Here is a 224,715-nt window from a genome sequence, read left to right as displayed (position 1 = left end):
TTTGTAGCAGTAGCGCCTGATCAGAAGTCCAGGTTGGACACCGCCAGGGCGTTGCTCTCGATGAACTCGCGACGTGGCTCAACGGCGTCGCCCATCAGGGTGTTGAAGATCTGATCGGCAGCGATCGCGTCTTCGATGGTCACCTTGAGCATGCGCCGCACGGTTGGGTCCATGGTGGTTTCCCACAGCTGATCCGGGTTCATCTCACCCAGACCTTTGTATCGCTGAATGGTGTGACGCTTGGTACTTTCGGTCATCAGCCAGTCCAGTGCTTCCTTGAACTCGGTGATGGCTTTCTTGCGCTCGCCACGTTGCACGTAGGCGCCTTCACCCAGCAGGGTAGTCAGCTGTGCACCGAGGGCGGTGACGGTGCGGTAGTCGTTGCTACCAAAGAAGTCACGGTTGAAGGTGACGTAGCTGGCCAGGCCGTGAGAAGTGATTTCTACTTCTGGCAGCCAGACATTGCGCTCTTTGTCTTCGCGCAGGCTGGCCTTGTACAGCAGGCCGGACTTCTCGCTGGTACGCAGACGCTCTTCGAACTTGCCCAGCCATTGCTGCATGGCAGCGTGGTCGCCCAACTGCTCCAGCGATACCGCCGGCAGGTAGACGAAGTGCTCGGTGAGCTCCTGCGGGTACAGGCGCGACAGACGCTTGAGGGTCTTCATCACGGTACGGAATTCGTTGACCAGACGCTCCAGCTCGACGCCGGAAACAGGTGGTGCGGATTCGTCCAGATGCAGGCTGGCATCTTCCAGAGCCGACTGGGTCATGTACTCTTCCATGGCCTCGTCGTCTTTGATGTACTGCTCTTGCTTGCCTTTCTTGACCTTGTACAGCGGCGGCTGGGCGATATAGATGTAGCCACGCTCGACCAGCTCCGGCAGCTGACGGAAGAAGAAGGTCAGCAGCAGGGTACGGATGTGCGAACCGTCGACGTCAGCATCGGTCATGATGATGATGTTGTGATAGCGCAGCTTGTCGATGTTGTACTCTTCGCGGCCGATACCGCAGCCCAACGCAGTGATCAGCGTGCCCACTTCCTGGGACGAGATCATCTTGTCGAAACGTGCTTTCTCGACGTTGAGGATCTTGCCCTTGAGCGGCAGGATCGCCTGGGTCTTGCGGTTACGACCTTGCTTGGCCGAGCCACCCGCAGAGTCACCCTCCACCAGGTACAGTTCGGAAAGGGCAGGGTCCTTCTCCTGGCAGTCCGCCAGTTTGCCCGGCAGGCCGGCGATATCCAGCGCACCTTTGCGACGCGTCATTTCACGTGCTTTACGTGCCGCTTCACGGGCACGAGCAGCGTCGATCATCTTGCCGACCACCGCCTTGGCTTCGTTCGGGTTCTCCAGCAGGAAGTCGGAGAAGTACTTGCCCATCTCCTGTTCCACGGCCGTTTTCACTTCCGAGGACACCAGCTTGTCTTTGGTCTGCGAGCTGAACTTCGGATCCGGCACCTTCACCGAGATGATCGCGGTCAGACCTTCACGGGCGTCATCGCCGGTGGTCGCAACCTTGTTCTTCTTGGCCAGGCCTTCCTGCTCGATGTAGTTGTTCAGGTTACGAGTCAACGCCGAGCGGAAACCGACCAGGTGGGTACCACCGTCGCGCTGCGGAATGTTGTTGGTGAAGCACAACAGGTTCTCGTTGAAGCTATCGTTCCACTGCAGGGCGATTTCCACGCCCACGCCATCTTCACGTTGAACGCTGAAATGGAACACCTGGTTGACCGGAGTCTTGTTGGTGTTCAGGTATTCAACGAAGGCACGCAGGCCACCTTCGTACTTGAAGTGCTCTTCCTTGCCCGAACGCTCATCCTTCAACAGGATACCAACGCCAGAGTTCAGGAAGGACAGTTCGCGAATCCGCTTGGCCAGGATGTCCCAGCTGAAGTGGATATTCTTGAACGTCTCAGACGACGGTTTGAAGTGGATGTGGGTACCAGTAGTTTCGCTATCACCAACGATTGCCATCGAGGCTTGTGGCACACCGTGGACGTAGGTCTGCTCCCAGATCTTGCCGCTACGGCGAACGGTCAGGATCAACTCCTCGGACAGGGCGTTAACAACAGACACACCTACACCGTGCAGACCGCCGGACACTTTGTAGGAGTTGTCGTCAAACTTACCGCCGGCGTGCAAGACGGTCATGATGACCTCGGCGGCGGAGACGCCTTCCTCTTTGTGCACGTCGACTGGAATGCCGCGACCGTTGTCGCGAACACTGATGGATTCGTCCGGGTGGATGGTTACGGTGATGTCGTCACAGTGGCCGGCGAGTGCTTCGTCGATCGAGTTATCGAGCACCTCGAACACCATGTGGTGCAGACCGCTACCATCATCGGTGTCGCCAATGTACATACCGGGACGCTTGCGCACGGCATCTAGCCCTTTCAGCACTTTAATGCTGGAGGAGTCGTACGTTTGATTTTCGCTCATGCCTTCACTCCCGATGGTCGTGGGTCTGGGTGATACGGCCCTGTTCCACGTGGAACAAAGCAACTGGCGTTTCCGTCTGCCAGCCTTCCCTCAATAATTCGTGATCTACACAGGTGATAAACACCTGGCAGCGTAAGTCTTCCAACAAGCGACACAGTGCGCGGCGGTGCTGATCGTCGAGTTCCGACGGCAGGTCATCCACCAGATAAATACATTGGCCGCGACGCGCCTGGCTAACCAGATGGCCTTGGGCGATACGCAATGCGCAGACCACCAGCTTCTGCTGACCGCGAGACAAAATGTCTGCCGCGTTATGGACGCCGAGTCTCAAACGCAAGTCCGCGCGTTGTGGTCCGGCCTGGGTATGGCCCATGTGCTGATCACGCTGCAGGGAGGAGGCGAGCACTTCACTGAGTTCGCGATCCTTGTCCCAGCCACGGTAATAGCTCAGGGTCAGCCCTTCGAGCTCGACCAAATCGCTCAGGGTTTGCTCAAAGACGGGCTTCAAGGCCTTGATGTAGTTGCGACGGTATTCATCTATTTCCGCACTGGCCAGGCACAGTTCCCGGTCCCAGGCTGCTTGCGAAACAGCGTCAAGTGTACCATGCCGCAACCATGAGTTCCGCTGCCGCAAAGCCTTCTGCAGGCGTTGCCATGTGGCCATGAAGCGGGGTTCCACGTGGAACACCCCCCAATCAAGGAACTGCCGGCGTATTTTCGGTGCACCTTCGAGCAAGCGAAAACTGTCGGGGTTGATCAACTGCAGCGGCAGGATCTCGGCCAGCTGTGCAGCGCTACGGGCGTTCTGCCCATCGATGCGGATGGTGAACTCACCTTGCCGATCCCGCGAAATACCCAGGTTACTCGAACCTCCTTCGCTTAACTCGACCTGGCCGAATACGGTACAAGCCAGTTGCTCGTACTGAATCACCGGGGTGAGACGAGTGCTGCGAAACGAACGGGCCAGGCCCAACAGATGAACGGCCTCCAGCACACTGGTTTTGCCGCTGCCGTTGGCGCCGTACAGAATGTTTATGCGGGGGGAGGGAGAGAAGGTCACCGGGTGCAGGTTACGCACCGCGGTGACAGAAACGCGACTGAGGGACATCTAGAGTCTGCTGGACAAATTACAGACGCATCGGCATGACAACATAAGCGGAATCGTCGTTGTCGGCTTCCTGCAGCAGCGCACTGCTGTTGGAGTCCGACAGGATCAGACGAACCTGCTCAGTGGTCATGACACCCAGTACGTCCAGCAAGTAGCTGACGTTAAAGCCGATTTCCAGCGAGCTACCGTTGTACTCGACGCTGATTTCTTCTTCTGCTTCTTCCTGCTCCGGGTTGTTGGCCTGGATCTTCAACTGGGCATTGGCCAACTGCAGGCGGATGCCGCGGTACTTCTCGTTGGACAAAATCGCCGTACGGCTGAAGGCTTCACGCAGTGCCTGACGATCGCCGACCACCAGCTTGTCGCCACCCTTGGGCAGGACACGCTCGTAGTCCGGGAACTTGCCGTCGACCAGCTTGGAAGTGAAGGTGAACTCACCCGTGGTGGCACGGATGTGATGCTGCCCCAGCACGATACTGACCATGCCGTCCGGCTCGGTGAGCAGTCGCGCCAGCTCAAGGATACCTTTGCGTGGCACGATGACCTGGTGGCGATCAGCCTGGCCAATATCAGCACGCATCGAGCACATGGCCAGACGGTGACCGTCAGTGGCAACGGCGCGCAGCGTATCGGTGGATACTTCCAGCAGCATTCCGTTGAGGTAGTAGCGCACATCCTGTTGGGCCATGGCGAAGCTGGTGCGCTCGATCAGACGGCGCAGCCGGCTTTGCTCCAGGTTGCAGGTCAGCGAGCCCGGGCCTTCTTCCACAGTCGGGAAGTCATTGGCCGGCAGGGTCGACAGGGTGAAACGGCTACGACCGGCCTTGACCACAAGCTTTTGCTCATCGAGCTTGATGTCGATCAGCACGTCGTTCGGCAGGCTTTTGCAGATGTCCATGAGCTTGCGCGCAGGGACGGTGATCTCGCCTGGCTCGGCAGGCTCTTCCAACTGGACGCGGCCAACCAGTTCCACTTCCAGGTCGGTACCGGTCAGCGACAATTGCTGACCCTCTACCACCAGCAGTACGTTGGACAGTACCGGCAAGGTCTGGCGGCGCTCGACGACGCCTGCGACCAGTTGCAGGGGTTTCAACAGGGCTTCGCGTTGAATGGTGAAATGCATGGTCTAGTCCCTTGCCTTTAATAAGCTGCGCTGACGTTCATCAAGTCGTCAGAGTCCGCAGCAGGTTCTTGTAGTCCTCGCGGATATCCGCGTCGGATTCCTTGAGCTCGTTGATCTTGCGGCACGCATGCAACACGGTGGTGTGATCGCGGCCGCCGAAAACGTCGCCGATTTCCGGCAGGCTGTGGTTGGTCAGCTCTTTGGACAAGGCCATGGCAACTTGCCGCGGGCGAGCGACCGAACGGGAACGACGTTTGGATAGCAGATCGGAGATCTTGATCTTGTAGTACTCGGCAACGGTGCGCTGAATGTTATCCACACTCACCAGTTTGTCCTGCAGTGCCAGAAGATCCTTGAGCGATTCGCGAATCAGCTCGATGGTGATGTCACGGCCCATGAAGTGCGAGTGAGCGATTACCCGCTTCAGGGCGCCTTCGAGTTCACGCACGTTCGAGCGGATACGCTGGGCGATAAAGAAAGCAGCATCGTGCGGCAGGTCGACCTTGGCCTGATCGGCCTTCTTCATCAGGATCGCCACCCGGGTTTCGAGTTCCGGCGGCTCTACCGCAACAGTCAGGCCCCAGCCGAAACGCGACTTCAGGCGCTCTTCCAGGCCTTCGATTTCCTTCGGATAACGGTCGCTGGTCAGAATGACCTGCTGGCCGCCTTCGAGCAGGGCGTTGAAGGTGTGGAAAAACTCTTCCTGGGAACGTTCTTTACGGGCAAAGAACTGAATGTCATCGATCAGCAGTGCATCGACCGAACGGTAGAAGCGTTTGAACTCGTTGATGGCATTGAGTTGCAGCGCCTTGACCATGTCAGCGACGAAGCGCTCGGAGTGCAGGTACACCACCTTGGCATTCGGGTTCTTCTTGAGCAGGTGGTTGCCCACCGCGTGCATCAAGTGGGTTTTACCCAGGCCCACGCCGCCATACAGGAACAGCGGGTTGTAACCATGCTTGGGGTTGTCGGCAACCTGCCAGGCCGCAGCACGCGCCAGCTGGTTGGACTTACCTTCGACGAAGTTCTCAAAGGTAAAGGTGCGGTTCAGGTAGCTGGTGTGTTTGAGCGCACCCTCGACCTGCACAGTGCGTTGTTCGGTGCGGCTACTTGTGGGGGCCGGGACGGCATTGGCCTCGCCCATGGAATCGAAGCTGTCACGCGAAGGCGCTTGCTCGACTTCGGCCACCGCTGCCGGTGCTGCAACGGGTGCGGCCACAGGCTCACTGACCACTGCGCTTTGTACAGCTTGTGCCTGGGAGGCGGCCACGGCAGCAGCCAGCGGTGCATTAGGTGCGGCACGCGGTGCCGAACTGCGCCTGCTGCCTATTAATAAGGAAAGGGCAGGCGCCAAACCGTTGCCGTGTTCACCCAGCAGTTCGAGCAGACGGCTCAGGTACTTTTCATTGACCCAGTCGAGAACGAAACGGTTGGGCGCATAGACGCGCAACTCGTCGCCTTCGGCTTCGACCTGTAGCGGACGGATCCAGGTGTTGAATTGCTGGGCAGGCAGTTCATCGCGCAGAAGCTCCACGCACTGCTGCCAAAGTTCCACTGACACGGATATCCCCTGAGTTGAAAGCCGGTGAGGCAAAAACAAGCGCCCATTGTACCCAGCGCCAGCTCAGTTATCCACATGCAGGTACGACGAGGATGGCGATAAATCAGCAATTTAGTGACCAAAATGTCGCTTTGACCTTGTGAATAAGCTCTGTGGATAACCGTACTTGAGGTCTTTGCACAACTGGGGGTCGAAACCGGTGGATAACCTGCCTGTGGATAACAGGCTATTTGATCCACAGCTTTTCCGAGGCTAGAGCACAGTCACAGCACCGTTTCTCGACAAGGTTTCGTTATTCTGTACAGTAGGTAGTTAAAGGCCTGTAGCCTGTTATCCACAGAAATCGTCCACATAAGCTTTATAAGATTCACTAAAAAGCTTTAAATAAGTCCTCTCTTTTTTTCTATGTTTAAGTGATCCGTTACTCGTGGCCTGGCCGTTCATCCCCAGTGATACCCAGAATGCAGCCGATTTTCCGTCTATAAGGAAAAGCTGGTTGGAAATTGACCTACGGCCCCGCTTTCTCTAGAATCGCCGGTCTCTTAAAACGGGGGCCATTCCGGCCCGTAGTCGACGAACCAGGTAACACGCCATGAAACGTACTTTCCAACCAAGCACCATCAAGCGCGCTCGCACTCACGGTTTCCGTGCCCGTATGGCCACCAAGAACGGTCGTGCCGTTCTGTCGCGTCGCCGTGCCAAAGGCCGTAAGCGCCTGGCAGTTTGATTTTTCGGCACTGGTGGTGAGTCAGGACTTCAGTCGGGAAAAGCGCCTGCTTATTCCCCGGCACTTCAAAGCGGTCTTCGACTCCCCAACCGGCAAGGTTCCAGGGAAATGCCTGCTGATCCTTGCTCGCGAGAACGGTCTTGATCATCCCCGCCTGGGGCTTGTGATCGGGAAAAAGAGCGTCAAGCTTTCCGTTCAACGCAATCGCCTGAAACGCCTGATGCGCGATTCGTTTCGCCTGAACCAGCAGTTGCTTGCCGGTTGGGATATCGTGATTGTCGCGCGCAAAGGGTTGGGCGAGATTGAAAACCCAGAATTGCACCAACATTTTGGCAAGCTCTGGAAGCGCCTTGCACGCAGTCGGCCCGCTCCAGTGGTTAACACCGACTCTGTGGGGGTAGACAGTCAAGATGCGTAAACTGGCGCTCGTTCCGATCCAGTTTTACCGTTATGCCATTAGTCCTCTGATGGCCAGTCACTGTCGTTTCTACCCCAGTTGCTCCTGCTATGCGTACGAAGCCATCGAAACACATGGCCTTTTACGCGGCGGGTGGCTTACCGTTCGTCGCCTGGGGCGTTGTCATCCGTGGAATGCCGGTGGTTTTGACCCGGTTCCACCTGCCTCCTCTTCCCGTACTTCTTCGATAGCCGAGTAATCATGGATATTAAACGCACGATCCTGATCGCGGCCCTGGCAATCGTGTCCTACGTCATGGTCCTTAACTGGAACCAGGACTATGGCCAGGCTGCCCTGCCGACTCAGAATACTGCTGCCAGCAACGTTGCCCCGGCCCTGCCGGACACCGCGCAGGCCGGTAACACTGGCGCCAGCGCCGATGTACCGAGCGCCAACGCTGAATCCAGCCCAGCAGAACTTGCCCCGGTAGTGGTCAGCAAGGACCTGATTCGGGTCAAGACTGATGTCCTCGACCTGGCTATCGATCCAAACGGTGGCGACATCGCTCAGCTGATGCTGCCGAAATACCCACGTCGTCAAGACCATCCGGACATTCCGTTCCAGTTGTTCGACAACGGTGGTGAGCGTACTTACCTGGCTCAGAGCGGTCTGACCGGTGTCAACGGACCCGATGCACGTTCGTCTGGCCGTCCGCTGTACGCCGCTGATCAGAAAAGTTATCAACTGGCCGATGGTCAGGATCAACTGATCGTCGACCTGAAGTTCAGCGATGCCGGCGTCAACTACATCAAGCGCTTCAGCTTCAAGCGCGGTGAGTACGACCTGACCGTCACCTACCTGATCGACAACCAGAGCGCACAGCCCTGGACCGGTAACCTGTTTGCACAGCTCAAGCGCGATGCCAGCTCGGATCCGTCCTCGAGCACCGCAACCGGTACTGCGACCTATCTCGGTGCGGCCCTGTGGACAAGTTCGGAGCCCTACAAAAAAGTGTCGATGAAAGACATCGACAAGGGAAATCTGAAAGAAAATGTTACCGGCGGCTGGGTAGCCTGGCTGCAGCACTACTTTGTAACTGCCTGGATTCCAAACAAGTCTGAAAACAACATCGTTCAGACCCGCAAGGACAGCCAAGGCAACTACATCATCGGTTTCACCGGCCCGGCACTGAACGTCGCCGCTGGCGCCCAAGCCGAAACCAGCACCATGCTGTATGCCGGTCCCAAGATCCAGGAGCGACTCAAGGAGTTGTCCCCAGGTCTGGAACTGACCGTCGACTACGGTATCCTGTGGTTCATTGCCCAGCCAATTTTCTGGTTGCTGCAACATATCCACAGCCTGCTCGGTAACTGGGGCTGGTCGATCATCGTTCTGACCATGCTGATCAAGGCGCTGTTCTTCCCGCTGTCGGCCGCCAGCTACCGTTCGATGGCGCGCATGCGTGCCGTCGCGCCGAAACTGGCAGCACTCAAAGAACAACATGGCGATGACCGGCAGAAAATGTCGCAAGCCATGATGGAGCTGTACAAGAAAGAGAAGATCAACCCGTTGGGTGGCTGCCTGCCGATCCTGGTCCAGATGCCGGTCTTCCTTTCGCTGTACTGGGTTCTGCTGGAAAGCGTCGAGATGCGTCAGGCGCCATGGATGTTCTGGATCACTGACCTGTCGATCAAGGATCCGTTCTTCATCCTGCCGATCATCATGGGCGCGACCATGTTCATCCAGCAGCAGTTGAACCCGACTCCGCCGGATCCGATGCAGGCCAAGGTGATGAAGCTGATGCCGATCATCTTCACCTTCTTCTTCCTGTGGTTCCCTGCAGGTCTGGTGCTGTACTGGGTTGTGAACAACTGCTTGTCGATCGCACAGCAGTGGTACATCACCCGCGGTATCGAAAAGGCTGCCAAGAAAGCCGCCGCTTAACGGGTTAGCCAGCTAACCTGTGGATAAACGCCCCCTCGTGGGGCGTTTTGCTATCTGTCGTTTTTGTCGTGAGACCGTCGAACATGAACACTGTGCGTGAAACCATTGCCGCCATCGCTACCGCCCAGGGACGTGGGGGAGTGGGGATCGTGCGGCTATCCGGCCCTCTGGCCAAACAAGCCGGGTTGGCCATCTGTGGAAAAACGCTGACACCGCGGCACGCCCACTACGGTCCGTTCCGCGCTGAAGATGGCCTGGTGCTGGATGAGGGCATTGCGCTGTTCTTCCCCGGGCCGAACTCCTTCACCGGCGAAGACGTGCTGGAACTGCAGGGCCACGGTGGCCCGGTGGTGCTCGATATGCTCCTGCAGCGCTGTGTACAACTGGGGTGTCGCCTGGCGCGCCCGGGTGAATTCAGCGAGCGGGCGTTCCTCAACGACAAGCTCGACCTGGCGCAGGCCGAGGCCATCGCCGACCTGATCGAAGCCAGTTCCGCACAGGCGGCGCGCAATGCCTTGCGCTCGCTGCAGGGCGAATTTTCCCGTCGTGTGGATAACCTCACCGAGAAACTGATCAGCCTGCGTATCTACGTGGAAGCGGCGATCGACTTCCCCGAGGAAGAAATCGACTTTCTCGCCGACGGTCACGTGCTGAGCATGCTCGATGAAGTGCGCAACAATTTATCCACAGTGCAGCGTGAAGCCGGGCAGGGCGCCTTGCTACGTGACGGCATGACTGTGGTGATTGCCGGTCGGCCAAATGCCGGCAAGTCGAGCCTGCTTAATGTGCTGGCCGGCCGTGAGGCAGCGATTGTCACCGATATCGCCGGTACCACCCGGGACATCCTGCGCGAACATATCCACATCGACGGCATGCCGCTGCACGTCGTCGACACTGCCGGGTTGCGCGATACCGATGATCATGTGGAAAAGATCGGCGTGGAACGCGCACTCAAGGCCATCAACGAGGCGGATCGGGTGTTGCTGGTGGTCGACTCCACGGCGCCTGAAGCCAGTGATCCGTTTGCCCTGTGGCCGGAGTTCCTCGATCTGCGGCCGGACCCGGCCAAGGTCACGCTGATTCGTAACAAGGCAGACCTGAGTGGCGAAGCCATTGCCATGGAACAGAGTGAAGATGGCCACGTCACCATTACCCTCAGCGCCAAGGACACTGACATGGGCCTTGAGCTGCTGCGCGAGCACCTGAAGGCCTGCATGGGTTATGAACAGACTGCCGAAAGCAGCTTCAGCGCCCGCAGACGCCACCTGGAGGCCCTGAATCAGGCCAGTGCGCACCTGGAGCACGGTCGTGCCCAACTGACCCTTGCCGGAGCCGGTGAACTGCTGGCAGAGGATCTGCGTCAGGCTCAACAAGCCCTGGGTGAAATCACCGGTGCATTTAGTTCCGATGATCTCCTGGGTCGAATCTTCTCTAGCTTCTGTATCGGTAAGTAAGCGTCCCGATCCACAGTCGGGCCTGCAATGGGCCCGGCTGCAGCAGCCAATTTCTCCAATCCCCTCTCCTGGTCAGTACAGCCATAGCTGTTGTGCTGCGCTAATTCCTGCGCGTCTATCCACATTTCGCTGAAATAAGCCCTGTGGAAAACCCACCTTCAGCTCCGTTGATAACTGGCCTTCAAGGCTGGAGATAACTCCCCCTGTGGGTAACTGGTCATTTAATCCACAGGCTTAAAGCGCTTATCCAGAACGCTCATCCCTGGTAGACCACAGGGTTTTGAATCTCTGTACACAAGGTAAATAAAGGCCTGTAGCACCTTATCCACAGAAAGGTGCTTGACTAAGAATAAACATAAAAACAAAGCTTTAATAAATTTCTCTCTTTTAATTTCTATTACTCGCCATTCATCCACAGCCTGGTTAAATTTTGTGCAAAAGGTTCCTTTAGAGGGGGGTAAGTCCCTATACTTGTGCGTTATCCCTATCTATTCCCGAAACAGGCACGAGGTGCGTGGTGGATTTCCCTTCCCGTTTTGAAGTGATCGTCATCGGCGGCGGCCATGCCGGTACCGAGGCTGCGCTTGCGTCTGCACGCATGGGTGTGAAAACCCTGCTGCTGACCCACAACGTGGAAACCCTCGGTCATATGAGTTGCAACCCGGCCATCGGTGGCATCGGCAAGAGCCACCTGGTCAAGGAAATCGATGCGCTCGGCGGTGCCATGGCACTGGCCACTGACAAGAGCGGTATCCAATTCCGTGTTTTGAACAACCGCAAAGGTCCGGCAGTGCGCGCAACTCGTGCCCAGGCCGACCGCGCCATCTACAAATCGGTGGTGCGCGAGATTCTTGAGAACCAGCCCAACCTGTGGATATTCCAGCAGTCGTGCGACGACCTGATCGTCGAGCAGGACCAGGTACGCGGTGTGGTAACCCAAATGGGTCTGCGTTTTCTCGCAGACTCCGTGGTACTGACCACCGGAACCTTCCTCGGCGGACTTATCCACATCGGTTTGCAGAATTACTCTGGTGGCCGCGCCGGCGATCCGCCGTCGATTGCCCTGGCACGTCGCCTGCGTGAACTGCCACTGCGCGTCGGTCGCCTGAAAACCGGCACACCGCCACGTATCGATGGTCGCTCGGTGGATTTCTCGGTCATGACCGAGCAACCCGGTGACACCCCGATCCCGGTGATGTCGTTCATGGGCTCCAAGGAGCAGCATCCGCGTCAGGTCAGTTGCTGGATTACCCACACCAACGCCCGTACCCACGAGATCATCGCGTCGAACCTCGACCGTTCGCCGATGTACTCCGGGGTAATCGAAGGCATTGGCCCGCGCTACTGCCCGTCGATCGAAGACAAGATCCACCGCTTTGCCGACAAGCAAAGCCACCAGGTGTTCATCGAGCCCGAAGGCCTGAACACCCACGAGCTGTACCCGAACGGGATATCCACATCCTTGCCGTTCGATGTGCAGTTGCAGATCGTGCGTTCGATCCGCGGCATGGAAAACGCCCACATCGTGCGTCCTGGCTACGCCATCGAGTACGACTATTTCGATCCGCGGGACCTCAAGTACAGCCTGGAAACCAAGGTCATTGGCGGGTTGTTCTTCGCAGGTCAGATCAACGGCACCACGGGCTACGAAGAAGCCGGTGCGCAAGGCCTGCTTGCCGGTACCAACGCGGCACTGCGTGCGCAGGGCCGTGAAAGCTGGTGCCCGCGTCGCGACGAGGCGTACATCGGCGTGCTGGTTGACGACCTGATTACCCTGGGGACCCAGGAGCCGTACCGCATGTTCACCTCGCGGGCCGAGTACCGCCTGATCCTGCGTGAAGACAACGCCGACCTGCGCCTGACCGAAAAAGGTCGCGAGCTGGGCCTGGTCGACGACGAGCGCTGGGCCGCGTTCAGCGCCAAGCGCGAAAGCATTGCCGTGGAAGAGCAGCGTCTGAAATCCACCTGGGTCCGCCCGGACACTGCACAAGGCCAGGCCATTGCCGAGAAGTTCGGCACACCGCTGAGCCACGAATACAACTTGCTCAACCTGTTGACTCGTCCGGAAATCGATTACGCCGGTCTGATGTCGGTCACCGGCGGCGCCGAGATCGACCCGCAAGTGGCCGAACAGGTTGAGATCAAGACCAAATACGCCGGTTATATCGACCGGCAACAGGAAGAAATCGCCCGGCTGCGCGCCAGCGAAGATACCCGCCTGCCCGACGATATCGATTACAGCGGTATTTCCGGGTTATCCAAGGAAATCCAGGGCAAGCTCGGTCAGACCCGGCCCGAGACACTGGGTCAGGCTTCGCGTATCCCCGGCGTGACCCCGGCGGCGATTTCCCTGTTGCTGATTCATCTGAAAAAACGCGGCGCAAGCCGCGAGTTGGAGCAAAGCGCTTGAGTTCTCAGGTCACCCCTCAACACGCCGAAGAGTTGTCCACAGGCGCCCGCAAGCTCGGTGTCGAGCTGAGCGAGGCCCAGCAGGCACAACTGCTGGCCTACCTGGCCTTGCTGATCAAGTGGAACAAGGCCTACAACCTGACCGCTGTGCGCAATCCGGACGAGATGGTTTCCCGCCACCTGCTCGACAGTCTCAGCGTCATGCCGTTTATCCACAGCGAGCGCTGGCTGGATGTTGGCAGCGGCGGTGGCATGCCCGGTATTCCTTTGGCTATCCTGCATCCGGAGAAGCAAGTCACGGTGCTCGACAGCAACGGCAAGAAAACCCGTTTCCTGACCCAGGTAAAGCTGGAGCTCAAGCTGGATAACCTCACAGTTATCCACAAGCGGGTAGAGGAGTTCCAACCGGAGCTGCCTTTCACCGGAATTGTTTCCCGTGCTTTCAGCAGCATGGAGAACTTCACCAACTGGACGCGCCACCTCGGTGACGCCCAGACGCAGTGGCTGGCAATGAAAGGGCTGCATCCTGCCGATGAGCTGGTAGCATTGCCGGCAGATTTCAGAGTGGATAGCGAGCAGGCCTTGACCGTTCCGGGTTGCCAAGGCCAACGCCATCTGCTGATACTGCGCCGCACGGCATGACTGGGAACACAAGCAAGAATGGCTAAGGTATTCGCAATCGCGAACCAGAAGGGTGGTGTGGGTAAAACCACCACCTGTATCAATCTCGCAGCATCGCTGGTGGCAACCAAGCGCCGCGTGCTGCTGATCGATCTCGATCCACAGGGCAACGCCACCATGGGTAGCGGTGTGGATAAACACGTCCTGGAACATTCGGTCTATGACCTGTTGATCGGCGAATGCGATCTGGCCCAGGCCATGCACTTCTCCGAGCACGGCGGCTATCAGCTGCTGCCGGCCAACCGCGACCTGACCGCTGCCGAAGTGGTGCTGCTGGAAATGCAGATGAAGGAGAGTCGCCTGCGTACCGCACTGGCGCCGATCCGCGAGAACTACGACTACATCCTGATCGACTGCCCGCCGTCGCTGTCGATGCTGACCCTCAACGCCCTGGTTGCCGCCGATGGCGTGATCATTCCAATGCAATGTGAATACTTTGCCCTGGAAGGCTTGAGTGACCTTGTGGATAACATCAAGCGAATCGGCGAGCGGTTGAACCCGCAGCTCAAGGTCGAAGGCCTGCTGCGAACCATGTACGACCCGCGCCTGAGCCTGATCAACGATGTTTCCGCCCAGCTCAAGGAACACTTCGGCGATCAGCTGTACGACACCGTGATTCCGCGCAACATCCGCCTGGCCGAGGCCCCGAGCTTCGGCATGCCGGCCCTGGCGTACGACAAGCAATCACGTGGCGCCCTGGCGTACCTGGCCCTGGCCGGGGAACTGGTGCGACGCCAACGCCGTCAAACCCGCACTGCACAAACAACTTAAGGAATCCGCATGGCCGTTAAGAAACGGGGTCTCGGACGTGGGTTGGATGCACTGCTCAGTGGTCCGACCGTCAGCGCGCTCGAAGAGCAGGCTGTCCAGGTCGACCAGAAGGAACTGCAACACCTGCCGCTCGATCTGATCCAGCGCGGCAAGTACCAGCCGCGCCGGGACATGGACCCGCAGGCACTGGAAGAACTCGCCCTCTCGATCAAGAGCCAGGGCGTGATGCAGCCGATCGTGGTCCGCCCGATCGCTGACGACCGCTTTGAGATCATCGCCGGTGAGCGCCGCTGGCGCGCCAGTCAGCAGGCTGGCCTGGAGACCATCCCGGCGATGGTCCGCGATGTGCCGGATGAAGCGGCCATCGCCATGGCCCTGATCGAGAACATCCAGCGCGAAGACCTCAATCCGGTGGAAGAGGCCATTGCCCTGCAGCGCCTGCAGCAGGAATTTCAGCTAACCCAGCAACAGGTCGCCGATGCTGTGGGCAAGTCGCGGGTAACCGTGGCCAACCTGCTGCGCCTGATCTCGTTGCCGGACGTGATCAAGACCATGTTGTCCCACGGCGATCTGGAGATGGGCCACGCCCGGGCATTGCTCGGATTGCCGGATGATCAGCAGGTTGACGGGGCGCGTCACGTTGTCGCACGCGGCCTGACCGTGCGCCAGACTGAAGCACTGGTACGCCAGTGGCTCAATGGCAAGCCCGAGCCGGTAGAACCTGCCAAGCCGGACCCGGACATCACACGCCTTGAACAGCGTCTGGCAGAGCGTCTGGGCTCGGCCGTACAGATCCGTCACGGTAACAAGGGCAAGGGCCAGTTAGTTATTCGTTACAACTCACTAGATGAGTTGCAAGGTGTCCTTGCTCACATCCGCTGAAACAATTCCTTTTGTAGCGCGTAGTCGGAAATCACTACCCGGCAGTTGAATAGGGGTTAAACCGCCCCTATACTCTGCGCGCATTTTGTCGGCACAAATTATGCCAAGTCATAGCTGACTGGTTGGTCGACTTTCGAGGAGCAGTTGTGATGGAAACCCGCACGCCAAACCGCTTGCCTTTCCATCGCTGGGCGGTTTTTCCGGTACTGTTGGCTCAGTGTGTCGTGTTTCTGTTGGCAACTTTGGCGTTGTGGCAGTGGCACGGGGCGGTCAGTGGATATTCGGCACTCTGTGGAGGGCTGATTGCCTGGCTGCCAAATGTGTATTTCGCCTGGAAGGCTTTTCGTTACACAGGAGCCAGGGCAGCGCAGGCCATCGTCAAGTCGTTCTACGCTGGCGAGGCAGGCAAATTGATTTTGACGGCAGTGCTTTTTGCGCTGACGTTTGCAGGAGTGAAGCCATTGGCGCCGTTAGCAGTCTTCGGTGTCTTTCTGCTGACCCAGTTGGTCAGCTGGTTCGCGCCCCTGCTGATGAATATAAGACTTTCGAGACCTTAGGGCGTTTGAGGCAACCATGGCAGCAGAAACCGCTTCGGGCTATATCCAGCACCACTTGCAGAACCTGACCTTCGGTCAACTACCAGACGGCGGTTGGGGCTTTGCCCATTCCGCAGCAGAAGCCAAGGCAATGGGCTTCTGGGCGTTCCACCTGGACACCCTGGGGTGGTCGGTCGCGCTGGGTCTGCTTTTCGTATTCCTGTTCCGCATGGCAGCCAAGAAGGCGACTTCCGGCCAGCCTGGCGGTCTGCAGAACTTCGTAGAAGTGCTGGTTGAGTTCGTCGACGGCAGCGTCAAGGACAGCTTCCATGGCCGCAGCCCGGTGATCGCCCCACTGGCGCTGACCATTTTCGTCTGGGTCTTCCTGATGAACGCCATCGACCTGATCCCGGTCGACTGGATTCCGCAGCTGGCCATCCTGATCTCCGGTGATCCGCACATTCCGTTCCGTGCCGTGTCGACCACCGACCCGAACGCGACCCTGGCCATGGCCTTCAGCGTGTTCGCCCTGATCATTTTCTACAGCATCAAGGTCAAGGGCATCGGCGGTTTCCTCGGTGAGCTGACCCTGCACCCGTTCGGCAGCAAGAACATCTTCGTTCAGATCCTGCTGATTCCGGTCAACTTCCTGCTCGAATTCGTGACCTTGATCGCCAAGCCTATCTCGCTGGCCCTGCGTCTGTTCGGCAACATGTACGCCGGCGAGCTGGTATTCATCCTGATTGCCGTGATGTTCGGCAGCGGCCTGCTCTGGCTCAGTGGCCTGGGCGTGGTGCTGCAGTGGGCGTGGGCTGTGTTCCACATCCTGATCATCACCCTGCAAGCGTTCATCTTCATGATGCTTACCATCGTCTACCTGTCGATGGCTCACGAAGATAACCATTAAGACCGCCTGGCGTGTCTGATGACCCTCTCGCCAGTACGGGGGAGGGTCGAAAAAGTCCGCAAGGGCCGCTGTACCAAACGATTTTGTTTTACCGCTTCAAACTAAAAAACCTAACCAATACGACGTAAAAGTCGGGAGGAAAGATGGAAACTGTAGTTGGTCTTACCGCTATCGCTGTTGCTCTGCTGATCGGCCTGGGTGCTCTGGGTACCGCCATTGGTTTCGGCCTGCTGGGCGGCAAGTTCCTGGAAGGCGCTGCTCGCCAGCCAGAGATGGTGCCAATGCTGCAAGTTAAAATGTTCATCGTTGCCGGTCTGCTCGACGCCGTAACCATGATCGGTGTTGGTATCGCTCTGTTCTTCACCTTCGCTAATCCTTTCGTTGGTCAAATCGCCGGCTAATCACTCGAATTCTCGAGTGGTTTGGTGTGATGGACAAAGAACGAGCGAGGTGTTGGCGTGAACATTAATGCAACCCTGATTGGTCAGTCCGTTGCGTTCTTCATTTTTGTGCTGTTCTGCATGAAGTTCGTGTGGCCTCCGGTCATCGCGGCATTGCAAGAACGTCAGAAGAAGATCGCGGATGGTCTGGACGCTGCCAACCGAGCAGCTCGCGACCTGGAGTTGGCCCAAGACAAAGCGGGTCAGCAACTGCGCGAAGCGAAAGCTCAGGCAGCCGAAATCATTGAGCAAGCCAAGAAGCGCGGTGCTCAGATCGTCGAGGAAGCCCGTGATCAGGCCCGCGTCGAAGCTGACCGTGTGAAGGCTCAGGCTCAAGCCGAGATCGAACAGGAAATTAACGGTGTCAAAGACGCCCTGCGTGCCCAAGTGGGTCTGCTGGCTGTCGGCGGTGCTGAAAAGATCCTTGGTGCCACAATCGATCAAAACGCGCATGCGGAGCTGGTTAATAAACTGGCCGCTGAAATTTAAGCGAGGGCGATCATGGCAGAACTGACCACGTTGGCCCGACCTTACGCTAAGGCGGCCTTTGAGCACGCCCAGGCCCATCAGCAACTGGCCAATTGGTCAGCCATGCTCGGCCTGGCTGCTGCAGTGTCGGAAGACGACACAGTGCAGCGCCTGCTCAAGGCCCCGCGACTGACGAGCGCAGAAAAGGCCGCCGCGTTTATTGACGTGTGCGGTGACAAGTTCGATGCACAGGCACAGAATTTCATTCATGTTGCCGCGGAAAATGGCCGTCTCCTGCTTTTGCCGGAGATTTCGGCATTGTTCGACCTGTACAAGGCTGAACAAGAGAAATCCGTGGACGTGGAAGTCACCAGTGCTTTTGCGTTGAACCAAGAACAGCAAGACAAACTCGCCAAGGTTCTCAGTGCACGGCTCAGCCGGGAAGTGCGCCTGCATGCGACGGAGGATGCCACCCTTATCGGTGGTGTCGTGATCCGCGCCGGCGACCTGGTAATCGATGGCTCGGTTCGCGGCAAAATCGCGAAACTGGCCGAAGCATTGAAATCTTGAGTTTGAAGGGGCAGCAGAGCAATGCAGCAACTCAATCCTTCCGAAATTAGTGAAATCATCAAGGGTCGCATCGAGAAACTCGACGTGACCTCCCAAGCCCGCAACGAGGGTACTGTCGTCAGCGTTTCTGACGGTATCGTGCGGATTCACGGTCTGGCCGACGTTATGTACGGCGAAATGATCGAGTTTCCAGGTGGCGTGTTCGGTATGGCCCTCAACCTGGAGCAAGACTCCGTTGGTGCGGTAGTACTGGGCGCCTACGACACCCTCGCTGAAGGCATGAGCGCCAAGTGCACCGGCCGCATCCTCGAAGTTCCTGTTGGTAAGGAACTGCTGGGTCGCGTTGTTGACGCACTGGGCAATCCAATCGACGGCAAAGGCCCACTGGGCAACACCGAGACCGATGCGGTCGAGAAAGTTGCTCCGGGCGTGATCTGGCGTAAGTCGGTAGACCAGCCTGTACAGACTGGCTACAAATCTGTCGACGCCATGATCCCGGTCGGCCGTGGTCAGCGTGAGCTGATCATCGGTGACCGTCAGATCGGTAAGACCGCCATGGCCATCGACGCCATCATCAACCAGAAAGACTCCGGTATTTTCTGTGTTTATGTTGCTGTCGGCCAGAAGCGTTCCACCGTTGCCAACATCGTTCGCAAGCTGGAAGAAAACGGCGCCCTGGCCAACACCATCGTGGTGGTTGCCAGTGCTTCGGAATCCGCCGCACTGCAATTCCTGGCGCCATACGCCGGTTGCACCATGGGCGAGTTCTTCCGTGACCGCGGTGAAGACGCGCTGATCGTATACGATGACCTGTCCAAGCAGGCCGTTGCCTACCGTCAGATCTCCCTGCTGCTGCGCCGTCCACCAGGACGTGAAGCGTACCCAGGTGACGTGTTCTATCTCCACTCCCGTCTGCTGGAGCGTGCATCGCGCGTTTCCGAAGAGTACGTCGAGAAGTTCACCAACGGTGCTGTAACTGGCAAGACCGGTTCCCTGACCGCACTGCCGATCATCGAAACCCAGGCTGGCGACGTTTCCGCGTTCGTTCCGACCAACGTGATTTCCATCACCGACGGTCAGATCTTCCTGGAATCGGCCATGTTCAACTCGGGCATCCGCCCTGCAGTGAACGCCGGTGTTTCGGTATCGCGTGTGGGTGGTGCCGCTCAGACCAAGATCATCAAGAAGCTTTCCGGTGGTATCCGTACCGCTCTGGCTCAGTACCGTGAACTGGCGGCATTCGCCCAGTTCGCTTCTGACCTGGACGAAGCCACCCGTAAGCAACTCGAGCACGGTCAACGTGTTACCGAGCTGATGAAGCAGAAGCAATACGCTCCAATGTCCATCGCGGACATGGCGCTGTCGCTGTATGCCGCTGAGCGTGGGTTCCTGACCGACGTTGAAATCACCAAGATCGGCAGCTTCGAGCAAGCGCTGATCGCTTACTTCAACCGTGATCACGCCGAACTGATGGCGAAGATCAACGTGAAGGGTGACTTCAACGACGAAATCGACGCTGGCATCAAAGCCGGTATCGAGAAGTTCAAGGCCACCCAAACCTGGTAAGCCGCAGTGGGGGCTTTGCGGCCCCCGCTTGCTAACCTGATAGGTGTTACATGGCAGGCGCAAAAGAGATTCGCAGTAAGATTGCGAGCATCAAAAGCACGCAAAAAATTACCAGCGCCATGGAAAAAGTGGCGGTCAGTAAAATGCGCAAGGCACAAATGCGCATGGCTGCTAGCCGTCCTTACGCGGAGCGTATCCGCCAGGTTATCGGTCATCTGGCCAACGCCAACCCGGAATACCGCCACCCCTTCATGATCGAACGCGAAGTAAAGCGCGTCGGTTATGTCGTCGTGAGCAGTGACCGTGGTTTGTGCGGTGGCTTGAACACCAACCTGTTCAAGGCCCTGGTCAAGGACATGGCGGTCAACCGCGAGCAAGGTATCGAGATCGATCTTTGCGTGGTTGGCAGCAAGGGTGCGGCGTTTTTCCGCAGCTTCGGCGGTAACGTCGTTGCCGCGATCAGCCACCTGGGCGAAGAGCCGTCGATCAATGATCTGATCGGCAGCGTCAAGGTCATGCTGGACGCTTACCTGGATGGTCGTATCGACCGTCTGTCCGTGGTATCGAACAAGTTCGTCAATACCATGACGCAAGCCCCAACGGTCGAGCAGTTGATTCCGTTGGTTGCAACCCCGGATCAAGAACTCAAGCACCACTGGGACTACCTCTACGAACCTGACGCCAAAGAGCTGCTGGACGGCCTGATGGTGCGTTACGTGGAGTCGCAGGTCTACCAGGCGGTGGTCGAGAACAACGCAGCTGAACAAGCTGCCCGGATGATCGCGATGAAGAACGCCACCGACAACGCCGGTGATTTGATCAGCGAATTGCAGCTGATCTACAACAAGGCGCGTCAGGCTGCGATCACCCAAGAGATCTCGGAAATCGTCGGCGGCGCTGCCGCGGTTTAACGGTTCAAATATTCAGAGGATCCAGCTATGAGTAGCGGACGTATCGTTCAAATCATCGGCGCCGTCATCGACGTGGAATTCCCACGTGACAGCGTTCCGAGTGTTTACAACGCGCTGAAAGTACAAGGCGCGGAAACCACCCTGGAAGTTCAGCAGCAGCTGGGCGACGGCGTGGTTCGTACCATTGCGATGGGCTCGACCGAAGGCTTGAAGCGCGGTCTGGACGTTGCAGACACCGGCGCAGCCATCTCCGTTCCAGTCGGTAAAGCGACCCTGGGCCGGATCATGGACGTACTGGGCAACCCGATCGACGAAGCTGGCCCGATCGGTGAAGAAGAGCGCTGGGGTATCCACCGCGACGCACCTTCGTTCGCTGACCAGGCAGGCGGCAACGACCTGCTGGAAACCGGCATCAAGGTTATCGACCTGGTTTGCCCGTTCGCCAAGGGTGGTAAAGTTGGTCTGTTCGGTGGTGCCGGTGTAGGCAAAACCGTAAACATGATGGAACTGATCCGTAACATCGCCATCGAGCACAGCGGTTATTCCGTGTTCGCCGGTGTGGGTGAGCGTACTCGTGAGGGTAACGACTTCTACCACGAGATGAAGGATTCCAACGTACTGGACAAGGTTGCTCTGGTATACGGCCAGATGAACGAGCCACCAGGAAACCGTCTGCGCGTAGCGCTGACCGGCCTGACCATGGCTGAGAAGTTCCGTGACGAAGGTAACGACGTTCTGCTGTTCGTCGACAACATCTATCGTTACACCCTGGCCGGTACCGAAGTATCCGCACTGCTGGGCCGTATGCCTTCGGCAGTAGGTTACCAGCCGACCCTGGCTGAAGAGATGGGCGTTCTGCAAGAGCGTATCACTTCGACCAAGGAAGGTTCGATCACCTCGATCCAGGCCGTATACGTACCTGCGGACGACCTGACCGACCCGTCGCCAGCGACCACCTTCGCCCACTTGGACGCCACCGTCGTACTGTCCCGTGACATCGCTTCCCTGGGTATCTACCCAGCGGTCGATCCACTGGACTCGACTTCGCGTCAGCTGGACCCGAACGTGATCGGCAACGAGCACTACGACACCGCGCGTGGCGTTCAGTACGTACTGCAGCGCTACAAAGAGCTGAAGGACATCATTGCTATTCTGGGTATGGACGAACTGTCCGAAACCGACAAGCAGCTGGTATCCCGCGCTCGTAAGATTCAGCGCTTCCTGTCCCAGCCGTTCTTCGTGGCCGAAGTCTTCACCGGTTCTCCAGGCAAATACGTTTCCCTGAAAGACACCATTGCAGGCTTCAGCGGCATCCTCAAAGGTGACTACGACCACCTGCCAGAACAAGCGTTCTACATGGTCGGCAGCATCGAAGAAGCCGTCGAGAAAGCCAAGAAACTGTAATCCCGGCGCCCCGCAAGGGGCGCTAATCAGGTTGAGGCAAGCAGATGGCTATGACAGTCCATTGCGATATCGTCAGCGCGGAAGGAGAAATCTTCTCCGGTCTGGTCGAGATGGTGGTTGCGCACGGTAACCTGGGTGATCTTGGTATCGCTCCAGGCCACGCGCCGCTGATCACTAATCTGAAGCCAGGTCCGATCACGCTGACCAAGCAGGGTGGTGCCCAAGAGGTGTTCTACATCTCTGGTGGTTTCCTCGAGGTCCAGCCGAACATGGTCAAGGTGCTTGCCGATACCGTGCAACGTGCTGCTGACCTGGACGAAGCTCAGGCTCAGGATGCCCTCAAGGCTGCTGAGAACGCCCTGAACGAAAAAGGTGCGGAGTTCGATTACGGCGCCGCCGCCGCACGTCTGGCCGAGGCCGCAGCCCAACTGCGTACCGTCCAGCAAATGCGCAAAGGCAAGTAATCTGGCACTCGCCGGACACTGCTGTTGCGATTGAGTTAAAGGGTAGCCTCGGCTACCCTTTTTCTTTTTCCGAATTTCTTCTTTTGGTCACAGCGCTGACCGTCCAGGATTGGTAGCCAGTCAATGTCTCTCGATATCGTTATTCTCGCCGCCGGCCAAGGTACCCGCATGCGCTCGGCGCTGCCCAAGGTACTGCACCCGGTCGCCGGCGACTCCATGCTCGGTCATGTTATCCACAGCGCTCGCGAGCTTCAGCCACTGGGCATCCATGTGGTGATCGGGCACGGTGCAGAGCTGGTACGTGAGCGACTGGCCGCCGATGACCTGAACTTTGTTCTGCAGGACAAGCAACTGGGTACCGGCCATGCCGTAGCCCAGGCCCTGCCGGCGCTGAGCGCTGAAACCGTGCTTATCCTCTACGGCGACGTGCCACTGATCGAAGTCGATACCCTCAAGCGTTTGCTCGCCAAGGTCACGCCACAGCAGCTTGGCCTGCTGACCGTGACCCTGGATGACCCGACCGGCTACGGCCGCATCGTTCGCGATGGCCAGGGCCAGGTGGCGGCGATCGTCGAGCACAAGGATGCCAGCGACGCACAGAAAGCCATCCAGGAAGGCAACACCGGCATTCTCGCTGTCCCGGGCGCACGCCTGGCAGACTGGCTGGGCCGCCTGTCGAACAACAATGCCCAGGGTGAGTACTACCTCACCGACGTCATCGCCATGGCCGTGGCCGATGGCCTGGTGGTCGCCACCGAACAGCCGCTGGACCCGATGGAAGTGCAGGGCGCCAACGATCGTCGTCAGCTGGCTGAGCTTGAGCGTCACTATCAACTGCGTGAAGGCCGTCGCCTGATGGCCCAGGGTGTGACCTTGCGAGACCCGGCGCGCTTCGACGTGCGTGGTGACGTAACCGTTGGTCGCGACGTGCTGATCGATATCAACGTGATTCTCGAAGGACGCGTGGTGATCGAAGACGACGTGGTCATCGGCCCGAACTGCGTGATCAAGAACAGCACTTTGCGCAAAGGCGTGGTGGTCAAGGCCAACAGCCACCTGGAAGGCGCGATCATGGGCGAAGGCAGCGATGCCGGCCCGTTTGCCCGCCTGCGTCCAGGCAGTGTGCTCGAGGCCCGCGCCCATGTGGGTAACTTTGTCGAGCTCAAGAACGCCCATCTGGGGGAAGGCGCCAAGGCCGGTCACCTGACCTACCTGGGCGATGCCGAGGTAGGCGCGCGTACCAACATCGGCGCTGGCACCATCACCTGCAACTACGACGGCGCCAACAAGTTCAAGACAGTACTGGGGGCAGATGTGTTCATCGGCTCGAACAACTCTCTGGTCGCGCCTGTGGATATTTTGGATGGCGCCACCACTGCAGCGGGTTCGACCATCACCCAGAATGTTGAAGCAGCGCAGTTGGCGGTCGGTCGGGCACGTCAGCGCAACATCGATGGCTGGAAGCGGCCGGAGAAAATCAAGAAGAGCTAAGTTACCCACAGCTGAACAGAAAGGCCGACTGGATTGTGCATAAGTCGGCCTTTTTCGTTGTGTGGATAAACCACTCTTGTGGGAAAGTTATTCACAGAAAGTTTTCTTCCGCTCGACCTTGACGGATAGACCGCTATAGGTTTTGATTGGCGTCATTATCTTTCGAAACGAAACTTAACAACGTCATGTCGAAACGTAACACTCCCCAACGACGCCATAACATCCTGGCTTTGCTCAATGAGCAGGGTGAGGTGAGCGTCGATGCCCTGGCCAAGCGTTTCGAAACGTCGGAAGTCACCATTCGCAAAGACCTGGCTGCCCTCGAAACCAATGGCCTGCTGTTGCGCCGCTATGGTGGTGCGGTGACCCTGCCGCAGGAACTCTTTACCGACCAGGGTCAGCCGGTTTCCCTGTACAAGCAGGCAATCGCCAAAGCCGCCGTAGGTCGCATCCGCGAACACGCACGGATCATCATCGACAGTGGCAGCACTACTGCCGCGATGATCCCGCAGCTTGGCCACCAACCGGGCTTGGTAGTCATGACCAACTCCTTGAATGTGGCCCGCGCCCTCAGCGAGCTGGAGCACGAACCGGTGCTGTTGATGACCGGTGGCACCTGGGACCCGCATTCGGAGTCGTTCCAGGGCCAGGTGGCCGAGCAGGTACTACGCTCATACGACTTCGACCAACTGTTCATTGGCGCCGATGGCATCGACCTGGCGCGCGGTACTACCACGTTCAACGAACTGCTGGGCCTGAGCCGGGTGATGGCTGAAGTCGCCCGCGAAGTGATCGTCATGGTCGAGTCCGACAAGGTCGGGCGCAAGATCCCCAACCTTGAACTGCCTTGGGGCAGCGTCAACACCCTTATTACTGATGAACGCCTGCCCGCTGAGGCACGCGAACAAATTGAAGCCCGCGGCATCAACGTGATTTGCGCCGCTATCACCCAGGAGCATAACTAATGTGTGGAATCGTTGGTGCCGTCGCCGAACGTAACATCACAACCATTCTGATCGAGGGCCTCAAGCGCCTCGAGTACCGCGGCTATGACAGCGCAGGTTTGGCCGTCTTCACCCAACAGGGCAATCTTGAACGCCGCCGCCGCATCGGCAAGGTCAGCGAACTGGAAGCTGCGGTTGGCGCTGAACCGCTGGCAGGCAACCTGGGTATCGCCCACACCCGTTGGGCCACCCATGGTGCGCCAACCGAACATAACGCCCACCCGCATTTCTCCGGTCACGAACTGGCGGTGGTGCACAACGGCATCATCGAGAACCACGAAGAACTACGTGAAAAGCTCAAGGGCCTGGGTTACGTCTTCAGCTCCGAGACCGATACCGAGGTCATCGTTCACTTGCTGGCTCACACCCTCAAGTCCGTGCCTGACCTGGCTGATGCGCTCAAGGCCACGGTCAAGCAACTGCATGGTGCCTATGGTTTGGCCGTGATCAGCGCCAAGCAGCCTGACCGCTTGCTGGCCGCCCGCAGTGGCAGCCCGCTGGTGATCGGCCTGGGCCACGGCGAGAACTTCCTGGCCTCCGACCAGTTGGCGCTGCGCCAGGTCACCGACCGTTTCATGTACCTGGAAGAGGGCGACATCGCCGAAATCCGCCGCGACCAGGTCACTATCTGGGATGTATCCGGTGCTGCGGTCCAGCGTGAAACCGTGCAGTACCACGAAGGTGCCGAGGCTGCTGACAAAGGCGCTTACCGCCACTTCATGCTCAAGGAAATCCACGAGCAGCCAACCGTGGTGCAACGTACCCTGGAAGGCCGTCTGGGCAAGGACCACGTCATGGTCCAGGCCTTCGGTCCGCAAGCTGCCGAGCTGTTTGCCAAGGTACGTAACGTGCAGATCGTTGCCTGCGGCACCAGCTACCACGCCGGTATGGTTGCCCGTTACTGGCTGGAAAGCCTGGCCGGTATTCCTTGCCAGGTCGAAGTCGCCAGCGAGTTCCGCTACCGCAAGGTGGTGGTGCAGCCCGACACCCTGTTCGTCTCGATCTCCCAGTCCGGTGAAACCGCCGACACCCTGGCCGCCCTGCGCAACGCCAAGGAACTGGGCTTCCTCGGTAGCCTGGCGATCTGCAACGTCGGCATCAGCTCGCTGGTGCGCGAGTCTGACCTGACCCTGCTGACCCAGGCCGGCCCGGAAATCGGCGTCGCCTCGACCAAGGCCTTCACCACCCAGCTGGTATCGCTGATGCTGCTGACCCTGTCCCTGGGTCAGGTGCGTGGCACCTTGGCCGCTGGAGTCGAGGCCGAGCTGGTCGAAGAACTACGTCGCCTGCCAACCCGCCTGGGCGAAGCCCTGGCCATGGACGCCATCGTCGAGAAAACTGCCGAGCTGTTCGCCGACAAGCACCACACCCTGTTCCTGGGGCGTGGCGCGCAGTTCCCGGTCGCGATGGAAGGTGCTCTGAAGCTCAAAGAGATCTCCTACATCCACGCTGAAGCCTACCCAGCCGGTGAGCTCAAGCACGGCCCGCTGGCCCTGGTCGACAGCGACATGCCAGTGGTCACCGTGGCGCCGAACAACGAACTGCTGGAGAAGCTCAAGTCCAACCTGCAGGAAGTGCGCGCCCGCGGCGGCGAGTTGATCGTCTTTGCTGACGAGCAAGCCGGCATGAGCAATGGCGAAGGCACCCACGTGATCGCCGTGCCGCACATCATCGATGCCCTGGCACCGATCCTCTACACCATTCCACTGCAGTTGCTGTCGTACTACGTCGCCGTGCTCAAGGGCACCGACGTCGACCAGCCGCGTAACCTGGCGAAATCGGTGACTGTCGAGTAACGGTTGTTTCGGTAAAGCGCAGTTGATCTTGAAGATTAAAAACTGCCGCTAAAGATTAAAGACTGTCGCAGAGGGAGGGAGCCGCGCCTAGCTCCTTACCTCGAGACGGTCTTCCTTCCTCCTGTTGCCTCTAACGCAACCTGCTTCGGCGCTCCTCAATGCCATTGCCAATACGGCCTGATGAATCGCTCGCGTCTTACGTGCGGCGTAACCTTCATCTCAACTAGCACATTAACGTTCCGCCAATCTTTGAGCTGCTTGCGACTCGTCACGTACTGAAAACTAGTGAGGTGAAAAGAATCGCAGAAGCCATGGATTGGCCAGGCTGCTACGGCTTCAATCGGCTCATTCACAGCCACACAATGATGGCATTGACCGAAACGACCTAGGGAGGTCGCTGTGTTACACTCCTTGGGGTTATTGCATTCGTAGTGGTTACAACACATCTAGGCTCTACGTAAGAATCAAAATTTCCCCTCAAGTTTTTGCTCTATCAAAACTCATTGGTTAACTAATTTTAACCTTCGCTTTAACGTTTACTCCTCGACGCGTCCAGTGAGTTTGCCACCCCCAAATGATATGGGTTGCTACTGCACTAAGTCAGAAGTTTGCATTCCGTAAATTTAAGCCCAATGACTCGATACTATACCGGTGACTCTCAACACTCATAGAACGGCACTAACGCCGTAATCACTAGTCGATCCCGCCTTTCGTAGATCATCTGTACACAGTGAGTTCTCTTAACCATAAGGATGCCAAGTGCACCATTCATTACGCACTGAACACCCCTTTTCCTCCGGCGTCCGTACTTTATGCCTCGGGTCATTACTGGGCCTGTTGCAAATTGCGCCAGCGCATGCCGACGGCTTCCTTTCCGGCCAAGAGACCCTACGTTTGCAACAACAGCAACAACGAGACGTGCAGCAGTTGCAACTGGAGCAGCGCCAGCGGCAGATTCAGCGTGGCAGCTTCAGCAGCACCCCGGCCACGCCCATCCTGCCGGAACAGACCGCCAGCGACAGCCGCTGCTGGCCCCTGAGCGGCACCCGCATCGGTGGCGTCAGTCTGTTCGCCAAGACCCGGCTCAATGACTACATCAAGCCGTACGTGGCACCGTGCATGGGGGTCAATCAGATCAACCAACTGCTGGCAGCCATCACCCGTCTCTATGTCGAGGCCGGCTACATCGCCAGCCGCCCCTACCTGGCCAGCACCCCGGCTGCCGGCCACAGCCTGGATATCCTGGTGGAAGAAGGCTACGTCGAAGCCATCGAACTGGCCGACCAGAGCCTGCCAGTCTCCTTGGGCGGGGCTTTCCCGGGCATGCTCGGCAAGCCCCTGAACCTGCGAGACCTGGAGCAGGGCCTGGATCAACTGAACCGCCTGCGCTCCCTGGACATGACCGCCGACATCGCCCCAGGCAGCCAGCCCGGTGCCTCGCGGATCATCCTGCGTTCGCGCAGCAGCGGCGGGCGCTGGGGCCTCGGGCTGGGAGTGGATAACCTCGGCAGCGCCGGCACCGGCCGCGACCGGCAGTCGATCAACCTCAATCTGGACAGCCCGTTGCACATCAACGACGCGCTGAACCTGAACTACAGCGATACCCTCAACCACGGCCCGCGCTACAGCCGCAGCAGTAGCCTGTTCTACTCGGTGCCCTACGGTTACTGGACCTACAGCCTGTTCGCCAGCCACGCCGAATACCGCGCCCCGCTCAAGCTGGCCCGCACCACCCTGTACAACAGTGGCCGCACCGACATGGTCAGCGGCCGCGCCGACCGGGTGCTGTGGCGCGACCAGAGCCACCAGCTCAGCGCCAACCTGCAACTGGCCTACAAGGACGTCGACAGCTACCTGCAAAAAGCCCACCTGCAGATCCAGAGCCCGACCCTGACCGTGGCCGAGGCCGGGCTCAACCTGTTCTGGCTCAACAGCGCGGTATGGAACCTGGATGTCAATTACGCCCAGGGCCTGACCTGGTTCGGTGCCGACCGTGATTCGCAGCAGGTGCAGCGCAACCTGCCCCAGGCGCAATTTCGCAAGTACCGCGCGGGTCTGAGCCAGTGGCGCAATGGCCAGTGGGGCGCACAGCGCTGGCAGTGGCAGAGCCAGTTGTCCCTGCAATACAGCCCGGACCCGTTGCCGGCTATCGAGCAGCTGTTGGGCACCGACGATTCGGCGGTCCGCGGCTACCGCGTAAACAGTGCCTCCGGCGCCATCGGCGGGGTCTGGCGCAACACCCTGCGCCTGCCCCTGAACAGCGACCTGCCGGTCAAGATCACCCCACGCCTGGGCCTGGACAACGGTTGGATCAAGGCCGAGCACGGCGCCCAGAGCCGCTATCTCGACGGTGCCAGCCTGGGCCTCAACCTGGCGTGGAAAAAACTCCAGGTCGACCTGGATTACCAACGCAGCCTCACCACCCCGCAGGGCTTTCGCACGGAGCCGGAAGTCTGGCTGGCCAGGTTCAGCTTGCAAATTTAAACCACCACTGATTAGCCTGAAACCAAGGACGAACCTGAGCGCCATTAAGTTCTGCACCCGATAGAGCAATGCCAGGCTTAACCACTCAGAACGAGATTCACATGTCTGACAACACTTATAGATTCAACCTTTCACCCCAGGGCACATTACGCTGGACCATCGCCAGCCTGCTGCTAGCGTCCCATCTGCCTCTGGCCGTGGCCGACGGCATCACCGTGGTCGAAGGCCCCGGTGGCATCCCGATCCTGCAAAACCAGGGCGGCGTACCCATCGTCAACATTGTCGCGCCTAATACCGGTGGCCTGTCCCACAACCAGTTCCTCGACTACAACGTCGGGCACCAAGGCGTGGTCTTGAACAACGCCCTGCAGGCCGGGCAGTCGCAATTGGCCGGCCAACTGGCGGCCAACCAGCAATTCCAGGGCCAGGCAGCCAGCGTGATTCTCAACGAAGTAATCAGCCGCAACGCCTCACAACTCAATGGCGCCCAGGAAATCTTCGGCCGCGCCGCCGATTCCGTGCTGGCCAACCCCAACGGCATCTCGGTCAATGGCGGCAGCTTCATCAACACCCCCAACGCCAGCCTGGTGGTCGGTCGCCCGGAACTCCAGGACGGCAAACTGCAGGGTCTCAACACTCAGGACGCCCGGGGCCAGTTGGATATCCACGGAGGCGGTCTGCGCAATGCCGAAGGCTCGGTCAACCTGATCGCACCACGCATCGACAGCAAGGGCGAGCTCACGGCTCTCGACCAGTTGAATGTGAGCGTCGGCCGTAACCAGCTGGACTACCCCACTGGCAAGGTCCTGAGTGTTGATCCGAGCCGCCTCACCCAGGAGCAACGCATTGACGCCAGTCTGTTCGGCGCCATGCAGGCTGGGCGGATCAATATCGTCAGCACCGCTGAAGGCGCCGGGGTGCGCGTCGGCGCCGTCCAGGTGGACGGCCGCGACGGAGTCAAGCTGAGCTCCGCCGGTGATCTGGACATCCGCGGCGAGGCCGTGGCCAACAGCCTCGACGCCACGCGCGCCGGAGTCCGCAGCCAGGGCGATATCGAACTCCACGGCGCCAAGGACCTGACCCTGGCCGCCACCGACGTCAGCGGCCACAACGTCAAGCTTGATGCCGGGCGCAACCTGACCCTGAGCGCTATCGAAAGCCGCAAGCTCCAGGAAAAACGCCAGCAGTGGGACAACAGCACCATCGGCATCACCTGGGAAACCTACGACCGTACCGAGTCCGACAGCGACAGCCGCCAACACGGCACCAACGTAGTAGCCCAAAACGACGCCGTACTGAACTCCGGCGCCGAGATTGAAATCCAGGGCAGCAACGTCAAAGCACATAACCGCCTGAGCGCCGACAGCAAGGGCGACTTGAGCCTGACCGCGGCCACCGAAACCCGCACCCAGAGCGACCAAGGCAAGCATCGCAAGCACCTGTGGAAAGAAAACTGGGACAGCGCCAGCAGTGAGCAACGCACTGTCGTCAGCCAGCTCGAGGGCGACAAGCAGTTGGATCTGACCAGCAAGCAGAAACTGCAACTGCAGGGCGCTGAACTGCATAGCCAGGGTGACATCACACTTGTCGCCCAGGATGTGGACATCAACAGCGCCAGCCGCCAGCTGAGCCAGAACAACCAGCGCTACTCCGGCGACCTGGTGGGCGGTGGCTTTTTCGGCAAGAACGCCGACGGCGACCAGGGCAAAACCCAGAACCAGGGCAGCAAGGTCAATGCCGACGGCAAGCTGATCGTGCGCGCCGCCAGCGTGCGCATCAGCGGCAGCCAGGCACGGGGCGGTACCGAGGCCAGCGTCATCAGCGAACAGGGCTCACTGACCATCGATGGCTTGCAGGACACCTCCCACAGCAACAGCAACAGCAATGACAGTAAGTTCTTCGGCATCGCCAAAGACGAAAGCCATCAGCAGCACAAGGACACGACTACCGTCAGCAGCCAACTGCGCTCGGATAGCAACCTCACACTGAAGAGTGCAGAGGACCTGAACGTTAGCGGCTCCCAGGTCACCGCGCAGGGCGATCTAAAGGCAAGCGCCAAGGGCACTGTCAAGGTCGTGGCTGGCGAAAACACCCAGCACAACAGCACCAGCACACAAGTCCGCGGCTTAGAGACCTACGCCAAGGAAAACGCAGCGGATACCGACCAGTACCGAGCCGGCGTTCACTACCAGGATAAGCAGCAAAACCAGAGCACCACCCGTACTCAGCAACAGGCCTCCAGCCTCACCGGCGGCACCCTGACGGTCAAGGCAGACGAGGATCTGCGTATTGAAAGCAGCGCCCTAATGGCTACGGCCGGCGCAGCTAACCTGAGCGGGAAAAATGTCCAACTGCTGGCTTCGGACGACAAACAAGAGAAACACAGCGACACCGCTACCACTGGCGGCGGTTTCTATTACACAGGCGGCATCGAGCGTGCTGGCAACGGTATCGAAGTTGCCCACAACAAGACTCAGGACGACAGCAGCAAAAGCACTGCACAAACCAGCAATATTGAGGCAAAGGGCAACCTGACCATCAACGCCGACAACCGCCTTAGCACTGAAGGTGCAAAAGTTAAGGCCCAAGGCACACTGCTGGTCAACGCCACCGAAATCGACAACAAAGCCGCCCGCAACAGCGAAACCAGCGACCACAAGAAGAACAACTGGAGTGTGGATGTCGGCGCCAACGTTGAATATACAGGGCTCGCCAAGCCTGTAGCGAAAGCCATTCAAGACATAGCCCAGGGCAATTTCGATGAACTCAGCTCATTCGATGGTCTGGAGCAACCCAACGCGGGTCTCGATATCGACATCGGTCACCAGAACCGTCAACTCAACGAAAGTAGCAACACAGCAGTAGTCAGCCAACTCAGCGGCAGCCAGGTAGACGTTAATGCAACTGGCCAGATGAGCGATCAAGGCACCCAGTACCAAGCAACAGATGGTGCTCTGAAGATCAGTGCGCGTAGCCTGCAAGCCAGCGCGACCAGCAATACCCAGCACAGCAGCGAGCAGAGCGTGGACGCCACCGTCGGTGTGCGGGTTTATACCAACACCCTCAACGACGTGAGTATCCGCGGCAGCGGTGCTGGCGGCAGTAGTAACGTAACCAGCAGCACCGAAACAGCCCAAGTGGGCAGCTATGCCGGCAGCCAGGGGGTCAACATTGATCTCAAAGGCGACGGGCGCTTCGAAGGCAGCCAGTTCGACGGGAAACTGGGTGGCGTAAGCATCAAGACCGGCGGTGAACTGGCACTGGAGCAAGCCAACGACCGTAAGAGTAGCAGTGAGTCCAGCTTGACTGGGAACGCCTCATTGAGTTTGGGCCTCAAGCCGGGCGCCAACGAAAAGGACTTCAATCTGGGCGCCAGCCTGCAATTGGACCACAAGGCCAACAATCAACAGGACACTCAGGCGCGGATCGCTAGCATCCAGGGCCAAGGACCGGTCGAGCTCACCAGTATCAGTAATCTGACATTACAAGGTACCCAGATCGGCAATGCCGAACACCCCACCGGCGATATCAGTCTGAATGCCGGTGGCAAGCTTGACCTGCAGGCCGCTGTCGATACTCACAGTAGCAATGCCAGCAACCTGGGTGGTGGCTTCACGGCTGGTGGCGGTAAAACCAGCGGCGAAGAGAGCAGTAGCAAAAACGTCAACTTCAGCGCCAATTTCAACATTGGCCAGGGCGCAGAAAATGACCAGACCCAACACGGCTCAAAGCTGTACAGCAACGGTCAAGTTCTGCTGAAGAGCAACGCGAAAGGCGACAATGCGATTCACCTTCAAGGCACGCAGATTGAGGCGCCTGAGGTAACGCTGACAGCCACTCAAGGAGGCATCTACCAAGAGTCAGCGCAGTCCACACAGTCACACTCCAACTGGGGCGTAGACCTAGGTGGCGGTATCAAACTCGGCAAAACCACCATGGCCGATGCACTCGCACATGACTCGCCGAAGGTCGACCTTGGAACCAACGCCTCTGCCAAAGTCGATGCCGACTTCACTCAAGGCGTCACTCAGCATAACAGCGTAATCAAGGCCAATGAGCTCACCCTTAATAGCGCCGGCGACGTCCATCTGGCGGGTGCACGCATCGATGCACAACAGGTCAACGCAGACATCAATGGCAATCTGAATGTCCTGAGCCGTCAAGACAATCTGAACAGCACCCAGGTCAATTTCGACGCCAAACTGGAGGTGGAGAAAAATCAGCCTGGGCTGGTGAACAAGATAACCGGCGCGACAGGTCCTCTTGAGGACACCTTGCAAGCCAAGGCAGAGGACGCTTTCCAGTCAAATCGCGAGAAGCTGGAAAACGCAGTCGACACGGGCGTCGACAAACTCGGCTCGGTCAGCGAGAACACCACCACCGGCAGCAAGGTGGCCAACACCGCTGAAGAGGTGCTGTTCGGCGACAAGAGCGGCACCACCTCCTATACCCCCAGCTTGAACCTGAACGTCAGCCACGAGAGCAAGAACCGCGTGGAACAGGCCTCAGGGATCAACGCTCAGCAGGGAATCAATCTGCAGGTCGGCGGCGAAACCCAGCTCACCGGTGCCCGCATCGGTTCCAGCGAGGGTCGCGTCGAATTGGGCGGTTCCAAGGTAACGAGCACGGCTCTGGCCGGTTCGGACTATCGCGCGAATGTCGGGCTCAACCTGTCCACGTCGCGGCTCACCCAGATTACGGGCAGCATCAAGGAACTGACCCGCAACCAGGACGAAGCCACCCAAAAGGACCAGTTGTTCAACGTTGGCCCGCTGCGTTTGGGCGGCCACAGTGACAGCCAGTTGCAGCAAGCCGGAATCGACCAGAAAATACTATGAGGCACGGGCCGCCCTCCTGTTCGGGGGCGGCCTTAATTGACCTGTGCAATCCGTTTTGCCGACTTTGTGGCTGCGAAATGAAATTCATCCTTTGGTGGTCCGACCATATCTGCGCGGGTCCAGGCGGTGGGCTCAATTGCAGCTATCTGCCTCGCTGAAACGTTGCTGACCCAAGCTCCCACCTTATGAACCATTACCAGTGCTGGATTTTCACCGATCAGTGTTGGATCAGCGTGCCATCGGCCACTGGGTCAATTCGACGTCAGCGCCAACCCCAACCCCATTGTACTAAGGGAGTCGCCCCGGGATGCATTTCGACCCATCGGCTCTCAATCGGTAGGGCCTTGAGAGAGCAGTGCCTCTTTCCTCTCAAGCCATCGTTGCATCGGGTCTTTCTGTTTTCCATTTGAAAAAAATCTATCAATATCTGCCAGCCGTGTGTTCAGGACAAGTTGATACTCTGATGCGCCGCGATTTCGGTCGGTGGTTAATTGCTGAAGATAATTTTCACTGCTTATAATGTAATTTCCATTGCCGATGAACTCAGGAGTTACTGCAGAAATAGAGTCAATGCTGCAAGCCAGCTGAATGCGGCCATGGTGGTTAGCCTCGTTCCAGTTGAAGCGCGGAGAAAATTGAAGCCCAGTCATAAGCTTAATGAGATTCGCAGCAGCAACGTGCTGATCATTCGACCAGTCTGCCTTACTGCCTCCTGTTGCATACCAGCAAAACTCCTTCACGACTGTCCCATCAAGCGGGTTCTTGAGTGCGCGGAAGGCACGTTGATTGGAGGACAGAGGGTCCGCCTCACTCGACTGCGGATGAATCAGATCATCAACGAAAACTCTGCATCCTTTGCCCGCTTTTTCAAGACCTACGGCCCGGGTGACTGCTCCTCCCAAAATGAACTGACCAATTGTGCGATTGATCTTGGTGGGCTCCACAATCTCTCCGTATGAGATCCCACCTCTGGATAACAATCCGCTGCTGACTGATTTCCACATAAATTCGCGGGCTGCCTCCAGTACTGCATCCACATTCTCTGACCAAATGTAGGCGCAGTCCGATAGCTGAGCGATTTTGACCTCCTTATGGGAACTGCTGATCGCGGCCAGGCAGGACCTGAACGAAGACAGAAGCTGCCCACAGAAAAGATTTGCAGACGGAGGGGGAGAGTGATTCATTCCCCAAGCGCTGAAATCATTTTCAGTCAAGGCGACCTGATTCTGCGTGAGTGCGCCGACGCCCAACATATCCACGAAAAAAACTGCGCCTTGATATTGGTTCATACCGTCCTCTGAGTTCTGCCATGCAATGCGCCGCTAGGTAACCGGCCACCAAAGAGCCGGGGAATCAGAGCAAAACGCAATGATGGATGACCTGATGTTTCTCAAAGCTGCCGGCTGGTTGACCTTGGCGTTTGTGGCGTTCATGGCCTGGCGTCGGCGCAAGAAGGCCGCGCCGGACTGGTCGCCGGGTGGCGACTACTAAAGTGCAGCCCAGCGAGCGCCGTTCCCGGTAACTTCCCAAAAGAAAGGACCCCCACCCATGAGCCGCAACTACCACCGCAACAACCTCAAGACTGAAGGAGCCAAAGTTTCCCTACCCGATGATAGTGGCTGCCAGGAAGATTGCCGGGGCTGAGCCCAATGCCATCCTGCACAGCCTATCGTACCTGGGCGAAATGACGGCCAAGGAATTCAGCCGGATACCGCGCGTGTGGGCTAAGGCGACTGCGCACAACGGGCCCTATGTTCAATTGGGGCCACACCGAAATCCGCTTTGGCGGGTTTTTTGTGGTCCGCGGTTTACCGCAGGAATAGTTCTACTGGCGGCAAGGGGCTGCGAAAGACTTATTGGCGCTTTTGGTCGTCGCAGGTGTGTCAGAATTCGCTCAGGACAAAAGAAGCCCGTATGACCCGTTGAGCGTAACGATATCGCGTGGTCCAGGCGCACTGGCCCTGGGCAATCCGATAATATGGCTCGCGTGGTGTTTCGTGCTGGGGAGACTTGAGCCAGGTTTGCTGCGATTGAGTGTTCGCTCCGTGCTGATCCATCGACTTAGGCACTGTACGAAAAGTAATGTCGTAAGCACCGCCGCCAGCAAGCGAGTGTGACCATCGCAGCAAAGCTTTTCGCCAGCTTGCAGTAACGAGTTCCCAATCGGCGGTGCTCCTTTAGTCATCCAAATAGCCGTTCGATGGCGTTCCGCTGTCGATACTTGGGTTTGTCAATCAACCTCGGCAAGCCCGGTTTGGGTTTGCGTTTCATGTCTCTCAGCGGAATCACCGGTTGCATCCGGTAGCGGTCGCAATACTGCCGCAAGGACTCTGCGTCATAACCCTTGTCCGCCAGGAGCCAGCGACAGCGCTTGCGTGGCCGGCCTCGACCAGAAGGTATGTGGACACCATCCAGCAGCGACTGGGCATTTGAAATATCGCTTGCTTGGCCGCCTGAAAGCGTGAAGTGAAGCGGTATGCCTCGGGCGTCACTGACCATGTGAATTTTCGTCGTCAGCCCACCCCGACTTCGTCCAAGTGCGTGGTCCGTCGATTCTTCAGCCCCCTTTTTTGCCTGCTCCAGAAGACGCACGTGTGGCCCTCACAGCTGTTGAGTCGATGCACCAGGTGTTCAGGTCGATCAGGCCTTGGGCATTGGTGCCTTGATTTCGCCAGTCTCGAAATCGTTGATAAACCGTCGACCATGACCCGAATCGATCAGGCATGTCCCGCCATGTTGCACCGGAGCACAGCACCCACAACACGCCGTTGAGCATCAAACGGTCGTCGACTCTTGGGCGTCCGGTACGTCGATGTGTGGTGAAGAGGTCTGCGACTATTTCCCATTCCGCGTCGGAAAACTCGTATCGCTTGGACATAGCAAAGTCCTTCGCCTAAAAGGCAAGAACTCTACGAAAAATCAGGCCGCGATATTTCAAAGGTTTTCATACAGAACCTAGATTTATGATGTCACGTTGGGGTGTCATACTCTAGGCGCCAATAATTTGGCTTATTTGTTTTCCACATAGATTGAAATGTGCAGTTTGACGGGCAGTTACAGATGAGTAGCGCTTTAATACTGCTTGCTTTCCTTGTGGCATCATCTTGATGGTACAATACGCTCCTTGAGAAGGCTCAGCCCACTCACAGCATAAACTTCTAAAAGTGTGGATCACTTGAAGCATGCAGAAAGGAATCGAAAAGGTACTCAAGCAGAGTCCTGGGTTTAAAGCCAAAGAAATTGCTAAAGAGTTGGGCTTGAACAAAGCTGGGTTAAACTCAGCTCTGCATGCGTCTGATGTGTTTGTTCAGGATAGCGAATATCGTTGGTATCGTGCTTGCGATGTTCGATTGAGAATTTCTCCGACTGCAATTTGGATTAATGGTAATCATGTCGAATCTGCATTGACTCGATTTCGACGAGATTACAATCCGGACTGTAAAAAAATTCTGATCGAAATAGGAGAGGAAAACAGTATTCTTCTAGATGGTGCTGCCAAGGTCTTGGCTATAGCCAATCAGGAAGTTCATGCTGGAAACTCCGTTGAAATTAAATTTGGTTCTCCGGATATGCACTCCTATTTGGCGCGCGCGCAGTTCTTCGATCGCCTGCACGCCGAAGTTCTAGTAACCCCGCCAAGGCCAGAGAAAAAAGTGATTGCTGGAGGCAGCAGTAAACTTGTTGAGTTTCATGAGATTGGTGGTCCTTTCGATAGCAACGTCGCGTCAAAGATTAAAGCTAGCCTTGAACAAAATGCGTCTGATCAAGCGCTGAATGTAGATGCGGTTCAGTATGCGATCAGTGAGCTCGTTTCCAATGTCCAAGAGCACTCACAGACGCCGAACCCAGGCTTTGCGGGCCTTCAATGCTACGGTGGAACCAAGCCCCACATTATGATGGTGGTTTCGGATAACGGCTTAGGCATCTGTGGCACGTTGCAACCCATCCTTGCCCGCAAATACCCCCACTTGGCAGATGAGTTCGATGCTGCCAACCCTGACGCAGCACCCAAGCTGATTATCAAGGCGTTCACCGAGGGCGGCCTGAGCCAAATGGAGGATGATGGCAGAGGAACTGGCTTGAGGACCAGCGGGCGGCAAGCTGCTACCTTGGATGCTAAGATGCTGATCAGACAAGATAATTTCGAGGTAACTCTCAGATATAAAGATGGTGCATTGAAGGACTGCAGCACGAGATTGCACTTGTCTCGTTTGTCGGGCACTCACGTTATGTTTAGCTTTTACTTGACAAAGACTACAGCTTCTGATTAAACTCCAAAAATGAACCAGAATGCCATCACCTTGAAATTGATTGACTTCACGGACGAAGAAGTTAACCCATATGGGACAACCTTGGGGAAACTTGCGTTCTCGAAGTTCATTTCTCACTTGGACACTGTCCAAAAAATTAGCGTCGTAGCTATTTCTTTTGGTAATGTATCTGCAGATTCTTCTTATCTCCGTGAAGCAGTCATTTCAGTTATAAAGCACTATAGAAATGAAAAATTTTTCTATGTAACTGATTTAAAAAATGCGGACGTCCGGGATAACTGTCATTACGCTGCTGAAGCGAAAAAGCAGCCTGTCATTGCCTGGGAGGGTGATGAGTACTGGATTCTAGGCCCTCAGCCCAGCCCCTCGAATTTGTCTCTGCTTGAGCTCGTCCTCAAGAAGCGCTCGGTTACCACGGCTTGGGTCGCGACTGAGCTCGACATCAGCGTCCAGAATGCGAGCACAAAGCTGAAGCGCTTGGTCGAAGAGGGGTACATCATGCGTCGCGAGGAAGCTGCGGAATCGGGCGGTATCGAGTACGTGTACGCAGCAATCTGCTTATCTGATTAAACAGCTTTACATAACCAGATTTTGTGGGTTATGCTCATCTCCGAGCTAACCCCTTCTTTTTTTAAGATCTGGTTAAACAGATTAATTTAATCAGATTTGTTAGCTCATCTCCCTGATAATTTTCGCGAAGGAGCGAAAAAATGAGCGAACGTTACGAAATCTTCCTTGGTACCAACCGCCAGTACTACTTCCGCCTGAAGGCTCCTAACAACGAGGTGATTCTGCAGAGCGAGGGGTACGTCGCAAAAGCGGGCGCGCAAAATGGCGTGGAGTCCGCTAAGCAGCACTCGCCGTACGAGCGGTTCTACGTCCGCCAGGTCTCGCAGCGCAACCTGCCTTACTTCGTGCTCCGGGCAGCCAACAACCAAGTGATCGGTGTGAGCGAGGAGTATTCGAGCAATCAAGCCAGGGACAACGGCATTGCCGCCGTCCAGAAGTACGGCCCGTCTGCTCCAGTCTACGATTTGACCTGATCGGTTGCTCAATTGAAAACGCCGGGCTTGCCCGGCTTTTTTTGCTCTTCAAGAGCACGTAGCCAACTGCCGTAGCGCCAGTTCGGGTCAGCCCGTTTCTATTCCTGGGTGACTTTCTGATCCCCCGCTTTTCGAGGCGTGGGACATTTTTTAATCCTGAGCATCACCCCTGTACCATCTATTAATTACGGAGATGGGTGAGACAGTTTTTATTCCGTACGATCAGCAGATGGTTTTAGAGAATTAAAACTGTCGCAGGAGCCGGTGAGGTCTGTCCTACCGCCTCCTGCGATACCCCTTGGCCCATGTCAGGTCCGCAGGGCTTCTGCAATACTTTGCATATCCGTTGCCGGGGCCTTAGAACGCCCAATCCAGGGTCAGACCGACCCCGTGGCTCTTGTCGCGACTCCCCAACAGTCCGTTGTAGTCCAGGTTGACCCGGGCCTGGCGACCCAGGGCGATCCCCGCCCGTGCACCCACAACCGCCGCATCACGATCCAGGGACAGCGCCTGGACGTTGTAGGTGTCGCCCTGGCCAGCGAAGGCCAGGTGCTGGTCGGCCCCGGTGGAGCTCAGGTTGTGCTGCCAGCCGAGGGTGGCGGAAAGTTCCACCGCCTGGCCGCTGGACAATTGCAGTTGCTTGCCGGCGCGCATGCCCAGGGTCGAGAGCCAGGCATCGCGGTTATCCTGCCCACCCTTGAGCGCAGCAGCGCCGCCATGTTCCTTGAAGCTGTCACTGGCGATATGCACATAGGCCAGGTTGGCGAATGGCTCCAGTGCCATGCTCGGCAGTGCGACCTTCCATGCAGCCTCGCCGAACACCTGGGTGCTTTGGGCATCGCGCTTGCTCTTCTGGCGATCGCTGACCTCGTTGTATTGCAGCTCGCGCTTGGTCTCGATCCGGTGCCAGCTGTGGCTGCCCCCCAGGCTCAGGCGCATCTGCTCCAGCTCCTTGCCGGCATAGGCACCCAGGTGGTAGCTGTCGACACTGGCCGAGGAGTGACGACCATCGCCCATGCTCAGCGAACTGTCGCTGTAGCCGGTGAAGACCCCGACGCGGGTGTCCTCGCTCATCTGCCCGTCGATCCCCAGCAACATGCCACCAATGGAGCTGCTATAGCGTGCCCGGCCGGAGTCACCCTCAGCCTTGCCCCAGGCCCCCAGGGCCTTGACCCACAGGCCGTTGCCCTGACCTTCCACGGCCGCAGTGGCGGCGATACCTTGCTGGCGGGTGCGCTCACCCACGGCGTCGCGCAATTGGCGGCTGTCGTTGATCAACAGGTTGCCCACCGCCGGGTGGATTTCCCCGGACAGTTGATCGAAAGCCTGCTGGGCGCTGCCAGCATCGGCCGACCACAGCAGGCTCTCGTAGACCGGGTTGCCCGCGCCGAGCAGATCGGCGGCTGCGGCCACCGAACGCTGGTTGGTGGTCAAGCCGACACTGGCGAAGGAGGTGGCGTTACGCTGCACCGCCAGCCGCACCCCGCTGCCGGTATAGGCCAAGCCACCCCCGAGGAACAGTGAGTTGGACTGCACATCGGCGAAGCCGCCCTGCACGCCGCCTGCAGCATCCAGGATGTCGAACTGACGCCCCACCAGGCTCGTTGCCTGTTGGGACTGCAGTGAAACCCCGGGGTTCTGCAGATCCAGGGCCAGGTTTGCACCGCCCAGGGAAACCTTGCCATCGCTGACCAGGCGATCGCTGCCAGTGGTATCCACCTCCACGGCATAGGTCGAGCCCGGCTGGAAGGTCACGTCGGAACTCACGTGCAAGGTGCCGATGGAGTTGCCTGGCGCCACCACGCCGCCGGCGTTGGCCACCAGCGCGCCGATCCGGCCGTTGCCGCCCAGCACGCCGCCGGCATTGACCGTCACCGCCGATTGCAGCGAACCATCGACCGCCAGCCGTCCCTGGTTGACCAGGGTCGGGCCGGAGTAGCTGTTGTTACCGCTGAGCACCAAGGTGCCGATGCCCTGCTTGGTCAGGCCGCCATGGCCAGAGATATCGTTGCTCCACAGGTCCAGCATGCAGCTCAGGTCGTTGCAGCGCCGCTGGGTCGGCTTGCCGGCATCCACCAGGCTACCGAGACCCGGCAGATCGACCACGAACTGGCTCGGGCCGTAGCCACCGGCGATGCGGAATTCCTCGGGAATGTCCTGTTCGGTGACCAGCATGCCCGGCCCCCGGATACCCTTGTCCAGGTTGATCATACCCCAGCCATACAAGGCATCGATGCCGGGTGCGCCGACGTCGGTGGCGGTGGTGCGCAGCACGCTGGCGATCTGTGCGCCGCTCATGTAGGGGAAGCGCTCCATCAGCACCGCCGCCGCACCGGCGGCATGCGGCGCGGCCATGGACGTACCGTTCTTGTTGGCGTAACCCTGGGTCAGGTCCGCCAGGCTGGTGCCGCCAATCACCGCGCTGTAGATCCGCGTGCCGGGTGCCGATACGCAGAAGCTTGCGGTATAGCCGCAGCGCGAAGAGAAGGTGCTGATCAGGTACGGGTTGGCGCTGCTGGTGTCGGGGTTCTGCTGCAACGCCGCCACGGTCAGCCAGTTGGGGGCGATCTCCGGGACGAAATAGCCCAGCCCGGCAATCGCATCGGGGTTGTTCAGGTTGTAGTCGTTGCCGGCGGCGAAGATCGTCAGGACCCCACTGCGGGCGGCGGCGATGGCACCGTCATAGGCACCACCGGGCAAGGTGCCCAGCAGCGGCTGGATCTGTGCGAACTGTGCCCGGGCATCGTCCACGGTGAAATGCGCGAAGTCCGGGTTGCGACCGCCCTTGGCGAAGCGATCGGTGATGCCGATGCCCCAGCTGTTGTTGATGATCCGCGCGCCGCTGGTCACCAGGCTGTCCCAGCCGGCCTTGTACACGGCGCCATCGTTGCCCAGGACGATGCCATCCTCGGGGCCGGGGTCGCCATTATCGGCGCTGATGATCTGCGCAGCGAAGGCCACGCCATGCATCTGCACGCCGTCACGGTTGCCGGCGGCGATCCCGCCGACGTGGGTGCCATGGGAGCCGAGCTTGCCGTCCGAGCCCACCGACGGGCTTCCGTCATAGCGGAAAGCATCGCCGGCTTTCACCGGGATGTAGGGGTCGGTGTACTGGCGGATGCCGCTGGTGACCAGGGTCACGATCTTGTCCTTGCCGGCGAACTCGGGGTGCGGGGCGTACACCGGCTGGTCGAAGATCCCAAGCTTGACCCCCTTGCCGCTGTAGCCTGCGGCATAGGCGCTGTCGGCGTGGATCGCCCCCAGCCCCCAATCGGCCTTGAATTCACTGCTGCGCCAGCTGCTGGCGTCGCCCAGCCGGCCACTCTCTACGTAGGGCGCGGCCTGGGCCGTGCCCATCAACGCCGCCCAGCCCACCAATGCCCGACCCAGTGTGGCCAGGGACCATCCCTGCCCGAGCGCGCTGTCATCCATTCTGACTTGCTTCACTACGACCTTCCTTAGTTGCATTGATAAAAAACTGCGTTGGTCAAACTCCGTGTTGCAACGCCTGGTCCCACCAGTGCCCCAGCGCTTCAGAAACGCCATTGCAGGTTGAGCCCCGCGCCATGCTGTTGCTCACGACTGGCCAGGCGCCCTTGGTAGTCCAGGCTCAGGTCCAGGTCGCGGGTCAGCCCCACCCGTGCCTGGAGTCCCACCAGCGCGGCATCGCGCAAGGCCGGCGCAGTTTCCACCCGGAACGGCAGGTCGCTACCGGCAAAGGCCAGGTGCTCGCGATCCTGGGTCCCGCTCAAGCGGTGCTGCCAGCCCAGGCTTGCCGCCAGTTGCAGGTCCTGCTGCGGGCCCAGTTGCCATTGCTGGCGCCCACGCAGGCCCAAGGTGCTGAGCCAGGCATCACGCTGCTCGTCCCCCGCCTGCAGCGCCGCGGCGTCGCCCTTTTCATGGAAGGCATCGCGGTCCAGGTGCTGGTAGGTCAGGTTGACGAAGGGCTCCAACTGCACCGCTGGCAAAGGCAGGCGATAGGCCGCCTCGGCAAACAGCTGCTGGCTGCGGGCATCAACCCGAGCGCGCTGGCGGCCGGACACCTCGCCATAGGCCAGGTCGCGCCGGACCTCGGCACGGTGCCAGCTGTAGCTGCCGCCCAGGCTCAAGCGCAGCTGGTCCAGGTCGTGGCGGGCATAGGCGCCCAGGTGGTAGCTGTCGACCGTGGCCCGGGAGTGGCTGCCACCCATGCCCAGGGAGCTGTCGCTGTAGCCTGCGGCCAGGCCGGCCCGGGTCTGCTCGTCAAGGTCACGATCCAGGCCCAGCAGCAGGCCGCCCAGGGAACTGGTATAGGACTCGCTGCCTTGCACGCCCTCGATGCGTCCCCAACTGCCCAGGCCCTTGAGCCAGAGTTGGGTCGAACCTGTCTCGCTCGCAGTCGTTCCAGGCGCGTTGGCAGTCAGTACCGGGCCTTGCAAACGCTCGCCCAGGGCATCGCGCAAAACCGAGCCCTGGCTGAGCAGCATCGAGTCCAGCGCCGGGTAGATCTCCCCCGACAGCTGCCGCAGGCCGTCCCGGGCCTGGTCTACCGAGGTCAAGAGCAGCAGGCTTTCATACACGGGATTGCCCGGCCCCAACTGCTCCACGGCGCCGCCGCTGGAGCGCTGGTTGGCCGTGGTACCGACACTGGCGAACGTCGCGTCGCTGCGCGTCACATCCAGCTGCACGCCGTTGGCCGAGTAATCGAGTACGGTCCCCAGAAACAGGTAGCTGGGTTGGACCTGGGCAAAGCGCCCGTTGACGCCACCTGCGGCCTGCAGAATGTCGAACTGGCGTCCCACCAGGCTGGATACCGGGCCACCGGTCAACAGGTTCGGCTGAGCCAGGGGCTCCAGGCTGAGATTGGCGCCGCCGACACTGGCCTGGCCGCCAACGACGAGCTGGTCGCTGGCCGTGGGCGACAGCTCCACCCGATAGGTCGAGCTCGGCTGCAGGTCCAGGTTGCCGGCGACATTCAAGGTACCGATAGAGTTACCTGGGGCCACCACGCCCCCGGCGCTGGCGGTCAGGGCACCGATCCGGCCGTTGCCGCCCAGGGTACCGTCTGCGTTGACCGTCACCGCCGATTGCAGGTTGCCGTTGACCACCAGCAGCCCGCCCTCGACCCGGGTCGGGCCGCGATAGCTGTTATCGCCCGAAAGCACCAGCCAGCCAGCCCCGGTCTTGACCAGGCTGCCCTGGTAGACCCGCTGCGCGGCAGCCGCGTCGCGGGCCATGCCCAGCGCAAAGTCGCTGCGATCCTGCTGGCTGGCTCCCGGTGCCAGGCCATTCTCCCAGCCGCGATCCTTGAGGGTCTGCTGCCAGGCTTGGCGTTCCACGGCGTCCTCGGCCTGACGCTGCACCAGGGCCTGGTCGGAGATGCCGTTGCTCCAGGTATCGCCCTGCCCGCGGTCCAGGTTGACGTTGAACTCACCCAGTAACTGCCCGGGGCCGTGCAACGCCCGATTCAGGTCCGGGACGCCCCAACCCACCCGTTCGCTGGGCCCCTGGGTCGGCGAGCCATCGAGCTGGCGCGAGGTGGTCAGCAGCACCTGCAGGGCCTGCTGGTTGTTCAGGTAGGGATAACGCTCCATGACCAGGGCCAAGGCCCCAGTGGCATGGGGCGCGGCCATCGAGGTGCCGTTGTAGGTGGCGTAGCCGCCACCGGGCACGGTACTGGTGATCGCCGCACCCGGGGTTGCCAGGCACCAGTACTTGGCGATGCCGCACTGGTTGTATTTCTGCTGGTTGTTCTTGTCCAGGCCCGACACCGCCAGCCAGTGGCCTTCCAGCTCCGGCTGAAAGTACGGCAGCGCCGAGCGCACGCTGGCATTGGCATAACCGCTGTTGCCGGCGCTGAATACGTTGATCACGCCATGGCGCGCCACGTCGCCGGCGGCGTCGAGCCAGGTGTCCTGCTGGAAATGCTGGGCGTAGGCCGCGCGCAAGTCGCCCAGGGTCTGGTAGCTGACCCCCTTGGGCTGGCTGCCCCAGCTGTTATTGATGGCCCGAGCCCCAGCATCCACCAGGGCATCGTAGACCGCCTTGAAATACCGCGGATCGGGGTCGGTACCGAACAGAAACTTATCGTTTTTGTTGGTGTTGCCCACGTACACCTGGGCATTGAAGGCCACGCCCTGCATGCCAACGCCATCACGGGCCGCGCCCATGGTGCCGGTGACATGGGTGCCATGGGCGTCGTTGGCGCCATTGAGCACCCCGGAGACACTGAACGCGGTGCCGTCCAGGTACTGGCCGGTGGCGGTAACCGCGTGGAAGCGTCCGGGGCTGGCCTCGGGATGGGCGGCATCGAATCCTGAGTCCAGGGCGCCGATGCTGACCCCGGCGCCGGTGATCCCGGCGGCATAGGCCTGGCTCGCCTGCATGCGCGCAAGGCCCCAGTCCTGCTGGTATTCGGCCGACTGCCAGCTGGCGGGGTCGCCCGTGCGGCCAGTTTCCTGATAGGCCGCCGCAGCCGACGGCGGCAGTCCGGTGACAAACGCCAGGCACAGGGTGCCCGTCAGCGTCTTGAGCTGATCACATCTCACATCCATGTCGATGACTTCTCTTGTTTTTGTTGTTGGGTCGCCCGTCCCAGGTCGACCGGTGTGTCGCTGCACTGCTCGGCCGCAAGCTCGCGGCCCCTTCGAGGCAGAGGCAGTTTCCCGCCTTTGGCCAGGTTACTTCAGCCTCAGGCCAAGGAGGCAGCCTTCGACCGCAAATTGTGAGCCGGTCAACAAAATGCTGCCGTGCAGCACCTCGATTCTGAGCAGGAAGCACTATAGCCGTAGCAGCGCCAATTGCTCCGACATCAAATATCTATGCAACACCTGCCGGGGGCTTGGCGTTTTTGTCGGTTTGTCTGGCAAGCAGACCCATTAGCTGGCCTGGATCAATAGTCCAGGGGCACGCTTGGCTTAGTGTGCGCAGTCCATGTTTCTTTTTCACGGACGAAAAGCTATGCAGACTCTGGAGCGAAAGCTAGATATCCAGCCCCTGTCGCGGGCGGACATGACCATCGAACTCAACGGCCAGGCAGTGGACGTCGCCGCCGGTGAAACCGTGCTCAGCGTGCTCAATGCCGTGGGCATGCGCCAGGTGGCGCGCAATGACCACGACCAGCTGACCGGCGCTTTCTGCGGCATGGGTGTGTGCCATTGCTGCCTGGTATCTATCAATGGCCGGCCCAAGCGCCGCGCCTGCCAGACCGTGGTACAACCGGGCATGCAGGTCGAAACCGGGACCAACCGTTTTGCCGGTCAGGAGGCGCCATGAGCCTGCGTCCAGTAATTGTCGGTGGTGGTTCGGCGGGTATGGCGGCAGCGATCGAGCTGGCCAATCACGGTGTTTCCAGCCTGCTTTTCGATGAAGCCTCGCGCCCCGGTGGTGTAGTGTTTCGCGGACCGCTGCGCAGCGGTGTCGACCTTGGGTACCTGGGCGCCCGCTACAGCAAAGCGCTGAAGAAACTGCACAAGGATTTTGCCGCCTGCGCCGATCGCATCGACCTGCGCCTGAACAGCCGTGTGGTGGGGGGCGACGAGCAACGCCTGATGGTGCTCGATGCCGAAGAAGCCCTGCACGAAATCGATTATTCCCACCTGCTGCTGTCGGCCGGTTGCCACGAACGCAATGTGCCTTTCGCGGGCTGGACCCTGCCGGGGGTCATGCTTCTCGGCGGCCTGCAACTGCAGATCAAAAGTGGCGTGGTCAAGCCGCTGGGCAGCACCGTGATTGCCGGCACCGGGCCGTTGTTGCCTCTGGTGGCCTGTCAGTTGCACGCGGCCGGGGCGAAAGTGGCCGGTGTCTATGAGGCGTGCCCGTTCAGCAAGATTGCCCGCGAAAGCCTGGCGCTGATGAACAAGCCGCAGCTGTTCCTCGATGGCCTGAGCATGCTCGGCTACATGAAGCTCAATGGCATCCCCATGTATTACGGCTGGGGTGTGGTCGAAGCCAAAGGCGAGGGCGAGCTGGCCGAAGTGACCCTGGCGCCCTACGACGATGACTGGCAACCGGACCTGAGCCGCGCGCAACGCGAACCGGCGCAAACCCTGGCGGTGGGCTACGGCTTCATTCCGCGTACGCAACTGAGCCAGCAACTGGGCCTGGACCACGGCTTCAACGAAGACGGTTACCTGCGCCCGGAAAGCAATGTCTGGCAGCAAAGCAGCCAGGCGCATATTCACCTGGCGGGTGACATGGGTGGCATCCGCGGTGGCGAAGCGGCGATGCTCACCGGGCGCATCGCGGCGGTTTCGATCCTGCTGCAGCGCGAAGTGCTCAACGCTGAACAGGCCATCGAACTGCGCGAGAAATACCTCGGCCAGTTAGCGGCGATCAAGCGCTTTCGCGCTGGCGTAGAACGTTACACCCATCGCGGCACCAAGCAGATCGACCTGCCGCAGCCGGATACGGTGATCTGCCGCTGCGAGCACGTCACGCGCAGCGATATCGATCGCGCCCTGGAGCAGGGCGTTGAGGACATGGCCGGGTTGAAGATGCGCACCCGGGTGAGTATGGGCGACTGCCAGGGGCGCATGTGTGTCGGCTACTGCAGCGACCGGCTGCGCGAGGCCACCGGGCGTGCCGACGTCGGCTGGCTGCGGCCGCGTTTCCCGATCGATCCGATTCCATTCTCCGCATTCCAGCAACTTGGCACGGAAGCCTGAAGCATGAACAGAACCTATGATGTGGTCATCGCCGGCGGCGGTGTGATCGGTGCGTCGTGCGCCTACCAGTTGTCCAAGCGCAAGAACCTGAAGATCGCCCTGATCGATGCCAAACGCCCGGGCAATGCCACCCGTGCGTCGGCCGGCGGCCTGTGGGCGATCGGTGAGTCTGTAGGCCTGGGCTGCGGGGTGATCTTCTTTCGCATGATGTCGGCCAAGCACAAGCGCGAGGCCCATGGTGCGGCAGTGGCGGTGGATTCGAGCACACCGCACATCTTGCCGCAGTCGTTCTTCGATTTTGCCTTGCAGTCCAATGCACTTTATCCACAGCTGCACCGTGAGTTGATCGACCGCCACGGCATGGACTTCAAGTTCGAGCGCACCGGCCTCAAGTATGTGATCTACGACGATGAAGACCGGATGTACGCCGAACACATCGTTGCGCAGATTCCGCACCTGGCCGACCAGGTGCGCTGGCTTGACCGCGAGGCCCTGCGCCAGGCGGAACCTGCAGTCAGTCATCAGGCCCAAGGCGCCCTGGAGTTCCTCTGCGATCACCAGGTCAGCCCGTTCCGCCTGGCCGATTCGTACATGGAAGCGGCGCGGCAGAATGGCGTCGACCTGTTCCACAACACCAATATTACCGGTGTGCTGCACCAGGGCTCGCGGGTCAGCGCTGTGCAAACCGCCGAGGAGGGCACTTTCCACTGCGACACCCTGATCAACGCTGCGGGTGCCTGGGCCGCAGATTTGAGCGAATGGGCCACCGGCCTGCGGATTCCGGTCAAGCCGGTCAAAGGCCAGATCATCCTCACCGAGCGCATGCCCAAGCTGCTGCAAGGCTGCCTGACCACCAGCGACTGCTATATGGCGCAGAAGGACAACGGCGAAATCCTGATCGGCAGCACCACCGAAGACAAAGGCTTCGACGTCAGCAACACCTTCCCGGAAATCAACGGTCTGGTTCAAGGCGCGGTTCGCTGTGTGCCGGAGCTTGCGCAGATCAACCTCAAGCGCACCTGGGCCGGCTTGCGCCCGGGCTCGCCGGACGAGTTGCCTATTCTGGGGCCGGTTTCTGAAGTCAGCGGTTACCTGAATGCCTGTGGACACTTTCGCACCGGCATTCTTACCTCGGCCATCACCGGGGTGCTGATCGACAAGGTCCTGCACCAGGAAACTCTGCCGCTGGACATCACCCCGTTCCTTGCCCAGCGCTTTGACTTGCTGGCTGTGGAAAACAACCAGGCCGCCCTGGCCTGATTGTGGATAAGCCGGCCTTCAGCCCTGGGGGCCGGTTTTCATCTGTTCTACCAGACTCAGACACCGCCTGACCTGTGGCGAGTTATCCCCAGCTCGGCGGCTGAGAATGATCGGTGACACCGCGGCTTTTTCAGGCAACGGTGCAAAAACAATGTCGGCGCGGTGTTGGTTTTGCACGGACGCTGGCACCAACGTTATCCCCAGGCCAGCGGCGACCAGGCCCAATGCGGTCTGCAGTTCGTTGGTCCACTGCACAACCTTGATGTTGACACCATGGGCTGTGAACAGCGCCCAGATGTGATCGGCATAGCTTGGTCGCGGGTTGGCCGGATAGAGCACAAAGGGCTCGTCGGCGAGGCGTTTGAGATCCAGGGCCTGGCCGAGCAGCGGGTGGCCACAGGGCAGGGCAACCACCAATGCTTCCTCGCGCAGCAGCACCTGCTCGATGGCCGGATCCTGAATGTGAATGCGGCCAAAGCCGATATCGATGCGGCCGGCCTTCAGCGCTTCGACCTGCTGTAAGGTGATCATTTCCTGCAGCCCCAGCTCCAGTTCCTCGTTGCGCCGCAACTGGCGGATCAACTCGGGTAGCAAGTCATAAAGCGTCGACGGCGCAAAGCCGATGCGCAGCCACTGCCGTTCGCTGTTGGCGATGCGGCGGGTGCCGTCGGCGATCTGTTCGAGCTGATCAAGCAGGGCGCCACTGTGTTCATGGAAAAACCGCCCGGCCTCGGTCAGGCGCAGGGGCCGACCGCGTTCGAGCAACTGCACACCGAGAATGTCCTCCAGCTGGCGGATCTGTCGGCTCAATGGCGGCTGGGCGATGTGCAGCTGTTCGGCGGCGCGGGTGAAATTGAGGGTTTGCGCGAGCACCCGGAAGTAGCGCAGATGACGCAGTTCCATGATACCTCCTGGGTATGGTTGCCTACCCAACGGATATTGGACTGCCTGCTGGCGCTGGCGCAAGCTGCTGAGGGTGTGGATAACCAGACCCTGTGGATATCGTCGAACCAGAATAACAATGAGGCCGGCCCATGAGCAGCCAACTGTTGAGCGAACGCAGCCGTGTGTTCCAGCGTGCCGACCCTTATGCGGTGTCCGACTACGTCAACCAGCATGTCGGCGGCCATAGCCTGCGCCTGCCGCGCAGCGGTGACCTGCAGGCGAGCATCAACCATCGCAAGTTCGCCAGCCTCGACCTGTGCCGCTTGAGCTACGGGGGTAGGGCGCGGATTACTTCACCGGCGCTGGGTAGCCTGTATCACCTGCAGATCCTGCTCAAAGGCCACTGCCATTCAAGCTGCCGCGGTGATGAGCATCACTATGTGCCCGGCGAGCTGCTGTTGATCAACCCGGATGACCCGGTTGACCTTACTTACTCGGCCGACTGCGAGAAATTCATCCTCAAACTGCCGGCCAGCCAACTCGAGCAGGCCTGCCTGGAACAGCGCTGGCAATTGCCCGAAGGCGGTATCCGTTTCACCAGTGCACTGCATGCCGCCGGTGCACTGGAAGGGTTTATCGGCCTGCTGGGGCTGGTGTGCGAAGAAGCAGAAAACACACAGTCGTTGCCTCAAGTTCAGAAGCACTACGAGCAGATTGTCGCCAGCAAATTGCTCAGCCTGCTGGGCAACAACATCGATCGATGTGAGCCGGGGCTGCAGACCCACTCGTTCGAACAACTGGCCGCCTACATCGATGCCAACCTGCATCAGGACATCGCTGTCAGCCAGTTGATGACGGTGGCGCGGGTCAGCGAGCGTTCGTTGTACTCGCTGTTCGAGCGTCACGCCGGCCTGTCGCCCAAGGGCTACGTACGCCAGCGCAAGCTCGAACGTATTCACGCGGCCCTGCAGGATGCGTCCAGCCCGGTGCGCAATGTCACCGAAATCGCCCTGGATTACGGCTTCCTGCACCTGGGCCGCTTCGCCGAAAGTTATCGCCAGCGCTTCGGCGAGCTGCCTTCGGTCACCTTCAAACGTCATCGCTGAACGCTCGTCAGCCGCTGCGCAATCCGGATAGCGATTCGCAGGAAACGGCTATTGGCGCCTCGCCGCCGCTCCTAACCTGATCCTGCGAACACTGCCTGGCCCTGCGCCGGGCAGGTATCGCCATTCGGGTTTCGATAACAACAACAAAAGAGACACGCCTCATGCGAGCGATCGATATCAATAGCCTGATCGATCAGGCGAAATTCAATTCCTTTCACTGGCGTGTGCTGTTCTGGTGCGCGCTGATCATCATCTTCGACGGCTACGACCTGGTCATTTACGGCGTGGTGCTGCCGGCCTTGATGCAGGAGTGGGGCATGACCCCGCTGCAAGCCGGTGCCCTGGGCAGCTATGCATTGTTTGGCATGATGTTCGGCGCCCTGGTGTTCGGCCCGCTGTCGGACCGGATCGGGCGCAAGAAGGCCATCACTGTCTGTGTGATCCTTTTCAGCGGCTTCACCGTGCTCAACGGCTTTGCCCGCAACCCCACTGAGTTTGGCATTTGTCGCTTTCTGGCAGGCCTTGGCATCGGAGGAGTGATGCCCAACGTGGTGGCGTTGATGAACGAGTATGCGCCCAAGCGCATGCGCAGCACCCTGGTGGCGATCATGTTCAGTGGCTACTCGGTGGGCGGCATGCTCTCGGCCGGGCTTGGGATCGTCTTGTTGCCGGCGTTCGGTTGGCAGTCGGTGTTCTATGTGGCGGTCATTCCCTTGCTGTTGCTGCCGTTGATCCTGCGCTACTTGCCCGAGTCCCTGGGGTTTCTGGTGCGTCAGGGCCGTACCGAGCAGGCCAGCCAGTTGCTGCAGCGGGTTGAGCCGAGCTACCAGGCGCAAGCGGGAGACCGCCTGGAGGTGGTGACCGGCACCCACGCCGGTGGTTCGGTGCCGCAACTGTTTCGCGAAGGCCGGGCGCTGAGCACGTTGATGCTCTGGGTCGCCTTTTTCTGCTGCCTGTTGATGGTTTACGCGCTCAATTCCTGGTTGCCCAAACTGATGAGCAACGCCGGTTACGGCCTGGGTTCAAGCCTGGCGTTCTTGCTGGTGCTGAACTTCGGCGCGATCTTTGGCGCGGTGGGCGGCGGCTGGATTGGCGACCGCTTCAAGCTTGATCGGGTGCTGGTGGTGTTCTTCGCCGTGGCGGCGTTGTCGATCAGCCTGCTTGGCTTCAAGAGCCCGACGCCGGTGTTGTACCTGCTGATCGGCATTGCCGGCGCGACCACCATCGGTACGCAGATTCTGGCCTATGCCTGCGTGGCTCAGTTTTACCCCATGGGGATTCGCTCGACCGGGCTAGGCTGGGCATCGGGTATCGGCCGCAGCGGGGCGATCGTCGGGCCGATCCTGGGGGGAATGTTGCTGGGGATTCAGTTGCCGCTGGCGCTGAATTTCATGGCCTTTGCGCTGCCGGGTGCGGTAGCGGCGGTGGCGATGATGGTGTTTGCAGGGCGTGGAGCTGGCATAGCGGCCCTATCGCGGGTCAAGCCTGCTCCCACAGGGGGGTAGGAGTGGGCTTGACCCGCGATTCTCAACCAGAACAACAATAAAAAGAGCACCCAAATCATGAACCACTTCCCACACTACGGGTTGCTGTCTCTCTGCGCCCTGAGTTTCTGCGCCAGCGCCGCCGAGCCGGACTTCATCAAGGACGCCAGCGCTACCCTGCAAGCGCGCAACTATTACTTCAGCCGCGACTTTTCCGGCATCGTTGGGGCCAATCCGCAGTCCAAGGCCGAGGAATGGGGCCAGGGTTTCATCTTCAACTTCAAGTCCGGTTATACCCCCGGCCCCCTCGGTTTTGGCGTCGATGCCATTGGCTTGCTCGGCCTCAAGCTCGACAGCAGCCCGGACCGCACCGGCACCGGCTTGCTGCCGGTGCAGGACGATGGTCGCGCCGCCGATGACTACAGCCGGGTCGGCGCCACGTTGAAAATGCGCTACTCGAAGACCGAGCTGAAAGTCGGCGAGTTGCAGACCAACCTGCCCATCCTGCAGTACAACGACTCACGCCTGCTGCCGCCTACCTACCAGGGCGTCAGCCTGACCTCTGCCGAGATCAGCGGCTTTACCCTGCAGGCCGGTCACCTGAGTTCAACCAGCCTGCGCAATGAAGCCGGTGACGAAAAAATGATCGCCATGCTCGGCCACCTGCCCCAGCGCCAGGCTGACAGTGATGCCTTCAACTACGCCGGCGGCGACTACAGCTTCAACGCCAATCGCAGCACCGCCAGCCTCTGGTATGGACGTCTGGAAGATATCTATCAACAGGGCTTTGTCGGCCTCAAGCACAGCCAGCCCATGGGCGACTGGACCCTGGGTGCCAACCTTGGATACTTCATGGCCAACGAACAGGGCGAGGCGCGCATTGGCGATATCGACAACCAGGCGTTCTATTCGCTGCTGTCGGCCAAGCATGGCGGCCACACGTTCAGTGTCGGTTACCAGGCGATCTATGGTGAAGACGCTTTCCCACGGGTGTTCCCGAACATCTCGCCGCTGGGCAACGAAGTGCCGACCTACGAGTTCGCCTATACCGACGAGCGATCCTGGCAGGTGCGTTATGACTATGACTTCGTCGCCATGGGCGTTCCCGGGCTGACTGCAACCGTGCGCTACCTCAAAGGCGACAACGTCGATACTGGGCGGGGTTTTGAGGGCAAGGAACACGAGCGTGATTTCGATCTGGGCTACGCCGTGCAAAGTGGCGTGTTCAAGGGCTTGGGGATACGCCTGCGCAACGCCATGGCGCGCTCCAATTACCGCTCGGACATCGATGAGAACCGGGTGATCCTCAGTTACACCTGGACCTTGCTGTAGCGAGGCAAGTGGGAGCGGGCTTGCCCCGCGATGCTTTTGCAAACACACCGTCCATCCCATGGTTGGCCGCCGGCCAGTGCTATCGCTTAGACTGGCCGCACAACTACAACGAGTTCCCTGGTATGGACAGTCCCCTGCTCAGCGAACGCAGCCGGGTGTTCGAGCATGCAGACCCTCATGCGGTGTCGACCTACGTCAACCAGCATGTCGGCCCTCATTGCATCCGCCTGCCCCGTTATGGGCATCCCGAGGCCTACCTTAACCATCGCAAGTTCGCCAGCCTCGACCTGTGCCGCATCAGCTATGGCGCCGATGTGCGGGTCATGTCTGCGGCACTGGAAAACGTATTCCACCTGCAAATCCTGTTGCGCGGCCATTGCCTGTGGCGCCGTGGCCGTGAGGAGCGCCTGCTCAGTCCCGGTGACTTGCTGCTGATCAACCCGGACGAACCGGTCGACCTGGCCTATTCCGCCGACTGTGAAAAATTCATCCTTAAGCTGCCCACCCGCCTGCTCGAATCGGTGTGTGATGAACAGCGCTGGCAACGCCCGGGGGAGGGCGTGCGCTTTGTCGAGCACCACTATCAGTTGCTGGCGCTGGAAGGTTTTGCCGGGCTGCTGGCGATGGTCTGCCAGGAGGCCGAGAGCAGCGAACCGATGCTGCGGGTGCAGGAACACTACAGCCAGATCATCGCCAGCAAACTGCTGACCCTGATGCACACCAACGTCAGCCGTGAAGCGCTGAGCAGCCAGGCGGCCTCCTTCGAGCGCATTGCCGAGTACATCGGTGCCAACCTCAAGCAGGACATCTGCAGCGAGCAGTTGGCGCAGCAGGCGAGCATGAGCCTGCGTTCGCTGTATGCGTTGTTCGAGCGCAACGCCCGCACCACGCCCAAGCTGTACATCCGCCAGCAGAAGCTCGAGCGCATCCGCGCAAGCCTCAGCGACCCCGGCTGCAAGGTCCGCAACATCACCGAGCTTGCCATGGACTATGGCTTCGTCCACCTCGGGCGATTCTCGGAACACTACAAGTCGATGTTCGGCGAACTGCCCTCCGATACCCTCAAACGCCGCCCCTGACACTTTGCAGAAAACGGATAAAGGTCTGCACAAAGCGGATATTTACCGTGCCCCTCGCTCCCTAACCTGACATGGCCTGAACACAATAACAACGGAGGCCCCGGCCATGTCCCTGGGATTCGATTACCTTAATTCCCTGCTTGAAGAAGATCAGGAGAAGGGCGTCTTTCGCTGCAAGCGCGAGATGTTCACCGACCCCCGTCTGTTCGATCTGGAAATGAAACACATCTTCGAGGGCAACTGGCTGTACCTTGCCCATGAAAGCCAGATTCCCGAAAAGAACGACTTTCTCACCACCACCATGGGGCGCCAGCCGATTTTCATCGCGCGCAACAAGGATGGGGTGCTCAATGCCTTCCTCAATGCCTGCAGCCACCGCGGTGCGATGCTCTGCCGGCACAAGAGCGGTAACCGCTCGTCCTACACCTGCCCGTTCCACGGCTGGACCTTCAACAATTCCGGCAAGCTGCTCAAGGTCAAGGATCCGGTCGACGCCGGCTACCCGGCGAGCTTCAATTGCGAAGGCTCCCACGACCTGACCAAGGTCGCCCGCTTCGAGTCTTACCGCGGCTTTCTGTTCGGTAGCCTCAACCCTGACGTTGTGCCGTTGGTGGAACACCTGGGCGAGTCGGCCAAGATCATCGACATGATTGTCGACCAGTCGCCCGAAGGCCTGGAAGTGTTGCGCGGCTCTTCGTCCTACATCTACGAAGGTAACTGGAAGCTGACCGCCGAGAATGGTGCCGATGGCTACCACGTCAGCGCCGTGCACTGGAATTATGCCGCCACCCAGAACCAACGCAAACAGCGCGAGGCTGGTGGTGAGGTGAAAACCATGAGCGCTGGCGGCTGGGCTAAAAGTGGCGGCGGTTTCTACTCTTTCGACAAGGGCCATCTGTTGCTCTGGACCCGCTGGGCCAACCCCGAAGACCGTCCGCTGTTCGAGCGCCGCGACGAGCTGGCGGCCGACTTTGGCCAGGCCCGCGCCAACTGGATGATCGAAAACTCGCGCAACCTGTGCCTGTACCCGAACGTGTACCTGATGGACCAGTTCAGCTCGCAGATCCGAATCGCCCGGCCGATTGCCGTGGACAAGACCGAAATCACCATCTACTGCATCGCACCCAAGGGTGAGAGCACTGAGGCGCGGGCCCAGCGTATCCGTCAGTACGAAGACTTCTTCAACGTCAGCGGCATGGCCACCCCGGATGATCTGGAAGAATTCCGCTCCTGCCAAATGGGCTACCAGGGTGGGCGCGGCTGGAACGATATGTCCCGTGGCGCTACCCACTGGGTCGAAGGCGCTGATGCCGCCGCGCAGGAAATCGACCTGCATCCGCAACTGAGCGGCGTGCGTACCGAAGACGAAGGCCTGTTCGTGCTGCAACACAAGTACTGGCAGGACACCATGCTCAAGGCGCTTGCCGCCGACCAGCAGTTGATTCCTGTGGAGGCCGTGCAATGAGCATTTCCTTCGAGCAAGTGCGCGACTTCCTGTTCGAGGAAGCGCGCTATCTGGACGACAGCCAATGGGACAACTGGCTGGAGTGCTACGCCGCCGACGCGACCTTCTGGATGCCGGCCTGGGACGACAACGACCAGCTCACCGAAGACCCGCAACGGGAAATCTCGCTGATCTGGTACGGCAACCGTGGCGGCTTGGAAGACCGCGTGTTCCGGATCAAGACCGAACGCTCCAGCGCGACCATGCCCGACACCCGGACCTCGCACAACATCAGCAATATCGAGCTGCTGGAGCAGGGCGATGGCCTGTGCAGGGTGCGCTTCAACTGGCACACCCTGAGCTTTCGCTACAAGACCGTGGACAGTCATTTCGGCACCAGCTTCTACACCCTCGACGTGCGCGGCGAACGCCCGCTGATCAAGGCCAAGAAGGTGGTGTTGAAGAACGACTACGTGCGTCAGGTCATCGACGTTTACCACATCTGAATCCTGCTTTCTGCGAGGTGTGCCATGCACAAGATCGCCTTGAATTTCGAAGACGGGGTCACCCGTTTCATTGATGCCAGCGCTGACGAAACCGTGGCCGATGCTGCCTACCGCCAGGGCATCAATATTCCCCTGGACTGCCGCGACGGCGCCTGTGGTACCTGCAAGTGTTTTGCCGAAGCGGGCCGTTACGACCTGGGCCAGGAATACATCGAAGATGCCTTGAGTGAAGATGAAGCCGCTCAAGGCTATGTACTGACTTGCCAGATGCGCGCCGAGAGCGACTGCGTGGTGCGCGTGCCGGCATCGTCACAACTGTGCAAGACCGAGCAGGCCAGTTTTGAAGCCAGCATCAGCGCCGTGCGCCAGCTGTCGGACAGCACCATTGCCTTGTCGATCAAGGGTGAGGCCCTGAGCCGCCTGGCGTTCCTGCCCGGGCAGTACGTCAACCTGGGTGTCCCGGGAAGCGCGCAGACCCGCGCTTATTCCTTCAGCTCGTTGCAAAAGGACGGTGAGGTCAGCTTCCTGATCCGCAACGTGCCGGGCGGCCTGATGAGCAGTTTTCTTACCGGTCTGGCCAAGGCCGGCGACAGCATGACCCTGGCCGGCCCCCTGGGCAGTTTCTACCTGCGCGATATCCGTCGGCCGTTGCTGCTGCTGGCCGGTGGTACCGGGTTGGCGCCGTTTACTGCAATGCTGGAGAAGATCGCCGAAGAGGGCAGCGAGCATCCGCTGCACCTGATCTACGGCGTCACCAACGACTTTGATCTGGTCGAGCTGGACCGCTTGCAGGCTTTCGCTGCGCGCATTGCCAACTTCAGTTTCAGCGCCTGTGTGGCCAACCCCGAGAGCCAGCATCCGCTCAAGGGCTACGTCACTCAGCACATCGAGCCACGCCACCTCAACCAGGGCGATGTCGATGTCTACCTGTGCGGCCCACCGCCGATGGTTGAGGCGGTCAGCCAGTACATCCGCGAACAGGGCATTACCCCGGCGAACTTCTACTACGAAAAATTCGCCGCCGCCGCTGCCTGAGCCCGTTTTATGGGGCCGGGCGCATCGTGCGGGTACGGTCGGCCCCTTTTTTATTCGAGGTTGTCATGAACAGATTCACCAATAAGGTCGTGCTGGTTACCGGCGCGGCGCAGGGGATCGGCCGCCGTTTGTGCGAGCGCCTGCTTGCAGAAGGCGCGACGCTGGTGGCCGTGGATCGCTCGGAGCTTGTGCATGAGCTGCAAGGCGAGGACGTGCTGAGCCTGACCGCCGACCTTGAGCAACACGAACACTGCAGCCGGGTAATGGCCGCCGCCGTGGAACACTTCGGCCGCCTCGATGTGCTGGTCAACAACGTTGGCGGCACCATCTGGGCCAAACCGTTCGAGCACTACGAAGCGGCGCAGATCGAAGCGGAAGTGCGTCGCTCGCTGTTCCCCACCCTGTGGTGCTGCCATGCGGCGCTGCCGTACATGCTCGAACAGGGCAGCGGGGCGATCGTCAACGTCTCCTCGATTGCGACCCGCAGCATCAATCGCGTGCCCTATGGCGCGGCCAAGGGCGGCGTGAATGCATTGACCGCCTGCCTGGCTTTCGAAACCGCCGGGCGCGGGGTGCGGGTCAACGCCACGGCACCCGGTGGCACTGAAGCACCGCCACGGCGAGTACCGCGCAACAGCGCTGAGCAGAGCACCGATGAGAAGGCCTGGTACCAGCAAATCGTCGACCAGACCCTCGACAGCAGCCTGATGAAACGCTACGGCAACCTCGATGAGCAGGTTGGCGCAATCCTCTTCCTCGCCAGCGACGAAGCCTCTTACATCACCGGCACGGTACTGCCGGTCGGTGGCGGCGACCTCGGTTGAGCGCCCCAGGAGAATCATGATGAGTCAGCCCCTGATTGAGCACATCTCGACCCTGATCGTCGATTTGCCGACCATTCGCCCGCACAAGCTGGCGATGCACACCCTGCAAAAGCAAACCCTGGTGATCATCCGCCTGCAGTGCAGCGACGGCATCGAAGGCCTCGGTGAAGCCACCACCATTGGTGGCCTGGCCTACGGCAACGAAAGCCCGCAGAGCATCAAGCAGAACATCGACAGCTACTTCGCACCGCTGCTGACCGGCCTGGATGCCAGCAACATCAACGCCGCCATGCAGCGACTGGACAAGGTGATCAAGGGCAATACGTTCGCCCGCTCGGGGATCGAAAGCGCGTTGCTCGATGCCCAAGGCAAGCGCCAGGGCCTGGCGGTCAGCGAGTTGCTTGGTGGGCGCGTGCGCGACAGCCTCGAAGTGGCCTGGACCCTGGCCAGCGGTGACACCCAAGGCGATATCGCCGAGGCCGAGCAGATGCTCGACCTGCGCCGTCACCGGATCTTCAAACTGAAGATCGGTGCCAACGAGGTGGCCCATGATCTGCGCCATGTCATTGCGATCAAACGTGCCTTGGGTGAGCGCGCCAGCGTGCGCGTCGACGTCAACCAGTACTGGGACGAGTCCCAGGCGATCCGTGCCTGCCAGGTGCTGGGCGACAACGGTATCGATTTGATCGAACAACCGATCTCGCGCATCAACCGCGCTGGGCAAGTGCGCCTGAACCAGCGCAGCCCGGCGCCGATCATGGCCGATGAATCGATCGAAAGCGTCGAGGATGCCTTCAGCCTTGCGGCTGACGGCGCCGCCAGCATCTTCGCCCTGAAGATCGCCAAGAACGGTGGTCCACGCGCCGCGCTGCGTACTGCGCACATCGCCGAAGCCGCCGGCATCGCCCTGTACGGCGGGACCATGCTCGAAGGCTCGATCGGCACCCTGGCTGCCGCTCATGCCTTTGTCACCCTCAATCAGTTGACCTGGCACACCGAACTGTTCGGCCCGCTGCTGCTGACCGAGGAGATCGTTACCGAGGCCCCGGTGTATCGCGACTTTGCCCTGCAGGTACCCCGCACCCCCGGCCTCGGCCTGACCCTGGACGAAGAGCGCCTGGCGTTCTTCAGCCGCACGTAAGCAAGGAGAGACGCCATGTTGTTCCACGTGAAAATGACCGTGAAATTGCCTCTGGACATGGATCCGGCCAAAGCCGCGCAGCTCAAGGCCGACGAGAAAGAGCTGGCCCAGCGCCTGCAACGCGAAGGCAGCTGGCGCCACCTGTGGCGCATCGCCGGGCATTACGCCAACTACAGCGTGTTCGACCTGCCCAGTGTCCAAGCGCTGCACGACACCCTGATGCAACTGCCGTTGTTCCCCTACATGGACATCGAGGTCGACGGCCTGTGCCGCCACCCCTCATCGATCCACAGCGACGACCGCTGAACACCGAGCACTTATAACAACAATTCGAGGTAACCCGACATGACCGTGAAAATTGCTCACACTGCCGATATCCAGAAGTTCTTCGAAGAAGTCAGTGGCCTGCACAACGACCAGGGCAGCCCACGCCTGAAGCAACTGACCCAGCGCATCGTCAACGATGTGGCGCGCATCATCGAAGATCTGCAGGTGACCCCCGATGAGTTCTGGAAGGCAGTCGACTACCTCAACCGCCTCGGCTCGCGCCAGGAGGCCGGCCTGCTGGTTGCCGGGCTCGGTGTCGAGCATTACCTGGACCTGCAACTGGACGCACAGGATGCAGAAGCCGGGATCAGCGGTGGCACGCCACGCACCATCGAAGGCCCGCTGTATGTGGCCGGCGCACCGCTGGCCGAAGGTGAAGTGCGGATGGACGATGGACTTGATCCGGGCACGGTGATGTTCTTGCAGGGCCGCGTACTGGATGAGCACGGCCAGCCAGTGCCTGGTGCGGTAGTCGACCTGTGGCACGCCAACACCCAGGGCACCTACTCGTACTTCGACAGCACCCAGTCCGCGTTCAACCTGCGTCGCCGCATCGTCACAGATGCCGAAGGCCGCTACCGTGCGCGCAGCATCGTACCTTCTGGTTATGGCTGCCCGGCGGATGGACCCACCCAGGAGCTGCTTACCCAGCTCGGTCGTCATGGCAATCGCCCGGCGCATATCCACTTCTTTATCTCGGCGCCTGGCTACCGGCACCTGACCACCCAGATCAACCTGGCCGGTGATGAGTACCTGTGGGACGACTTTGCCTACGCCACCCGTGACGGGCTGATTGGCGAGCTGCGCTTTGTCGAGGATGCAGCGGCAGCCGATGCCCGCGGGGTAGCAGGGCGCTTTGCCGAGATGGATTTTGACTTCCAGCTGTTGAGTGCGCCCAAGCCTGCCAGTGAGCAGCGCAGCAAGCGGCCGCGGGCGTTGCAGGACGCTTGAGGCCATCGCGGGGCAAGCCCGCTCCCACAGGCATTGGATAATCCTGTGGGAGCGGGCTTGCCCCGCGATGCTGTTCAGAAGCCTCAACGGAATAACCCAATGAAAACAAGATTCCAGGACTTCTCCCTCAGCGCCCTGGTCGCCGGTTTCATCGCCACCCTGATTTCCTACGCCGGCCCCTTGGTGATCATTTTCCAGGCCGCCCACAGTGCCCAGCTGTCGGCGGCCGAGCTGTCTTCGTGGGTCTGGGCGATTTCCATTGGCAGTGGCCTGCTTGGGGTGCTCCTCAGCCTGCGTTACCAGGTGCCATTGGTGATTGCCTGGTCGGCACCGGGCTCGGCGCTGCTAGTGGCGCTGCTGCCGGGAGTTGTTTATGCCGAAGCGGTGGGCGCCTACCTGGTCGCCAACCTGGTGATCCTGCTGGTGGGGCTGTCCGGCGCCTTCGACCGTATCGTCGGCAAGCTGCCGTCGGCTATCTCGGCGGCCATGCTGGCGGGCATCCTGTTCAGTTTCGGCACGGGGTTGTTCGTTTCGCTGAAGTCGCAGCCGGCCCTGGTCCTGGCAATGTTCGTCACCTACTTGCTGTTCAAGCGCCTGGCTGCGCGCTATGCGGTGCTGGCGGTGTTGGTCTGTGGCGTGAGTATCACGTTGCTCAGTGGTGAGCTGAACCGCTCGGCGCTGGTGATCGGCCTGGCCACTCCGGTGTGGACGACGCCGGCCTTCAGTTGGCATGCGCTGTTGAGTATTAGCCTGCCCCTGGTGATGGTGGCTTTGACCGGGCAGTTCGTGCCGGGCATCGCCGTGCTGCGCAATGACGGTTATCGCACCCCAGCCAGCCCGATCATCAGCAGCAATGCCCTGGTCAGCCTGTTGCTGGCGCCGTTTGGTTGCCATGGCCTGAACCTGGCGGCGATCACGGCGGCGATCTGCACCGGTCGCGAATCCCATGACGATCCAGGGCGTCGCTATTGGGCGGGTGTGTGTGGCGGTGTTTTTTATCTGTTGCTGGGGGTGTTCGGTGCGACCCTGGTGTCGCTGTTCACCGCCTTCCCCGCGGCTTTGATTGCGGCGCTGGCCGGGCTGGCGTTGTTCGGGGCAATTGCAGGTGCGCTGGCTGGGGCGATGAGCGTGCCCAGTGACCGCGAAGCTGCACTCATCACCTTTCTGGTGACGGCTTCGGGCATGTCCTTTCTCGGCTTGTCAGCGGCATTCTGGGGGTTGATCTTCGGCCTGTTCGCGCACCTGCTGCTCAACCTGCGGCGACGAGCACCGCAGGCTGGCAGGGCAGGGGTGCAGGTGGACTGATCAGGCCTGCATGGCTTTTCCGTCAACGTCCATTGCGGCCTGGCGCAGGGCTTCGGAGCGGGTTGGATGGGGGTGGCAGGTGAGGGCGATGTCTTCGGCCGAGGCACTGAACTCCATGGCTACACAGTACTCGCCGATCATCTCGCTGACGCTTGGGCCAACCAGATGCACACCCAGTACTTCATCGGTACGGGCGTCAGCCAGGACCTTGGCGAAGCCTTCAGTCTCATGGTTGATCTTGGCCCGGCTGTTGGCGCTGAAGGGAAACTTGCCGACCTTGTACTCACGGCCTTCGGCCTTGAGCTGTTCTTCGGTCTTGCCGACGCTGGCCAATTCCGGGCGGGTGTAGATGACGGCCGGGATCAGGTTGTAATTGACCTCGTGAGCCTTGCCGGCGATCTGCTCGATGCAGGAGATTGCTTCATCTTCGGCCTTGTGCGCCAGCATTGCGCCAGAGGTGACATCGCCGATCACCCAGACTCCGGGCACGCTGGTGCGATGGTGCTGGTTGGTGAGCATGCCGCGCTTGTCGGTTTCCAGACCAACGCTGTGCAGGCCCAGCCCCTGGGTGTAGGGACGTCGGCCGATGGCAACCAGCACGTAGTCCGCTTCGAGGGTTTCACCGGCTCCGCCAGCGGCAGGCTCCAGGCTCAGCGTCACCCCTTGCGCCGCCACAACGGCCTGAGTGACCTTGCTGCCGAGTTTGAACTTGATGCCTTGCTTGGCCAGCGAGCGTTGCAGGGTTTTCGCCGCTTCTGCGTCAGTCCCGGGGCAGATGCGATCGAGGTATTCGACCACGGTCACCTGGCTGCCCAGTCGACGCCACACCGAGCCCAGCTCCAGGCCGATGACGCCGGCACCGATCACCACCAGGTGCTTGGGCACTTCACTCAGGGCCAGGGCGCCGGTGGAGTCGATGATGCGCTGGTTGTCGATGCTCACGCCGGGCAGGGGAGTCGGCTCGGAGCCGGTGGCGATGACGATGTCCTTGGCCTGCAGCTCGGTGATTGAGCCCTGCTCGTCAGTCACCTGCACCCGGCCGACGCCATCGAGCTTGCCCCAGCCCTTGATCCAGTCGACCTTGTTCTTGCGGAACAGGAACTCGATGCCCTTGGTCAGGCCGCTGACGCTCTCATCCTTCTGCTTCATCATCTGCGCGAGGTTGAGCTTTGGTTTGACCTCGATGCCAAGGTTGGCGAACTCGCTGCCTAGCGCCGCTTCATACAACTCGGAGGCATGCAGCAGCGCCTTGGACGGCATGCAGCCGACGTTCAGGCAGGTGCCACCCAGGGTTGTCCGCCCTTCGATGCACGCTACGCTCAAGCCAAGCTGGCCGGCACGAATCGCCGCGTTATAGCCGCCAGGCCCGCCGCCAATGATCACTACATCATAGGTTTTCATTGTTGTACTCCAGGATGAAGAATCGACAATGGCGCCAAGACTAATCCGCACAACGGCTCATTGTATACAATTGATCTTGTGCGCAAGCCGCCCTCGCAAGGTCTGCAACGGGCCACATAGGCTAAGGCTATGGTCTGCATTGGCTGAAACTTGCTGCAGATGAACTACCCTTCTGGGCAGACGTCCGATGAAAAAAGGAGGCTTATTTCATGCTTGCGCAACTTCCACCTGTTCTGCAAAGCCTGGGACTGCCACTGCGCCTCAAGCTCTGGGATGGACACGCGTTCGATCTGGGGCCCAAGCCGCAGGTCACCATTCTGGTCAAGGATCCGCAGCTGATAACCCAACTGACCCATCCGAGCCTGGATGAACTGGGCGCGGCATTTGTCGAAGGCAAGCTTGAACTGGAGGGCGCCATCGGTGAAGTGATCCGCGTTATCGACGAACTCAGCGTGGCCTTGCTCAAGGATGACGAAGACGATCAGCCAGTACGCAGCGAGCATGACAAGTCTACCGATGCAGAGGCGATTTCCTATCATTACGACCTGTCCAACGCCTTCTACCAGCTATGGCTGGATAGCGACATGGCGTATTCCTGTGCCTACTTCAAATCGGCAACCGACACCTTGGAGCAGGCCCAGCAGAACAAATTCGAGCACCTATGCCGCAAGCTACGCCTGCGCGAGGGTGACTATCTGCTTGATGTCGGTTGTGGCTGGGGCGGGCTGGCGCGCTATGCGGCGAGGGAGTTCGGCGCCAAGGTGTTTGGCATCACCCTGAGCAAGGAGCAACTCAAGCTGGGCCGCAAACGGGTCAAGGAAGAGGGCCTGGAAGGGCAGGTGGAATTGCAGATTCTCGATTACCGCGACCTGCCTCAGGACGGCCGCTTTGACAAGGTAGTCAGTGTCGGCATGTTCGAACACGTCGGCCATGCCAACCTGGCGCTGTATTGCCAACAACTGTTCGGTGCTGTGCGGGCAGGTGGCCTGGTGATGAACCATGGCATTACTGCCAGGCACACGGACGGTCGTCCGGTCGGGCGCGGCGCTGGCAGTTTCATCGGGCGCTATGTGTTCCCCCATGGCGAGCTGCCGCATTTGTCGATGATCAGTGCGTACATCAGTGAAGCCGGCCTTGAGATCGTCGATGTCGAAAGCCTGCGGCTGCATTACGCGCGCACGCTCGAACACTGGAGTAACCGCCTCGAAGCGCAACTCGACAAGGCCGGCAAGCTGGTGCCGGAGAAGGCCCTGCGGATCTGGCGACTTTACCTGGCTGGCTGTTCCTACGCGTTCGCCAAGGGCTGGATCAACCTGCATCAGATCCTTGCGGTAAAACCCTTGGCCGACGGTGGCCATGAGCTGCCCATGACCCGCGAAGACCTCTATCGCTGAGGCACTTACAGAATCGGCGAGATCAGCCGGGCGATACGCATCCCCAGTTGTTGCAGGCGATGTGTATCACGGGTGTCTTCAGCGGTGATCTCGCGAGCCTGATTGAAATCGTGGGTGAGCATCACGTCGACCTGATCGGCAAACGCCCGGTCCACCGTCAGCAGCATGATTTCGAAGTTGAGCCGGAACGAACGGTTGTCGAGGTTGGCACTGCCAATCGCGCTGATTTCGTTGTCGACCAGTACCACCTTCTGGTGCAGGAAGCCCGGCCCATAGCGGAACATCCGCACCCCGGCACGCACCGCCTCGAAAGCGAACAGGCTGGAGGCGGCGTAGACGATACGGTGATCGGCCCGTGACGGAATCAGGATGCGCACATCGACACCGCGCAGTACAGCCAGACGCAGGGCGGCGAACACCGCTTCGTCGGGGATGAAGTAGGGGCTTGTGATCCACAGGCGTTCGCGTGCCGCGTGGATGGCTTCGACGAAGAACAGCGAACAGGTTTCCTGAGGGTCGGCCGGCCCGCTGGCCAGCACCTGGCACAGCACGCCATCGTCGGGATAGGTGTCCGGCAGGATCAGCGGCGGCAATTGGCGCGAAGCCCAGAACCAGTCCTCGGCAAACGATTCCTGCAGGCAGGCCAGCACCGGTCCGCTGACCTGTACATGGGTATCGCGCCACGGCGACAGCTTAGGGTTGCCGCCCAGGTATTCGTCCCCCACATTGTGACCCCCGACAAAACCCTGCAGGCCGTCGACCACGACGATTTTGCGGTGGTTGCGAAAGTTGACCTGAAAGCGGTTGAACCAGCCGCGCCGGGTGGCGAATGCGCGGATGTGCACTGCGCCTTCGCGCAACTTCTGGCTGTAGGCCGAGGGCAGGGCGTGGCTGCCAACCCGGTCGTAGAGCACATAGACCTTTACCCCTTGCGCGGCTTTTTCCAGCAACGCGGCTTGCAGCCGTCGCCCCAGGTCATCGTCGTGAATGATGAAGAACTGCACCAGCACGGTGTCGCGGGCGCCGGCGATGGCGCTCAAGATCGCGTCGAAGGTGGCCTTGCCATCGACCAGCAAACGTACCTGATTGTTCGCCAGGCACGGCATGCGACCCAACTTGGGCATCGCCCTTAACGAGCCATAGGACTCGGAGTTGCGTGCGGCCAGGGCTTCCTCTACCCAGGGGCGCCAGTTCAGGTCGGCCATGGCCACATGCATTTCCTGGTTGGCTTGGCGCCGTGCCTGAATGTACGCATCGAAGGTACGGCTGCCGAACACCAAGTAGGGAATCAGTGTGAAGTAGGGGATGAACAGCAGCGACATGGCCCAGGCGATCGCACCTTGGGCGGTACGCACGGTGAACACCGCATGCAGTGCGGCAATCACGCCGAGCAGGTGAATCACACCAATGAGGTAACCAAAGAAGTAGGGGCTGTGGTAATCCATACGCATCCTGCTGTCCGAAGGCACTGCCTCTAACAGAGCATGTTCATGCCAGCACTTGCAACCCAAAGCATAAATTGACGTCTAAGCTGTGTTCCAGCTTGGGGCTGGAGTTTTGAGGAGTCATTACATGAAGAGTCGTCTGCCGCTGCTGGCACTGGTCGTGGGCCTGGCAAGCCCGTTAGTGCATGCGCAGATGTTGCAACCTGGCTTGTGGGAGCTGACCACCAGCAATATGCAGGTCGATGGCAAGGCGTTGCCGGACATGGGCTTCATGCTCGGGCAGTTGAAGAACCTGCCACCGGAACAACGGGCGATGATCGAAGGCGGCCTGGCCAAGCAAGGGATCAGTGTAGCCGGTCAGGGAGTACGTTCCTGCCTGACGCCAGAGCAGGTTAAAACCAATGATATCCCGCTTCAGGATCCCAAGTCTGGCTGCACTCAGAAGATTACCGAGCGCAATGGCAATGTCTGGAAGTTCACTTTCAGTTGCCCGAAAGCCCAGGGCAATGGTGAAGCCACGTTCGTCAGCGACCGTGAGTTCACGACCAAGGTTAATGGCACATTCAACGCTTCTGGTGTGCAGCAGCAGGGCAGCATGAACACTCGTGCGCTGTGGCTGAGCGACGATTGCGGTACGGTCAAACCGCGAACCTGAAACGGCTCACCACCGCCATTGGCTGTGAGCGACTGCGTCGTGGGCATGCAAACTTTCGGCATGTTCCACGCGCAGATTGAAGCCGCTGAGCCAGGGTAGCGTTTTCAACGCCAGATGCAGGCGTCTGGCGGCATCCTCACAGAACATCAGATTCTGGCCGTTGGCCAAGGCAAAGGCTTGCTCATCAGCGCGCTTTACCGCCGTTTGCACTGCGGTACCCAGCGCGCTTTCCGCGTGATCGATCAACGCGTGCAACGGCAGCTCCTCTATTCCTGGCTGCAGCCGCACCCGCAATTTAGCCACACTGCGCTGGCTGTGAGGTGTCGCCACAATGCCTTGGGCGCTGCCCAGCCAACTCAAAACGGTTTCGTGGCTCAGCATGCGATTGCCGAAGTCAGTCAGGAACTGCTGCTGAATCAACTGCCGAGCCAAGGCAGCAGAGCACGGACAGGTCGAGGAGTACTCCACCTGTGCAAATAGTTCCACGTGGAACACTTCGTCTTTAATCTGCGCATGCAAGGTGATTGGATAGGCTTTCCAACCTCCTAGCGGACTGACCAGGGCAGGCCGTTTTAGCATCAGGTCGAAGCGCAGGGTCAAGAAGGCGCTGGCTGACAGGCCAACATGGCTATCGAGAAAACGCTCCAACACTTCATTCAACAGCGCAGGGGTTAACGCCTCATACTCCAACACGTCGAGCGCCAGATACAGCCGTGACATGTGTATGCCTCGGGCAGTGCCGTCATCGAGGCTCACGCCTGCGTCGGCACTTGCACGCAACATCTGGCTGTTGATCTGCACGGGCAGGGCAATGTTGCACATGCCAACCCATTCCAAAGGCAATTGGCTGTGGGTGGCTTGGGCAGCAATGTCAGGCAGGGTGAAAGCGCTCATCAGGGGTTCACTTTTCAAGGAAAAAACTAGTGGCAGCCGCTCAGGCGGTTGCAGCGCAGATTGAAGCGCTGTCCGCTGGAACTGGACACGCTGTTCAAGGTGGTCCAGCCCACGCGCCGGCTGTATCCGACCCAGGTTTCACCGTTGCTCGCCACGCCTGTGTAGAAGGTCAGCTGGCCGTAGCGGCTATTGGTTTGAGCCCACAGCCTGCGACCTTCCATTTCAAAGCCGCGTAGGTAGGTGGTGCTGCCCTGGGTTTGCACGCTGTAGTAATTGCCTTGGGCATCGCTGCAGGCAAGCAGGGTTGCACTGCGGGTGCAGAGTGCAAGCCCGTTGCTGAGGGACGCGGCATTTGCGCCGGCGGATTCGCACAGCAGCAACGCAGTGAAGGCAAACAAGCAACGCGATTTCATCTTTCAGGTCGGCCTTTGGTCATGTTCTGAGCGAAGTAGGTTGGCGAGATTGTATTGTTATAATATAACATTGCGCAATGCATCGTTCGAATGCACTCACCCTGATGAGGATCGCCCCATGCCCAACCGTCTTCCCGTCACCGTGCTATCCGGCTTTTTGGGTGCTGGTAAAAGCACGCTGCTCAATCACGTTTTGAAAAATCGCGACAACCTGCGGGTGGCGGTGATCGTCAATGACATGAGTGAAATCAATATCGACGCCAGTGAGGTGCAGCGCAATGTCAGCCTTAACCGCGCCGAAGAGAAACTGGTGGAGATGAGCAACGGCTGCATCTGCTGCACCTTGCGCGAAGACTTGCTCGAAGAGGTCGCGCGCCTGGCCCGGGAGGGGCGCTTCGATTATCTGTTGATCGAATCAACGGGTATCTCCGAGCCACTGCCGGTGGCCGAAACCTTCACCTTTCGCGATGAGCAAGGCCGCAGCCTGGCCGACCAGGCGCGCCTGGATACCATGGTCACTGTGGTCGATGGCTTGAACTTCCTGCGTGACTATCAGGCTGCCGAAAGTCTGGCCAGTCATGGTGAAACCCTGGGTGAAGAAGACCAACGCTCGATCAGTGACCTGTTGATCGAACAGGTGGAGTTCGCCGACGTGATTCTGCTCAGCAAAATCGACCTGATCAGCAGGGTTGCTCGGGAAGAGCTCACGGCCATTTTGCGTAGCCTCAACGCCCAGGCGCAGATTGTGCCAATGGTCATGGGCCAAGTGCCGCTGAAGCAGATCCTCAATACCGGCTTGTTCGACTTCGAGCGTGCGGCCCAGGCGCCGGGTTGGCTACAGGAACTGCGTGGCGAGCACGTACCGGAAACCGAGGAGTACGGCATCGCCGCCACCACCTGGCAAGCACGCCGGCCTCTGCATCCACAGCGCTTTTTCGACTTTATCCACAGGCCTTGGGGCAACGGTCGACTGTTGCGTTCCAAGGGGTTCTTCTGGCTGGCCAGCAAGCATCAGGATGCCGGGAGCTGGTCGCAGGCTGGTGGCATGATGCGCTATGGCTTTGCCGGGCGCTGGTGGCGTTTCGTTCCACGTGAGCAGTGGCCGCAGGATGAACAGAGCACTGCAGAGATCCTCAAGAACTGGAGCGCCGAATGTGGTGACTGTCGGCAGGAGCTGGTGTTTATTGGCCAGAACATCGACTTCGCCCAGCTCGATGCCGAGCTTTCGGCTTGCCTGCTAGATGACGCGGAAATGGCCGCAGGCGTGCGCAGTTGGCAGCAACTGCCCGACCCGTTCGGCCCCTGGTTCGATGAGGAAGCGGCGTGATGCGCCAGGTGTTTGATCCTCAGTCTTGACTGGATGACCTGAAATAGCGGCATAGTGACGAAAATTTCAGGCGTTACCTGTCTCATGCTGCAGAACATTCCCACTCACGTGATTGCCGGACCGCTCGGTGCCGGCAAGACCAGCCTGATTCGCCAACTGCTGGCGCAACGGCCCGCTGATGAGCGCTGGGCCGTGCTGATCAACGAGTTCGGCCAGATCGGCCTGGATGCGGCGCTGTTGACCAGCGATGACGACGGCATTGCCCTGGGTGAGGTGGCCGGTGGTTGCCTGTGCTGCGTTAATGGCATGCCGTTCCAGGTCGGCCTGGGTCGCTTGCTGCGCAAGGCCAGGCCGCATCGGGTTTTTATCGAGCCGTCCGGGCTGGGCCATCCGCTGCAATTGCTTGAGCAACTGCGTTTACCGCCCTGGCAGGGCGTACTGGCGCTACAGCCTGCGGTGCTGGTGCTGGATGCCGAGCAACTTGCTGCAGGATCTGCCCTGCCTGAAGCACAACAATCGACCCTGGCCAGCGCCGGGCTGCTGGTGATGAATAAATCCGCCGATGTGGACGCGGAGCAACGCTTGTGGATAACTTCTCGGCTTGCGGATGTTCGCCGGTACTGGACTGATTTCGGGCAGTTGCCATTCTCCGAACTGCCTGTGCAAAGTGCTGCGCAAGTGCTGCCCGCCACTGTGGATAAGCTTGCATCAGCTAATGTTTACGGGGTGACAGGCAGCCTGTGGACAAATCCACAGGAGCCGATTTGCAGCATTCAGCAGGCTGCCGAAGGTTGGAGCATCGGTTGGTGTTGGCACCCGAGCCAGGTGTTTGATTGCACTCGCCTGGCCCTTTTTCTGAACGCCCAGGGGTGGCGCCGGGCCAAAGCAGTTATCCACAGCATGGACGGTTGGCAGTCGCTCAATGCCGTGGCGGGGCAGCCTGGCTTGGACTGGGGCAGCAGTGAATGGCGCCGTGATTCGCGGCTGGAGCTGATCTTCGCCGAGCCGCAAGACCCTGAACTGCTCAAGCAAGCCATGCTGGCCTGTCGCGTTTAGTTGCGCCAGCGGTTATGGTCCTGGCGCCACTGATTCATCTCGATGACATTGTCGTGATGTTGAGGTGTCTTGATCTCGAACGGGTAGGGCGCCAGTTCGATTTGCATGGTGTGGGCGCCAAACTGAGTCACAGTACCGGGGTGGCGCTGTTCGCCGGTGACGGTGAACTCGAAGTTGTACACCCGGGCCAGGCGCTTGCGGCCGTTGGCGTCGCGGACAAAACCGATGCGCTTGAGCGCAACATTGCCATCGAGCAGTTCCAGGTCGAGCTTGGCGCAGTGTTGTTTGACCCGCTCCAAGGCCTTTTCACGCAAGCCGTGGTTATGCCACAACCAGGCGCCAGCCGTGGCCAGCAGCATCAGCACGAAGAGATTTCCCAGGGTCAACATCTACATTTGCTCCAACGAGGTATGCCCAGCTTAACTGCCTCCCCGGTCTGTCGTACAGGTGGCATTTAGCGCCATACTGCGCGCCTTGTTCTTCATTCCTACGCTTTTGGAAGTCCTGCATGAAACGTACGCCGCATCTGCTTGCCATCCAGTCTCACGTAGTTTTCGGCCATGCCGGCAATAGCGCCGCGGTATTTCCCATGCAGCGAGTCGGGGTAAAGGTCTGGCCGCTCAATACTGTGCAGTTCTCCAACCATACTCAGTATGGCCAGTGGACTGGAGAAGTGCTTGCTCCAGCGCAAATACCTGCACTGGTAGAAGGGATTGCGACGATCGGTGAGCTGGGCAATTGCGATGCCGTGTTGTCCGGCTACCTGGGTAGCGCCGAACAGGGGCGGGCGATCCTCAGCGGCGTAGCCCGGATCAAGGCGGCCAACCCACGCGCCCTGTACGTGTGCGACCCGGTGATGGGCCACCCCGAGAAGGGTTGCATCGTCCCGGCTGAAGTCAGCGAGTTTCTGGTTGAGCAGGCGCTGACCTGCGCCGATGTGCTGTGTCCGAACCAGCTGGAACTGGACAGCTTCTGCGGGCGCCGCGCAGAGTCGTTGCAAGACTGTGTCGAGATGGCCCGCAGCCTGCTGGAACGGGGCCCCAAAGCCATCCTGGTCAAGCACCTGGCTTATCCTGGACGCGGTGCCGATGACTTTGAAATGCTCCTGGTGACCGCCGAAGGCAACTGGCACATCCGTCGCCCACTGCTGGCATTCGCCCGTCAGCCGGTAGGCGTTGGCGACCTGACGTCAGGCTTGTTCCTGGCGCGCTTGTTGTTGGGTGACGACTGGGTGGCGGCGTTTGAGTTCACCGCCGCCGCCGTGCATGAAGTACTGCTGGAAACCCAGGCCTGCGCCAGCTACGAGCTGGAGCTGGTGCGTGCCCAGGACCGTATCATGCACCCGCGGCTGCGCTTTGCAGCACAGCCTCTGGACTTCTAAAGGGCGTCGCCCTTGAGTTCCTGATAGCGCTTTTCCAGCTCCTGACGGATCAGTCGACGCTGTTTACCTTGCAGGAAACGGCGCTTTTCCTCGCTGCTTTCAGGCTGGCGCGGCGGTACCGCCACTGGCTTGCGGTCATCGTCGACGGCGACCATGGTGAAGAAACAGCTGTTGCTGTGGCGCACCGAGCGTTCGCGAATGTTCTCGGTAACCACCTTGATGCCGACTTCCATCGAGGTGTTGCCGGTGTAGTTGACCGAAGCCAGGAAGGTCACCAGTTCGCCGACATGCACCGGCTCGCGAAAGACCACCTGGTCGACTGACAGGGTCACTACATAGCGGCCGGCATAGCGGCTGGCGCAAGCGTAGGCCACTTCATCGAGGTATTTGAGCAGGGTGCCGCCGTGGACATTGCCAGAAAAGTTGGCCATGTCCGGGGTCATCAGGACGGTCATCGACAGCTGGGCGTTTCCAGGTTCCATAGTGTGCTCACGGTAAGGTTGCGCTGAGGCGGGGTGGCGATTGCTATTCACGCTTCTTTCCCCCAATACGATTCCCATCTCTGTAGACGGGACGCTGACAGCGGCCTTGCCGTCACGCTGTTTGTGCCATTAGCGGCGATGCTTTGGTCGATCTGTTTCTTCATATTGCACCGGCTTTTCGCGACAAGCGGCGGTGTTAACCTGATGAAGCCCACGCAAGGTGGGCTTTCCTACATTTAAAACGCTATGTACCCGCAACTCAATCAGACAATTCATCGGGCGAGTTGCGGCTTGTCTTTGGAAATCAGGTAAGGAGTCCCACGCCGTGCATGCCATCAGCTTTATTCAGGATTTGGCAGTGATCATGCTGGTTGCCGGGGTGGTCACTATCCTGTTCCACCGCTTCAAGCAGCCCGTGGTGCTTGGCTACATTGTTGCCGGCTTTATCATCGGCCCGCACACCCCGCCATTTGGCCTGATTCACGACGAAGACACGATCAAGACCCTGGCCGAGCTTGGGGTGATCTTCCTGATGTTCTGTCTGGGTCTGGAGTTCAGCCTGCGCAAGTTGTTCAAGGTTGGGGCCACGGCGTTCATCGCGGCGTTCCTGGAGATCGTGCTGATGATCTGGATCGGCTTCGAGATTGGCCGCTGGTTCGGCTGGAACACCATGGATTCGCTGTTTCTCGGTGCCATTCTGGCAATTTCCTCGACCACCATCATCGTCAAGGCGCTCAATGACCTGAAGATGAAGAACGAGCGCTTCGCCCAGCTGATCTTCGGCGTGCTGATCGTCGAAGACATCCTCGGCATCGGCATCATTGCCTTGCTCTCGGGTATCGCCGTCAGCGGCACGGTGAGCTCCGGTGAGGTGTTCTCGACCGTCGGCAAGCTGTCACTGTTCATGATTGTCGCCCTGGTTATCGGCATCTTGCTGGTACCGCGCCTGCTGGCTTACGTGGCGAAGTTCGAAAGCAACGAGATGCTGCTGATCACTGTCCTGGGCCTGTGTTTTGGCTTCTGCCTGCTGGTGGTCAAGCTTGAGTACAGCATGGTCCTGGGGGCCTTCCTGATCGGTGCGATCATGGCCGAGTCGCGCCAGTTGCTGAAAATCGAACGCCTGATCGAGCCGGTTCGCGACCTGTTCAGCGCCATCTTTTTCGTGGCCATCGGCTTGATGATCGACCCTTCGATTCTGGTCGAGTACGCCTGGCCGATCGTGGTCATTACCATCGCTGTGGTACTGGGCAAGATGCTTTCCTGCGGCATGGGGGCCTTTATCGCCGGTAACGACGGTCGGACCTCACTGCGGGTCGGGATGGGCCTGTCGCAGATTGGCGAGTTCTCTTTCATTATCGCCGCGTTGGGCATGACCCTGCAGGTGACCAGCGACTTCCTCTACCCGGTGGCCGTAGCCGTGTCAGCCATCACCACGCTGCTCACGCCCTATTTGATCCGTGCTGCCGACCCTTTGTCGCTGAAGCTCTCCAGAGTGGTCCCAGGGCGCCTGTCGCGGGTGTTGTCGCTGTATGGCGAGTGGCTGCGCAGCATTCAGCCGCACGGTGAGGGTGCGCTGCTGGCGTCGATGATCCGGCGCATCCTGCTGCAGGTGGGGGTGAACCTGGCGCTGGTGGTCGCGATCTTCTTCAGTGGCGGCTATTTCGCCTCGCGCATTGCCGACTACCTGAGCGAATGGGTCAGCGATGCCGGCCAGCAGAAAGCCTTGATCTGGGGCGCGGCCTTGATGCTGTCGCTGCCATTCCTGATCGCCGCGTACCGCAAGCTCAAGGCCCTGTCGATGCTGTTGGCGGAGATGGGGGTCAAGCCGGAGATGGCCGGGCGGCATACCCAGCGGGTGCGGCGAGTGATTGCCGAGGTCATACCCCTGTTGTCGCTGCTGGTGATTTTCTTGCTGCTGTCGGCGCTGTCGGCCAGCATCCTGCCCACCAACGAGCTGCTGTTGCTGATTGTGGTGGTCGCGGCGGTGGTGGTTGCGGTGCTGTGGCGCTGGTTCATCCGTGTGCATACACGCATGCAGATCGCGTTGTTGGAGACCCTGGAAAACAACCAGGAGAACCACCGCTAAGAGGCGCTTCCTGCGCGGGGCGGTTCGAATGTCCGAGGGGATGGAGCGGTAGCGAAGCGCCACGCGCAGGAAGGCGTGGCGATTCTACGAACATTAATAGCCAAGAGCCATTATTTTGTGCGGTTATTTCTCATTCAGCTTTCCAGCCAGACATCCCGCGCCCAGTGCCAGACCGATTCCCAGCTCTCTTCAGTAACGACCTCTTCTTCGCCGGACCACAGCACCACGGTGCCGTCTTCTTCGACGCAGTAGTAGTCGTCGCCGTCCTGACAGATGGGAATCAGGTCGCGTGGCACACCCGCGTCCCAGGCATTGGCCGCCACGTCCGGCAAGTAGGTATGCGACTGGGGATCGGTGACGGTGACCGGCTCCAGGCCGCCATAGACCACATCGCTGACCGTCAGCAGGAATTCCTTGAAGACGAACGGAATGTTGATGAACAACTCTTCTTCGATTTCGACCAGTTGGTCTTCGTCCGGCAACTCCAGCGGCACCGGTACCGGTTCATTGGCTTCTCGGAGCTGTTCGATGACTTCTTCCACGGTTCTATCCTCTAACCTTTACGACACGCTGCGCGTTATACCCTAGTAGCCCGTTGCGCTAAAAGCAAAACCCCGGGACAAGCCCGGGGTTTTTTGTGCAATGCCTCAAGATCAGCCGTTCTGACGGATCCCGGCGACCAGCCAAGGCTGGTTTTCGCCCGGCGCACGTTCCATGTTCCAGCTTTCGCTGAACACTTCGCCCTGGTCGAAGCGCGAGGTTTTCGACACGCCGCTGAAGGTCAGGGTGGCGATGGTCTTGTCGGCGCGGTCGTCGACACCTTCAAGCTGCACGTTCAGGTCGTCGATGTAGGTGGACTGGAAGCCATCACCCAGATCAGCACGCTCCTGCTTGAGGAACTGCAGCATCTGTGGCGTGACGAACTCGGCGATCTTGTCCATTTCGTTGGCGTCCCAGTGCTGCTGCAGCGACTGGAAGTGGTTGCGGGCAGCAGCCAGGAAGTTCTGCTCGTTGAACCAGGCCGGGGCGTTGATGACCGGACGGGCAGCGGCAGGCGCCGCGGAGCCACCGAAAATCGACGGTTGGGCCGGTTGCTGGTGCGCTTCACGCTGGAATGGTGCGTGACCGGCTGCGGCCATTTGAGGCTGCTGCTTGCGGCGACGGGCGGCGATGAAGCGGAACACCAGGAAGGCGATAACCGCCATGATCAGGATGTCGAAGATCTGCATGCCATCGAAGCCATCGCCCATGAACATGGAGGCCAGCAGGCCACCGGCGGCGAGGCCGGCCAGAGGACCGAGCCAGCGCGAAGCACCGCTGGCGGCGGCAGGTGCGCGACCTGGCGCGGTGGGCGAGGCAGCCGGAGTGGTCGGGGTTGCCTGACGGGTCTGGTGGATCGGCGCGGCGCCTGAACTTTTGCCGCCGCCCATGCGTTTGGCGTTGGCGTCGAGGCTCATCGTCAGGCCGATGCACAACGCCAAGGCGATGCTAAGAAAACGTTGCATAGAAGGGTATTCCCGTTTTGTGGATTGCACGCGCGTCATGGTGCACAGGTTGTAGGACACATGACCAGCGCCATAATGTTTCCAGCTTTTGCCTGATTTGTCCGAATACGTTGTAGGAGCGGGCTTGCCCCGCGATGCAATCTGACGTGCGGACCGCAATTCGCGGGGCAAGCCCGCTCCCACAGGGTTTCTCTGCGTTACAGGGCTTCCAGTTTGGCGTAGCCAAGCATCAACCACTTGCTGCCTTCGGCGAAATTGACCTGGACCCGGGCCTGGGCGCCGGAGCCTTCGAAGTTGAGGATGACACCTTCACCGAACACTGCGTGCTGCACCCGCTGGCCCAGATTGAAGGCGGTCTGTGGGATGTTGGCGTTGGCGAACAGGCTGCTCGAGTTCTGCTGCTGGCCAGAGCCGAACGGGCGACTGACGCTGTTGGACAAACGCACTTCCTGAACCAGGCCGGCCGGGATCTCACGGACGAAACGCGAGACCTTGTTGTAAGTCTCGCTGCCGTAAAGCCTGCGGGTTTCGGCATAGGTCATCACCAGCTGTTGCATGGCACGGGTGATGCCAACGTAGGCCAGGCGGCGTTCTTCTTCCAGGCGGCCGGGCTCTTCCAGGCTCATCTTGTGCGGGAACAGGCCTTCTTCCATGCCGACCAGGAACACATGGGGGAACTCAAGGCCCTTGGCGCTGTGCAGGGTCATCAGCTGGATGCTGTCTTCGTGCTCGTCGGCCTGGGCGTCGCCGGCTTCCAGCGAGGCGTGGCCGAGGAACGCCGCCAATGGCGACAGTTCGGCGTCTTCTTCGCTATTTTCGAAGTTGCGCGCGGCGCTGACCAGTTCCTCGAGGTTTTCTACCCGGGCCTGGCCTTTTTCGCCTTTTTCTTCCTGGTGATAGATGATCAGCCCGGACTGTTCAATGACTGTCTGGGTCATCAGGTGCAGGGGCATTTCCAGGACTTTGGCCGTGAGGTTCTCGATCATTTCCATGAACGCACCCAAGGCACTGGCGGCGCGACCCTTGAGTGCCTTGTTGGCGATCAGCAGGTTCATCGACTCCCACATCGAAACCTGGGCATGGCGCGCGTGTTCGCGAATCGCTTCGACAGTTTTCTCACCGATGCCGCGTGGCGGCACGTTGATTACCCGTTCAAGGGCCGCATCATTGCCACGGCCTTCGAGCAGGCGCAGGTAGGCCATGGCGTTCTTGATTTCTGCGCGTTCGAAGAAGCGCTGGCCGCCGTAGATGCGGTAAGGGATACGCTCGCGCAGCAGCGCTTCTTCCAGCACCCGCGACTGGGCGTTGGAGCGATAAAGGATGGCGATGTCGCTGCGGGCCAGGCCGGTCTTGAGCGCGCTTTCGATGCTCTCGACCACGTAACGGGCTTCGTCGTGTTCGTTGAAGGCGGCGTACAGGCTCAGCGGCTCGCCGTCGCCACCGTCGGTCCACAGCTCTTTGCCCAGGCGCCCGCTGTTGTTGGCGATCAGGGCATTGGCCGCCTTGAGGATGCCGGCGGTGGAGCGGTAGTTCTGCTCCAGGCGGATCAGTTCGGCGTCGGGGAAGTCGGCGGTGTACTGATGAATATTCTCGATCTTGGCGCCGCGCCAGCCGTAAATCGACTGGTCGTCGTCGCCGACCACCATCAGGCTGTCGCCACCCTTGGCCAGCAACCGCAGCCAGGCGTACTGCACGGCGTTGGTATCCTGGAATTCGTCGACCAGCAAGTGGCGGAACCGCCGCTGGTAGTGTTCGAGCAGGCCCGGGTGGTCGCGCCACAGGTCCAGGGCGCGTAGCAGCAGCTCGGAGAAGTCGATGACCCCGGCGCGCTGGCAAGCTGCCTCGTAGGCTTCATAAATGCTGCGCATGGTGCCCAGGAACAGGTCGCCACTGGTCTGGATGTGCTGCGGGCGCAGGCCTTCGTCCTTCTGGCCGTTGATGAACCACTGCGCCTGGCGCGCTGGCCAGCGCTGCTCATCCAGGCCCAGCTCGCGGATCACCCGCTTGACCAGGCGTTGCTGGTCGTCGCTGTCGAGGATCTGGAAGTTCTGGTTCAGACCGGCTTCTTGCCAGTGCGCACGCAACAGGCGGTGTGCCAGGCCGTGGAAGGTACCTACCCACATACCGGCCGGGTTGATGCCCATCAGCTGTTCGATACGCTGGCGCATCTCGGCTGCGGCCTTGTTGGTGAAGGTTACTGAGAGAATCGAGTGCGGCGAGGCCTGCACGACCTGGATCAACCAGGCGATACGGTGCACCAGCACACGGGTCTTGCCGGAGCCGGCACCGGCCAGGACCAACTGACGACCAACCGGCGCAGCTACAGCCTGGCGTTGGGCGTCGTTGAGAGAGTTCAACAGGAGAGAGAGATCATCGCGCATCCGGCCATTTTAGGGGCGCAGGCAACCCTTGGGCAAATATACAGTAGAAAAAATCGGCTGTTGACGACCGGCCGGTCATCGGCTGCAGCCCAAGGCCTGCGTGCTTGAGCGCCTGCTGTCGGGAAATATGATGAAATATTTATGATCCAGAGCAGTTTGGCCCAGGGGCTTGCTTGTGTATGCTCCGTGCACGTTTAAGGCTAACCATTACAAGAACACTGCCTATGACACTCGGTTCCGACTCCGTGAGCGCTCCTGCTCAAGCGCACCGGAGTATTCGCAAACACTTCGCGACCCAACTGGCTGTCGAGCGCACCCGCCTGCTGTACCAGGGCTCGTTGCTGCCGACTTTGTTCATGCTGCTCAACGGCCTGGTCTGTGCCTGGTTGCTTTGGAGCCCGGCACGCTACCTGCTGGTCAGCGTTTGGATCGTCTGGCTGATGGCCCTGGTCGCCATGCGAGTGATTCAGGTGGCCGCCTTTGACGCTGCCATGCCGGATCGACAGGCCCAGCCCAGTTGGTGGCGAATGTTCCTGCTGGGTTCGGCCTTCAGTGGCCTGACCCTGGCAAGTGCGGCGATCGCCCTGGTGCCTGTTGATAACTTTGTACAGCAGGCCTGGGTGTTCGGCTTGCTGGGGGCGGCGACGTTATCGGCCAGCATAGCGTACGCGGTCAGCCTGCCAGCCTTCCTGAGTTTTACCTTGCCCTGCCTGCTGCCGCCAATCGCTTTCCTGTTCTGCAATGGTGATGAACAGCAGCGCGGCTGGGGTTGGCTTGGCCTGATTCTTTTGGCCGCCTTGTCGGTGGTGGCCTGGCAGGTCAACCGGTTGATCGAGCGCGGGCTGTTGCGGCGCTTTCAGAACCAGGAGCTGATCGAGCACCTGCAGGCCGCGCAAAGCCGCAGCGAGCGGCTCAATCAGGCCCTGGCCCAGGAGGTCGAGCAGCGTCGGCTGATCGAGGAGCAACTTCGCGAGGCCCAGATTGGCCTGGAGTCGCGGGTGGCCCAGCGTAGCCAGGAACTGGATGTGGCCAACCAGGCCCTGAGCAAGAGTGAACAGCGTCTGGCCCTGGCCCTGGAAGCCAGCGAGCTGGGGCTGTGGGATTGGAACCTGGAAACGGACGAGATCCACCACACCCAATTGCGCGAGTTGTTTGGCCTTGAGCCTGAACAGGTTCAGGAGATGCTCGCCCACCTCAAGCCACGCTTGCACCCCGATGACGTGCCTCTGCTAAAGCGCACCCTGGTCGAGCACCTCAAAGGCCGCAGCGAGGACTATCGCATCGATTACCGGGTGCGCCACCGCCAGGGCCATTGGTGCTGGATCGAGGACCGTGGCCGGGCAGTGGAGCGCAGCGCCAATGGCCGCGTATTGCGCATGCTTGGCACCCGGCGCGAGATCAGCGCGCAAAAGGCCCAGGAAGAGCAACAGCGCCTGGCCGCGACGGTGTTCGAGGCTGCCAGTGAAGGGATCGTGATTCTCGATCCGGACTACGTGTTGCTGGCGGTCAATCAGGCCTTCTGCCGGGTGACCGGCTACAGCCGCGAAGAGCTGCTGCAGGGCCAACTGCTGGAGTTGCCGTGCAGTCGCGATGCCCGCCGGCATTCTCAGGCGATCGAAAGTGCCCTGGAGCAGCAGGGCGGCTGGCAGGGCGAGCTGGTTGAGGCGCGCAAGAATGGTGAGCTGTATCCACAGTGGCTACAGCTCAATGGTGTGCGCGACGCACGGGGCAACCTGACCAGCATCGTCGGCTTCTTTACCGACCTGTCGGCACGCCGCGAGTCCGAGGAGCGTCTGCGCTACCTGGCCCACTATGACGAGTTGACCGGCCTGGCCAACCGCGCGTTGTTCCGCCTGCGTTTGCACGAGGCTGGCCAGCGCTTGCGTCAGAGCGGGCGCGGTCTGGCGTTGCTGCATATTGACCTGGACCGTTTCAAACTGCTCAACGACAGCCTTGGCCACGAAGTTGCCGACCACTTGCTCAAGCAGATGGCCCAGCGCATCAGCAATGCCATGCCCGAAGCCGACACGGTGGCGCGGCTGTCCGGTGACGAATTCGCCGTGCTGTTCGATGCCTACAGCAACCTGTCCAGCCTGGTGCGGGTGGCCACCCGCCTGCTCGACAAACTGCGGGTGCCACTGCGTGTCGATGGCCATGAACTGGTCATCAGCGCTTCAGTGGGCATCAGCCTGCTGGCTGACACCTCAAGGGATGTCACGGTGCTGGTCAGCCAGGCCAATACCGCCATGCAGCATGCCAAGCACCTGGGCGGGGACAACTTCCAGTTCTACACCGAGAGCCTGCAGGCCAGCACCTTGCAGCGCCTGCAGCTGGAAAACCACCTGCGCAAGGCCATCGAAGAGCGCCAGTTGCAGGTCTATTACCAACCCAAGCTGTGCCTGGCCAGTGGCCGACTGCACGCCGCCGAGGCACTGGTGCGCTGGCAGCATCCGCAATGGGGCATGGTGCCTCCCTCCGACTTCATTGGCCTTGCCGAAGAAACCGGACTGATTGCACCGATGGGCGAGTTCGTCCTGCGTCAGGCTTGCTGGCAGGCCTGCGAGTGGCAGCGCATGGGCCTTGAGCCGATCCGCGTGTCGGTCAACCTGTCGGTTTACCAGTTGCGCCAAGGCAAGCTGGTCAGCCTGGTGCGTCAGGTGCTCGATGAAAGTGGACTGGCGCCGCACCTGCTGGAGCTGGAGTTGACGGAAAGCCAGTTGCTCGACAGCGTCGAACACATCATTACCACGTTCCGCCAACTGCACGAGCTGGGGGTGAAGCTGGCCATCGATGATTTCGGCACCGGCTATTCTTCGCTCAGTTACCTCAAGCGCTTCCCGGTGGACTACGTGAAAATCGATCAGGCCTTCATCCGCGGCCTGAGCGAGGGCAGCGAAGACGCGGCCATCACTCGGGCAATCATCGCCATGGCCCAGAGCCTCGACCTGCAGGTGGTAGCCGAAGGCGTGGAAACCCGCGAACAGTTGGATTTCCTGCGCAAGCAAGGTTGCAACGAAGTGCAGGGCTACCTGATCAGCCGGCCGGTTCCGGCTCAGGAGCTGGCCGGGTTACTGGCCAGCCGCTACTCCTTTTAGAGATGCCAGGCACGCCCCTGGTGTGCCAGCAGGCTGTGGGCCTGGTCCGGGCCGTTGCTGCCGGCGTGGTAAGGCCGCGGCGCCTGGAAGTGCTCCTGCCAGCCGGTCAGGATTGGGTCGATCCAGGCCCAGGCCGCCTCGACCTCGTCACGGCGCATGAACAGCGTCGAGTCGCCTTCGAGCACATCCAGCAGCAGCCGCTCGTAGGCGTCCCAGCGGCGAGTTTGGCCAAACACCTGGGCCAGGTTCAGGTTCAGCTCCACCGGTTCCAGGCGCATGCCTTTGCCGGGGGTCTTGGTCATCATCTGCAGGCTGATCCGTTCATCGGGTTGTAGCTGTATCAGCAACTGGTTGGCCTGGCCGCCTTCGAACAGGCGGTGCGGCACTGGTTTGAACTGGATGACAATCTGCGACGAGCGCTTGGCCAGGCGCTTGCCAGTGCGCAGGTAGAAGGGCACCCCGGCCCAGCGCCAGTTGTTGATGTGCGCTTCAACGGCGACGAAGGTCTCGGTATCGCTGTCGTTGTCGACATCTTTCTCGAAGTAGTAGGCCGGAACTTCCTGACCGCCAATCTTGCCGGCGCTGTACTGGCCGCGCACGGTCTTGTCCTGCACATCCTGGTCGCTGATCGGTTGCAGGGCCTTGAGGATCTTCACTTTCTCGTCGCGCACCGATTCGGCCTCGAACTGCGCCGGCGGCTCCATGGCCACCAGGCAGAGCAACTGCAGCAGGTGGTTCTGCAGCATGTCGCGGGTGGCGCCGGCACGGTCGTAGTAGGCGCCGCGGTTCTCGACCCCGAGGGTTTCGCACACGCTGATCTGCACGTGGTCGATCTGGCTGTTGCGCCACACCGGCTCGAGCAGGGCGTTGGCAAAGCGCAGGGCCATGAGGTTCTGCACCGTTTCCTTGCCCAGGTAGTGGTCTATACGAAACACCTGCGATTCGGCAAAAACGGCGCCAAAGGCTTCGTTGATTGCCGTGGCCGACTCCAGCGAATGGCCGATGGGTTTTTCCAGCACGATGCGCGCGTCGTGATCGGCCAGCCCGGCGATTTTCAGGTGGTTGGCAATCGGTACGAACAGGTTGGGGGCGGTGGCCAGGTAGTAGATGCGGGTCAGGCCGCCCGCTTCGCCGAGAAACCGCGCCAGGCGGACGAAATCGGCGCTTTGCGAGGCATCCATGGGGAAGTAGTCCAACCGCGCCGAGAAACGTGCCCAGACATCCTCGTCGAAGTCGGCCCGGGCGATCTGCGCCCGACAGCGGCGTTCGGCAAGCTTGAGGAATTCGCTGCGCGGCAGATTGCTGCGGGCCAGGGCGATGATGCGTACGGCTGCGTGCAGGCGAGCCTCGCGATACAGGTGGTAGAGCGCCGGAAGCAGTTTGTGCAGGGCCAGGTCACCGGTGCCGCCGAACACCATGATGTCGCAAGGGATAGTCAATACCACCACTCTCCTAGTTCGTTTAGCTGGGCGGGTCGCTGGTCATGTAGTATAACTACAAGAAAGCTACAACCCGGTCAGTCGATCATAACCGAGTCCTGCCCTTGAATCTGTTGCAACACATCGCCCAGTCGCGCCATCTGCTACGCAAATCGGAACTCAAGGTTGCCGATCACGTGCTGCTTGATCCTGCAGCCGTCATGCACAGCTCCATGGCTGACCTTGCCCACAGTGTCGGCATCAGTGAGCCGACCATCGTGCGTTTTTGCCGTGCGATCGGTTGTTCCGGTTTCCAGGACCTCAAGCTCAAGCTGGCCCAGAGCCTGGCGGCGGGTGCGAGTTTCGGCCAGTTCGCCATTCATGAAGACGACTCGGTTGCCGACTACAGCCTGAAAATTTTCGACACCACCCTGCATACCCTGATGGAAGTGCGTGAGCACCTCGATGCACAGGCCTTGCAGCGTGCCGTGACCGCCATGGCCCAGGCCCAGCGCGTCGAGTTCTACGGTTTTGGTGCCTCCGGCGCGGTGGCGGCCGATGCTCAGCACAAGTTCTTCCGCCTGTTGCTGACTGCTGCGGCCTACTCCGATCCACACATGCAGGCGATGTCGGCGGTAACCCTCAAGCCTGGCGACGTGGCCATCTGCATTTCCCAGTCGGGGCGTTCCAAGGACCTGCTGATCACTGCCAACCTGGTGCGTGAAAGCGGCGCTACGCTGATTACCCTGTGCCCGAGCCAGACACCACTGGCGGAGCTGTCGACCGTCAACCTGGCCATCGATGTGCACGAAGACACCGAAATCTACACCCCGCTGACCTCGCGTATCGCCCACCTGGTGGTGATCGACGTGCTGGCCATGGGCGTTGCCATGGCCCGCGGCCCAAGCCTGGTCAACCACTTGAAAAGCGTCAAACGCAGCTTGCGCAGCCTGCGCTTGTCGCCCAAGTCGATCAAGGCGATGGACGACTGAGCCCGTTCCCACAGGTTCATTGATTTGTCATTGGCGCGCCGCCAAACCGTAATGCCATGACGTCAGGCTGAAGCTCCCGCACTCGAAAAGGGAGATATGCAATGGCTCGTGAATTCGATGGCTCGTACCAACCCAACGCCAAATCCCGCAAGCAGCAGGAAAAAGACCAGCGCCGCATGGAGTTTCGCCGCGCGATCGAAAGCTACTCCGAGCAGCGCCGTCTGCTGCAGGAAATCACCGACTACGCCGACGTGCAGAGCGTCAATGTGTGGCAGGTATCGGCGGCACAATCCCAGAGAAACGCTCAACAAGCCCGCTGATCTGTGCACGTTCGCTGCGAATGAACGCTAAAAACGCCAGGGCCACCGGCGACTGCCGCTTGGCCTTGGATTGCACCACGCACCAACTGCGGTACAGCGGCAGTTCCTCAACCGGCAGCTCGCGCAGCACGCCTGTGGCCAGTTCCAGGTTCAGGGCGTGGCGGGTCAGCAGGGCGATGCCCAGGCCGGCAATCACGCACTCACGCTGAGCATCGGCCGAGGCTACTTCCAGCGTCTGAGTGAAGTGCACGCGCTTTTCCTTGAAGTATTCCTCGCAGGCCTTGCGCGTCCCCGATCCCTGTTCGCGTACCAGCAAGGTATGCGGCTCCAGGTCCTGCAGGCGCAGGCTATCGAGCTTGCACAGCGGGTGATCAGGCGGGGCGACGGCGACAATCGGGTTGTTGAGGAACGGCAGGAACTCCAGGCCCATGTCCTGCGGCACCATGGACATGATGATCAGATCATCGCGGTTGTCCGAGAGGCGACGGATGGCCTGGGCCCGGTTGACCACCGTGAGGGTAAGATTGACTTCCGGGTGCAGGCGTTTGAAGGCGGCGAACAGGTGCGGGACGAAGTACTTGGCGCTGGATTCGACTGCCAGCTTCAGCTGCCCCTGCAGCGAGCCCTGCATATCCGAGAGCTGCATATCGAGGCTTTCCAGGCGGCCGAAGATATCCCGGCTGGCGCGCTGCAGCGCTTCTGCGGCTTCGGTCAGGTAGAGCTTCTTGCCGACGTACTCGAACAGCGGTTGGCCGACCAGTTCTTCCAGTTGGCGGATCTGTAGACTAACGGCGGGTTGCGTCAGGTTCATCTCCTCGGCCGCCCGGCTGTAGGAACGCAAATCACAGACCTCATTGAAGATCTGAAGTTGACGCAATGTCATACGCATCAATGACTTACGCATTTTTCTCACGCCTTGGCAAAACCTTGTAACAGCACTATAAGCTTTTGCTTATGCACACCCTAATAAATATTGATTTTTATTTATCCAGAGACAGCGCTAGGGTAAAGATGCGACTGGCCAGCGACGATGGGTCACGCGCCGACCGGCATTGCCGGCTCGTTTGTTCTAGCGGCCTTGGGAATACTCCAGTGATAAAAAAGATCCTGATCGCCAACCGCGGTGAAATTGCTGTTCGAATCGTGCGTGCCTGCGCCGAGATGGGCATCCGTTCCGTGGCGATCTACTCCGACGCCGACCGCCACGCCTTGCACGTCAAACGTGCCGATGAGGCCCACAGTATTGGTGCCGAGCCCCTGGCCGGTTACCTCAACCCGCGCAAGCTGGTGAACCTGGCGGTGGAAACCGGTTGTGATGCACTGCATCCCGGTTATGGCTTTCTGTCGGAAAACGCTGAACTTGCGGACATCTGCGCCGAACGTGGAATCAAGTTCATAGGCCCGGCGGCAGAAGTCATTCGTCGCATGGGTGACAAGACCGAAGCCCGTCGCAGCATGATCAAGGCCGGTGTACCCGTCACCCCTGGTACTGAAGGCAACGTCGCCGACATCCACGAGGCCCTGGTGGAGGGCGATCGCATCGGTTATCCGGTGATGCTCAAGGCCACCTCCGGCGGTGGCGGTCGCGGTATTCGCCGTTGCAACAGCCGTGAGGAGCTGGAGCAAGCCTTCCCGCGGGTCATCTCCGAAGCCACCAAGGCCTTCGGTTCGGCAGAAGTGTTCCTGGAAAAATGCATCGTCAATCCCAAGCACATCGAGGCGCAAATCCTGGGTGACAGCTTCGGCAACGTCGTGCACCTGTTCGAGCGCGATTGCTCGATCCAGCGGCGTAACCAGAAGCTCATCGAAATCGCCCCAAGCCCGCAACTAACCCCCGAACAGCGTGCCTATATCGGCGACCTGTCGGTGCGCGCGGCCAAGGCCGTGGGGTATGAGAACGCCGGCACCGTGGAGTTCCTGCTCGCCGATGGCGAGGTGTACTTCATGGAGATGAACACCCGGGTGCAGGTGGAACACACCATCACCGAAGAAATCACCGGCATCGACATCGTTCGCGAGCAGATTCGCATCGCCTCCGGTTTGCCGCTGTCGGTCAAGCAGGAAGACATCCAGCACCGCGGCTTCGCGCTGCAGTTCCGGATCAACGCCGAAGACCCGAAGAACAACTTCCTGCCCAGCTTCGGCAAGATCACCCGCTACTACGCCCCCGGCGGCCCGGGCGTGCGTACCGACACAGCGATCTACACCGGCTACACCATTCCACCGTTCTACGATTCGATGTGCCTGAAACTGGTGGTCTGGGCGCTGACCTGGGAAGAAGCCATGGACCGCGGCCTGCGGGCCCTGGACGACATGCGCGTGCAAGGGGTAAAGACCACCGCCGCCTATTACCAGGAAATCCTGCGCAATCCGGAATTTCGCAGCGGTCAGTTCAATACCAGTTTCGTTGAAAGCCATCCGGAACTGACCAACTACTCGATCAAGCGCAAACCCGAAGAGCTGGCCCTGGCCATCGCCGCCGCCATCGCCGCCCACGCAGGCCTGTGAGGAACCCATAATGTCCAAGAAAATCTTTGTAACCGACACAATCCTGCGCGACGCCCACCAGTCCCTGCTGGCCACCCGCATGCGTACCGAAGACATGCTGCCGATCTGCGACAAGCTCGACAAGGTTGGCTACTGGTCGCTGGAAGTCTGGGGCGGCGCCACTTTCGACGCCTGCGTGCGCTTCCTCAAGGAAGACCCGTGGGAGCGCCTGCGCAAACTGCGTGCGGCCCTGCCCAATACCCGCTTGCAGATGCTCCTGCGCGGGCAGAACCTGCTTGGCTACCGCCACTACAGCGACGACGTGGTCAAAGCCTTCGTCGCCAAGGCCGCAGTCAACGGTATCGATGTGTTCCGTATCTTCGATGCCATGAACGATGTGCGTAACCTGCGTGTGGCCATCGAAGCGGTCAAGGCCGCCGGCAAACATGCCCAGGGTACCATCGCCTACACCACTAGCCCGGTGCACACCATCGAGGCCTTCGTTGCCCAGGCCAAGCAGATGGAAGCCATGGGCTGCGATTCGGTGGCCATCAAGGACATGGCCGGCCTGCTGACGCCGTTCGCCACCGGCGAGCTGGTCAAGGCGCTGAAGGCCGAGCAGTCGCTGCCAGTGTTCGTGCATTCTCACGACACCGCCGGCCTGGCTGCCATGTGCCAGCTCAAGGCTATCGAGAACGGTGCCGACCATATCGACACGGCGATCTCCAGCTTTGCCTGGGGCACCAGCCATCCGGGTACCGAGTCGATGGTCGCCGCGCTCAAGGGCAGCGAGTTCGACACCGGCCTGAGCCTGGAGCTGTTGCAGGAAATCGGCCTGTATTTCTACGCCGTGCGCAAGAAGTACCACCAGTTCGAAAGCGAATTCACCGCCGTCGATACCCGGGTGCAAGTCAACCAGGTGCCCGGCGGGATGATTTCCAACCTGGCCAACCAGCTCAAGGAGCAGGGTGCGCTCAATCGGATGAACGAAGTGCTGGCGGAAATCCCGCGGGTGCGTGAAGACCTTGGCTTCCCGCCGCTGGTGACCCCGACCTCGCAGATCGTCGGCACCCAGGCATTCTTCAACGTGCTCGCCGGCGAGCGCTACAAGACCATCACCAACGAGGTGAAGTTGTACTTGCAAGGCGGTTACGGCAAGGCCCCGGGTGTGGTCGACGAAAATCTGAGGCGCCAGGCGATTGGCAGCGAAGAGGTTATCGACGTACGCCCGGCCGACCTGCTCAAGCCGGAAATGACCAAGCTGCGCAACGACATCGGTGCCCTGGCCAAGTCGGAAGAAGACGTACTGACCTACGCCATGTTCCCGGACATCGGGCGCAAATTCCTTGAGGAGCGTGAGGCCGGCACCCTGACCCCGGAAGTGCTGTTGCCGATTCCAGAGGCTGGTGCTGTGGCTTCGGCCAGTGGCGAGGGCGTACCGACCGAGTTCGTCATCGATGTGCACGGCGAGACCTACCGTGTGGACATCACCGGTGTGGGCGTCAAGGCCGAAGGCAAACGGCACTTCTACCTGTCCATCGACGGTATGCCGGAAGAAGTGGTGTTCGAGCCGCTCAACGAGTTCGTTGGCGGTGGCAGCAGCAAACGCAAGCAAGCCAGTGCGCCGGGCCATGTCAGCACTACCATGCCAGGCAACATCGTTGATGTGCTGGTCAAGGAAGGCGACACGGTCAAAGCCGGCCAGCCGGTGCTGATCACCGAGGCAATGAAAATGGAGACCGAAGTGCAGGCGGCGATTGCCGGCAAGGTCACCGCCATTCATGTGGCCAAGGGTGACCGGGTCAACCCGGGCGAGATCCTGATTGAGATCGAAGGCTGATTTTCAGGCCCTCATCTACAAGCGGTTAACCTCTGGGGGGCGTATGCCTCCCTTTTTTTGCTCTTCCGTGTGCAACTTAATGCAGATTACTGGTTAACGGTTCTCTATTTTCTGCATTAAAATACATTTTACGGAATCGCTATTGTGCAAAAGTTGCACTATATTGCAGATGGGACATGGCATTTACTTAAGAATATGCACGATATTGCAGGTGTCTGATGTTTCCTCTCACAATCCAGCTCTATGCAAATGGTAGATCCGCAAGACGCATTCGAGCAGCTGCGTGAGGATGCTCGTCATTTGCTCGCGTTACCCGATTTATTGGCCGAAACGGGACTTCCGGCAGCGACCATGAACCATCCGGCGATCGCTTTGAAAAATTTGCCACAACGCATGAAAGAGTGGGCGCTGCTATGACGGTTTCTATCGATATACGCACATCACTCATCGAAGGTGTGCGCACTGCTATTGCTGACGGATCATTGGAGCTTGGCACTGCAGTCAGGCGTTTGCGCGTCGAGGTGGCCGGTTTGCATCAGAGCCAGTTCGCGAGCATGTGCAAGATATCGGTGCGCACGCTGATTCAGATTGAGCAGGGGGAAGGTAACCCGACGCTGAAGTCGTTGAATGCGGTATTTCGCCCATTCGGCTTGCAGATGGGCGTGGTCAAGCGCCAGCGGCAGGTCAGTTAGACGCGGTCGCTGGCACGGCCTCAGGCACTGGTGCGGCACGCTTCCAATGTTCGCATCTGCCCCTCTGGCGGCTGGTTATCGGGTGCCAACCAGCGCTCGAACCCCGCCGCAATCGTTGGCCACTCGTCGTCGGTGATCGAGAACCAGGCCGTGTCGCGGTTACGGTCCTTGATCACCATGTGCTTGCGAAACACCCCTTCGAAGGTAAAGCCAAAGCGCAGCGCAGCGCGCTTGGAGCGGGCGTTGTCATCGTTGCACTTCCATTCCAGGCGCCGGTTGCCCAGCTCGAACGCCAGTTTGCCGAGCAGGTAGATGGCTTCAGTGCCCTTGGGCGTGCGTTGCATGGCGGCGCCGAAGGCGATGTGACCAATCTCGATACGGCCCTGGTCAGGCACGATCGACATCAGGCTGAGGATGCCCTGGGTCTGGCCGCTGGCCAGGTCAATGACACTGTAGAACAGTGGGTCGTTGCTGGCGGCGTTGGTGTCGAGCCAGTGATCGAAGTCTTCGCGCTCGCTGAACGGACCGTACGCCAGGTAGTCCCACAGTCTGTTGTCGGCCTGGGGGCCCTGGAACACTTCCCAGAGGTCATCGCGGTCGCGTTTGGGGTCGAGCTTTTCCAGGCGGATGAAGCGCCCGGTCACTGGCGCAGGTTGCGGGCGTTTGGCCGGGTGCCAGTTCAATGGATTGCTCATGGGATGGCTCCTGGCTTACAGCGGTTTACGGAACTGGATGAAGCCGGGCCGCTCGGCGACCTGCTCGTACAGGCTGATGGCCGTGGCATTGGATTCATGGGTCAGCCAGTGCACTTTGGCGCAGCCTGCGGCCTTTGCCGTAGCGTAGACGTATTCGATCAGTTGGCGGCCGACACCCAGGCCACGTTGCTCACTTTGCACGTACAGGTCTTGCAGGTAGCAGGAGTTCTCGATGCTCCAGTTGGAGCGGTGATAGATCCAGTGGACCATGCCCACCGCCTTGCCATCGACCCAGGCCAGCGCGGCGTTGGTCGGTTCATTCGGGTCGAGCATACGCGTCCAGGTCACGGCGCTGACCTCGGCGGCAATACGGGTTTCGTAGAAGCGCTGATACGCCTGCCACAGCGGCAGCCAGACGCTGTGATCGTCGGCTGTGACCGGACGGATGATGACGCTAGACATACGTTTATTCCTTCAAGGTTGGCCCATCAGGGCGGCCAGTTGGTTGTCCAGGGGATCGCTGCTGCCCGCCAGACCGTTGCGCACGCCTTCGATATCGATAGCCGAACGGTTCTGGCTGAGTTTGCGTGTGCCTTGCAGGCGCTCGATGGGCAGGGCGAAGCCGACGATTGCCTTGAGCATGCCGGCCATGTAGTCGGCGGGCGCCTCGTCCACCGACCAGGGGGTGGCCTGGTGCTGCTCATGCTGGTCACTCAGGCGCCTGACGATATCCAGCAGCCGTTCGGCATCGTGGAACACCTCGGCCTTGCCCCAGGCGTGTACGGTCACATAGTTCCAGGTCGGTACTGTGCGCGGGTCGTCGACCTTGCTGGGATAGTAGCCGGCGCTGACATAAGCATCGGGCCCGGCAAACACCAGTAGCGCCTCGGCGCCGTTGGCCAGGTCCTGCCATTGCTTGTTGGCCCGGGCGAAGTGGCCATAAAGCGTGCCGTTTTCGCCCAGGCTGCGATCCAGCAGCAGTGGCAGGTGGCTGGCCTGCAAACCCTGCTCACCGTGAGTGACCAGTACGGCCAGGCGTGTTTGCTCGATCTGCTGGTGCAGGCGCTCGAGATCGGTTTCCTTGTGGCTCGAAGGTGTGAACATGTGGATTGTCCTTGGCGAATGGTCCAATCCTAGGCAGGCTATTGGACTAAGGTAAGAGCCATTTCCAGCTAATTTAATAGGTCCATTGCCATGAGTGAGCACCCCTTCACTTTGCCGTTCGACCCCACAGGTATCGTGCTCGATCGCCGCCAGGGTCTGAGCCGCCAGCTTTATCAGGCCCTGCGCATGCGAGTGCTGGACGGTCGCCTGAGCAGCGGTACGCGGCTGCCGGCCAGCCGCGATATGGCGGCGGCGCTGGCACTTTCGCGCAATAGCGTGGTGCGTGCTTATGATCAGTTGTACGCCGAAGGCTATATAGAAAGCCGGGTGGGCGATGGCACCTATGTTAGCCAACTTCCAAAACTATCCACAAAAGTATCCACAGGGTTATCCCTGGGTTTTTCCACAGGGTTATCCACAAAATCAGTAAAAAATACTGAGGATACATCCAGTAAAGTTATCCACACTGCCCCATTGAGCCGCCTGGAAAGCCACCACTTGCCGCCGCCAAAAAGCGGTGCGCCGCGGGCTTTTCGAGTGGGGCTGCCAGCGTTCGACCTATTCCCGTTTGATGTCTGGGCCAAGCTGCAGGCGGGTTTCTGGCGTAATCCCGAGCCTGCCGCGCTCGGTTATGGTGATCCGGCTGGTGAACTGCAGTTGCGCGAACTTATCGCTACCTATTTGCGCCGATCCCGCGGGCTTTCCTGCGTGGCTGAACAAATTGTGATCACCAGTGGTGCACAGCAAGCCATCAGCCTTTGTGCACAGCTGCTGCTGGAGCCTGGCGAAGTAGTGGCTGTGGAAAACCCCGGTTACCGAGCCGCCGGCAACGCCTTTGCACTGACCGGGGCAAAGGTGCAGGGAGTGGGGGTAGACCATGAAGGCCTGGACTGCTCTGCACTTGATGCCGTGGAGCATTGCCGCCTCAGCTATGTGACGCCATCTCACCAGTACCCGACTGGCGTCACCATGAGCCTGGCCCGGCGCCTGGATTTGCTGGCCTGGGCCGAGCGCAAGGACGGCTGGATCATCGAAGATGACTATGACGGTGAGTACCGCTACAGCGGCGACCCGTTAGCGCCGCTGGCGGCGTTGGACCGTAGCGGCCGGGTGCTTTATGTCGGTACCTTCGGCAAGATCGCTTTTCCGGCGCTGCGCCTGGGCTACCTGGTGCTGCCACGGCAACTGGTCCAGGCCTTTTCCCGCTGTCGGGCGCTGGCCGTGCGGCATTCGGAGGTGGGTACTCAGGCGGTAATGGCGCAATTTATGGCTCAGGGCCATTTTCAGCGGCATATCCGGCGCATGCGTCGCGCTGCCTTGAGCCGCCGCAACACCTTGAAAGCGGGCTGGCCCACGGATGTTGCCGGTGTCGGGCCGATGCCTGAAGTGGCGGCAGGACTGCATGTGAAAGTCGATGTCGACAGCTACGCCCGTGAGCAGGAATTGATTGCCCGTGCCGAAGCGGTGGGTGTTGAGCTCAATGCCCTGAGTGAGTACTGGTTGCCAGACTCGACGGTCCCTGTGGATAAACGTGCTGGTCTGGTACTGGGCTTCGCCTCTGTCAACGAAGCGGCGACTGCCGATGCCCTGGCCCGCTTGCGGCGGGCCTGGCGTCAGTGACGATCAGGTCCCGGCCTTGATCTTGGTCCAGGCGCGGGTGCGAGCCCGCTCTGCATCGCGCGGCAGCGGTTGCAGGGTATAGAGCTTGGCCATGGCGGCTTCGGTCGGGTACAGGTTGGGGTTATTGCGGATGGCCGGTGCGACCAGGTCGGTGGCGTCCTTGTTGGGGTTGGGGTAGCCGACAAAGTCGCTGATGGGCGCGATCACCTTGGGCTGCAGCAGATAGTTGATGAAGGTATAGGCATCTTCCGGGTTGGCCGCACCTTTGGGGATTGCCAGCATGTCGAACCAGATCGGTGCGCCCTCCTTGGGCAAGCGCATGTCCACCACCACGCCGTTCTTCGCCTCGGTGGCACGGTTGGCCGCCTGGGAGAAGCTGCCCGAGTAGCCGACCGCCACGCAGATGTCGCCATTGGCGATATCGGCCATGTACTTGGAGGAGTGGAAGTAGGTGACGTGCGGGCGGATCTTCAGCAGCAGTTCCTCAGCCTTTTTGTAGTCCGCAGGTTTCGTGCTGTTCGGTGGCAGGCCCAGGTAGTGCAGGGCCAGCGGCAGGATCTCTGACGGCGAGTCGAGCAAGGCCACGCCGCACTGCTTGAGCTTGGCGATGTTTTCTTCCTTGAAGATCAGGTCCCAACTGTCGACCGGGGCGTTGTCGCCCAGCGCCGCTTTGACCTTGGCCGGGTTGAAGCCGATCAGCACGGTGCCGTACATGTAGGGCACGGCGAATTTGTTGCCGGGGTCGTTGGCCTCGATCAACTTCATCAGTTTCGGGTCCAGGTGCTGCCAGTTAGGCAGTTTGCTGCGGTCCAGCGGCTGGAACACCCCCGCTTCGATCTGCTTGGCCAGGAACACGTTGGATGGCACCACCACGTCGTAGCCGGAGTTGCCGGTCAGCAGCTTGGCTTCCAGGGCTTCGTTGGTGTCGAAGATGTCGTAGATGAGTTTGACCTGGCTGTCTTTCTGGAAGTCCACCAAGGTTTGCGGGGTGATGTAGTCGAACCAGTTGTAGACCCGCAGGGTGCGTTGTTCGGCAGCTTCCAGGCTACCGGCGAGCAGGCTGGTGCAGAGCAGGGGGGCGAGCAGGCGCTTGAGTCGAGTCATGCTTGAGCTTCCTGTTGGGCGCGTTCGAAACCTTCAAGTACGTTTACCGCGTTGATGCCGATTTCCTCGACCGCATAACCGCCTTCCATGACGAACAGCGTCGGTTTGCCGAGGCGGGCGATGCGCTCGCCCATTTCCAGATAATCGGGGCTGTCGAGCTTGAACTGGGAAATCGGGTCGTCCTTGAACGTATCCACACCCAGGGAAATCACCAGCACGTCCGGGCCGTAGGCGGCAATGCGTTCACAGGCCTGATCCAGCGCCTTGCTCCAGGTTGGCCAGTCACTGCCGGCAGGCAACGGGTAGTTGACGTTGTAGCCCAGGCCGTCACCTTCGCCTTGCTCGTCGGCATAGCCGAGGAAGAACGGGAACTCGGCCTGCGGATCGCCGTGAATCGACGCGAAGAACACGTCACTGCGCTGATAGAAGATCTCCTGGGTGCCGTTGCCGTGATGGTAGTCGACATCGAGGATCGCTACCTTGCGCCGGCCCTGATCGAGGAAGGCCTGGGCGGCAATGGCAGCGTTGTTCAGGTAGCAGTAGCCGCCCATGACGTCGCTGGCGGCGTGATGGCCTGGTGGGCGACAGAGGGCGAAGGCGCTGTGGGCGCCGCTCTGGATAGCAGCCTGGGCGGTGAGGGCAACTTGCGCGGCGCTGTAGGCGGCTTGCCAGGTACCTGCGGTGATCGGTGCGCCAGCGTCGAAGCTGTAGTAACCGAGTTCGCCATGCAGGCCGACGGGTTTGACGCTGCGCAACGTGCGCGCCGGCCAGGTGAAGGGCAGCAGGTCGCCGTCGTGGCCCAGTTCGGCCCAGCGTTGCCAGGCACCTTCGAAGAAGTTCAGGTAGTCGGCGCTGTGCACGCGCAGCAAGGGTGCGCGGCCAAAGTCGGCGGGGCCCTTGATGGCACCCAGTTCGCGGGCTTCTACCCGCTGCAGAACATGGTCGGCGCGCGACGGCATTTCGAAGCAGGGCATCAGTTGCCCGTCGATCAGCTCGCAGCGGCCGTGGTGCAGGCGGTGGTCATCGGAATAGATCGTCAGCATTTTGTTGTTCTCCGGGTCACTGGCGTCGCTCCATTGTTGGTGGCGCGGGCCCGGGGCAGAACGACGGAAACGGCCAAAAGGGGATTGTTATGGCCAACCGGGTTGTCCGGATTTCGCCCCCTGGCGGTGCAGCCGCTGCATTCAGGCGCGGAAGTGGCTCGGCGCAACCCCGCTCCAGCGCATGAACGCGTGACGAAAGCTGGCCGTTTCGCTGAAGCCGAGCAGTTCGGCGATGCGGTAGATCGGTAGCTGATCTTCGGCCAACAGCTGTTTGGCGCGCTCGAAACGCAGTTCGTCGAGCAGCTGTTGATAGCTGCTGCCCAGCTCCTGCAGGTGTCGGCGCAGGGTGCGCGATGAACAGTTCATCTGCCGTGCCAGGCCTTCCAGACCAGGGGCGGCATCGAGTTGTTCAAGCAGCAGTTGGCGGATTCGTCCGAGCCAGGCCTGGCGCCCGGTGAACTCCAGGTTAAGCCGCCGGCAGCGCTCGCTCATGGCCCGGTGGGTGATCCGGTCGGCCAGTGGCAAGGGCTGTTCCAGCCAGCTGCGGGCGAAGGCGAAAGCGTTGTCCGCCGCCTCGAAACGTAACGGACAGGGGAAGCTGTCGCTATACAACGCGTGGTACTCGGGGGCCGGATGGGCGAAGCGCGTTGCCAGCAGCGGCAGGGGATGGCCGAGCAGGTCGTCGCAGATGACTTTCAGCGAAGTCAGGCAGAACTCGGCATTGAAGGCTGCCAGCTGAGGATCTTCGCGATAGTTGCTGGCGCTGAACCAGACGCGCTCGCCATCATCGATCAGGCGCAGTTGGAAAAGTGTTCCCAGTAGCGCCGGATACTGCATCGCCAGGCGCAAAGCGTCACCTAAGGTGGCACTGGAGAGCAGGGCGTAACCGAGCATGCCGTAGCAGGAAACATGCATGCGCCGGCCCAGCTCCAGACCCACTTCGCGGCGCTGGGCCACGGCATTGGCGCACACCAGCATCTCCTGGCGGGTGGTGATGCGTGAGTCGGCGCGGCCCAGGTCAGCCGGGCTGATGCCGCTGCCGGCAAGCAGTGCCTCATCGCCAGGGCCCTGGCCTTGAAAGGCTTGCAGAACCAGGGACACGGCATTCAGGGTGGTGAGGTGTGAATGGAGCATGCTCGGCTTCTTTCGACAGGTTGGCCGAACAAGCCGAGCAATTTGTATGCCTTGAGCCGCTTACTGCAATTCCCCGCAAAGATCCTGCTCCACCAGCCGTCGCGCCTCGGCTACCGGCAAGCCGCTGCCCAGCAGCAACTGCAACTTGCCGAACAGGGCCTCGCGGGTCATGCCGCCACCTGACAACACTCCGACCTGGCGCAGGCGGCTGCCGGCCTCATAGATGTCCAGTTCGACTCCGCCTTCATGGCACTGGGTGATGGCCACCACGACGATGCCTTGAGCGTGAGCCTTGGCCAGGGCGGCGAGAAAGTCGGGGTTGTCGGACGGGCCGGTGCCGCTGCCAAAACATTCGAGTACCAAACCCTGTGCACCGCTGGACAGCGCGGCCTGCAACAGCACCGCGGAAAACCCCGGTACCAGTGGCAGTACAGCGACATTGGCGACCTGCTTCGGCTGGCGGTAGTCAAGCGTCGCAGGCACGGGCTGCACTGCGCCAGAGCCGGCAAAACGCTTGAGGGTAACGAATGGATGACGGCCAGAACTGCGGACCTTGGCGGTCCGGTGCGGAGCTAGCAGTTCACCGTGGAAGTACAGTTGCACACCCGGCGCAACCCCGGCAGCCAGGGTCTGCAATGCGCCCGTAAGGTTTTCCCAGGCATCGCTGTTGGCGACACCGGCCGGCAGCATGGAGCCGGTGAACAATACCGGGGCTTGCAGGCCAAGCAACTGGAAGCTCATGGCGGCAGCGCTGTACGCCAGGGTGTCGGTGCCATGCAGGATCAGCACGGCATCGCAGCCTTGGTTGTCGACCGCATCGATGATCGCTGCGCGCAAACGCTGCCAGTACTGGGGGGTCATGTTGGCGCTGTCGATCAGCGGCAGCAGTTCACGGAACTGCCAGCTGGGAATGTTGGCATGCCCGGCCAGTTGCTCGCGCATCCGTTGCTCGAAGCCCGAGGCCGGGGCCAGGCCGTTGGCGCTGGCTTGCATGCCGATGGTGCCGCCGGTGTACAGCACCATGATGTTGTAGGCCGGTTGCGCAGTTGCCGGGGTCATTCGCCTGTCTCCATGGTCGGCTTGGGGAAGCCGACCACAGTACGCCATCACCCGGCTGGCTGTCAGCGCTTGGCGTCCTGGCCTTGGATTTTGGCCGGCCAGGCTTTGCGGTCGAGGTCCAGGTCGGCGAACTTGGCCGAATCGAACACTGGCGTTTTGATCCCGGCAGCGCGCTGGTCGTCGTAGTCGCGCAGGATGCGCATGGCCACCTTGAACAGCAGGGCCAGGGCGATCAGGTTGACGAAGGCCAGGCAGGTCATGGTGATGTCGGCGAACGCGAACACCGTCCCCAGGTTTTGCACCGCGCCCCAGAAGATCAGCAGCAGCACCAGGGCGCGATAGCCGATCAGGGCCTTGCGATTGTCACCGACCAGATAGCGCAGGTTGCTCTCGCCCAGGTAGTAGTTGTAGAGGATCGAGGTAAACACGAACAGCGCCAGCGCCACGCTGATGAAGACCCGCCCCCAGTCACCGACCACGGCCGCCAGCGAATTCTGCGTCAGGGCGATGCCGTCACCTTCGAAGCCCGGGGTATAGAAGCCCGAGAGCAGGATCAGCAAGGCTGTGCAGGTACAGATGATGAACGTGTCGAGAAACACCGAGAACGCCTGGACCACGCCTTGGGCAATCGGGTGATCGACTTCGGCGACGGCGGCGACGTTGGGCGCGCTGCCAAGGCCGGCTTCGTTGGCGAACACCCCGCGTTTGACGCCCATGATAATGGCGCTGCCGACCAGGCCGCCGAACACCTGATCCAGGCCGAAGGCGCTTCTGACGATGGTCATCAGCATGTCCGGCACCTGGTCGAACTGCAGCACGATCACGTACAGGGTCACGGCGATGTAGGCGAGGGTCTTGACCGGTACCAACAGGTCGGCCACGGCGGCGATACGCTTGATGCCACCGATGAACACCAGGCCCAGCAGCACCGCCAGGGCAATGCCGGTGTAGGTGGTGTCGAACTGGAAGGCATTGTTCAGCGAGTGGGTCACGGCGTGGGCTTGCAGGCCGTTGAAGGCGAAACCGAAGGTCACCAGCAGCAGGAAGGCCATGACCATGCCCAGCCAGCGTTTGCCCAGGCCGTGTTCGATGTAATACGACGGGCCGCCGCGGTACTGGCCTTCGCTGTCGCAACGCTTGTACAGCTGGCCGAGGGTGCACTCGATGAAACTGCTGGACATGCCCACCAGCGCGGTCACCCACATCCAGAACACCGCACCCGGGCCGCCGAGGGTTACGGCGATGCCGACCCCGGCAATATTGCCGGCACCGACGCGACCGGCCAGGCTGAGCATCAGTGCCTGGAACGAGCTCAGTTGTTCGCTGCTGCTACGCAGGCTGTCGCGAAAAACGGCGAACATGTGGGTGAAGTAACGCAACTGAACGAAACGCGAGCGGATCGTGAAGTAACTGCCCAGACCGACAATGAGCACGATCAGTACCTTGCCCGAGAGGAAGTCGTTAATGACTTCAAGCATGGAGTGTTCCTCGCTTTTAATGACTTTTACTGCGTGCAACGCCGGGGTGCCGACACGCGAGAGGGCGGGCACTATACCGATGCGAGCGCCGCACGTCTGCCTTGGCGTGGCTGATATGCCCTCTGTGGGAGCGGGCTTGCCCCGCGGTTGCGGTCTGTCAGCCAATTCCCATCGCGGGGCAAGCCCGCTTCTACAGGGCATAAAAAAAGGGCCCGGGGAGTGATCCCTGGGCCCTCAAAAGGTGAGAGGTGTCTAGTCCCTCGACCTGGTGAGCGTGTTACAGCATCGGTTACGCCTTTAGCGGCACCAGACGCGGAGCAATCATGTTTTCCGGACGCAGGATGTCGTTGAGCATCTCTTCGTCCAGCAGGCCTTCTTCACGTACCAGTTCCAGCACGCCACGGCCACTTTCCAGGGCGATGGCCGCGATACGGGTAGCGTTTTCGTAGCCGATGTACGGGTTCAGGGCGGTGACCAGGCCGATCGAGTGTTCGACCAGTTCACGGCAGCGCTGTTCGTTGGCGGTGATGCCGACGATGCAGTGCTCGCGCAGCATGTCCATGGCGCGTTGCAGCAGGCGGATCGAGTCGAAGATCTTGTAAGCGATCAGCGGCTCCATGACGTTCAGCTGCAGTTGGCCACCTTCGGCGGCGACGGTCAGGGCCAGGTCGTTGCCCATGATGGCGAAGGCCACCTGGTTGACCGCTTCCGGGATGACCGGGTTGACCTTGCCTGGCATGATCGAGCTGCCTGGCTGACGCGCTGGCAGGTTGATTTCGTTGATGCCGGTACGTGGGCCGCTGGACAGCAGGCGCAGGTCGTTGCAGATCTTCGACAGCTTGACCGCGGTACGCTTGAGCATGCCCGAGAACAGGACGAAGGCGCCCATGTCCGAGGTGGCTTCGATCAGGTCGGCAGCCGGTACCAGCGGCTGGCCGCTGATGGTGGCCAGGCGCTGAACGGCCAGGGCCTGGTAGCCTGGGTCGGCGTTGATGCCGGTACCGATGGCAGTACCACCCAGGTTGATTTCAGTCAGCAGTTCCGGGGCCAGCGAGCGCAGGCGCTGCAGGTCTTCGGTCATGGTGGTGGCGAAGGCGCGGAATTCCTGGCCCAGGGTCATCGGCACGGCGTCCTGCAGCTGGGTGCGGCCCATCTTCAGTACGTGGTCGAATTCCTTGCCTTTGGCGGCGAAGGCCTGGATCAGGCTGTCGAGGCTGGACAGCAGGGCGTCGTGACCCAGCAGCAGACCCAGACGGATCGCGGTCGGGTAGGCGTCGTTGGTCGACTGCGCCATGTTCACGTCGTTGTTCGGGTGCAGGTACTTGTACTCGCCTTTCTGGTGGCCCATGGCCTCCAACGCGATGTTGGCGATGACTTCGTTGGCGTTCATGTTGGTAGAAGTACCAGCACCGCCTTGAATCATGTCGACCACGAACTGCTCGTGGTAGTCGCCGCGGATCAGACGGGCACAAGCTTCGCTGATGGCCGCGTGCTTGGCATCGCTCAGGTGACCCAGCTCACGGTTGGCGTCGGCAGCAGCCTGCTTGACCATGGCCAGGGCCACAACCAGCTTAGGGTAGTGCGACAGCGGAACGCCGGAGAGGTGGAAGTTGTTGGCAGCACGCAGAGTCTGGATACCGTAGTAGGCATCGGCAGGGACTTCGAGGGTGCCAAGCAGATCTTTTTCGACACGGAACGATGCAGCAGCGGACATGATAGATATCATCTCGAATTTGACCCGGCACATGCCGGAATGGCGCCAATCCTAGGCTGGCGCCGATTTTGCGGCCAATGCTGTTGCACGCTAACCTATGCACAAACGGCATACGGGTTGATGTGACGCCAACTGCCGATCGAGCGTGTTCAATTTTGGTGCATCCCTGGAGAGCCCATGAACCTTGAGAGCAAATGGCTGGAGGACTTCAGCGCCCTGGCCGCGACCCGCAGTTTCTCCCAGGCCGCCGAGCGCCGCTTCGTCACCCAGCCGGCCTTCAGCCGGCGCATTCGCAGCCTGGAAGCGGCGCTGGGGCTGACCCTGGTCAACCGTTCCCGTACGCCTATCGAGCTGACGGCGGCGGGGCAGCTGTTCCTGGTCACGGCGCGTACGGTGGTTGACCAGCTGGGCGAAGTGCTGCGCCATTTGCATCACCTGGAAGGCGGGCAGGGCGAGGTGATTCAGGTGTCGGCGGCGCACTCGCTGGCACTGGGGTTCTTCCCGCGCTGGATTGCACAACTGCGCAACGACGGCCTGAACATTGCCACGCGCCTGGTGGCGACCAACGTCGGCGATGCCGTGCATGCCCTGCGCGAAGGCGGTTGCGACCTGATGCTGGCCTTCTATGACCCCGATGCTGCCTTGCAGATGGATGCAGAAATCTTCCCGTCGCTGCACCTGGGGCATACCGAGATGCTGCCGGTGTGCGCCGCCGATGCCGAGGGCAAGCCGCTGTTCGACCTGGAAGGCGAAGGCAGTGTGCCGTTGCTGGCCTACAGCGCCGGGGCCTTCCTCGGCCGCTCGGTCAATCTGCTGCTGCGCCAGCGCAACCTGCGCTTTACCACTGTTTATGAAACGGCGATGGCTGACAGCCTCAAGAGCATGGCCCTGGAGGGCCTGGGCATCGCCTGGGTACCGAGGCTATCGGCGCGGGCCGAGCTTGAGCGCGGTGAGCTGGTGGTATGTGGCGGCAGCCAATGGCACGTACCACTGGAAATTCGCTTGTATCGCTGCGCCCTGGTGCGCAAGGCTAATGTGCGCTTGTTGTGGCGCAAGCTGGAGGGTGGGCCGGCGGCGTCAGCTTGACCCGAAAGTCAGCCAAAGCCCCGAAAAATAAGGCCGACAGTTGGTCGTCAGGGTGCATCCAAGGCGTTGCTTTGCGGTATACTGCGCGGCCTTCGGTCGGTATGCCCGACCCTAATTCGTATAACAAGCCACGCCGGTTGTCCCGCGTGGCTTGTTGTTTTTTGACGCGCCTGCGGGCGCCCAAGAGAAGAGGCTCGACGATGAGTGCACTGGTTGGCGTGATCATGGGCTCCAAGTCCGATTGGTCCACCCTTAGCCACACCGCCGATATGCTGGAAAAACTCGGCATTCCCTACGAGGTCAAGGTGGTATCTGCCCACCGGACCCCGGACCTGCTGTTCCAGTATGCCGAAGAGGCCGAAGGCCGTGGCATCGAAGTGATCATCGCCGGTGCCGGTGGCGCTGCCCACCTGCCAGGCATGTGCGCGGCCAAGACCCACCTGCCGGTGCTGGGCGTGCCGGTGCAGTCGTCGATGCTGTCGGGCGTCGACTCGCTGCTGTCGATCGTGCAGATGCCAGCGGGCATCCCGGTTGCCACCCTGGCCATCGGCAAGGCCGGTGCGATCAACGCCGCACTGCTCTCGGCGAGCATCCTCGGCGCCAAGCACCCGCAGTTCCACACTGTGCTCAAACAGTTCCGCGCTGAGCAGACAGACAACGTTCTGGACAATCCAGATCCGCGCCAGGCCTGAGGTCAAAAGCATGAAAATCGGTGTAATCGGTGGCGGCCAGCTGGGCCGCATGTTGGCCCTGGCAGGTACTCCGCTGGGCATGAACTTCGCTTTCCTCGACCCGGCTCCGGACGCCTGCGCGGCGCCCCTGGGCGAGCACCTGCGTGCCGATTACGGTGACCAGGACCACCTGCGGCAGTTGGCCGACGAAGTTGACCTGGTGACCTTCGAGTTCGAAAGCGTCCCGGCTGAAACCGTGGCCTTCCTGTCGCAGTTCGTGCCGGTCTACCCAAGTGCCGAGTCACTGCGCATCGCCCGCGATCGCTGGTTCGAAAAGAGCATGTTCAAGGACCTGGGCATCCCCACCCCGGCCTTCGCCGATATCCAGTCGCAAGCCGACCTGGATGCCGCCGTGGCCAGCATCGGCCTGCCTGCCGTGCTCAAGACCCGCACCCTGGGTTATGACGGCAAAGGGCAGAAAGTGCTGCGCACGGCCGAAGATGTCGTGGGTACTTTTGCCGAACTGGGTAGCGTCCCCTGCCTGCTCGAAGGCTTCGTGCCGTTCACCGGCGAAGTCTCGCTGATTGCCGTGCGCGCCCGCGATGGCGAAACCCGTTTCTACCCGTTGGTGCACAACACCCACGATAGCGGCATCCTGCGCCTGTCGGTGGCCAGCGAAGACCACCTGCTCCAGGGCCTGGCCGAAGACTACGCCAGCCGCGTGCTCAAGCAGCTCGACTATGTCGGTGTGCTGGCGTTCGAGTTCTTCGAAGTCGATGGCGGCCTCAAGGCCAACGAGATCGCCCCGCGGGTGCACAACTCCGGGCACTGGACCATCGAAGGCGCCGAGTGCAGCCAGTTCGAAAACCACCTGCGCGCCGTCGCCGGCCTGCCGCTGGGTTCGACCGCCAAGGTCGGTGAAAGCGCCATGCTCAACTTCATCGGTGAAGTGCCAGCGGTAGACAAGGTGGTTGCCATCGATGAGTGCCACCTGCATCACTACGGCAAGGCCTTCAAGGTCGGGCGCAAGGTGGGTCACGCCACTTTGCGCTGTGACGACCTGGTGACCCTGGAGCAGAAAATCCAGCAGGTCGAAGCCCTGATCAAGGGCTGAAGGGAACCTTCCCGCGCCGCTGTCCCTCTGATGGCAGGATGCCAAAGCGCTGACTAGGCTTTGGCATGCGCCATTCAACTCAGAGGGATTGCCATGGGTATCATCGGAACCATCTTCATCGGCCTGATTGTCGGTCTGCTGGCACGCTTTCTAAAGCCTGGCGACGACAGCATGGGCTGGATCATGACCATTTTGCTGGGCATTGCCGGATCGCTTGCCGCGACCTACGGCGGCCAGGCGCTGGGCATCTATCAGGCCGGGCAGGGCGCGGGTTTCCTCGGCGCGCTGGTGGGTGCGATTGTCCTGTTGGTGATCTACGGCCTGGTCGTCAAAAAGAGCTGACGACAGGCTAGAATGCTCGGCACCGAATTCCATCGTTGCCGAGCGTTTTTCATGCGTCGCGTTATTCTCCTCTCCTTGTTGCTACTCAGCGGTCTGGCCCGGGCTGAACTGCCGGAAACCGACTGGCTGGAGTTGATGCCCCAGTCGGACCAGAAAGCCCTTGAGCAGATGCCCGAAATCGACCACAACTCCCCGGAAGCCATGGGCACCTTCACCGATAAAGGTGGCCTGAAGCAGAGCAAGGGCCTGCCGGCGGTGATGTACTCGACCAAGACCGTGGCAGCCATGAACGGCAAGCACATCCGCCTGGGCGGTTATCCGGTGCCGCTGGAGACCGACGCCAAGGGCAACAGCACACTGTTCTTCCTCGTGCCTTATCCGGGCGCCTGCATCCACGTGCCGCCTCCACCGCCGAACCAATTGGTGATGGTGCGTTACCCCAAGGGGTTGAAGCTGGACGATATCTACACACCGCTGTGGGTCGACGGCATCTTGAAGGTCGAGAAAGTCAGCAATGACCTGGCCGATGCCGCTTATGCCATGGATGCGGCCAAGGTGCGGGTAGTGGAAGACGCCGATCTTTGAATGATCGCGGGGCCCGCTCCTACAGGTGTCTCAGGGTAGGAGCGGGCTTGCCCCGCGATAGCGATCTAGAGCGCCTGGCTGCCGATCGTAAGGCTCATCGAATGAGTTGCGCCTGGCGCCAGCGTCACCAGATCATCGACCACATTGGCAGTCTCGATACACAGCATGCGCTGCCAACCATCATCGGCCATGTCCGCAAGCTCGGCAGCGCGCTCGGTCCAGGGGTTCCAGATCACTGCCGTGCGCGAACCCTGTGCGGTTAGCACAATGCGCCGGTTCCAGGCCGGGTCGACAATGCTCAGTTGATCAGGCGCCTGCAGGTAGATACGGTCGGTTTCCCCGGTAAAGCCAAGGTTGCCTTGCTGCGTGCGTTGCTCCCAGTTGGCCAGGGTCTCGATGTAGTTCAGGCCATCGACACCTTCTACCTGCACCTTGCGCACATCGCTGACGGCGAAATAGCTGTGCAGTGCCTGGCTGAGGGTGATCTGGTCGTTGCCCTGGTTGTAGCTGGAGAGGGTGATGTTCAGCTGTTCGCCCATGACGATAGTCAGTTTGAGTTCGACATCGTGGGGCCAGCCAGGGAGGTCGCCCCGGGCGTCGGGCAGGGTGAATTCGACGCGGATATCGTCGCCGCTGCTGTCGATCCCCAGCAGTTGCCAGTCGCGACCGCGCACCAATCCATGGGCCGGGCCGTCTTCCTCGCGATACATGGCGCGCACGGCATCAGGATTGCGCTTGAAATTGCCAAACCACGGCCAGCACACCGGAACCCCGGCGCGCACGGATTTACCCTGCTTGAAGATGGCCTGTTCGCTGAGCCACAGCAAAGGTGGCTCGCCGAGGCGTTGATAGCTCAGCACCTGCGCGCCTTGCTGGGCGACCAGCAGTTCGGCGGTATCGCTGGTAATGCGCCAGCAATTGAGCTCGCCGTGCTGTTCGGATTCGACCTTGGGTGTGGACATGCGCTTTATCTCGTAAGTTTGCCGTACGGTCTTGGACCGCTTGCATACCCTTGAGTTTACCGCGCAGCGGTCTCAGCGACGAGGAGGAACCGAACGGGTACGACCGCTGCCGTCGATGGCGACGAATACGAACACCGCCTCGGTCACCTTGCGCCATTCGCTGGACAGCGGGTCGTCGCTCCACACCTCGACCATCATCCGGATCGAGCTACGGCCGATTTCCAGGGTCTGGGTATAGAAGGATAATTGCGCACCGACTGCCACTGGCACCAGGAATGCCATGCGGTCAATGGCCACGGTGGCGACACGGCCACCGGCAACGCGGCTGGCCATGGCAGTACCGGCCAGGTCCATCTGAGCGACCAGCCAGCCGCCGAAGATATCGCCAAAACCGTTGGTTTCACGGGGCAATGCCGTGATCTGCAAGGCCAGGTCGCCTTGCGGGATAGGATCTTCTTGTTCGAGTTCAATCATGCCGGGGGTGCCTCTGACCCGTGACGCTTCGTTGGTTGGCGCTATGACAGACGCCTCGAAAAACGATTCAGCACAACTATTCTACGCTGCTTTCGCTTTGCCAGGCGGCGAAGGGAAACTCTGCGAAACCGACTAAGCATACCTAGCGGCGTTTTCGCACAACATCCTTCAGAACACCAACCTCTTTCTGCAAGCGGCCAGTATATAGAGCCCAAAGCGCAGCGACGACCGTGCAGTCATGAATACTTGTATTGAATTTGTACTGCTATGTGCTTTTTCCGGCAATTTGCTATCGTTCGACGCTTCCCAGGCCGAAACCCGCGCCATAGGCGGCCTGCACTCCCAATAAGAAATGCCAACAAGAGAGACCTATGACCTCCGTGCCCGGCACTATCGCGCAGCCCTCGAGGCCGCTGACCCGCAGTGACTACAAGACCCTGTCGCTTTCCGCCTTGGGCGGTGCGCTGGAGTTCTACGATTTCATCATCTTCGTGTTCTTCGCCACGGTGGTCGGCAAGCTGTTCTTTCCGGCCGAAATGCCTGAATGGCTGCGCTTGATGCAAACGTTTGGCATCTTCGCTGCCGGTTACCTGGCGCGGCCGCTGGGCGGTATCGTCATGGCCCACTTCGGCGACTTGCTGGGGCGCAAGAAGATGTTCACCCTGAGCATCTTCATGATGGCGGTGCCGACGTTGATCATGGGCCTGCTGCCGACCTACGCGCAGATCGGCCTGTGGGCGCCGATCCTGCTGCTGGTGATGCGCGTGATCCAGGGCGCGGCGATTGGTGGCGAGGTTCCGGGGGCCTGGGTGTTCGTTTCCGAGCACGTACCGGCCCGCAACACCGGCTACGCCTGCGGTACGCTGACGGCCGGCCTGACCGCCGGGATCCTGCTCGGTTCGCTGGTGGCGACACTGATCAACACGGTGTACAGCCAGCAGGAAGTCGCCGATTACGCCTGGCGTATCCCGTTCCTGCTCGGTGGGGTGTTCGGCCTGTTCGCGGTGTACCTACGCCGCTGGCTGCATGAAACCCCGGTGTTCGCCGAAATGCAGGCGCGCAAGGCGCTGGCCGAAGAAGTGCCGCTGCGCGCGGTGTTGCGTGACCATCGCGGCGCCATCGTGCTGTCGATGCTGCTGACCTGGTTGCTGTCGGCAGGCATCGTCGTGGTGATCCTGATGACCCCGGCGCTGCTGCAGAGCCTGTATCAGGTCAGCCCGACCGACTCGCTCAAGGCCAACAGCCTGGCCATCGTCCTGCTCAGCCTCGGCTGCATCGGCACTGGGGCCTTGGCCGACCGCTTCGGCGCCGGCCGGGTGTTCATCGTTGGCAGCCTGGCGTTGCTGGTGACCTCCTGGACCTTCTATCACACACTGCCAACCCACCCGCAGTGGCTGTTCCCGTTGTATGCCCTGACCGGTTTGTGTGTTGGCATCGTTGGCGCTGTGCCCTACGTCATGGTCAAGGCTTTCCCGCCTGTAGTGCGTTTCAGTGGCTTGTCGTTCTCCTACAACCTGGCCTACGCGATATTCGGCGGGCTGACGCCGATGGTAGTGACCGCGCTGCTCAAGGTCAGCCCGATGGCGCCGGCTTACTATGTGGCAGGGTTGTGCGTGGTGGGCTTGCTGGTAGGGCTATACCTGTTTGCGCGTAAGCGCTGAGTCAATCCGGCAGGCCAAGTCTGCTGCCATACTTGCAAGCGGGTATGGCAGCAATCAAGTACTTAGTTGCTTGTGCGTTGTAGATTGACCTTCCCTTGAAAAAAAGCCATATCACAGACATTCAAGTCGTTGGTGTACTGGAGCATCACTGATACAGAAGGTGAGCGGGTGCCATCATAGATGAAGGCATCCCAGCCACCGGTTTCGCCCAAAGGCAAAGGCATCCGTACGGCCGGCTGGGACCGGTAAGGGGCTCTGCCGACTGCTTTTTGGGTCAGCACGTCTTGTAATCGCTCGGGAAGCTCACCGCTGTAGGGTAATTCATTGGATAACGTGCTTAATATTGTTACATGTATACAACTAAGCACTTCGGGGCTAGCTGAAAACCCCAACTCCAAGCCCGGTTCTACGACAACACTTAAGGTGTCGTGGCCGTAGAACAGATAATCGAGCGGACGGTCCGGCAGGATACCCTGATCGACAAGCTCATCACGGTGGGTGCCCAGCCGTGCGATCCACTCATGGACGGTCAGTTTGATCATGCTATCCATCCTTGTTCTTTGAAGAGATTGATGGCGTTATATTTCGAGGACGCTATCTGTGCTTTTGAATAATCGCTGGAAATTGTTAGGGCCTCGAAGAAACGGTCAATGGCAGCGAGCAGGTTTTCGGCTTCTTTCTCTGTAGAATTATCAGTTTCCTTCCCGCTGATCATTCTGTGTACGGTTAAGTGCATCGGGAGAATGCGTTCGGGGATGCTTATTGCGGGTGCGCTCAGCAAGATCGCGTTCATTTTGCTGGGGCTCAATATTGGATAATGTTTTCTTAACGTTATCACAAGGGCTTCGGCTGAAATTATGGGTACGGTAAACAAGTCTTCATTGCTGTCTTCGGGTTTCATCGTTTCGCTCTCTTGGTTACATATATTTGGCTACAAGTGGCGTGATGACGATTTATATCCTCGCACTGATTTAATAGGGGTACTTCTAAATAAAGTTTTCTTTTTGTGTGCGCTTTGTTTAGAGGCGACCAGGAGCCCCTGGCAATTTTTGATACATTCGCTACTGGCACCAGCGCAAGGACCGAGGCTTGGATTTGTTCGCTTCGATAACTATCTCGTGGCGCTTCTCGGCGCATCGGCCTATGAGGGCGTCGGGTGGGATGCTGGCCATTCATCTAATTGTCACATTCGTTTCATAGAGTGGTCATGCGGCCTGCAGATACTTGGGCCCGATCCATCTCACCCCAATTCCTGCTAGGAGCAAGGCATGAAACTGAAGCGTTTGATGGCGGCCCTGACTTTCGTCGCCGCTGGCGTTGCCACCGCCAATGCGGTTGCCGCTGTTGACCCTGCTATTCCGACCTACACCAAAACCACCGGTGTGTCGGGCAACCTCTCCAGCGTCGGTTCCGATACCCTGGCCAACCTGATGACTCTGTGGGCTGAGGCCTACAAGAAGGAGTATCCGAACGTAAACATCCAGATTCAGGCTGCCGGCTCCTCCACCGCGCCACCCGCGCTGACCGAAGGCACCGCCAACCTCGGCCCGATGAGCCGCAAGATGAAGGATGTCGAGCTGCAGGCCTTCGAACAGAAGTACGGCTACAAGCCAACCGCCATCCCGGTTGCCGTCGACGCCTTGGCCGTATTCGTGCACAAGGACAACCCGATCAAGGGCCTGACCATGGCTCAGGTCGATGCGATTTTCTCTTCGACCCGCCTGTGCGGTGCCAAGGCCGACGTGAAAACCTGGGGTGACCTGGGTGTGACCGGCGACCTGGCCAACAAGCCAGTGCAGTTGTTCGGCCGTAACTCGGTATCCGGCACCTACGGTTACTTCAAGGAAGAAGCCCTGTGCAAAGGCGACTTCAAGCCTAACGTCAACGAACAACCGGGCTCGGCTTCGGTCGTGCAGTCGATCAGCAGCTCGCTGAACGGCATCGGTTACTCGGGCATCGGCTACAAGACCGCCAGCGTCAAGACCGTAGCCCTGGCCAAGAAAGAAGGCGGTGCCTTCGTTGAAGATAACGAAGCCAACGCCCTGAACGGCACCTACCCGCTGTCGCGTTTCCTCTACGTCTACGTCAACAAGGCACCGAACAAGCCTCTGGCCCCGCTGGAAGCCGAGTTCGTCAAGCTGGTGCTGTCGCAAGCCGGCCAGCAAGTCGTGGTGAAAGACGGTTACATCCCGCTGCCTGCCAAAGTGGTTGATAAAGCCCTGGCAGACCTGGGTCTGAACCACAACGGCAACGTTGCGAAGAAGTAAGTGAGACCGGTGAGGCCCGGTCAATGACCCGGTCTCGCCACACATTGCGAGTCCGCTGCCAGGAGTACCTGCGCGGCGGGCTTTTTTGCGTCACTGCATTGTCATGTTTTTGTCATACGGGACCGCTAGGGTGTGCGCATGAATGATCTGGCCAACTCCACCATGACCCAAAATTCTCCCCCCGTGCGGATTGATTTCAATACGCCCGAATTGCAACGCAAGCGGCGCATGCGTGCGCTCAAGGATCGCCTGACTCGCTGGTATGTACTGGTGGGCGGGCTTGCCGTGCTGGCGGCAATTACCCTGATCTTCTTCTACCTGGCCTACGTGGTCGTGCCGCTGTTCCAAGGCGCTACCTTGACCAGCAAGAAGGCCCTGGAACCGACCTGGCTGCAGCAGGATGCCGGCAAGCCACTGATGATCGCGCTCGAAGAGCAGAACCTGGTCGGCATGCGGGTTTCCGACAAGGGCCAGGCGCTGTTCTTCGACACCAAGACCGGTGCCGAGCTCGAGCGCGTGGCGCTGCCGGTACCCGCCGGTACCCAGGTCACTTCGATCGGTGCCGACCAGCCGGGTAACCCGCTGGTGGTGCTGGGCCTGTCCAATGGTCAGGCGCTGGTGTTCAGCCACAGCTACAAGATCACCTACCCGGACAACAAGAAAACCATCACCCCGGCCGTCGACTTCCCCTATGGCCAGGAGCCGTTCGCCCTGGATGACCAGGGGCGGGCGCTGGAGCATGTCAGCCTCAACGTCAATGGCGAAACCCTGGTGGTGGCCGGTTCTACCGGTGCGCACCTGCAGGTGGTGTCGCTGAGCCGTGAAGAGAACATGATGACCGGCGAAGTCACCAGCGAGCAGAGCCGCATCGAGCTGCCGCAGATGACCGAGCCGGTCAAAGCCATCTTCATCGACCCGCGCCAACAATGGCTGTATGTGATCAACGGTCGTGCCCAGGCTGACGTCTTCAGCCTGCGCGAGAAGAGCCTCAACGGCCGCTACAAGCTGCTTGACGATGGCAATGCCGAAGTCACCGCCAGCACCCAGCTGGTGGGCGGCATCTCGCTGGTCATCGGTGACTCCAAAGGTGGCCTGGCCCAGTGGTTCATGGCCCGCGACCCGGATGGCGAGCAGCGCTTCAAGCGCATTCGTGAGTTCCAGATGGGCAAGGCGCCAATCGTGCAGATCGATGCCGAAGAGCGTCGCAAGGGCTTTGTCGCCCTCGATGCCGACGGTAAGCTCGGCGTGTTCCACAGCACCGCGCACCGCACCCTGCTGGTCGAGCCGGCCGCTGAGGGCGCAGGTATCCTGGCGCTGTCGCCGCGGGCCAACCGCATCATCATCGAAGAAGGCGGCAAACTGCTGCCGCTGTCGCTGAAGAACCCGCACCCGGAAGTGTCCTGGAGCGCGCTGTGGAGCAAGGTCTGGTACGAGAACTACGACGAGCCCAAGTACGTCTGGCAGTCGACCGCCTCCAACACTGACTTCGAACCCAAGCTGAGCCTGTCGCCGCTGACCTTCGGTACCCTGAAGGCCGCGTTCTACGCGATGATCCTCGCCGCCCCGCTGGCCATTGCCGCCGCCATCTACACCGCCTACTTCATGGCCCCGGGCATGCGCCGCAAGGTCAAGCCGGTGATCGAGCTGATGGAGGCGATGCCGACGGTGATTCTCGGTTTCTTCGCCGGCTTGTTCCTGGCGCCGTTCCTTGAGGGCCACTTGCCTGGGGTGTTCAGCCTGTTCCTGTTGATGCCGCTGGGCATCCTGGTCGCCGGCTTTGCCTGGAGCCGCCTGCCCGAGTCGCTGCGCCTGCGGGTGCCAGATGGCTGGGAAGCGGCGATCCTGATCCCGGTGATCCTCTTCACTGGCTGGTTCGCGCTGTACATGAGCCCGTTCATCGAGACCTGGTTCTTCGACGGCGACATGCGCCTGTGGATTACCAACGACCTGGGCATCACCTATGACCAGCGCAACGCCCTGGTAGTGGGTATCGCCATGGGCTTTGCGGTGATCCCGAACATCTACTCGATCGCCGAAGACGCCGTGTTCAGCGTGCCGCGCAGCCTGACCCTGGGTTCGCTGGCACTCGGTGCCACGCCGTGGCAGACCCTGACCCGCGTGGTCATCCTGACCGCAAGCCCGGGGATCTTCTCGGCGCTGATGATCGGCATGGGCCGCGCCGTGGGTGAAACCATGATCGTGCTGATGGCAACCGGCAACACCCCGGTCATGGAAATGAACCTGTTCGAAGGTATGCGCACCCTGGCGGCCAACGTTGCGGTGGAGATGCCTGAGTCGGAAGTCGGTGGCAGTCATTACCGCGTGCTGTTCCTCGCCGCGCTGGTGCTGCTGATGTTCACCTTCGTGATGAACACCTTGGCCGAGCTGATTCGCCAGCGTCTGCGCAAGAAATACTCGTCGCTTTGATAGAAAGGTAGCGATCCGTGAAAAAGGATTCCCTCAAAAGCTGGTTCAAGAGCGGCGCCCCCGGCGTCTGGATGAGCGGTGGCGCGGTCGCCATCGCGGTGATCATGACCATCGGTCTGCTCGCCGTGATCGCCGTGCGCGGCCTCGGTCACTTCTGGCCGGCCGACCTGCTGCAAGCCAGCTACAACGTGCCTGGCCAGGCCAACCACATCGTCATCGGCGAAGTGGTGCAGAAGGAAGAAGTGCCCCGCGCCCGTCTCAAGGGTGCCGGCTTGCCGGTGCCTGACGAAGGCCCGGAGTTCATGACCCGCGAGCTGATCAAGGTCGGTAACCGCGACCTCAACGGCAGTGACTTCACCTGGGTGGTCGGCGAATGGCTGACCGACCAGCAAAAGCCGGTCGACCTGATTGCCCTGGAGCGCCGCGAGTGGGGCAACTTCTACGGCTACCTGGTCAGCGTCAAGGAAGACGGCAAGGTCGTCGCCCAAGGCCAGGCCGCCTGGAACGAGCTGCAAAGCCGCCTCAAGCGCGCCGACCAACTGGCTGGCGCGCTGCAGAAGCTTGAGAAGAAAGACATCGGTGCGATCAACTACGGCCTCGAGCGTCTGCGTCTGCATGCCCGCAAGCTGGAACTTGACGGCAAGCTGGACGCCGCCGCCCAGGCCGACATCGAAGCCGAGCGCGCCGAGCTGAACAACCGTTACAAGGCTATCGAAGAGCGCCTGAGCGGCCTGCACCAGCAGTTCGATCGTGACAGCCTGGTGGCCCGTGACGGCAATGGCCGCGAAGTGGAGATCAACCTGAGCAAGGTGGTGCATGCCTACCAGCCTAACGGCATGGGCGTTTTCACCAAGCTGGGTGTGTACTTCGCCAAGGTCTGGGAGTTCCTCAGCGACGATCCGCGTGAAGCCAACACCGAAGGCGGGATCTTCCCGGCGATCTTCGGTACCGTGATGATGACCCTGATCATGGCGGTGATCGTCACACCGTTCGGCGTGCTGGCGGCGGTGTACCTGCGTGAATATGCGCGTCAGGGTCCGGTGACCCGTTTGATCCGTATCGCGGTGAACAACCTGGCCGGTGTACCGGCGATCGTCTACGGCGTGTTCGGCCTGGGCTTTTTCGTCTATGTGCTGGGTGGCTCGCTCGACCAGCTGTTCTTCCCCGAAGCCTTGCCGGCGCCGACCCTGGGTACTCCGGGCCTGCTCTGGGCCTCGCTGACCCTGGCGCTGCTGGCGGTTCCGGTGGTGATCGTGGCCACCGAAGAAGGTCTGGCGCGAATTCCACGCACGATCCGCGAAGGCTCGCTGGCGCTCGGTGCGACCAAGGCCGAGACGCTGTGGAAGATCGTCCTGCCGATGGCCAGCCCGGCAATGATGACCGGCATGATTCTCGCCGTGGCCCGTGCCGCCGGTGAAGTGGCGCCGCTGATGCTGGTGGGTGTGGTCAAGCTTGCGCCTTCGCTGCCAGTGGACGGCAACTACCCGTACCTGCACCTGGACCAGAAGATCATGCACCTTGGCTTCCACATCTATGACGTCGGCTTCCAGAGCCCGAACGTCGAGGCTGCGCGGCCGCTGGTGTACGCCACTGCGCTGCTGCTGGTGCTGGTAATCGCCACCCTGAACCTGTCGGCGGTATGGATTCGTAACCACCTGCGCGAGAAGTACAAGGCGCTGGACAGCTAATTTAAGCCACAAGCGGCAAGCTACTGGCTGTGCCGCTTTGCCCTTTCTTGCAGCTTGCAGCTTGAAGCTTGCAGCTACAGACGGAGAGAACATGATGCAGCATGAATCCCATACCCACGGCATCGATATGTCTGCCCTGGGCCGCGCCAAGCAGAGCCTGCAACTGGCCAATGAAACCGTGGCCATCGAAGTACCCGGCCTGAGCCTGTACTACGGCGAGAAGCAGGCGCTGTTCGATGTCAGCCTGAACATCCCCAAGCAGCGTGTGACCGCCTTCATTGGCCCGTCTGGCTGCGGCAAGTCGACCTTGTTGCGTACCTTTAACCGAATGAACGACCTGGTTGACGGTTGCCGTGTGGAAGGGGCAATCAACCTCGACGGCAACAACATCTACCGCAAGGGCGAGGACGTGGCCGAGCTACGTCGCCGCGTGGGTATGGTGTTCCAGAAACCCAACCCGTTCCCCAAGACCATTTACGAAAACGTGGTCTACGGCTTGCGCATCCAGGGCATCAACAAGAAGCGTGTGCTCGACGAAGCCGTGGAGTGGGCACTCAAGGGGGCCGCGCTGTGGGAGGAGGTCAAGGACCGTCTGCACGAGTCGGCGTTGGGCCTGTCCGGTGGTCAGCAGCAACGTCTGGTGATTGCCCGTACCATCGCCGTTGAACCGGAAGTGCTGCTGCTCGATGAGCCGTGCTCGGCGCTCGACCCGATCTCGACGTTGAAGGTCGAAGAGCTGATCTACGAGCTCAAGTCCAAGTACACCATCGTCATCGTTACCCACAACATGCAGCAGGCGGCGCGAGTCTCGGACTACACCGCCTTCATGTACATGGGCAAGCTGGTGGAATACGGTGACACCGACACGCTGTTCACCAACCCGGCGAAGAAGCAGACCGAAGACTACATCACCGGCCGGTATGGCTAGGTTTCAATGACTGAACGCCGCCTGATCGCACCTACCGGACGCTCCAAGGATTCCCCATGATCGATAAAGACAGCCTTACCCACCATATCTCCCAGCAGTTCAACGCCGAACTTGAAGAGGTTCGCAGCCACCTCCTGGCGATGGGCGGCCTGGTCGAGAAGCAGGTCAACGACGCGGTCACCGCGCTGATCGAGGCCGACTCGGGCCTGGCCCAGCAGGTGCGTGAAGTCGACGAGCAGATCAACCAGATGGAGCGCAACATCGACGAAGAGTGCGTGCGCATTCTTGCCCGGCGCCAGCCGGCGGCGTCCGACCTGCGGTTGATCATCAGCATTTCCAAGTCGGTGATTGACCTGGAGCGTATCGGCGACGAATCGACCAAGATCGCTCGCCGCGCCATCCAGTTGTGCGAAGAGGGTGAGTCGCCGCGCGGTTATGTCGAAGTGCGCCATATTGGCGATCAGGTGCGCAACATGGTCCGTGATGCTCTGGACGCCTTTGCCCGTTTCGACGCCGACCTGGCGCTGTCGGTCGCCCAGTACGACAAAACCATCGACCGTGAGTACAAGACCGCCCTGCGCGAGCTGGTCACCTACATGATGGAAGATCCACGCTCGATCTCGCGTGTTCTCAGCGTGATCTGGGCCCTGCGCTCGCTGGAGCGCATCGGTGACCATGCGCGCAACATCTCCGAGCTGGTGATCTATCTGGTGCGCGGTACCGACGTGCGTCACCTGGGCCTCAAGCGTATGCAGGAAGAGGTTCAGGGCAGTGCTGAAAGCGCTAATGTTCCGGGCAAATCTGACGATAACTAAGACTGCCCGAGAATGAACGCCCGGCCCACGCCGGGCGTTTTCGTTTGCGGGTGAGGCAGCCGCGAACGAAACAACGAGTCCCGGCGTGACCCAGTGTTTGGCAAATGGCCATCAGTCAGCGTTATGCTAGTCGGGATTCAATAGGAGTGGCGATGAGTAAAGTCAGTGTGTTGGTTGTGGATGATGCGCCGTTCATTCGCGACCTGGTAAAGAAGTGCCTGCGTAACTATTTCCCCGGTATTGTCATTGAAGATGCAGTCAACGGCCGCAAGGCCCAGGCGTTGCTGAACCGTGAGACCTTCGACCTGGTCCTGTGCGACTGGGAAATGCCGGAAATGTCCGGCCTCGAACTGCTGACCTGGTGCCGTCAGCAGGAATCGATGAAGACCATGCCGTTCATCATGGTGACCAGCCGTGGCGACAAGGAGAACGTGGTCCAGGCGATTCAGGCCGGGGTCTCGGACTTTGTCGGCAAGCCGTTCACCAACGAGCAACTGCTGACCAAGGTGAAGAAAGCCCTGACCAAGGCCGGCAAGCTCGATACTTTGCTGGCCAGTGCACCGACCCGTGCTACGTCGGCCTTTGCCAACGACTCGCTGAGCGCCCTGACTGGCGGCCGTGCCGAAACAGTCAAGCCGGCAGCGCCCGCAGCAGCCCCCGTGGCCGCGGGCAAACCGTTGATCAACGCGCCCAAACCAGTAGCTGCGGCGCCGACAGGTCGTGGCCAGGGCCAACTGCGCCTGCCAAGCGGTGTTCAGCCTTGCGTGATCAAGGCCCTGAGCCTCAAGGAAGCGCTGCTGGTGGTGCGTCGTGGCGAAACCCTGCCTCAGGTACTTGAAGGCGCCGTACTCGACCTGGAGCAGGGCGACAACGCCGAGGTCGCCCGCCTTAATGGCTACCTGCATGCCATTGCCGCGCTGGAACCCAAGCCGGACAGCGACTGGCTGCAACTGACCTTCAAGTTCGTCGACCAGGATGCCCAGAAGCTCGACTACCTGTCGCGCTTGATCGCTCGCGGTTCGGCACAGAAGCACTTCGTGCCGGGTGCCTGATCACATCTGTGGGAGCGGGCTTGCCCCGCGATCTGGGCGGGCCTCTTCGCGGGGCAAGCCCGCTCCCACAGAGTTCCTGCTTACACCGCTCGTCTATCTGCACACCCCTGAAACACTCTCGCCATACCCCCGCCCCAATCCGCTGCTAGTCTTCGACAGATCACCAACTGTCAAAAAGCCACTACTCATGCCTGCACGCACGCTGCTGTTCTGCGCCTTGCTCATGGCTTGCGACCCTGTGCTGGCCATGACCCTCTACAAAAGCACCGACGCTTATGGCGTGGTGTCGTATTCCGATCGTCCGATCCCGGGTGGGCGGGTGTTGGTCTTTGGCGACCGGATGGTTGAGCAACTGGACACCCAGGTGCAGCTACAGGCCAGCAGGTTTGCCGGGGGCGTGCGCTTCAATGCGCGCAACGACACTTACGCACCGGTCGAAGTGGAGCTGCGTCTGGATCGGCTGGGCAATGTGCAGGGTGGGGCAGCGCGGCTGATACGTCGGGTCATACCGGCGCGCACTACGCTGCCGTTGACCTTGCTCAGTGCAAGGCAGCCCGGCAGGCCTGTGAGCTACAAGGAAAAGTTTACCTACGCCCTGGGCAACCCCGCCCAACGTCAACAAGCCTTTCGCTACCCCTTGCCCTGGCGAGGCGGGCCCTTTCGCCTGAGCCAGGGGCCGAACGGCCGCTACAGCCACTTCGGGCCCAAGGGGCGTTACGCCATGGACATCGCCATGCCCGAAGGCACGCCGATCATCGCCGCCAGGGCAGGGGTGGTGATCAAGACCGAAAACAGCCAGAGCGGCCGAGGCAGCCACCCATCGGGCAACTTCGTGCGGATCCTCCACGAAGACGGCACCATGGGCGTGTACCTGCACCTGATGCGTGGCTCGGTGCAGGTCAGGGAAGGCCAGCGAGTGGTGTACGGCACGCCGCTGGCCAAATCCGGCAATACCGGCAACAGCAGCGGCCCGCACCTGCACTTCGTGGTGCAGCGCAACGTCGGGCTGGCGCTGGAGTCGATTCCCTACCAGTTCAACCAGCCCGTGGGCGGGTTGCCGAACTTTACCGCCGGCAACCCCTGAGGCGACTCAATCGAGCTTGAGCACCTTGGCCAGGACGATCTTCGGCCCTTTCATCTTTTTGATGATGATGCGCAGGCCTTCGACTTCCAGCAGCTCTTCCTCTTCCGGAACCCGCTTGAGGGTCTCGTAGACCAGGCCAGCGAGGGTTTCCGCCTCGATATGGTCAAGGTCCACGCCGAGCAGGCGCTCGACCTTGAACAGCGGCGTGTCGCCGCGTACCAGCAGCTTGCCTGGCTGGTAGGCGAGAATGCCGCGTTCGGCCTTGCGGTGTTCGTCCTGGATATCGCCAACCAGCACTTCGAGCACGTCTTCCATGGTCAGGTAGCCGATCACCTTGCCGTCGGCTTCCTCGACCAGGGCGAAATGCGCGCCGCCTTTGCGGAACTGCTCAAGCAAGTGCGACAGCGGCATGTGCCGCGACACGCGCTCCAGCGGGCGGGTCAGCTCAGCCAGGTTGAACGACTCGGGGATATGGTCCAGGTCGGCCAGCTCCAGCAACAGGTCCTTGATGTGCAGCAGGCCGATGAACTCACCGCGCTCGGCATCGAGTACCGGGTAGCGGCTGAACTTGTGCCGACGGAACATCGCGAGGATTTCCTTGAGCGGCGCATTGGCATCCAGGCTGACCATGTCTTCACGGGAGTTGGCCCAGTCGACCACTTCCAGTTCGCCCATTTCCACTGCCGAAGCCAGTACACGCATACCCTGGTCACTCGGATCCTGGCCACGGCTGGAGTGCAGGATCAGCTTGAGTTCTTCACGGCTGTAGTGATGTTCGTGGTGCGGCCCAGGCTCACCCTGGCCGGCAATACGCAGGATGGCATTGGCGCTGGCGTTGAGCAGGTAGATGGCCGGGTACATCAGCCAGTAGAACAGGTACAGCGGTACCGCCGTCCACAGCGACAGCAGTTCGGGTTTACGGATCGCCCAGGATTTGGGTGCCAGCTCACCGACGACGATGTGCAGGTAGGAGATGACGAAGAAGGCGCTGAAGAACGAGATGCCCTTGATCACTTCCGGGGATTCGACGCCGACCGCGGCCAGCAGCGGCTCGAGCAGGTGCGCGAAAGCCGGCTCACCGACCCAGCCCAGGCCCAGCGAGGCCAGGGTGATACCCAGTTGGCAGGCAGACAGGTAGGCATCCAGCTGGCTGTGTACGGTGCGCAGGATCTGCCCGCGCCAGCCGTGTTGCTCGGCGATCGACTCGACGCGGGTCGAGCGCAATTTGACCATGGCGAACTCGGCGGCAACGAAAAAGCCGTTGAGCAGAACCAGCAGCAAAGCAAAAAGAATCATGCCGAAGTCGGCGAAAAGTGCAGCGAGGTTGAAACCAGGGGAAGGGTCCATGATGGAGTTTTACAGGGTCCGTCTTATAAGAAAGGGAATGCAGCAATGCCAGCATGTGCTGGCGCGAGTCAGCCAATGTAGCGGCTGACTGCGCAAATTTAAAGGGCGGCTGTTCAGGAGGCCTGGCGCGCGGCCATCTGAACCGGGGAGAAATGGCAGGTAAAGGTGCTGCCGTGGCCCGGCACGCTGCTGATTTCCAGACGGGCGCGATGGCGCAACAGCACGTGCTTGACGATCGCCAGGCCCAGGCCGGTGCCGCCGGTGTTGGAGGCACGGCTGGAGTCGACCCGGTAGAAACGCTCGGTCAGGCGCGGCAGGTGCTTGGGGTCGATGCCGATGCCCGAGTCCTGCACGCTCAGGTGCGCCCCCTGATCGTCGGCCCACCAGCGGATGCGGATCTGGCCTTCATCCTGGGTGTACTTGACTGCATTGAACACCAGGTTGGAAAAGGCGCTGCGCAGCTCCGCCTCGCTGCCTTTGAGGCGGATACCCGGCTCGGCTTCCAGGCTGATGCGCTGGTTGCGTTGCCCGGACAGCGCCTGGGCGTCGCCCTTGATCGATTGCAGCAGGGTATCGACGGCCACTGGCTGGTTATCCGAGGGGTAGTCGGTGGCTTCCAGCTTGGCCAGCAACAGCAGGTCATTGAGCAGGGTCTGCATGCGCCCGCCTTGCTGTTGCATCTGTTGCAGGGCGCGAACCCAGCGCGGGTTGACCTCTTCGACGTTGTCGAGCAGGGTTTCCAGGTAGCCGGCAATCACCGTCAACGGCGTACGCAGCTCGTGGGAAACGTTGGCGACGAAGTCCTTGCGCATCTGCTCCAGCTGGTGGATGCGAGTGACATCGCGGACCAGCATCAGGTGCTCGTTGTTGCCGTAGCGGGTGATGTGCAGCTGCACGCGCATGCGGTCATTGATCGGCGAGGGGATTTCCAGCGGTTCGAGGTAGTTCTCCTGCTCGAAGTACTCCTTGAAGCGCGGGTGGCGCACCAGGTTGCTCACTGGCTGGCCGCTGTCTTGCGGGGTCTTGAGGCCCAGCAGGGTTTCTGCGGCGCGGTTCCACCACTCCAGGTTGCCATCGCTGTCGAGCATGATCACCGCATCCTTGAGCGCGGCGGTCGACTCCTGCACCCGATCGATCACCGCCTGCAGGCGCCCGCGTACGCGCTGGTCGCGGCGTTGCAGGTGATAGATGCTGTCGAACACTTCGCCCCACAAGCCATAGCCGTCGGGCGGTGCTTCATCGGGTTTGTGCAGGCGCAGCCATTCGTGCAGGCGCAGCAGTTGCTTGAGGGTCCAGCCCAGGTAGATCGCCAGGCCCAGGGCCAGGCTCCAGCCATAGTAGCCGCTGATCAGGCCGGCCAGCAGGCAGACGGTGATCAGCAACAGCATGTGGCGAATCAGGGTGCCATGCCAGTTCTGGTTCAATTGGAATCCTTAGCGGATCAGCTGCAAGGTTGAAGCGGATCTGCGTTTGCTTTTGCTCTTTCTTGCAGCTTGAGGCTTGCAGCTTGCAGCTTTCTCAGCTCTTGGTAGAGAAGCGGTAACCGGTGCCGCGGACGGTTTGTACCAGATTTTCGTAGGCATCACCCAGCGCCTTGCGCAGGCGGCGGATGTGCACATCGACCGTGCGCTCTTCGACATAGACGTTGCCGCCCCAGACCTGGTCCAGCAGTTGGCCGCGGGTGTAGGCGCGCTCCTGGTGGGTCATGAAGAACTGCAGCAAACGGTATTCGGTCGGGCCCATTTCGGCCGGTTTGCCGTCGATGGTCACACGGTGGCTGATCGGGTCGAGCAGCAGGCCGCCGACCTCGATCGGCGCTTCGCCATCGCTTGGGCCTGCGCGGCGCAGCACGGCCTTGAGCCGCGCCACCAGCTCGCGCGGCGAGAATGGCTTGGTGATGTAGTCATCGGCGCCCACTTCCAGGCCCTGGATCTTGTTGTCTTCCTCGCCCTTGGCGGTAAGCATGATGATCGGGATGTCGCCGGTCAGCTCATCACGCTTGAGGCGCCTGGCCAGCTCGATGCCTGAGGTGCCCGGGAGCATCCAGTCGAGCAGGATCAGGTCCGGCTTGCGGTCGACGATAATGGCGTGGGCCTGCTGGGAGTTTTCCGCTTCCAGGCAGTCATAGCCGGCCATTTCCAATGCAACGGCGATCATCTCGCGAATTGGCGCTTCGTCGTCAACGATCAGAATGTTCCTGCCAACCATGCTTAAACCTCTTCCATTAAAGGTGTCTTGGCCCGCATTAGATAACGGAATTATTGCAGTCGTGTGACAGCTCGGGAGCCTTCGCAGCAACATTCGGTTACTGGGCTAGGCTTAGAGTCCCTCTCCCGAGAATTACGGTGAATCCAATGACACGACATACGCTGAACTGGATGGCCCTCTGCGCAGCAGTATCCTTGGCACTGCCAGGAGTAGCCTTGGCCCATCATGCCATGGAGAAAGACGGCATGTGGGTCGACCATAGCGGTATGACGTTGTACACCTTCGACAAGGATGCTGGCGGAAAATCCATGTGCAATGGTGACTGTGCCAGCAACTGGCCGCCGTTGAAGGTGGATGCCGGTGAAAAGGCCGAGGGCAAGTGGACGCAGATCAAGCGCGATGACGGCTCGATGCAATGGGCCTATGACGGCAAGCCGTTGTACACCTTCGTCAAGGACAAGAAGGCGGGGGATATGACGGGAGATGGCATGAAAGACGTTTGGCATGTTGCCAAGCCGTAATTGCGTTATCGCGGGGCAAGCCCGCTCCCACTGTACCGGTAGGAGCGAGCTTGCCCCGCGAAAAGTCAGAAGCTGTAGTCCAGCACGATCCCGACAAACACCAGCAACCCCGCCCAGTGGTTGTGCAAGAAGGCCTTGAAGCACGACTCGCGGTCCAGCTTGCGCGTGGCCCAGAACTCCCAGGCAAAGCACAGCAGCGCCGCTACCAGCCCGAGGTGGAACCAGGCGCCCAGTTCGAAGCGATTGCCGGCCAGCAGCAGGCAACCCAGTGACAGTACCTGCAGGGTCAGAATGATCACCCGATCGGCCTCGCCGAACAGGATCGCGGTGGATTTGACCCCGATTTTCAGGTCGTCGTCGCGGTCGACCATGGCGTAATAGGTGTCGTAGCCCACGGTCCACAGCAGGTTGGCGATGTACAGCAGCCAGGCGATGGCCGGCAACTCGCCGGTAGCCGCGGTGAAGGCCATGGGGATGCCCCAGGAGTATGCTGCGCCCAGCACCACCTGCGGGTAGTAGGTGTAGCGCTTCATGAACGGGTAGCAGGCCGCCAGCGCCACCGCGCCGAACGACAGCCACACAGTTGTGGCGTTGGTGCACAGCACCAGCAGGAAACTCACCCCGACCAGCACGGCAAACAGGGTCAGTGCTTCGCGGGCGTTGATCCTGCCGGCGGCCAGGGGGCGATCGGCGGTGCGTTTGACGTGGCCATCGACCTTGCGGTCGGCAAAGTCGTTGATGGCACAACCGGCCGCGCGCATCAGTACCACGCCAAGGGTGAAGATCAGCACATGGGCCAGCGTCGGCGCGCCCTTGGCGGCAATCCACACCGCCGAAAGCGTTGGCCACAGCAGCAGGTAGATGCCGATAGGGCGGTCCATCCGGCTGAGCTGGATGAAGTCCCAGGCCCTTGGGTGCAGGCGATTGAGCGACTTGAGCAACTGCAGATACATCAGCGGGTCTCCGAAGGTGTTTCGGCGGCAGTCCACAGTGTAGGCAAGAACACCTCGGCCACCAGCACACTCATGGCGCCGCGGTCGAAGCGCGAGCGGCGTCCCCACAAGCCTTCATGGCTCTGCTCCAGCGGCAGCCAGGCGTGCGGATAGTGGCAGACCTCGATGGGCCGGCGGACGAAACCCTGCTCACAGAACAGCAACTCGCCCAGCGAGCGGCTGCCCAGGGCTTCCAGATCCAGGCCTCCACTTTCCAGCGAACTGCGCGCGGCCACGCTGCGGGCGAATACCCAGGGCTGGCCATGACCGCGCAGATACACCTCGCGCACCCAGCCTTCGCTGCCCAACGGCAGCTCAAGGGCCAGGCATTCGTCGTTGCGCAGGCACTGCCAACCCTCGCAAAGGGGTGTCACAGAAAAGTGATCGGCGGATAATTGAATCAGGCGGCGGGTCAGGGAGCCCTGGTCGTACAACCAGTCGCGGGTCGCTGGCGGGGGGCTGTCTGCCACGTCAGGGTGCTGCAACCAGAGTGCAGCGGGTGCTTGCAATGTTTCGTACGGCACGTCGGTATCGAATAACAGGCCAGAGAAGCGCCGAGCTTAGCATGATTGCCCGATCCGGCTTGCATGCTGGCACCTCGCTCCAGTACAAAGCCTCTCTTTGATGGTCGCCACTGTAATAATCACGAGAGCGGCCACTCCAAAGCCTGAGTCTTTTGAGGAAGTGCGTTATGAAAAAGTGGCAATGCATCGTTTGTGGCCTGATCTACAACGAAGCTGACGGTTGGCCGGATGACGGCATTGCTCCAGGCACCAAGTGGGAAGACGTACCCGAAGACTGGCTGTGCCCGGACTGCGGCGTCGGCAAGATGGACTTCGAGATGATCGAAATCAACTGATCTCATTCAATCTGATTCAAGGAAAGCAGCGCATGACGGCTCCAGTGGTGATTGTCGGTACGGGTCTGGCGGGATACAACCTGGCCCGCGAATTTCGCAAGCTCGACGGTGAAACGCCGCTGTTGCTGATCACCGCCGACGATGGCCGCTCCTACTCCAAGCCGATGCTTTCCACCGGTTTCGCCAAGAACAAGGATGCCGACGGCCTGAGCATGGCCGAGCCGGGTGCCATGGCCGAGCAACTCAAGGCCGAAGTGCGCACCCACACCCGCATCAGCGGCATCGACCCGGGCCATAAGCGCCTGTGGATCGGCGAAGAGCAGGTGCCCTATCGCGACCTGATTCTGGCCTGGGGCGCTGAAACCGTGCGGGTACCGGTCGAAGGTGATGCCGCCGGGCTGATCTTCCCGATCAACGACCTCGAAGACTATGCCCGCTTCCGCACCGCAGCGGCCGGCAAGCAACGGGTGCTGATACTCGGTGCGGGCCTGATCGGTTGCGAGTTCGCCAATGATATGAGCCTGGGTGGTTATCAGGTCGAGCTGGTGGCGCCCTGCGAGCAGGTCATGCCGACCCTGCTCCATCCGCTGGCCGCAGGTGCCGTGCAGGCCGGCCTCGAAGGGCTGGGCGTACGCTTTCACCTGGGACCGGTGCTGACCCGCTTGCACCACCGGGACCAGGGCCTTGAAGCGCACCTGTCCGACGGCAGCGTGGTTGCCTGCGACCTGGTGGTGTCGGCGGTCGGCCTGCGTCCACGCATCGACCTGGCCGCGGCAGCCGGGTTGCAGGTCAACCGTGGTGTGGTGGTCGATCGCCAGCTGCGTACCTCGCATGCCAATATATTCGCCCTGGGCGACTGCGCCGAAGTCGACGGCCTCAACCTGTTGTACGTGATGCCGCTGATGAACTGTGCACGGGCCCTGGCCCAAACCCTGGCAGGCAACCCGACAGCAGTTGCCTACGGGCCGATGCCGGTCACGGTGAAAACCCCGGCCTGCCCACTGGTGGTGTCGCCCCCGCCCCATGGCCGCGAAGGCCAGTGGAGTGTTGAAGGCCAGGGCGCTGACCTCAAGGTGCTCTGCCACGATGCTGATGGCCAGTTGCTGGGCTACGCCCTGACTGGCACTGCGGTCATGGAAAAGCTGGCTCTAAATCGGCAACTTCCGGCGCTTATGGCGTAAATAACCAGCGTTCTGTCGGATTTCCCCTGCTTTTGCCTGAACAATGGCCGCCCAGAGACTGGCGCGGCCCCTGAGGGCATGCCATTCTCACTCCCGTCTGCCGCAGTTTAGAGCCTGCGGTGCCTTGGGCGCTGCTCTTGAAGGGCAGCACGGCATAACAACAAAAAAACCGTCAAAGAGGCTTCACTATGCGTAAACCAGAACTCGCCGCCGCCATCGCGGAAAAGGCTGATCTCACCAAAGAGCAAGCTAATCGTGTGCTCAACGCCGTGCTCGAAGAAATCACCGGCGCCCTGCATCGCAAGGACAGCGTGACGTTGGTCGGCTTCGGTACCTTCCTGCAGCGTCACCGCGGTGCCCGCACTGGCAAAAACCCGCAAACCGGCGAGCCGGTGAAGATCAAGGCCAGCAACACTGTTGCATTCAAACCAGGCAAATCCCTGAAGGACAGCGTCAATCCGTGATGCCTCGCACAGATCGATTGCAGTGAAAAACGGGCACCGCACAAGGTGCCCGTTTTTTATTGCCGCCGCCCTGGCATCTGGCTAGCATACGCCGCCCCCGTCGCAAGGATGGGGAGATGTCCAGGGAGGGCCGTGATGAAGATCGAAGGATTCGCAGTAACCGCTAGCGTAGGGCAATGTCATGTATGACGGCCTGACCCTGCCCAATTACCTGGCCAGCACCGCCGACAGCAACCTGTTTGGCAGCCTGGCATTTGTCTGCCTGATATTGATACTCACCAGCCTGCACCGGCGCTGGCGTGACCAGCTCTGGCATCGCCTGCTGACCTTTATTTGCCTGGCCACCGTGGTGGCCATGGAAGTGCTGGGTGGCTACTACGCGAGCCTGCCGCCGGCATGAGCAAAGGCAAATTGTTCACCCTGGCGTTGCTGGTGTTCCTGCTGCTGCCAGGCGTGACCACGCAGCTGTACTCGAATGTGCTGCTGTTATGGATGGAGCCTGACAATTTCATCCCTGCCGAGTCCTCGCTGCTGACCTTCGAGCCCTACCAGATTTCCCAGGGCTCCGCGTCGTACTGGCTGTACGGCCAAGACGCGCACAACTACTACCACTTCACCTACGAAGCGGTGCACCCCTATCGCTATATCGCCCGCGACAACAACTGCCCAGGCTTCGACAGGAACGATGTGCGCAGCTGGTGCCAGGCCTTGCAAGGAAACGTCCGATGATCAAACGCTGGCTGATCGCCCTGGTTGCGCACGCGCTGGCCTGCTTTCTGTTCCTGGTGCTCAACGACATCGGGGTCGATTACTACAGGCAGGTCTACGGTGGCTTCACCGCCCGTGGCGTGGCCTCTGGCGCTATCGTCTGGCTGGTTTTCGACGTGATGGTGATTTTCAGCCTGGTGATTGTCTGTGTGCCCCGGCTCAAGCACAAACTCATGCTCAATGCCGCACTGGTGGCGTTGATCATCTACTGGCTGATGCCGCAACACCCGGTGCGCACAATGTTCTTTAGCCCCTTGGCGGGTGGCCTGACTTTCCTGGCGATAATGATTGCCCACTGGCTGGGCCGGATGAATGTATTCAAGAAGGAACAATCTTGAAACGTAGTCACTATTTTGTACTGGCGATGGTTGGGGCATTGATACTTTGGGTGGGACACAACATCCGGGTACTGATCGACCGGCCAGGCGAAGTCAGGGTGGTCAGCGAATCGGGCCGTTATCTCATGGAAAACGTGCCGGTTGGTGGCTGGCTGGTGCCATTCGATGACCTGGCCTACCTGCGTTTCATTGACCGCAGCAATCAAAAGCAGGTTTACCGTACGCCGCTATTCTCGCAGACCCCCTTGGACATGCGCGACTACGAAGACGACGGTACTGTCGGCATCGTCTGGATCAGTTTGTTCAAGGCCGATGGGCATATCGAGATCGCCATGCCCAACTGGGAGCCTCATTGGCTCAACTACTTCATCAGTAACACACCTTACGAGGTGGCCGACGAGCAGGCCGATTGCCGCAAACCGGAAAACGCCTTGCGTTATATCTGGGATGTGCTGAGTTACTGGCTGGGTCTGAGTGACTATTGGTGTACGCCCACTCAACAGCTGATCGACAGAGGCAAACCATGAACGGCTTTATGCTGACCTGGCGGCAGTGGTTCTGCTCGTTTGCGCTGTTGGCCGGGGCGACAACCTGTGCTGCCGCCCCGGTGGACATGCCGGACTGCTCCGACAACGACTTCGGCGCTTTCTTCAGTGCTTTTGCCAAAAGCGAAGCGCTTCAGCAATCGCTGGTAGCCGATCCGCTGATCGAGCAACGGATCTACCCTGGGCGCAAGCAACCGCGTGTGTCGATTCGCAAGCTGCCACCGGAGCAGCGTCCGTCCCTGGCGTTGCTACAGCCGGCCAAACGCGCCGAACTGGGGCTGGTGATCGAACAGGAGGGCACACGGCAAGTGGTGCTGCGCGACAGCAAGGGTGAGCTTCTCAAGGTCTACACCTTTACCCGCGGCCAGTGCTGGGTGTTGAGCCGGATCGACGACTGGTCCCTGGAAGGCTTCTTCACCGGACGCAAGGAGAAGGTCGCCGGCGGGTTGGATGTCGAGCGTGCCAGCATCTATGAGGACCTGGGCAGGGCAGGGCTTTACGACATGCCAGGGCACCTGATGAACGCTGCCCTCCACAGCCTGCTCAGTGCCGCTGCCAAGGGCAATAACGAGGCTGCGGTACAGGCGGTCATTCTGATTTTTTCGGGTGAGGCCGAGCGGCTGCCGGATTCGACGATCGTGCAGCTCCTGGAGTCGGCCATGAGCACTGAGCGCGACGCTGGTGCCATGCTGGCGCACTTTGTTTGCTACGGCGAAGAATACGCTGAGAACCTGACCTGCCAAAACCCGGGCAAAGCGCTGCTCGCCTTGCAGCAGTCGGCGAAGCTGGAGTCACCCAGAGGGCTGGTGGAGCTTGGCTATGCCTATGAGCTGGGCAAGCTTGGCCAGCAGGACAATGCCCGCGCTATGGCCTGCTACCAGCAAGCCGCCCTCGAGGCGAGCGCTTACCGCGATAGCGCCGTGGACGGCATCAAGCGCCTGAGTGATAAAGGCGTAGCCGAAGAGGCCTCGCAGTCATGCCAGTAACCACGGTTTACCGTTTGGCCATTGCCCTGGTGGTACACCTGCTGGCCGTTGCCGCTTACCTGTGGCTGCACAATACTGGCATGACGATGTACAGGCAGATGGCGGGCGGGCTGATGTCGCGCGGTGTGGCGATCGGAATGGGCATGTACCTGATCTTCTATTTCGTGGTGTTGATGAACCTGGTGATGGCGCTGGTGCTGCGACTGAAGTGGCGGCTGCTGCTGGCCGCGATGATCCCGGCTGCGATCCTGCTCTACCTGTTGCCGCAACATCCTTTGCGCGCGTTGTTTTGCAGTGTGCTGGGGTTTACGACTGCACTGGCGGCGATAGGCGCGAACCAACTGCTGCTGTACGTGCTCAACAAAGCCAGACGCCAGTGAATCACCCGGTTACAAGGCCATCAGCGGCTATCGTCGCGTAAAGCGCAGAGAACGATGGCGTTTTTGTAGCGAGACTATAAACTGCTTCGCCAGTCACTTTTTAGCCGAGGCGTGCATATGAAGTTTCGCTTTCTCCTTTGGGCCATGGGCCTGCTGATGGCCAAGGCCAGCCGCAACAACCCTGCCTTCCAGCAGCAACTGGCCGACAAGGATCTGGTGTTCCAACTGCAGACCCTCGATGGCAAGGCCGCTCGCCATTTCATCGTCAAGGACCTGCGCATCAGCAGCAAATCTGGCACCCATCCTGCGCCGGCCTTCGCCATCGCCTTCAAGGATGCGGCGTTCGGCTTTACCACCTTGCAGGCCAAGAACAAGCAGCTGGCCTTCATGCAGGGGATTCAGGACAAGAGCATCCAGATCAAGGGCAATCCGGCGTTGGTGATCTGGTTCCAGGGCCTGATGAAGTACCTGAAACCGAAAAAGAAGGCCTGACCGCCAGGGTCAGGCTTGCACCTCAGTGCTGGCTGAACTGCGAGGCCAGCTCACGGAGCATGGCTTCGGCCTCCAGCACCTTGTTGACCACGTCCTCGGCCTTTTCGCGGGTCAGGTTCAGACGCTCCAGCAGCTCATCGGGGATGCTTTCCTGCGGACCCGAGCCGATCCCGCGCGAACGCAACAGGCGCACCGCCAGGCACACCAGGTTGGGGAAGGCGGCGTAGTTGCCGTCATAGGTCGGGTCGTGCTGGAAGCGCAGGGCAGTGGACAGCTCGTCCGGCATGTCCCAGTAACGCATCAACCAGGCGCCGATCTGCTCGCGGCTGATGCCCAGCAAATGTTGCTCGACATAGCTGTGGCACAGGTGCGGGTTGACCTCCAGGTGCCGGCAGATCAGCGAGAAGTGCGGCGGGAACACGTGTGCCAGCAACAGGTAGCCGAAGTTGTGCAGCAGCCCGGCCAGGTAGGTCAGGCCCGATTCCGGGCGCTCGGCTCGTGGCATGGCGCGGGTCAGGCCTTCGATCACCGCTGCGGTGTAGATCGACTGCTGCCAGTACGGTGTGGTCTGTTGCGGGTGGTCCTTGGGCAGGCTGAGGGTCTTGCCCAGGGCCAGGCCCAGGGCCAGGTTGATCACCAGGTCAAAGCCCAGCACGCGCACGATGGCATCTTCCACCGAGCGGATCTTGCCCGGTGAGGCGTAATAGGGGGATGCCGCCCAGCTGACCACTTGCGCGGCCAGGGCCGGGTCGGTTTCGACCACGCCGGTGATGTCGTCGATGGTGGCATTGGGGTCGACCCGCAGCTTGATGATCTTCTGCGCGGTTTCCGCCAGCGGCGGGATCTCGATGGTGCTTTCCAGGCGTTGCTGGATGCGTCGGGCTGTAAATGCCTGGACGGCTTGGGTAATCTCTTCGCGGTCGTCGCCCGGGCGGTCGAGGTTGGGGCGGATGTTGCTCAGTGGTTCGCCGAAATTACCGGCGCTGGCTTTACTGAGCATCTTCTTGAAGTCGTCGCGCTCAATTTCCAACAGCAAGCCGGCTTCACCAGAGTGAATCAGCAGGCGCTCGGGCTTTAGCAGGCTTTCTTCGTACAGGCATGGTGAGCTGGTCAGCGCCGGAATCCCCGGAAGGATCTTCAGGCCGTGCTTGTCGAGCATGTGCTTGAGGCGTTCCAGTGGCACGGCGGCTAACTTGCGTCCGGTCAGTTCGGTCAGGCGGCTGAGGTCAAGCAACTGCTCCTGCGGGAACAGCACCATCAGGGCCCCCACGGCATCGTCAAGCAAGACGGCCTGGACCTTGCGCTCGGGCAGCAGGTGCGGATGGTCCAGCACTTCACGATAGGCAATGCCGAGCTTGCCGAGCAGCAACCGGATAACAGACGGCGCGTGGGGGGTTGCGGTATCCAGAGCAACTTCAGTCATGGCCTGTATCCAAAATTTTACAATCGCATGAGTATAACCAGCTTGAACCTTGCGCTGGCGTCAATCTGGGACGGGCGTCACACTTGGCCATATTGCTGGCCGTGACGCAGCCAGCGTTCTAGCAGCGGGCTCACGTGCGTCGGCCAGCGCGCCAGCAGGGCCTGGGCGGCATCACGCACGGCGGGTAACAGGTCGGCGTCGCGCATCAGATCGGCGACCTTGAATTGCAGCAGGCCAGTCTGGCGGGTGCCGAGCATTTCGCCGGGGCCACGCAGCTCCAGGTCTTTCTCGGCGATGATGAAACCATCGTTGGTTTCGCGCATGATACCCAGGCGTTCGCGGCCAATCTGCGACAATGGCGGGTGATAGAGCAACACGCAGTGGCTTGCCGTGCTGCCACGGCCGACCCGGCCGCGCAACTGGTGCAACTGGGCCAGGCCCAGGCGCTCGGGGTTCTCGATGATCATCAGGCTGGCGTTGGGCACGTCGACCCCGACCTCGATCACTGTGGTCGCCACCAGCAGTTGCAGGTTGCCCTGCTTGAACTCGGCCATCACTGCGGCTTTTTCGGCGGGTTTCATGCGCCCGTGGATCAAGCCGACGCGTAATTCGCCCAAGGCGCTGCCGAGTTCCTCGAAGGTGGTCTCGGCGGCTTGGCAGGTCAGCTCTTCGGATTCTTCGATCAGGGTGCATACCCAGTAAGTCTGGCGCCCTTCGGCGCAGGCCGCGCGGACCCGCTCGACCACCTCGAAACGCCGGCTGTCAGCCACCAGCAGGGTATTCACCGGCGTACGACCTGGCGGCAGCTCGTCGAGGATCGAGGTGTCCAGGTCGGCGTAGGCACTCATCGCCAGGGTGCGCGGGATCGGTGTGGCGGTCATGATCAGCTGGTGCGGGCAGAGCTGACCGCCAACGCCTTTCTGGCGCAGGGCCAGGCGTTGCTGCACGCCGAAGCGATGCTGCTCGTCGATGATCGCCAGGGCCAGGTTGTTGAACTTCACTTCTTCCTGGAACAAGGCGTGGGTGCCGACCACCATCGGTGCGCCGGCGGCGATCTGTTCCAGGGCGCTGGTGCGGGCCTTGCCCTTGAGCTTGCCGGCCAGCCAGGCGACTTCGATGCCCAGCGGCTCCAGCCAGCGCTTGAAGGTAATGAAATGCTGTTCGGCGAGGATCTCGGTGGGTGCCATCAGGGCCACCTGGTAACCGGCCTCCAGTGCCTGCAGGGCGGCAAGGGCGGCGACCACGGTCTTGCCTGCGCCGACATCGCCCTGGACCAGGCGCAGCATCGGTTCGGGCTGGCTGAGGTCGTAGGCGATCTCGTTGCCAACCCGCTGCTGGGCACCGGTCGGCGCAAAGCCCAGGTTGGCCAGGTACTGCTGCGGCAGGCGGCTGGCCTTGGGCAGGACCGGCGCACGCTGGGCCCGCAGGCTTTCGCGCAGGCGCTGCTGGGACAGCTGGTGGGTCAGCAGTTCTTCGAACGCCAGGCGGTGCTGGGCCCAATGGTGGCCTTCGGCAAGCTCATCGACATCGGCGTCGGCCGGTGGGTGATGCAGGTAGCGGATCGCATCGTCCAGCGGCGCCAATTGATAGTCCCGGGCCAGTTCCTCCGGCAGCCAATCCGGCAGGCTGCGCGGGCCGAGCAGCGCCAGGCTTTGCTGGCATAGCTGGCGCAGGCGCTGCTGGGTCAGGCCCTCGGTGGTCGGGTAGATCGGTGTCAGGGTCTGTTCCACTGGCGCCGGCTCGTCGCCTGTCAGCGCTCGGTACTCCGGGTGGTAGATCTCCAGGCCCGAGGCACCGGGGCGTGCCTCACCGTAGCAGCGCAGGTGGGTGCCACGCTTGAGGCCTTCCTTCTGTGCGTTGCTGAAGTGGTAAAAGCGCAGGCTGAGCACACCGCTGCCGTCGCCCAGGCGCACCAGCAGGCTGCGGCGCTTGCCCATGACCACGTCGGTGCCACTGACCACGCCTTCGATAACCGCATCCTGACCCGGACGCAGGGCGCCGATAGGCACCACACGGGTGCGGTCCTGATAGCGCAGCGGCAGATGGAACAGCACGTCCTGAAGGTTTTCCAGGCCTACCTTGGCGAGTTTCTCGGCCATGGCTTCGCCCACGCCCTTGAGTGCGGTCACCGAGACCTGGGACAACTGCGGCATGGCGCTTTCCTACTGGCTCGCGGCGGGTTTGGCGACCGAGCACAGACGGATCGAGTCAGCGAGGATCTCGATCGCCTTGGGCCGCGGAAAGCTGGCGCGCCAAGCGATGGCCACAGTGCGAAACGGCGCCGGAGGGCTCAGTGGACGCACTTCGATCACGCCCGGGGCGTAATGGTGGCTGTGCACTGCAGACAGCGGCAGGATCGACACGCCCAGGCCCGATGCGACCATATGCCGAATGGTTTCCAGCGAACTGGACTCGACCGTGGTGTGCTTGGCGCCGTCGCTGCCTTTGGCCAGGGTCGGGCAGGCTTCGAGTACCTGGTCGCGGAAGCAGTGGCCTTCGCCGAGCAGCAGCAGGCTCTTGTCATTGAGCAGGCCGGCGTCGATGGTCTCTTTCTGGGTCCAGGGATGCTCGCTGGGCATCAGCACGTAGAACGGCTCGTCGTACAGTGGCAGGGTCAGCACGTCGGCTTCGTTGAATGGCAGGGCGATGATCACTGCATCCAGCTCACCGTTGCGCAGCTTGTCGCGCAGGATGTGGGTGAAGTTCTCTTCGATGTACAACGGCATCTGCGGGGCAACCCGGTGCAGCTGCGGGATCAGGTGCGGGAACAGGTAAGGGCCGACGGTGTAGATAGCGCCGACTTTCAGCGGGGCAGTTAGCTGGTTCTTGCCGGCCTGGGCCAGCTCGCGAATGCCTTGGGCCTGTTCGAGAACCTTTTGCGCTTGGGCAACGATGCCTTCGCCGACCGGGGTCAGGCGCACCGCGCTTTTGCTGCGCTCGAAGATCAGCACACCCAGCTCGTCCTCAAGCTTCTTCACACCGACCGACAGGGTCGGCTGGCTGACGTGGCAGCGCTCGGCGGCATGGCCGAAGTGCTGTTCCTGGGCAAGGGTGACGATGTAGCGCAATTCTGTAAGGGTCATAACGTGCGTCCATGAAGTTGCGGCCCCAGCATAGCGGCTGCAATCGATAGACGCACGTTATCAGACTTGCTCGTTTGTGACAGAAACAAAGCGTTAGCGTTTGTCCAGCGAGTAGACGAAAGGCGCGATCACTTCAATGCTGCCGTTGTTGAGCAGTTCCTTGGGGGGGGGCGGAACCGGTTGCGCGCGACGGATCATCTCCAGAGTCGCCCTATCCAGTGCCGCACTGCCCGATCCACCGGCCAGGGCGTAAGAGAGGATCTTGCCCTCGCCATCGACCACGAAGCGCAGGCGGTTGATGCCTTCCATGCGCATGCGCCGGGCGTTTTCCGGGTAGCGCTTGTACTTCGCCAGGTGACGCAGCAGGTCGCTCTGCCAGGTCGGCAGGGCATTGCTGTTGGTGGCGATGCTCGGCGCCGGAGCGGCCGATTTCTGCGCTGGCGCGGTGCTTGGCGGGGTATCGGCCACTTCCTCGTCGGACGGCTTCTCCTGCGGCTCAGGCTTCTTCTCAGGCTTGGGCGGCTGCGGTTTGGCTTTTGGCTTTTCCTGCTTGGCAATGGCAATTTTAGGTTTCGGCGTCTCAGCCAGCTTCGGCAGCGGCAGTTCTTCGACCGGTGCCGGTGGCTGGGGTGGGGTGACCACCTTGGGTGGAGGTGGCGGTGCCGGTACGGGCATCGGGGCCATTTCGATCATCATTGCCGCAGGCGGCAGTTCGATCGCTTGGGGCACCGACCAATTGAGCGTCAGCAACACGGCAACGGCATGGATACCCAGCACAATCGCCAGACTACTGCTGTAACGCGCCAGCTTATGCCGCGTCTTGATCATTTCTTGGCTGCCGTCTCAAGGCCGACCAGACCGACTTTCAGGTAACCGGCCGCGCGCAGCGTATTCATGACTTCCATCAGATCGCCGTAATCCACGCCTTTGTCAGCCTGGAAGAAGATCGTGGTGTCCTTGTCGCCCTTGGTCTTGGCGTCGAGAATGGCGCCGAGCTGGTCACGCTGGACCTGTTCGTCGCCGACGTACAGGTTCTGGTCAGCCTTGACGCTGAGGAACACCGGTTTCTCGGGCCTGGGCGCAGGTTTCGCGGTCGAGGCTGGCAGGTCGACCTTGATGTCGACGGTTGCCAGCGGCGCTGCCACCATGAAGATGATCAGCAGGACCAACATGACGTCAATGAACGGCGTCACGTTGATTTCGTGGTTTTCGGCGAGGTCGTCGCCACCTTCGTTCAGATGCAGGCCCATGGTTTAGCCCACTTTGACCATGTGAGGGGCAGCGGCGCGATCGCCTGGCTGGTGGTCCAGGTCACGGCTGACCAGCAGCAGGACCTCGGCCGAGGCATCAGAAACCTGCGCCTTGTAGCCAGCGATGGAGCGGGCGAAAACGTTGTAGATAACCACCGCCGGGATTGCTGCGACCAGACCCAGGGCAGTAGCCAGAAGGGCTTCAGCGATACCCGGGGCAACCACTGCGAGGTTGGTGGTCTGGGTCTTGGCGATGCCGATGAAGCTGTTCATGATGCCCCACACGGTACCGAACAGACCGACGAAGGGTGCGGTCGAACCGATGGTTGCCAGCACGCCGGTGCCGCTGCTCATGTTGCGGCCGCTGGCAGCTACCAGGCGCTCGAGGCGGAAGCTGACGCGCTCCTTGATACCTTCTTTCTCGCGGGCATTGGCCGACAGGCGCATCTCATCCAAGGCATCGTGAACCAGGATATGGGCCAGGGTGCCTTCCTTGTTGGCGCTGTCGCTGGCTTCCTTGAGGGTGGTGGCGCGCTTGAGGGCGGCGATTTCGCCACGCAGACGACGCTTGGCACCCATCAGCTCGAAGCCTTTGGCGATCCAGATGGTCCAGGTAATGATCGAGGCAATGGCCAGGCCGATCATGACGATCTTCACCACGATGTCGGCGTTCTTGTACATGCCCCAAGGCGACAGGTCGTGGGCCATGCCCAGGCTGGTGTCTTCAACCAGTGCTTCAACGTTTTCGTCAGCCGGATTGGCGGCCTGGCCATCGATTGGCGCAGCGCTAGGTGCGGCAGCCGGATCGGTCGGCGCTGCGGCTTGCTCGGCGCCCGCTGGGGCAGGGGCTACAGCGGCGGCTGGAGTGGCGGCAGCGGTGCTCGGCTCATCGGCCAGGGCGGCGGGTGCCAGCACCAGGCTGAACATCAGCGCGGCAATGGCGCGCCATGCGCGCGACATGGTTGGCGAAGCGGAGGGTTGAATGCGTGTCATGCTGGCCTGACCTGATGAAGAAGAAAGAGGTGGTTGTCCTTCCAGGCCTCGAGACAGGCCGAGAACAAAATTGGGTGGCCATTATTGCAAGTAATTCTTGTTAGCAGAAGTAATAAAGTTACTTTTTTTCCACCATAGCTAGCCGCCTATCGATTTATTTAGATAGGCTGGGCCTTTGATTTACGGAGTTTCGGGATGTCTGCGCCTTCAGTTCTGATCGTCGGTTGTGGCGATGTCGGTGGCCGTCTGGCCAAGCAATTGCTGGCCTCGGGTTGGCCGGTAAGTGGCCTGCGCCGCAGTGTTGGACAATTGCCAGAAGGGGTGGCGGCCATCGCTGCTGACCTGAATGATCCGCGCTGCCCGGACGCATGGCCGGTTGACGCTCCGGATTACCTGGTCTACAGCGTGGCGGCAAGCCAGCATGACGAGGCTGGTTATCAGGCTGCGTATGTCGAGGGCCTGCGCACTGTGCTGAGCTGGCTGGCTGAGCGCAAGCAGACGCCGCGGCGCCTGTTGTTTGTTTCCAGTAGCAGCGTGTATGCGCAGAAAGATGGCGAGTGGATCGACGAAACTGCTGTCGTGGAGCCTGAAGGCTATTCGGGCACGGTCATGCTCGAAGCCGAACAACTGGCCCTGGCCAGTGGTATTCCCAGCACCATTGTGCGTCTCACCGGTATCTATGGTCCGGGTCGCGAATGGCTGCTCAGCCAGGTCCGCCAGGGTTACCGGGTGACTGAAGAGCCACCGCTGTACGGCAACCGTATTCACGCCGAAGACGCCGCCGGGCTGCTGGCCTTTTTGCTCAAGGCCGATCTTCAGGGCAAGGCGCTGGAAGCGTGTTACATCGGCGTCGATGACGCGCCGGCACCGCTGTTTGACGTGGTTGCCTGGTTGCGCGAGTACATGGGCGTTACCCAGTGGTCGGAACAGGAGCGGGTGCGGCGCACCGGCAGCAAGCGCTGCAGCAACGCCCGGGCCCGGGCGCTGGGCTGGGTGCCACAGTACCCAAGCTACAAGGAAGGCTATGCAGCCATCCTTGCCGGCAGCAACTAGCCTTTACTGACGTTCAAGCAGCCAGCGGCGGGTGCCAGGATGCAAATCCGGCATCTCGTCGGCCTGGGCCTGGTTGATGGCCTGGAAGATCTCCAGCTGTTTGCCATCACGCTTGAAAATCCACGGGTTGCCTTGCTGGTTGCGTTCCAGCCAGAGGCTGTCGTACTCGCCGCTCATCGCTGCGCAATCGCCAGCCAGGCACAGGGCGTAGCGATCCAGGCCCGGCAGGCCGTCGAGGCTGCCATTGGCGCGAAAGTGGACTGCGGCGCCCTGGCCCGGGCCTTCGATGATCTTCCAGTCGCCACCCATGTAAGCGCTGTAAAGCGCGGTCTCAAAGGTGGTGCCGGCAGGGGTGTCGATCGGTGCCGGGGTTTCGGCGCGCTGGAAGCTCTGCTGGCCATTGGCTTCGTTGGCGGCCTGAACCAGCTCGTCGCCGTCCAGGCTCAGGGTCTCGACGTAGTTACCGTAGAAGTCCACTTCCCACTGGTTGTCCTTGAGCGCCTTGAGCTTGCCGTCACCGGCCTCGAAACCGTTGCTGAAGGTTGCCTGGCCAGCTGCGATGTTGATCTTCCATTCCAGATTCGGGCCATTGGCGAGCAGGGCCTGGCGCAGGTTTGAGCCTTTGGCGGCGGCGTCGATGGCGTTCTGGTTGATCCAGGTGCCGTTGAGGTCTTCCGGGCTGTGGCTGGCGCAGCCGCTCAACAGGGTGGCGAGCAGCGACAGGGCGAGCGCGTAGCGCATGACGGGGGTCCTTGCAGGGGCGGGGGAGAAGGCACACCTGCTGGCGTGCCTTCGCAGGTGTTACTCGATGACCAGGATGGCATCCATTTCAACTTGCGAGCCCTTCGGCAGGGCTGCAACGCCAATGGCGGCGCGGGCTGGGTACGGTTGTTCGAAGTACTTGCCCATGATCTCGTTGACCTTGGCGAAGTGGCTCAGGTCGGTGAGGAAGATGTTCAGCTTGACGATGTCCTTGAACGAACCGCCAGCGGCCTCGGCAACGGCCTTGAGGTTTTCGAAGACCTGGACGGTCTGGGCTTCGAAGCCTTCGACCAGTTCCATGGTTTTCGGGTCCAGTGGGATCTGCCCGGACATGTACACGGTATTGCCGGCCTTGATCGCCTGGGAGTAAGTGCCGATGGCGGCTGGGGCCTTGTCACTGGTGATGACGGTCTTGGTCATGATGACTCCTTGCTGTTATTGGGCTACGCACGCATGCGGGTGATTCGGATCACCCCGGTCAGGGCGCGCAGTTTTTTGATCACGCGTGCCAGGTGCACGCGGTCGTGCACGCTGACCACCAGTTGGACCACGCTGATGCGACCATCGCGTTCGTCCATGCTGATCTTCTCGATATTGCCGTCGGCGGCGTTGACGCTGCTGGCCAGCAAGGCGATCAGGCCGCGCTGGTGTTCCAGCTCGACGCGCAGTTCGACGTTGAACTCGCCAGTGACATCCTTGGCCCAGGACAGCTGGATGCACTTTTCCGGGTTGTGGCGAATTTCGCTGATGTTGCGGCAGTTCTCCAGGTGCACCACCATGCCTTTGCCCGCCGACAGGTGGCCGACAATCGGGTCGCCCGGGATCGGCGTGCAGCATTTGGCGTAGCTCAGCACCAGGCCTTCGGTGCCGCGGATTGCCAGCGGGCTCTCCGGGCTAGGCAGTTGCTCGCCTTCGGTGGACAACAGGCGGCGCGCCACCACATAGGCCATGCGGTTGCCCAGGCCGATGTCTTCGAGCAGGTCTTCGAGCAGTTCCAGGCGGTATTCGCCGAGCATGGCCTGGATGCGTTCCTGAGGGATCTTGTCCAGGGCGCTGTCGAAACCGTTGAGGACCTTGTTCAGCAGGCGCTCGCCAAGGCTGATGGACTCCGAGCGGCGCTGCAGCTTGAGCGCATGACGGATGTGCGTACGGGCCTTGCCGGTGACCACGAAGTTGAGCCAGGCCGGGTTGGGACGAGCGCCCGGGGCGCTGACGATCTCGACCGTCGAGCCGCTTTGCAGGGGTTCTGACAACGGTGCCAGGCGGCGGTTGATACGGCAGGCAATACAGCTGTTGCCGACGTCGGTGTGGACCGCGTAGGCAAAGTCGACCGCCGTGGAGCCTTTGGGTAGCTCCATGATCCGGCCCTTGGGCGTGAACACATAGACCTCGTCCGGGAACAGGTCGATTTTCACGCTTTCGATGAACTCCAGGGAATTGCCAGCACGTTGCTGCATTTCCAGCACGCCTTTGACCCACTGGCGCGCGCGGGCATGGGTGCCCTTGGGCTGCTCGTCGTCGCTGGACTTGTACAGCCAGTGAGCGGCGATGCCGTTGTTGGCCATCTCTTCCATTTCGCGGGTGCGGATCTGGATCTCGATGGGCACCCCGTGCATGCCGAACAGCGTAGTATGCAGCGACTGGTAGCCGTTGGCCTTGGGGATCGCGATGTAATCCTTGAAGCGCCCTGGCAGCGGCTTGTACAGGTTATGCACGGCGCCGAGCACACGGTAGCAGGTGTCGACCTTGTCGACGATGATACGGAAGGCGTAGACGTCCATGATCTCGTTGAAGGCCCGGCGCTTGCCGCGCATCTTCTTGTAGATGCCATAGAGGTGCTTCTGCCGGCCGCTGACTTCACCTTCAATGCCGTCGACCGCCAGGCAGTGGGCCAGCGACTCTTCGATCTTGTTGACGATTTCCTTGCGGTTGCCGCGGGCGCGCTTGACTGCCTGGTAGATACGCGCGGAGCGCATCGGGTGCATGGCCTTGAAGCCCAGGTCCTCGAACTCTACGCGCACGCTATGCATGCCCAGCCGGTTGGCGATGGGTGCGTAGATTTCCAGGGTCTCTTTGGCGATACGCCGGCGTTTTTCCCCGGACAGCACTTCGAGGGTGCGCATGTTGTGCAAGCGGTCGGCCAGCTTGACCAGGATCACGCGGATGTCCCGGGCCATGGCCATGGCCATTTTCTGGAAGTTTTCCGCCTGGGCCTCGGCCTTGGTCTCGAAGTTCATCTGGGTCAGCTTGCTGACGCCGTCGACCAGTTCGGCCACGGTTTCGCCAAATTGCGAGCTGAGCGCTTCTTTGGCGATGCCGGTGTCTTCGATCACGTCATGGAGCATGGCGGCCATCAGGCTCTGATGATCCATGTGCATGTCGGCGAGGATGCTTGCCACTGCCAGCGGATGCGTGACGTAGGCTTCGCCACTGCGACGGCGCTGGCCGTCGTGGGCTTGTTCGGCGTAGAAATACGCCCGGCGTACCAGGTTGACCTGGTCGGCGCCGAGGTAGGTCGACAAGCGATCGGCGAGGGCGTCTATGCTCGGCATGGGGTTACCTCTTGCCAAGGGACGGGGACCTGCGCCGTACTACGTCGACCAGGCATAGGCTTAGACGGCCTCGTTGGCCTCTTCCTCACTACCGAATGCAAAGGCAGGCTCGGCGTGAACAATGGATTCTGCTGCCATGAACTCAGGGGTGCAGATGCCTTCAGCGATTTCACGCAGGGCGACGACGGTAGGCTTGTCGTTTTCCCATGCCACTTTCGGCTCTTTGCCGCCGGTGGCCAGTTGACGGGCACGCTTGGTGGAGAGCATGACCAGCTCAAAACGGTTATCCACGTGTTCTAGGCAGTCTTCAACGGTTACGCGGGCCATGGTCTTCCTCAAGTAGCAAATGCGGTGTTCAGCCCGAATGGGCGAGCGGACTCGATAGTTTAAAAAATCACCAGCCTTTAGGGAAGCTTTGATTTCACTTCGAGCCCTTGATACCTCGACGATAACCACTTGAAGGGCTCTGGCACAACTGTTTGTGGTGAAAAGCATCGCGGGGCAAGCCCGCTCCTACAGAAGCGTTGTGGGAGCGGGCTTGCCCCGCGATGACGATTTCACTGGCGACCCAAGGCGTTACGCAGGCGCGGGGTCAACTCATCAAACAGTGTCTGCACCGAGCGCAATGCCCGGCAATCCGGGCGGGTCAGCAGCCACAGTTCGGTGTCGCAGCCGGGCAAGGCTTCGCTGAGGGGGCCGACGCCGGGCAAGTCGTGGGCCATGTAGTCTGGCAGGGCGGCCACGCCGAGCCCGGCGGTCACCAGTTGGGCGATGGCAGAAATGCTGCTGCAGCGGTAGCGCGGTGTCACCCCAGGCAGGTGCTCGCTGCGCCAGACCACGGTGGGGTGATCCTGCATGGTGTCATCCGGGGCGATCCAGGGCAGGCTGGGCTCCTTGAGCCTCTGGCGAAACTCCTCGCGCCCGCAGATCACGTAAGACGCCGCCCCCAGGCAACGCCCGACCAGGTGTTCCGGCGGGGTGTTGGTCAGGCGCAGGGCCAGGTCGGCATCCCGTCGGCTGAGATTGGCAAAGGTGTTGGAGGTCGCCAGCTCCAGCGACAGCGCAGGGTAGGCCGGCATGAATTCGGCCAGTGCCGGCAGTAGCAGGCTGTGCAGCACCGCGTCGGTGCAGGTCAGGCGCACCGTACCGCTGACCACCTGCTCACCGTGCTCCAGCGCCACCCGCGCGGCATCCAGCGCTTGCTCGGCACGCTCGGCCTGCTCGGCCAGGGCCTGGGCGGTGCCGGTGGGGATGTAACCCTTGCGGCTTTTGACGAATAACGCGGTACCCAGGGCGGCTTCCATGCGCCGGATCGAACGAAAAACAGTCGATACATCGACCTTCAGCAGCTCGGCGGCCTTGGCCAGGGAGCGGCCGCGGACCAGTGCAAGCACCAGGGAAAGGTCGGCGTGGCTGATCTGATATTGCATGGATGCACTCTTTGCTTGCCTAAATGCCAATGTCTGTTGCGTAGGGGCCATTCTATAGTGAGGCGGCAGTCGTGAATCAAGTCACGACGTTGCCAGAATCTGGAACGTCCGTGCAAAGCCACGGCGTTCAGCTGTTCCCCACGATGGGACCACTTAAAAAGAACAAATGAAACCATCGCCGCTCCCGATAGCGCAGTAGTACCTCCTCCATGTCGTTCGATAAAAAATCAAAGGATGCCTAGCCATGACGTCGGTCTCCCCGTGCGCCATCCCTCTCGATGAGATGGGTGAATTTCTCCAGGCCCACCCTGAGGTGCAATTTGTCGATCTGCTGATTGCAGACATGAACGGCGTGGTGCGCGGCAAGCGCATCGAGCGTGCAAGCCTGGTCAAGGTTTACGAAAAAGGCATCAACCTGCCGGCTTCGCTATTTGCCCTGGATATCAATGGCTCGACCGTCGAAAGCACCGGCCTTGGCCTGGACATCGGCGATTCCGACCGCATTTGCTTCCCGATTCCCGGGACCCTGGCCTTTGAACCCTGGCAGAAGCGCCCGACCGCGCAATTGCTGATGACCATGCACGAGCTCGACGGCACGCCGTTCTTTGCCGACCCGCGTGAAGTGCTGCGCAGCGTGGTGGCGAAGTTCGATGCGCTGGGCCTGGATATTTGCGCGGCGTTTGAGCTGGAGTTCTACCTGATTGATCAGGACAACCTCAATGGCCGGCCGCAACCGCCACGTTCGCCGATCTCCGGCAAGCGTCCGCAATCGACCCAGGTGTATCTGATCGACGACCTCGACGAGTACGTCGATTGCCTGCAAGACATGCTCGAAGCCGCCAAGGAGCAGGGCATCCCGGCCGACGCCATCGTCAAGGAAAGTGCCCCGGCGCAGTTCGAGGTCAACCTGCACCACGTTGCCGACCCGATGAAGGCCTGCGACTACGCGGTGTTGCTCAAGCGCCTGATCAAGAACATCGCCTACGACCATGAAATGGACTCCACCTTCATGGCCAAGCCCTACCCGGGCCAGGCCGGCAACGGCCTGCACGTGCACATCTCGTTGCTGGACAAGAAAACCGGCAAGAACATCTTTACCAGCGAAGACCCCCTGCAAAGTGAATCCCTGCGCCACGCCATCGGTGGTGTGCTGGAGACCATGCCGGCGTCGATGGCCTTCTTGTGCCCGAACATCAACTCCTATCGGCGTTTCGGTGCCCAGTTCTATGTGCCCAACGCGCCAAGCTGGGGCCTGGACAACCGCACCGTAGCGGTCCGCGTACCGACCGGCAGCAGCGATGCCGTGCGCATCGAGCACCGTGTCGCCGGCGCTGATGCCAACCCGTACCTGATGATGGCGGCCATTCTCGCCGGTATTCATCACGGCCTGACCAACCAGATCGAGCCGGGAGCGCCCATCGAGGGCAACTCCTACGAGCAACTGGAACAGAGCCTGCCGAACAACCTGCGCGATGCGCTGCGTGAGCTCGATGACAGTGAAGTGCTGAACCAATACATCAGCCCGGACTACATCGATATTTTTGTCGCCTGCAAGGAAAGCGAGATGGCCGAGTTCGAGGTGTCGATTTCCGACCTCGAGTACAACTGGTACCTGCACACGGTGTGACGCCGGAGAGAACAACAATGACAACAGCACCCCGCCAACACTGGGAACAGCTTTTTCAGGGCCTGAACATCGAAGGCCGTGCCTTTATCGACGGCCAGTACTGCGCCAGCGTGTCTGGCGAGACCTTCGAGTGCGCAAGCCCGGTCGATGGCCGCCATCTGGCGCAGATCGCCAGCTGTGACAGCGCCGATGCCGAACGTGCGGTGGTCGCTGCCCGACGCAGCTTCGACAGTGGCATCTGGGCTGACCAGGCCCCGGCCCAGCGCAAGCAGGTGCTGATCGCCTTTGCTGATTTACTCCTGGCCAATGCCGAAGAACTGGCATTGCTGGAAACCCTGGACATGGGCAAGCCGATTGCCGATTCCTTGAGCATCGATATTCCGGCAGCGGCCAACGCCCTTCGCTGGCACGCCGAAGCCATCGACAAGATTTACGACGAAGTTGCTGCGACCCCGTCCGACCAGCTGGGTTTGGTCACCCGCTCGCCGGTCGGCGTGGTCGCGGCCATTGTTCCGTGGAATTTTCCACTGATGATGGCCTGCTGGAAACTCGGTCCGGCCCTGGCCACCGGTAACTCGGTGATCCTCAAACCGTCCGAAAAATCGCCGCTGACCGCCATTCGCATTGCCCAGCTGGCGATCGAAGCGGGCCTGCCGGCTGGTGTCCTCAACGTGCTGCCAGGCTACGGTCATACCGTCGGTAAGGCCCTGGCCCTGCACATGGACGTCGACACCCTGGTGTTCACCGGCTCCACCCGTATTGCCAAGCAACTGATGGTTTACGCCGGTGAGTCGAACATGAAGCGGGTCTGGCTCGAAGCCGGTGGCAAGAGCCCGAACATCGTCTTTGCCGACGCTCCGGACCTGCAGGCCGCCGCTGAAGCTGCGGCCAGCGCCATCGCCTTCAACCAGGGCGAAGTGTGCATTGCCGGCTCGCGGCTGCTGGTCGAGCGCAGCATCAAGGCGCGCTTCCTGCCGATGGTGGTTGAAGCCCTCAAAGCCTGGAAACCTGGCCATGCACTTGACCCGGATACCCGCGTCGGCGCCCTGGTCGATACCACCCAGTTGGACACCGTGCTTGGTTACATCGAGGCCGGCAAGGCTGATGGCGCCACGCTGGTCATCGGTGGTGAGCGTGTGCTTGAAGACACCTGCGGCGTGTATGTGCAGCCGGCGATCTTCGATGGCGTCACCAATGCCATGCGCATCGCCCGCGAAGAAATCTTCGGCCCGGTGCTGTCAGTGATCACCTTCGACAGTGCTGAAGAAGCCATCGCCATTGCCAACGACTCGCCCTTTGGCCTGGCGGCAGCGGTGTGGACCAGCAATATTTCCCGCGCCCACAACACAGCTCGCGCCCTGCGTGCTGGCAGCGTCTGGGTCAATCAGTACGACGGCGGCGACATGACTGCGCCGTTCGGCGGCTTCAAGCAGTCGGGCAATGGCCGGGACAAATCGCTGCACGCTTTCGACAAATACACCGAACTCAAGGCGACCTGGATCAAGCTGTAAGGGAGGGTGAACCCATGCAAACTACCGCTGCACTGCCGCCTTTGATTGGCGTTTCCGCTTGCCGCCAGCAGTTGGGCAAGAACTCGTCGCACACCGTTGGCGACAAATATGTCGAGGCCGCAGGTTTTGCCGGGATCCCGCTGATCCTCCCGGCACGGGCCGAGCCCAGTGACCCGCGCCGTGTTTTAGAGCGCCTCGATGGCATTCTTTTTACCGGTTCGCCTTCAAATGTCGAGCCGCATCATTACAATGGCGCCCCCAGCGTGGAAGGAACCCGGCACGACGTGTTTCGTGATCGGCTGACTTTGCCGCTGCTGCAGGCGGCGATTGCCGACGGCGTACCGGTGTTGTGCATCTGCCGCGGTTTCCAGGAACTCAATGTGGCCCTCGGCGGCACCCTGCACCAGAGGGTGCAGGAACTGCCCGGCTACCTGGATCATCGCGAGCCGCAGGATGCCCCGCTGGAAGAACAATACAGCCCCCGTCACCTGGTCACTGTCCAGCCCGGCGGGCTGTTCGAACGCCTGGGGATGGACGAAAGCTTCATGGTCAATTCGCTGCACAGCCAGGGTATCGATCGCCTGGCTGGCGACCTGCGAGCCGAAGCATTGGCCCCTGATGGACTGATCGAAGCGGTGTCGATGGATGACGCCCCAGGCTTTGTGGTCGGTGTGCAGTGGCACCCCGAGTACCGCTTTGCCGACAACCCGGTGTCGCTGCGCCTGTTTCAGGCGTTCCGCGAGGCCTGCCTGGCCCGTGCCGCGAGCCAGCAGAAGCGGGAGAAGGCCCTATGAGGTCAGCCGGTTGATCCGGGCTTGAAGTACCACGCAACAGGTTTCAGTGAGTGAAAGCGGACGCCCCGTGGGGTGTCCTGAAAAACAATACCAATATTGGCGGCAACTACTCATGAGTGAACACAAAGCAGGCCTGTCCCCAGGTGAGGGCGGGCGATCCAAGGGGCTGGCCAAGGGCCGGCTCGGACTGCTGGCCAGCATCGTGCTGGGCATTTCCACCATCGCCCCGGTCTATACCCTGACCGGCGCGCTGGGCCCGACCGTGCGTGAAGTCGGGGCTCACTTGCCGGCGGTATTCATCGTTGGCTTCCTGCCAATGCTGCTGGTGGCCTTGGGTTACCGCGAGCTGAATGCGGCTGAGCCTGACAGCGGTACTTCCTTTACCTGGTCGGCGCGGGCGTTCGGCCCGATGATCGGCTGGATCGGCGGCTGGGGGTTGGTCACTGCGACCACCATCGTGCTGTCCAACCTGGCCGGGGTGGCCGTCGACTTCTTCTATTTGTTCCTTGGGCAGATCACCGGCAGCCATGAGGTGGCTGCCTTGAGCGACAACCTGTTGATCAACGTCGTCACCTGCTGCGTGTTCATCGCCATGGCGGTGTGGATCTGCTGTCGCGGCATTGCCACGACCATGACCGTGCAGTACGGCCTGGTGGCGTTGCAGCTGGTGGTGCTGGTGGGTTTTGCCATGGCCGCGTTTGGCGAGTCGTCGGTGACGCCGCCGCTGGAGTTCGACCTGGACTGGTTCAACCCTTTCGGCGTTGAGTCGTTCTCCGCCTTTACCGCCGGCCTGTCGCTGTCGATCTTCATCTTCTGGGGCTGGGACGTGTGCCTGAGCATCAGTGAAGAGTCGGTGGGCAGCGGTGATACCCCTGGTCGTGCGGCCACCCTGACTGTATTGCTGATTCTCGGCCTGTACCTGGTCACGGCAATCGCCACCCTGCAATTTGCCGGTATCGGTGACATTGGCCTGGGCCTGAACAACCCGCGCATCCAGGAAAACGTCTTCGCTCACCTGGCCGGTCCAGTCATGGGCCCCCTGGCCATCCTGATGTCGATCGCCGTGCTGGCCAGTACCGCCGCCTCGCTGCAGTCCACCTTCGTGTCGCCGGCGCGTACGCTGTTGGCCATGGGGTACTACGGCGCCGTGCCTGAGCGCTTTGCCAGCGTCTGCCCGCGCTCGAAAACCCCGCGCTACGCCACCATCTGCGCCGGTATGGCCGCAGGGGTGTTCTACGTGACCATGCGCACCCTGAGCGAGAACGTTCTGGCGGATACCATTACCGCGCTGGGCATGATGATCTGCTTCTACTATTCGCTGACCGCCTACGCCTGCGTCTGGTACTTCCGCCACAGCCTGTTCGATAGCGTGCGGCACTTCCTGTTGCGTGGCCTGTGCCCGCTGCTCGGTGGCGGCATCCTCTCGGTGATCTTCCTGCAGACGGCCATCGACAGCGCTTCGCCATCGTTCGGCAGCGGTTCGCATGTGGGTGGGTTGGGCCTGGTGTTCGTGATCGCAATGATCATCACCATCCTCGGCCTGGTGCTGATGATGCTGTCGCGCCTGCGTGCGCCGGCGTTCTTCCTGGGCATGACCCTGCACCGTCACGCCACGGTGTCCAGCCGCCGCTAAGCGGCTGGAGCGGCGGGTTGCTCAGGCAAGCAATTGCTTGAGCAACTGGCCATGACGCTGCTGCTGTGTGACCTTGCGCAAGCGATTGGCGCGGAACACCGCCTTGAGGTCTTCCAGTGCCATGGCGAAGTCATCGTTGATGATGACGAAGTCATACTCGTCGTAGTGACTCATCTCGCTCACTGCTTCACGCATCCGTCCTTCGATGATCTCGTCGCTGTCCTGGCCACGGTTGGTCAGGCGCTGGCGCAGGGCTTCCTGGGTCGGCGGCAGGATGAACACCGAACATGCCTCAGGCATCAGCTTGCGCACCTGCTGGGCGCCTTGCCAGTCGATTTCCAGGATCAGGTCGTGGCCCTGGTCGAGGACCTGCTGCAGGGCGCTGCGCGAGGTGCCGTAGAAGTTACCGAAGACTTCGGCCTGCTCGAGAAAGTCGCCTTGCTCGATCATCAGCTTGAATTCGGTGTGTTCGACGAAGTGGTAGTTCACGCCGTGCACTTCGCCCGGGCGCATGGCCCGGGTGGTGTGCGAAACCGATACCTGGATGCTGTCGTCAGCATCGATCAGGGCCTTGACCAGGCTGGTCTTGCCAGCGCCTGAAGGCGCCGAAACGATGTAGAGGGTGCCGCTGCTGTGATTCATGGTCGGGGTGGCCTTACTCAATGTTCTGTACTTGTTCACGCATCTGCTCGATCAGTACCTTGAGGTTGACCGCGGACTGGGTGCTGCGTGGGTCGAAGGCTTTGGAGCCCAGGGTATTGGCTTCGCGGTTGAGTTCCTGCATCAGGAAGTCCAGGCGCCGCCCGGCGGCGCCGCCGGACTTGAGCACGCGGCGGACTTCGGTGACGTGGGTGCTCAAGCGGTCGAGCTCTTCGGCTACGTCGCTTTTTTGCGCGAGCAGGACCATTTCCTGCTCCAGGCGCTGCGGGTCGAGCTCGGCCTGCATATCGCTGAAGCGGTCGAGGATCTTCTGCCGTTGGGCTGCGAGCATCTGCGGTACCAGGGCGCGCAAGGTGGTGACCTCGCTGGCCATGCTGTCCAGGCGCTCGTTGATCAGCCGGGCCAGCTCGCCGCCTTCACGGTTGCGGCCGCTTTTCAGATCGTTCAGGGCCTCTTCGAACAGGGCCATGGCCTCGCTGTTGAGTGCCTGCGGGTCGGCGGCATCGGCCACCAGAACACCCGGCCAGGCCAGCACTTCCAGCGGGTTGAGCGGCGCCGGCTGCTTGATCAGGCTGGCTACCGTCTCGGCAGCGGCGACCAGTTGCGCGGCGCGTTCGCGGTCGACTTGCAGGGCCTTGCCGTTGTGTTCTTCGTTGAAGCGCAGGGTGCACTCGACCTTGCCCCGCGACAGGCCCTGGCGCAGGCTTTCGCGCACGGCGCCTTCGAGGTCGCGGAAGGCCTCTGGCAGGCGCAGGTGCGGCTCCAGGTAGCGATGATTGACCGAGCGCAGTTCCCAGATCAGGGTGCCCTGGCTACCGGCGCGCTCGACACGAGCAAAAGCGGTCATGCTGTGCACCATGGGAAGTACCTCGCGCAATAGATGAAGGAAAGCCAAGCGGCTGAAGGCGCAGGATTGTAGCGCAGTGCGGCGCTGGCTCCCAATCCACTGATGTTACAAACAGTCAGGGCGTTCCCGGAAAAACCCGACCAACGCCCCTGGGCCGCCTGTTTCGGGGCTTGCGACAATAGGCGTGTCTTCATTGCTCGGCGCGCTCTATAATGCGGGGCAGATTCAAGTCCAGTACAGGTATCCCAAATGAAACGTCCAAGTGGTCGCGTTGCCGATCAGCTCCGCTCGATCCGCATCACCCGCAACTACACCAAACACGCCGAGGGGTCAGTACTGGTCGAGTTCGGTGACACCAAAGTCATCTGCACCGTGAGTGTCGAGAATGGTGTCCCGCGCTTCCTCAAGGGCCAGGGCCAGGGCTGGTTGACCGCCGAGTACGGCATGCTGCCGCGCTCCACCGGCGAGCGTAACCAGCGTGAAGCCAGCCGTGGCAAGCAAGGCGGCCGTACCCTCGAGATCCAGCGCCTGATCGGCCGCTCCCTGCGCGCCGCGCTGGACATGAGCAAGCTGGGCGACATCACCCTGTACGTCGACTGCGACGTGATCCAGGCCGACGGCGGCACCCGTACCGCATCGATCACCGGTGCCATGGTGGCCCTGGTCGATGCCCTGCGTGTGGTCAAGAAGCGTGGCGGCCTGAAGGGCGGTGACCCGCTCAAGCACATGATCGCCGCTGTTTCGGTGGGCATGTACCAGGGCCAGCCAGTACTGGACCTGGACTACCTCGAAGACTCGGCCGCCGAGACCGATCTGAACGTGGTCATGACCAGCCAGGGTGGTTTCATCGAAGTCCAGGGCACTGCCGAAGGCGCACCCTTCCAGCCTGAAGAGCTCAATGCCATGCTGGCACTGGCGCAAAAAGGCATGGCCGACCTGTTCGAGCTGCAGAAGGCCTCGTTGGCCGACTGATTCAATCCAGGCAAGGAGCGCAGCATGACCGAGCAGCCATTGCAGTTGCCTAACCCCAGCGCCGAAGTTCGGCAGTGGGCGATGTTTTGCCATCTGTCCGGGTTGTTGGGTCTGTTCTTCCCCTTCGGCAGCCTGCTCGGGCCGTTGGTGATGTGGATCTGGAAGAAGGACGTCGACCCATTCGTCGACGCCCAGGGCAAGGAAGCGTTGAATTTCCAGATCACCGTATTCATCGCCGGGATCATTTGCGCGCTGCTGATGTTCGTGCTGGTTGGCGTTGTACTGTTGGGCATACTGATGGTTGCGGTGCTGATCCTGACCATCATGGCCGGGGTCAAGGCCAACGACGGCCTGCCGTACCGCTACCCGCTGACCTGGCGGCCGATCAAATAATGATCCGCTAAAAGTGACAGCCACAAAAAAGCCGACGATGACGTCGGCTTTTTTGTGGCTGAGCGAATCAGATCGTCAGTGTCCAGTCGTAGTCCACGATCAACGGCGCGTGTTGGGAGAAGCGCGGCTGGCGGGGCAGGCGTGCGCTACGCACAAAGCGGCGCAGGCCCGGGGTCAGCAACTGGTAATCGAAACGCCAGCCCAGGTTGAGCATCTCGGCCTGTTCGTTATCCGGCCACCAGCTGTACTGGTCGCCTTCACGGCTGACTTCGCGCAGGGCATCGACATAACCCATGTTGCCGACAATCTCGTCCATCCAGGCGCGTTCCGGCGCCAGGAAGCCTGGAGACTGCTGGCCATCGCGCCAGTTCTTGACGTCGAGCTTCTGCTGCGCCACATACAGCGAGCCGCAATAGATGTATTCACGACGCTTGCGCCGTTGCTTGTCCAGGTACTTGGCGAAGTCGTCCATCAACTTGAACTTCTGGTTCAAGTCTTCATCGCCGTTCATTCCCGAAGGTAGCAACAGTGTTGCAATACTTACCTTGTCGAAATCGGCCTGCAGGTAACGTCCGTAGCGATCGGCTGTCTCGAAGCCCAGGCCGCTGATGACTGCCTTGGGCTGCAATCGCGAATAAAGTGCCACGCCGCCTTGGGCGGGAACTTCTGCGTCGCAGGCATAAAGGAAGTAGCCATCGAGCTGGAAAGCTGGGTCGTCGAGTTCAAAGGCCGAGGCGCGGGTATCCTGAAGGCAGATGACGTCAGCATTCTGGGCTTGTAGCCAGCTGAGCAAACCACGCTCGACTGCTGCCTGAATGCCATTAACGTTCACACTGATGATCCGCATAAATGGCCCCAAAAATCTCGTGCGTGTATGATACCCGAGCTGTACTCAATTAGCTAAATCCGTGGTATCCGGGACTCCTCATGCAGCCGTATCAGCGCGACTTCATTCGTTTTGCCATCGACCGCGGGGTTCTGCGCTTCGGTGAATTCACCCTCAAGTCCGGGCGCACCAGCCCGTACTTTTTCAATGCCGGCCTGTTCAACAGCGGTTCGGCCCTGGCTCAGCTCGGGCGTTTCTATGCTGCGGCGATCGTCGACAGCAAGATCTCCTTCGACGTGCTGTTCGGCCCGGCCTACAAGGGTATCCCCCTGGCGGCGGCCACTGCCGTGGCCCTGGCCGAACACCATGACCTCGACCTGCCGTGGTGCTTCAACCGCAAAGAGGCCAAGGCCCACGGTGAAGGCGGCAGCCTGGTCGGCGCAGCGCTGACCGGCGACGTTCTGATCATCGACGACGTGATCACTGCTGGCACGGCGATCCGCGAAGTCATGCAGATCATCCAGGGCCAGCAAGCCAAGGCTGCCGGCGTACTGATCGCGCTGAACCGCCAGGAGCGCGGCAACGGCGAGCTGTCGGCCATCCAGGAGGTTGAGCGTGACTTCGGCATTCCGGTGGTGAGCATCGTCTCGCTGAACCAGGTGCTGGAGTTCCTCGCCGATGACCCGGCACTCAAGCAGCACTTGCCGGCTGTCGAGGCCTACCGGGCGCAGTACGGGATCTGAGGCAAAAAAAAGGCGACCCTGGGGTCGCCTTTTTTGTGCCTGATCGCGGGGCAAGCCCGCACCCACAGTGTGGGAGCGGGCTTGCCCCGCGAAAGGTTCAACACTGCTTGCTGTTGGTGATCAGGGTGCCCACACCGCTGTCGGTGAAGATCTCCAGCAGCACCGCATTCGGCACCCGGCCATCGATGATGTGCGAGCTGTTGACCCCGCCTTGCACGGCTTCCAGTGCGCAGCGAATCTTCGGCAGCATGCCGCCGTAGATGGTGCCATCGGCGATCAGTTCGTTGACCTGCTCGGTGGTCAGGCCGGTGAGCACGGTGCCTTGCTTGTCCATCAGGCCGGCGATGTTGGTCAGCAGCATCAGCTTTTCAGCCTTCAGTGCTTCAGCCACCTTGCCTGCTACCAGGTCAGCGTTGATGTTGTACGACTCGCCGTTGGCACCGACGCCGATTGGCGCGATCACCGGGATGAAGTCGCCTTTGACCAGCATGTTGAGCAGGTCGGTGTTCACCCCGACCACTTCGCCAACGTGGCCGATGTCGATGATTTCCGGGGTGGTCATCTCCGGGGTCTGGCGGGTCACGGTGAGCTTTTTCGCACGAATCAGCTCAGCGTCCTTGCCGGTCAGGCCGATGGCGCTGCCGCCATGGCGGTTGATCAGGTTGACGATGTCCTTGTTGACCTGGCCGCCGAGGACCATCTCGACCACGTCCATGGTTTGCGCATCGGTGACGCGCATGCCGTCGACGAAGCGGCTCTCGATCGACAGGCGCTTGAGCAGATCACCGATCTGCGGGCCGCCACCGTGTACGACCACCGGGTTGATGCCGACGGCTTTCATCAGCACTACATCGCGGGCAAAACCGGTTTTGAGCTCTTCGCTCTCCATCGCGTTGCCGCCGTATTTGATCACCAGGGTCTTGCCGACAAAACGGCGAATATAAGGCAGCGCTTCGGACAAAACCTGGGCGACATGGGTGGCGGCATCGCGATCAAGGGTCATGCAGGGCTCCAGTTGGAACAGATAGTCGGTCAGAACGTGGGTTGCAGGTCAGGGACAACGCGCTTCAGCTGGGCGCGAAATACCGCTTTGATACGCTGCAGTTCGGCGTCGTTGTCGGCCTCGAAGCGCAGTACCAGCACCGGCGTGGTGTTGGAGGCGCGAACCAGGCCCCAGCCATCGGGGTAGTCGACCCGCACACCGTCAATGGTGGTCAGGTTGGCGTCGTTGCCCCAGTCGGCATCGCGTTGCAGTGCATCAATGATGCTGAATTTACCCTCGTCGGTCACATCAATATTGATTTCCGGCGTGGAAATATCGTTCGGGAACGCGGCAAACAGCTGCTCGGCATCGGTTTTGGCCTTGCTGAGGATCTCCAGCAGGCGCGCAGCGCTGTATATCCCGTCGTCAAAACCGTACCAGCGTTCCTTGATGAAGATGTGACCGCTCATCTCGCCAGCAAGCAGGGCGCCGGTCTGTTTCATCTTCTTCTTGATCAACGAATGACCCGTCTTCCACATTAGCGCGCGACCGCCGTATTGCTCGATCAGTGGGGTCAAGCGACGGGTGCATTTGACGTCGAAGATGATCTCGGCCCCGGGGTTGCGCGCCAGGACATCCTGGGCAAACAGCATCAGCAGGCGGTCGGGATAGACGATGCTGCCGGTGTTGGTGACCACGCCGACGCGGTCGCCATCGCCGTCGAAGGCCAGGCCCAGGTCGGCGCCGGTTTGCTTGACCTTGGCGATCAGGTCGACCAGGTTCTCGGGCTTGCCCGGGTCCGGGTGGTGGTTGGGGAAGTTGCCGTCGACCTCGCAGAACAGCGGGATCATCTCGCAGCCCAGGGCTTCGATCAGTTGCGGGGCAATGACGCCAGCCGCGCCGTTGCCGCAGTCGACGACCACTTTGAGTTTTTTCGCCAGCTTGATATCACCGGTGATCTGCTTGAAGTAGCGCTCGAGGATTTCGACCTTCTCGACGCTGCCTTCGCCACGGCTCAGGTCGTTGTTCCGCAGGCGGGTCAACAGCGCCTGGATCTGCTCATTGGCCAGGGTGTCGCCGGCGATGACAATCTTGAAACCGTTGTAGTTCGGCGGGTTGTGGCTACCGGTGAGCATGACCCCAGACTTGCCGGCCAGAACATTGGCGGCGTAGTACAGGGCCGGAGTCGGCACCAGGCCGACATCACTGACCTTGCAGCCGGCTTCGACCAGGCCCTTGATCAGTTGCTCGACCAGCAGCGGCCCGGACAGGCGGCCGTCACGGCCGACCGAGATGTTCGGTTCGCCCTGGGCGAGAGTTTGCGCGCCGATGGCGCGACCGATCCAGTAAGCGGTTTCGGCGGTCAGGGTGTCACCGACCACACCACGAATATCGTAGGCGCGGAAGATACTGGCAGGCAGTGCGGGTACCGGGTGTGCCATGTCGTTCATCTCTGGGGAGCTCCAATTTAGAGGGCGTGCAGGGCAGGCTCAAACTGAACGCTTTGACGGCCATTTCGCCAGAGAGTTCGCCATCCTTGGCTCACGCTGGGCAACCGATGGATCAATGGCTGCCGGAATGACCAAAGCCGCCAGCGCCACGCTGGCTTTCATCGAAGGCTTCGACGATGTCGAAATGCGCCTGCACCACCGGCACCAGCACCAGCTGTGCGATGCGCTCGCCAATGGCGATGGTGAATGGCGTCTGGCCACGGTTCCAACAGGAGACCATCAGTTCGCCCTGATAGTCGGAGTCGATCAAGCCGACCAGGTTGCCAAGGACGATACCGTGTTTGTGGCCCAGGCCCGAGCGCGGCAGGATCAGCGCGGCCAAGCCCGGATCACCGATGTAAACCGACAGGCCGGTAGGGATCAGCAGGGTCTGGCCTGGCTCGAGGACGGTGTCCTCCTTGAGCATGGCGCGCAGGTCGAGGCCGGCCGAGCCGGGGGTGGCGTACTGTGGCAGCGGAAAGTCGCTACCGATGCGTGGATCGAGAATCTTGGCTTGTAGAGCGTGCATGCGAAATTAAACCTGGTTGAGACGTTCGGCGATGAAAGCTACCAGTTGGCGGGCGATCTTGCCCTTGCTGGTCTGGGCGAAAACAGTTGCGTGAAGTTTACGGTCGATGACGCTGCAGGCGTTCTCTTCGCTATTGAAGCCGATGCTGGGGTTGGCCACATCGTTGGCGACAATCAGGTCGAGGTTCTTGTCCTTGAGCTTGCGCGCGGCGTAATCGAGCAGGTGTTCGGTCTCGGCGGCAAAGCCGACGCTGAACGGGCGATCAGGACGAGTGGCGATGCTGGCAAGAATGTCCGGGTTGCGGACCATCTGCAGCAGCAGGCCATCACCTGTCGTAGGGTCTTTCTTGAGTTTTTGCGGGGCGACAACCTCTGGACGGTAGTCTGCGACCGCAGCCGAGGCGATAAATACATCGCAAGGGATGGCGGCTTCACAGGCAGCGAGCATGTCGCGAGCGCTCACCACGTCGATGCGGGTAACGCGATCGGGCGTTGGCAGGCTCACCGGGCCAGTGACCAGGGTTACCTTGGCGCCGGCTTCCACCGCCGCTTCAGCGAGGGCAAAGCCCATTTTCCCGGAGCTGTGGTTGGTGATGTAGCGCACCGGGTCGATGTTTTCCTGGGTCGGGCCGGCAGTAATCAGCACGTGCTTGCCGGTCAGCGACTCGCGCTTGAAGGTCTCGGCGGCGCACCAGGCCAGGTCAGTGGCTTCGAGCATGCGGCCCAGGCCCACGTCGCCACAGGCCTGGCTGCCGGAGGCCGGGCCGAACACCTGAATGTCGCGGCTTTGCAACAGCTCAAGGTTGGCCTGGGTGGCCGGGTCGCGCCACATCGCCTGGTTCATCGCCGGGGCCACGGCCACGGTGGCGTCGGTGGCCAGCACCAGGGTGGTCAGCAGGTCGTCGGCTACACCTTGGGCCAGGCGCGCGAGCAGGTCGGCGGTGGCTGGGGCGATCAGCACCAGGTCGGCCCACTTGGCCAGCTCGATATGGCCCATCGCCGCTTCGGCAGCAGGGTCCAATAGGTCCATGTGCACCGGGTGCCCGGACAGGGCCTGCATGGTCAGCGGGGTGATGAACTCAGCCCCGCCGCGGGTCATGACGACGCGCACTTGGGCGCCGTGTTCCAGGAGTCGGCGAACCAGCTCGGCACTCTTGTAGGCGGCAATGCCGCCGCCGACGCCGAGAACGATGCGCTTCCGATACAGCCGCTGCATAGGCTTGCCTTTTTGCTCAGTGATTACACGCGGCGACGACGCCTCCCCAGGCCGGTTCGCCGCGTAAAAATGAGCGGCTAATGTAGCACAGGGCTCAAACACAGGAGCAGTAACCGAAAGACGGAGGGAATTGTCATGAGTATCAGGGATTGGCCTGCGGCCGAGCGGCCGCGAGAAAAACTGCTGCAACGCGGGGCGGGTAGCCTTTCGGATGCCGAGCTGTTGGCGATCTTTTTGCGCACCGGCGTGCGTGGGTGTAGCGCGGTCGACCTGGCCAGGCATTTGCTCGGGCGCTTCGGTGGCCTGCGTGGCTTGCTTGAGGCTGACAGCCGCAGCTTCAATGGTGAGCTTGGGCTGGGGCCGGCCAAGTTCGCCCAGTTGCAGGCTGTACTGGAAATGTCCCGGCGCCACCTGGCTGAACGTCTGCGGCGTGATTCAGCCTTGCAGAGCCCGCAGGCGGTCAAGGACTACCTCAAGGCTCGTCTGCGCCACGAACCGCACGAAGTATTTGGCTGCCTGTTCCTCGACAGCAAGCACCGGGTGCTGGCGTTCGAGGCGCTGTTTCAGGGCTCGATCAACAGCACCAGTGTCTATCCGCGGCAGGTCATCAAGCGTGCCTTGGTACACAACGCTGCGGCGTTGATCCTCTGCCACAATCATCCCTCGGGGGTGAGCGAGCCCAGCGATGCAGACCTTTCGCTGACCCGGCGCCTGACCAAGGCGCTGGACATGATCGAAGTGCGCGTACTCGACCATTTCGTCATCGGTGATGGCGAACCGCTGTCGATGGCCGAGCACGGCTGGCTCTAGTGTCCTGTCTCAGAAATAGGCTGTTCACTTTTGACGTCAAAAGAGAACGTACTTCTGAGACAGGACACTAGCGCGAGGTGCGGACCCCGGCAAAGTCCTGGCGACCGAACGGGCTGACCTGATAACCCTCGACATCCTTGCGCGTCAACACGGCGGCAGTCGGGTGGGCCAGGGGCAGCCACAAGGCCTGTTGCTGGATCAGCGTCTGGGCCTGCTGGTACAGGCGGCTGCGCACGCTCTGGTCGGTGGTGGTCTTGCCGGCGCTGATCAACTGGTCCAGACGCTGATCGCAGTAGCGGGCGAAGTTGGTCCCGGACTTGACCGCCGCGCAGGAAAACTGCGGGCTGAGGAAGTTGTCCGGGTCGCCGTTGTCGCCGGCCCAGCCCATGAACAGCAGGTCATGCTCGCCAGCCTTGGCCCGGCGAATCAGCTCGCCCCATTCGATCACGCGGATCTCGGCCTTGATGCCGATCTTGCCCAGGTCGGCCTGCAGCAATTGCGCACCGAGGCTGGGGTTGGGGTTGAGCAGGCTGCCTTGCGGGCGGGTCCAGATTGTGGTGTTAAAGCCGTCTTTGAGGCCGGCCTTGGCCAGCAGCGCCCGGGCTTTATCGAGGTCGGTCGGGTAGCCGGGCAGGTCCTTGGCGTAGCTCCAGGTGTTGGGCGGGTAAGGGCCGTTGGCCGCCACAGCGGTATCTTCAAACACCGCTTTGAGGTAGCTGGCCTTGTCGAATGCCAGGTTGATGGCCTGACGAATCTCAGGCTTGTCCAGCGGTGCATGCAGGCTATTAATAGCGACGAATGCAGTCATGAAGGCTTCAGTCTTTTCTACCTTCAGAGCCGAATCTTCACTCGCGGCGGCGATGTCCAGGGGCTTGGGCGACAGGGCGATCTGGCATTCGTTGCGCTTGAGTTTCTGCAGGCGCACGTTGGCATCGGGAGTGATGGCGAAGATCAACGGATCGACACCCGGCTTGCCGGCAAAGTAGTCCGGGTTGGCTCGGTAGCGGATCACCGCGTCTTTCTGGAAACGACTGAACACAAACGGCCCGGTACCGATCGGCTGGCTGTTGAGTTTTTCCGGGGTGCCGGCCTTGAGCAGCTGGTCGGCATACTCGGCGGAGTATATCGAGGCAAAGCCCATGCTCAGGGTGGCCAGGAAGGTGGCGTCGGGGTGGTCGAGGGTAAAGCGCACGGTCAGCGGGTCCAGCGCATCGATCTGCTTGATCAGGCTGGGCAGCTGCAGCGATTGGGCGTGCGGGTAGCCACTCTGGGCGATTTTGTGCCAGGAGTGCGCGGGGTAGAGCATGCGCTGGAAGCTGAACAGCACGTCGTCGGCGTCCAGGGTGCGAGTGGGCTTGAAGTAGCCGGTGCTGTGGAATTTAACCCCCGTGCGCAACTTGAACTGGTAGATCAGGCCGTCCGGCGACACCGTCCAGCTTTCGGCCAGGCCCGGCACCACCTGGCCCTGGCGCGCGTCGAACTCGACCAGGCGGTTCATCAGCACGTCGGCCGAGGCATTGGTGGTGGTCAGTGAGTTGTACTGGACCACATCGAAACCTTCGGGGCTGGCTTCTGTGCACACGCTCAGCGCAGCCGCCTGGGCGAAAGCCGGGCCGAGCAGGGTGGCGAACAACAGGGGTAAAACGGCAGCACGCATGGGGATTCCTTGGCTGATCGGTGGCCCATCTGCCAGTGCAGTCTGGAAAAGTCCTACCCTAGTGTGCCGGGAGGCAAATGACCATCTCCTTTTTTAGCAGCCTGGCGACGAGCGGTCGACAGCTTGCCGGGCCAGTGGTTATGCTGCTCCGGCGTATCGAACAGCATGTCAAAGCACATCTTCTGTTGTTGTGCTCTGGTCTTTCTGGTATAAAGCAGCGCTCTTTTCTAGGGGCTCGGCTTGTCGCATTTGCTGATCGAGTCGATAAGACCCTGAAGAAACACGGCGCCTGGCGCCAAAGACTGAGAGATTAAGCGGCCAACCCATGCCGGGTTGGGCATGTGGTTTTAGAGGGCTGAGGCATGTCGAGAGTCTGTCAAGTTACCGGTAAGGGTCCGGTAACCGGGAATAACATTTCCCACGCGAATAACAAAACCCGTCGTCGTTTCCTGCCGAACCTGCAGCATCATCGCTTCTGGGTCGAGTCCGAGAAGCGTTTCGTGCGTCTGCGCGTCTCTGCCAAAGGCATGCGCATCATCGACAAGCGCGGCATCGATGCCGTTCTGGTCGACATTCGCCGTAACGGCGCTAAGGTCTAAGGGAGAGAATCATGCGTGAATTGATCCGTCTGGTGTCGACCGCTAATACCGGCCACTTCTACACCACCGACAAGAACAAGCGCACCACTCCGGACAAAATCGAAATCAAAAAATTCGATCCGGTTGTTCGCAAGCACGTGATCTACAAGGAAGCCAAGATCAAGTAATTGATCCGGCTGACGAAAAAAGGGCCCGTATCTCAGGATACGGGCCCTTTTTTATGTCGCCATGTAATCAGCTGAAATGGAACGACTGGATGATGCCGTTATCGTTGGCGATGACATGGATACGGCTTGGATCGTATTCGCGGGTGGAAAATTCACCGGCACCGACCACGCGAGCGCGGCCAGTCAGCTCACTGATGTAGGCCTTGGCGCTAGGCACATAGTGGGTGCCGACCAGGTGATTGATCTGTTGCAGAACTTCTTCGTTAGTCATGGCGTTGCTTCCTTCGATTGATTGAATGCCCGGTTGGGCAGCGCCATGCTCGGTTGGATCAGCCCCGTCCAAGTGGTAGCTATTTATTGCTGCTCAAACATCACATAGATCTTGCGGCACGGCTCCAGCACTTCCCAGGTGCCCTTGAATCCCGCTGGAATGACGAAGCGGTCGCCAGCGCGCAGGGTTTTCGCACCGCCTTTTTCATCACGCAGCACCGAGACGCCTTGAACGATCTCGCAGTACTCATGTTCGGTGTAATTGACGGTCCATTGCCCGACGGCACCTTCCCAGACGCCCGCATGAAACTGCGAGCATGGGCTGGAGTAATGGTTGTAAACCGCCTGTTCGGGATCGCCCTTGAGTACCTTTTCTGCGGCGGGGCGATAGCGTTCCGCTTCGGTCAGCACCTGGGCGAAGTCGATGATCTGGGTAATGTTCATGGTCGGGTCCCCTTTTTGTTGTTTAATAAAATGAACATCAGTAGGTGTTTGTTGTGATTCTGTCAAATATATTGAAAATTAGGGTGCCGGTGGTTTAGGGTGACAGGTGCCTGTGCGCCTGTGTCGCCCAGCCAGAATTTTCGACAGTGCCGTCAAACTCTCGTGCGGCCCTGCACCTTAACAAGAGGAGGAGTTTCGTATGACCACCCTGACTCGTGCGGATTGGGACCAGCGTGCCCAGCAACTGAAGATCGAAGGCCGTGCCTTCATCAATGGTGAATACACCGCTGCCGTCTCCGGCGCGACGTTCGAGTGCCTCAGCCCGGTCGACGGACGCCTCCTGGCGCAGATCGCCAGCTGCGACGAGGCCGATGCCAAGCGCGCTGTGGAAAACGCCCGCGCCACCTTCGCCTCCGGCGTCTGGTCGCGCCTGGCCCCGGCCAAGCGTAAAGCCACCATGATCCGTTTCGCCGGCCTGCTCAAGCAGAACGTCGAGGAGCTGGCGCTGCTGGAAACCTTGGACATGGGCAAGCCGATCAGCGACTCGCTGAACATCGACGTGCCAGGTGCCGCCCAGGCCCTGAGCTGGAACGGTGAAGCGATCGACAAGATCTACGACGAGGTCGCTGCCACCCCTCACAACCAACTGGGCCTGGTGACCCGCGAACCGGTGGGTGTGGTTGCCGCCATCGTGCCCTGGAACTTCCCGTTGCTGATGGCCTGCTGGAAACTCGGCCCGGCCCTGGCGACCGGTAACTCGGTGGTACTCAAGCCTTCGGAAAAATCGCCGCTGACCGCCATCCGAATCGCCCAGCTGGCCATCGAAGCCGGCATTCCGGCTGGCGTGCTGAACGTGCTGCCAGGTTATGGCCACACCGTCGGCAAGGCCCTGGCCCTGCACATGGACGTCGATACCCTGGTGTTCACCGGTTCGACCAAGATCGCCAAGCAACTGATGATCTACGCCGGCGAGTCGAACATGAAGCGTGTCTGGCTGGAAGCCGGCGGCAAGAGCCCGAACATCGTCTTTGCTGACGCCCCGGATCTCAACGCCGCCGCCGAAGCAGCCGCCAGCGCCATCGCCTTCAACCAGGGCGAGGTCTGCACCGCAGGTTCGCGCCTGCTGGTCGAGCGTTCGATCAAGGACAAATTCCTGCCGCTGGTGCTCGAAGCACTCAAAGCCTGGAAGCCGGGCAATCCGCTCGATCCTGCCACCACCGTGGGTGCGCTGGTCGACACCCAGCAGATGAACACCGTGCTGTCCTACATCGAAGCCGGCCACAGCGATGGCGCCAAGCTGTTGGTGGGTGGCAAGCGGATCCTCGAGGAGACCGGCGGCACTTACGTTGAGCCGACCATCTTCGACGGCGTGACCAATGCCATGAAGATCGCTCAGGAAGAAATTTTCGGCCCGGTACTGTCGGTCATCACCTTCGACTCCACCGAAGAAGCGATCAACATCGCCAATGACACGCCGTACGGCCTGGCTGCCGGTGTCTGGACCGCCGACATCTCCAAGGCACACCTGACCGCCAAGGCCTTGCGTGCCGGTAGCGTGTGGGTCAACCAGTATGATGGCGGCGACATGACCGCGCCGTTCGGTGGCTTCAAGCAGTCGGGCAACGGCCGTGACAAGTCGCTGCATGCGCTGGACAAGTACACCGAGCTGAAAGCGACCTGGATCAAGCTGTAAGGCCTGGGTGCCCTTATCGCGGGACAAGCCCGCTCCCACAGTAGTGTGGGAGCGGGCTTGTCCCGCGATTGTTTCTGGAGGAAAAAGCGTGCGTTGGGGAACCTATTTCGCCGTGCTGGCGGCCGTGCTCAGTGTCGGCCTGGCCCTGGGCGTCAGCATGCCACTGGTGTCGTTGCGCCTGGAGGGCTGGGGTTATGGCAGCTTTGCCATTGGTGTAATGGCGGCGATGCCGGCTATTGGCGTATTGATCGGCGCCAGCCTGTCCAGCCGTCTGGCCGCGCGCTTTGGTACACCGGGGCTGATGCGCCTGTGCCTGTGGGCGGGGGCGTTTTCCATCGGCCTGCTGGCGCTGCTGCCCAGCTACCCGTTATGGCTGGCCCTGCGCTTGTTGATCGGGGTGATCCTGACCATCGTCTTCATCCTTGGCGAAAGCTGGATCAACCAACTGGTGGTCGAGCAGTGGCGCGGGCGTCTGGTGGCGCTGTACGGCAGCAGTTATGCCTTGAGCCAACTGGCCGGGCCGCTGTTGCTCGGTGTGGTGGGTTCGGAAGACGACCTGGGATTCTGGATCGGAGCCGGTTTGTTGATTGCCGCGCCACTGCTATTGCTCGGCCGCGACGGCGCGCCCAGTGCTGACGCCTGCAGCGTGACCTTCACCGACTTGTTCGGCTTCTGCCGGCGCTTGCCGGTGATCGCCTGGGCCATTGCCCTGTTTGCCGCGTTCGAGGCAATGATTCTGACCTTGCTGCCGGTCTACTGCCTGCAGCAGGGCTTCACCACGGAAATCTCCCTGTTCATGGTCAGTGCCGTGGTGGTTGGTGATGCGCTGTTGCAATTGCCGATTGGCGCGCTGGCCGACCGCATGTCGCGGCGCACCTTGTTCAGTGGCTGTGCCTTGACCCTGCTGGCGTCGAGCCTGGCGATTCCGCTGCTGCTGCAAACGCCGCTGATCTGGCCGTTGTGGGTGCTGTTCGGAGCCAGCGCCGGGGGCCTGTTCACCTTGTCGCTGGTGCTGATTGGCGAGCGCTACCGCGACGATGCCCTGGTGCGCGCCAATGCCCATGTTGCGCAACTGTGGGGCATTGGTTGCCTGATCGGGCCGCTGGCGGCAGGGGCGGGCAGCCAGTGGCTGAGCGGGCACGCGCTGCCCTTGTTCATGGCGATCGGCGCTTTCGGCCTGGTGTTGCTCGCGCGGCGGCCCAATGCGTTCGAGCCGGCGCCGGTCTAGAGCATCTTTTCCAGGCCCACCGCCTTGCTGACCCAGGCGTTGAAGCGCCGCCACAAACCGCCGGGCTCGGTGGTCAGGGTGTGCAGGTGGTGGTTGTCTTCGGTGATCCACACCAACTGGCCATCGATCAGTTGCGGCTGATAGCTGAGGGCCGGGGCCATGCCCTGGGCCGCCAGCTCGCGGGTGTATTCGGCCAGCTCCGGGCTGTCGACCAGTACGCCAACTTCGGTGTTCCACAGCACCGAGCGCGGGTCGAAATTGAACGAGCCGATGAAGGTCTTCTTGCGATCGAAGACAATCGCCTTGCTGTGCAGGCTGGAGTCGGAGCTACCGTGAAAGCCCAAGCCGCGCCGGGAGCTGCGATCGCCGGGCTGGCGGCGCAGCTCATACAAATGCACGCCGTGTTCCAGCAGTGCCTTGCGATAGGGCGCGTAGCCGCCGTGCACGGCCGGTACATCGGTGGCTTCCAGGGAATTGGTCAGCAACTTCACCGATACGCCCTTGTCGGCATGGCTGGTCAGGTACAGCAGGCCGGACTCGCCGGGCACGAAGTAGGCCGAGACCAGGATCAGTTCGTGCTGGACGTTATTCAAGTCCGGGGCCAGCTGTTGGGTCATCAGCAAGCGCGGATCGGGTTCATCGCGGGCCAGGACTTTGCTCGGCGCGTCCCAGAGCGCCTGGTTATGGGCCCAGATCAACTCGTTGCGCCAGACATCCAGGCGTGGCCGGGTTTGATAGGCCATCAGCCGATCGTACAGAGCCTTGCGCTTGATCCGCGCCTGGGCCAGTGACGACTCCAGGCGCTGGCGGCTGTTGCGCAGGTCGTTGGCGTCGGGCTGGGTAAACAGAAAATCGCCGATCGGCTTGCTCAGCGCACTGTTCCAGTACTGGTCGAAACTGTGCCCCAACTGTTCGGCGACCGGGCCGACCCCAAGCAGGTCGATGTCGGTGAAGTTCAGGTTGGGCTCGGCATCGAAATACTCATCGCCCAGGTTGCGTCCGCCGACGATGGCCATGCTGTTGTCCACCAGCCATAGCTTGTTGTGCATGCGCCGATGCTGCAACGACAGGTTGAACAGGCGGCCCATGGCGCGGGTCATGCCGGTGCTGCGGCCCAGGTGCAAGGGGTTGAAGACGCGAATCTGGATATTGCGATGGGCCGCCAGGATGCCCATCAGTTCGTCCAAGCCATCGCTGGTGGTGTCATCGAGCAGAATACGCACGCGCACGCCGCGGTCGGCCGCTTGCAGCAGTTCATGCACCAAGACGCGGGTACTGAGGCCGTCGTGGACGATGTAGTACTGCAGGTCGATGCTCGACTGAGCGTTGCGGATCAGTTCGGCGCGGGCGCGAAAGGCTTCGTTGCTATTGGGCAGCAGGCGAAACCCGGAGCGCCCGTCGTAGACCGAGGCCTGGCGCTGTACCGAGCGACCGAAGGCCGAATCGCTGGCCGGCAGGGCCTGGCTGATTTCCCGTGGCTGGCTGACACTGGCACAGCCGCCCAGGCCGAGCAGTAGCGACAGCAGAAGTGGCAGCACCCGCTGGCTTTTCAACAGAATTCGTCCTGTTACAACTGAGGCGTATGGATAGGGGCCATGAACGGCGGGGCAACGTTACCTGTCGCTGTGTTCCTCGGCCAGTAGACGAATGGCGGCCTCGCCGACCTTGCGCACTGCCGCTTCGATCTCGGCGCTGGGGCGCGCGGCGAAGTTCATCCGCAGGCAGTTACGGTACTTGCCCGAGGCCGAGAAAATACTGCCAATGGCAATCTGCACCCCTTGCCCAAGTAAAGCCCGGTTCAGGCGCAACGTGTCGAAACTTTCCGGCAGTTCGACCCACAGCATGAAGCCACCCTGAGGCCGGCTGGCGCGAGTGCCTGGTGGAAAATAGCGGGTCACCCAATCGCTCATCTGGTCGCGTCCGCGCTGATACTGGCTGCGCATGCGCCGCAGGTGCGGCTGGTAATGACCGCCCTCGATGAAGTCGGCGATGGCCAATTGTGGCTGGGTGGCGGTGCAGCCGGTGCTGATGTACTTCATGTGCAGGACCCGCTCCAGATAGCGCCCGGGAGCGACCCAGCCGATCCGCAGGCCTGGAGCCAGGGTCTTGGAGAAGGAACTGCAGAGCAGTACCCGGCCATCCTCGTCGAACGACTTGATGGTTCGCGGTCTGGGGTAGGTGTAGGCAAGATCGCCATAGACATCGTCTTCGAGGATCGCCACGTCGAAGCGTTGCGCCAGGGTCAGCAAAGCCTTCTTGCGCGCCTCGGGCATGATGTAGCCGAGCGGGTTGTTGCAGCTCGGGGTGATCTGGATGAGCTTGATCGGCCATTGCTCCAGGGCCAGCTCCAGGGCTTCGAGGCTGATCCCGGTGAGCGGATCGGTGGGGATTTCCAGCGCCTTCATGCCCAGGCCCTTGAGGGTCTGCATGGCACCATGAAAGCTCGGTGATTCCACCGCGACGATATCGCCTGGCTGGCACACGGCGCGGATGCTGGTCGACAGCGCCTCGTGGCAGCCGGTGGTCACGACCAGTTCGCTGGGGCTGACGGTGCAGCCGGAGTCGAGCATCAGCCGGGCGATTTGTTCGCGCAGGGCCTGGGTGCCGGAAATGGTGTCGTAGTACAGGCCGGGCATGTCCTGGCGTCTGCTCAGTTGCGCCAGGCTGCGCAGCAGTGGCTTGAGGGTCGGGCTGTTGATATCGGGCATGCCGCGGCCCAGTTGCACCACATCCTTGCTGGGGACGCTGCGGATCAGCTCGATCACTTGCTCCCATTGGGAAATATCCACCGGGCGTTGGGCCGGACGGCTGACTTCCGGCAGGGCAGGCAGGCTACGGCTGTGGGGTACGAAGTACCCGGACTTTGGCCGTGGCGCGGCCAGGCCGTTGTCTTCGAGCAAGCGGTAGGCCTGCTGCACAGTGCTCAGGCTGACGCCGTGCTCGACACTCAGGGCGCGCACCGAGGGCAGGCGGTCACCGGGGCGGTACAAGCCTTGTTCGATACGAGCGCCGAGCAGCTCGGCCAGGTTGATGTACAGCGTCATGGCATACTCCGAAAAACGGTTGCAGCAAACGACCAATACAGATTAGGTAAAATTACTGCATTCAGTAGGAAATATGCCAATTCTGTATGGGAATAATAGCTGGCCTTTGAATCTGTAATGGTTTTGCCCGCGCGCGCATGCTTGCTCCACGGTTCACACAACCTGGAGGTAACGAGCAATGAGCGGCATGAGCGATGTACGCCTGAAACTGTACGCCGAAGAATTGAGCCGCGAGCAGCGTGCCCGGCTGTTCAGCGCACCGGCTGGCCTCAGTCGCTGGGGCCTGATGTTGCACCGCTGGCATACCCGCAGGGCGCTGCTTGAACTGGACGCCGAACAGTTGCGCGACGTTGGGCTGACCCGCGCGCAGGCATGCGAAGAGGGGCTTAAACCCTTCTGGCGGTCCTAGACCAGTTCTTTGAGTCGGTGCCAGAGCATGCCCAGGGCCAGCAACGGCGAGCGCAGGTGCTGGCCGCCCGGGAAGGTGATGTGCGGCACCTTGGCGAACAGGTCGAAACGCCCGCTGTGTTGGCCGCTGATGGCTTCGCCGAGCAACCTGCCGGCCAGGTGAGTGGCATTGAGGCCGTGGCCAGAATAGGCCTGGGCGAAGTACACGTTGGGCTGGCCGGGCAGGCGGCCGATCTGCGGCAGGCGGTTGGCACCGATGCCGATCATCCCGCCCCACTGGTAATCGATGCGCACGTCGGCAAGCTGCGGGAACACCTTGAGCATCTTCGGCCGCATGTAGGCCGCGATGTCTTGAGGATCACGCCCGGAGTAGTGGCAGGCGCCGCCGAACAATAACCGGCGATCAGCAGACAGGCGATAGTAGTCCAGGGCCACGCGCTGGTCGCACACGGCCATGTTCTGCGGCAGCAACTGGCTGGCCCGGGCCTCGCTCAGGGGCTCGGTGGCGATGATGTAGCTGCCGGCGGGCAGTACTTTGCCACCGAGTTCGGTATTCAGGTCATTGAGGTAGGCGTTGCAGCCCAGTACCAGGGTGCTGGCCAGCACCGATCCTTGCGCCGTCTGCACGCGTACCTGCGGGCCATAGTCGATGCGGGTCACTGCTGACTGCTCGAACAGGCGCACCCCCAGTTTGCTGGCCACCAGCGCTTCGCCCAGGGCGAGATTGAGCGGATGCAGGTGCCCCGAACCCATGTCGATCAAGCCGCCGACGTAGCGGTCCGAACCCACCACGCTGTGCATCTGCTCCGGCTGTACCAGGCGCAGTTCATGGCGATAGCCCAGGCTGCGCAGCTCTTCGGCGTCTTCGGCAAAACCCTGCAGGTCGCGGGGCTTGTTGGCCAGGTCGCAGTAGCCCCAGGTCAGGTCGCAGTCGATGGCATGGCGCTCGATGCGCTCGCGGACAATGTCCACTGCTTCCAGGCCCATCAGCTTGAGTTCGCGTACGCCGTCGCTGCCCAGAATCGGAGTGAATTGCTCAAGGCCATGGCCGACCCCGCGAATCAGCTGGCCACCATTGCGCCCGCTGGCGCCCCAGCCAATCTTGTGTGCCTCCAGCAGCACCACGTTGAGGCCGCGCTCGGCCAGCTCGATCGCCGTGTTCAACCCAGAGAAGCCGCCGCCTACCACGCAGACATCACAGCTCAGCTCGCCCTGCAGCGATGGATGATCCACCTGTGGGGCGCTGCTTGCAGCGTAGTAGGAAGCAGTGTGCGGAACGCCGGCGTGCATGGCATTGTCCTGGTTCTGAGTGTGTGGAAAATTTTACGCAGGATAAGCTGCGCTTTCAGGGCTGGGCAACCATAGGGCAAAATAGTGCGCCCCACTTCTTTGCCGCAGGCCGCCATGAGTTGCAACAGCCACAAGATCCGCTTCCTGCGTGAGCAGATCCCGTCCTTTGAGTGCGTGCCCGGCTGTCACGATTGCTGCGGGCCGGTAACCACCTCGTCGGAAGAAATGGCCCGCCTGCCGCGCAAGAGCGCCGCTGAGCAGGAAGCCGCACTGGCAGAGCTCAACTGTGTGCACCTGGGGCCCAACGGCTGCACGGTGTACGAAGAGCGGCCGCTGATATGCCGCCTGTTTGGCACCACGCCGAAGCTGCCATGCCCCAATGGCCGCGCCCCGGCCCAGATGATCGATCCGCAGGCCGAGAAGCTCGTCCACCAGTACATCGCCAGCACCCGGCAGGTGCTGGTCTGAGTCTCAGTCCGGAATCGGCAGGTTGAGGCTTTCCTTCACCTCTTCCATGACGATGTAGCTCTTCGACTCGCGCACATGCGGCAGCTTGAGCAGGATGTCACCCAGCAGCTTGCGGTAGGACGCCATCTCGGAAATCCGCGCCTTGACCAGGTAATCGAAGTCGCCGGACACCAGGTGGCATTCCAGTACATGGGGCAATTTCAGCACGGCACGTCGGAACTCCTCGAAGGTGTCGCCCGACTTGTAGTCCAGGCTGATTTCGACGAACACCAGCAGGCTGCCCTTCAAGTGCTGCGGATTGAGCCGGGCGTTGTAGCCCATGATGATCCCTTCGCGCTCCAGGCGCCGGACCCGTTCGGTGCAGGGGGTGGTCGACAGGCCGACCTTTTCGCCCAGTTCAGTGAACGAGATACGCCCATCTGCCTGCAGAATGCGCAGGATATTGCGGTCGATCTTGTCCAGTTCACGTTTGCTTTGGTGCTGGGTTCTCATAGTGGATGCCCCTCCGTAAAAGCCAACCTTGCCGAGAATTCTCGCCAAATATAGGCTTTTATACAGTGAAAAGCACTGGTCATACCTTCCTATACTGCGCGCATCTACGCCATTAACAACAAATGTCAGCGGTACGCTGCGTCGAGGGTAATAAACATGCGAGTTCTGGTGCTTGGTAGCGGTGTGATCGGAACCGCCAGTGCCTACTATCTGGCACGGCAAGGGTTTGAAGTCGTCGTGGTCGACCGTCAACCGGCAGTCGCCATGGAGACCAGCTTTGCCAACGCCGGCCAGGTCTCGCCTGGTTATGCTTCGCCCTGGGCTGCCCCGGGTGTGCCGCTCAAGGCCATCAAGTGGCTGCTCGAGCGCCACGCACCGCTGGCCATCAAGGCCACCGCCGACATCGACCAGTACCTGTGGATGGCGCAAATGCTGCGCAACTGCACCGCCAATCGTTATGCGGTGAACAAGGAGCGCATGGTACGCCTGTCCGAGTACAGCCGTGACTGCCTCGACGAGCTGCGCGCCGAAACCGGCATTGCCTACGAAGGCCGCACCCTCGGTACGACGCAACTGTTCCGCACCCAGGCGCAACTGGACAATGCCGCCAAGGACATCGCCGTCCTCGAGCAGTCCGGTGTGCCCTACGAGGTGCTCGATCGCGAAGGCATTGCTCGCGTCGAACCGGCCCTGGCCAACGTCACCGATATCCTCGCCGGTGCCCTGCGCCTGCCTAACGATCAGACCGGCGACTGCCAGCTGTTCACCACCCGCCTGGCGGAAATGGCGATCAAGCTGGGTGTCGAGTTCCGCTTTGGCCAGGACATTCAGCGCCTGGACTACGCCGGTGATCGGATCAATGGTGTCTGGATCGACGGCAAGCTGGAAACCGCCGACCGCTACGTGCTGGCCCTGGGCAGCTACTCGCCGCAGTTGCTCAAGCCGCTGGGCATCAAAGCCCCGGTCTACCCGCTCAAAGGCTACTCGCTCACCGTGCCGATCACCGACCCGGCCATGGCGCCGACTTCGACCATTCTCGACGAAACCTACAAGGTGGCGATCACCCGTTTCGACAACCGCATCCGTGTTGGCGGCATGGCTGAGATCGCCGGTTTTGACCTGTCGCTGAATCCGCGTCGACGCGAAACCCTGGAGATGATCGTCAATGACCTTTATCCTCGTGGCGGCGACCTGAGCCAGGCCAGTTTCTGGACCGGCCTGCGCCCGACCACTCCGGACGGTACGCCGATCGTCGGTGCCACACCGTTCCGCAACCTGTTCCTCAACACCGGTCACGGCACCCTGGGCTGGACCATGGCCTGCGGTTCCGGTCGCCTGTTGGCCGACCTGATCGCGCGCAAGAAGCCGCAAATCAGTGCCGAAGGCCTCGATATCTCTCGCTACGGAAAACACCAGGAGCCTGCCAAGCATGTCAGTCCAGCGCCAGCTCACCAATGAGCGCATGAGCCAGATCGTCACCCATAACGGCACCGTCTACCTCGCGGGCCAGGTGGGTGACGACATGAATGCCGGGATTGAGCAGCAGACCCGTGAAACCCTGGGCAACATCGAGCGCCTGCTGGACCTGGCGGGCACCGACAAGAGCCGCCTGTTGTCGGTGACCATCTACCTCAAGGACATCGACGCGCACTTTCAGGGCATGAACGCGGTGTGGGACAAGTGGCTGCCCAAGGGTGTCGCGCCGGCCCGCGCCACCGTCCAAGCCAAGCTGTGCGAACCGGAAATCCTCGTCGAGCTGTCGGTGGTCGCTGCACTGCCGTAACACCCGATCCCTCACCCGGTGCCGTTGGCGGCCGACCAGCCGCCTGCGGGCGCCGGGCTTTTTACTTCTAACCAGACTGCCCAGAAGGCTGCCGTCATGCGTCCTGCCCGTGCCCTGATCGATCTTCAAGCCCTGCGTCACAACTATCAACTTGCCCGCGAGCTGACCGGCGCCAAAGCCCTGGCCGTGATCAAGGCCGATGCCTATGGTCATGGTGCGGTGCGTTGCGCCTTGGCGCTTGAGCAGCAAGCCGATGGTTTTGCCGTAGCTTGCATCGAAGAAGCGCTGGAGCTGCGCGCCGCCGGGATCAAGCCGCCAGTATTGCTGCTCGAAGGCTTTTTCGAAGCCAGTGAACTGCAACTGATCGCCCAGCATGACCTGTGGTGCGTGGTGCATTCGCTGTGGCAGCTGGAAGCCATCGAGCAGGCGCACCTGAGCAAGCCGATTACCGTGTGGCTCAAGCTCGATTCGGGCATGCACCGGGTTGGCTTGCACGCCAAGGATTACCAGGCCGCGTACCAGCGCCTGCTGGCCAGCGGCAAGGTCGCGCGTATCGTCTTGATGAGCCACTTTGCCCGTGCCGACGAACTCGACAGCGATGCCAGCAATGAACAGCTGGCGGTGTTCCAGGCTGCACGCCAGGGCCTGAGCGCCGAGGTCAGCCTGCGCAACTCGCCCGCCGTGCTCGGTTGGCCGAACATGCCCAGCGACTGGGTGCGCCCGGGCCTGATGCTCTACGGCGCCACGCCCTTCGAGGTGCCTCAGGCCGAAGCTGCGCGCCTGCAGCCGGTGATGACCGTGCAATCGCGGGTGATCAGCGTGCGTGAGCTGCCGACCGGCGAGCCTGTGGGTTATGGCGCCAAGTTCATCAGCCCGCGACCGACCCGGGTCGGCGTGGTAGCCATGGGGTACGCCGATGGCTACCCACGCCAGGCACCAAACGGCACGCCGGTGCTGGTGGCCGGTAAACGTACCCAGCTGATCGGCCGGGTGTCGATGGACATGCTCTGCATTGACCTTACCGACGTGCCGGAAGCGGGCCTGGGCAGCCCAGTGGAGTTGTGGGGCAAAAACGTGCTGGCCAGCGAAGTGGCCATGCATGCTGGCAACATTCCTTACCAGATTTTCTGCAACCTCAAGCGCGTACCGCTGGACTACAGCGGCGATTAAGGCGCCAAAGCGGACAGGCTGCGGGTCGAAGTGTTGTAAATACTGAACGCTGTTGCGATGATACCGTTCAATTTCGACCCCACTCGTTCGTTTAGGAGGGCGCAAGCATTGGACGTCGGTGAACGACTGCAAGCCATTCGCAAGCTCAAGGGCCTGTCACAGCGTGAACTCGCCAAACGTGCGGGCGTCACCAACAGCACCATCTCGATGATCGAGAAGAACAGCGTCAGCCCTTCCATCAGCTCGCTGCGCAAGGTGCTGAGCGGCATTCCGATGTCCATGGTCGAGTTCTTTTCCGAGGAGCTGCAACCGGAAAACCCCACTCAGATCGTCTATAAAGCCCACGAGCTGATCGACATTTCGGACGGTGCGGTGACCATGAAGCTGGTCGGCAAGGCGCATCCGAGCCGGGCTATCGCCTTTCTCAACGAAGTCTATCCGCCGGGTGCCGATACGGGTGAAGAAATGCTCACCCATGATGGCGAAGAGACCGGCATCCTCCTTGAAGGCCGCCTGGAACTGGTGGTGGGTCTGGAAACTTTCATCCTCGAAGCGGGCGACAGCTACTATTTTGAAAGTACCAAGCCGCACCGTTTCCGCAATCCTTACGATGAGCCGGCCAGGCTGATCAGTGCGGCGACGCCGGCCAACTTCTAGCGGCCATTGCGCGGCGGATTGTCGCGGCTAAGACCCTTTGGACACTAGGGTTGTTTCGGTGAGGCAGGGTTCCCGTTATACTTGCGCCGCCTGCGAAACCGTGGCCGCGGGCGTGACTAGCCACCATGAGGGTGTACGCGTGAATCTAATCAAGAAAATGCTGGCCGTACCAGCTGCCGTATTGGCCCTTTGGGCAGTCAGCGCACAAGCTGTGACCAACGACGACATCGCCAAGCGACTGGAACCGGTCGGCCAGGTGTGTGTACAGGGGCAGGAATGCAAGGGTATGGAAGTCGCAGCATCTGCTGGCGGTGGCGGAGCCAAGACCCCGGACGAAATCATCGCCAAGCACTGCAATGCTTGCCATAGCACTGGCTTGCTCGGCGCGCCAAAAATCGGCGATACCGCCGCCTGGAAAGAGCGCTCCGACCACCAGGGTGGTCTGGACGGCATCCTCGCCAAGGCCATTACCGGTATCAACGCCATGCCGCCAAAAGGCACCTGCGCCGACTGCTCGGATGACGACCTGATGGGCGCCATCAAGAAGATGTCTGGCCTGTAAGCCCAGCGCTTGCTCAACAAAGCCCGCCACGTGCGGGCTTTGTGCTTTTTAGCGCTGGTCAGCGCTGCAATCAGGCGGCATGCTCGGTCCAACCTGTTCAAGCAATGCCGCAGGAGGCCGAGATGGCGCACAGCTGTTCGATCGACAATGCCGTGGATGAGGTGCTGGCTCGCCTGCCGGCGCATATCCACATGGGCCTGCCGCTGGGGCTGGGCAAACCCAACCGATTCGTCAACGCCCTGTATGCGCGGATCCGCCAGTTGCCCGAGCGGCAACTGACCATTTACACCGCTTTGAGCCTGGGCCGCCCGGACCTGGGCGACGGCCTGCAGCGGCGCTTTCTTGAGCCCTTCATCGAGCGGGTATTCGCCGATTACTTCGAGCTTGAGTACCTGCACGATCTGCGTCGCGACCAGCTACCGGCCAATATCCGTGTCGAACAGTTCTTCATGCAGCCCGGCAGCTTGTTGCACAGCGTCACGGCCCAGCAGGACTATGTCAGCAGCAACTACAGCCATGCGGCGCGAGATATCAACGCCAAGGGTTTGAACCTGGTGGCGCAACTGGTGGCGCAAGACCCGGCGCACCCCGGCCACCTGAGCCTGAGCTGCAACCCGGACATCACCCTCGATCTACTGCCAATGATCGCCCGCCGGCGAGCGGCCGGGGAAACCATTCTGATGCTTGGCCAGGTCCATGCCGAACTGCCGTACATGCCGGGCGCTGCGGAGCTGGCGCAAGAGGACTTCGACCTGCTGATCGACAGCCCTGAATGCACCCGGTTGTTCTCCACGCCGAACATGCCGGTTACCACCCAGGACCATTTCATCGGCCTGCACGCCAGCGCCCTGGTGCGCGATGGCGGCACGTTGCAGATTGGCATCGGCGCCATGGGTGATGCGCTCACCGCCTCGCTGCTGGCGCGCCAGGCGGACAGCGCGGCGTATCAGGCATTGCTGAGTGATCTCGACGTGCAACCCTGGTATGCCCTGATCGAACGCGAAGGCGGCATTGACCCCTTCGCCCATGGCCTTTATGGTTGCAGCGAAATGTTCGTCAACGGCCTGCTGGCGCTGGTCGAGGCCGGGATCATCCGTCGTCCGGTGTATCCCGACGAGGCACGCCAGCAGGCAGCCAACAACGGTCAGCTGGATGATCAGGGCATCCTGGTTCACGGTGGCTTCTTCCTCGGCCCACAGGCGTTTTACCAGCGCTTGCGGGAAATGCCGCCAAGCCTGCGTAAACGCTTTGCCATGAGCGCCATCAGCTACATCAACGAGTTGTACGGCCAGGAGTCGCTCAAGCGCCTGCAGCGCCGGGATGCACGCTTTATCAACACCGTGTTCAGCATGACCTTGATGGGCGCCGGGGTGGCCGACCAACTGGAAGATGGCCGGGTACTGAGCGGGGTCGGCGGGCAGTACAACTTCGTCGCCCAAGGCCATGCTCTTGAAGGTGCGCGCTCGATTCTGCTGCTGCGCAGCTGGCGTGAAGCCGGTGGTGAGGTCAGCTCCAACCTGGTCTGGGCGTATGGGCACTGCACCATTCCCCGGCACCTGCGCGATATCGTCGTCACCGAGTACGGCATTGCCGACCTGCGCGGACAGACCGATGCCGAGGTCATTGCCCGCTTGCTGGCGATCAGTGACTCGCGTTTTCAGCCGCAGTTGATCGAGCAGGCGCAGAAGGCCGGCAAGCTGCCGAAGGATTTCCGGCTGGGTCAGCGCTTCACCGACAACACCCCGCAACGTTTGCAGGCACTGCGGGCCAGGCACTCAGGGTTGTTCCCGGAGTATCCACTGGGCAGTGACTTTAGCGCCGAGGAGCGTGATTTGTTGCGCGCGCTGAATTGGCTCAAGAGCAAGTTCAAGCTGAGCGAAGTGCTGGAGCTGGGCAAGGCGGCGCTGGACGCACCGGCACCCGAGGCGTTTGCTGCGCAGGTGGCGCGGATGGGGCTGGCTCAGCCGCAGGGGCTGAAGGAGGAGCTGTATCAGCGGCTGTTGCTGGCGGGGTTGCAGGCGACAGTGGTTGCTTGAGGGCTTCATCGCGGGGCAAGCCCGCTCCCACCGCAAAACACTGTGGGAGCGGGCTTGCCGCGATAGGCACGACCTGAATTACTCGATGAAAGTAACCACGCCACCTTCCAGCGATTTCACCCGGGCCAGCGACTCAACGCGGTAGCCCTGGCTGTCCAACTCGGCGCGGCCGCCCTGGAACGACTTCTCGATGACGATACCCAGGCCGGCAACGGTGGCACCGGCTTGCTTGATGATCGAGATCAGCGCCTGGGAGGCTTTGCCGTTGGCCAGGAAGTCGTCGATCACCAGCACGCGGTCGCTGCTGTTGAGGTGACGCGGGGAGATCGCCACGGTGTTTTCAGTCTGCTTGGTGAAGGAGTACACCGAAGCCACCAGCAGGTTCTCGGTCAGGGTCAGCGACTGGTGCTTGCGCGCGAAAATCACCGGGACGCCCAGTTTCAGACCGGTCATCACCGCCGGGGCAATGCCCGAGGCTTCGATGGTGACGATCTTGGTGATGCCGGAATCGGCGAACAGGCGGGCGAACTCGTCGCCAATCAGTTGCATCAGCGCAGGGTCGATCTGATGGTTGAGAAACGCATCGACTTTGAGAACCTGATCGGAAAGCACGATGCCTTCTTCGCGAATCTTCTGGTGCAGTGCTTCCACTGTGGTATTTCCTCGATGTAGCAAGAGTGGCCACGGCAGTACGCCGCAGCAAAGGTTGATTATCTAACGTTTGAGCATGGCACGGATATCGGCCAGTGCATTGTTGCCGCGCGCAGCCTTCACTTCGGTCGGTGCATCGTCCAGGCCTTCCCAGGCCAGGTCGTCGGCGGGCAGCTCATCCAGGAAGCGGCTTGGCGAGCAATCGATGATCTCGCCGTACTGCTTGCGCTTGGCGGCATAGGTGAAAGCCAGGGTCTGCCGTGCGCGGGTAATGCCCACATAGGCCAGGCGCCGTTCTTCCTCGATGGTGTCGGCCTCGATGCTGGAGCGGTGCGGCAGGATCTCTTCTTCCATGCCGATGATGAACACGTAGGGGAATTCCAGGCCCTTGGAGGCATGCAGGGTCATCATCTGCACGCCCTCGGCACCGTCCTCTTCCTCTTGCTGACGCTCGAGCATGTCGCGCAGCACCAGCTTGCCGATGGCGTCCTCGATGGTCATATCGCCGTCCTCGTCCTTCTCCAGCGTGTTTTTCAACGCGTCGATCAGGAACCAGACGTTGCTCATGCGAAAGTCCGCAGCCTTGTCACTGGAGCTGTTGGTGCGGATCCAGGTCTCGTAGTCGATGTCCATGATCATGCTGCGCAGGGCGGCGATCGGGTCTTCGGTGGCGACCTGCTCGCGGACCTTGTCCATCCAGCGCTTGAAACGCTCCAGGCGATCGGTGAAACGGCTGTCCAGGTGCTCGCGCAGGCCCAGCTCCTCGCTGGCTGCGTACATCGAGACCTTGCGTTCGGTGGCATAGTTGCCGAGCTTTTCCAGGGTGGTCGAACCGATTTCCCGACGCGGCACGTTGATCACCCGCAAGTAGGCGTTGTCGTCGTCCGGGTTCACCAGCAGGCGGAAGTAGGCCATCAGGTCCTTCACTTCCTGGCGGCCGAAGAAACTGTTGCCGCCGCTCATGCGGTACGGTACCTGGTGGTGCTGCAGCTTGAGCTCCATCAGCTTGGCCTGGTAGTTGCCGCGGTAGAGGATCGCGAAATCGCTGTACGGGCGGTCGGTGCGCAGGTGCAGGCTGAGGATCTCCATGGCCACCCGCTCGCACTCGGCGTCTTCATTCTTGCAGCGGATCACGCGGATCTCGTCGCCGTGGCCCATCTCGCTCCACAGCTGCTTCTCGAAGGCGTGCGGGTTGTTGGCGATCAGCACGTTGGCGCAGCGCAGGATGCGGCTGGTGGAGCGGTAGTTCTGCTCCAGCATCACCACTTTGAGCGACGGGTAGTCTTCCTTGAGCAGCATCAGGTTTTCTGGCCGAGCGCCACGCCAGGCGTAGATCGACTGGTCGTCGTCGCCCACCACGGTGAACTGGTTGCGGGTACCGATCAGCATCTTCACCAGCAGGTACTGGCTGGCGTTGGTGTCCTGGTACTCGTCCACCAGCAGGTAACGCACGCGGTTCTGCCACTTTTCGAGGATGTCTGTATGTTCCTCGAACAGTTTTACCGGTTGCAGGATCAGGTCGTCGAAGTCCACCGCGTTGAACGCCCGCAGGGTGCGCTGGTAGTGCGAGTAGACAATTGCCGCCATCTGCTCCTTGGGGTTGCGGGCCTTCTCCAGGGCTTCGGGCGGCAGGATCAGGTCGTTCTTCCAGGCGCCGATCATGTTCTTGATCTCGTCGACGCCGTCGTCGCCCGAGTATTCCTTCTGCATGATGTCGGTCATCAGGGCCTTGACGTCGGTCTCGTCGAAGATCGAGAAGCCCGGCTTGTAGCCCAGCCGCGCATGCTCCTTGCGGATGATGTTCAGGCCCAGGTTGTGGAAGGTCGACACGGTCAGGCCGCGACCTTCGCCCTTGCGCAGCAGGGTACCGACCCGCTCTTTCATCTCCCGCGCGGCCTTGTTGGTGAAGGTCATGGCCACGATGTACTGGGCACGGATGCCGCAGTTCTGGATCAGGTGCGCGATCTTGCGGGTGATCACGCTGGTTTTGCCGGAGCCGGCACCGGCGAGCACCAAAAGAGGGCCGCCGACGTAGTTCACGGCTTCTTGTTGCCGGGGGTTGAGTCGGGACATGACGAAAACCGGGGACGCTGGAAAAATAGCCGGGCATTTTAGCAGGGGTAGAAAGTTTCTGCCGCGACCGTCTGACAGTGTGACGCAGCACGCGATCTAAATTTGCCGCATTTGATACTTTCCCGCAGGATGCGTGGCGAAACCTGCGGGATGTCGGCAATGGAATGGCATGACTTTAAGTGAAAATCATTTTCATTAATGGTTTAGGATACGCATCCTCGCGGCCCATCGTCATTTGAGTGTGTCTACGTCCTAAGGAGCCAGCTTGTCTACGCCCGTCGAACCCTTGCGTTTGCTGCTGCTGGCCGATGAGCCGGAATGGGCCATTGCATTGCGCGAGTGTCTGCTGCCGATGGCGGGCCAGGCCGTGCTGCTGACCGCGCCGAACTGGGAAGCGGTCGACACCTTGTTCGCCAATGACCGCAATGCGCTGGTACTGGCGACCCCGCCGCTGCAACCGGCGCCGGGGCGCTGCATCCTGCCGATGGTGTTGCTGCTCGAACACGAGCCGCAGGTAGCGCCACTGGGGGTCAGTGACTGGCTGGTCCGCGAGCAACTGACCAGCAATCTCCTGCGCCGCAGCTTGCGCCATGTGCGCGAGCGCGGCGTGCTCGAAGCGACCTTGCAGCGCCTGGCCGAGCAGGATCCTTTGACCGGCATCGCCAACCGCCAGGGTTTTCAGACCCTGCTGGCCGCGCGCCTGGCCGACAACGACGGGCGCGGTGTCGCCCTCGGCCATCTGGACCTCGACAACTTTCGCCATGCCAACGACGCCCTCGGCCACCAGGCCGGTGACCGGCTGATCCTGCAAGTGGTAGGGCGGCTGAAAAGCCAACTGGAAGCCGGTGACCAGGTGGCGCGCCTGGGCAGCGACGAGTTCGCCCTGTTGATCGACACCCGCCGTGAGCCGCAGCGCGCCGAATGGATGGCCGAACGCATCACCGAAGCCCTGGCCGAACCCTACTGGGTCGATGGCGAGAGCCTGTTGCTGGGCTGCAGCCTGGGGGTTGCCCACGCCCGCGCCCAGGGTGGCGCCGACCCGCTTATGTGGCATGCGCATATCGCCATGCAGCAGGCCAAGAGCACCCAGGGCTGCACCTTTCACGTCTTCAACGAACGCATCAACCGCAACGCCCGCAGCCTTGCCGACCTGGAAAGCGAACTGCGCCGGGCCCTGCGCCGTGACGAGCTGGAGTTGCACTACCAGCCGCGGCTGAACCTGGCCGACGGGCGCATCGTCGGCCTGGAGGCGTTGGTACGCTGGCGGCATGCCGAACGCGGGCTGTTGCCGCCCAGCGAGTTCGTGCCGCTGGCCGAGCAGAGTGGGCTGATCGTGCCGCTGGGCTACTGGGTGATCTCCCGCGCCCTGCGCGACATGCAGGCGCTGCGCGAACAAGGCCTGGCGCCGCTGCACATGGCGGTGAACCTGTCATTTCGCCAGTTCCAGGACAGCCAGCTGCTGGCGACCCTGAGCCGGCTGATCATCGAGCACGGCGTCGATGCCCGCTGGCTGGAATTCGAGCTGACCGAGACCGCAGTGATGCGCCGCAATGACCTGGTCAAGCAGACCATGGATGCCCTGGGGCGCCTGGGCGTGCGCTTTTCTCTGGATGATTTCGGTACCGGCTTCTCGTCGTTCGTGCACCTCAACAGCTTGCCGATCACCTTGCTCAAGGTCGATCGCAGCTTTGTCGGCGGCATGGAGCAGCGCGAAGAAAACCGCAAGCTGGTGCATGCAATGATCAACCTGGCACACAACCTCAACCTCGAGGTGGTGGCTGAAGGCGTGGAAACCTCGGAGCAGATGGACCTGTTGCGCAGTTTTGATTGCGACCAGGTGCAGGGATTCCTGATTAGCCGGCCGTTGCCGATTGAGGAGTTGATGGCGTACCTGCTGCGTGGCCAGATGCAGCAGTCGGCAGCGTTGTAAGCATCGCGGGGTTTGTGGGAGCGGGCTTGCCCCGCGATGGGGTCCTTCAAATCACCGAAGCAGTCACCTTGTTCACCCCACTGGCACTGCCGAGCAAGCGCCTCATCCGCCACTCGAAGGCCAGGGTCAGGCTCACCGCCGCACAGGCCAGGCCCAACGCCAGTCCCCACCACACACCCACCGCCCCCAGGCCGAGGTTGAAGGCCAGCAACCAGGCCGCCGGCGCGCCGATCACCCAGTAGCAGAACAGCCCGACCAGGAAGGTGGTCTTGGCGTCCTTGAGTCCGCGGATCGAACCCATGGCGATGGTCTGCACGCCATCGAACAATTCGAACCAGGCGGCAACCATCAGCAGGCTCACGGCCAGCTGGATGATGTCGGCAAAGGCCGGGTCATCGTGGTCAAGGAACAACCCCACCAGCGGGTCTGGCAGCACCCAGAAGAGGATGGCGAACATCAGCATCATCGCCGCGCCAAAGCCAATGCCGGTCCGGCCGGCATGTCTTGCGCCCAACAGGTTACCGGCGCCGTAATACAGGCCTACACGCATGGTCACCGCGTATGACAAGCCCGCCGGAATCATGAACGCCGTGGAGACGATCTGCAGGGCGATCTGGTGCGCCGCCAGCTCAGTGCTGCCCAGCACGCCCATGCACAGCGCGGCGAAAGCGAACAGGCCGACTTCCACGGTATAGGTGCCGCCAATCGGCAGGCCCAGGCGCCACAGTTCGCGCAAGGCCGGCCACGACGGGCGGCTCAGGCCCTGGCGAATCGGGTAGGGCGCGTAAGCCGGGTGCCAGCGGATATACAGGGCCATGGCCACGGCCATGCAGTTGGCGACAATCGCCGTCACCAGGCCGATGCCCACCAGGCCCAGTTTCGGCAAGCCGAACATGCCCTCGATCAAGGCGTAGTTGAGCAGGAAGTTGACCACTGTACCGATCAGGCTGATGACCATCACCGGCGTCGAACGGCCAATGGCACTGGTAAAGCCGCGCAGGGCCATGAAGCTCAGGAAGCCGGGCAGGGCAAAGGGCAGCAACAGCAGGAACTGCGCGGCGGCCTCGACGTTGTTTGGGCTCTGTCCGAGTAACAGCAGCACCGGCTCCAGGTTCCACAGGACCACTGCCGTCACCAAGGCCATGGCCCAGGCCAGCCACAGTCCGGCCTGGGTCAGGCGGGTGGCGCCGGCGAGGTCGCCGGCACCCTTGCGAATCGCCACCAGGGTACCCACGGCGGCAATTACGCCCAGGCAAAAAATCGACACGAACGAATAGCTTGCTGCACCCAGGCCGCCACCGGCCAGCGCCTGCGGGCTGATGCGGGCCATCATCAGGGTGTCGGTGAGCACCATCAGCATGTGCGCCAACTGCGAGGCAATCAGCGGCCCGGCCAGGCGCAGCAAAGCCTTGAGTTCATGAGTGGGCGCGGCCTGCATGGAGTCGTCCTTTCGTGCGCGATAAGAATCAAAGCGTGAAAGTCTGAGCCTTTGAGCGGCTATCTACAAAGGGATAATAGCGATGGTTGGCATGATTAAAACTCATGGGAGTATGATCCTGATGATCGCTTGTGGATAACTCGGAGCCCGCCTTTCATGTCTCGTCGTCTACCGCCTCTGTATGCACTGCGGGCTTTTGAAGCGGCTGCTCGGCACAGTTCGTTCACCCGCGCCGGGGATGAGTTATCGATCACCCAGAGCGCAGTCAGCCGGCACATTCGTACCCTTGAGGAGCACTTTGCCTGCCGCTTGTTCGTGCGTAGTGGTCGTAGCCTGCAGCTCAGTGAAGCTGCGCGCTTGTTACTGCCGGGCGTGCGCGAGGGCTTCGCGGCACTGGAGCGGGCCTGCAGCACATTGCGCAGTGAAGATGACATTTTGCGCATGAAAGCTCCCTCGACCCTGACCATGCGCTGGCTGCTGGCGCGCCTCAGCCGTTTTCGTCACCTGCAGCCGGGCAACGAAGTGCAACTGACCAGTGCCTGGATGGACGTCGATCATGTCGATTTCAACCACGAACCGTTCGACTGTGCGGTGCTGCTGAGCGATGGCCACTTCCCCCCGGACTGGGAGGTCAAGCGGCTGTTCGGCGAGTTGCTGATCCCGGTCGGTGCGCCGGAGTTGCTCAAGGAAGGGCCGTGGGATGCGCGGCGGTTGGCAGGGATCGAGCTGCTGCATCCAACCCCGGACAAGCGCGACTGGCGCAGCTGGCTGGCGCGCATGGGCCTTACCGATCAGGTGTCGCTCAAGGGAGGCCAGGTGTTCGATACCCTGGAACTGGGCATGATCGCCGCCGCCCGGGGCTACGGCGTGTCCATGGGCGATTTGCTGATGGTTGCCGAAGACGTGGCCCAGGGCCGGCTCAGCCTGCCCTGGCCGACGGCAGTGGCCAGTGGCCTGGACTACTATCTGGTCTGGCCAAAGACCCGACCGGGGGGCGAGCGTCTGCGCCGCTTGAGCGACTTTCTGCAAGGCGAAGCGCAGGCCATGGATCTACCCAAGGTCGACATTCTGCCAGCAACGGCAACCATCACCAGCAGTTGATCGTTTGCTTGGCATAACCTTGTTCCTCACTCAAGTATTGCTGTGCGCCGCCGAAGCAGAGAGAGCAGAGCCACGCCTAGATGGCTCGATACCCGTATCGATGCGGACGGTCAGCGTGATCAGGACGATCCCGGCCCCTCTTGCCAGGAGCTTCCATGTCTCAACCCCGTGCCCGGATTGCCTCGCAGCTCGGTATCGCCCTCGCCCTCGTACTGGCTGTGGTGATCACCGGCAGCACCCTGTTTGCCCTGCGTTCGCTGGACAACGCCAACCTGATTACTCGCCAGGAGCATTTGGCCAGTGAAGCACGACTGCTCGCCGATCAGCTCGACACCTTTCACGGCACCCTGCGTGAAAGCACCCAACGCCTGAGCGGTCTGTTCGAAAAGCGTTTTGCCGCAGGCTTGCAGCTGCATCCGGGTGAGTCGCTGGCGGTCGCCGGGGTTTCTACCCCCGCGTTGTACCTGGGCGATCAACTGCTCAACAACGACTTTCGCCAGGTGGATGACTTCCGCCAGATGACCGCCGGGGTCGCCACCTTGTTCGTGCGCAGCGGTGACGACTTCATCCGTATCAGTACCTCATTGACCAAGCAGGACGGCAGCCGTGCCATCGGCACGCTGCTCGACCGCCAGCACCCGGCCTATGCCCGCTTGCTGGCTGGTCAGGCCTATGTCGGGCGGGCGAACCTGTTCGAGCGTGATTACATGACCCAGTACACCCCGGTGCGTGATGGCAGCGGTCGGGTGATTGCAGTGCTGTTCGTCGGCTTCGACTACACCGATGCGCAAAAGGCCCAGTTCGCCAACCTTGCACGCTTTCGCATTGGGCAGACCGGCTCGCTGGCTGTACTCGATGACAAGCAGCACTGGCTGGTAGCGCCAGCCGGTGTGCGTTCGGACAGCCAGGCGGCGCAGGCGCTTGCAGGGTTCACGGCGGGCGAAGGGCGTTTCTGGGATGACGGTGTGGAACAGTTGTTCAGCGTTACCGCGCCGTTTGCTGGCGGGCCCTGGACCGTGGTGGCGAGTATGCCGAAGGCCGAAATCCGCGCGGTGACCTGGAGCGTCGGTACCCGGCTGGCCATCGGCAGTTTGCTGGCGATGTTGCTGGCAGTCGCTGCTACCTTGTGGCTGTTGCGCCGCCGTCTACGCCCGTTGGGCGAGCTCTTGCAGCAGGCGCAAGCGCTTGGCGCCGGTGACCTGCAGGCGCGCTTGCAGGTGTCCAGTCACGACGAAATCGGCCAGCTGGCGCAGAGTTTCAACCAGATGGGCGAAGCGCTGGCGAGCATGGTCGAGCACATTCGCACAGCCGCAGAGCAGGTCAGCAGCCGTGCTCAGGCATTGTCGGGAATGTCCTCCGGTGCGTGTGAGGGGATGGAACAGCAATCCGGTGAAATCACCAGTATGGCCGGTGCTGTCGAGCAGTTCAGCGCCACCTCGATGAACATCGCCGACAACATGGGCAGCACCGAGCGCATGGCCCAGGACAACGTCCAGCAAACCCGCATTGGCCGCGAAGCGATGGATCAGGCGTCGTCGTCCCTGGAGCAGATTGCCCGTGCCCTGGCCGGCACTGCCGAAGTGGTCGACACCCTGGGCCTGCGCTCCGAGGAAATCGGCGGCATCGTCGGGGTGATTACCTCGATTGCCGAGCAAACCAACTTGCTGGCCCTGAACGCGGCCATCGAAGCGGCGCGGGCCGGTGAGCAGGGCCGGGGTTTTGCCGTGGTCGCGGACGAGGTGCGCAGCCTGGCCTCGCGTACCCGCCAGGCCACCGATGAAATCTCGACCATGATCGGCAGCATCCAGCAGGAAACCGGTAACGCCATCAGCACCATGGAGCAGGGCAACCGCCTGATGCAAGAAGGGCTGCAGCGCAACGCCAAGGTTGCCGCGGCGCTGGCGCAGATCGATGAGCGCAGCCGCTCGGCGGGGGAACAGTTTGCCGTCATTACCACCGCGACCCAGGAGCAAAGCAGCACGGCGAACGTGCTCAGCCGCAACCTGCAGAGCATTGCCCTGGCCAACAGCGAACAGCGTGAGGTGGCGACTAACCTTGCGGCGACGGCGCGGGAACTTGAGGGCTTGGCGGGGCAGTTGAGGCAGGAAGTGGATAGGTTTCGGGTTGGGCGGTGATTCTATCGCGGGGCAAGCCCGCTCACACAGTTTGGTGTGGGAGCGGGCTTGCCCCGCGATAAGGTCCTCAAAACCGAGGAATATTCAACGCCTGCGCACAGGCCATCAATGACCGCCGCTGGCTCTCGGCGTACAGCGCCAGCTCATCCTGCACCGGCTTGCCCAACGCTTGTTCAAACGCCTCGCGGTTGGCATTGCTGCCGTATTCGCTCTGTGCGTCATCGCCCAGGTTGGACTGGAAAATTCCCGCTGCACTGACCGGCAGAAAATCCTCGTACACCAGGGCTTCAAAGTGGATATGCCCAGCGTCGATCAATCCTTGCAATGACGTCGGTCGCTGTGCATCGCCGCGCGCCGCCAGGCCACGCTCGGTCGGGAAGTAGCGGAAGTACGCCAGATCCTGTTCGCGCATCTGTGCCAGGTCATCCGGGAAGGCCTTGAAGCTGTCGCTGAGCAGACTCATGTAGCGCTCGGCACTGGCCTCGGCCGGGACACCGCCCAAGGCTGCGCGGGTGGCATCGAGCAGGTGGTCATAAAGCTGACGTCCCTTGGGCGTCAGTGCAGCACCACGCTGCTCGATTTCGCCAAAGCGTGCGGTGTGGCTGCCACTGCCTTCGCCCCGTTGATCGGTGAACGCGACCTTTTCCTGCAGCGCCTTGAAGCTGGTCTGGCGCAGCAGTATCGGGCAGCGACGCGGAGGTGGGCCTTCGATCACGGCCTTGGGCGCAATGCCTTTGACCGGCATGCCCAGCTGGACGGCATCGATGTCCAGGGTGCGCGGGGTCAGGTGATTGATGTGCGGGCCCTTGAAGGCCACCACATCGGCGATCAGGCGGTGCTGGTCGTGCAGTAGCTGGTACTGCTCGGCGGTCACGGTGGCATCCCGGTGCCAACGGAAGGTGTGCAGGGCTTCATCGACAAAGGTCCGGGCATCGTCGGTATTCAGGCCGCCATCACGCTCGAATTGCTCGATCAACTGCAGGGCGCGCGGGGTGAAGATCTGCCGCCGGGCAAGGATTTTGTGCGACAGCTCACGCAGCGCCGGGTTATCGATCAGCTCCAGGCGCAGCAGCGAAGTGAAGACCCGAAACGGGCTGATGTGCAGCGACTGTTCGTGCACGGCGCGAAAGGCAGTGGAATGCACCGGCACACCGGCCGAGCTGAGGTCGTAGTAGCCCACCGGCTGCATGCCCATCACTGCGAACAGGCGGCCGATGGTTGCCAGCTCCTCGGCGCTGCCGACGCGAATGGCGCCGTGGCGCTCCTGCTCCAGGCGCTCGATCTCGCCGGTCCAGCGCAGGGCCTGGGCAACGGCGGGTTGCTCGGCCATCACCTGCTGATTGATTTCGCTCACCAGCGACAGCAGCGTACCGTACAGAGGCACTTCCTGCTTGTACATGAGCGACATGGCGGCGCAGAACTGCGCGCGAATGCTGTCCGGGCTGACGAACTCTTGGGCGGGCATCGAAAGCTTCCTGGTAAGTGGGCACCCTTACATGAAAGCGAGGAATGCAGTACCGACACAAGCGAAAAAAAGTCGATCTATCATTCCAAAAAATATCAATCTTGCCCGTCCAGCTCCGCGCGTATCCAGTCGACCAATGCGCGCACCTTCGGCACCTCTGCGGCATGCTCGGAAAACGCCAGGAAATGCGCGCCTTTGCTGCGCATGCTGTGCGGCCAGGGCACGATCAGTTTGCCTTCGGCCAGCTCTTCTACAACTAGGTAACGCGGCACCAGGGCCACGCCGCAGCCGGACTGGGCAGCGCTGAGGCTCATATAGAAGGTATCGAAGCGCGGCCCGTGATAACTGTTGGCCGAATGCAGGCCTTGCTCCAGAAACCACTCGTGCCAGGCCTGCGGGCGCGAGGTGCTTTGCAGCAGCACCAGCTCCGCCAGTTCGCTGGCGTCCTTGAGCGTACGCCCTTGCAGCAGTTCAGGGGCGCACACCGGCAGCACGTCTTCGCCGAACAGCTCGATGCAAGTGGCTCCCGGCCAAGTGCCCTGGCCAAAGAAGAACACCACGTCGGCGGTGGCCTGGAGCAGGGCGAAGGGCTCCATCTCGTTGCGGATGTCGAGGTGGATATTCGGATGCTGCTTGCCGAAACCTTTGAGGTGCGGGATCAGCCAGCGCACGCCAAAGCTCGGTTGGGTAGCGACCTTGAGCACTTCGGTCTGTTCGCCGTAGGACATGATGTAGCGGCTGGACATATCGACCTGCGTGAGAATCTTGTTGACCTCGGCCAGGTACAGCGCGCCTGCTGGTGTGAGTTGCAGGCGCCGGCGGATGCGCAGGAACAGGTGATGGCGCAGCATGTCTTCAAGCTGGGCCACCTGTTTGCTTACCGCGCTCTGGGTCAGGTGAAGCTCTTCGGCGGCACGGGTGAAGCTCAGGTGCCGGGCGGCAGCCTCGAAACACTGCAGGGCGGCCATCGATGGCACCAGACGTTTGGACATAGCGGTCTCTAAGCCGGTAGATCATTACCTGGCGGAATGATATGCAGAATAAAGGTCGTTTGTTGCGCCAGAGTGATCGGATTAATACTGATCCCTATCACTATTTCAACCACTCATCGCATGCAGGAGAAGAAAATGGTTGATGGACTGCTTGACCGCCTCGGTGTTCCGGCCACTGCCTATACCCACGGCAACCATCCCGTTCACACCCCTATCGATGGCAGCGCGATTGCCTCGGTGCACCTGGAAAGCCCAGCCCAGGTGAGCGCCAGGATCGACCAGGCCGAACACGCCTTCCAGGCCTGGCGCAACGTGCCGGCCCCGCGCCGCGGTGAGTTGATCCGCCTGTTTGGCGAAGTGTTGCGCAAGCACAAGGCTGAACTGGGCGAGCTGGTGTCCATCGAAGCCGGCAAGATCACCCAGGAAGGCTTGGGTGAAGTGCAGGAAATGATCGACATCTGCGACTTCGCCGTCGGCCTGTCGCGCCAGTTGTACGGCCTGACCATCGCCTCTGAGCGCCCGGGCCACCACATGCGTGAAACCTGGCACCCGCTGGGTGTGGTCGGGGTGATCAGCGCCTTCAACTTCCCTGTCGCCGTCTGGGCCTGGAACACCACCCTGGCGTTGGTGTGCGGCAACGCGGTGGTGTGGAAACCGTCGGAAAAGACCCCTCTGACCGCGCTGGCCTGCCAGGCCCTGTTCGAGAAAGCCCTGCAAGCCTTTGGCGAAGCGCCAGCAGGCCTGAGCCAGTTGATCATCGGCGATCGCGACGCCGGCCAAGCGCTGGTTGACGACCCGCGTGTACCCTTGGTCAGCGCTACCGGCAGCACGCGCATGGGGCGTGAAGTCGGCCCACGTGTGGCCGCGCGCTTCGGCCGCAGCATTCTGGAGCTGGGCGGCAACAACGCGATGATCCTTGCGCCCAGTGCCGACCTCGACCTGGCCGTGCGCGGCATTCTGTTCAGCGCCGTTGGCACCGCTGGCCAGCGCTGCACCACCTTGCGCCGGCTGATCGTTCATCGTTCAGTCAAGGACGAAGTGGTTGCCCGGGTCAAAGCCGCCTACGCCAAGGTGCGCATCGGTGATCCGCGCAAAGACAACCTGGTCGGGCCGCTGATCGACAAGGCCTCGTTCGATGGCATGCAAGACGCCCTGGCACGTGCCCGCGATGAAGGCGGCCAGGTGTTTGGTGGCGAGCGCACGCTTCAGGATCAGTACCCCAATGCCTATTACGTGGCCCCGGCCATTGTCGAGATGCCAGCGCAGAGCGCCGTGGTGCGTCATGAAACCTTCGCACCGATTCTCTATGTGCTGGCTTACGACGAATTCGAAGAAGCCCTGCGCCTGAACAACGAAGTTCCGCAAGGCCTGTCCTCGTGCATCTTCACCACTGACCTGCGCGAGGCCGAGCGCTTCCAGAGTGCGGCAGGCAGTGACTGCGGGATTGCCAACGTCAACATCGGCACCAGCGGCGCGGAGATTGGCGGGGCCTTTGGCGGTGAGAAGGAAACCGGCGGTGGCCGTGAGTCGGGCTCGGATTCGTGGAAGGCCTACATGCGTCGGCAGACCAATACCGTGAACTATTCTCGCGAGCTGCCGCTGGCGCAGGGGATTGTGTTCGACTGACGGGCCCTATCGCGGGGCAAGCCCGCTCCTACTGTGGGAGCGGGCTTGCCCCGCGATAAAGACACCACCGTACAAGAATAAAAGAGGAAGCCGGCCATGCCAGGACTGCATCAACAATGCCTGTGGGAGCACGTCACCCAGCCCGCCGCGTCATCTCGCGTGCTGGGCGCCGAGCTCAAGGCCGATGTGTGTGTCATCGGCGGTGGCATCACAGGCCTGTCGGCGGCGCTCCACCTGCTCGAACAGGGCAAGACGGTGATCCTGCTCGAAGCCTGGAAAATCGGCCACGGTGGCTCCGGGCGTAACGTCGGCCTGGTCAACGCCGGTACCTGGATTCGCCCGGACGATGTCGAAGCGACCCTCGGTGAGAAGCAGGGTAGCCGCTTGAACAAGGTGCTGGGCGAGGCGCCGGGTGAAGTGTTCGCCACCATCGAGCGCCTGGGTATTGATTGCCAGGCCCATAACAGCGGCACCCTGCACATGGCCCACAACGCCACCGGCGTTGCCGACCTCGAAGCCCGCCACCAGCAATGGAGCCGCCGCGGCGCCGATGTCGAGCTGCTGACCGGGGCAAAGTGCGAAGAATATTGCGGTACCGACAAGATTTCCGCCGCGCTGCTCGATCGCCGCGCCGGCACCATCAACCCCATGGCTTATACCCAGGGCCTGGCCGCTGCGGTCGAGCGCCTGGGCGGGCAGATCTTCCAGCAGTCCGCCGTGCAAGGCCTTGCGCGTGAAGGCAGCAGTTGGCGGGTGAAAACCGCCCAGGGTTCGGTCAGTGCCGACAAGGTGGTGATCTCCACCGGTGCCTACACCGAGGGCGACTGGTCCAACCTGCAACGCCAGTTCTTTCGCGGCTACTACTACCAGGTGGCGTCGCTGCCGCTGCAAGGTGCGGCTGCCGACAACGTGCTCAAGCACGGCCAAGGCTCGTGGGACACACGTACGGTGCTCAGCAGCATCCGTCGCGATGATGAAGGGCGCCTGCTGCTCGGCAGCCTCGGCCGGGTCGACAACAAGCCGGCCTGGTTCATCCGCAGTTGGGCCGACCGGATTCAGAACCACTACTTCCCGCAACTGGGCAAGGTCGAGTGGGAAATGCACTGGACCGGCTGTATCGACTTCACCCCGGACCACCTGATGCGCCTGTTCGAGCCAGCCCCGGGGCTTGTCGCCGTCACCGGCTACAACGGCCGTGGCAACACCACCGGCACGGTGATCGGCAAAGCCTTCGCCCAGTACCTGCTGCATGACCATCCCGATGCCTTGCCGATCCCGTTTTCGCCGATGAAACCGGTGTCGGCGCCGGCCTTGCGCACGGGGTTCTACGAAACCGGCTTCTCGCTGTATCACGCCGGGCAGTGTTTGCGCGTGGTGCTCTGACGGCTACTTGTGCAGCCAGCTGAGAAAGCCGCCTTTCTTGATGGCTGCAGGTTTCTGCAACAGCAGTGACTGGCTGGCCTGTTGGCGAAAGCGTTGCAGTTTGCTCAGTGCCGCCTTGATCTCGTCGCGCTGCTCAAGGCAACTGCGCACATCGTGCTTGTCGATACGGTAGAGCACGCAACTGGTGAGGCTGCGAAACTCGGCGATGGAGTTGTCGCCATCGAGCAGGCCTTCGACCCCCAGTACCTCACCGGGGCCCATGCGTCCAGCCTCAAGCAGTTTGTCCCCGCTGCGAATCGCCGCAGAGATCACACCGGTACCAATTACCAGGAGATACTCGGAAGCTTCGCCCAGGCCAAGGATGACCTGGTCTGCCAGGTACTCGACCGAGGTCATGCGCTGGCTGAGGCTGTCCTTTTCTTCGTTGCTCAGCGAACGAAAAATCCGCACATCCTCCAGCAGGCTACGCTGACGGCTCCAGGGCTGTGGCGTGTTGTCGGCGTTCCACACCACCCCGGCGGCTTGCAGGTGGCGATGGGCAAGGTCGAACATCTGGTTGCGCACTTCGGTCTTCTTGTCCATTGAGTTGACGAACCCGGTGGCTTCGTACTCCACCGCTTCCAGGGTCGAACTCTTGATCGTCGCCTTCGGCTTGGGCGTGGTCAGTAGCGCACTGCTGCCTTGCAGGGTTTTTTCCAGGGCATCGAGGACCCGCCGCGGGCGGACCTGCGCGGGTACTACCACGCTGATCGAGACGCCATGCACATCGCTGGGGCGGCTGAAATTGAGCAGCTTGGCCTTGGCCGCCACCGAGTTGGGGATCACCGCCATGCTGCCGTTGCCGGTGAGCAGGCGAGTGGCGCGCCAGTCGATATCGATCACCTTGCCTTCGGTGCCGTCGATGCTCACCCAGTCATCGATCTGGTAAGGGCGGGTGGTGTTGAGGACGATGCCCGAGAACACATCACTTAGGGTGCTCTGCAACGCCAGGCCGATCACGATCGCCATGACCCCCGAAGTGGCCAGCAAGCCCTTCACGGGCAGTTGCATGACATAGGCGGCTGCAGCAACAACCGCGATCAGGAAGATCAACGCCCCGACCACGTCCTGCAGCAGGCGGCCGGTATGGCCGCTGCGGGAAATCAGGATCAACCCGAGCACCACCGTCAGGGTCCGCGCAGCGAACAGCCACCAGACGATTTCCAGCACCGTCGCCATCAGGTTGCGGGGTACATCATCGGCCCAGGGTGGGGGCTGCAGCGGGCTGATTCCCGCACTGATCAACACCCAACTGAACAGCAGGAACGCTGCCAGCCGTGCAGCAATCCGCCAGGTACGCCGCTCGATTGGAATGGCCCGCCAGAGCAGCAGGTCGAGCACCAGCAGCAAGGTACCGATCAACAAGGGGGAGTTGTGGATGAATGCGAACATGCTGGTCTCGGCGCGGTGGGCTGTTGCCAAGTTAAGAGCAGAATGCGGGCAAATACTACTGGTTGCTGGGCCGATAGTGCAGGGCCTCAGCCAGGTGCTCGCGGCCGATGCTTTGAGCCTGTTCCAGATCGGCCAGGGTTCGCGCCACCTTGAGCAGGCGGTGGGCGGCGCGCAGGGACAGGGTCAGGCGTTCGCAGGCGCTTTCCAGCCAGTTCTGGTCGGCTGTGGATAACCCGCAGTACTGGCGCAGGCCGGGCAGGTCGAGGAAGGCGTTGGCGCAGCCCTGGCGTTGTTGCTGGAGGTCGCGGGCGGTGGCGACTTGCGCGGCGATAGTGGCGCTGCTTTCGCCGTGGCTGCTGTCGGCGGACAGTGCCGTGGCTTCGCGGGCGACGGTCAGGTGCAGGTCGATGCGGTCGAGCAGGGGGCCGGAGAGTTTGTTGCGGTAGCGCTGGATTTGTTCGCTGCTGCAGCGGCAGCGGCCGGTGGGGTCGCCAAGATATCCACAGGGGCAGGGGTTCATGGCGGCGACCAGTTGGAAGCGCGCCGGGAAGCGGATTTTGTCCTTGGCCCGGGCGATGACGATTTCGCCGGATTCCAGGGGTTCGCGTAGCACCTCCAGTACACGCCGTTCGAACTCTGGCAACTCATCGAGGAACAACACGCCGTGGTGGGCCAGGGTGATTTCCCCGGGTTGCGGTCGGCTACCACCGCCCACCAGCGCAGCCCCGGAGGCCGAATGATGCGGATGACGAAATGGGCGTTGCGGCCAACTGCTCAGCGGCACATGGCTGGCCACCGACTGGATGGCCGCCACCTCCAGCGCTTCGCGTTCATCCAGTGGTGGCAACAGGCCGGGCAGGCGGCTGGCGAGCAGGGTTTTGCCGGTGCCAGGCGGGCCGCTGAACAGCAGGTTGTGTGCGCCTGCAGCAGCGACCAGCAGGGCGCGCTTGGCCGCTTGTTGCCCCTGTACTTCGTTGAGGTCGGGGTAGGGGCGGATTTGCAGCAACAAACCGTTGGCAGCGTAAGGATTGAGAGGGGTCTGGCCGTTGAAGTGGGCGACCAGCTCCAGCAGATGGCCGACGGCAAATACCACCAGCCCGGATGCCAGGCAAGCTTCCTCGGCATTCTCCTGCGGCACCACCAGGGCCCGGCCGGCTTCCCGTGCCGCCAGTGCAGCGGGCAGTACGCCTTGCACCGAGCGAATGGCCCCGGACAGCGCCAGTTCGCCCAGGCATTCCACTTCGCCGAGCGCGGCAATGGGGAACTGGCCGTTGGCGGCGAGAATCCCCAGGGCGATGGCCAGGTCGAAACGCCCGCCGTCCTTGGGCAGGTCGGCGGGTGCGAGGTTGAGGGTGATGCGCCGGGCGGGGAATTCCAGGCCGGAATTGAGGATCGCGCTGCGGACCCGATCCTTGCTTTCCTTCACAGTCGCTTCCGGCAGGCCGACCAGGGTCAGCGCTGGCAGGCCGTTGGCCAGATGCGCTTCAACACTGACCGCCGGCGCCGAAACACCGACCTGGGCACGGCTGTGGACAAGGGCGAGGGACATGAACGCTCCATGATCAAGACGAGACCGCGTCCTGCGGCTCTGCAAGCGTAGTGGGGTGGAGCGGATTGGGGCGGGGAAGAGTGAGTCTGGTTTTTACAGGCGTGTCTTTGCGCTCGATCGCGGGGCAAGCCCGCTCCCACAGTGGGTCCCTGTGGGAGCGGGCTTGCCCCGCGATAAGGCCAGTTCAAACAGCCACGTAAACCCAGGCAGTCAAACCAGAGGCCAGAGGCACGGCAACCCGCTTGTAGTCGGCCACTTCATAGGCATCCGCCGCCGCAAGCTCCGCCTCGCTGATCTGGAAGACCATGCCGGCCACGCTGTCGTCTGCGTTGTTGCTGGGGCTGACGATCGGGTGGTGGGTCTTGCCGCTGGTGGCCAGGACTTGCGGGTCGGTAATTTCCACCCAGGCCTGGCTATAACCGAGCATCTGATCGGCCTGGCCGGCCAGTTCGCGGCCGAAATTGGCCAGTTGCACGGCTTTGTCCTGCAGGGTGCCGTAGGAGAACAACAGCACCGGGTACTCGGTAGAAGGCGTCATCGCAGGCTCACTCGGCAGCAGGCGGGTTCAGGCGTGCTTCCATTTGCGCGACCTTGGCCTCGAGCGCTTCAAGGCGGGCGCGGGTGCGGGCCAACACCACCATCTGGCTGTCGAATTCTTCCCGGCTGACCAGCTCCAGCTTGCTGAAGCCGCTTTGCAGCAGGGCTTTGAACTGGCTTTCGATTTCGCTGCGAGGTTGCGAGGTGTCACCGCTGAACAGGCGCGAGGCCTGGTCGCTCAGGGCATCAAGAAAGGCTTTGGGCGCGAGCATGTTCGGCTGTCCACAGTATGCAATGGGGCGCCAGTGTAACACGCAGCATTCGCCTGCCAGCGCTGCACGCTTTTCGCGCAGGGTGGCGAAACGCCGCGCACTATTGTTGTGCAACAAAACGGTGCTGGCGACTGGCCAAGTGCCGCCGAGCAGCGTAAACCCCTGTAATTCAGGGTTTTAATCAATCTGGCAAGCTTTCTGCTAAGACCTTCATGACCCATGCACTGATGCAGTCACCATGACGACGCGTTACAAAGCCAGGCACTGCGCTTAGACTTGAGTCGGGTTTGTTTTCCTGGGGCAAGTCCACCAATTCGGGAGAGAGTTTCATGAAGCTAGTCACTGCCATCATCAAGCCGTTCAAGTTGGACGACGTGCGCGAGTCGCTGTCCGAAATCGGCGTGCAGGGCATCACTGTCACTGAAGTCAAAGGCTTCGGTCGGCAAAAAGGTCACACCGAGCTGTATCGCGGCGCTGAATATGTGGTCGATTTCCTGCCCAAGGTGAAGATCGACGTCGCTATCGACGACAAGGATCTGGACCGGGTCATCGAGGCGATCACCAAGGCGGCCAACACCGGCAAGATCGGTGACGGCAAGATTTTCGTGGTCAATCTGGAGCAGGCGATTCGCATCCGTACCGGCGAAACCGATACCGACGCGATCTAAAAAAAGCCTCACCAAACCCCAACGCCCCAGGAGATAACAATATGACTCTGCGTCAGTTCGCAGGGCTAGGAGCCCTTTTGTCCCTCGTAATGCCCGGCCTGGCCCTGGCAGAGGAGGCAGCCCCCGTGCTCAACTCCGGCGACACTGCCTGGATGTTGACCGCCACAGCCCTGGTGCTGTTCATGACCATCCCGGGTCTGGCCCTGTTCTACGGCGGCATGGTGCGTTCCAAGAACGTGCTGTCGGTGATGATGCAGTGCTTTGCGATCACCGGCCTGATCAGTGTCCTGTGGGTGGTTTACGGCTATAGCCTGGCGTTCGATACCACCGGTATGGAGCAAGGTGTAGTCAACTTCAATTCCTTCGTTGGCGGTCTGTCCAAGGCGTTTCTCGCCGGCGTGACCCCGGCGAGCCTGACCTCTTCGGCGGCGCTGTTCCCTGAAGCGGTGTTCATCACCTTCCAGATGACCTTCGCGATCATCACCCCGGCGCTGATCGTCGGTGCCTTTGCCGAGCGCATGAAGTTCTCGGCGATGCTGATCTTCATGGCCATCTGGTTCACCCTGGTCTATGCGCCCATCGCCCACATGGTCTGGAGCGGCAATGGCGGCCTGATGTGGGACTGGGGCGTGCTCGACTTCGCCGGTGGCACCGTGGTGCACATCAACGCCGGTATCGCCGGCCTGGTCGCCTGCCTGGTGCTGGGCAAGCGCAAAGGCTTCCCGACCACGCCGATGGCGCCGCACAACCTCGGTTACACCCTGATCGGCGCGGCGATGCTGTGGATCGGCTGGTTCGGCTTCAACGCAGGTTCTGCTGCTGCTGCCAATGGCACCGCCGGCATGGCCATGCTGGTGACTCAGATCGCCACCGCCGCAGCGGCCCTGGGCTGGATGTTTGCCGAGTGGCTGACCCACGGCAAGCCAAGCGCACTGGGTATCGCCTCGGGCGTGGTTGCAGGCCTTGTGGCTATCACCCCGGCTGCAGGTACCGTCGGGCCGATGGGCGCCCTGGTGATTGGCCTGGTGGCCGGCGTGATCTGCTACTTCTGCGCCACCAGCCTCAAGCGCAAGCTCGGCTATGACGACTCCCTGGATGCCTTTGGCGTGCATGGCATCGGCGGTATCGTCGGGGCAATCCTTACTGGTGTGTTCGCGGCTCCGGCTTTGGGCGGCTTCGGCACCGTTGAAGACATCGGCGCACAAGTCTGGATTCAGGCCAAGGGCGTCGGTTTTACCGTGATCTACACCGCGATCGTCACCTATGTGATTCTCAAGGTGCTGGATCTGGTCATGGGCCTGCGGGTCAACGAAGAAGAAGAGTCGGTCGGTCTCGACCTGGCGCAACACAACGAGCGTGGTTACAACCTGTAACGGCGGCTGAAAAAACTTGCCCGGCTTGCCGGGCATTTTTTTGCCCGGATTTTGTTCGTTCGTTCAAGCGCAAACGGTTTCCACGCGAGCTTCGACGGCTGCGTGCGATGTAGGTAGAAAACTTACAACGCTCAGTGAAATTTAGGCACTTTGCTTTTTCTCTGAGCACGCTAGAATGCGCGCCGAAGGGTGCTGACGAGCAGTCCGCAAACTTCCATACCCTTTGCTAGGCTTGCCAATAAGCGAGTCGATCACAGCGGGGTATGTCGGCGAGAGAGTGCCGACCGCTCTTTATTTGTACAGACCTCGCCCGTGACGTGGGGTTTGCCCGGTTCTCGCCATTCGTTGTGGCGCAACCACGGCCCGCAGCCAGACTGCGGTCCTTGAATTTTTTCTGGCAGCTGTCGATTTTCGACGTTGCTGGACTATAACTAATCTGCTTTTCGCAAGTCATGAGGTAGAACATGAGCGACGACGATCTGGAAAATGACGACCTCGAAGTAGGCGATGAAGACGAAGGCGATGAAGGCCTCGAAGCTGCGGCCGATGATGCGGCCGATGACAGTGGCGACGACAGCCCGGCTCCCGCAGCCAAAGGCAAGTCGAAGTCTGCGGCAGTCTCGGTAGACGACATGCCGAGCATGGAAGCCAAGCAAAAAGAGCGTGATGCCCTGGCCAAGGCCATGGAAGAGTTCCTCTCCCGTGGTGGCAAGGTGCAGGAAGTGGAGGCCAACGTGGTCGCCGATCCGCCCAAGAAGCCGGACAACAAGTACGGTAGCCGCCCTATCTGAGTGGTCCCGTCAGCAAGAAAGCCCGCCGTCGCTGCGGGCTTTTTTGTGCCTGCGGTTCAACGCCAGCTGTTAAGCAGTTCGGGCAGTTGCGACAGGCGCTGGATCTCCGCGTCAGGGCGGCTGTCGGCTTCCCAGGCCTTGCCCTGGGGGTTGAACCAGATCGCCCGCAGGCCGGCGCGCTGGGCGCCTGCGATGTCATCGCCAGGGTGGTCGCCGATATGCACCGCCGCACCTGCCTCTACTTCGCCCTGACGCAGGGCTTCGAGGAAGGGCTGTGGGTCGGGTTTGCCGACGCCTAAGTCTTCGGCGCACAGGGCGAATTTGAAGTAATCGGCCAGGCCCAGGCGACGCACATCGGCGTTGCCATTGGTAACCACGCCCAGGGTGTAGCTGTGGCGGAGGATCTCCAGCACCGGCTGCACCTCGGGGAAGATGTCGATCTGATGGCGGGCGTGGAGGAACACTTCGAAGCCTTCGTTGGCAAGCTCGCGGGCTTTGTTCTCGCTGTAACCGACCTCTTCCAGGGCATGGAACAGCACGCGGCGGCGCAGAGCGCTGATGCGGTGCTTGAGCCCCGGCTCTGCTTGCACCAGGCGCTCGCGGATGGCGTACAGGTGCTCCACCGGTACCGCGCCCAGGCTTGGCGCATTGGCCGCCAGCCAGTCGCGCAGGGTGGTCTCGGCGCTGACGATCACCGGCGCGGTGTCCCACAGGGTGTCATCGAGGTCGAAGGTGATCAGCTTGATGCTCATGAGTCACTGCCCTTACTGCGTTTGGCCCGGGGATGGGCGCTGTCATAAACGGCGGCCAGGTGCTGGAAGTCCAGGTGAGTGTAGATCTGCGTGGTGGCGATGTCGGCGTGACCGAGCATCTCTTGCACCGCGCGCAAGTCCTGGGACGATTCAAGCAGGTGGCTGGCGAAGGAGTGTCGCAACATGTGCGGGTGCAGGTTCTGGCCCAGCTCGCGGGCGCCAGCGGCCTGTACCCGCAGCTGAATGGCCCGTGGGCCAAGCCGCCGGCCTTGCTGGCTGACGAACACGGCGCCGTCCTGCGGGCCACTGCCAGCGCGCAGAGGCAGCCATTGTTCCAGCGCTTCGCGGGCCTTGCGGCCGACAGGCAGCACGCGGGTCTTGCTGCCCTTGCCGTGCACCTGCACCAGGCCCGCAGGCAGGTCGAGTTGCTCGAGGTTGAGGCTGGTCAACTCCGACAGGCGCAGGCCGGAAGAGTAGAACAGCTCGAGCATGGCCTGGTCGCGGCGGGCCAGAAACTCGTCTTCAACCGCGCCTTCAAGCAACTGCAGGGCGCGGTCGGTATCAAGGGTCTTGGGCAGGCGCCGCTCGCCTTTGGGCGCCGACAGGCCGTTGGCCGGATCGTGACTGCAGTGGCCTTCGCGGTTGAGGTAACGGTAGAAACCACGCACCGCCGAGAGCAGGCGGGCGAGGCTGCGTGAAGACTGGCCCTGGTGATGCTGACGGGCGATCAGTTGGCGCAGGTGCTGGATCTGCAGGGCGTTCCAGCTGTCGATGCCGTTCTTGGCGCAGAACGCCAGGACGCTCGCAAGGTCGCGTCGATAGGCCAGCTGGGTGTGTTCGGACACCTGGCGCTCGTTGCGCAGGTGTGCGCAAAAGGCCTCCAGCTGGCGTTCCATCAGCGCACCGGACGCAGGGTCTGGGTATGGCGCGGGACGACCCGGCCCAGCACTTCGGCGATGTAGCTCAGGAACAGGGTGCCGACCGTACTCTTGTAGTGCTGCGGATCGCGGCTGGCGATGGCCAGCACGCCATGCAGGCCTTGATGGTTGAGGGTGGCGACGGCGCTGGAGCCGACTTCCTTGCGCTGCTCTTCGCCGAACAGGAAGTCCAGCTCATGGTCGCGCAGGTTGCCGCTGACGGTCTTGCCGGCACACAACAGGCCACCAATGGCTTGCTGGGCGTCAGAGCTGTTGACCCAGCGGCCGACCGGTGCGGCGGTTTCACCGAACAGGATCAGGCTGACAAAGGGCACCTTGAACTCCTGGCGCAAGCTGTCTTCGACCGCCATGACCACGCTTTCCAGGCTGTCGGCATCGAGCAGGTCAAGGATCAACCGACGGGTCTTGTCGAACAGCCGATCGTTGTCGCGGGCCACGTCCATCAGTTGCGAAAGGCGGTGGCGCATTTCGATGTTGCGGTCGCGCAGCAGCTTGAGCTGACGTTCCACCAGCGACACGCTATCGCCACGCTGATGGGGGATGTGCAGCTCGCTGAGCAACTCGTCGTGCTCAGCGAAAAACGTCGGGTTGTCGCGCAGGTAGGCAACCACGGCCTCAGCCCCGAGGGTGGGCGTCGAGCCCTCGGCGCTAAGGTCGTTGGGCTGTTCGGCGGGGGCCTGGGGCTGATCGGTCATGGCTGGCACTCACTCATAGACGAACCTGTCCTTCAAACACGCGTACGGCGGGGCCGGTCATCAGCACCGGGGTGCCCGGGCCTGCCCATTCGATGGACAGGCGCCCACCCGGCAGGTCGATCAACAATGGCGAGTCCATCCAGCCCTGGCTGATCGCGGCCACGGCCGCAGCGCAGGCCCCGGTACCACAGGCCTGGGTTTCGCCCGCACCACGTTCCCACACCCGCAGTTGCGCACGGTGACGGTCGATGACCTGGATGAAACCGACATTGACCCGCTGCGCGAAGCGCGGGTGATGTTCGATCTGCGGGCCCAGTTCGTGCACCGGGGCGGCATTGATGTCGGTGACGCGCAGCACTGCGTGGGGGTTGCCCATGGACACCGCAGCCAGTTCCACCGAGCGTCCGGCAACCTCGAGCGGGTAGCTCAGGGCCTGGGTCGGTGCGTCGAACGGAATCTGCTCAGGCGCTAGCCGCGGCGGGCCCATGTCGACGCTGATCTGCCCGTCGTTGCGCACGTCCAGCTCGATGATGCCGCCCTTGGTTTCGACGCGGATGCGTTTTTTCGCAGTCAGGCGTTTGTCCAGTACGAAACGCGCGAAGCAGCGTGCGCCGTTGCCGCACTGTTCGACCTCGGAGCCGTCGGCATTGAAGATCCGGTAGCGGAAATCCACTTCCGGATTGCTCGGTGCCTCGACGATCAGCAACTGGTCAAAGCCGACACCTGTGTGGCGATCACCCCATTGCTTGGCGTGCTTGGGCAGAATGTGCGCATGCTGGCTGACCAGGTCGAGGACCATGAAGTCGTTGCCCAGCCCATGCATCTTGGTAAAACGCAGCAGCATGGGTTTACTCCGGCAGCAGGCTTTCGCCGGCGAACAACTCGGCCACGGTTTCGCGACGACGCACTTCGAAGGCCTGGTCACCATCGACCAGTACTTCGGCACAACGACCACGGGTGTTGTAGTTCGAACTCATGACAAAACCATAGGCGCCCGCGGAATGCACCGCCAACAAGTCGCCTTCGGCCAGGTTCAGGGTCCGCTCCTTGGCGAGGAAGTCGCCGGTTTCGCAGATCGGCCCGACGATGTCGTAGGTACGGCCTTCACCGGCACGCGGCTGTACCGCGGTGACGTTCATCCAGGCCTGGTACAGGGCCGGGCGGATCAGGTCGTTCATCGCCGCATCGACGATGGCGAAGTCCTTGTACTCGGTGTGCTTGAGGTACTCGACCTGGGTCAGCAGCACGCCGGCGTTGGCAACGATGTAGCGGCCCGGCTCGAACACCAGGGCCAGGTCGCGATCACCGACGCGCTCGCGGATGGCTTTGATGTAGTCGGCAGCCAGCGGCGGCTCTTCGTCGCGATAGCGCACGCCGACGCCGCCACCCAGGTCCAGGTGGCGCAGGAGGATGCCGCAGTCGCCGAGGCGGTCGACCAGCGCCAGCAGGCGGTCGAGGGCATCGAGGAAGGGGTCCAGGGTGGTCAGTTGCGAGCCGATATGGCAGTCGACACCGACCACTTCCAGGTTCGGCAACTGCGCGGCGCGGATGTACACCTCTTCGGCATCGGCGATGGCGATACCGAACTTGTTTTCTTTCAGGCCCGTGGAGATATACGGGTGGGTACCGGCATCGACATCCGGGTTGACCCGCAGCGAAACCGGCGCGCGAACGCCCATTTCGGCAGCCACGACCTGCAGGCGTTCGAGCTCGTCAGTGGATTCGACGTTGAAGCAGTGCACGCCGACTTCCAGGGCGCGGCGCATGTCTTCGCGGGTCTTGCCGACGCCAGAGAACACCACGCGGTCGGCGCGTCCACCCGCGGCCAGCACACGCTCCAGCTCACCGCCGGAGACGATGTCGAAACCTGCGCCCAAGCGGGCCAGCAGGTTCAGCACACCGAGGTTGGAGTTGGCCTTGACGGCGAAGCACACCAGGTGCGAAACACCCTCCAGGGCATCGGCATAGCTGCGGTACTGGGCCTCGATGTGGGCGCGCGAGTAAACGTAGGTCGGCGTGCCGAAACGTTCGGCGATGGCCGACAGGGCCACGCCTTCCGCGAACAGCTCGCCGTCGCGGTAGTTGAAAGCGTCCATGGGTTACCCTTACTGGTGCTGGTGCGATTGCGACTTTTTACCGTCTTTGCTGTCGTCAGGCAGGTACAGCGGGCCTTTCTGGCCGCAGGCGGAAACGAGGCAGGCAACCGCGACGAGCGCCGCGAGGGTGGAGATCAGGCGCTTCATGGCGTAATCCTTTGTAATAAGCAGTATTGCGCCCGAGTATACCGAGCGCCCGGCCCCTTGCCTATGTGGGCAGCCCGCCGTCGGGCGGGGGGGTGGCTGCGCCTGATGACGCAGGTCGGTATCCTTTGCATTCGGCGCGCCGCGCTCGTATCTTGCCCGGCTTGCGTGTGTGCAGACATTTTTGAGGTTCTTGCAATGAGTTTGACCGAAGCGCGTTTTCACGACCTGGTCGACGCGACCCAACAGGCCCTGGAAGACCTGTTCGACGAGACTGACCTGGACCTGGACATGGAGAACTCGGCAGGGGTCCTGACCATCAAGTTCGACAACGGCAGCCAGCTGATCTTCAGCCGTCAGGAGCCGCTGCGTCAGCTGTGGCTGGCCGACAAGTCCGGTGGCTTTCACTTCGACTACGACGAGCAGAACGGCAAGTGGACCTGCGAAAAAACCGAAGAACTGCTGGGTGAGATGCTCGAGCGCATCGTCTGGGAGCGGGTCGGTGAAAAGCTCGATTTCGACGAAATCTGATGAGCAGCCCAGCCAAGCCGGCCAAGCCGCTCTACAGCAATGTCAGCCCGGCAGTGCCGTCGCCCTGCATCAGCACCTGCCGGCTGGATGAGCACAAGGTCTGCATTGGCTGTTACCGCCATGTCGAGGACATTCGCCAGTGGCGCGCGGCTGACGATGAGCAGCGCCGGCAGATCTGCCGCGAGGCGCTGGCGCGACGACAGCTGGCCGGGTTGGCATAGACCCTGCGGGTATTGTGTATTTACTTGGCTGTGGTAGTGTCAAAGCTGTTTCGGCTGAGCCGAATGCCTGCAAACCCCGCCCTTGGGCGGGGTTTTGCTTTATATCGCCCAGAAAAAGGAGTCTGACCGGATCATGAGCACCAAGCCTTCCATTATCGTCACCCGATTGGACGTACAACGTCTGGAGCGGCTGATCGACAGCCTCGACGAGAAGACGCAGGATTCGCCGGGTGTGCTCGCCCTGCAGGACGAGCTGGACCGCGCCGAACAGGTCAGTCACGAGGAAGTTCCGGCCGGTGTCGTGACCATGAACTCCCGGGTTCATTGCCGCGAAGAAGCCAGTGGCAAGGACTACCACCTGACCCTGGTCTATCCCAAAGATGCCAACGCTGATGCAGGCAAGATCTCCATCCTTGCGCCGATCGGCAGCGCGCTGCTGGGCCTTTCGGTAGGCGAGCAGATCGACTGGCCGGCCCCGGGCGGCAAGACCCTCAAGCTGAAACTGCTCGAAGTCGAATACCAGCCGGAAGCGGCAGGCGACTTCGACCTCTGAGCCTCAAACCTGCGCCAGGGCCTCGTTGAGCGCCCGCTCCAGTTCGCCCTTGTAACGCAGGTAGAGGATGCTCGAGCCCAGGCCGTCGGCCAGCAGGCCGGACAGGTCCAGGTCGGTGATGTAGCAGCGGTAGCGTTCGGCCTCACGGCGCTGCTCGATGATCTCGCGGGCGACCACCGCATACAGCTGGTCGCCATGCTCAAGCTGGGAAAACTCGCGCTGATTGCAGTACAGCGTCACTTGTACGTCGTCGCTGGCGCCTGCCTGCAAAATCGCCTGCACTTCGTAGTACGGTCGGTCGATGGCCCTGACCTCGACCTGGCGGGTTTCCACCTGACGGACCTTGCCAGGGCCTGAGGGCAACAATTGGTAATAAAGAATATCCAGTGATCCCTGGGCCTGCAGGCTGTCCAGCGGCAGGCGCGCTTCGCGGCGAAACACCATCGATTGCAAAAAGCGCTGCAACGGCAGCAACAGGCTGCTTTCGTCGTGGAACGGCAGGCGTTGTTGCCAGAACGCGTTGTGCTCATCCAGCACGTAAACGTCCGCCCAGGCGTCCTGCATTCGATAGAACAGCTGGATGCATTGCGGTTGGCCCAGGGGCAGTACCTGGGCCAGGTCCAGCTCCTGCAGGGCGTTGGCGTCCAGGTGCAGAGGGCTGTAATCGCTGCGTTCTTCACCGAGGTAGCGCAGCATCGCTTCCTGATCGTCGAGGGTAACCAGGTTCACGGCGCCGGCCTGCAGTTCCAGCACATGGGTGTGTTGCTCAACCTGCAACAAGTAACGGTGGTTGAGGTTCTGCGCCAGCAGCGCCTGGGTGGTAGCGAACACCTCTTCGACCCGCACGGCGATGGCCTGGGCACGGTTGTGGCAGAAGCAGCGCACCCGCAGCCTGGGCGTGTGGCCAGTGCCGTGGCTATTGAGGTAATCGCGCAGGCAGCGCAGCAGGGCATGTTCGCCATCGTAGCGATGCACCTGGACCTCGTTCCAGCTATTGAGCGTGACCTGGTCGAGAGTCAATACCAGGTTTTCCCGCACCCCGGCATAGCTCAGGGAGTCGGTGCGCTCGGTGGTCATCAGGATGTTCAGGTCGCGATGGTGTTGCAGCGGGTCGACGCCGACATTGACCAGCAACAGGGCCTCGTCTGCCACGCTCGGCTGCAGCAGGCGCTGTTCGCTGACCACCGACAAGGGCAGGGCAACGCTCTGTTGCAGGCTGCCAAGCAGGTTGAACAGTTCGTACTCGCTCAAGTCGCTGCTGCCCGGATGCAGGGCCAGGCGCGTGCTGCTGTCGATCACGCCATTGCGGTGGGCCCAGGTCAGCAGTTCGAGCAGTTCCCGGCAGCGCTTGATCGGGGCGAAATGCTCCCACTCGTGCGCTCCCAGGTTACCGTTGTACAGGCCCCAGTGGGTTTGCCCGGGATCCTTGCGGTTAGGCGACTGGACCAGGGTCAGGGTGTCTTCGGCCAGATCCGGGGCAATCCCCGGATTGATGAACTCGACCTTGCCGGCGCGTCGTTCGAAGGCGGCGTACAGGCGTCGGCCAAGCACGCTGAGGTCGCGTTGGTCGATGCGGCTGGTGGCGTTCTGGCTGCGGGCAAACTGGCAGAGGAAGCGGTAACTGTAGTTCAGCTCCGCTACCAGCTCGCGGCGCTCAAGCGCGACCTGGCGGACCTTCCACTGACTGCGGCTGTCGAGCAGCGCCAGTTGGCGCTCGTCCCAGCCCCACTCCCGGCTCAGGCGCTGCAGCAGGTCGCGTTGCCAACTGCTGCTGCGCTGGCGGGCCAGGCCGCTGAGCTTTTTGTTCACTTTCAGGTATAGGCTGCGCCGCACCAACTCCAGCCGCTGGTGTTCGCCACGGCCTTGCAGGTACTGCTCGATACGCCGATAGACCATCATGTAAGGATCGAGCTCGTTAAGGTCCAGGCGGTTGGCAAACACCGCCTGCTTGAACTGCAGGCTCAGGCACTGCACCTGCGGGTGTTCACTGGCATAGACCTCGGTCAGCAGTAGCTTGAGCACCGACTTGTAGGGTGACTCGATGCCCTTGTACAACTGCCAGAGCCCGGCGCCGACAAACTCGCCAGGGGGGATATGCGCCAGGTGGCCAAGGTCGAGGTTGTCTTCGCCGCGCACGAAACGCTTGGACAGCAGCGTTTGGGTGTATTCCCGGTACCGGGGCTCTTCGTACACCGGCACCAGCCACCACAGGGGTGTGCGCCCGGCCAGCCAGATGGCGGTGCGGTAGAACTCATCGAGCAGCAAGTAGTGCTGAGTGGTGCCGCAGTCATCGGAGCTGAGCTGGCCGTCGCGTTCACCCTGCACGAAGCTTTGTGGTTCGATCAGAAACAGATGAGCTTCGGCGCCCTGGCTGGCGGCCCAGGCTTCCAGCAGCAGGCATTTCTTGCGCAGCTCTGCCAGTTCACTTTCGCTCAGGTCCGCGGCGTGGCAGACCCAGACATCCATATCGCTTTGCTCGGCCTGGGCCAGGGTGCCGAGGCTACCCATCAGGTACAGGCCGTGAATCGGCTGCGGTGGGTTGCCACGCCGGGCTTTGTAGGCAAACGAACGGGTCAGGCGCTGGGCTTCGGCCAGCACGTGGCTATCGGGCTCGAAATTAGCTACGCCCGCTGGTGTATTGCCGGAGACATAGCCGGGCAGCAGCGGATGATTGACGTGGAAAAACAGCGGCAGCAAGGCCATCACTTGCTGTTGACGGCTTGATAGCCCGTCCATGGCGCGCCCCAGGCGCCCCTGGTTGAGTGTCAGGAAACGTTGGCGCAGCTGGCTGAGCACTTTGCGGTCAATGCCCTGGTCGAGGTCGGGACGAATTTCGTGGGGGTGGTTCATGGCGAGCTAAAACCGGCCGTCTGGGGAGCAATGGCGAGTTTAAGGGGTATTTGGATTTATGACGCCATTTTATTAGCGCTGAACGCATCGCGGGGCAAGCCCGCTCCCACCCGGTCGGTAGGAGCGGGCTTGCCCCGCGATTGCTGTTATCAGGCAGGTTGAGCGACTTTCAGGATGGTCAGCAGCTGCTGCACGTTTTCGGCGGCATCATGTCCCAGTTGGGTCAGGTAGCCGCCATCGGGCTGGTCGGTCAGCTTTTTAGCGTACAGGCGCTGCGCGGCAGCGATAACCTCCTTGGAGGCAGTGTTGTGCACCTTGATGCCTTCCTGGCTGCTATCCAGGTTGAACAAGGCAAGGACTTCCAGCTCGGCAATCAGTTCGGGGGTAAACGACATAGAGACTCCGACTTCCAGACAAGGAGGGCAGCACCGTCGCCGGTGCCTGGTTTTGCAGTGTAGTCAGGGAAACCCTGCTTTGCTTCAGACCTTTTCCGGCGGCAGCTCGGGCAGGGCGCGCAAGGCGGTTTCATACCATTGGGTATTGAACGCGCGGTCGTCTTCGAGCATCGCGTCAATCTCAAAGGCCAGTACATGGGCCATCAGGTTGAGGATGTCGTCACGCTCGTAACCCACCAGGGTCAGCTTGTTGAACGTGGCTTTGGCCGCTGGTGGGTTGTCGCTTTCGATCTGGTTTTCGATCGCTTCGATCAGGGTCGACTCGGCGAACTCTTCTTCGTTGTTGTCGATATCGGTTGGTTCGCTCATGGGCGCTTCCTCTGTGGGGGTGTCCAGTTTGCCATGAGCCGGGGGCCGATGCCGTGTTATCGACAAACTCCATGATGCTGGTCAGTACCCGGTACTTGGGTCTATAACAACCGGGCCAACCCCTTAACGGCCTGGAGGCTGTTTCATGCTCAAGCTTCACGGATTTGCGGTCAGCAACTACTACAACATGGTCAAACTGGCGCTGCTGGAGAAGGGCGTGCCGTTTGAAGAGGTGCTGTTTTTCGGCGGCCAGGGCCCCGAAGCGCTGAAAGTCAGCCCACGCGGCAAGGTACCGGTGCTGGAGACCGAGCATGGTTTTCTTAGTGAAACCAGCCTGATTCTCGACTACATCGAGCAAACCCAGGCGGGCAAGGCACTGCTGCCGGAGGGGGTGTTTGCCCAGGCCAAGGTTCACGAGCTGGCCAAGGAGATCGAGCTGTACATCGAGCTGCCTGCCCGCGCCTGCTACCCGCAAGCGTTCTTCGGCATGCCGGTGGACGAAGCCATCAAGGCCAAGGCCAAGGATGAACTGCTGGCCGGGATCGCCACCCTCAAGCGCAATGGCAAATTCAGCCCTTATGTGGCCGGCGACAGCCTGACCATTGCCGATATGCTGTTCTGCTTCAGCATCGACCTGGCTTATGCCGTGGGCAAGAAAGTACTGGATATCGATGTACTGGAAGACTTCCCGCAAGCGCGTGAGCTGCTGGAGCGCTTCAAGAGCAATCCGAACGTGCAGAAGATTGCAGCTGACAAGGAGGCGCAGATGCCTGCCTTTCTGGAGATGGTGCGCTCGGGCAAGCGCTGATCGGCGTTCGGTGAAGCGGTGTCGGAAAAACCTTACAAGCTTTTAGGGTTTGTCTGGTGGTTGCGTGGCGTGCATCGTTCGCAGTATGCAGAGAACACCCTGGCTTGGAGGCCCCTATGTTCCGACTCCACGGATTCTCTGCAAGTAACTACTACAACATGGTCAAACTGGCGCTGCTGGAAAAGCGCTTGCCGTTCGAAGAGGTACTGCTACATGGCTGCCAGAGCCCCCAAGTGTTGGCGCTCAGTCCGCGTGGCAAGGTACCTGTGCTGGAGGTGGAGCAGGGCTTCATTAGCGAGACCGACGCCATTCTCGATTACCTCGAAGAGGTATGCCCTGAGATTGCGTTACTGCCGACCGACCCTTTCCATCGTGCGCAGGTGCGGGCGCTGGCCAAGGAAATCGAGCTGTACATCGAGCTACCCGCCCGATACTGCTATGTTGAAGTGTTCTTTGGCGGTCGGCCTACGCCCGAGGCGTTGAAGGCCAAGGCACGGCGTGACCTGGATAAGGGCTTTGTCGCCCTGGCCCAGCGTGGGCGCTTTATGCCTTACTTGGCTGGGGAGCGTCTTACCCTGGCTGATCTGTACTTTCTGTATAGCGTTGACCTGGCGTGTCAGGTAGGCAAGCAACTGTTTGATATTGATTACTTGAAGCCGCTGCCAGGTGCCCGAGCGTTGCTTGAGCGTCTGGCAGAAAATTCCAATGTGCAGAAGGTGGCGGCAGATAAGAAAGCCGACATCCCGGCTTTTATGCAGCGACTGCGGGCTGCCGCCCAGTCAGAAATGGCTGGGTAGCAGCTCGCGACGGGCCTAGCGCGCGGCGAGCAGTGCCTTGCCGCGGGCTACGGCTGCGCGTACCTGGGCCGGGGCAGTACCGCCGATGTGATCACGGGCGTTGACCGAGCCTTCGAGGGTCAGCACGGCGAACACGTCCTGTTCGATCTGGTCGCTGAACTGGCGCAGTTCGTCCAGGCTCATCTCGGCCAGGTCCTTGCCGGTATCGACACCGTACTTCACCGCATGGCCGACGATTTCGTGGCAATCACGAAATGGCAGGCCACGGCGCACCAGGTAGTCGGCCAGGTCAGTGGCGGTGCTGAAGCCGCGCAGGGCCGCTTCGCGCATGATCGCGTGGCGAGGCTTGATCGCCGGGATCATGTCGGCAAAGGCACGCAGCGAGTCGCGCAGGGTATCGGCGGCGTCGAACAGCGGCTCCTTGTCTTCCTGGTTGTCCTTGTTGTAGGCCAGCGGCTGGCCTTTCATCAGGGTCAGCAGGCCGGTCAGGGCGCCAAACACGCGGCCGGTCTTGCCACGCACCAGCTCGGGGACGTCCGGGTTTTTCTTTTGCGGCATGATCGAGCTGCCGGTGCAGAAACGATCAGGCAGGTCAATGAACTGGAACTGGGCGCTGGTCCACAGCACCAGCTCTTCGGAGAAGCGCGACAGGTGCATCATCGCCACGCTGGCGGCGGCGCAGAACTCGATGGCGAAGTCGCGATCGGAGACGCCGTCGAGCGAGTTGCCGGCCACGGCTTCAAAGCCCAGCAATTGGCAGGTCAGTTCGCGGTCGATCGGGTAGGTGGTGCCGGCCAGCGCGGCGCTGCCCAGGGGCATGCGGTTGGTGCGCTTGCGGCAGTCGACCAGGCGCTCGTAGTCGCGGCTGAGCATTTCGAACCAGGCCAATAGGTGATGACCAAAGGTCACTGGCTGGGCGGTCTGCAGGTGGGTGAAGCCAGGCATGACGGTCTCGGCTTCGCGCTCGGCCTGCTCCAGCAGGCCCTGTTGCAGGCGGGTGATTTCGGCGAGGATCAGGTCGATCTCGTCACGCAACCACAGGCGGATGTCGGTAGCGACCTGGTCGTTGCGGCTACGGCCGGTGTGCAGCTTCTTGCCGGTGATGCCGATGCGGTCGGTGAGGCGCGCCTCGATGTTCATGTGCACGTCTTCAAGGTCGATGCGCCAGTCGAAGTTGCCGGCCTCGATTTCGCCCTGGATGGTCTTCAGGCCATCGACGATGGTATCGCGCTCGGCGTCAGTAAGTACGCCGACCTTGGCCAGCATGCTGGCGTGGGCGATCGAACCCATGATGTCGTGGCGGTACAGGCGCTGGTCGAAATTGACGGAGGCGGTGAAACGGGCGACGAAGGCGTCGACGGGCTCACTGAAGCGGCCGCCCCAGGACTGATTGGTCTTGTCGGTGCTCATGGATTCACTCGTTGAAGGCGTGAACGGAAAAAGTGGCGTCGATCATAGCAGGATTGACGGCCCTGCCGGAGTGCGGCGGTCGGGGCAAATGCGGGTTTATGTCGCAGTACAGGCCCGCGACAGCGCGTGTGCAACAGGATATTTATCGATTGAACGGCAGTGTTGCGGCAACCGTCTACAGTTGGACAGAGGCTCGGCATGTTTCCTGCCGGACCAGTGAATCTTTAGCCATCGTGCGAGTCTGAGCGTGGATCGCCGTGACGGTCGTCACCTCACCTGTCTACGCTATCCTTGTGCGAGACTCACGCAGGAATCCAGCGCAATATGAATGTCCTGATCGTTGATGACGAACCCCAAGCCCGGGAACGCCTGAGCCGACTGCTCGGCGAACTGGAGGGCTATACCGTGCTGGAGCCCAGCGCCACCAATGGCGACGAGGCCCTGGCCCTGATTGACAGCCTCAAGCCTGAGGTGGTCCTGCTCGACATTCGCATGCCAGGGCTTGACGGCCTGCAGGTTGCTGCCCGGCTGTGCGAGCGCGAAGCACCGCCTGCGGTGGTGTTTTGCACCGGTGACGAGGAGTTCACCGTAGAGTCGTTCAAAGACAGCACCCTGGGCTATGTGCTCAAACCGGTGCAAGCCGACACCCTGCGCGAAGCCTTGCGCAAGGCCGAGCGCCCCAACCGCGTGCAACTGGCGGCGCTGACCCGTCCGGCGGCGGAAAGCGGCAGTGGCCCGCGCAGCCACATCAGTGCCCGTACCCGCAAGGGCATCGAGCTGATTCCCCTCGACCAGGTAATCTATTTCATCGCAGATCACAAATACGTGACCTTGCGCCATGAACATGGCGAAGTGCTGCTCGATGAGCCGCTCAAGGCCCTGGAAGACGAGTTTGGCGAGCGGTTCGTGCGCATTCACCGCAATGCCCTGGTCGCCCGCAACCGCATCGAACGCCTGCAGCGCACGCCACTGGGGCATTTTCAGCTGTTTCTCAAAGGCCTCAATGGCGATGCCCTGATCGTCAGCCGCCGGCATGTGGCGGGCGTGCGCAAAATGATGCAGCAACTGTAAGGACGGTAACGGTGGAGCAGACGACGGCCAGGGAGGGTCGGCGTGTTCCATGATTTAGATCTGCTAGCGGTCTGGACTGAGCTGTTATCATCGGGCGAATCTATCTCGTACGGATCGTTCCATGTCCACTCGCGAAATCCGCATTGCCACCCGCAAAAGTGCCCTTGCCCTGTGGCAGGCCGAATACGTCAAAGCCCGTCTTGAACAGGCTCATCCTGGCCTGGTCGTGACCCTGGTGCCGATGGTCAGCCGTGGCGACAAGCTGCTCGACTCGCCGCTATCGAAAATCGGCGGCAAGGGCCTGTTCGTCAAGGAGCTGGAAACCGCGCTGCTGGAGAATGAAGCCGACATCGCCGTGCACTCGATGAAAGACGTGCCCATGGACTTCCCTGAAGGCCTGGGCCTGTTTTGTATCTGTGAGCGTGAAGATCCGCGCGACGCCTTTGTCTCCAACACCTTCAAAAGCCTCGAGGCACTGCCGGCCGGCAGCGTTGTCGGCACCTCCAGCCTACGCCGTCAGGCGCAATTGCTGACCCGCCGCCCGGACCTTGAAATCCGCTTTCTGCGTGGCAACGTCAACACCCGCCTGGCCAAGCTCGACGCCGGCGAGTACGACGCCATCATCCTTGCCGCCGCAGGCCTGATTCGCCTGGGTTTCGAAGACCGTATCACCGCAAGCATCAGCGTCGACGACAGCCTGCCTGCGGGCGGCCAGGGTGCGGTGGGTATCGAGTGCCGCAGTGCCGACAGCCAGATCCACGCGTTGCTGGCGCCACTGCATCACACTGACACAGCCGACCGGGTCACTGCCGAGCGTGCGCTGAACAAGCACCTCAATGGCGGCTGCCAGGTGCCGATTGCCTGCTACGCGGTGCTTGAAGGCGAGCAACTGTGGCTGCGCGGCCTGGTCGGCGAGCCGGCTGGCGGCAAGCTGCTCACCGCCCAGGCGCGCGCTTCGCGCAAGGATGCCGAAGCACTGGGCATCCAGGTCGCTGAAGACCTGCTCGGGCAAGGCGCCGAAGATATCCTCAAGGCAGTGTACGGCGAGGCCGGGCACCCGTGAGCCGCTGGCGCCTGCTGCTGACCCGGCCGGCAGAAGAGTGCAGCGCGCTGGCCCGCGCGCTTGCCGACCAAGGTGTGTGCAGCAGCAGCCTGCCGTTGCTGGAGATCGAACCGCTGACGCTGCTGCCAGAGCAAATGCGCCAGGTGCAAGCGCTCGATCAGTACTGCGCGATCATCGTCGTCAGCAAGCCGGCTGCACGCCTTGCCGTTGAACAGCTGAAGGCGCACTGGCCGCAGCCACCGGAGCAAGCCTGGTTTACCGTCGGCGCCGCCACCGCGCAGATTCTTGGCGACCATGGCCTCAACGTCAGTTTCCCTCCTCAAGGCGACGACAGCGAAGCGCTGCTGCAACTGTCGGCCTTGACCAAGGCGCTCAAGCGGCCGCAGCCACGGGTGCTGATCATCCGCGGCGAAGGCGGTCGCGAACTGCTCGCTGAGCGTCTGGCCGCATTGGGGGCGCAGGTCGATTACCTCGAGTTGTATCGCCGCTGCCTGCCGCATTACCCTGAGGCCACCCTGGCCCGGTGTATTGCCGGGGAACGCCTGAACGGCCTGGTGGTCAGCAGTGGGCAGGGTTTTGAACACCTGCGCCAACTGGCCGGTGAAGACTGGCCACGGCTGGCGCAACTGCCATTGTTCGTGCCCAGCCCGCGGGTGGCGGAACTTGCCCGCGCCAGTGGCGCACAGAATGTAGTGGATTGCCGTGGTGCCAGTGCCACGGCTTTGCTGGCAACATTGCAGGAAACTCCTGCACCAGCCCCCTAAGGCGCTAAGCTCATTGCGACGTGCCGCAAAGCAAAGGATGGATACGTGAGCGAAACTGTCTTGCCCAACGATGAACTGAAGGCCCCAGAGGCGCCTGCACAAACCCCCGTCGAACCTGCCAAGCGGTCCGGCAATGGTCTGGCAATCCTGGCCTTGTTGCTGGGCGCGGCAGGTGTCGCAGTGGGTGGATGGGGGGTATGGCAGGTTCGCCAGCTCCAGGGTAGCGAGCAGGGCCAGGCACAGAGCCTGCAGACCCTTGGCGAGCAAACCCGGGCCCTGCAACAGCGTGAACAGCAGCTTTCCGCACAGTTGGCGGTGTTGCCGCCGGCGTCCGAACTCGAAGACCGTCGCCGGCTGGTTGCCCAGTTGCAGGGAGACCAACAGCGCTTGAGTCAGCGCCTGGAAACCATCCTCGGTGCCAGCCGCAAGGACTGGCGCCTGGCCGAAGCCGAGCACCTGCTGCGCCTGGCCAGCTTGCGCCTGTCCGCTTTGCAGGACATCGTCAGTGCCCGTGAACTGGTCAAGGGCGCCGATGAAATCCTCCGTGAACAGAGCGACCCGGGCTCCTTTGCCGCCCGTGAGCAACTGGCCAAGAGCCTGGCGACCCTCCACAGCGTCCAGCAGCCCGATCGTACCGGCCTGTTCCTCAAGCTGGCAGCCCAACGCGAGCAAGTGCTGCAGCTCAGTGCCCAGTCTCCGGAGTTCAACAGTAACGCCGATGCCCTGGGCGCGCTGACCGCCGACGGTGATGGCGCCAGTCGCTGGTCGCAGTGGTGGGCTGAGCTGTCCAAATATTTCCAGATCGACTTTGATGCCGACGACAACATTCGCCCACTGCTGGCCGGGCAGTCGCTCAACCAACTGCGTCTGGCCCTGAGCCTGACTATCGAACAAGCCCAGTGGGCTGCGCTCAATGGTGAAGCCAAGGTCTATACCCAGGCCCTGGATGATGCCCGCAGCGTGCTGCTGGCCAACTTCAATCCGGACAACCCGCAGAGCCAGGCCATGCTGGCCAGCCTCAACGAACTGGCCGAGCAGCCGGTTGCCGTGGTGGTGCCGGACCTGGCGGACAGCATCAGTGCGGTTCAGGCCTACCTGGAACGTCGGCACCTGCCGGCCGAGGAGGCCAAGCCATGAAGCGCGTCTACCTGCTGGCGGTGCTGGCGATTGCCGTTGCCGCCGTGCTCGGGATCGCGATTGCCAAGCACAGCGGCTATGTACTGATTTCCTATGGCAGCTTTCGCTATCAATCTGGCCTGTGGGCGGCGTTGGCGGCCCTGGCCGGGATCATCCTGGCTGTGTTGCTGGTGCGTTACCTGGTCGGCCTGGTGCTGACTTCCGGTGGCGTGGTCAACCCCTGGTCACGGCGTAATCGCAGCCGTCGTACGCAACTGGCGATCGAACAGGGCCAACTGGACCTCGCCGAAGGTCGCTGGGCCAGTGCTCAGCGCCATCTGCACCGTGCCGCCGAGGCTGAGCGCCAGCCGCTGCTGTACTACCTCGGAGCCGCCCGTGCGGCCAACGAGCTGGGGCGCAGCGAAGACCGCGACAACCTGCTGGAGCGGGCGCTGGAGCGTCAGCCGGAAGCGGAGCTGGCGATTGCCCTGAGCCATGCCCAGTTGCAGATGGACCGTGGGGACAGCGACGCAGCCCTGGTAACCCTGCAAGCCATGCAGGAGCGCCATCCGCACAACGTTCAGGTGTTGCGCCTGTTGCAGCGCCTGTACCGCGAACGTGGCGACTGGTCGGCCCTGATTCGCCTGCTGCCCGAGCTACGCAAGGACAAGGTCCTGCCGGCGCCTGAGCTGGCCGAGCTGGAACGCCGCGCCTGGGGTGAGAACCTGAGCCTGGCGGTCAGCCGTGAAGGCGACGAACAGACCGCCCGGCAATCCCTTGAGCGGGCCTGGCAGCAGCTTACCGCTGCGCAGCGCCAGGAGCCGCAGTTGGTATCGGCCTATGCTGAGCAGTTGCGCCAGCTAGGCGCTGAAAGTGAAGCCGAACAAGCCTTGCGCACTGCCCTCAAGCGTCAGTATGAAAGTCATTTGGCGCGTCTTTACGGCCTGGTGCGGGGTAGCGACCTGGCGCGTCAGTTGCAAACTGCCGAAGGCTGGCTCAAGGCTCACCCGGATGACCCGAGCTTGTTGCTGACCCTTGGCCGCCTGAGCCTGCAGAACCGTCTGTGGGGCAAGGCGCGTGATTACCTGGAAAGTAGCTTGCGCGTACAGCGCAATCCCGAAGCCTGCGCCGAGCTGGCACGCCTGCTCGCAGGCCTGGGTGACACCGAGCGCAGTAACCAGCTGTTTCAGGAGGGCTTGGGCATGCTTGATGAGCGCTTGCTGGCATTACCTCTACCGGAGGCAGTACGAGCTTGATGTACCCATGGGCGCGCTGTAATGGGCGCGCTTGTGGGGTTGAGGTAACTTCCTACGTACACTGGTAATACCCCCTTCAAAACCCTGTAAATCTTTCTTGCGACGTTCGCGATGCTTCCCTTGGTTATCTGCGATTTGTCCCTGCCGTCTTACCTTGATACACCCAGCGCCTATCCTCTACCGTTGCTGCCTCCCTATCCCGCTTCTGGACTTGCCATGTCACGGGCCCGCTTGCGTTCACTGTTCCTTCCGGCCTTGCTGGCATCGGTGCTGGTCGAGGCTGCTGCTTACTATCTGGAGTTTGGCATGGGCCTGGTGCCTTGCCCGTTGTGCTACAGCCAGCGGCTGTTCCTGGCAGCCTTTGCCCTGGTCTGTCTGTGTGCCGTCGTGCATGCCCCGGGGCGCCTTGGCACGCGCATTTATGCCGCGCTGGCGTTGTTCTTCGCCACCGGTGGGGCGCTCCTCGCGGCTCGGCATGTCTGGCTGCAGGGCAATTCGGCCCTGGCAGGCATCGAGTGCGAGCCGGCATTTGACTACGTGATCGAGAGCATGCCCGCGCTTCAGGTCATCCAGGCAATGCTTGTCGGCAGCCCCGATTGCGTGCCGATCAACTGGAGCTTTCTTGACCTGACCATCCCGGAATGGAGCCTGTTGTCCTTTGTTCTTCTGGCAGCTTTGCCTACCTTTCGCCTGCTGGGTCGCGGAGGGCCGCTGTTCCACCGGGCGGCGAAAAGCTGAGCCCGGGTTTTTTCGCTTTGCAAGCGACCGACGGCAAAGGATGCCCGGATTAAACACTTGTATGAACTTTGTCGTCTGCGTACCTTGAAGGCTAGGGCGCACGGGAATAATCTCCCTGCACGCATACCGAAAAAACAGCTGCTCGATGCCGCTCTGCTGATTCCACCTTTGCTCTGCACACTTGCGGCGCGGGGGCAGGGGCATTACCCAGAAGGGAAGAGATCGCCATGCTAGATAGTTGTCAGAATGCTCAGGAACGCTGGGGTGGGGTTCATAAGCTCATTGACCGCTGGTTGGAAGAGCGTGCAGAGCTGGTGACGGCTTTCCGCGAGCTGCGCGATGCCAAGCCAGCCTTTGCCGACAAGGACAAGAGCCGGGACTTCTGCGCGGTGCTGGTTGACTATGTTTCAGCCTGGCACTTCGAAGTGAGCGAGCAACTGGTCAGCGAAGCCAAGGCCTTTGGCGATACGCGCGGGCTGGAGCTGGCCAAGCAGATCAGCCCACGTATCGACGCAACCACTGAAATCGCGTCGGCCTTCAACGATCACTGCGACAAGGGCGACTGCAACGATCCCGAGCGTTTCTCGAAAAAGCTCAGTGAACTTGGCAGCCTGCTGCACGAGCGTTTCGAACTCGAAGACTGCCTGATCGAAGTGCTGCATAACGCACACAGCGAAGAAGGTACAGTCCAGGCCTGACGGCGCTGCCGACCCTCAGTCGGCAACCCCGAGCAGCTCGATTTCAAACACCAGTGGCGTGTAGGGCGCAATCAGGTCGCCCGCGCCGTCGGCACCATAGGCCTGTGCCGAAGGGATCACCAGCCGCCACTTCGACCCGGTTGCCATCTGTGGCAATGCCACCTGCCAGCCCTCGATCACACTGTCCAGATTGAACCATTGTGCTTGCTGGTTCTGATCGAACACCGTGCCATCCGGTAACTTGCCAACATAGCGAACCTGGACTTTGCCACCGGCTTTTGGCTTGCTACCCGTCCCGTTCTGCAACTCGCTGACGAGTATGCCTTCGGCCAGTTCGCGTACTCCGGGTTTAGCCCGTTCAGTGGCCATGAAACGTTTTTCCGCGCTCAGCAATTGCTCGGTCTGTGCTTGAACCGCAGCCTCATTGGCTTGGCTCTCATGTTCGCTGAGTATCGCCGCCATACGCTCTTTGCTGAGCGCCAATGGCTTGTTCTGATAAGCCTGACGCAAACCGTCGATCAAGGCATCAAGTTGCAGGTCCGGAACTTCCGTGCGCAGGCGTTCACCCAGGCTGGCGCCCAAGCTATAGGCCAGATCATGGTCCGTGGCAGGGGTGGATTGAGGCGCTGCAATTAACGAACTGGGCAACAGCAAAAAGGTAAGGATTAAATAGCGCGGCACAGGCTCGCTCCTGCTTCAGAGAACATGAAGTATGCCAGCCTTCGCCCATCACTTCGTGTAAATATCAGCAACACTTTGTGCAGCATCTACACTTGATTCCAGCTGCAGTGAGAACAACTTTGCCCAGGCATGCAACGCGGCGCATTTAATACTGTCAACATGCCCTAGCGGCGGTAGCAGCAGAAGCATAGTATGAGCCGCAATCTCGTCAGCCAGGAGGTAAACCATGTCGGCCAATAAGAAGCCAGTAAGTACGCCGTTGCACCTGCTCCAGCAACTCTCGGGCAGCCTGCTCGATCATTTGGAAAATGCCTGCTCGCAAGCGCTGGCTGATGCTGAAAAACTGCTCGCCAAGTTGGAAAAGCAACGGGGCAAGGCACAGGAAAAACTGCACAAGTCTCGGCTTAAACTGCAGGACGCTGCCAAGGCTGGCAAAGCCAAGGCGCAGAACAAGGCCAAGTCGGCCGTGGGCGAACTTGAAGGTTTGCTCGACAATCTGAAAGACCGCCAATCACAAACCCGCACCTATATCCTGCAGCTCAAGCGTGATGCTCAGGAAAGCCTGAAACTGGCCCAGGGTGTTGGCAAGGTCAAGGAAGCTGCCGCCAAGGCGCTGACCCTGCGTTCGGCCAAACCCGCTGCCGCCGCTGCCAAGCCTGCCACCAAGGTTGCTGCAAAACCTGCCGCCAAGCCCGCCGCAAAACCTGCCGTCAAAGCTGCCGCTAAACCCGCTGCCAAGCCCGCCGCAAAACCCGCGGCCAAAGCGCCAGCGCGTACCGCTGCTGCCAAGCCGGCAACGGCTAAACCGGCCGCCAAACCTGTTGCCGCCAAGGCGCCGGCCAAGCCAGCGGCGAAAACCGCAGCGGCCAAACCTGCAGCCAAACCTGCTGCGGCAAAACCTGCAGCCAAGCCAGCAGCCAAGCCAGCAGCCAAACCCGCGGCCAAGCCCGCCGCTAAAACCGCAGCGGCCAAGCCTGCTGCCAAAGCACCAGCCAAGCCTGCCGCCAAGCCTGCTGCGGCAAAAGCGCCCGCCAAGCCCGCTGCCAAACCTGCGGCAGCCAAACCTGCAGCCAAGCCTGCCGCAGCAAAAGCACCGGCCAAGCCTGCTACGCCTGCAGCCGCCAAACCGGCTACTCCAGCCGCCGCGGCACCGGCCGCTACGCCGTCGCCTGCACCAGCAGCTTCGGTAGCACCGGCTACTCAGACGCCGTCTTCGGCGTCCTGAGCCGTCCGCATCACGACGCGCAGCCTGTGCAGCGCGTCGTGATGCACATCGGCGCCATCGGGTGCCAGCCAGCTGATCCAATCCAGTTCTGCTTCGGGTGTTGCAGCCCAGCCCTGGCAAGCCTGCTCAAGACGCTCCAGCAGGATGCGCTCTGCCGCTAACTCCAGACCTTTGACCTGTTCACGTAGCCCCGCCAATTGGGCGTCCCTGGCCGCGTTGTCGCGCCAGCTCTGGCGCAAGCGGCGCAGCGGCTCGACGACCTCGGCTTGCCAGGCATTGGCCAGCGCCGTGAGCTGTCGCACCCGTTGCCGGTTTGGCGCAACGCCGCGTGCACTGAGCCACATGCCGCAAAGCAGCAGGCAGACATCGCCACCCAGGTCCTGCCATTGCAGGCAGGCGGCTTCTACACCCGGGCGGGCGTAAAGCTTCAAGGCAAAATTCCACAGGTCGGTGTGCATGGTCCCACTCGCGCCAGTTGCCAACGAAGCTGGTAGACTCCGCGGCCATTATGATCAAACTATCGAACCTCACTTTACAGCGTGGTCCACAGCGCCTGCTAGAAGGCGCCGAGTTGACCCTGAACGCCGGTCACAAAGCCGGCCTGATCGGTGCCAATGGCGCCGGTAAATCCAGCCTGTTCGCCTTGCTGCGTGGTGAACTGACGCCCGACTCCGGTGACTGCAAGTTACCGGCGGACTGGCGTATCGCGCACATGCGCCAGGAGGTCGACACTCTCGAGCGCCTGGCGGTCGACTACGTGCTCGATGGTGATGCCCGCCTGCGCAAGGTCCAGGCTGAATTGGCTGCAGCGGAAGCGGCGCACGACGGTACCGCACTGGCGCGCCTGCATATCGAGCTCGACAGCGCGGACGGCTACACCGCCGACGCTCGGGCGCGCAAGTTGCTGGCAGGCCTGGGTTTTACCAACGAACAGATGGACCGTCAGGTCGGTGACTTCTCCGGTGGCTGGCGGATGCGCCTGAACCTGGCCCAGGCCCTGATGTGTCCGTCCGACCTGTTGTTGCTCGATGAACCGACCAACCACCTGGACCTGGACGCGATCCTCTGGCTGGAAGACTGGCTCAAAGGTTACCGGGGCACCTTGCTGCTGATTTCCCACGACCGTGATTTCCTCGATGCGGTGGTTGATCACGTGGCTCACGTCGAACAGTGCAAGCTGACCCTCTATCGTGGCGGCTATACCGCGTTCGAGCGCACCCGTGCCGAGCGTCTGGCGCAGCAGCAACAGGCCTACGAGAAACAGCAGGCGCAGCGTGCGCACATGGAAAAGTACATCGCCCGGTTCAAGGCCCAGGCTACCAAGGCCCGTCAGGCACAGAGCCGAATCAAGGCCCTGGAGCGCATGGAGGAGCTGTCGGCGGCCCATGTCGATTCGCCGTTCGATTTCGTTTTTCGCGAGTCGGAGAAAATCTCCAGCCCGTTGCTCGATCTGTCTGAAGGGCGTCTGGGTTATGGCGACAAGACCATCCTTGAGAAGGTCAAGCTGCAGCTCACTCCTGGGGCGCGGATCGGCCTGCTGGGCCCCAACGGCGCGGGCAAGTCGACCCTGATCAAGAACCTCGCCGGTGAGCTGGAGCCCCTGAGCGGGCGCCTGGTGCGTGGCGAGAACCTCGCGGTTGGCTACTTTGCCCAGCATCAGCTCGACTCGCTGGACAACAAGGCCAGCCCGCTGCTGCACCTGCAGCGTCTGGCGCCGACCGAGCGCGAGCAGACCCTGCGCGACTTTCTCGGTGGCTTTGACTTCCGTGGCGCTCGTATCGACGAGCCGGTGGTGAATTTTTCCGGCGGCGAGAAGGCCCGTCTGGCCCTGGCCCTGATTGCCTGGGAGCGGCCGAACCTGTTGCTGCTCGACGAACCGACCAACCACCTGGACCTGGAAATGCGCCTGGCGCTGACCATGGCCCTGCAGGAGTTCAGTGGCGCGGTGCTGGTGGTCTCCCACGACCGTCACCTGCTCAAGAGCACCACTGATGACTTCCTGCTGGTTGCCGACGGCAAGGTCGAAACCTTCGACGGCGATCTGGATGACTACAGCCGCTGGCTGGTCGAATACCGTCAGCGCACGGCCCCGGTCAGCACGGCCCCGGTCAACGCCGACAAGACCGACAAGAAGGCTCAGCGCCAGGCGGCTGCGGCCCTGCGTCAGCAGTTGGCACCGCACAAGCGCGAAGCCGACAAGCTTGAGCGCGAACTGGGCAGCGTGCACGAGCATCTGGCCAGAGTCGATACCAGTCTTGCTGACAGCGCCCTCTATGAGGCGGCGCGCAAGGACGAGTTGCGCGACCTGCTGGCCCAGCAAGCCAAGCTCAAGGTCCGTGAAGGGGAGCTGGAAGAAGCCTGGATGTTCGCTCTGGAAACCCTCGAGAGCATGCAGGCGGAACTGGAGGCGTTGTCCTGATGGAGTCCTTGCAGTGGCCGTTGCCGGTGGAATGGATCGCACCGTTCTGGCTGGGCTTGCAGATCCTGTTGATCCTTTCGGCGGCCTTCATCCTGCAGCGTTTGATTGCCCGTTGCCTGAAGCGTCTGGGCGAGCGCTACCCATTGCCGCCCGAGTTGCTGATGCCGCTGCGCGGTGGTCTGCGCTGGCTGATCATGGGCAGTGCGCTGATCTTCGTCCTCGAGCGCCTGGGCGTTTCCGCCACGGTGTTGTGGACTGCCTTGTCCGGCTTTGTCGCGGTCGCTGCGGTGGCGTTCTTCGCCATGTGGAGCGTGCTGTCGAACCTGCTCTGCGCGGTGCTGATCTTTACTGTCGGGCCGTTTCGCATCGGTGACGTGGTCGAGTTGGTCGAGACCATCGACAAGCCGGGCGTAAAGGGGAGGGTGGTCGCCATCAATCTGTTGTTCACCACCTTGATCGAACTGCCGGAAGCCGGTGGCGCACTGGTGCAGGTGCCTAATAGCCAGTTCTTCCAGAAATCGGTAAGGCGTTGGCGCGGTGCCGAAGTATTGCCAATGGTGGGCGAGAGCAAGACCCCGGGCAATTGATCGGTTGCGGAAAAAAAGCGTGGTGATTTTTTCGCCAGGGCACTAGCTTAGAGGTTTGTAACAAGCTAGTGCCGGGGTGCGCGATGTCATTGGAAACGTGGTTGGCCTTTTTTGCCGCTTGCTGGGTGATCAGTCTGTCGCCGGGTGCCGGGGCCATCGCCTCGATGTCCTGCGGCCTGCAGTACGGCTTCTGGCGTGGTTACTGGAATGCCCTGGGCCTGCAACTGGGCCTGGTGCTACAGATCGCGATCATTGCTGCTGGCGTCGGCGCCATCCTCGCCGCATCGGCCACCGCCTTTCAGGTCATCAAGTGGTTTGGTGTCGCCTACCTGGTGTACCTGGCGATCAAGCAGTGGCGCGCGTTACCGGCTGACATCACCGACGATTCCGCCGTGCGGCCAATCGGCAAGCCGCTGAGCCTGGTGTTTCGCGGCTTTCTGGTCAACGTCAGCAACCCCAAGGCACTGATCTTCATGCTTGCGGTGCTCCCGCAGTTCATCAACCCGCATGCTGCGCTGTTGCCGCAGTACCTGATCATCACCGCGACCATGGTGACGGTCGATCTGCTGGTCATGGCCGGTTACACCGGGCTGGCGGCCAAGGTCTTGCGCCTGTTGCGCACACCCAAGCAGCAGCGGCGCATGAACCGTACCTTTGCCGGGTTGTTCCTGGGCGCGGCGACTTTGCTGGCGACCATTCGCCGAGCGCCGGTCTAGCAACCTATCGCGGGGCAAGCCCGCTCCTACAGTGGGAGCGGGCTTGCCCCGCGATAGATTCACCGCACACTAAAAAGGCGACCCGAAGGTCGCCTTTTCAGTTTTTCAACGCAGGATCTGCGCCGGTTCATCAGGTGGCAGGTTGTTACGCGCCGGTGCACGTTCGTGCCCTGGTACGCTGCCGCCCAGTTGCTCGGCCATCTGCCGGGCAACGTCCATCCCCAGCTCCTTCGACACCTCACGCACCACCCGTGGACGGTTCAGGGTCACGCGCACATCCTGGCTGTTGACCAGCTTGGTGTCCTGGCCTTCGCCCATGGCGGTGAACGCCGAGGTGATTTCGTAGGTCTTGGTGTTGATCAGGCTGAAGTCGGCCACCAGGCTCAGGCCAAGAATGGCCGAATAGCTGTTGGTGTTGTCCAGGGAGGTGATATCGCGCTGGAAGTCGATATCCGACAAGGTGCCAAACAGCACGTAGTCGGCACCCTTGAAGTTACCGTTCTTGATGCGCCGGATCACGTCATACACGTCGCCCTTGGCGTCGGCGGTGTAGGGCGTGCCCTGAACCAGCTGGAACATCCCGGACTTGAGGATCTCGCCCTTGATGTCGCCGGTGAACTTGCGCAATTCAGTCTGCTCGATGTAGCTGTCACGGCTCTCGTACTCGCTGTAGCTCGACGAGCCACTGGCGTGGTACATGCTTGCCTGGCCGCTGCTCTGCGCCGAGACCGTGTGGATATACTGCTCCACACGTTCCTGGTAGGCGAGGTCGGTTACCGCGACTTTGGGGGCCGCTTGCACGCTGAACGCGCAAGCCAGGCCCAGAACGCCCATCCATGCACGCATTGCTTAGCGCTCCGTGGTCTTGCGGATTTCTTTTTCGTCCATCCACTCGGCCAGGCCGCTTTCAACGTCGATCAGCTGCAGGCTGAACTTGTAGAACACGTCCTTGTAGTCGCTGCTGCGCTTGACGATCGAGCTGATCGAGCCTTCCAGGCGGTATTTGGCGGCGATCATGTTGCCGGTCTTGGCCACGGTGCCTTTTTTGTACAGACCGCTCTGGTTCTGCAGCTTGAGCTGGTCGACCTGGCTCTGCATCTGAGTGTTGTCGCTGGCGAAGCGGGCGGTGCCGGACTTCATCAACTGGGTCTTGATCGACGTGGTGATCTCACGGGTGTCGATGTATTCGCTGGTCTTGTTCTTCACGTCATAGACCTGAACCACCGGACGGCCCTGAAGGATGCCGGACTGGGCCAGGGAGCGGGTCATGGACTCGGCGATCATCTGCAGGTCGGTCGAACCGAACTCGTTGGTGACCAGTTCCACGGCCTTGCTGTCGCCGTAACCGATGTTCTTGCCGCCCAGGACTGGCGACGGGGTGCTGCAACCGCTGACCAGGGCAATGGCGAGGGCGGCGAGGGAAATGCGTGCAATCATGAAAATGTGCTCCTGCAAAAATGATTACTGAGACTGAACTTCAACACGGAAGTCGGTGGCCTGTGGGACCGGGGCAATGGCCGGCAGCACGCTGGCCTGCTTGCCGTAGAGCGTCAGGGTCTTCCAGCTCTCCTCATCGGCCACCGGGAAACCGTCGTTGCCCAGCCAGGCGAAGCGATAGAACAGGGTCTTGTTGCTGCTGCTGGTGTTGTTCAGGGAAACCTTGACGGTCAAGAAGCCGTTCTCGCGCGCAACGCGCATCGGACCGGTTTCGATGTTCTTCAGGTTGCCCATCTTCACTACCTTGCTGGCAGCGCTGCCAGGCTCTGGTGGCGGCGGGGTCGCGCAACCGGCCAGTAGGGCGGTGACGAGAACGGCGAGCAATTTGATACGCATGGCGCTTCCTTAAGGTTGTTTGAGGCTGGCGACAGCCTGGCCAGTGGCTTTGGGTTCCACCTGCAGGGCAGGACCACCGGCGAAGACCTGGTTGCCGACCACGCGCAGGGTGACCACCTGGAACGGCCGGTCGATCTTCACGCTGACCTGGCTGCCGCCCAGGCTCGACGGCAGGCTCAGCTGATGCTCGCCCTGGCGCAGGCGCACGCGGGCAACCTGGGTTTCGTCAGGCAGGGTGCGCCAGGTGCGGGTGTCGGCGCCTTCGGTGATGGTCGAGGCGATACCTACTGCCAGGCCGGCCAACGGATTGACGTCGTTCAGCTGCTTTTGCGCGACGCCACGGGTGATGGCCCGCACGCTGGTACGCAGGATGATCCCTGGCATGTCGTCACGCAGGGCGCGGCGGGACATGGCAGTGGTGCTGTTGAGGGCGGTGAGCTTCAGTTCGCGGTCGTTCAGGTAGATCTCGCTGAAGTGCGCGGTGGAGGTGTCTTCCTTGATGACCGGGAACGACAGCGGGGTGATCACCAGGTTGCCGCTGATGGGCAGCGGCAGCGGGATGCGCACCGAGTCGCGGGCCGGGGCCAGGCCGCTCTGGATCACGATCAGCACGTCGCTGTCGGTGGTTTTCGCTGCGGGCTTGTCCAGCTCGAGCAGGGCCTGCTCCAGCAGTGGCGTGTTTGGACGCAGCTCGGCGGCCTTGCGGTAACCCGGTGCGGCCAGGCCTTTTTCACCCAGGGCTTCGTACACGTAGCCGGACAGGTAATGGCTGAACGCACTCTGGTAGCTGTTTTTCAGCCCGACCACTTCTGGGGCATCAAGGGCGGCCACAGGGTAGCCCTGCAGGTCCTTGTACTCGGTCTTGACGCCTTCCTTCTCGGCCTCTTCCTCGCGCTTGAGGTATTCCTTGTCACGCAGTTCGGCAATCACCGCCTCACGTTCGTGCGTCTTCTTGATTTCGGTGCGCGCGCCATCGAAGTCGTTCTGGGCCAGCAGGTTCAGGGCCATCTGCGTGGTCAGCATGACTTTTTCGTAGTCATAGCCTTCGTAGCGGCGAACCTTGTCGTTGACCAGGTAGCTGCCGAACTGGCTCAGGTACTTGTCGGTGTCGAGCTTGACCGACTCTTCCCACTTGAACACCACGTCATCGGCGCTGCGCCAGGCCACTTGGCTGCCGGTCAGGTCACCCTTGGAGCGCAGCAATTCACCCTTCTCGAAGTAATAGAGAAGGTCTTTGTCCTCACCCTTGTTGTTTTTCTCCAGCAGCGCCAGGGCCGCATCGACGTTGCCGCTGCTCAGGTGCTGGTTGGTTTCTTGAAGTTCGCTGTCATAGCTGCGAAAGGCCGAGCAACCTGCAAGTTGAACGGCAGCGACGAGAGTCGCGACGGTGAGAACACGGGATACCATCTGAATTCTTCTTCCCTGAATTGATGAGAGCCTGGGGGCGAGACGGCGGTCATCTCTTTGACGTATATCGCCAAACACTCTTAAAAGAGGAGCCTAAATTCTAAGTCGCTATAAGCGGCGCGGCATTATAGACGTATTTACTGGCTAATTAATGGCG

General features: G+C 61.2%; 209 protein-coding genes and 6 pseudogenes. 127 read left to right on the top strand and 88 right to left on the bottom strand.

Annotated elements, in window-relative coordinates:
- Positions 1-20: 20 nt before the first annotated feature.
- From gyrB to dnaA, 4 genes are read right to left on the bottom strand one after another with little or no spacing between them, the layout of a single operon-like run.
- Positions 21-2,438, bottom strand: coding sequence for a DNA topoisomerase (ATP-hydrolyzing) subunit B (gyrB, locus tag EXN22_RS01600; RefSeq protein ID WP_130262144.1), 2,418 nt, complete (start codon positions 2,436-2,438; stop codon positions 21-23).
- Positions 2,439-2,442: 4 nt separating this feature from the next.
- Complete coding sequence (gene recF / locus EXN22_RS01595; RefSeq protein WP_130262143.1) at positions 2,443-3,546, bottom strand: DNA replication/repair protein RecF; 1,104 nt, start codon at positions 3,544-3,546, stop codon at positions 2,443-2,445.
- A 19-nt stretch (positions 3,547-3,565) separates the two neighbouring features.
- Entirely contained in the window at positions 3,566-4,669 is a 1,104-nt protein-coding gene (gene dnaN / locus EXN22_RS01590; protein WP_130262142.1) for a DNA polymerase III subunit beta, read from the bottom strand.
- 40 nt (positions 4,670-4,709) lie between these two features.
- A complete protein-coding gene (gene dnaA, locus EXN22_RS01585) occupies positions 4,710-6,230 on the bottom strand; it encodes a chromosomal replication initiator protein DnaA (RefSeq protein WP_130262141.1) in 1,521 nt (506 codons plus the stop codon).
- 592 nt (positions 6,231-6,822) lie between these two features.
- On the opposite strand from dnaA, the gene rpmH reads away from it, so the two are divergent.
- The 23 genes from rpmH (at position 6,823) to EXN22_RS01470 (ending at position 34,374) form a co-directional block, all read left to right on the top strand.
- Positions 6,823-6,957 carry a 50S ribosomal protein L34 gene (gene rpmH, locus EXN22_RS01580; RefSeq protein WP_002551315.1) on the top strand — a complete coding sequence of 45 codons (135 nt, stop codon included), beginning with the start codon at positions 6,823-6,825 and terminating at the stop codon, positions 6,955-6,957.
- A 13-nt stretch (positions 6,958-6,970) separates the two neighbouring features.
- The gene (rnpA, locus tag EXN22_RS01575) at positions 6,971-7,375 is read left to right on the top strand and encodes a ribonuclease P protein component (protein ID WP_165392267.1); all 405 of its coding nucleotides are present in this window, start codon (positions 6,971-6,973) and stop codon (positions 7,373-7,375) included.
- Entirely contained in the window at positions 7,368-7,613 is a 246-nt protein-coding gene (gene yidD / locus EXN22_RS01570; protein WP_080764817.1) for a membrane protein insertion efficiency factor YidD, read from the top strand. The genes rnpA and yidD overlap by 8 nt, the downstream gene beginning before the upstream one ends.
- Positions 7,614-7,615: 2 nt before the next feature.
- Positions 7,616-9,298, top strand: coding sequence for a membrane protein insertase YidC (gene yidC, locus EXN22_RS01565; RefSeq protein ID WP_130262139.1), 1,683 nt, complete (start codon positions 7,616-7,618; stop codon positions 9,296-9,298).
- Positions 9,299-9,381: 83 nt separating this feature from the next.
- On the top strand, positions 9,382-10,752 hold the full coding sequence (gene mnmE / locus EXN22_RS01560; protein WP_130262138.1) for a tRNA uridine-5-carboxymethylaminomethyl(34) synthesis GTPase MnmE: 1,371 nt from the start codon (positions 9,382-9,384) through the stop codon (positions 10,750-10,752).
- A gap of 517 nt (positions 10,753-11,269) precedes the next feature.
- The gene (gene mnmG / locus EXN22_RS01555; RefSeq protein WP_130262137.1) at positions 11,270-13,162 is read left to right on the top strand and encodes a tRNA uridine-5-carboxymethylaminomethyl(34) synthesis enzyme MnmG; all 1,893 of its coding nucleotides are present in this window, start codon (positions 11,270-11,272) and stop codon (positions 13,160-13,162) included.
- Entirely contained in the window at positions 13,159-13,803 is a 645-nt protein-coding gene (gene rsmG, locus EXN22_RS01550) for a 16S rRNA (guanine(527)-N(7))-methyltransferase RsmG (RefSeq protein WP_130262136.1), read from the top strand. The genes mnmG and rsmG overlap by 4 nt, the downstream gene beginning before the upstream one ends.
- 18 nt (positions 13,804-13,821) lie before the next feature.
- On the top strand, positions 13,822-14,613 hold the full coding sequence (locus EXN22_RS01545; protein WP_010222720.1) for a ParA family protein: 792 nt from the start codon (positions 13,822-13,824) through the stop codon (positions 14,611-14,613).
- Between the two features lie 9 nt (positions 14,614-14,622).
- Positions 14,623-15,495: a ParB/RepB/Spo0J family partition protein gene (locus EXN22_RS01540; RefSeq protein ID WP_130262135.1), complete on the top strand. Its 873-nt coding sequence runs from the start codon at positions 14,623-14,625 to the stop codon at positions 15,493-15,495.
- Between the two features lie 149 nt (positions 15,496-15,644).
- Entirely contained in the window at positions 15,645-16,052 is a 408-nt protein-coding gene (locus EXN22_RS01535; protein ID WP_010222722.1) for a F0F1 ATP synthase subunit I, read from the top strand.
- A gap of 16 nt (positions 16,053-16,068) precedes the next feature.
- On the top strand, positions 16,069-16,938 hold the full coding sequence (atpB, locus tag EXN22_RS01530; protein ID WP_010222723.1) for a F0F1 ATP synthase subunit A: 870 nt from the start codon (positions 16,069-16,071) through the stop codon (positions 16,936-16,938).
- A 143-nt stretch (positions 16,939-17,081) separates the two neighbouring features.
- Positions 17,082-17,339 carry a F0F1 ATP synthase subunit C gene (atpE, locus tag EXN22_RS01525; RefSeq protein ID WP_003097235.1) on the top strand — a complete coding sequence of 86 codons (258 nt, stop codon included), beginning with the start codon at positions 17,082-17,084 and terminating at the stop codon, positions 17,337-17,339.
- A 57-nt stretch (positions 17,340-17,396) separates the two neighbouring features.
- Entirely contained in the window at positions 17,397-17,867 is a 471-nt protein-coding gene (locus tag EXN22_RS01520; protein WP_010222733.1) for a F0F1 ATP synthase subunit B, read from the top strand.
- A 12-nt stretch (positions 17,868-17,879) separates the two neighbouring features.
- Positions 17,880-18,416, top strand: a complete 537-nt coding sequence (locus EXN22_RS01515; protein ID WP_130262134.1) for a F0F1 ATP synthase subunit delta — start codon at positions 17,880-17,882, stop codon at positions 18,414-18,416.
- Between the two features lie 21 nt (positions 18,417-18,437).
- Complete coding sequence (gene atpA, locus EXN22_RS01510; RefSeq protein WP_130262133.1) at positions 18,438-19,982, top strand: F0F1 ATP synthase subunit alpha; 1,545 nt, start codon at positions 18,438-18,440, stop codon at positions 19,980-19,982.
- Positions 19,983-20,032: 50 nt separating this feature from the next.
- Positions 20,033-20,893 (top strand): F0F1 ATP synthase subunit gamma, encoded by an 861-nt coding sequence (gene atpG, locus EXN22_RS01505; RefSeq protein WP_038997915.1) that lies wholly within the window; start codon positions 20,033-20,035, stop codon positions 20,891-20,893.
- A 27-nt stretch (positions 20,894-20,920) separates the two neighbouring features.
- Entirely contained in the window at positions 20,921-22,297 is a 1,377-nt protein-coding gene (gene atpD, locus EXN22_RS01500; protein WP_130262132.1) for a F0F1 ATP synthase subunit beta, read from the top strand.
- Positions 22,298-22,341: 44 nt separating this feature from the next.
- Positions 22,342-22,761 (top strand): F0F1 ATP synthase subunit epsilon, encoded by a 420-nt coding sequence (locus EXN22_RS01495; protein WP_028942548.1) that lies wholly within the window; start codon positions 22,342-22,344, stop codon positions 22,759-22,761.
- Between the two features lie 123 nt (positions 22,762-22,884).
- The gene (glmU, locus tag EXN22_RS01490) at positions 22,885-24,252 is read left to right on the top strand and encodes a bifunctional UDP-N-acetylglucosamine diphosphorylase/glucosamine-1-phosphate N-acetyltransferase GlmU (RefSeq protein WP_130262131.1); all 1,368 of its coding nucleotides are present in this window, start codon (positions 22,885-22,887) and stop codon (positions 24,250-24,252) included.
- Between the two features lie 185 nt (positions 24,253-24,437).
- The gene (locus tag EXN22_RS01485; RefSeq protein ID WP_130262130.1) at positions 24,438-25,217 is read left to right on the top strand and encodes a DeoR/GlpR family DNA-binding transcription regulator; all 780 of its coding nucleotides are present in this window, start codon (positions 24,438-24,440) and stop codon (positions 25,215-25,217) included.
- Positions 25,217-27,052, top strand: a complete 1,836-nt coding sequence (glmS, locus tag EXN22_RS01480) for a glutamine--fructose-6-phosphate transaminase (isomerizing) (RefSeq protein ID WP_130262129.1) — start codon at positions 25,217-25,219, stop codon at positions 27,050-27,052. Before EXN22_RS01485 ends, glmS begins: the two co-directional genes overlap by 1 nt.
- Positions 27,053-27,811: 759 nt before the next feature.
- Entirely contained in the window at positions 27,812-29,536 is a 1,725-nt protein-coding gene (locus tag EXN22_RS01475; protein ID WP_130262128.1) for a ShlB/FhaC/HecB family hemolysin secretion/activation protein, read from the top strand.
- Positions 29,537-29,637: 101 nt separating this feature from the next.
- The gene (locus tag EXN22_RS01470) at positions 29,638-34,374 is read left to right on the top strand and encodes a hemagglutinin repeat-containing protein (protein WP_130262127.1); all 4,737 of its coding nucleotides are present in this window, start codon (positions 29,638-29,640) and stop codon (positions 34,372-34,374) included.
- A gap of 329 nt (positions 34,375-34,703) precedes the next feature.
- On the opposite strand, the gene EXN22_RS01465 is transcribed toward EXN22_RS01470, so the two are convergent.
- Positions 34,704-35,663: a hypothetical protein gene (locus EXN22_RS01465; protein ID WP_130262126.1), complete on the bottom strand. Its 960-nt coding sequence runs from the start codon at positions 35,661-35,663 to the stop codon at positions 34,704-34,706.
- 94 nt (positions 35,664-35,757) lie between these two features.
- On the opposite strand from EXN22_RS01465, the gene EXN22_RS01460 reads away from it, so the two are divergent.
- A complete protein-coding gene (locus EXN22_RS01460) occupies positions 35,758-35,865 on the top strand; it encodes a GlyGly-CTERM sorting domain-containing protein (protein ID WP_165392176.1) in 108 nt (35 codons plus the stop codon).
- A 570-nt stretch (positions 35,866-36,435) separates the two neighbouring features.
- Here EXN22_RS01460 and EXN22_RS01455 read toward each other — a convergent pair.
- Positions 36,436-37,252, bottom strand: a pseudogene (locus EXN22_RS01455) (IS5 family transposase).
- Between the two features lie 304 nt (positions 37,253-37,556).
- Between EXN22_RS01455 and EXN22_RS01450 the strand changes: the two are divergent.
- The 3 genes from EXN22_RS01450 to EXN22_RS01440 all read left to right on the top strand — a co-directional run bounded on the left by EXN22_RS01450 (position 37,557) and on the right by EXN22_RS01440 (position 39,688).
- Positions 37,557-38,645, top strand: coding sequence for a hypothetical protein (locus EXN22_RS01450; protein ID WP_130262124.1), 1,089 nt, complete (start codon positions 37,557-37,559; stop codon positions 38,643-38,645).
- A gap of 9 nt (positions 38,646-38,654) precedes the next feature.
- Positions 38,655-39,215 (top strand): MarR family transcriptional regulator, encoded by a 561-nt coding sequence (locus EXN22_RS01445; RefSeq protein ID WP_130262123.1) that lies wholly within the window; start codon positions 38,655-38,657, stop codon positions 39,213-39,215.
- Between the two features lie 140 nt (positions 39,216-39,355).
- Positions 39,356-39,688, top strand: coding sequence for a YegP family protein (locus EXN22_RS01440; protein WP_130262122.1), 333 nt, complete (start codon positions 39,356-39,358; stop codon positions 39,686-39,688).
- Positions 39,689-40,045: 357 nt separating this feature from the next.
- On the opposite strand, the gene EXN22_RS01435 is transcribed toward EXN22_RS01440, so the two are convergent.
- Both EXN22_RS01435 and eprS read right to left on the bottom strand, forming a co-directional pair.
- Positions 40,046-43,045 carry an autotransporter domain-containing protein gene (locus EXN22_RS01435; protein ID WP_407691952.1) on the bottom strand — a complete coding sequence of 1,000 codons (3,000 nt, stop codon included), beginning with the start codon at positions 43,043-43,045 and terminating at the stop codon, positions 40,046-40,048.
- Between the two features lie 176 nt (positions 43,046-43,221).
- On the bottom strand, positions 43,222-46,221 hold the full coding sequence (eprS, locus tag EXN22_RS01430) for an autotransporter serine peptidase EprS (protein ID WP_130262121.1): 3,000 nt from the start codon (positions 46,219-46,221) through the stop codon (positions 43,222-43,224).
- A gap of 406 nt (positions 46,222-46,627) precedes the next feature.
- Here eprS and hcnA point away from each other — a divergent pair, with 406 nt between their 5' ends.
- From hcnA to hcnC, 3 genes are read left to right on the top strand one after another with little or no spacing between them, the layout of a single operon-like run.
- Entirely contained in the window at positions 46,628-46,942 is a 315-nt protein-coding gene (gene hcnA / locus EXN22_RS01425; protein ID WP_130262120.1) for a cyanide-forming glycine dehydrogenase subunit HcnA, read from the top strand.
- Complete coding sequence (gene hcnB / locus EXN22_RS01420) at positions 46,939-48,333, top strand: cyanide-forming glycine dehydrogenase subunit HcnB (protein ID WP_130262119.1); 1,395 nt, start codon at positions 46,939-46,941, stop codon at positions 48,331-48,333. Before hcnA ends, hcnB begins: the two co-directional genes overlap by 4 nt.
- 3 nt (positions 48,334-48,336) lie before the next feature.
- The gene (hcnC, locus tag EXN22_RS01415; protein ID WP_130262118.1) at positions 48,337-49,593 is read left to right on the top strand and encodes a cyanide-forming glycine dehydrogenase subunit HcnC; all 1,257 of its coding nucleotides are present in this window, start codon (positions 48,337-48,339) and stop codon (positions 49,591-49,593) included.
- A gap of 18 nt (positions 49,594-49,611) precedes the next feature.
- Here the strand turns inward: hcnC and EXN22_RS01410 are convergent, their stop codons facing one another.
- Entirely contained in the window at positions 49,612-50,496 is an 885-nt protein-coding gene (locus tag EXN22_RS01410) for a LysR family transcriptional regulator (RefSeq protein WP_130262117.1), read from the bottom strand.
- A gap of 131 nt (positions 50,497-50,627) precedes the next feature.
- Between EXN22_RS01410 and EXN22_RS01405 the strand changes: the two genes are divergently transcribed.
- The 12 genes from EXN22_RS01405 (at position 50,628) to EXN22_RS01350 (ending at position 63,012) form a co-directional block, all read left to right on the top strand.
- Positions 50,628-51,584: an AraC family transcriptional regulator gene (locus EXN22_RS01405; RefSeq protein WP_130262116.1), complete on the top strand. Its 957-nt coding sequence runs from the start codon at positions 50,628-50,630 to the stop codon at positions 51,582-51,584.
- A gap of 161 nt (positions 51,585-51,745) precedes the next feature.
- A complete protein-coding gene (locus EXN22_RS01400; protein WP_130262115.1) occupies positions 51,746-53,089 on the top strand; it encodes an aromatic acid/H+ symport family MFS transporter in 1,344 nt (447 codons plus the stop codon).
- A gap of 57 nt (positions 53,090-53,146) precedes the next feature.
- The gene (locus EXN22_RS01395; protein WP_130262114.1) at positions 53,147-54,400 is read left to right on the top strand and encodes an OprD family porin; all 1,254 of its coding nucleotides are present in this window, start codon (positions 53,147-53,149) and stop codon (positions 54,398-54,400) included.
- 122 nt (positions 54,401-54,522) lie between these two features.
- On the top strand, positions 54,523-55,479 hold the full coding sequence (locus EXN22_RS01390) for an AraC family transcriptional regulator (protein ID WP_130262113.1): 957 nt from the start codon (positions 54,523-54,525) through the stop codon (positions 55,477-55,479).
- Between the two features lie 106 nt (positions 55,480-55,585).
- Positions 55,586-56,944 carry a benzoate 1,2-dioxygenase large subunit gene (gene benA, locus EXN22_RS01385; RefSeq protein ID WP_130262112.1) on the top strand — a complete coding sequence of 453 codons (1,359 nt, stop codon included), beginning with the start codon at positions 55,586-55,588 and terminating at the stop codon, positions 56,942-56,944.
- Positions 56,941-57,429: a benzoate 1,2-dioxygenase small subunit gene (gene benB, locus EXN22_RS01380; RefSeq protein ID WP_130262111.1), complete on the top strand. Its 489-nt coding sequence runs from the start codon at positions 56,941-56,943 to the stop codon at positions 57,427-57,429. The genes benA and benB overlap by 4 nt, the downstream gene beginning before the upstream one ends.
- A 24-nt stretch (positions 57,430-57,453) precedes the next feature.
- On the top strand, positions 57,454-58,464 hold the full coding sequence (gene benC / locus EXN22_RS01375; protein ID WP_130262110.1) for a benzoate 1,2-dioxygenase electron transfer component BenC: 1,011 nt from the start codon (positions 57,454-57,456) through the stop codon (positions 58,462-58,464).
- Positions 58,465-58,529: 65 nt separating this feature from the next.
- A complete protein-coding gene (locus tag EXN22_RS01370; RefSeq protein WP_130262109.1) occupies positions 58,530-59,288 on the top strand; it encodes a 1,6-dihydroxycyclohexa-2,4-diene-1-carboxylate dehydrogenase in 759 nt (252 codons plus the stop codon).
- Positions 59,289-59,307: 19 nt separating this feature from the next.
- Positions 59,308-60,429 carry a muconate cycloisomerase family protein gene (locus tag EXN22_RS01365; RefSeq protein ID WP_130266742.1) on the top strand — a complete coding sequence of 374 codons (1,122 nt, stop codon included), beginning with the start codon at positions 59,308-59,310 and terminating at the stop codon, positions 60,427-60,429.
- A gap of 15 nt (positions 60,430-60,444) precedes the next feature.
- Complete coding sequence (gene catC, locus EXN22_RS01360) at positions 60,445-60,735, top strand: muconolactone Delta-isomerase (RefSeq protein WP_130262108.1); 291 nt, start codon at positions 60,445-60,447, stop codon at positions 60,733-60,735.
- A 39-nt stretch (positions 60,736-60,774) separates the two neighbouring features.
- The gene (gene catA / locus EXN22_RS01355) at positions 60,775-61,707 is read left to right on the top strand and encodes a catechol 1,2-dioxygenase (RefSeq protein WP_130262107.1); all 933 of its coding nucleotides are present in this window, start codon (positions 60,775-60,777) and stop codon (positions 61,705-61,707) included.
- A 99-nt stretch (positions 61,708-61,806) separates the two neighbouring features.
- Positions 61,807-63,012: a benzoate/H(+) symporter BenE family transporter gene (locus tag EXN22_RS01350; protein WP_130262106.1), complete on the top strand. Its 1,206-nt coding sequence runs from the start codon at positions 61,807-61,809 to the stop codon at positions 63,010-63,012.
- Here EXN22_RS01350 and lpdA read toward each other — a convergent pair whose 3' ends face one another.
- Positions 63,013-64,413 carry a dihydrolipoyl dehydrogenase gene (lpdA, locus tag EXN22_RS01345; protein WP_130262105.1) on the bottom strand — a complete coding sequence of 467 codons (1,401 nt, stop codon included), beginning with the start codon at positions 64,411-64,413 and terminating at the stop codon, positions 63,013-63,015.
- A gap of 209 nt (positions 64,414-64,622) precedes the next feature.
- On the opposite strand from lpdA, the gene cfaB reads away from it, so the two are divergent.
- Positions 64,623-65,807, top strand: coding sequence for a C17 cyclopropane fatty acid synthase CfaB (cfaB, locus tag EXN22_RS01340; RefSeq protein ID WP_130262104.1), 1,185 nt, complete (start codon positions 64,623-64,625; stop codon positions 65,805-65,807).
- Between the two features lie 5 nt (positions 65,808-65,812).
- Here the strand turns inward: cfaB and cls are convergent, their stop codons facing one another.
- A complete protein-coding gene (cls, locus tag EXN22_RS01335; RefSeq protein WP_130262103.1) occupies positions 65,813-67,252 on the bottom strand; it encodes a cardiolipin synthase in 1,440 nt (479 codons plus the stop codon).
- A gap of 127 nt (positions 67,253-67,379) precedes the next feature.
- Here cls and EXN22_RS01330 point away from each other — a divergent pair, with 127 nt between their 5' ends.
- Entirely contained in the window at positions 67,380-67,907 is a 528-nt protein-coding gene (locus tag EXN22_RS01330; RefSeq protein ID WP_130262102.1) for a DUF3617 domain-containing protein, read from the top strand.
- Positions 67,908-67,913: 6 nt separating this feature from the next.
- On the opposite strand, the gene folE2 is transcribed toward EXN22_RS01330, so the two are convergent.
- On the bottom strand, positions 67,914-68,801 hold the full coding sequence (gene folE2 / locus EXN22_RS01325; protein ID WP_130262101.1) for a GTP cyclohydrolase FolE2: 888 nt from the start codon (positions 68,799-68,801) through the stop codon (positions 67,914-67,916).
- 26 nt (positions 68,802-68,827) lie between these two features.
- A complete protein-coding gene (locus tag EXN22_RS01320; RefSeq protein WP_130262100.1) occupies positions 68,828-69,214 on the bottom strand; it encodes a glutamine synthetase in 387 nt (128 codons plus the stop codon).
- 118 nt (positions 69,215-69,332) lie between these two features.
- Here EXN22_RS01320 and zigA point away from each other — a divergent pair, with 118 nt between their 5' ends.
- Both zigA and EXN22_RS01310 read left to right on the top strand, forming a co-directional pair.
- A complete protein-coding gene (gene zigA, locus EXN22_RS01315; RefSeq protein ID WP_130262099.1) occupies positions 69,333-70,541 on the top strand; it encodes a zinc metallochaperone GTPase ZigA in 1,209 nt (402 codons plus the stop codon).
- A gap of 84 nt (positions 70,542-70,625) precedes the next feature.
- Entirely contained in the window at positions 70,626-71,597 is a 972-nt protein-coding gene (locus EXN22_RS01310; protein ID WP_130262098.1) for a CobW family GTP-binding protein, read from the top strand.
- Here the strand turns inward: EXN22_RS01310 and EXN22_RS01305 are convergent.
- Positions 71,594-71,986 carry a DUF3301 domain-containing protein gene (locus EXN22_RS01305; protein ID WP_130262097.1) on the bottom strand — a complete coding sequence of 131 codons (393 nt, stop codon included), beginning with the start codon at positions 71,984-71,986 and terminating at the stop codon, positions 71,594-71,596. The genes EXN22_RS01310 and EXN22_RS01305 overlap by 4 nt on opposite strands.
- A gap of 119 nt (positions 71,987-72,105) precedes the next feature.
- Here EXN22_RS01305 and pdxY point away from each other — a divergent pair, with 119 nt between their 5' ends.
- A complete protein-coding gene (gene pdxY, locus EXN22_RS01300; protein WP_130262096.1) occupies positions 72,106-72,978 on the top strand; it encodes a pyridoxal kinase PdxY in 873 nt (290 codons plus the stop codon).
- Here the strand turns inward: pdxY and EXN22_RS01295 are convergent.
- A complete protein-coding gene (locus EXN22_RS01295; protein ID WP_045186257.1) occupies positions 72,975-73,460 on the bottom strand; it encodes an acyl-CoA thioesterase in 486 nt (161 codons plus the stop codon). The two genes, pdxY and EXN22_RS01295, sit on opposite strands and share 4 nt — an antisense overlap.
- Positions 73,461-73,785: 325 nt before the next feature.
- Here EXN22_RS01295 and EXN22_RS01290 point away from each other — a divergent pair, with 325 nt between their 5' ends.
- Positions 73,786-75,546 carry a cation:proton antiporter gene (locus EXN22_RS01290; RefSeq protein ID WP_130262095.1) on the top strand — a complete coding sequence of 587 codons (1,761 nt, stop codon included), beginning with the start codon at positions 73,786-73,788 and terminating at the stop codon, positions 75,544-75,546.
- Positions 75,547-75,680: 134 nt separating this feature from the next.
- Here EXN22_RS01290 and EXN22_RS01285 read toward each other — a convergent pair whose 3' ends face one another.
- From EXN22_RS01285 to uvrD, 3 genes are all read right to left on the bottom strand, one after another.
- The gene (locus tag EXN22_RS01285) at positions 75,681-76,088 is read right to left on the bottom strand and encodes an SMI1/KNR4 family protein (RefSeq protein ID WP_130262094.1); all 408 of its coding nucleotides are present in this window, start codon (positions 76,086-76,088) and stop codon (positions 75,681-75,683) included.
- Positions 76,089-76,199: 111 nt separating this feature from the next.
- Positions 76,200-77,051 (bottom strand): Tim44 domain-containing protein, encoded by an 852-nt coding sequence (locus EXN22_RS01280; protein WP_130262093.1) that lies wholly within the window; start codon positions 77,049-77,051, stop codon positions 76,200-76,202.
- A 197-nt stretch (positions 77,052-77,248) separates the two neighbouring features.
- Positions 77,249-79,432 (bottom strand): DNA helicase II, encoded by a 2,184-nt coding sequence (uvrD, locus tag EXN22_RS01275; RefSeq protein ID WP_130262092.1) that lies wholly within the window; start codon positions 79,430-79,432, stop codon positions 77,249-77,251.
- 224 nt (positions 79,433-79,656) lie between these two features.
- Here uvrD and EXN22_RS01270 point away from each other — a divergent pair, with 224 nt between their 5' ends.
- Positions 79,657-82,527: an EAL domain-containing protein gene (locus EXN22_RS01270; RefSeq protein WP_130262091.1), complete on the top strand. Its 2,871-nt coding sequence runs from the start codon at positions 79,657-79,659 to the stop codon at positions 82,525-82,527.
- Here the strand turns inward: EXN22_RS01270 and zwf are convergent.
- Positions 82,524-83,966, bottom strand: coding sequence for a glucose-6-phosphate dehydrogenase (zwf, locus tag EXN22_RS01265; protein WP_130262090.1), 1,443 nt, complete (start codon positions 83,964-83,966; stop codon positions 82,524-82,526). The two genes, EXN22_RS01270 and zwf, sit on opposite strands and share 4 nt — an antisense overlap.
- A gap of 104 nt (positions 83,967-84,070) precedes the next feature.
- Between zwf and hexR the strand changes: the two genes are divergently transcribed.
- The gene (gene hexR, locus EXN22_RS01260) at positions 84,071-84,937 is read left to right on the top strand and encodes a transcriptional regulator HexR (protein WP_116551232.1); all 867 of its coding nucleotides are present in this window, start codon (positions 84,071-84,073) and stop codon (positions 84,935-84,937) included.
- Between the two features lie 101 nt (positions 84,938-85,038).
- Complete coding sequence (locus EXN22_RS01255) at positions 85,039-85,257, top strand: PA3496 family putative envelope integrity protein (protein WP_130262089.1); 219 nt, start codon at positions 85,039-85,041, stop codon at positions 85,255-85,257.
- Here EXN22_RS01255 and EXN22_RS01250 read toward each other — a convergent pair.
- A complete protein-coding gene (locus EXN22_RS01250) occupies positions 85,199-86,146 on the bottom strand; it encodes a LysR family transcriptional regulator (protein ID WP_165392266.1) in 948 nt (315 codons plus the stop codon). The genes EXN22_RS01255 and EXN22_RS01250 overlap by 59 nt on opposite strands.
- Positions 86,147-86,349: 203 nt before the next feature.
- Between EXN22_RS01250 and EXN22_RS01245 the strand changes: the two genes are divergently transcribed.
- The 4 genes and pseudogenes from EXN22_RS01245 to EXN22_RS01230 all read left to right on the top strand — a co-directional run bounded on the left by EXN22_RS01245 (position 86,350) and on the right by EXN22_RS01230 (position 90,276).
- Positions 86,350-87,765, top strand: coding sequence for an acetyl-CoA carboxylase biotin carboxylase subunit (locus EXN22_RS01245; RefSeq protein ID WP_130262087.1), 1,416 nt, complete (start codon positions 86,350-86,352; stop codon positions 87,763-87,765).
- Positions 87,766-87,775: 10 nt separating this feature from the next.
- Complete coding sequence (gene oadA, locus EXN22_RS01240) at positions 87,776-89,584, top strand: sodium-extruding oxaloacetate decarboxylase subunit alpha (RefSeq protein WP_130262086.1); 1,809 nt, start codon at positions 87,776-87,778, stop codon at positions 89,582-89,584.
- A gap of 255 nt (positions 89,585-89,839) precedes the next feature.
- Positions 89,840-90,001: pseudogene (locus tag EXN22_RS01235) on the top strand (type II toxin-antitoxin system HipA family toxin); the annotation flags it as partial.
- Positions 89,998-90,276: a helix-turn-helix domain-containing protein gene (locus EXN22_RS01230; protein ID WP_130262085.1), complete on the top strand. Its 279-nt coding sequence runs from the start codon at positions 89,998-90,000 to the stop codon at positions 90,274-90,276. The pseudogene EXN22_RS01235 and the gene EXN22_RS01230, both read left to right, overlap by 4 nt.
- A gap of 20 nt (positions 90,277-90,296) precedes the next feature.
- Here EXN22_RS01230 and EXN22_RS01225 read toward each other — a convergent pair whose 3' ends face one another.
- Genes EXN22_RS01225 through EXN22_RS01215 form a run of 3 tightly spaced genes read right to left on the bottom strand, consistent with a single transcriptional unit; the run spans position 90,297 to position 92,075 of the window.
- Entirely contained in the window at positions 90,297-90,971 is a 675-nt protein-coding gene (locus EXN22_RS01225; RefSeq protein ID WP_130262084.1) for a GNAT family N-acetyltransferase, read from the bottom strand.
- A 15-nt stretch (positions 90,972-90,986) separates the two neighbouring features.
- Positions 90,987-91,433 carry a GNAT family N-acetyltransferase gene (locus tag EXN22_RS01220; RefSeq protein ID WP_130262083.1) on the bottom strand — a complete coding sequence of 149 codons (447 nt, stop codon included), beginning with the start codon at positions 91,431-91,433 and terminating at the stop codon, positions 90,987-90,989.
- A gap of 12 nt (positions 91,434-91,445) precedes the next feature.
- Complete coding sequence (locus tag EXN22_RS01215) at positions 91,446-92,075, bottom strand: FMN-binding negative transcriptional regulator (protein ID WP_130262082.1); 630 nt, start codon at positions 92,073-92,075, stop codon at positions 91,446-91,448.
- 90 nt (positions 92,076-92,165) lie between these two features.
- On the opposite strand from EXN22_RS01215, the gene pdxR reads away from it, so the two are divergent.
- Positions 92,166-93,695 (top strand): MocR-like pyridoxine biosynthesis transcription factor PdxR, encoded by a 1,530-nt coding sequence (gene pdxR / locus EXN22_RS01210; RefSeq protein WP_130262081.1) that lies wholly within the window; start codon positions 92,166-92,168, stop codon positions 93,693-93,695.
- A gap of 3 nt (positions 93,696-93,698) precedes the next feature.
- Here the strand turns inward: pdxR and EXN22_RS01205 are convergent, their stop codons facing one another.
- The 6 genes from EXN22_RS01205 to aspA form a co-directional block, all read right to left on the bottom strand.
- A complete protein-coding gene (locus EXN22_RS01205; RefSeq protein ID WP_130262080.1) occupies positions 93,699-94,799 on the bottom strand; it encodes a polyamine ABC transporter substrate-binding protein in 1,101 nt (366 codons plus the stop codon).
- The gene (locus EXN22_RS01200; protein ID WP_130262079.1) at positions 94,796-95,842 is read right to left on the bottom strand and encodes a histone deacetylase family protein; all 1,047 of its coding nucleotides are present in this window, start codon (positions 95,840-95,842) and stop codon (positions 94,796-94,798) included. Before EXN22_RS01200 ends, EXN22_RS01205 begins: the two co-directional genes overlap by 4 nt.
- A 141-nt stretch (positions 95,843-95,983) precedes the next feature.
- A complete protein-coding gene (locus EXN22_RS01195) occupies positions 95,984-96,976 on the bottom strand; it encodes an AraC family transcriptional regulator (RefSeq protein ID WP_130262078.1) in 993 nt (330 codons plus the stop codon).
- A gap of 60 nt (positions 96,977-97,036) precedes the next feature.
- A complete protein-coding gene (locus EXN22_RS01190) occupies positions 97,037-98,035 on the bottom strand; it encodes an asparaginase (protein ID WP_130262077.1) in 999 nt (332 codons plus the stop codon).
- Between the two features lie 62 nt (positions 98,036-98,097).
- Positions 98,098-99,513 (bottom strand): alanine/glycine:cation symporter family protein, encoded by a 1,416-nt coding sequence (locus tag EXN22_RS01185; RefSeq protein ID WP_130262076.1) that lies wholly within the window; start codon positions 99,511-99,513, stop codon positions 98,098-98,100.
- Between the two features lie 289 nt (positions 99,514-99,802).
- A complete protein-coding gene (aspA, locus tag EXN22_RS01180) occupies positions 99,803-101,227 on the bottom strand; it encodes an aspartate ammonia-lyase (protein ID WP_130262075.1) in 1,425 nt (474 codons plus the stop codon).
- Between the two features lie 177 nt (positions 101,228-101,404).
- Between aspA and EXN22_RS01175 the strand changes: the two genes are divergently transcribed.
- From EXN22_RS01175 to EXN22_RS01155, 5 genes are all read left to right on the top strand, one after another.
- Positions 101,405-102,313: a LysR substrate-binding domain-containing protein gene (locus tag EXN22_RS01175; RefSeq protein WP_130262074.1), complete on the top strand. Its 909-nt coding sequence runs from the start codon at positions 101,405-101,407 to the stop codon at positions 102,311-102,313.
- Between the two features lie 200 nt (positions 102,314-102,513).
- Positions 102,514-103,005 (top strand): 5-(carboxyamino)imidazole ribonucleotide mutase, encoded by a 492-nt coding sequence (purE, locus tag EXN22_RS01170; protein ID WP_038615995.1) that lies wholly within the window; start codon positions 102,514-102,516, stop codon positions 103,003-103,005.
- A gap of 10 nt (positions 103,006-103,015) precedes the next feature.
- Positions 103,016-104,098 (top strand): 5-(carboxyamino)imidazole ribonucleotide synthase, encoded by a 1,083-nt coding sequence (locus EXN22_RS01165; RefSeq protein ID WP_130262073.1) that lies wholly within the window; start codon positions 103,016-103,018, stop codon positions 104,096-104,098.
- Positions 104,099-104,191: 93 nt separating this feature from the next.
- Positions 104,192-104,440, top strand: coding sequence for a GlsB/YeaQ/YmgE family stress response membrane protein (locus tag EXN22_RS01160; protein WP_130262072.1), 249 nt, complete (start codon positions 104,192-104,194; stop codon positions 104,438-104,440).
- A 51-nt stretch (positions 104,441-104,491) separates the two neighbouring features.
- A complete protein-coding gene (locus tag EXN22_RS01155) occupies positions 104,492-105,025 on the top strand; it encodes a DUF3299 domain-containing protein (RefSeq protein ID WP_130262071.1) in 534 nt (177 codons plus the stop codon).
- A 65-nt stretch (positions 105,026-105,090) separates the two neighbouring features.
- Here EXN22_RS01155 and EXN22_RS01150 read toward each other — a convergent pair whose 3' ends face one another.
- Both EXN22_RS01150 and EXN22_RS01145 read right to left on the bottom strand, forming a co-directional pair.
- Positions 105,091-105,987 (bottom strand): D-hexose-6-phosphate mutarotase, encoded by an 897-nt coding sequence (locus EXN22_RS01150; protein WP_130262070.1) that lies wholly within the window; start codon positions 105,985-105,987, stop codon positions 105,091-105,093.
- Between the two features lie 72 nt (positions 105,988-106,059).
- On the bottom strand, positions 106,060-106,461 hold the full coding sequence (locus EXN22_RS01145; protein WP_130262069.1) for an acyl-CoA thioesterase: 402 nt from the start codon (positions 106,459-106,461) through the stop codon (positions 106,060-106,062).
- Positions 106,462-106,832: 371 nt separating this feature from the next.
- On the opposite strand from EXN22_RS01145, the gene EXN22_RS01140 reads away from it, so the two are divergent.
- The gene (locus EXN22_RS01140) at positions 106,833-108,122 is read left to right on the top strand and encodes an MFS transporter (protein ID WP_130262068.1); all 1,290 of its coding nucleotides are present in this window, start codon (positions 106,833-106,835) and stop codon (positions 108,120-108,122) included.
- A gap of 62 nt (positions 108,123-108,184) precedes the next feature.
- Here the strand turns inward: EXN22_RS01140 and EXN22_RS01135 are convergent, their stop codons facing one another.
- On the bottom strand, positions 108,185-108,664 hold the full coding sequence (locus EXN22_RS01135) for a DUF6392 family protein (RefSeq protein WP_130262067.1): 480 nt from the start codon (positions 108,662-108,664) through the stop codon (positions 108,185-108,187).
- A complete protein-coding gene (locus EXN22_RS01130; RefSeq protein ID WP_130262066.1) occupies positions 108,661-109,023 on the bottom strand; it encodes a hypothetical protein in 363 nt (120 codons plus the stop codon). Before EXN22_RS01130 ends, EXN22_RS01135 begins: the two co-directional genes overlap by 4 nt.
- Positions 109,024-109,390: 367 nt before the next feature.
- On the opposite strand from EXN22_RS01130, the gene EXN22_RS01125 reads away from it, so the two are divergent.
- From EXN22_RS01125 to EXN22_RS01095, 7 genes are all read left to right on the top strand, one after another.
- Positions 109,391-110,389, top strand: coding sequence for a phosphate ABC transporter substrate-binding protein PstS (locus EXN22_RS01125; protein ID WP_045199510.1), 999 nt, complete (start codon positions 109,391-109,393; stop codon positions 110,387-110,389).
- A 138-nt stretch (positions 110,390-110,527) separates the two neighbouring features.
- The gene (locus EXN22_RS01120; RefSeq protein ID WP_130262065.1) at positions 110,528-112,816 is read left to right on the top strand and encodes an ABC transporter permease subunit; all 2,289 of its coding nucleotides are present in this window, start codon (positions 110,528-110,530) and stop codon (positions 112,814-112,816) included.
- Between the two features lie 71 nt (positions 112,817-112,887).
- Positions 112,888-114,504, top strand: a complete 1,617-nt coding sequence (pstA, locus tag EXN22_RS01115) for a phosphate ABC transporter permease PstA (protein ID WP_177414048.1) — start codon at positions 112,888-112,890, stop codon at positions 114,502-114,504.
- A 94-nt stretch (positions 114,505-114,598) separates the two neighbouring features.
- A complete protein-coding gene (pstB, locus tag EXN22_RS01110) occupies positions 114,599-115,432 on the top strand; it encodes a phosphate ABC transporter ATP-binding protein PstB (RefSeq protein ID WP_130266741.1) in 834 nt (277 codons plus the stop codon).
- 56 nt (positions 115,433-115,488) lie between these two features.
- Positions 115,489-116,247, top strand: a complete 759-nt coding sequence (gene phoU / locus EXN22_RS01105; protein WP_130262063.1) for a phosphate signaling complex protein PhoU — start codon at positions 115,489-115,491, stop codon at positions 116,245-116,247.
- Between the two features lie 152 nt (positions 116,248-116,399).
- Entirely contained in the window at positions 116,400-117,299 is a 900-nt protein-coding gene (locus EXN22_RS01100) for a response regulator (protein ID WP_130262062.1), read from the top strand.
- Between the two features lie 187 nt (positions 117,300-117,486).
- The gene (locus EXN22_RS01095; protein WP_130262061.1) at positions 117,487-118,383 is read left to right on the top strand and encodes a peptidoglycan DD-metalloendopeptidase family protein; all 897 of its coding nucleotides are present in this window, start codon (positions 117,487-117,489) and stop codon (positions 118,381-118,383) included.
- Between the two features lie 6 nt (positions 118,384-118,389).
- Here EXN22_RS01095 and EXN22_RS01090 read toward each other — a convergent pair whose 3' ends face one another.
- The 3 genes from EXN22_RS01090 to phoB all read right to left on the bottom strand — a co-directional run bounded on the left by EXN22_RS01090 (position 118,390) and on the right by phoB (position 121,938).
- The gene (locus EXN22_RS01090; protein WP_130262060.1) at positions 118,390-119,730 is read right to left on the bottom strand and encodes a hemolysin family protein; all 1,341 of its coding nucleotides are present in this window, start codon (positions 119,728-119,730) and stop codon (positions 118,390-118,392) included.
- Positions 119,731-119,843: 113 nt separating this feature from the next.
- Positions 119,844-121,118 (bottom strand): phosphate regulon sensor histidine kinase PhoR, encoded by a 1,275-nt coding sequence (gene phoR, locus EXN22_RS01085; RefSeq protein ID WP_233281708.1) that lies wholly within the window; start codon positions 121,116-121,118, stop codon positions 119,844-119,846.
- A 130-nt stretch (positions 121,119-121,248) separates the two neighbouring features.
- Positions 121,249-121,938, bottom strand: coding sequence for a phosphate regulon transcriptional regulator PhoB (gene phoB / locus EXN22_RS01080; RefSeq protein ID WP_010225936.1), 690 nt, complete (start codon positions 121,936-121,938; stop codon positions 121,249-121,251).
- Between the two features lie 146 nt (positions 121,939-122,084).
- Here phoB and EXN22_RS01075 point away from each other — a divergent pair, with 146 nt between their 5' ends.
- Positions 122,085-122,459 carry a COG4315 family predicted lipoprotein gene (locus EXN22_RS01075; protein WP_130262058.1) on the top strand — a complete coding sequence of 125 codons (375 nt, stop codon included), beginning with the start codon at positions 122,085-122,087 and terminating at the stop codon, positions 122,457-122,459.
- Between the two features lie 65 nt (positions 122,460-122,524).
- Here the strand turns inward: EXN22_RS01075 and ubiA are convergent, their stop codons facing one another.
- On the bottom strand, positions 122,525-123,412 hold the full coding sequence (gene ubiA / locus EXN22_RS01070; RefSeq protein ID WP_130262057.1) for a 4-hydroxybenzoate octaprenyltransferase: 888 nt from the start codon (positions 123,410-123,412) through the stop codon (positions 122,525-122,527).
- Complete coding sequence (locus tag EXN22_RS01065; RefSeq protein WP_130262056.1) at positions 123,412-123,975, bottom strand: chorismate lyase; 564 nt, start codon at positions 123,973-123,975, stop codon at positions 123,412-123,414. Before EXN22_RS01065 ends, ubiA begins: the two co-directional genes overlap by 1 nt.
- 167 nt (positions 123,976-124,142) lie before the next feature.
- On the opposite strand from EXN22_RS01065, the gene EXN22_RS01060 reads away from it, so the two are divergent.
- The 10 genes from EXN22_RS01060 to EXN22_RS01015 all read left to right on the top strand — a co-directional run bounded on the left by EXN22_RS01060 (position 124,143) and on the right by EXN22_RS01015 (position 129,464).
- Positions 124,143-124,310 carry a rubredoxin gene (locus EXN22_RS01060; RefSeq protein WP_038997996.1) on the top strand — a complete coding sequence of 56 codons (168 nt, stop codon included), beginning with the start codon at positions 124,143-124,145 and terminating at the stop codon, positions 124,308-124,310.
- A 32-nt stretch (positions 124,311-124,342) separates the two neighbouring features.
- Positions 124,343-125,491, top strand: a complete 1,149-nt coding sequence (locus tag EXN22_RS01055) for an NAD(P)/FAD-dependent oxidoreductase (protein WP_130262055.1) — start codon at positions 124,343-124,345, stop codon at positions 125,489-125,491.
- 188 nt (positions 125,492-125,679) lie between these two features.
- Positions 125,680-125,955 (top strand): HU family DNA-binding protein, encoded by a 276-nt coding sequence (locus tag EXN22_RS01050; RefSeq protein ID WP_003213368.1) that lies wholly within the window; start codon positions 125,680-125,682, stop codon positions 125,953-125,955.
- Positions 125,956-126,136: 181 nt separating this feature from the next.
- Positions 126,137-126,355: a hypothetical protein gene (locus EXN22_RS01045; RefSeq protein WP_130262054.1), complete on the top strand. Its 219-nt coding sequence runs from the start codon at positions 126,137-126,139 to the stop codon at positions 126,353-126,355.
- Positions 126,352-126,684 (top strand): hypothetical protein, encoded by a 333-nt coding sequence (locus EXN22_RS01040; protein ID WP_130262053.1) that lies wholly within the window; start codon positions 126,352-126,354, stop codon positions 126,682-126,684. The genes EXN22_RS01045 and EXN22_RS01040 overlap by 4 nt, the downstream gene beginning before the upstream one ends.
- The gene (locus EXN22_RS01035) at positions 126,681-127,061 is read left to right on the top strand and encodes a hypothetical protein (RefSeq protein ID WP_130262052.1); all 381 of its coding nucleotides are present in this window, start codon (positions 126,681-126,683) and stop codon (positions 127,059-127,061) included. The genes EXN22_RS01040 and EXN22_RS01035 overlap by 4 nt, the downstream gene beginning before the upstream one ends.
- Positions 127,058-127,588, top strand: a complete 531-nt coding sequence (locus tag EXN22_RS01030; RefSeq protein WP_130262051.1) for a hypothetical protein — start codon at positions 127,058-127,060, stop codon at positions 127,586-127,588. The genes EXN22_RS01035 and EXN22_RS01030 overlap by 4 nt, the downstream gene beginning before the upstream one ends.
- Positions 127,585-128,592, top strand: a complete 1,008-nt coding sequence (locus EXN22_RS01025; protein ID WP_130262050.1) for an SEL1-like repeat protein — start codon at positions 127,585-127,587, stop codon at positions 128,590-128,592. Before EXN22_RS01030 ends, EXN22_RS01025 begins: the two co-directional genes overlap by 4 nt.
- Positions 128,593-128,606: 14 nt before the next feature.
- Positions 128,607-128,972: a hypothetical protein gene (locus tag EXN22_RS01020; protein ID WP_130262049.1), complete on the top strand. Its 366-nt coding sequence runs from the start codon at positions 128,607-128,609 to the stop codon at positions 128,970-128,972.
- 117 nt (positions 128,973-129,089) lie between these two features.
- Positions 129,090-129,464, top strand: coding sequence for a helicase (locus EXN22_RS01015; protein ID WP_130262048.1), 375 nt, complete (start codon positions 129,090-129,092; stop codon positions 129,462-129,464).
- Positions 129,465-129,486: 22 nt separating this feature from the next.
- Here EXN22_RS01015 and EXN22_RS01010 read toward each other — a convergent pair whose 3' ends face one another.
- The 6 genes from EXN22_RS01010 to exbB all read right to left on the bottom strand — a co-directional run bounded on the left by EXN22_RS01010 (position 129,487) and on the right by exbB (position 136,213).
- The gene (locus EXN22_RS01010; RefSeq protein WP_130262047.1) at positions 129,487-130,887 is read right to left on the bottom strand and encodes an aminoacyl-tRNA deacylase and HDOD domain-containing protein; all 1,401 of its coding nucleotides are present in this window, start codon (positions 130,885-130,887) and stop codon (positions 129,487-129,489) included.
- Between the two features lie 77 nt (positions 130,888-130,964).
- Positions 130,965-133,040, bottom strand: coding sequence for an ATP-dependent DNA helicase RecG (gene recG, locus EXN22_RS01005; protein ID WP_130262046.1), 2,076 nt, complete (start codon positions 133,038-133,040; stop codon positions 130,965-130,967).
- Between the two features lie 9 nt (positions 133,041-133,049).
- Complete coding sequence (locus EXN22_RS01000) at positions 133,050-133,970, bottom strand: hydrogen peroxide-inducible genes activator (protein ID WP_130262045.1); 921 nt, start codon at positions 133,968-133,970, stop codon at positions 133,050-133,052.
- 93 nt (positions 133,971-134,063) lie between these two features.
- The gene (locus EXN22_RS00995) at positions 134,064-134,798 is read right to left on the bottom strand and encodes an energy transducer TonB (protein WP_130262044.1); all 735 of its coding nucleotides are present in this window, start codon (positions 134,796-134,798) and stop codon (positions 134,064-134,066) included.
- A complete protein-coding gene (gene exbD / locus EXN22_RS00990; protein ID WP_045199557.1) occupies positions 134,795-135,220 on the bottom strand; it encodes a TonB system transport protein ExbD in 426 nt (141 codons plus the stop codon). Before exbD ends, EXN22_RS00995 begins: the two co-directional genes overlap by 4 nt.
- Before the next feature lie 3 nt (positions 135,221-135,223).
- On the bottom strand, positions 135,224-136,213 hold the full coding sequence (exbB, locus tag EXN22_RS00985; RefSeq protein ID WP_130262043.1) for a tonB-system energizer ExbB: 990 nt from the start codon (positions 136,211-136,213) through the stop codon (positions 135,224-135,226).
- Positions 136,214-136,408: 195 nt separating this feature from the next.
- Here exbB and EXN22_RS00980 point away from each other — a divergent pair, with 195 nt between their 5' ends.
- The gene (locus EXN22_RS00980; RefSeq protein ID WP_130262042.1) at positions 136,409-137,266 is read left to right on the top strand and encodes an SDR family oxidoreductase; all 858 of its coding nucleotides are present in this window, start codon (positions 136,409-136,411) and stop codon (positions 137,264-137,266) included.
- A gap of 3 nt (positions 137,267-137,269) precedes the next feature.
- Here the strand turns inward: EXN22_RS00980 and EXN22_RS00975 are convergent, their stop codons facing one another.
- From EXN22_RS00975 to EXN22_RS00955, 5 genes are all read right to left on the bottom strand, one after another.
- On the bottom strand, positions 137,270-138,007 hold the full coding sequence (locus EXN22_RS00975; RefSeq protein WP_130262041.1) for a hypothetical protein: 738 nt from the start codon (positions 138,005-138,007) through the stop codon (positions 137,270-137,272).
- A 60-nt stretch (positions 138,008-138,067) separates the two neighbouring features.
- Positions 138,068-138,448, bottom strand: a complete 381-nt coding sequence (locus tag EXN22_RS00970) for a RidA family protein (protein ID WP_110965535.1) — start codon at positions 138,446-138,448, stop codon at positions 138,068-138,070.
- Positions 138,449-138,471: 23 nt separating this feature from the next.
- The gene (gene spoT, locus EXN22_RS00965; RefSeq protein ID WP_130262040.1) at positions 138,472-140,580 is read right to left on the bottom strand and encodes a bifunctional GTP diphosphokinase/guanosine-3',5'-bis pyrophosphate 3'-pyrophosphohydrolase; all 2,109 of its coding nucleotides are present in this window, start codon (positions 140,578-140,580) and stop codon (positions 138,472-138,474) included.
- Between the two features lie 60 nt (positions 140,581-140,640).
- Positions 140,641-140,907, bottom strand: a complete 267-nt coding sequence (gene rpoZ, locus EXN22_RS00960; protein ID WP_130262039.1) for a DNA-directed RNA polymerase subunit omega — start codon at positions 140,905-140,907, stop codon at positions 140,641-140,643.
- Positions 140,908-141,137: 230 nt separating this feature from the next.
- On the bottom strand, positions 141,138-142,010 hold the full coding sequence (locus EXN22_RS00955; protein ID WP_130262038.1) for a LysR family transcriptional regulator: 873 nt from the start codon (positions 142,008-142,010) through the stop codon (positions 141,138-141,140).
- A gap of 244 nt (positions 142,011-142,254) precedes the next feature.
- On the opposite strand from EXN22_RS00955, the gene EXN22_RS00950 reads away from it, so the two are divergent.
- The 4 genes from EXN22_RS00950 (at position 142,255) to EXN22_RS00935 (ending at position 147,575) form a co-directional block, all read left to right on the top strand.
- Positions 142,255-143,637, top strand: coding sequence for a glutamine synthetase family protein (locus tag EXN22_RS00950; protein WP_130262037.1), 1,383 nt, complete (start codon positions 142,255-142,257; stop codon positions 143,635-143,637).
- A gap of 17 nt (positions 143,638-143,654) precedes the next feature.
- Positions 143,655-145,148: an aldehyde dehydrogenase gene (locus tag EXN22_RS00945; RefSeq protein ID WP_130262036.1), complete on the top strand. Its 1,494-nt coding sequence runs from the start codon at positions 143,655-143,657 to the stop codon at positions 145,146-145,148.
- Between the two features lie 14 nt (positions 145,149-145,162).
- The gene (locus EXN22_RS00940; protein ID WP_130262035.1) at positions 145,163-145,942 is read left to right on the top strand and encodes a gamma-glutamyl-gamma-aminobutyrate hydrolase family protein; all 780 of its coding nucleotides are present in this window, start codon (positions 145,163-145,165) and stop codon (positions 145,940-145,942) included.
- Positions 145,943-146,054: 112 nt separating this feature from the next.
- Positions 146,055-147,575 (top strand): APC family permease, encoded by a 1,521-nt coding sequence (locus tag EXN22_RS00935; protein ID WP_130262034.1) that lies wholly within the window; start codon positions 146,055-146,057, stop codon positions 147,573-147,575.
- Between the two features lie 21 nt (positions 147,576-147,596).
- On the opposite strand, the gene gmk is transcribed toward EXN22_RS00935, so the two are convergent.
- Both gmk and EXN22_RS00925 read right to left on the bottom strand, forming a co-directional pair.
- Entirely contained in the window at positions 147,597-148,217 is a 621-nt protein-coding gene (gene gmk, locus EXN22_RS00930) for a guanylate kinase (RefSeq protein ID WP_130262033.1), read from the bottom strand.
- Positions 148,218-148,230: 13 nt separating this feature from the next.
- The gene (locus EXN22_RS00925) at positions 148,231-149,094 is read right to left on the bottom strand and encodes a YicC/YloC family endoribonuclease (RefSeq protein ID WP_130262032.1); all 864 of its coding nucleotides are present in this window, start codon (positions 149,092-149,094) and stop codon (positions 148,231-148,233) included.
- A 237-nt stretch (positions 149,095-149,331) separates the two neighbouring features.
- Here EXN22_RS00925 and rph point away from each other — a divergent pair, with 237 nt between their 5' ends.
- Together rph and EXN22_RS00915 are read left to right on the top strand one after the other, a co-directional pair.
- Positions 149,332-150,054: a ribonuclease PH gene (rph, locus tag EXN22_RS00920; protein ID WP_130262031.1), complete on the top strand. Its 723-nt coding sequence runs from the start codon at positions 149,332-149,334 to the stop codon at positions 150,052-150,054.
- A gap of 24 nt (positions 150,055-150,078) precedes the next feature.
- Positions 150,079-150,447 (top strand): DUF4870 domain-containing protein, encoded by a 369-nt coding sequence (locus EXN22_RS00915; RefSeq protein ID WP_130262030.1) that lies wholly within the window; start codon positions 150,079-150,081, stop codon positions 150,445-150,447.
- Between the two features lie 67 nt (positions 150,448-150,514).
- Here the strand turns inward: EXN22_RS00915 and EXN22_RS00910 are convergent, their stop codons facing one another.
- Positions 150,515-151,294, bottom strand: a complete 780-nt coding sequence (locus EXN22_RS00910; protein ID WP_010225880.1) for an exodeoxyribonuclease III — start codon at positions 151,292-151,294, stop codon at positions 150,515-150,517.
- 80 nt (positions 151,295-151,374) lie between these two features.
- Between EXN22_RS00910 and pyrE the strand changes: the two genes are divergently transcribed.
- Positions 151,375-152,016 (top strand): orotate phosphoribosyltransferase, encoded by a 642-nt coding sequence (gene pyrE, locus EXN22_RS00905; RefSeq protein ID WP_130262029.1) that lies wholly within the window; start codon positions 151,375-151,377, stop codon positions 152,014-152,016.
- A gap of 97 nt (positions 152,017-152,113) precedes the next feature.
- Here pyrE and argB read toward each other — a convergent pair whose 3' ends face one another.
- The 4 genes and pseudogenes from argB to coaBC all read right to left on the bottom strand — a co-directional run bounded on the left by argB (position 152,114) and on the right by coaBC (position 156,232).
- Positions 152,114-153,019 (bottom strand): acetylglutamate kinase, encoded by a 906-nt coding sequence (gene argB, locus EXN22_RS00900; protein ID WP_130262028.1) that lies wholly within the window; start codon positions 153,017-153,019, stop codon positions 152,114-152,116.
- Positions 153,020-153,048: 29 nt separating this feature from the next.
- A pseudogene (locus EXN22_RS00895) lies at positions 153,049-154,425 on the bottom strand (phosphomannomutase/phosphoglucomutase); the annotation flags it as partial.
- A gap of 136 nt (positions 154,426-154,561) precedes the next feature.
- Positions 154,562-155,017, bottom strand: coding sequence for a dUTP diphosphatase (dut, locus tag EXN22_RS00890; RefSeq protein ID WP_130262026.1), 456 nt, complete (start codon positions 155,015-155,017; stop codon positions 154,562-154,564).
- A 6-nt stretch (positions 155,018-155,023) separates the two neighbouring features.
- Positions 155,024-156,232 carry a bifunctional phosphopantothenoylcysteine decarboxylase/phosphopantothenate--cysteine ligase CoaBC gene (gene coaBC / locus EXN22_RS00885; RefSeq protein WP_130262025.1) on the bottom strand — a complete coding sequence of 403 codons (1,209 nt, stop codon included), beginning with the start codon at positions 156,230-156,232 and terminating at the stop codon, positions 155,024-155,026.
- A gap of 135 nt (positions 156,233-156,367) precedes the next feature.
- Here coaBC and radC point away from each other — a divergent pair, with 135 nt between their 5' ends.
- Entirely contained in the window at positions 156,368-157,042 is a 675-nt protein-coding gene (gene radC, locus EXN22_RS00880; RefSeq protein WP_130262024.1) for a RadC family protein, read from the top strand.
- Positions 157,043-157,109: 67 nt separating this feature from the next.
- Here radC and EXN22_RS00875 read toward each other — a convergent pair whose 3' ends face one another.
- The gene (locus EXN22_RS00875) at positions 157,110-158,699 is read right to left on the bottom strand and encodes an ABC transporter substrate-binding protein (protein ID WP_130262023.1); all 1,590 of its coding nucleotides are present in this window, start codon (positions 158,697-158,699) and stop codon (positions 157,110-157,112) included.
- A gap of 362 nt (positions 158,700-159,061) precedes the next feature.
- On the opposite strand from EXN22_RS00875, the gene rpmB reads away from it, so the two are divergent.
- Together rpmB and rpmG are read left to right on the top strand one after the other, a co-directional pair.
- On the top strand, positions 159,062-159,298 hold the full coding sequence (gene rpmB, locus EXN22_RS00870) for a 50S ribosomal protein L28 (RefSeq protein WP_010225868.1): 237 nt from the start codon (positions 159,062-159,064) through the stop codon (positions 159,296-159,298).
- A gap of 11 nt (positions 159,299-159,309) precedes the next feature.
- Complete coding sequence (rpmG, locus tag EXN22_RS00865; RefSeq protein ID WP_010225867.1) at positions 159,310-159,465, top strand: 50S ribosomal protein L33; 156 nt, start codon at positions 159,310-159,312, stop codon at positions 159,463-159,465.
- Positions 159,466-159,532: 67 nt separating this feature from the next.
- Here rpmG and EXN22_RS00860 read toward each other — a convergent pair whose 3' ends face one another.
- A complete protein-coding gene (locus tag EXN22_RS00860; protein WP_130262022.1) occupies positions 159,533-159,736 on the bottom strand; it encodes an I78 family peptidase inhibitor in 204 nt (67 codons plus the stop codon).
- An 83-nt stretch (positions 159,737-159,819) separates the two neighbouring features.
- Positions 159,820-160,179 carry a cupin domain-containing protein gene (locus EXN22_RS00855; protein WP_130262021.1) on the bottom strand — a complete coding sequence of 120 codons (360 nt, stop codon included), beginning with the start codon at positions 160,177-160,179 and terminating at the stop codon, positions 159,820-159,822.
- Positions 160,180-160,378: 199 nt separating this feature from the next.
- Between EXN22_RS00855 and EXN22_RS00850 the strand changes: the two genes are divergently transcribed.
- Complete coding sequence (locus EXN22_RS00850; protein ID WP_130262020.1) at positions 160,379-161,872, top strand: aldehyde dehydrogenase; 1,494 nt, start codon at positions 160,379-160,381, stop codon at positions 161,870-161,872.
- Positions 161,873-161,960: 88 nt separating this feature from the next.
- Positions 161,961-163,100 carry an MFS transporter gene (locus tag EXN22_RS00845; protein ID WP_130262019.1) on the top strand — a complete coding sequence of 380 codons (1,140 nt, stop codon included), beginning with the start codon at positions 161,961-161,963 and terminating at the stop codon, positions 163,098-163,100.
- Here the strand turns inward: EXN22_RS00845 and EXN22_RS00840 are convergent.
- Together EXN22_RS00840 and EXN22_RS00835 are read right to left on the bottom strand one after the other, a co-directional pair.
- Complete coding sequence (locus EXN22_RS00840) at positions 163,097-164,653, bottom strand: phospholipase D family protein (protein ID WP_130262018.1); 1,557 nt, start codon at positions 164,651-164,653, stop codon at positions 163,097-163,099. The genes EXN22_RS00845 and EXN22_RS00840 overlap by 4 nt on opposite strands.
- Before the next feature lie 60 nt (positions 164,654-164,713).
- Positions 164,714-166,144, bottom strand: coding sequence for an aminotransferase-like domain-containing protein (locus EXN22_RS00835; RefSeq protein ID WP_130262017.1), 1,431 nt, complete (start codon positions 166,142-166,144; stop codon positions 164,714-164,716).
- A gap of 178 nt (positions 166,145-166,322) precedes the next feature.
- Here EXN22_RS00835 and EXN22_RS00830 point away from each other — a divergent pair, with 178 nt between their 5' ends.
- Complete coding sequence (locus EXN22_RS00830) at positions 166,323-166,553, top strand: DUF1127 domain-containing protein (RefSeq protein ID WP_130262016.1); 231 nt, start codon at positions 166,323-166,325, stop codon at positions 166,551-166,553.
- Here the strand turns inward: EXN22_RS00830 and EXN22_RS00825 are convergent.
- Complete coding sequence (locus EXN22_RS00825) at positions 166,550-167,842, bottom strand: NAD(P)/FAD-dependent oxidoreductase (RefSeq protein ID WP_130262015.1); 1,293 nt, start codon at positions 167,840-167,842, stop codon at positions 166,550-166,552. The genes EXN22_RS00830 and EXN22_RS00825 overlap by 4 nt on opposite strands.
- Before the next feature lie 114 nt (positions 167,843-167,956).
- On the opposite strand from EXN22_RS00825, the gene EXN22_RS00820 reads away from it, so the two are divergent.
- Positions 167,957-168,310, top strand: coding sequence for a YkgJ family cysteine cluster protein (locus tag EXN22_RS00820; protein ID WP_130262014.1), 354 nt, complete (start codon positions 167,957-167,959; stop codon positions 168,308-168,310).
- 3 nt (positions 168,311-168,313) lie between these two features.
- Here the strand turns inward: EXN22_RS00820 and dadR are convergent, their stop codons facing one another.
- A complete protein-coding gene (gene dadR / locus EXN22_RS00815; protein WP_008366790.1) occupies positions 168,314-168,802 on the bottom strand; it encodes a transcriptional regulator DadR in 489 nt (162 codons plus the stop codon).
- A 156-nt stretch (positions 168,803-168,958) separates the two neighbouring features.
- Here dadR and dadA point away from each other — a divergent pair, with 156 nt between their 5' ends.
- The 6 genes from dadA to EXN22_RS00785 all read left to right on the top strand — a co-directional run bounded on the left by dadA (position 168,959) and on the right by EXN22_RS00785 (position 175,010).
- Positions 168,959-170,260, top strand: a complete 1,302-nt coding sequence (gene dadA / locus EXN22_RS00810) for a D-amino acid dehydrogenase (RefSeq protein WP_045199621.1) — start codon at positions 168,959-168,961, stop codon at positions 170,258-170,260.
- On the top strand, positions 170,232-170,585 hold the full coding sequence (locus tag EXN22_RS00805) for a RidA family protein (protein ID WP_130262013.1): 354 nt from the start codon (positions 170,232-170,234) through the stop codon (positions 170,583-170,585). Before dadA ends, EXN22_RS00805 begins: the two co-directional genes overlap by 29 nt.
- Positions 170,586-170,681: 96 nt before the next feature.
- The gene (alr, locus tag EXN22_RS00800; RefSeq protein ID WP_130262012.1) at positions 170,682-171,755 is read left to right on the top strand and encodes an alanine racemase; all 1,074 of its coding nucleotides are present in this window, start codon (positions 170,682-170,684) and stop codon (positions 171,753-171,755) included.
- Positions 171,756-171,863: 108 nt separating this feature from the next.
- Entirely contained in the window at positions 171,864-172,412 is a 549-nt protein-coding gene (locus EXN22_RS00795) for a cupin domain-containing protein (protein WP_010225839.1), read from the top strand.
- Positions 172,413-172,569: 157 nt separating this feature from the next.
- Positions 172,570-172,974 (top strand): c-type cytochrome, encoded by a 405-nt coding sequence (locus tag EXN22_RS00790; RefSeq protein ID WP_130266740.1) that lies wholly within the window; start codon positions 172,570-172,572, stop codon positions 172,972-172,974.
- Positions 172,975-173,096: 122 nt separating this feature from the next.
- Positions 173,097-175,010, top strand: coding sequence for an acetyl-CoA hydrolase/transferase C-terminal domain-containing protein (locus tag EXN22_RS00785; protein ID WP_130262011.1), 1,914 nt, complete (start codon positions 173,097-173,099; stop codon positions 175,008-175,010).
- A gap of 78 nt (positions 175,011-175,088) precedes the next feature.
- On the opposite strand, the gene EXN22_RS00780 is transcribed toward EXN22_RS00785, so the two are convergent.
- Together EXN22_RS00780 and rep are read right to left on the bottom strand one after the other, a co-directional pair.
- On the bottom strand, positions 175,089-175,661 hold the full coding sequence (locus EXN22_RS00780; RefSeq protein ID WP_010225834.1) for a xanthine phosphoribosyltransferase: 573 nt from the start codon (positions 175,659-175,661) through the stop codon (positions 175,089-175,091).
- A gap of 63 nt (positions 175,662-175,724) precedes the next feature.
- The gene (rep, locus tag EXN22_RS00775) at positions 175,725-177,734 is read right to left on the bottom strand and encodes a DNA helicase Rep (protein WP_130262010.1); all 2,010 of its coding nucleotides are present in this window, start codon (positions 177,732-177,734) and stop codon (positions 175,725-175,727) included.
- 265 nt (positions 177,735-177,999) lie between these two features.
- On the opposite strand from rep, the gene EXN22_RS00770 reads away from it, so the two are divergent.
- Positions 178,000-179,664 carry a putative bifunctional diguanylate cyclase/phosphodiesterase gene (locus EXN22_RS00770; RefSeq protein WP_130262009.1) on the top strand — a complete coding sequence of 555 codons (1,665 nt, stop codon included), beginning with the start codon at positions 178,000-178,002 and terminating at the stop codon, positions 179,662-179,664.
- Positions 179,665-179,710: 46 nt separating this feature from the next.
- On the opposite strand, the gene EXN22_RS00765 is transcribed toward EXN22_RS00770, so the two are convergent.
- Positions 179,711-181,102 carry a NorM family multidrug efflux MATE transporter gene (locus EXN22_RS00765; protein ID WP_130262008.1) on the bottom strand — a complete coding sequence of 464 codons (1,392 nt, stop codon included), beginning with the start codon at positions 181,100-181,102 and terminating at the stop codon, positions 179,711-179,713.
- A gap of 156 nt (positions 181,103-181,258) precedes the next feature.
- Between EXN22_RS00765 and EXN22_RS00760 the strand changes: the two genes are divergently transcribed.
- The 3 genes and pseudogenes from EXN22_RS00760 (at position 181,259) to EXN22_RS26560 (ending at position 184,338) form a co-directional block, all read left to right on the top strand.
- Positions 181,259-182,203 carry a LysR substrate-binding domain-containing protein gene (locus EXN22_RS00760; protein ID WP_130262007.1) on the top strand — a complete coding sequence of 315 codons (945 nt, stop codon included), beginning with the start codon at positions 181,259-181,261 and terminating at the stop codon, positions 182,201-182,203.
- 155 nt (positions 182,204-182,358) lie between these two features.
- Positions 182,359-183,423, top strand: a pseudogene (locus tag EXN22_RS26565) (Cache 3/Cache 2 fusion domain-containing protein); the annotation flags it as partial.
- Between the two features lie 45 nt (positions 183,424-183,468).
- Complete coding sequence (locus EXN22_RS26560; RefSeq protein WP_407691951.1) at positions 183,469-184,338, top strand: methyl-accepting chemotaxis protein; 870 nt, start codon at positions 183,469-183,471, stop codon at positions 184,336-184,338.
- 67 nt (positions 184,339-184,405) lie between these two features.
- Here EXN22_RS26560 and hglS read toward each other — a convergent pair whose 3' ends face one another.
- Together hglS and EXN22_RS00745 are read right to left on the bottom strand one after the other, a co-directional pair.
- Complete coding sequence (gene hglS, locus EXN22_RS00750) at positions 184,406-185,803, bottom strand: 2-oxoadipate dioxygenase/decarboxylase HglS (RefSeq protein ID WP_130262005.1); 1,398 nt, start codon at positions 185,801-185,803, stop codon at positions 184,406-184,408.
- 95 nt (positions 185,804-185,898) lie between these two features.
- The gene (locus EXN22_RS00745) at positions 185,899-186,795 is read right to left on the bottom strand and encodes a LysR family transcriptional regulator (protein WP_130262004.1); all 897 of its coding nucleotides are present in this window, start codon (positions 186,793-186,795) and stop codon (positions 185,899-185,901) included.
- A 135-nt stretch (positions 186,796-186,930) separates the two neighbouring features.
- Here EXN22_RS00745 and amaB point away from each other — a divergent pair, with 135 nt between their 5' ends.
- Together amaB and amaA are read left to right on the top strand one after the other, a co-directional pair.
- The gene (amaB, locus tag EXN22_RS00740) at positions 186,931-188,421 is read left to right on the top strand and encodes an L-piperidine-6-carboxylate dehydrogenase (protein WP_130262003.1); all 1,491 of its coding nucleotides are present in this window, start codon (positions 186,931-186,933) and stop codon (positions 188,419-188,421) included.
- Positions 188,422-188,517: 96 nt separating this feature from the next.
- On the top strand, positions 188,518-189,804 hold the full coding sequence (amaA, locus tag EXN22_RS00735; protein ID WP_130262002.1) for an L-pipecolate oxidase: 1,287 nt from the start codon (positions 188,518-188,520) through the stop codon (positions 189,802-189,804).
- Positions 189,805-189,807: 3 nt separating this feature from the next.
- On the opposite strand, the gene EXN22_RS00730 is transcribed toward amaA, so the two are convergent.
- The 4 genes from EXN22_RS00730 to EXN22_RS00715 all read right to left on the bottom strand — a co-directional run bounded on the left by EXN22_RS00730 (position 189,808) and on the right by EXN22_RS00715 (position 193,593).
- Positions 189,808-191,235, bottom strand: coding sequence for a mechanosensitive ion channel family protein (locus EXN22_RS00730; protein ID WP_130262001.1), 1,428 nt, complete (start codon positions 191,233-191,235; stop codon positions 189,808-189,810).
- A gap of 55 nt (positions 191,236-191,290) precedes the next feature.
- Positions 191,291-192,784, bottom strand: a complete 1,494-nt coding sequence (locus tag EXN22_RS00725) for a YifB family Mg chelatase-like AAA ATPase (protein WP_130262000.1) — start codon at positions 192,782-192,784, stop codon at positions 191,291-191,293.
- A 184-nt stretch (positions 192,785-192,968) separates the two neighbouring features.
- Positions 192,969-193,322, bottom strand: coding sequence for a gamma-glutamylcyclotransferase family protein (locus tag EXN22_RS00720; RefSeq protein WP_130261999.1), 354 nt, complete (start codon positions 193,320-193,322; stop codon positions 192,969-192,971).
- 7 nt (positions 193,323-193,329) lie between these two features.
- Positions 193,330-193,593, bottom strand: coding sequence for an accessory factor UbiK family protein (locus EXN22_RS00715; protein ID WP_130261998.1), 264 nt, complete (start codon positions 193,591-193,593; stop codon positions 193,330-193,332).
- A 329-nt stretch (positions 193,594-193,922) separates the two neighbouring features.
- Between EXN22_RS00715 and glnK the strand changes: the two genes are divergently transcribed.
- The 3 genes from glnK (at position 193,923) to sutA (ending at position 196,425) form a co-directional block, all read left to right on the top strand.
- On the top strand, positions 193,923-194,261 hold the full coding sequence (glnK, locus tag EXN22_RS00710; RefSeq protein WP_002555808.1) for a P-II family nitrogen regulator: 339 nt from the start codon (positions 193,923-193,925) through the stop codon (positions 194,259-194,261).
- 41 nt (positions 194,262-194,302) lie between these two features.
- On the top strand, positions 194,303-195,634 hold the full coding sequence (locus EXN22_RS00705; protein ID WP_130261997.1) for an ammonium transporter: 1,332 nt from the start codon (positions 194,303-194,305) through the stop codon (positions 195,632-195,634).
- Between the two features lie 464 nt (positions 195,635-196,098).
- Entirely contained in the window at positions 196,099-196,425 is a 327-nt protein-coding gene (gene sutA, locus EXN22_RS00700; RefSeq protein ID WP_130261996.1) for a transcriptional regulator SutA, read from the top strand.
- Positions 196,426-196,481: 56 nt separating this feature from the next.
- Here sutA and EXN22_RS00695 read toward each other — a convergent pair whose 3' ends face one another.
- The 6 genes and pseudogenes from EXN22_RS00695 to lptM form a co-directional block, all read right to left on the bottom strand.
- Complete coding sequence (locus EXN22_RS00695; protein WP_130261995.1) at positions 196,482-197,177, bottom strand: HAD family hydrolase; 696 nt, start codon at positions 197,175-197,177, stop codon at positions 196,482-196,484.
- The gene (gene xerC / locus EXN22_RS00690) at positions 197,174-198,073 is read right to left on the bottom strand and encodes a tyrosine recombinase XerC (RefSeq protein ID WP_130261994.1); all 900 of its coding nucleotides are present in this window, start codon (positions 198,071-198,073) and stop codon (positions 197,174-197,176) included. The genes EXN22_RS00695 and xerC overlap by 4 nt, the downstream gene beginning before the upstream one ends.
- Positions 198,073-198,810: a DUF484 family protein gene (locus tag EXN22_RS00685; RefSeq protein WP_130261993.1), complete on the bottom strand. Its 738-nt coding sequence runs from the start codon at positions 198,808-198,810 to the stop codon at positions 198,073-198,075. Before EXN22_RS00685 ends, xerC begins: the two co-directional genes overlap by 1 nt.
- Before the next feature lie 13 nt (positions 198,811-198,823).
- Positions 198,824-199,654 carry a diaminopimelate epimerase gene (gene dapF / locus EXN22_RS00680; protein ID WP_130261992.1) on the bottom strand — a complete coding sequence of 277 codons (831 nt, stop codon included), beginning with the start codon at positions 199,652-199,654 and terminating at the stop codon, positions 198,824-198,826.
- Positions 199,655-199,658: 4 nt separating this feature from the next.
- Positions 199,659-200,906, bottom strand: a complete 1,248-nt coding sequence (lysA, locus tag EXN22_RS00675) for a diaminopimelate decarboxylase (RefSeq protein WP_130261991.1) — start codon at positions 200,904-200,906, stop codon at positions 199,659-199,661.
- Positions 200,907-200,918: 12 nt separating this feature from the next.
- Positions 200,919-201,053 (bottom strand): annotated as a pseudogene (lptM, locus tag EXN22_RS00670) (LPS translocon maturation chaperone LptM); the annotation flags it as partial.
- Positions 201,054-201,248: 195 nt separating this feature from the next.
- Between lptM and cyaY the strand changes: the two are divergent.
- The 3 genes from cyaY to rnk all read left to right on the top strand — a co-directional run bounded on the left by cyaY (position 201,249) and on the right by rnk (position 202,355).
- Positions 201,249-201,581: an iron donor protein CyaY gene (gene cyaY / locus EXN22_RS00665; protein ID WP_100781851.1), complete on the top strand. Its 333-nt coding sequence runs from the start codon at positions 201,249-201,251 to the stop codon at positions 201,579-201,581.
- Positions 201,581-201,802 (top strand): DUF1289 domain-containing protein, encoded by a 222-nt coding sequence (locus EXN22_RS00660; protein WP_130261990.1) that lies wholly within the window; start codon positions 201,581-201,583, stop codon positions 201,800-201,802. The genes cyaY and EXN22_RS00660 overlap by 1 nt, the downstream gene beginning before the upstream one ends.
- 133 nt (positions 201,803-201,935) lie before the next feature.
- On the top strand, positions 201,936-202,355 hold the full coding sequence (gene rnk / locus EXN22_RS00655) for a nucleoside diphosphate kinase regulator (RefSeq protein WP_130261989.1): 420 nt from the start codon (positions 201,936-201,938) through the stop codon (positions 202,353-202,355).
- 3 nt (positions 202,356-202,358) lie between these two features.
- Here the strand turns inward: rnk and EXN22_RS00650 are convergent, their stop codons facing one another.
- From EXN22_RS00650 to EXN22_RS00640, 3 genes are all read right to left on the bottom strand, one after another.
- Positions 202,359-205,205, bottom strand: coding sequence for a class I adenylate cyclase (locus tag EXN22_RS00650; protein WP_130261988.1), 2,847 nt, complete (start codon positions 205,203-205,205; stop codon positions 202,359-202,361).
- Between the two features lie 149 nt (positions 205,206-205,354).
- Positions 205,355-205,600: a TIGR02647 family protein gene (locus tag EXN22_RS00645; RefSeq protein WP_130261987.1), complete on the bottom strand. Its 246-nt coding sequence runs from the start codon at positions 205,598-205,600 to the stop codon at positions 205,355-205,357.
- An 84-nt stretch (positions 205,601-205,684) separates the two neighbouring features.
- Positions 205,685-205,969, bottom strand: coding sequence for a hypothetical protein (locus tag EXN22_RS00640; RefSeq protein ID WP_130261986.1), 285 nt, complete (start codon positions 205,967-205,969; stop codon positions 205,685-205,687).
- A 145-nt stretch (positions 205,970-206,114) separates the two neighbouring features.
- Here EXN22_RS00640 and EXN22_RS00635 point away from each other — a divergent pair, with 145 nt between their 5' ends.
- Positions 206,115-206,777 carry a glutathione S-transferase family protein gene (locus tag EXN22_RS00635; protein ID WP_130261985.1) on the top strand — a complete coding sequence of 221 codons (663 nt, stop codon included), beginning with the start codon at positions 206,115-206,117 and terminating at the stop codon, positions 206,775-206,777.
- Between the two features lie 116 nt (positions 206,778-206,893).
- Complete coding sequence (locus EXN22_RS00630; RefSeq protein ID WP_130261984.1) at positions 206,894-207,574, top strand: glutathione S-transferase family protein; 681 nt, start codon at positions 206,894-206,896, stop codon at positions 207,572-207,574.
- Positions 207,575-207,589: 15 nt separating this feature from the next.
- On the opposite strand, the gene argH is transcribed toward EXN22_RS00630, so the two are convergent.
- On the bottom strand, positions 207,590-208,984 hold the full coding sequence (gene argH, locus EXN22_RS00625; protein ID WP_130261983.1) for an argininosuccinate lyase: 1,395 nt from the start codon (positions 208,982-208,984) through the stop codon (positions 207,590-207,592).
- A gap of 220 nt (positions 208,985-209,204) precedes the next feature.
- On the opposite strand from argH, the pseudogene EXN22_RS00620 reads away from it, so the two are divergent.
- From EXN22_RS00620 to rsd, 8 genes and pseudogenes are all read left to right on the top strand, one after another.
- Positions 209,205-209,312: pseudogene (locus EXN22_RS00620) on the top strand (sensor histidine kinase); the annotation flags it as partial.
- A complete protein-coding gene (locus tag EXN22_RS00615; RefSeq protein ID WP_130261982.1) occupies positions 209,309-210,055 on the top strand; it encodes a LytR/AlgR family response regulator transcription factor in 747 nt (248 codons plus the stop codon). The pseudogene EXN22_RS00620 and the gene EXN22_RS00615, both read left to right, overlap by 4 nt.
- Positions 210,056-210,176: 121 nt before the next feature.
- A complete protein-coding gene (gene hemC, locus EXN22_RS00610) occupies positions 210,177-211,118 on the top strand; it encodes a hydroxymethylbilane synthase (protein WP_130261981.1) in 942 nt (313 codons plus the stop codon).
- Positions 211,115-211,882 (top strand): uroporphyrinogen-III synthase, encoded by a 768-nt coding sequence (locus tag EXN22_RS26300; protein ID WP_233281673.1) that lies wholly within the window; start codon positions 211,115-211,117, stop codon positions 211,880-211,882. The genes hemC and EXN22_RS26300 overlap by 4 nt, the downstream gene beginning before the upstream one ends.
- A gap of 45 nt (positions 211,883-211,927) precedes the next feature.
- Positions 211,928-213,019, top strand: a complete 1,092-nt coding sequence (locus EXN22_RS26295) for a uroporphyrinogen-III C-methyltransferase (RefSeq protein ID WP_233281672.1) — start codon at positions 211,928-211,930, stop codon at positions 213,017-213,019.
- Positions 213,016-214,254, top strand: coding sequence for a heme biosynthesis protein HemY (locus tag EXN22_RS00600; protein ID WP_130261980.1), 1,239 nt, complete (start codon positions 213,016-213,018; stop codon positions 214,252-214,254). The genes EXN22_RS26295 and EXN22_RS00600 overlap by 4 nt, the downstream gene beginning before the upstream one ends.
- Before the next feature lie 216 nt (positions 214,255-214,470).
- Complete coding sequence (locus EXN22_RS00595) at positions 214,471-214,992, top strand: disulfide bond formation protein B (protein ID WP_130261979.1); 522 nt, start codon at positions 214,471-214,473, stop codon at positions 214,990-214,992.
- A gap of 227 nt (positions 214,993-215,219) precedes the next feature.
- Positions 215,220-215,690, top strand: coding sequence for a sigma D regulator (gene rsd / locus EXN22_RS00590; RefSeq protein ID WP_130261978.1), 471 nt, complete (start codon positions 215,220-215,222; stop codon positions 215,688-215,690).
- A gap of 15 nt (positions 215,691-215,705) precedes the next feature.
- Here rsd and EXN22_RS00585 read toward each other — a convergent pair whose 3' ends face one another.
- Complete coding sequence (locus tag EXN22_RS00585; RefSeq protein ID WP_407691940.1) at positions 215,706-216,371, bottom strand: FKBP-type peptidyl-prolyl cis-trans isomerase; 666 nt, start codon at positions 216,369-216,371, stop codon at positions 215,706-215,708.
- 226 nt (positions 216,372-216,597) lie between these two features.
- Between EXN22_RS00585 and EXN22_RS00575 the strand changes: the two genes are divergently transcribed.
- Positions 216,598-217,596, top strand: a complete 999-nt coding sequence (locus EXN22_RS00575; protein WP_130261977.1) for an AlgP family protein — start codon at positions 216,598-216,600, stop codon at positions 217,594-217,596.
- On the opposite strand, the gene EXN22_RS00570 is transcribed toward EXN22_RS00575, so the two are convergent.
- Positions 217,572-218,054, bottom strand: coding sequence for a TIGR02444 family protein (locus EXN22_RS00570; RefSeq protein WP_130261976.1), 483 nt, complete (start codon positions 218,052-218,054; stop codon positions 217,572-217,574). The two genes, EXN22_RS00575 and EXN22_RS00570, sit on opposite strands and share 25 nt — an antisense overlap.
- Positions 218,055-218,104: 50 nt before the next feature.
- Here EXN22_RS00570 and EXN22_RS00565 point away from each other — a divergent pair, with 50 nt between their 5' ends.
- The 3 genes from EXN22_RS00565 (at position 218,105) to EXN22_RS00555 (ending at position 221,318) form a co-directional block, all read left to right on the top strand.
- Positions 218,105-220,015 (top strand): ATP-binding cassette domain-containing protein, encoded by a 1,911-nt coding sequence (locus tag EXN22_RS00565; RefSeq protein WP_130261975.1) that lies wholly within the window; start codon positions 218,105-218,107, stop codon positions 220,013-220,015.
- The gene (locus EXN22_RS00560) at positions 220,015-220,602 is read left to right on the top strand and encodes a mechanosensitive ion channel family protein (RefSeq protein WP_130261974.1); all 588 of its coding nucleotides are present in this window, start codon (positions 220,015-220,017) and stop codon (positions 220,600-220,602) included. Before EXN22_RS00565 ends, EXN22_RS00560 begins: the two co-directional genes overlap by 1 nt.
- 83 nt (positions 220,603-220,685) lie before the next feature.
- Positions 220,686-221,318 carry a LysE family transporter gene (locus tag EXN22_RS00555; protein ID WP_130261973.1) on the top strand — a complete coding sequence of 211 codons (633 nt, stop codon included), beginning with the start codon at positions 220,686-220,688 and terminating at the stop codon, positions 221,316-221,318.
- A gap of 105 nt (positions 221,319-221,423) precedes the next feature.
- On the opposite strand, the gene EXN22_RS00550 is transcribed toward EXN22_RS00555, so the two are convergent.
- Genes EXN22_RS00550 through EXN22_RS00535 form a run of 4 tightly spaced genes read right to left on the bottom strand, consistent with a single transcriptional unit; the run spans position 221,424 to position 224,558 of the window.
- The gene (locus EXN22_RS00550) at positions 221,424-222,164 is read right to left on the bottom strand and encodes a penicillin-binding protein activator LpoB (protein ID WP_115084758.1); all 741 of its coding nucleotides are present in this window, start codon (positions 222,162-222,164) and stop codon (positions 221,424-221,426) included.
- A gap of 3 nt (positions 222,165-222,167) precedes the next feature.
- Complete coding sequence (gene lpoB, locus EXN22_RS00545) at positions 222,168-222,755, bottom strand: penicillin-binding protein activator LpoB (protein ID WP_115084760.1); 588 nt, start codon at positions 222,753-222,755, stop codon at positions 222,168-222,170.
- Between the two features lie 24 nt (positions 222,756-222,779).
- The gene (locus tag EXN22_RS00540) at positions 222,780-223,151 is read right to left on the bottom strand and encodes a YcfL family protein (protein WP_130261972.1); all 372 of its coding nucleotides are present in this window, start codon (positions 223,149-223,151) and stop codon (positions 222,780-222,782) included.
- 9 nt (positions 223,152-223,160) lie between these two features.
- Entirely contained in the window at positions 223,161-224,558 is a 1,398-nt protein-coding gene (locus tag EXN22_RS00535; protein WP_130261971.1) for a COG3014 family protein, read from the bottom strand.
- Positions 224,559-224,715: the final 157 nt, after the last annotated feature.

This window comes from Pseudomonas tructae (assembly GCF_004214895.1).
Classification (GTDB): domain Bacteria; phylum Pseudomonadota; class Gammaproteobacteria; order Pseudomonadales; family Pseudomonadaceae; genus Aquipseudomonas; species Aquipseudomonas tructae.
This window is presented reverse-complemented; position numbering and strand designations above follow the sequence as displayed.

What these genes read in the sequence shown, in the direction of transcription:
- EXN22_RS01150 (WP_130262070.1), bottom strand. Translation starts at nt 105,987, where the DNA reads ATGTCCACACCCAAGGTCGAATCCGAACAGCACGGCGAGCTCAATTGC.
- EXN22_RS01045 (WP_130262054.1), top strand. Translation starts at nt 126,137, where the DNA reads ATGTATGACGGCCTGACCCTGCCCAATTACCTGGCCAGCACCGCCGAC.
- EXN22_RS01200 (WP_130262079.1), bottom strand. Translation starts at nt 95,842, where the DNA reads ATGCTGACGATCTATTCCGATGACCACCGCCTGCACCACGGCCGCTGC.
- uvrD (WP_130262092.1), bottom strand. Translation starts at nt 79,432, where the DNA reads ATGCGCGATGATCTCTCTCTCCTGTTGAACTCTCTCAACGACGCCCAA.
- pstA (WP_177414048.1), top strand. Translation starts at nt 112,888, where the DNA reads ATGAGCGGTGGCGCGGTCGCCATCGCGGTGATCATGACCATCGGTCTG.
- EXN22_RS00975 (WP_130262041.1), bottom strand. Translation starts at nt 138,007, where the DNA reads ATGCGCTACGCGCTCGCCCTGTCGCTGCTCGCCACCCTGTTGAGCGGC.
- atpB (WP_010222723.1), top strand. Translation starts at nt 16,069, where the DNA reads ATGGCAGCAGAAACCGCTTCGGGCTATATCCAGCACCACTTGCAGAAC.
- EXN22_RS00555 (WP_130261973.1), top strand. Translation starts at nt 220,686, where the DNA reads ATGTCATTGGAAACGTGGTTGGCCTTTTTTGCCGCTTGCTGGGTGATC.
- EXN22_RS01000 (WP_130262045.1), bottom strand. Translation starts at nt 133,970, where the DNA reads ATGACCCTTACAGAATTGCGCTACATCGTCACCCTTGCCCAGGAACAG.
- spoT (WP_130262040.1), bottom strand. Translation starts at nt 140,580, where the DNA reads ATGCCGAGCATAGACGCCCTCGCCGATCGCTTGTCGACCTACCTCGGC.
- EXN22_RS01090 (WP_130262060.1), bottom strand. Translation starts at nt 119,730, where the DNA reads ATGGACCCTTCCCCTGGTTTCAACCTCGCTGCACTTTTCGCCGACTTC.
- phoB (WP_010225936.1), bottom strand. Translation starts at nt 121,938, where the DNA reads ATGGTTGGCAGGAACATTCTGATCGTTGACGACGAAGCGCCAATTCGC.
- EXN22_RS01230 (WP_130262085.1), top strand. Translation starts at nt 89,998, where the DNA reads ATGACGGTTTCTATCGATATACGCACATCACTCATCGAAGGTGTGCGC.
- EXN22_RS00855 (WP_130262021.1), bottom strand. Translation starts at nt 160,179, where the DNA reads ATGAACATTACCCAGATCATCGACTTCGCCCAGGTGCTGACCGAAGCG.
- EXN22_RS01205 (WP_130262080.1), bottom strand. Translation starts at nt 94,799, where the DNA reads ATGACTCGACTCAAGCGCCTGCTCGCCCCCCTGCTCTGCACCAGCCTG.
- EXN22_RS01215 (WP_130262082.1), bottom strand. Translation starts at nt 92,075, where the DNA reads ATGTTCACACCTTCGAGCCACAAGGAAACCGATCTCGAGCGCCTGCAC.
- EXN22_RS00550 (WP_115084758.1), bottom strand. Translation starts at nt 222,164, where the DNA reads ATGCGTGCATGGATGGGCGTTCTGGGCCTGGCTTGCGCGTTCAGCGTG.
- EXN22_RS01535 (WP_010222722.1), top strand. Translation starts at nt 15,645, where the DNA reads ATGGAAACCCGCACGCCAAACCGCTTGCCTTTCCATCGCTGGGCGGTT.
- EXN22_RS01140 (WP_130262068.1), top strand. Translation starts at nt 106,833, where the DNA reads ATGACCTCCGTGCCCGGCACTATCGCGCAGCCCTCGAGGCCGCTGACC.
- catC (WP_130262108.1), top strand. Translation starts at nt 60,445, where the DNA reads ATGTTGTTCCACGTGAAAATGACCGTGAAATTGCCTCTGGACATGGAT.
- EXN22_RS01160 (WP_130262072.1), top strand. Translation starts at nt 104,192, where the DNA reads ATGGGTATCATCGGAACCATCTTCATCGGCCTGATTGTCGGTCTGCTG.
- radC (WP_130262024.1), top strand. Translation starts at nt 156,368, where the DNA reads ATGAGTATCAGGGATTGGCCTGCGGCCGAGCGGCCGCGAGAAAAACTG.
- cfaB (WP_130262104.1), top strand. Translation starts at nt 64,623, where the DNA reads ATGCTTGCGCAACTTCCACCTGTTCTGCAAAGCCTGGGACTGCCACTG.
- glmU (WP_130262131.1), top strand. Translation starts at nt 22,885, where the DNA reads ATGTCTCTCGATATCGTTATTCTCGCCGCCGGCCAAGGTACCCGCATG.
- EXN22_RS00760 (WP_130262007.1), top strand. Translation starts at nt 181,259, where the DNA reads ATGTCTCGTCGTCTACCGCCTCTGTATGCACTGCGGGCTTTTGAAGCG.
- EXN22_RS00575 (WP_130261977.1), top strand. Translation starts at nt 216,598, where the DNA reads ATGTCGGCCAATAAGAAGCCAGTAAGTACGCCGTTGCACCTGCTCCAG.
- EXN22_RS01190 (WP_130262077.1), bottom strand. Translation starts at nt 98,035, where the DNA reads ATGACCCCGGCAACTGCGCAACCGGCCTACAACATCATGGTGCTGTAC.
- EXN22_RS01060 (WP_038997996.1), top strand. Translation starts at nt 124,143, where the DNA reads ATGAAAAAGTGGCAATGCATCGTTTGTGGCCTGATCTACAACGAAGCT.
- EXN22_RS01035 (WP_130262052.1), top strand. Translation starts at nt 126,681, where the DNA reads ATGATCAAACGCTGGCTGATCGCCCTGGTTGCGCACGCGCTGGCCTGC.
- EXN22_RS01270 (WP_130262091.1), top strand. Translation starts at nt 79,657, where the DNA reads ATGACACTCGGTTCCGACTCCGTGAGCGCTCCTGCTCAAGCGCACCGG.
- EXN22_RS01120 (WP_130262065.1), top strand. Translation starts at nt 110,528, where the DNA reads ATGAATGATCTGGCCAACTCCACCATGACCCAAAATTCTCCCCCCGTG.
- EXN22_RS00650 (WP_130261988.1), bottom strand. Translation starts at nt 205,205, where the DNA reads ATGAACCACCCCCACGAAATTCGTCCCGACCTCGACCAGGGCATTGAC.
- dapF (WP_130261992.1), bottom strand. Translation starts at nt 199,654, where the DNA reads ATGCTGCTGCGTTTTACCAAGATGCATGGGCTGGGCAACGACTTCATG.
- EXN22_RS01515 (WP_130262134.1), top strand. Translation starts at nt 17,880, where the DNA reads ATGGCAGAACTGACCACGTTGGCCCGACCTTACGCTAAGGCGGCCTTT.
- gmk (WP_130262033.1), bottom strand. Translation starts at nt 148,217, where the DNA reads ATGAATCACAGCAGCGGCACCCTCTACATCGTTTCGGCGCCTTCAGGC.
- EXN22_RS01545 (WP_010222720.1), top strand. Translation starts at nt 13,822, where the DNA reads ATGGCTAAGGTATTCGCAATCGCGAACCAGAAGGGTGGTGTGGGTAAA.
- exbD (WP_045199557.1), bottom strand. Translation starts at nt 135,220, where the DNA reads ATGGGCCTGCATCTGAACGAAGGTGGCGACGACCTCGCCGAAAACCAC.
- EXN22_RS01305 (WP_130262097.1), bottom strand. Translation starts at nt 71,986, where the DNA reads ATGTTGACCCTGGGAAATCTCTTCGTGCTGATGCTGCTGGCCACGGCT.
- pstB (WP_130266741.1), top strand. Translation starts at nt 114,599, where the DNA reads ATGCAGCATGAATCCCATACCCACGGCATCGATATGTCTGCCCTGGGC.
- EXN22_RS01435 (WP_407691952.1), bottom strand. Translation starts at nt 43,045, where the DNA reads ATGGGCACGGCCCAGGCCGCGCCCTACGTAGAGAGTGGCCGGCTGGGC.
- hglS (WP_130262005.1), bottom strand. Translation starts at nt 185,803, where the DNA reads ATGCCCGCCCAAGAGTTCGTCAGCCCGGACAGCATTCGCGCGCAGTTC.
- EXN22_RS00720 (WP_130261999.1), bottom strand. Translation starts at nt 193,322, where the DNA reads ATGACGCCTTCTACCGAGTACCCGGTGCTGTTGTTCTCCTACGGCACC.
- EXN22_RS00645 (WP_130261987.1), bottom strand. Translation starts at nt 205,600, where the DNA reads ATGTCGTTTACCCCCGAACTGATTGCCGAGCTGGAAGTCCTTGCCTTG.
- EXN22_RS01465 (WP_130262126.1), bottom strand. Translation starts at nt 35,663, where the DNA reads ATGAACCAATATCAAGGCGCAGTTTTTTTCGTGGATATGTTGGGCGTC.
- EXN22_RS00745 (WP_130262004.1), bottom strand. Translation starts at nt 186,795, where the DNA reads ATGTCCAAACGTCTGGTGCCATCGATGGCCGCCCTGCAGTGTTTCGAG.
- rph (WP_130262031.1), top strand. Translation starts at nt 149,332, where the DNA reads ATGAAACGTCCAAGTGGTCGCGTTGCCGATCAGCTCCGCTCGATCCGC.
- EXN22_RS01395 (WP_130262114.1), top strand. Translation starts at nt 53,147, where the DNA reads ATGAACCACTTCCCACACTACGGGTTGCTGTCTCTCTGCGCCCTGAGT.
- EXN22_RS00935 (WP_130262034.1), top strand. Translation starts at nt 146,055, where the DNA reads ATGAGTGAACACAAAGCAGGCCTGTCCCCAGGTGAGGGCGGGCGATCC.
- dut (WP_130262026.1), bottom strand. Translation starts at nt 155,017, where the DNA reads ATGCACGCTCTACAAGCCAAGATTCTCGATCCACGCATCGGTAGCGAC.
- recG (WP_130262046.1), bottom strand. Translation starts at nt 133,040, where the DNA reads ATGCCGCAGTTGTCCCAGGTCTCGGTGACCGCACTCAAGGGCGTGGGC.
- dnaN (WP_130262142.1), bottom strand. Translation starts at nt 4,669, where the DNA reads ATGCATTTCACCATTCAACGCGAAGCCCTGTTGAAACCCCTGCAACTG.
- EXN22_RS01225 (WP_130262084.1), bottom strand. Translation starts at nt 90,971, where the DNA reads ATGAGCAATCCATTGAACTGGCACCCGGCCAAACGCCCGCAACCTGCG.
- rpmG (WP_010225867.1), top strand. Translation starts at nt 159,310, where the DNA reads ATGCGTGAATTGATCCGTCTGGTGTCGACCGCTAATACCGGCCACTTC.
- benC (WP_130262110.1), top strand. Translation starts at nt 57,454, where the DNA reads ATGCACAAGATCGCCTTGAATTTCGAAGACGGGGTCACCCGTTTCATT.
- EXN22_RS00615 (WP_130261982.1), top strand. Translation starts at nt 209,309, where the DNA reads ATGAATGTCCTGATCGTTGATGACGAACCCCAAGCCCGGGAACGCCTG.
- amaA (WP_130262002.1), top strand. Translation starts at nt 188,518, where the DNA reads ATGCCAGGACTGCATCAACAATGCCTGTGGGAGCACGTCACCCAGCCC.
- EXN22_RS01310 (WP_130262098.1), top strand. Translation starts at nt 70,626, where the DNA reads ATGCTGCAGAACATTCCCACTCACGTGATTGCCGGACCGCTCGGTGCC.
- EXN22_RS01100 (WP_130262062.1), top strand. Translation starts at nt 116,400, where the DNA reads ATGAGTAAAGTCAGTGTGTTGGTTGTGGATGATGCGCCGTTCATTCGC.
- EXN22_RS00860 (WP_130262022.1), bottom strand. Translation starts at nt 159,736, where the DNA reads ATGACTAACGAAGAAGTTCTGCAACAGATCAATCACCTGGTCGGCACC.
- EXN22_RS00940 (WP_130262035.1), top strand. Translation starts at nt 145,163, where the DNA reads ATGCAAACTACCGCTGCACTGCCGCCTTTGATTGGCGTTTCCGCTTGC.
- EXN22_RS00535 (WP_130261971.1), bottom strand. Translation starts at nt 224,558, where the DNA reads ATGGTATCCCGTGTTCTCACCGTCGCGACTCTCGTCGCTGCCGTTCAA.
- EXN22_RS00730 (WP_130262001.1), bottom strand. Translation starts at nt 191,235, where the DNA reads ATGTTCGCATTCATCCACAACTCCCCCTTGTTGATCGGTACCTTGCTG.
- EXN22_RS00600 (WP_130261980.1), top strand. Translation starts at nt 213,016, where the DNA reads ATGAAGCGCGTCTACCTGCTGGCGGTGCTGGCGATTGCCGTTGCCGCC.
- EXN22_RS00595 (WP_130261979.1), top strand. Translation starts at nt 214,471, where the DNA reads ATGTCACGGGCCCGCTTGCGTTCACTGTTCCTTCCGGCCTTGCTGGCA.
- EXN22_RS01025 (WP_130262050.1), top strand. Translation starts at nt 127,585, where the DNA reads ATGAACGGCTTTATGCTGACCTGGCGGCAGTGGTTCTGCTCGTTTGCG.
- EXN22_RS01010 (WP_130262047.1), bottom strand. Translation starts at nt 130,887, where the DNA reads ATGACTGAAGTTGCTCTGGATACCGCAACCCCCCACGCGCCGTCTGTT.
- atpE (WP_003097235.1), top strand. Translation starts at nt 17,082, where the DNA reads ATGGAAACTGTAGTTGGTCTTACCGCTATCGCTGTTGCTCTGCTGATC.
- aspA (WP_130262075.1), bottom strand. Translation starts at nt 101,227, where the DNA reads ATGTCCGCTGCTGCATCGTTCCGTGTCGAAAAAGATCTGCTTGGCACC.
- EXN22_RS01040 (WP_130262053.1), top strand. Translation starts at nt 126,352, where the DNA reads ATGAGCAAAGGCAAATTGTTCACCCTGGCGTTGCTGGTGTTCCTGCTG.
- EXN22_RS01165 (WP_130262073.1), top strand. Translation starts at nt 103,016, where the DNA reads ATGAAAATCGGTGTAATCGGTGGCGGCCAGCTGGGCCGCATGTTGGCC.
- EXN22_RS01130 (WP_130262066.1), bottom strand. Translation starts at nt 109,023, where the DNA reads ATGAAACCCGAAGACAGCAATGAAGACTTGTTTACCGTACCCATAATT.
- EXN22_RS00725 (WP_130262000.1), bottom strand. Translation starts at nt 192,784, where the DNA reads ATGTCCCTCGCCCTTGTCCACAGCCGTGCCCAGGTCGGTGTTTCGGCG.
- alr (WP_130262012.1), top strand. Translation starts at nt 170,682, where the DNA reads ATGCGTCCTGCCCGTGCCCTGATCGATCTTCAAGCCCTGCGTCACAAC.
- lpdA (WP_130262105.1), bottom strand. Translation starts at nt 64,413, where the DNA reads ATGAAAACCTATGATGTAGTGATCATTGGCGGCGGGCCTGGCGGCTAT.
- EXN22_RS01400 (WP_130262115.1), top strand. Translation starts at nt 51,746, where the DNA reads ATGCGAGCGATCGATATCAATAGCCTGATCGATCAGGCGAAATTCAAT.
- EXN22_RS01445 (WP_130262123.1), top strand. Translation starts at nt 38,655, where the DNA reads ATGAACCAGAATGCCATCACCTTGAAATTGATTGACTTCACGGACGAA.
- EXN22_RS01195 (WP_130262078.1), bottom strand. Translation starts at nt 96,976, where the DNA reads ATGCTCCATTCACACCTCACCACCCTGAATGCCGTGTCCCTGGTTCTG.
- EXN22_RS00570 (WP_130261976.1), bottom strand. Translation starts at nt 218,054, where the DNA reads ATGCACACCGACCTGTGGAATTTTGCCTTGAAGCTTTACGCCCGCCCG.
- EXN22_RS01145 (WP_130262069.1), bottom strand. Translation starts at nt 106,461, where the DNA reads ATGATTGAACTCGAACAAGAAGATCCTATCCCGCAAGGCGACCTGGCC.
- EXN22_RS00875 (WP_130262023.1), bottom strand. Translation starts at nt 158,699, where the DNA reads ATGCGTGCTGCCGTTTTACCCCTGTTGTTCGCCACCCTGCTCGGCCCG.
- EXN22_RS00805 (WP_130262013.1), top strand. Translation starts at nt 170,232, where the DNA reads ATGTCAGTCCAGCGCCAGCTCACCAATGAGCGCATGAGCCAGATCGTC.
- EXN22_RS00955 (WP_130262038.1), bottom strand. Translation starts at nt 142,010, where the DNA reads ATGCAATATCAGATCAGCCACGCCGACCTTTCCCTGGTGCTTGCACTG.
- EXN22_RS01185 (WP_130262076.1), bottom strand. Translation starts at nt 99,513, where the DNA reads ATGCTTGAAGTCATTAACGACTTCCTCTCGGGCAAGGTACTGATCGTG.
- EXN22_RS01175 (WP_130262074.1), top strand. Translation starts at nt 101,405, where the DNA reads ATGAACCTTGAGAGCAAATGGCTGGAGGACTTCAGCGCCCTGGCCGCG.
- atpG (WP_038997915.1), top strand. Translation starts at nt 20,033, where the DNA reads ATGGCAGGCGCAAAAGAGATTCGCAGTAAGATTGCGAGCATCAAAAGC.
- coaBC (WP_130262025.1), bottom strand. Translation starts at nt 156,232, where the DNA reads ATGCAGCGGCTGTATCGGAAGCGCATCGTTCTCGGCGTCGGCGGCGGC.
- EXN22_RS01050 (WP_003213368.1), top strand. Translation starts at nt 125,680, where the DNA reads ATGCGTAAACCAGAACTCGCCGCCGCCATCGCGGAAAAGGCTGATCTC.
- EXN22_RS01015 (WP_130262048.1), top strand. Translation starts at nt 129,090, where the DNA reads ATGAAGTTTCGCTTTCTCCTTTGGGCCATGGGCCTGCTGATGGCCAAG.
- yidD (WP_080764817.1), top strand. Translation starts at nt 7,368, where the DNA reads ATGCGTAAACTGGCGCTCGTTCCGATCCAGTTTTACCGTTATGCCATT.
- EXN22_RS00695 (WP_130261995.1), bottom strand. Translation starts at nt 197,177, where the DNA reads ATGAGCATCAAGCTGATCACCTTCGACCTCGATGACACCCTGTGGGAC.
- pyrE (WP_130262029.1), top strand. Translation starts at nt 151,375, where the DNA reads ATGCAGCCGTATCAGCGCGACTTCATTCGTTTTGCCATCGACCGCGGG.
- EXN22_RS01495 (WP_028942548.1), top strand. Translation starts at nt 22,342, where the DNA reads ATGGCTATGACAGTCCATTGCGATATCGTCAGCGCGGAAGGAGAAATC.
- EXN22_RS01485 (WP_130262130.1), top strand. Translation starts at nt 24,438, where the DNA reads ATGTCGAAACGTAACACTCCCCAACGACGCCATAACATCCTGGCTTTG.
- EXN22_RS01470 (WP_130262127.1), top strand. Translation starts at nt 29,638, where the DNA reads ATGTCTGACAACACTTATAGATTCAACCTTTCACCCCAGGGCACATTA.
- EXN22_RS01350 (WP_130262106.1), top strand. Translation starts at nt 61,807, where the DNA reads ATGAAAACAAGATTCCAGGACTTCTCCCTCAGCGCCCTGGTCGCCGGT.
- catA (WP_130262107.1), top strand. Translation starts at nt 60,775, where the DNA reads ATGACCGTGAAAATTGCTCACACTGCCGATATCCAGAAGTTCTTCGAA.
- argH (WP_130261983.1), bottom strand. Translation starts at nt 208,984, where the DNA reads ATGAGCACCGACAAGACCAATCAGTCCTGGGGCGGCCGCTTCAGTGAG.
- EXN22_RS00925 (WP_130262032.1), bottom strand. Translation starts at nt 149,094, where the DNA reads ATGGTGCACAGCATGACCGCTTTTGCTCGTGTCGAGCGCGCCGGTAGC.
- EXN22_RS00915 (WP_130262030.1), top strand. Translation starts at nt 150,079, where the DNA reads ATGACCGAGCAGCCATTGCAGTTGCCTAACCCCAGCGCCGAAGTTCGG.
- glmS (WP_130262129.1), top strand. Translation starts at nt 25,217, where the DNA reads ATGTGTGGAATCGTTGGTGCCGTCGCCGAACGTAACATCACAACCATT.
- atpD (WP_130262132.1), top strand. Translation starts at nt 20,921, where the DNA reads ATGAGTAGCGGACGTATCGTTCAAATCATCGGCGCCGTCATCGACGTG.
- EXN22_RS00995 (WP_130262044.1), bottom strand. Translation starts at nt 134,798, where the DNA reads ATGATCAAGACGCGGCATAAGCTGGCGCGTTACAGCAGTAGTCTGGCG.
- sutA (WP_130261996.1), top strand. Translation starts at nt 196,099, where the DNA reads ATGAGCGACGACGATCTGGAAAATGACGACCTCGAAGTAGGCGATGAA.
- amaB (WP_130262003.1), top strand. Translation starts at nt 186,931, where the DNA reads ATGGTTGATGGACTGCTTGACCGCCTCGGTGTTCCGGCCACTGCCTAT.
- EXN22_RS01295 (WP_045186257.1), bottom strand. Translation starts at nt 73,460, where the DNA reads ATGGAACCTGGAAACGCCCAGCTGTCGATGACCGTCCTGATGACCCCG.
- atpA (WP_130262133.1), top strand. Translation starts at nt 18,438, where the DNA reads ATGCAGCAACTCAATCCTTCCGAAATTAGTGAAATCATCAAGGGTCGC.
- eprS (WP_130262121.1), bottom strand. Translation starts at nt 46,221, where the DNA reads ATGGATGTGAGATGTGATCAGCTCAAGACGCTGACGGGCACCCTGTGC.
- EXN22_RS01450 (WP_130262124.1), top strand. Translation starts at nt 37,557, where the DNA reads ATGCAGAAAGGAATCGAAAAGGTACTCAAGCAGAGTCCTGGGTTTAAA.
- dadA (WP_045199621.1), top strand. Translation starts at nt 168,959, where the DNA reads ATGCGAGTTCTGGTGCTTGGTAGCGGTGTGATCGGAACCGCCAGTGCC.
- EXN22_RS00830 (WP_130262016.1), top strand. Translation starts at nt 166,323, where the DNA reads ATGAGCGGCATGAGCGATGTACGCCTGAAACTGTACGCCGAAGAATTG.
- EXN22_RS00640 (WP_130261986.1), bottom strand. Translation starts at nt 205,969, where the DNA reads ATGAGCGAACCAACCGATATCGACAACAACGAAGAAGAGTTCGCCGAG.
- EXN22_RS00560 (WP_130261974.1), top strand. Translation starts at nt 220,015, where the DNA reads ATGGAGTCCTTGCAGTGGCCGTTGCCGGTGGAATGGATCGCACCGTTC.
- xerC (WP_130261994.1), bottom strand. Translation starts at nt 198,073, where the DNA reads ATGGAACGCCAGCTGGAGGCCTTTTGCGCACACCTGCGCAACGAGCGC.
- EXN22_RS01250 (WP_165392266.1), bottom strand. Translation starts at nt 86,146, where the DNA reads ATGCGTATGACATTGCGTCAACTTCAGATCTTCAATGAGGTCTGTGAT.
- EXN22_RS01155 (WP_130262071.1), top strand. Translation starts at nt 104,492, where the DNA reads ATGCGTCGCGTTATTCTCCTCTCCTTGTTGCTACTCAGCGGTCTGGCC.
- EXN22_RS00825 (WP_130262015.1), bottom strand. Translation starts at nt 167,842, where the DNA reads ATGCACGCCGGCGTTCCGCACACTGCTTCCTACTACGCTGCAAGCAGC.
- hemC (WP_130261981.1), top strand. Translation starts at nt 210,177, where the DNA reads ATGTCCACTCGCGAAATCCGCATTGCCACCCGCAAAAGTGCCCTTGCC.
- EXN22_RS00660 (WP_130261990.1), top strand. Translation starts at nt 201,581, where the DNA reads ATGAGCAGCCCAGCCAAGCCGGCCAAGCCGCTCTACAGCAATGTCAGC.
- EXN22_RS01320 (WP_130262100.1), bottom strand. Translation starts at nt 69,214, where the DNA reads ATGAAATCGCGTTGCTTGTTTGCCTTCACTGCGTTGCTGCTGTGCGAA.
- EXN22_RS00705 (WP_130261997.1), top strand. Translation starts at nt 194,303, where the DNA reads ATGACTCTGCGTCAGTTCGCAGGGCTAGGAGCCCTTTTGTCCCTCGTA.
- cyaY (WP_100781851.1), top strand. Translation starts at nt 201,249, where the DNA reads ATGAGTTTGACCGAAGCGCGTTTTCACGACCTGGTCGACGCGACCCAA.
- oadA (WP_130262086.1), top strand. Translation starts at nt 87,776, where the DNA reads ATGTCCAAGAAAATCTTTGTAACCGACACAATCCTGCGCGACGCCCAC.
- mnmE (WP_130262138.1), top strand. Translation starts at nt 9,382, where the DNA reads ATGAACACTGTGCGTGAAACCATTGCCGCCATCGCTACCGCCCAGGGA.
- EXN22_RS01370 (WP_130262109.1), top strand. Translation starts at nt 58,530, where the DNA reads ATGAACAGATTCACCAATAAGGTCGTGCTGGTTACCGGCGCGGCGCAG.
- EXN22_RS01055 (WP_130262055.1), top strand. Translation starts at nt 124,343, where the DNA reads ATGACGGCTCCAGTGGTGATTGTCGGTACGGGTCTGGCGGGATACAAC.
- cls (WP_130262103.1), bottom strand. Translation starts at nt 67,252, where the DNA reads ATGGATTACCACAGCCCCTACTTCTTTGGTTACCTCATTGGTGTGATT.
- EXN22_RS00765 (WP_130262008.1), bottom strand. Translation starts at nt 181,102, where the DNA reads ATGCAGGCCGCGCCCACTCATGAACTCAAGGCTTTGCTGCGCCTGGCC.
- pdxR (WP_130262081.1), top strand. Translation starts at nt 92,166, where the DNA reads ATGAGTGAGCACCCCTTCACTTTGCCGTTCGACCCCACAGGTATCGTG.
- phoU (WP_130262063.1), top strand. Translation starts at nt 115,489, where the DNA reads ATGATCGATAAAGACAGCCTTACCCACCATATCTCCCAGCAGTTCAAC.
- EXN22_RS00790 (WP_130266740.1), top strand. Translation starts at nt 172,570, where the DNA reads ATGCTGGCCGTACCAGCTGCCGTATTGGCCCTTTGGGCAGTCAGCGCA.
- EXN22_RS00950 (WP_130262037.1), top strand. Translation starts at nt 142,255, where the DNA reads ATGACGTCGGTCTCCCCGTGCGCCATCCCTCTCGATGAGATGGGTGAA.
- EXN22_RS01365 (WP_130266742.1), top strand. Translation starts at nt 59,308, where the DNA reads ATGAGTCAGCCCCTGATTGAGCACATCTCGACCCTGATCGTCGATTTG.
- benB (WP_130262111.1), top strand. Translation starts at nt 56,941, where the DNA reads ATGAGCATTTCCTTCGAGCAAGTGCGCGACTTCCTGTTCGAGGAAGCG.
- glnK (WP_002555808.1), top strand. Translation starts at nt 193,923, where the DNA reads ATGAAGCTAGTCACTGCCATCATCAAGCCGTTCAAGTTGGACGACGTG.
- EXN22_RS01540 (WP_130262135.1), top strand. Translation starts at nt 14,623, where the DNA reads ATGGCCGTTAAGAAACGGGGTCTCGGACGTGGGTTGGATGCACTGCTC.
- rep (WP_130262010.1), bottom strand. Translation starts at nt 177,734, where the DNA reads ATGTCCCGACTCAACCCCCGGCAACAAGAAGCCGTGAACTACGTCGGC.
- gyrB (WP_130262144.1), bottom strand. Translation starts at nt 2,438, where the DNA reads ATGAGCGAAAATCAAACGTACGACTCCTCCAGCATTAAAGTGCTGAAA.
- lysA (WP_130261991.1), bottom strand. Translation starts at nt 200,906, where the DNA reads ATGGACGCTTTCAACTACCGCGACGGCGAGCTGTTCGCGGAAGGCGTG.
- EXN22_RS01135 (WP_130262067.1), bottom strand. Translation starts at nt 108,664, where the DNA reads ATGATCAAACTGACCGTCCATGAGTGGATCGCACGGCTGGGCACCCAC.
- EXN22_RS00715 (WP_130261998.1), bottom strand. Translation starts at nt 193,593, where the DNA reads ATGCTCGCGCCCAAAGCCTTTCTTGATGCCCTGAGCGACCAGGCCTCG.
- zigA (WP_130262099.1), top strand. Translation starts at nt 69,333, where the DNA reads ATGCCCAACCGTCTTCCCGTCACCGTGCTATCCGGCTTTTTGGGTGCT.
- EXN22_RS01125 (WP_045199510.1), top strand. Translation starts at nt 109,391, where the DNA reads ATGAAACTGAAGCGTTTGATGGCGGCCCTGACTTTCGTCGCCGCTGGC.
- EXN22_RS00945 (WP_130262036.1), top strand. Translation starts at nt 143,655, where the DNA reads ATGACAACAGCACCCCGCCAACACTGGGAACAGCTTTTTCAGGGCCTG.
- EXN22_RS00785 (WP_130262011.1), top strand. Translation starts at nt 173,097, where the DNA reads ATGGCGCACAGCTGTTCGATCGACAATGCCGTGGATGAGGTGCTGGCT.
- EXN22_RS01460 (WP_165392176.1), top strand. Translation starts at nt 35,758, where the DNA reads ATGTTTCTCAAAGCTGCCGGCTGGTTGACCTTGGCGTTTGTGGCGTTC.
- EXN22_RS00835 (WP_130262017.1), bottom strand. Translation starts at nt 166,144, where the DNA reads ATGACGCTGTACATCAACCTGGCCGAGCTGCTCGGCGCTCGTATCGAA.
- EXN22_RS01440 (WP_130262122.1), top strand. Translation starts at nt 39,356, where the DNA reads ATGAGCGAACGTTACGAAATCTTCCTTGGTACCAACCGCCAGTACTAC.
- hcnB (WP_130262119.1), top strand. Translation starts at nt 46,939, where the DNA reads ATGAGCCTGCGTCCAGTAATTGTCGGTGGTGGTTCGGCGGGTATGGCG.
- purE (WP_038615995.1), top strand. Translation starts at nt 102,514, where the DNA reads ATGAGTGCACTGGTTGGCGTGATCATGGGCTCCAAGTCCGATTGGTCC.
- hcnA (WP_130262120.1), top strand. Translation starts at nt 46,628, where the DNA reads ATGCAGACTCTGGAGCGAAAGCTAGATATCCAGCCCCTGTCGCGGGCG.
- rpmH (WP_002551315.1), top strand. Translation starts at nt 6,823, where the DNA reads ATGAAACGTACTTTCCAACCAAGCACCATCAAGCGCGCTCGCACTCAC.
- argB (WP_130262028.1), bottom strand. Translation starts at nt 153,019, where the DNA reads ATGACCCTTGATCGCGATGCCGCCACCCATGTCGCCCAGGTTTTGTCC.
- exbB (WP_130262043.1), bottom strand. Translation starts at nt 136,213, where the DNA reads ATGACACGCATTCAACCCTCCGCTTCGCCAACCATGTCGCGCGCATGG.
- dadR (WP_008366790.1), bottom strand. Translation starts at nt 168,802, where the DNA reads ATGAGAACCCAGCACCAAAGCAAACGTGAACTGGACAAGATCGACCGC.
- pdxY (WP_130262096.1), top strand. Translation starts at nt 72,106, where the DNA reads ATGAAACGTACGCCGCATCTGCTTGCCATCCAGTCTCACGTAGTTTTC.
- EXN22_RS26560 (WP_407691951.1), top strand. Translation starts at nt 183,469, where the DNA reads ATGGGCGAAGCGCTGGCGAGCATGGTCGAGCACATTCGCACAGCCGCA.
- EXN22_RS01255 (WP_130262089.1), top strand. Translation starts at nt 85,039, where the DNA reads ATGGCTCGTGAATTCGATGGCTCGTACCAACCCAACGCCAAATCCCGC.
- EXN22_RS01405 (WP_130262116.1), top strand. Translation starts at nt 50,628, where the DNA reads ATGAGCAGCCAACTGTTGAGCGAACGCAGCCGTGTGTTCCAGCGTGCC.
- EXN22_RS01280 (WP_130262093.1), bottom strand. Translation starts at nt 77,051, where the DNA reads ATGCAACGTTTTCTTAGCATCGCCTTGGCGTTGTGCATCGGCCTGACG.
- benA (WP_130262112.1), top strand. Translation starts at nt 55,586, where the DNA reads ATGTCCCTGGGATTCGATTACCTTAATTCCCTGCTTGAAGAAGATCAG.
- rnk (WP_130261989.1), top strand. Translation starts at nt 201,936, where the DNA reads ATGAGCACCAAGCCTTCCATTATCGTCACCCGATTGGACGTACAACGT.
- EXN22_RS01075 (WP_130262058.1), top strand. Translation starts at nt 122,085, where the DNA reads ATGACACGACATACGCTGAACTGGATGGCCCTCTGCGCAGCAGTATCC.
- EXN22_RS00685 (WP_130261993.1), bottom strand. Translation starts at nt 198,810, where the DNA reads ATGACCGATCAGCCCCAGGCCCCCGCCGAACAGCCCAACGACCTTAGC.
- rpoZ (WP_130262039.1), bottom strand. Translation starts at nt 140,907, where the DNA reads ATGGCCCGCGTAACCGTTGAAGACTGCCTAGAACACGTGGATAACCGT.
- phoR (WP_233281708.1), bottom strand. Translation starts at nt 121,118, where the DNA reads ATGCTGTTGCTGATCACCGTCTGCCTGCTGGCCGGCCTGATCAGCGGC.
- recF (WP_130262143.1), bottom strand. Translation starts at nt 3,546, where the DNA reads ATGTCCCTCAGTCGCGTTTCTGTCACCGCGGTGCGTAACCTGCACCCG.
- EXN22_RS00910 (WP_010225880.1), bottom strand. Translation starts at nt 151,294, where the DNA reads ATGCGGATCATCAGTGTGAACGTTAATGGCATTCAGGCAGCAGTCGAG.
- lpoB (WP_115084760.1), bottom strand. Translation starts at nt 222,755, where the DNA reads ATGATTGCACGCATTTCCCTCGCCGCCCTCGCCATTGCCCTGGTCAGC.
- EXN22_RS00980 (WP_130262042.1), top strand. Translation starts at nt 136,409, where the DNA reads ATGTCTGCGCCTTCAGTTCTGATCGTCGGTTGTGGCGATGTCGGTGGC.
- EXN22_RS00565 (WP_130261975.1), top strand. Translation starts at nt 218,105, where the DNA reads ATGATCAAACTATCGAACCTCACTTTACAGCGTGGTCCACAGCGCCTG.
- rsd (WP_130261978.1), top strand. Translation starts at nt 215,220, where the DNA reads ATGCTAGATAGTTGTCAGAATGCTCAGGAACGCTGGGGTGGGGTTCAT.
- ubiA (WP_130262057.1), bottom strand. Translation starts at nt 123,412, where the DNA reads ATGTATCTGCAGTTGCTCAAGTCGCTCAATCGCCTGCACCCAAGGGCC.
- EXN22_RS00820 (WP_130262014.1), top strand. Translation starts at nt 167,957, where the DNA reads ATGAGTTGCAACAGCCACAAGATCCGCTTCCTGCGTGAGCAGATCCCG.
- EXN22_RS01220 (WP_130262083.1), bottom strand. Translation starts at nt 91,433, where the DNA reads ATGTCTAGCGTCATCATCCGTCCGGTCACAGCCGACGATCACAGCGTC.
- EXN22_RS00630 (WP_130261984.1), top strand. Translation starts at nt 206,894, where the DNA reads ATGTTCCGACTCCACGGATTCTCTGCAAGTAACTACTACAACATGGTC.
- EXN22_RS01390 (WP_130262113.1), top strand. Translation starts at nt 54,523, where the DNA reads ATGGACAGTCCCCTGCTCAGCGAACGCAGCCGGGTGTTCGAGCATGCA.
- EXN22_RS01095 (WP_130262061.1), top strand. Translation starts at nt 117,487, where the DNA reads ATGCCTGCACGCACGCTGCTGTTCTGCGCCTTGCTCATGGCTTGCGAC.
- EXN22_RS01330 (WP_130262102.1), top strand. Translation starts at nt 67,380, where the DNA reads ATGAAGAGTCGTCTGCCGCTGCTGGCACTGGTCGTGGGCCTGGCAAGC.
- EXN22_RS00850 (WP_130262020.1), top strand. Translation starts at nt 160,379, where the DNA reads ATGACCACCCTGACTCGTGCGGATTGGGACCAGCGTGCCCAGCAACTG.
- EXN22_RS00540 (WP_130261972.1), bottom strand. Translation starts at nt 223,151, where the DNA reads ATGCGTATCAAATTGCTCGCCGTTCTCGTCACCGCCCTACTGGCCGGT.
- folE2 (WP_130262101.1), bottom strand. Translation starts at nt 68,801, where the DNA reads ATGAGCGCTTTCACCCTGCCTGACATTGCTGCCCAAGCCACCCACAGC.
- rpmB (WP_010225868.1), top strand. Translation starts at nt 159,062, where the DNA reads ATGTCGAGAGTCTGTCAAGTTACCGGTAAGGGTCCGGTAACCGGGAAT.
- yidC (WP_130262139.1), top strand. Translation starts at nt 7,616, where the DNA reads ATGGATATTAAACGCACGATCCTGATCGCGGCCCTGGCAATCGTGTCC.
- EXN22_RS00635 (WP_130261985.1), top strand. Translation starts at nt 206,115, where the DNA reads ATGCTCAAGCTTCACGGATTTGCGGTCAGCAACTACTACAACATGGTC.
- EXN22_RS00970 (WP_110965535.1), bottom strand. Translation starts at nt 138,448, where the DNA reads ATGACCAAGACCGTCATCACCAGTGACAAGGCCCCAGCCGCCATCGGC.
- hcnC (WP_130262118.1), top strand. Translation starts at nt 48,337, where the DNA reads ATGAACAGAACCTATGATGTGGTCATCGCCGGCGGCGGTGTGATCGGT.
- EXN22_RS01410 (WP_130262117.1), bottom strand. Translation starts at nt 50,496, where the DNA reads ATGGAACTGCGTCATCTGCGCTACTTCCGGGTGCTCGCGCAAACCCTC.